221 protein-coding genes, 1 tRNA gene, 15 pseudogenes, 1 riboswitch and 3 other annotated features (2 of these 241 cut by a window edge) are annotated in these 230,686 nt (G+C 35.8%); of the genes and pseudogenes, 55 read left to right on the plus strand and 182 right to left on the minus strand.

Translation table 11 applies throughout. The features are described 5' to 3' along the window. From EHR_RS00555 to EHR_RS00645, 20 genes and pseudogenes are all read right to left on the minus strand, one after another. Nucleotides 1-737, minus strand: the 5' portion of a protein-coding gene (locus EHR_RS00555; RefSeq protein WP_010738217.1) for a hypothetical protein. The gene continues 313 nt to the left of window position 1, outside the view; the window shows 737 of its 1,050 coding nt (coding positions 1-737); it begins with the start codon at nt 735-737; its stop codon lies off the left edge, out of view. Beyond that, nucleotides 737-1,777: a phage tail protein gene (locus EHR_RS00560; RefSeq protein WP_010738218.1), complete on the minus strand. Its 1,041-nt coding sequence runs from the start codon at nt 1,775-1,777 to the stop codon at nt 737-739. Before EHR_RS00560 ends, EHR_RS00555 begins: the two co-directional genes overlap by 1 nt. An 8-nt stretch (nt 1,778-1,785) precedes the next feature. Then, nucleotides 1,786-2,607 (minus strand): phage tail domain-containing protein, encoded by an 822-nt coding sequence (locus EHR_RS00565; RefSeq protein WP_010738219.1) that lies wholly within the window; start codon nt 2,605-2,607, stop codon nt 1,786-1,788. Between the two features lie 3 nt (nt 2,608-2,610). Then, nucleotides 2,611-9,096, minus strand: coding sequence for a phage tail tape measure protein (locus EHR_RS00570; RefSeq protein WP_010738220.1), 6,486 nt, complete (start codon nt 9,094-9,096; stop codon nt 2,611-2,613). Nucleotides 9,097-9,289: 193 nt separating this feature from the next. Further along, nucleotides 9,290-9,610, minus strand: coding sequence for a phage tail assembly chaperone G (gene gpG, locus EHR_RS00575; RefSeq protein ID WP_010738221.1), 321 nt, complete (start codon nt 9,608-9,610; stop codon nt 9,290-9,292). A 238-nt stretch (nt 9,611-9,848) separates the two neighbouring features. Next, nucleotides 9,849-10,433 carry a major tail protein gene (locus tag EHR_RS00580; protein ID WP_010738222.1) on the minus strand — a complete coding sequence of 195 codons (585 nt, stop codon included), beginning with the start codon at nt 10,431-10,433 and terminating at the stop codon, nt 9,849-9,851. Between the two features lie 57 nt (nt 10,434-10,490). Next, nucleotides 10,491-10,900: pseudogene (locus EHR_RS00585) on the minus strand (hypothetical protein). Then, nucleotides 10,897-11,300: pseudogene (locus tag EHR_RS00590) on the minus strand (hypothetical protein). The pseudogenes EHR_RS00585 and EHR_RS00590 overlap by 4 nt, the downstream one beginning before the upstream one ends. Further along, the gene (locus tag EHR_RS00595; RefSeq protein ID WP_010738225.1) at nt 11,293-11,619 is read right to left on the minus strand and encodes a hypothetical protein; all 327 of its coding nucleotides are present in this window, start codon (nt 11,617-11,619) and stop codon (nt 11,293-11,295) included. Before EHR_RS00595 ends, EHR_RS00590 begins: the two are co-directional and overlap by 8 nt. 10 nt (nt 11,620-11,629) lie before the next feature. Next, the gene (locus EHR_RS00600; protein ID WP_010738226.1) at nt 11,630-11,992 is read right to left on the minus strand and encodes a head-tail connector protein; all 363 of its coding nucleotides are present in this window, start codon (nt 11,990-11,992) and stop codon (nt 11,630-11,632) included. 46 nt (nt 11,993-12,038) lie between these two features. Beyond that, complete coding sequence (locus tag EHR_RS13590) at nt 12,039-12,176, minus strand: HeH/LEM domain-containing protein (protein ID WP_014834200.1); 138 nt, start codon at nt 12,174-12,176, stop codon at nt 12,039-12,041. Between the two features lie 59 nt (nt 12,177-12,235). Beyond that, complete coding sequence (locus tag EHR_RS00605) at nt 12,236-13,375, minus strand: phage capsid protein (RefSeq protein WP_010738227.1); 1,140 nt, start codon at nt 13,373-13,375, stop codon at nt 12,236-12,238. Between the two features lie 58 nt (nt 13,376-13,433). Then, nucleotides 13,434-14,102: a head maturation protease, ClpP-related gene (locus tag EHR_RS00610; RefSeq protein WP_014834201.1), complete on the minus strand. Its 669-nt coding sequence runs from the start codon at nt 14,100-14,102 to the stop codon at nt 13,434-13,436. Between the two features lie 34 nt (nt 14,103-14,136). After that, nucleotides 14,137-15,372: a phage portal protein gene (locus EHR_RS00615; protein WP_010738229.1), complete on the minus strand. Its 1,236-nt coding sequence runs from the start codon at nt 15,370-15,372 to the stop codon at nt 14,137-14,139. Between the two features lie 3 nt (nt 15,373-15,375). Beyond that, nucleotides 15,376-17,163 (minus strand): terminase large subunit, encoded by a 1,788-nt coding sequence (locus tag EHR_RS00620; protein WP_010738230.1) that lies wholly within the window; start codon nt 17,161-17,163, stop codon nt 15,376-15,378. Next, nucleotides 17,154-17,675 (minus strand): phage terminase small subunit P27 family, encoded by a 522-nt coding sequence (locus tag EHR_RS00625; RefSeq protein WP_010719498.1) that lies wholly within the window; start codon nt 17,673-17,675, stop codon nt 17,154-17,156. Before EHR_RS00625 ends, EHR_RS00620 begins: the two co-directional genes overlap by 10 nt. Before the next feature lie 328 nt (nt 17,676-18,003). Continuing rightward, nucleotides 18,004-18,318: an HNH endonuclease gene (locus EHR_RS00630; protein ID WP_014834202.1), complete on the minus strand. Its 315-nt coding sequence runs from the start codon at nt 18,316-18,318 to the stop codon at nt 18,004-18,006. Nucleotides 18,319-18,477: 159 nt separating this feature from the next. Continuing rightward, the gene (locus EHR_RS14155; RefSeq protein ID WP_010738231.1) at nt 18,478-18,618 is read right to left on the minus strand and encodes a hypothetical protein; all 141 of its coding nucleotides are present in this window, start codon (nt 18,616-18,618) and stop codon (nt 18,478-18,480) included. Next, the gene (locus EHR_RS00640; RefSeq protein WP_010718385.1) at nt 18,605-18,913 is read right to left on the minus strand and encodes a hypothetical protein; all 309 of its coding nucleotides are present in this window, start codon (nt 18,911-18,913) and stop codon (nt 18,605-18,607) included. The genes EHR_RS14155 and EHR_RS00640 overlap by 14 nt, the downstream gene beginning before the upstream one ends. Further along, a pseudogene (locus EHR_RS00645) lies at nt 18,910-19,136 on the minus strand (hypothetical protein). Before EHR_RS00645 ends, EHR_RS00640 begins: the two are co-directional and overlap by 4 nt. A gap of 106 nt (nt 19,137-19,242) precedes the next feature. On the opposite strand from EHR_RS00645, the gene EHR_RS00650 reads away from it, so the two are divergent. Continuing rightward, on the plus strand, nt 19,243-19,545 hold the full coding sequence (locus EHR_RS00650) for a hypothetical protein (RefSeq protein WP_010737830.1): 303 nt from the start codon (nt 19,243-19,245) through the stop codon (nt 19,543-19,545). Nucleotides 19,546-19,767: 222 nt separating this feature from the next. Here the strand turns inward: EHR_RS00650 and EHR_RS14730 are convergent, their stop codons facing one another. Beyond that, nucleotides 19,768-19,830, minus strand: a complete 63-nt coding sequence (locus EHR_RS14730; RefSeq protein WP_420795279.1) for a putative holin-like toxin — start codon at nt 19,828-19,830, stop codon at nt 19,768-19,770. 946 nt (nt 19,831-20,776) lie between these two features. After that, nucleotides 20,777-21,190, minus strand: coding sequence for an ArpU family phage packaging/lysis transcriptional regulator (locus EHR_RS00655; protein WP_010738232.1), 414 nt, complete (start codon nt 21,188-21,190; stop codon nt 20,777-20,779). A gap of 68 nt (nt 21,191-21,258) precedes the next feature. Here EHR_RS00655 and EHR_RS14330 point away from each other — a divergent pair. Then, nucleotides 21,259-21,641: pseudogene (locus EHR_RS14330) on the plus strand (hypothetical protein). Nucleotides 21,642-21,814: 173 nt separating this feature from the next. Here EHR_RS14330 and EHR_RS00660 read toward each other — a convergent pair. The 17 genes and pseudogenes from EHR_RS00660 to EHR_RS00730 form a co-directional block, all read right to left on the minus strand. After that, nucleotides 21,815-22,507: a phage regulatory protein gene (locus EHR_RS00660; protein WP_010738234.1), complete on the minus strand. Its 693-nt coding sequence runs from the start codon at nt 22,505-22,507 to the stop codon at nt 21,815-21,817. A 180-nt stretch (nt 22,508-22,687) separates the two neighbouring features. Continuing rightward, a complete protein-coding gene (locus tag EHR_RS00665; RefSeq protein WP_010738235.1) occupies nt 22,688-23,065 on the minus strand; it encodes a hypothetical protein in 378 nt (125 codons plus the stop codon). After that, nucleotides 23,062-23,610, minus strand: coding sequence for a DUF1642 domain-containing protein (locus EHR_RS00670; RefSeq protein ID WP_010738236.1), 549 nt, complete (start codon nt 23,608-23,610; stop codon nt 23,062-23,064). The genes EHR_RS00665 and EHR_RS00670 overlap by 4 nt, the downstream gene beginning before the upstream one ends. Beyond that, the gene (locus EHR_RS00675; protein WP_010738237.1) at nt 23,610-23,996 is read right to left on the minus strand and encodes a YopX family protein; all 387 of its coding nucleotides are present in this window, start codon (nt 23,994-23,996) and stop codon (nt 23,610-23,612) included. Before EHR_RS00675 ends, EHR_RS00670 begins: the two co-directional genes overlap by 1 nt. 11 nt (nt 23,997-24,007) lie before the next feature. After that, on the minus strand, nt 24,008-24,394 hold the full coding sequence (locus tag EHR_RS00680) for a beta-sandwich lipoprotein (protein WP_014834205.1): 387 nt from the start codon (nt 24,392-24,394) through the stop codon (nt 24,008-24,010). Beyond that, nucleotides 24,391-24,702 (minus strand): hypothetical protein, encoded by a 312-nt coding sequence (locus EHR_RS00685; protein WP_014834206.1) that lies wholly within the window; start codon nt 24,700-24,702, stop codon nt 24,391-24,393. The genes EHR_RS00680 and EHR_RS00685 overlap by 4 nt, the downstream gene beginning before the upstream one ends. Before the next feature lie 232 nt (nt 24,703-24,934). After that, on the minus strand, nt 24,935-25,348 hold the full coding sequence (locus EHR_RS00690) for a hypothetical protein (protein WP_010738238.1): 414 nt from the start codon (nt 25,346-25,348) through the stop codon (nt 24,935-24,937). Then, nucleotides 25,345-25,605, minus strand: a complete 261-nt coding sequence (locus EHR_RS00695) for a hypothetical protein (protein WP_010738239.1) — start codon at nt 25,603-25,605, stop codon at nt 25,345-25,347. Before EHR_RS00695 ends, EHR_RS00690 begins: the two co-directional genes overlap by 4 nt. Nucleotides 25,606-25,622: 17 nt before the next feature. Next, entirely contained in the window at nt 25,623-25,817 is a 195-nt protein-coding gene (locus EHR_RS00700) for a hypothetical protein (RefSeq protein ID WP_010738240.1), read from the minus strand. Next, a complete protein-coding gene (locus EHR_RS00705) occupies nt 25,818-26,669 on the minus strand; it encodes an ATP-binding protein (protein WP_014834207.1) in 852 nt (283 codons plus the stop codon). 14 nt (nt 26,670-26,683) lie between these two features. Next, nucleotides 26,684-27,443, minus strand: a pseudogene (locus tag EHR_RS00710) (DnaD domain protein). Between the two features lie 39 nt (nt 27,444-27,482). Continuing rightward, complete coding sequence (locus tag EHR_RS00715; RefSeq protein ID WP_010738242.1) at nt 27,483-28,418, minus strand: recombinase RecT; 936 nt, start codon at nt 28,416-28,418, stop codon at nt 27,483-27,485. A 1-nt stretch (nt 28,419) separates the two neighbouring features. Next, complete coding sequence (locus tag EHR_RS00720) at nt 28,420-29,367, minus strand: YqaJ viral recombinase family nuclease (RefSeq protein ID WP_025480543.1); 948 nt, start codon at nt 29,365-29,367, stop codon at nt 28,420-28,422. Nucleotides 29,368-29,448: 81 nt separating this feature from the next. Further along, nucleotides 29,449-29,598: a hypothetical protein gene (locus EHR_RS14160; RefSeq protein WP_014834210.1), complete on the minus strand. Its 150-nt coding sequence runs from the start codon at nt 29,596-29,598 to the stop codon at nt 29,449-29,451. After that, complete coding sequence (locus tag EHR_RS00725) at nt 29,595-29,888, minus strand: hypothetical protein (protein WP_010738245.1); 294 nt, start codon at nt 29,886-29,888, stop codon at nt 29,595-29,597. The genes EHR_RS14160 and EHR_RS00725 overlap by 4 nt, the downstream gene beginning before the upstream one ends. 72 nt (nt 29,889-29,960) lie before the next feature. Continuing rightward, nucleotides 29,961-30,113 carry a hypothetical protein gene (locus EHR_RS14165; protein ID WP_010738246.1) on the minus strand — a complete coding sequence of 51 codons (153 nt, stop codon included), beginning with the start codon at nt 30,111-30,113 and terminating at the stop codon, nt 29,961-29,963. Beyond that, entirely contained in the window at nt 30,110-30,298 is a 189-nt protein-coding gene (locus EHR_RS00730; protein WP_010738247.1) for a hypothetical protein, read from the minus strand. Before EHR_RS00730 ends, EHR_RS14165 begins: the two co-directional genes overlap by 4 nt. A gap of 78 nt (nt 30,299-30,376) precedes the next feature. Between EHR_RS00730 and EHR_RS00735 the strand changes: the two genes are divergently transcribed. Continuing rightward, nucleotides 30,377-30,589 (plus strand): hypothetical protein, encoded by a 213-nt coding sequence (locus tag EHR_RS00735; protein WP_010738248.1) that lies wholly within the window; start codon nt 30,377-30,379, stop codon nt 30,587-30,589. On the opposite strand, the gene EHR_RS14170 is transcribed toward EHR_RS00735, so the two are convergent. Next, nucleotides 30,590-30,736, minus strand: a complete 147-nt coding sequence (locus tag EHR_RS14170; RefSeq protein ID WP_010738249.1) for a hypothetical protein — start codon at nt 30,734-30,736, stop codon at nt 30,590-30,592. Nucleotides 30,737-30,884: 148 nt separating this feature from the next. Then, a complete protein-coding gene (locus tag EHR_RS00740; RefSeq protein WP_010738250.1) occupies nt 30,885-31,169 on the minus strand; it encodes a hypothetical protein in 285 nt (94 codons plus the stop codon). A gap of 87 nt (nt 31,170-31,256) precedes the next feature. Between EHR_RS00740 and EHR_RS00745 the strand changes: the two genes are divergently transcribed. Then, on the plus strand, nt 31,257-31,760 hold the full coding sequence (locus tag EHR_RS00745) for a DUF2321 domain-containing protein (protein ID WP_014834211.1): 504 nt from the start codon (nt 31,257-31,259) through the stop codon (nt 31,758-31,760). 221 nt (nt 31,761-31,981) lie between these two features. Next, nucleotides 31,982-32,332, plus strand: coding sequence for a hypothetical protein (locus tag EHR_RS00750; RefSeq protein WP_010738251.1), 351 nt, complete (start codon nt 31,982-31,984; stop codon nt 32,330-32,332). Here the strand turns inward: EHR_RS00750 and EHR_RS00755 are convergent. Beyond that, nucleotides 32,322-32,540, minus strand: coding sequence for a Thoeris anti-defense Tad2 family protein (locus tag EHR_RS00755; protein WP_010738252.1), 219 nt, complete (start codon nt 32,538-32,540; stop codon nt 32,322-32,324). The genes EHR_RS00750 and EHR_RS00755 overlap by 11 nt on opposite strands. 589 nt (nt 32,541-33,129) lie before the next feature. After that, on the minus strand, nt 33,130-33,351 hold the full coding sequence (locus EHR_RS00765) for a hypothetical protein (protein ID WP_010738254.1): 222 nt from the start codon (nt 33,349-33,351) through the stop codon (nt 33,130-33,132). A 101-nt stretch (nt 33,352-33,452) separates the two neighbouring features. Here EHR_RS00765 and EHR_RS00770 point away from each other — a divergent pair, with 101 nt between their 5' ends. After that, nucleotides 33,453-33,737 carry a hypothetical protein gene (locus EHR_RS00770; RefSeq protein ID WP_010738255.1) on the plus strand — a complete coding sequence of 95 codons (285 nt, stop codon included), beginning with the start codon at nt 33,453-33,455 and terminating at the stop codon, nt 33,735-33,737. Here EHR_RS00770 and EHR_RS00775 read toward each other — a convergent pair. Then, the gene (locus tag EHR_RS00775; RefSeq protein ID WP_010738256.1) at nt 33,727-33,939 is read right to left on the minus strand and encodes a hypothetical protein; all 213 of its coding nucleotides are present in this window, start codon (nt 33,937-33,939) and stop codon (nt 33,727-33,729) included. The genes EHR_RS00770 and EHR_RS00775 overlap by 11 nt on opposite strands. A gap of 13 nt (nt 33,940-33,952) precedes the next feature. Then, complete coding sequence (locus tag EHR_RS00780) at nt 33,953-34,153, minus strand: helix-turn-helix domain-containing protein (RefSeq protein WP_010738257.1); 201 nt, start codon at nt 34,151-34,153, stop codon at nt 33,953-33,955. Between the two features lie 268 nt (nt 34,154-34,421). Between EHR_RS00780 and EHR_RS00785 the strand changes: the two genes are divergently transcribed. From EHR_RS00785 to EHR_RS00815, 7 genes are all read left to right on the plus strand, one after another. Next, nucleotides 34,422-34,835: a helix-turn-helix domain-containing protein gene (locus tag EHR_RS00785; protein WP_010738258.1), complete on the plus strand. Its 414-nt coding sequence runs from the start codon at nt 34,422-34,424 to the stop codon at nt 34,833-34,835. Nucleotides 34,836-34,847: 12 nt separating this feature from the next. Next, the gene (locus tag EHR_RS00790; protein ID WP_010738259.1) at nt 34,848-35,300 is read left to right on the plus strand and encodes an ImmA/IrrE family metallo-endopeptidase; all 453 of its coding nucleotides are present in this window, start codon (nt 34,848-34,850) and stop codon (nt 35,298-35,300) included. A gap of 74 nt (nt 35,301-35,374) precedes the next feature. Then, nucleotides 35,375-36,343, plus strand: a complete 969-nt coding sequence (locus EHR_RS00795; RefSeq protein WP_010738260.1) for an exonuclease domain-containing protein — start codon at nt 35,375-35,377, stop codon at nt 36,341-36,343. A gap of 3 nt (nt 36,344-36,346) precedes the next feature. Further along, nucleotides 36,347-36,892 carry a hypothetical protein gene (locus EHR_RS00800; RefSeq protein ID WP_010738261.1) on the plus strand — a complete coding sequence of 182 codons (546 nt, stop codon included), beginning with the start codon at nt 36,347-36,349 and terminating at the stop codon, nt 36,890-36,892. Between the two features lie 161 nt (nt 36,893-37,053). Continuing rightward, nucleotides 37,054-37,593: a DUF4352 domain-containing protein gene (locus EHR_RS00805; RefSeq protein ID WP_010738262.1), complete on the plus strand. Its 540-nt coding sequence runs from the start codon at nt 37,054-37,056 to the stop codon at nt 37,591-37,593. A 61-nt stretch (nt 37,594-37,654) separates the two neighbouring features. After that, nucleotides 37,655-37,969, plus strand: a complete 315-nt coding sequence (locus tag EHR_RS00810; protein WP_010738263.1) for a hypothetical protein — start codon at nt 37,655-37,657, stop codon at nt 37,967-37,969. 12 nt (nt 37,970-37,981) lie between these two features. After that, nucleotides 37,982-39,130, plus strand: a complete 1,149-nt coding sequence (locus tag EHR_RS00815; RefSeq protein WP_010738264.1) for a site-specific integrase — start codon at nt 37,982-37,984, stop codon at nt 39,128-39,130. Nucleotides 39,131-39,222: 92 nt separating this feature from the next. Here EHR_RS00815 and rpmA read toward each other — a convergent pair whose 3' ends face one another. From rpmA to rplU, 3 genes are read right to left on the minus strand one after another with little or no spacing between them, the layout of a single operon-like run. Beyond that, nucleotides 39,223-39,516 (minus strand): 50S ribosomal protein L27, encoded by a 294-nt coding sequence (gene rpmA / locus EHR_RS00820; protein ID WP_010719806.1) that lies wholly within the window; start codon nt 39,514-39,516, stop codon nt 39,223-39,225. A 12-nt stretch (nt 39,517-39,528) separates the two neighbouring features. Continuing rightward, on the minus strand, nt 39,529-39,873 hold the full coding sequence (locus EHR_RS00825; protein ID WP_010738265.1) for a ribosomal-processing cysteine protease Prp: 345 nt from the start codon (nt 39,871-39,873) through the stop codon (nt 39,529-39,531). A 28-nt stretch (nt 39,874-39,901) separates the two neighbouring features. Continuing rightward, the gene (gene rplU, locus EHR_RS00830; protein WP_010719808.1) at nt 39,902-40,210 is read right to left on the minus strand and encodes a 50S ribosomal protein L21; all 309 of its coding nucleotides are present in this window, start codon (nt 40,208-40,210) and stop codon (nt 39,902-39,904) included. Nucleotides 40,211-40,229: 19 nt separating this feature from the next. Beyond that, nucleotides 40,230-40,306, minus strand: a sequence feature (ribosomal protein L21 leader region). 141 nt (nt 40,307-40,447) lie between these two features. Between rplU and EHR_RS00835 the strand changes: the two genes are divergently transcribed. Next, nucleotides 40,448-41,101 carry a uracil-DNA glycosylase gene (locus EHR_RS00835; protein WP_010719809.1) on the plus strand — a complete coding sequence of 218 codons (654 nt, stop codon included), beginning with the start codon at nt 40,448-40,450 and terminating at the stop codon, nt 41,099-41,101. A 146-nt stretch (nt 41,102-41,247) separates the two neighbouring features. Here EHR_RS00835 and EHR_RS00840 read toward each other — a convergent pair whose 3' ends face one another. The 5 genes from EHR_RS00840 to EHR_RS00860 all read right to left on the minus strand — a co-directional run bounded on the left by EHR_RS00840 (nt 41,248) and on the right by EHR_RS00860 (nt 45,286). Next, complete coding sequence (locus tag EHR_RS00840; protein WP_010738266.1) at nt 41,248-42,867, minus strand: SulP family inorganic anion transporter; 1,620 nt, start codon at nt 42,865-42,867, stop codon at nt 41,248-41,250. A gap of 132 nt (nt 42,868-42,999) precedes the next feature. Next, a complete protein-coding gene (locus EHR_RS00845) occupies nt 43,000-43,359 on the minus strand; it encodes a DUF1304 domain-containing protein (RefSeq protein ID WP_010738267.1) in 360 nt (119 codons plus the stop codon). A gap of 397 nt (nt 43,360-43,756) precedes the next feature. Further along, a tRNA-Arg gene (locus EHR_RS00850) sits at nt 43,757-43,830 on the minus strand. Between the two features lie 159 nt (nt 43,831-43,989). Next, nucleotides 43,990-44,676, minus strand: a complete 687-nt coding sequence (locus EHR_RS00855; RefSeq protein WP_010719812.1) for an O-methyltransferase — start codon at nt 44,674-44,676, stop codon at nt 43,990-43,992. A 70-nt stretch (nt 44,677-44,746) separates the two neighbouring features. Further along, the gene (locus EHR_RS00860; protein WP_010719813.1) at nt 44,747-45,286 is read right to left on the minus strand and encodes a signal peptidase I; all 540 of its coding nucleotides are present in this window, start codon (nt 45,284-45,286) and stop codon (nt 44,747-44,749) included. Nucleotides 45,287-45,503: 217 nt separating this feature from the next. Between EHR_RS00860 and EHR_RS14035 the strand changes: the two are divergent. Further along, nucleotides 45,504-47,353 (plus strand): annotated as a pseudogene (locus tag EHR_RS14035) (hypothetical protein). A gap of 145 nt (nt 47,354-47,498) precedes the next feature. Here EHR_RS14035 and EHR_RS00875 read toward each other — a convergent pair. From EHR_RS00875 to EHR_RS00925, 11 genes are all read right to left on the minus strand, one after another. After that, nucleotides 47,499-48,503, minus strand: coding sequence for a lipoate--protein ligase (locus EHR_RS00875; protein WP_010738270.1), 1,005 nt, complete (start codon nt 48,501-48,503; stop codon nt 47,499-47,501). Between the two features lie 10 nt (nt 48,504-48,513). Next, complete coding sequence (locus tag EHR_RS00880) at nt 48,514-49,254, minus strand: MBL fold metallo-hydrolase (RefSeq protein ID WP_010719816.1); 741 nt, start codon at nt 49,252-49,254, stop codon at nt 48,514-48,516. Nucleotides 49,255-49,319: 65 nt separating this feature from the next. After that, on the minus strand, nt 49,320-50,117 hold the full coding sequence (locus EHR_RS00885) for a DUF975 family protein (RefSeq protein WP_010738271.1): 798 nt from the start codon (nt 50,115-50,117) through the stop codon (nt 49,320-49,322). Next, nucleotides 50,117-51,199, minus strand: a complete 1,083-nt coding sequence (locus tag EHR_RS00890; protein WP_010719818.1) for a M42 family metallopeptidase — start codon at nt 51,197-51,199, stop codon at nt 50,117-50,119. The genes EHR_RS00885 and EHR_RS00890 overlap by 1 nt, the downstream gene beginning before the upstream one ends. 238 nt (nt 51,200-51,437) lie before the next feature. Beyond that, nucleotides 51,438-52,709, minus strand: a complete 1,272-nt coding sequence (gene dltD, locus EHR_RS00895) for a D-alanyl-lipoteichoic acid biosynthesis protein DltD (protein WP_010738272.1) — start codon at nt 52,707-52,709, stop codon at nt 51,438-51,440. 2 nt (nt 52,710-52,711) lie between these two features. Then, entirely contained in the window at nt 52,712-52,945 is a 234-nt protein-coding gene (dltC, locus tag EHR_RS00900; protein WP_010719820.1) for a D-alanine--poly(phosphoribitol) ligase subunit DltC, read from the minus strand. Nucleotides 52,946-53,014: 69 nt separating this feature from the next. After that, the gene (gene dltB / locus EHR_RS00905; RefSeq protein WP_010738273.1) at nt 53,015-54,220 is read right to left on the minus strand and encodes a D-alanyl-lipoteichoic acid biosynthesis protein DltB; all 1,206 of its coding nucleotides are present in this window, start codon (nt 54,218-54,220) and stop codon (nt 53,015-53,017) included. Next, on the minus strand, nt 54,217-55,734 hold the full coding sequence (dltA, locus tag EHR_RS00910) for a D-alanine--poly(phosphoribitol) ligase subunit DltA (RefSeq protein WP_014834216.1): 1,518 nt from the start codon (nt 55,732-55,734) through the stop codon (nt 54,217-54,219). Before dltA ends, dltB begins: the two co-directional genes overlap by 4 nt. Before the next feature lie 10 nt (nt 55,735-55,744). After that, nucleotides 55,745-55,894, minus strand: coding sequence for a teichoic acid D-Ala incorporation-associated protein DltX (locus EHR_RS00915; RefSeq protein ID WP_014834217.1), 150 nt, complete (start codon nt 55,892-55,894; stop codon nt 55,745-55,747). Between the two features lie 290 nt (nt 55,895-56,184). After that, complete coding sequence (locus tag EHR_RS00920) at nt 56,185-58,065, minus strand: ABC transporter permease (RefSeq protein ID WP_243464873.1); 1,881 nt, start codon at nt 58,063-58,065, stop codon at nt 56,185-56,187. A gap of 171 nt (nt 58,066-58,236) precedes the next feature. After that, nucleotides 58,237-59,004, minus strand: a complete 768-nt coding sequence (locus EHR_RS00925; protein WP_010738276.1) for an ABC transporter ATP-binding protein — start codon at nt 59,002-59,004, stop codon at nt 58,237-58,239. 369 nt (nt 59,005-59,373) lie between these two features. On the opposite strand from EHR_RS00925, the gene nrdD reads away from it, so the two are divergent. Beyond that, nucleotides 59,374-61,563: an anaerobic ribonucleoside-triphosphate reductase gene (gene nrdD / locus EHR_RS00930; protein WP_010719825.1), complete on the plus strand. Its 2,190-nt coding sequence runs from the start codon at nt 59,374-59,376 to the stop codon at nt 61,561-61,563. 245 nt (nt 61,564-61,808) lie between these two features. Beyond that, nucleotides 61,809-62,411 carry an anaerobic ribonucleoside-triphosphate reductase activating protein gene (nrdG, locus tag EHR_RS00935; RefSeq protein WP_010738277.1) on the plus strand — a complete coding sequence of 201 codons (603 nt, stop codon included), beginning with the start codon at nt 61,809-61,811 and terminating at the stop codon, nt 62,409-62,411. Between the two features lie 73 nt (nt 62,412-62,484). Here nrdG and dinB read toward each other — a convergent pair. Both dinB and EHR_RS00945 read right to left on the minus strand, forming a co-directional pair. Beyond that, nucleotides 62,485-63,590, minus strand: a pseudogene (gene dinB, locus EHR_RS00940) (DNA polymerase IV). Nucleotides 63,591-63,785: 195 nt separating this feature from the next. Next, on the minus strand, nt 63,786-64,442 hold the full coding sequence (locus EHR_RS00945) for a redox-sensing transcriptional repressor Rex (RefSeq protein ID WP_010719828.1): 657 nt from the start codon (nt 64,440-64,442) through the stop codon (nt 63,786-63,788). Between the two features lie 222 nt (nt 64,443-64,664). Between EHR_RS00945 and abc-f the strand changes: the two genes are divergently transcribed. Continuing rightward, the gene (gene abc-f / locus EHR_RS00950) at nt 64,665-66,602 is read left to right on the plus strand and encodes a ribosomal protection-like ABC-F family protein (RefSeq protein WP_010738279.1); all 1,938 of its coding nucleotides are present in this window, start codon (nt 64,665-64,667) and stop codon (nt 66,600-66,602) included. Nucleotides 66,603-66,720: 118 nt separating this feature from the next. On the opposite strand, the gene EHR_RS00955 is transcribed toward abc-f, so the two are convergent. The 3 genes from EHR_RS00955 to EHR_RS00965 all read right to left on the minus strand — a co-directional run bounded on the left by EHR_RS00955 (nt 66,721) and on the right by EHR_RS00965 (nt 69,798). Further along, nucleotides 66,721-67,428 carry a hypothetical protein gene (locus EHR_RS00955; protein WP_010738280.1) on the minus strand — a complete coding sequence of 236 codons (708 nt, stop codon included), beginning with the start codon at nt 67,426-67,428 and terminating at the stop codon, nt 66,721-66,723. Nucleotides 67,429-67,617: 189 nt separating this feature from the next. Beyond that, nucleotides 67,618-68,277 (minus strand): ABC transporter ATP-binding protein, encoded by a 660-nt coding sequence (locus EHR_RS00960; RefSeq protein ID WP_010738281.1) that lies wholly within the window; start codon nt 68,275-68,277, stop codon nt 67,618-67,620. Nucleotides 68,278-68,295: 18 nt separating this feature from the next. Next, nucleotides 68,296-69,798: an ABC transporter permease gene (locus EHR_RS00965; RefSeq protein WP_010738282.1), complete on the minus strand. Its 1,503-nt coding sequence runs from the start codon at nt 69,796-69,798 to the stop codon at nt 68,296-68,298. Between the two features lie 141 nt (nt 69,799-69,939). On the opposite strand from EHR_RS00965, the gene EHR_RS00970 reads away from it, so the two are divergent. Further along, a complete protein-coding gene (locus EHR_RS00970) occupies nt 69,940-70,614 on the plus strand; it encodes a response regulator transcription factor (protein WP_010738283.1) in 675 nt (224 codons plus the stop codon). A 4-nt stretch (nt 70,615-70,618) separates the two neighbouring features. Beyond that, a pseudogene (locus EHR_RS00975) lies at nt 70,619-71,930 on the plus strand (sensor histidine kinase). A gap of 373 nt (nt 71,931-72,303) precedes the next feature. Here the strand turns inward: EHR_RS00975 and EHR_RS00980 are convergent. Both EHR_RS00980 and EHR_RS00985 read right to left on the minus strand, forming a co-directional pair. After that, nucleotides 72,304-74,100, minus strand: a complete 1,797-nt coding sequence (locus EHR_RS00980) for an ABC transporter ATP-binding protein (protein ID WP_010738285.1) — start codon at nt 74,098-74,100, stop codon at nt 72,304-72,306. Further along, nucleotides 74,100-74,732 (minus strand): MarR family winged helix-turn-helix transcriptional regulator, encoded by a 633-nt coding sequence (locus EHR_RS00985; RefSeq protein ID WP_010738286.1) that lies wholly within the window; start codon nt 74,730-74,732, stop codon nt 74,100-74,102. The genes EHR_RS00980 and EHR_RS00985 overlap by 1 nt, the downstream gene beginning before the upstream one ends. 369 nt (nt 74,733-75,101) lie before the next feature. Between EHR_RS00985 and EHR_RS14340 the strand changes: the two genes are divergently transcribed. The 3 genes from EHR_RS14340 (at nt 75,102) to EHR_RS00990 (ending at nt 76,312) form a co-directional block, all read left to right on the plus strand. Further along, nucleotides 75,102-75,206, plus strand: coding sequence for a putative holin-like toxin (locus EHR_RS14340; protein ID WP_014834224.1), 105 nt, complete (start codon nt 75,102-75,104; stop codon nt 75,204-75,206). A 299-nt stretch (nt 75,207-75,505) separates the two neighbouring features. Continuing rightward, nucleotides 75,506-75,610 (plus strand): putative holin-like toxin, encoded by a 105-nt coding sequence (locus tag EHR_RS13630; protein ID WP_014834224.1) that lies wholly within the window; start codon nt 75,506-75,508, stop codon nt 75,608-75,610. Nucleotides 75,611-76,054: 444 nt separating this feature from the next. Then, entirely contained in the window at nt 76,055-76,312 is a 258-nt protein-coding gene (locus tag EHR_RS00990; RefSeq protein WP_010738287.1) for a hypothetical protein, read from the plus strand. Nucleotides 76,313-76,390: 78 nt separating this feature from the next. On the opposite strand, the gene EHR_RS00995 is transcribed toward EHR_RS00990, so the two are convergent. The 7 genes from EHR_RS00995 to EHR_RS01025 all read right to left on the minus strand — a co-directional run bounded on the left by EHR_RS00995 (nt 76,391) and on the right by EHR_RS01025 (nt 81,793). Then, nucleotides 76,391-76,666, minus strand: a complete 276-nt coding sequence (locus EHR_RS00995) for a hypothetical protein (protein WP_010738288.1) — start codon at nt 76,664-76,666, stop codon at nt 76,391-76,393. Continuing rightward, complete coding sequence (locus EHR_RS01000) at nt 76,663-77,013, minus strand: type II toxin-antitoxin system RelE family toxin (RefSeq protein WP_010738289.1); 351 nt, start codon at nt 77,011-77,013, stop codon at nt 76,663-76,665. The genes EHR_RS00995 and EHR_RS01000 overlap by 4 nt, the downstream gene beginning before the upstream one ends. Nucleotides 77,014-77,424: 411 nt before the next feature. Beyond that, nucleotides 77,425-78,504 carry an ABC transporter substrate-binding protein gene (locus EHR_RS01005; protein ID WP_010719840.1) on the minus strand — a complete coding sequence of 360 codons (1,080 nt, stop codon included), beginning with the start codon at nt 78,502-78,504 and terminating at the stop codon, nt 77,425-77,427. After that, nucleotides 78,501-79,328, minus strand: a complete 828-nt coding sequence (locus tag EHR_RS01010; RefSeq protein WP_010719841.1) for an ABC transporter permease — start codon at nt 79,326-79,328, stop codon at nt 78,501-78,503. The genes EHR_RS01005 and EHR_RS01010 overlap by 4 nt, the downstream gene beginning before the upstream one ends. Continuing rightward, entirely contained in the window at nt 79,328-80,134 is an 807-nt protein-coding gene (locus tag EHR_RS01015) for an ABC transporter permease (RefSeq protein WP_010719842.1), read from the minus strand. The genes EHR_RS01010 and EHR_RS01015 overlap by 1 nt, the downstream gene beginning before the upstream one ends. A gap of 13 nt (nt 80,135-80,147) precedes the next feature. Beyond that, nucleotides 80,148-81,233 carry an ABC transporter ATP-binding protein gene (locus EHR_RS01020; protein WP_010719843.1) on the minus strand — a complete coding sequence of 362 codons (1,086 nt, stop codon included), beginning with the start codon at nt 81,231-81,233 and terminating at the stop codon, nt 80,148-80,150. 17 nt (nt 81,234-81,250) lie between these two features. Continuing rightward, a complete protein-coding gene (locus tag EHR_RS01025; protein WP_010738291.1) occupies nt 81,251-81,793 on the minus strand; it encodes a helix-turn-helix domain-containing protein in 543 nt (180 codons plus the stop codon). 240 nt (nt 81,794-82,033) lie between these two features. On the opposite strand from EHR_RS01025, the gene EHR_RS01030 reads away from it, so the two are divergent. The 6 genes from EHR_RS01030 (at nt 82,034) to EHR_RS01060 (ending at nt 87,207) form a co-directional block, all read left to right on the plus strand. After that, the gene (locus EHR_RS01030; RefSeq protein ID WP_010738292.1) at nt 82,034-83,023 is read left to right on the plus strand and encodes an acrylyl-CoA reductase family protein; all 990 of its coding nucleotides are present in this window, start codon (nt 82,034-82,036) and stop codon (nt 83,021-83,023) included. Continuing rightward, nucleotides 83,020-83,766 carry a phosphopantothenate--cysteine ligase gene (locus EHR_RS01035; RefSeq protein WP_010738293.1) on the plus strand — a complete coding sequence of 249 codons (747 nt, stop codon included), beginning with the start codon at nt 83,020-83,022 and terminating at the stop codon, nt 83,764-83,766. The genes EHR_RS01030 and EHR_RS01035 overlap by 4 nt, the downstream gene beginning before the upstream one ends. Nucleotides 83,767-83,851: 85 nt before the next feature. After that, nucleotides 83,852-84,403 (plus strand): phosphopantothenoylcysteine decarboxylase, encoded by a 552-nt coding sequence (gene coaC / locus EHR_RS01040; RefSeq protein WP_010719847.1) that lies wholly within the window; start codon nt 83,852-83,854, stop codon nt 84,401-84,403. Nucleotides 84,404-84,419: 16 nt separating this feature from the next. Next, nucleotides 84,420-85,052 carry an ECF transporter S component gene (locus EHR_RS01045; RefSeq protein ID WP_014834225.1) on the plus strand — a complete coding sequence of 211 codons (633 nt, stop codon included), beginning with the start codon at nt 84,420-84,422 and terminating at the stop codon, nt 85,050-85,052. A gap of 520 nt (nt 85,053-85,572) precedes the next feature. Next, nucleotides 85,573-86,220, plus strand: coding sequence for an SDR family oxidoreductase (locus EHR_RS01055; RefSeq protein ID WP_010719849.1), 648 nt, complete (start codon nt 85,573-85,575; stop codon nt 86,218-86,220). A 3-nt stretch (nt 86,221-86,223) separates the two neighbouring features. Further along, nucleotides 86,224-87,207 carry an NAD(P)H-quinone oxidoreductase gene (locus EHR_RS01060; protein WP_010738295.1) on the plus strand — a complete coding sequence of 328 codons (984 nt, stop codon included), beginning with the start codon at nt 86,224-86,226 and terminating at the stop codon, nt 87,205-87,207. 140 nt (nt 87,208-87,347) lie between these two features. Here the strand turns inward: EHR_RS01060 and EHR_RS01065 are convergent, their stop codons facing one another. Both EHR_RS01065 and EHR_RS01070 read right to left on the minus strand, forming a co-directional pair. Further along, nucleotides 87,348-87,842, minus strand: a complete 495-nt coding sequence (locus tag EHR_RS01065; RefSeq protein ID WP_014834227.1) for an isoprenylcysteine carboxyl methyltransferase family protein — start codon at nt 87,840-87,842, stop codon at nt 87,348-87,350. 201 nt (nt 87,843-88,043) lie between these two features. Continuing rightward, a complete protein-coding gene (locus EHR_RS01070) occupies nt 88,044-89,555 on the minus strand; it encodes a flavocytochrome c (RefSeq protein WP_010738297.1) in 1,512 nt (503 codons plus the stop codon). A 237-nt stretch (nt 89,556-89,792) separates the two neighbouring features. On the opposite strand from EHR_RS01070, the gene EHR_RS01075 reads away from it, so the two are divergent. Next, the gene (locus EHR_RS01075) at nt 89,793-90,632 is read left to right on the plus strand and encodes a DUF2238 domain-containing protein (RefSeq protein ID WP_010719854.1); all 840 of its coding nucleotides are present in this window, start codon (nt 89,793-89,795) and stop codon (nt 90,630-90,632) included. Between the two features lie 220 nt (nt 90,633-90,852). On the opposite strand, the gene EHR_RS01080 is transcribed toward EHR_RS01075, so the two are convergent. The 4 genes from EHR_RS01080 to EHR_RS01095 all read right to left on the minus strand — a co-directional run bounded on the left by EHR_RS01080 (nt 90,853) and on the right by EHR_RS01095 (nt 94,044). After that, entirely contained in the window at nt 90,853-91,158 is a 306-nt protein-coding gene (locus tag EHR_RS01080; protein ID WP_010738298.1) for a bacteriocin immunity family protein, read from the minus strand. A 281-nt stretch (nt 91,159-91,439) separates the two neighbouring features. Continuing rightward, nucleotides 91,440-92,024: a GNAT family N-acetyltransferase gene (locus EHR_RS01085; RefSeq protein ID WP_010738299.1), complete on the minus strand. Its 585-nt coding sequence runs from the start codon at nt 92,022-92,024 to the stop codon at nt 91,440-91,442. A gap of 107 nt (nt 92,025-92,131) precedes the next feature. Then, a complete protein-coding gene (gene murB, locus EHR_RS01090; RefSeq protein WP_010719857.1) occupies nt 92,132-93,052 on the minus strand; it encodes a UDP-N-acetylmuramate dehydrogenase in 921 nt (306 codons plus the stop codon). Between the two features lie 71 nt (nt 93,053-93,123). Next, the gene (locus tag EHR_RS01095) at nt 93,124-94,044 is read right to left on the minus strand and encodes a Gfo/Idh/MocA family protein (protein ID WP_010738300.1); all 921 of its coding nucleotides are present in this window, start codon (nt 94,042-94,044) and stop codon (nt 93,124-93,126) included. A gap of 114 nt (nt 94,045-94,158) precedes the next feature. Here EHR_RS01095 and EHR_RS01100 point away from each other — a divergent pair, with 114 nt between their 5' ends. The 3 genes from EHR_RS01100 to EHR_RS01110 all read left to right on the plus strand — a co-directional run bounded on the left by EHR_RS01100 (nt 94,159) and on the right by EHR_RS01110 (nt 96,918). Then, nucleotides 94,159-94,911 carry an exodeoxyribonuclease III gene (locus EHR_RS01100; RefSeq protein ID WP_010738301.1) on the plus strand — a complete coding sequence of 251 codons (753 nt, stop codon included), beginning with the start codon at nt 94,159-94,161 and terminating at the stop codon, nt 94,909-94,911. A 191-nt stretch (nt 94,912-95,102) separates the two neighbouring features. Next, on the plus strand, nt 95,103-95,636 hold the full coding sequence (locus tag EHR_RS01105; RefSeq protein ID WP_010719861.1) for a 3'-5' exonuclease: 534 nt from the start codon (nt 95,103-95,105) through the stop codon (nt 95,634-95,636). 196 nt (nt 95,637-95,832) lie between these two features. Then, nucleotides 95,833-96,918: a hypothetical protein gene (locus tag EHR_RS01110; protein ID WP_010738302.1), complete on the plus strand. Its 1,086-nt coding sequence runs from the start codon at nt 95,833-95,835 to the stop codon at nt 96,916-96,918. 97 nt (nt 96,919-97,015) lie between these two features. Here EHR_RS01110 and EHR_RS01115 read toward each other — a convergent pair whose 3' ends face one another. The 4 genes from EHR_RS01115 to EHR_RS01130 all read right to left on the minus strand — a co-directional run bounded on the left by EHR_RS01115 (nt 97,016) and on the right by EHR_RS01130 (nt 100,077). Beyond that, a complete protein-coding gene (locus tag EHR_RS01115; protein WP_010738303.1) occupies nt 97,016-97,540 on the minus strand; it encodes a GNAT family N-acetyltransferase in 525 nt (174 codons plus the stop codon). Continuing rightward, entirely contained in the window at nt 97,533-98,006 is a 474-nt protein-coding gene (gene tsaE / locus EHR_RS01120) for a tRNA (adenosine(37)-N6)-threonylcarbamoyltransferase complex ATPase subunit type 1 TsaE (protein ID WP_010738304.1), read from the minus strand. The genes EHR_RS01115 and tsaE overlap by 8 nt, the downstream gene beginning before the upstream one ends. Nucleotides 98,007-98,264: 258 nt before the next feature. After that, nucleotides 98,265-99,245, minus strand: a complete 981-nt coding sequence (gene pta / locus EHR_RS01125) for a phosphate acetyltransferase (RefSeq protein WP_010719866.1) — start codon at nt 99,243-99,245, stop codon at nt 98,265-98,267. A 151-nt stretch (nt 99,246-99,396) separates the two neighbouring features. Next, nucleotides 99,397-100,077, minus strand: a complete 681-nt coding sequence (locus EHR_RS01130; protein ID WP_010719867.1) for a uracil-DNA glycosylase — start codon at nt 100,075-100,077, stop codon at nt 99,397-99,399. Between the two features lie 124 nt (nt 100,078-100,201). Here EHR_RS01130 and EHR_RS01135 point away from each other — a divergent pair, with 124 nt between their 5' ends. Both EHR_RS01135 and EHR_RS01140 read left to right on the plus strand, forming a co-directional pair. Next, on the plus strand, nt 100,202-101,071 hold the full coding sequence (locus EHR_RS01135; RefSeq protein ID WP_010738305.1) for a Cof-type HAD-IIB family hydrolase: 870 nt from the start codon (nt 100,202-100,204) through the stop codon (nt 101,069-101,071). A gap of 23 nt (nt 101,072-101,094) precedes the next feature. Further along, complete coding sequence (locus EHR_RS01140; RefSeq protein ID WP_010719869.1) at nt 101,095-101,610, plus strand: LURP-one-related/scramblase family protein; 516 nt, start codon at nt 101,095-101,097, stop codon at nt 101,608-101,610. Between the two features lie 178 nt (nt 101,611-101,788). Here the strand turns inward: EHR_RS01140 and EHR_RS01145 are convergent, their stop codons facing one another. The 5 genes from EHR_RS01145 to gloA2 form a co-directional block, all read right to left on the minus strand. Beyond that, nucleotides 101,789-103,486 carry a collagen-binding domain-containing protein gene (locus EHR_RS01145; RefSeq protein WP_016249920.1) on the minus strand — a complete coding sequence of 566 codons (1,698 nt, stop codon included), beginning with the start codon at nt 103,484-103,486 and terminating at the stop codon, nt 101,789-101,791. A 286-nt stretch (nt 103,487-103,772) separates the two neighbouring features. Then, nucleotides 103,773-104,336: a GNAT family N-acetyltransferase gene (locus tag EHR_RS01150; protein ID WP_010719873.1), complete on the minus strand. Its 564-nt coding sequence runs from the start codon at nt 104,334-104,336 to the stop codon at nt 103,773-103,775. Between the two features lie 52 nt (nt 104,337-104,388). After that, entirely contained in the window at nt 104,389-104,568 is a 180-nt protein-coding gene (locus EHR_RS01155) for a primosomal protein N' (protein WP_010738307.1), read from the minus strand. Between the two features lie 77 nt (nt 104,569-104,645). Beyond that, nucleotides 104,646-105,164 (minus strand): hypothetical protein, encoded by a 519-nt coding sequence (locus EHR_RS01160; RefSeq protein WP_010738308.1) that lies wholly within the window; start codon nt 105,162-105,164, stop codon nt 104,646-104,648. A gap of 92 nt (nt 105,165-105,256) precedes the next feature. Further along, nucleotides 105,257-105,637 carry an SMU1112c/YaeR family gloxylase I-like metalloprotein gene (gloA2, locus tag EHR_RS01165; protein WP_010719876.1) on the minus strand — a complete coding sequence of 127 codons (381 nt, stop codon included), beginning with the start codon at nt 105,635-105,637 and terminating at the stop codon, nt 105,257-105,259. Between the two features lie 285 nt (nt 105,638-105,922). On the opposite strand from gloA2, the gene pnuC reads away from it, so the two are divergent. Next, the gene (gene pnuC, locus EHR_RS01170) at nt 105,923-106,681 is read left to right on the plus strand and encodes a nicotinamide riboside transporter PnuC (RefSeq protein WP_010738309.1); all 759 of its coding nucleotides are present in this window, start codon (nt 105,923-105,925) and stop codon (nt 106,679-106,681) included. A gap of 153 nt (nt 106,682-106,834) precedes the next feature. Here the strand turns inward: pnuC and EHR_RS01175 are convergent, their stop codons facing one another. The 4 genes from EHR_RS01175 to EHR_RS01190 all read right to left on the minus strand — a co-directional run bounded on the left by EHR_RS01175 (nt 106,835) and on the right by EHR_RS01190 (nt 110,553). Beyond that, nucleotides 106,835-108,130 (minus strand): hypothetical protein, encoded by a 1,296-nt coding sequence (locus EHR_RS01175; protein ID WP_010738310.1) that lies wholly within the window; start codon nt 108,128-108,130, stop codon nt 106,835-106,837. 90 nt (nt 108,131-108,220) lie between these two features. Next, the gene (gene pcp / locus EHR_RS01180) at nt 108,221-108,865 is read right to left on the minus strand and encodes a pyroglutamyl-peptidase I (protein WP_010738311.1); all 645 of its coding nucleotides are present in this window, start codon (nt 108,863-108,865) and stop codon (nt 108,221-108,223) included. Between the two features lie 55 nt (nt 108,866-108,920). Further along, nucleotides 108,921-109,865, minus strand: a complete 945-nt coding sequence (locus EHR_RS01185) for a DUF979 domain-containing protein (RefSeq protein WP_010719880.1) — start codon at nt 109,863-109,865, stop codon at nt 108,921-108,923. 1 nt (nt 109,866) lies between these two features. After that, on the minus strand, nt 109,867-110,553 hold the full coding sequence (locus tag EHR_RS01190; RefSeq protein ID WP_010719881.1) for a DUF969 domain-containing protein: 687 nt from the start codon (nt 110,551-110,553) through the stop codon (nt 109,867-109,869). A 471-nt stretch (nt 110,554-111,024) separates the two neighbouring features. Here EHR_RS01190 and EHR_RS01195 point away from each other — a divergent pair, with 471 nt between their 5' ends. Then, on the plus strand, nt 111,025-111,345 hold the full coding sequence (locus tag EHR_RS01195) for a DMT family transporter (protein ID WP_010719882.1): 321 nt from the start codon (nt 111,025-111,027) through the stop codon (nt 111,343-111,345). Between the two features lie 162 nt (nt 111,346-111,507). Here the strand turns inward: EHR_RS01195 and EHR_RS01200 are convergent, their stop codons facing one another. Beyond that, on the minus strand, nt 111,508-112,932 hold the full coding sequence (locus tag EHR_RS01200; protein ID WP_010738312.1) for a basic amino acid/polyamine antiporter: 1,425 nt from the start codon (nt 112,930-112,932) through the stop codon (nt 111,508-111,510). A gap of 207 nt (nt 112,933-113,139) precedes the next feature. Between EHR_RS01200 and nrdI the strand changes: the two genes are divergently transcribed. Together nrdI and EHR_RS01210 are read left to right on the plus strand one after the other, a co-directional pair. Further along, nucleotides 113,140-113,589, plus strand: coding sequence for a class Ib ribonucleoside-diphosphate reductase assembly flavoprotein NrdI (gene nrdI, locus EHR_RS01205; RefSeq protein WP_010719884.1), 450 nt, complete (start codon nt 113,140-113,142; stop codon nt 113,587-113,589). A 627-nt stretch (nt 113,590-114,216) separates the two neighbouring features. Then, nucleotides 114,217-114,618: a hypothetical protein gene (locus EHR_RS01210; RefSeq protein WP_010738313.1), complete on the plus strand. Its 402-nt coding sequence runs from the start codon at nt 114,217-114,219 to the stop codon at nt 114,616-114,618. Here the strand turns inward: EHR_RS01210 and EHR_RS14345 are convergent. The 13 genes and pseudogenes from EHR_RS14345 to EHR_RS01275 form a co-directional block, all read right to left on the minus strand. Next, nucleotides 114,601-114,861: pseudogene (locus EHR_RS14345) on the minus strand (IS5/IS1182 family transposase); the annotation flags it as partial. The gene EHR_RS01210 and the pseudogene EHR_RS14345 sit on opposite strands and share 18 nt — an antisense overlap. 243 nt (nt 114,862-115,104) lie before the next feature. After that, nucleotides 115,105-117,093 (minus strand): glucose PTS transporter subunit IIA, encoded by a 1,989-nt coding sequence (locus EHR_RS01215; RefSeq protein ID WP_010738314.1) that lies wholly within the window; start codon nt 117,091-117,093, stop codon nt 115,105-115,107. 13 nt (nt 117,094-117,106) lie between these two features. After that, nucleotides 117,107-118,003: an N-acetylmuramic acid 6-phosphate etherase gene (gene murQ / locus EHR_RS01220; RefSeq protein WP_010738315.1), complete on the minus strand. Its 897-nt coding sequence runs from the start codon at nt 118,001-118,003 to the stop codon at nt 117,107-117,109. Next, nucleotides 117,990-119,066 (minus strand): DUF871 domain-containing protein, encoded by a 1,077-nt coding sequence (locus tag EHR_RS01225; protein WP_010719888.1) that lies wholly within the window; start codon nt 119,064-119,066, stop codon nt 117,990-117,992. Before EHR_RS01225 ends, murQ begins: the two co-directional genes overlap by 14 nt. A 440-nt stretch (nt 119,067-119,506) precedes the next feature. Beyond that, nucleotides 119,507-120,064, minus strand: coding sequence for a histidine phosphatase family protein (locus EHR_RS01230; RefSeq protein WP_010738316.1), 558 nt, complete (start codon nt 120,062-120,064; stop codon nt 119,507-119,509). An 86-nt stretch (nt 120,065-120,150) separates the two neighbouring features. Further along, nucleotides 120,151-121,647, minus strand: a complete 1,497-nt coding sequence (locus EHR_RS01235; RefSeq protein WP_010738317.1) for an Lsa family ABC-F type ribosomal protection protein — start codon at nt 121,645-121,647, stop codon at nt 120,151-120,153. A gap of 349 nt (nt 121,648-121,996) precedes the next feature. Further along, a pseudogene (locus EHR_RS14660) lies at nt 121,997-123,152 on the minus strand (glycerate kinase family protein). A 213-nt stretch (nt 123,153-123,365) separates the two neighbouring features. Continuing rightward, nucleotides 123,366-124,814: a BglG family transcription antiterminator gene (locus EHR_RS01250; RefSeq protein WP_010738320.1), complete on the minus strand. Its 1,449-nt coding sequence runs from the start codon at nt 124,812-124,814 to the stop codon at nt 123,366-123,368. Between the two features lie 261 nt (nt 124,815-125,075). Next, nucleotides 125,076-126,002 (minus strand): glutaminase A, encoded by a 927-nt coding sequence (gene glsA / locus EHR_RS01255; RefSeq protein ID WP_010738321.1) that lies wholly within the window; start codon nt 126,000-126,002, stop codon nt 125,076-125,078. A gap of 22 nt (nt 126,003-126,024) precedes the next feature. Beyond that, nucleotides 126,025-127,455 (minus strand): amino acid permease, encoded by a 1,431-nt coding sequence (locus tag EHR_RS01260; RefSeq protein ID WP_010738322.1) that lies wholly within the window; start codon nt 127,453-127,455, stop codon nt 126,025-126,027. Between the two features lie 29 nt (nt 127,456-127,484). After that, the gene (locus tag EHR_RS01265; protein WP_010738323.1) at nt 127,485-128,693 is read right to left on the minus strand and encodes an ammonium transporter; all 1,209 of its coding nucleotides are present in this window, start codon (nt 128,691-128,693) and stop codon (nt 127,485-127,487) included. Between the two features lie 401 nt (nt 128,694-129,094). Further along, nucleotides 129,095-129,637 (minus strand): YczE/YyaS/YitT family protein, encoded by a 543-nt coding sequence (locus EHR_RS01270; RefSeq protein WP_014834230.1) that lies wholly within the window; start codon nt 129,635-129,637, stop codon nt 129,095-129,097. Between the two features lie 320 nt (nt 129,638-129,957). Then, a pseudogene (locus EHR_RS01275) lies at nt 129,958-130,844 on the minus strand (WaaS/CpsH family glycosyltransferase). Between the two features lie 348 nt (nt 130,845-131,192). Here EHR_RS01275 and EHR_RS01280 point away from each other — a divergent pair. Together EHR_RS01280 and EHR_RS01285 are read left to right on the plus strand one after the other, a co-directional pair. Then, nucleotides 131,193-132,530 (plus strand): amino acid permease, encoded by a 1,338-nt coding sequence (locus EHR_RS01280; RefSeq protein WP_010719900.1) that lies wholly within the window; start codon nt 131,193-131,195, stop codon nt 132,528-132,530. A 131-nt stretch (nt 132,531-132,661) separates the two neighbouring features. Continuing rightward, nucleotides 132,662-133,105, plus strand: a complete 444-nt coding sequence (locus EHR_RS01285; RefSeq protein WP_010738326.1) for a DUF305 domain-containing protein — start codon at nt 132,662-132,664, stop codon at nt 133,103-133,105. Nucleotides 133,106-133,174: 69 nt separating this feature from the next. On the opposite strand, the gene nhaC is transcribed toward EHR_RS01285, so the two are convergent. The 7 genes from nhaC to mgtA form a co-directional block, all read right to left on the minus strand. Further along, nucleotides 133,175-134,587, minus strand: coding sequence for a Na+/H+ antiporter NhaC (gene nhaC, locus EHR_RS01290; RefSeq protein WP_010738327.1), 1,413 nt, complete (start codon nt 134,585-134,587; stop codon nt 133,175-133,177). A 372-nt stretch (nt 134,588-134,959) separates the two neighbouring features. Next, nucleotides 134,960-136,195 (minus strand): M20 family metallopeptidase, encoded by a 1,236-nt coding sequence (locus tag EHR_RS01295; protein ID WP_010738328.1) that lies wholly within the window; start codon nt 136,193-136,195, stop codon nt 134,960-134,962. A 74-nt stretch (nt 136,196-136,269) separates the two neighbouring features. Beyond that, complete coding sequence (locus tag EHR_RS01300; RefSeq protein ID WP_010738329.1) at nt 136,270-137,106, minus strand: MetQ/NlpA family ABC transporter substrate-binding protein; 837 nt, start codon at nt 137,104-137,106, stop codon at nt 136,270-136,272. A gap of 13 nt (nt 137,107-137,119) precedes the next feature. Further along, nucleotides 137,120-137,800 (minus strand): methionine ABC transporter permease, encoded by a 681-nt coding sequence (locus EHR_RS01305; protein WP_010719905.1) that lies wholly within the window; start codon nt 137,798-137,800, stop codon nt 137,120-137,122. Nucleotide 137,801: 1 nt separating this feature from the next. Next, the gene (locus EHR_RS01310; RefSeq protein WP_010738330.1) at nt 137,802-138,875 is read right to left on the minus strand and encodes a methionine ABC transporter ATP-binding protein; all 1,074 of its coding nucleotides are present in this window, start codon (nt 138,873-138,875) and stop codon (nt 137,802-137,804) included. 62 nt (nt 138,876-138,937) lie between these two features. Further along, nucleotides 138,938-139,175: a binding site (T-box leader), on the minus strand. A 39-nt stretch (nt 139,176-139,214) separates the two neighbouring features. After that, nucleotides 139,215-139,450: a binding site (T-box leader), on the minus strand. Nucleotides 139,451-139,507: 57 nt separating this feature from the next. Then, nucleotides 139,508-140,197, minus strand: a complete 690-nt coding sequence (locus EHR_RS01315; protein ID WP_014834234.1) for an HAD family hydrolase — start codon at nt 140,195-140,197, stop codon at nt 139,508-139,510. 196 nt (nt 140,198-140,393) lie between these two features. Further along, nucleotides 140,394-143,042 (minus strand): magnesium-translocating P-type ATPase, encoded by a 2,649-nt coding sequence (mgtA, locus tag EHR_RS01320; protein WP_010738332.1) that lies wholly within the window; start codon nt 143,040-143,042, stop codon nt 140,394-140,396. Nucleotides 143,043-143,389: 347 nt separating this feature from the next. Further along, nucleotides 143,390-143,564, minus strand: a riboswitch (M-box (ykoK) riboswitch). Between the two features lie 219 nt (nt 143,565-143,783). Between mgtA and ndk the strand changes: the two genes are divergently transcribed. After that, nucleotides 143,784-144,227, plus strand: a complete 444-nt coding sequence (ndk, locus tag EHR_RS01325; protein ID WP_010719910.1) for a nucleoside-diphosphate kinase — start codon at nt 143,784-143,786, stop codon at nt 144,225-144,227. A gap of 113 nt (nt 144,228-144,340) precedes the next feature. Here ndk and EHR_RS01330 read toward each other — a convergent pair whose 3' ends face one another. Together EHR_RS01330 and EHR_RS01335 are read right to left on the minus strand one after the other, a co-directional pair. Then, complete coding sequence (locus EHR_RS01330) at nt 144,341-145,252, minus strand: helix-turn-helix domain-containing protein (protein WP_010738334.1); 912 nt, start codon at nt 145,250-145,252, stop codon at nt 144,341-144,343. Nucleotides 145,253-145,754: 502 nt separating this feature from the next. After that, nucleotides 145,755-147,830 carry an LTA synthase family protein gene (locus EHR_RS01335; protein WP_010738335.1) on the minus strand — a complete coding sequence of 692 codons (2,076 nt, stop codon included), beginning with the start codon at nt 147,828-147,830 and terminating at the stop codon, nt 145,755-145,757. A 115-nt stretch (nt 147,831-147,945) separates the two neighbouring features. On the opposite strand from EHR_RS01335, the gene EHR_RS01340 reads away from it, so the two are divergent. After that, on the plus strand, nt 147,946-148,161 hold the full coding sequence (locus EHR_RS01340; RefSeq protein WP_010719914.1) for a hypothetical protein: 216 nt from the start codon (nt 147,946-147,948) through the stop codon (nt 148,159-148,161). Between the two features lie 63 nt (nt 148,162-148,224). Here EHR_RS01340 and EHR_RS01345 read toward each other — a convergent pair whose 3' ends face one another. The 8 genes from EHR_RS01345 to EHR_RS01380 form a co-directional block, all read right to left on the minus strand. Beyond that, entirely contained in the window at nt 148,225-148,845 is a 621-nt protein-coding gene (locus EHR_RS01345) for a hypothetical protein (RefSeq protein ID WP_010738336.1), read from the minus strand. A gap of 404 nt (nt 148,846-149,249) precedes the next feature. Next, on the minus strand, nt 149,250-150,800 hold the full coding sequence (locus tag EHR_RS01350) for a bifunctional metallophosphatase/5'-nucleotidase (protein ID WP_010738337.1): 1,551 nt from the start codon (nt 150,798-150,800) through the stop codon (nt 149,250-149,252). Nucleotides 150,801-151,437: 637 nt separating this feature from the next. After that, nucleotides 151,438-152,718 (minus strand): extracellular solute-binding protein, encoded by a 1,281-nt coding sequence (locus EHR_RS01355; protein WP_010738338.1) that lies wholly within the window; start codon nt 152,716-152,718, stop codon nt 151,438-151,440. Between the two features lie 24 nt (nt 152,719-152,742). After that, nucleotides 152,743-154,041 (minus strand): MBL fold metallo-hydrolase, encoded by a 1,299-nt coding sequence (locus EHR_RS01360; protein ID WP_010738339.1) that lies wholly within the window; start codon nt 154,039-154,041, stop codon nt 152,743-152,745. Next, nucleotides 154,025-154,843, minus strand: coding sequence for a carbohydrate ABC transporter permease (locus EHR_RS01365; protein ID WP_010738340.1), 819 nt, complete (start codon nt 154,841-154,843; stop codon nt 154,025-154,027). Before EHR_RS01365 ends, EHR_RS01360 begins: the two co-directional genes overlap by 17 nt. Further along, a complete protein-coding gene (locus EHR_RS01370) occupies nt 154,840-155,727 on the minus strand; it encodes a carbohydrate ABC transporter permease (RefSeq protein ID WP_010719920.1) in 888 nt (295 codons plus the stop codon). The genes EHR_RS01365 and EHR_RS01370 overlap by 4 nt, the downstream gene beginning before the upstream one ends. Beyond that, nucleotides 155,727-156,803 (minus strand): ABC transporter ATP-binding protein, encoded by a 1,077-nt coding sequence (locus tag EHR_RS01375; protein ID WP_010738341.1) that lies wholly within the window; start codon nt 156,801-156,803, stop codon nt 155,727-155,729. The genes EHR_RS01370 and EHR_RS01375 overlap by 1 nt, the downstream gene beginning before the upstream one ends. Nucleotides 156,804-157,169: 366 nt before the next feature. Further along, nucleotides 157,170-158,567, minus strand: a complete 1,398-nt coding sequence (locus EHR_RS01380; RefSeq protein ID WP_010738342.1) for a glycoside hydrolase family 1 protein — start codon at nt 158,565-158,567, stop codon at nt 157,170-157,172. 396 nt (nt 158,568-158,963) lie between these two features. Between EHR_RS01380 and EHR_RS01385 the strand changes: the two genes are divergently transcribed. Beyond that, nucleotides 158,964-159,389: a hypothetical protein gene (locus EHR_RS01385; protein WP_010719923.1), complete on the plus strand. Its 426-nt coding sequence runs from the start codon at nt 158,964-158,966 to the stop codon at nt 159,387-159,389. Nucleotides 159,390-159,639: 250 nt separating this feature from the next. After that, nucleotides 159,640-159,822: a hypothetical protein gene (locus EHR_RS01390; protein WP_010719924.1), complete on the plus strand. Its 183-nt coding sequence runs from the start codon at nt 159,640-159,642 to the stop codon at nt 159,820-159,822. A 309-nt stretch (nt 159,823-160,131) separates the two neighbouring features. Here EHR_RS01390 and EHR_RS01395 read toward each other — a convergent pair whose 3' ends face one another. The 17 genes and pseudogenes from EHR_RS01395 to EHR_RS01475 all read right to left on the minus strand — a co-directional run bounded on the left by EHR_RS01395 (nt 160,132) and on the right by EHR_RS01475 (nt 178,979). Further along, nucleotides 160,132-160,836, minus strand: coding sequence for a deoxynucleoside kinase (locus tag EHR_RS01395; RefSeq protein WP_010719925.1), 705 nt, complete (start codon nt 160,834-160,836; stop codon nt 160,132-160,134). A 22-nt stretch (nt 160,837-160,858) separates the two neighbouring features. Continuing rightward, the gene (locus EHR_RS01400; RefSeq protein WP_010719926.1) at nt 160,859-161,299 is read right to left on the minus strand and encodes a nucleoside 2-deoxyribosyltransferase; all 441 of its coding nucleotides are present in this window, start codon (nt 161,297-161,299) and stop codon (nt 160,859-160,861) included. Then, nucleotides 161,299-161,874: an LOG family protein gene (locus EHR_RS01405; RefSeq protein WP_010719927.1), complete on the minus strand. Its 576-nt coding sequence runs from the start codon at nt 161,872-161,874 to the stop codon at nt 161,299-161,301. Before EHR_RS01405 ends, EHR_RS01400 begins: the two co-directional genes overlap by 1 nt. A gap of 1,318 nt (nt 161,875-163,192) precedes the next feature. Next, the gene (locus EHR_RS01410) at nt 163,193-164,197 is read right to left on the minus strand and encodes a sugar kinase (protein ID WP_010738343.1); all 1,005 of its coding nucleotides are present in this window, start codon (nt 164,195-164,197) and stop codon (nt 163,193-163,195) included. A gap of 19 nt (nt 164,198-164,216) precedes the next feature. Further along, nucleotides 164,217-164,957, minus strand: coding sequence for a 2-dehydro-3-deoxy-phosphogluconate aldolase (gene dagF / locus EHR_RS01415; RefSeq protein ID WP_010738344.1), 741 nt, complete (start codon nt 164,955-164,957; stop codon nt 164,217-164,219). Between the two features lie 20 nt (nt 164,958-164,977). Next, nucleotides 164,978-166,083: pseudogene (locus tag EHR_RS01420) on the minus strand (DgaE family pyridoxal phosphate-dependent ammonia lyase). Further along, on the minus strand, nt 166,067-167,179 hold the full coding sequence (locus EHR_RS01425; protein WP_010738346.1) for an amidohydrolase/deacetylase family metallohydrolase: 1,113 nt from the start codon (nt 167,177-167,179) through the stop codon (nt 166,067-166,069). Before EHR_RS01425 ends, EHR_RS01420 begins: the two are co-directional and overlap by 17 nt. An 8-nt stretch (nt 167,180-167,187) precedes the next feature. Next, nucleotides 167,188-168,276 (minus strand): DUF871 domain-containing protein, encoded by a 1,089-nt coding sequence (locus EHR_RS01430; RefSeq protein ID WP_010719932.1) that lies wholly within the window; start codon nt 168,274-168,276, stop codon nt 167,188-167,190. A gap of 22 nt (nt 168,277-168,298) precedes the next feature. Further along, nucleotides 168,299-169,633: a PTS sugar transporter subunit IIC gene (locus EHR_RS01435; protein WP_010738347.1), complete on the minus strand. Its 1,335-nt coding sequence runs from the start codon at nt 169,631-169,633 to the stop codon at nt 168,299-168,301. 286 nt (nt 169,634-169,919) lie between these two features. Then, a complete protein-coding gene (locus EHR_RS01440; protein WP_010719934.1) occupies nt 169,920-170,621 on the minus strand; it encodes a GntR family transcriptional regulator in 702 nt (233 codons plus the stop codon). Nucleotides 170,622-170,860: 239 nt separating this feature from the next. Then, entirely contained in the window at nt 170,861-171,622 is a 762-nt protein-coding gene (locus tag EHR_RS01445; protein WP_010719935.1) for a formate/nitrite transporter family protein, read from the minus strand. Nucleotides 171,623-171,959: 337 nt separating this feature from the next. Continuing rightward, entirely contained in the window at nt 171,960-173,402 is a 1,443-nt protein-coding gene (locus tag EHR_RS01450; protein WP_010738348.1) for a glycoside hydrolase family 1 protein, read from the minus strand. Between the two features lie 14 nt (nt 173,403-173,416). Then, the gene (locus tag EHR_RS01455; protein WP_010738349.1) at nt 173,417-175,285 is read right to left on the minus strand and encodes a beta-glucoside-specific PTS transporter subunit IIABC; all 1,869 of its coding nucleotides are present in this window, start codon (nt 175,283-175,285) and stop codon (nt 173,417-173,419) included. A 120-nt stretch (nt 175,286-175,405) separates the two neighbouring features. Further along, nucleotides 175,406-176,257, minus strand: coding sequence for a BglG family transcription antiterminator LicT (licT, locus tag EHR_RS01460; RefSeq protein WP_010738350.1), 852 nt, complete (start codon nt 176,255-176,257; stop codon nt 175,406-175,408). Nucleotides 176,258-176,512: 255 nt separating this feature from the next. After that, nucleotides 176,513-177,235, minus strand: a complete 723-nt coding sequence (locus EHR_RS01465) for a class A sortase (RefSeq protein WP_010738352.1) — start codon at nt 177,233-177,235, stop codon at nt 176,513-176,515. Between the two features lie 51 nt (nt 177,236-177,286). Beyond that, nucleotides 177,287-177,613 (minus strand): nucleotide pyrophosphohydrolase, encoded by a 327-nt coding sequence (locus tag EHR_RS01470; RefSeq protein WP_010719940.1) that lies wholly within the window; start codon nt 177,611-177,613, stop codon nt 177,287-177,289. A 172-nt stretch (nt 177,614-177,785) separates the two neighbouring features. Next, entirely contained in the window at nt 177,786-178,979 is a 1,194-nt protein-coding gene (locus tag EHR_RS01475; protein ID WP_010738353.1) for an MFS transporter, read from the minus strand. Nucleotides 178,980-179,321: 342 nt separating this feature from the next. Here EHR_RS01475 and EHR_RS01480 point away from each other — a divergent pair, with 342 nt between their 5' ends. Further along, a complete protein-coding gene (locus tag EHR_RS01480; protein WP_010738354.1) occupies nt 179,322-180,011 on the plus strand; it encodes an N-acetylmannosamine-6-phosphate 2-epimerase in 690 nt (229 codons plus the stop codon). A 283-nt stretch (nt 180,012-180,294) separates the two neighbouring features. Here the strand turns inward: EHR_RS01480 and EHR_RS01485 are convergent, their stop codons facing one another. Further along, nucleotides 180,295-181,179: a diacylglycerol/lipid kinase family protein gene (locus EHR_RS01485; protein ID WP_010738355.1), complete on the minus strand. Its 885-nt coding sequence runs from the start codon at nt 181,177-181,179 to the stop codon at nt 180,295-180,297. Between the two features lie 103 nt (nt 181,180-181,282). Further along, nucleotides 181,283-183,274, minus strand: coding sequence for a VWA domain-containing protein (locus EHR_RS01490; protein ID WP_010738356.1), 1,992 nt, complete (start codon nt 183,272-183,274; stop codon nt 181,283-181,285). Between the two features lie 205 nt (nt 183,275-183,479). Here EHR_RS01490 and EHR_RS01495 point away from each other — a divergent pair, with 205 nt between their 5' ends. Beyond that, the gene (locus tag EHR_RS01495; protein ID WP_014834239.1) at nt 183,480-183,920 is read left to right on the plus strand and encodes a helix-turn-helix domain-containing protein; all 441 of its coding nucleotides are present in this window, start codon (nt 183,480-183,482) and stop codon (nt 183,918-183,920) included. 246 nt (nt 183,921-184,166) lie between these two features. Further along, complete coding sequence (locus EHR_RS01505; protein ID WP_014834241.1) at nt 184,167-184,979, plus strand: PTS sugar transporter subunit IIB; 813 nt, start codon at nt 184,167-184,169, stop codon at nt 184,977-184,979. 196 nt (nt 184,980-185,175) lie between these two features. Here the strand turns inward: EHR_RS01505 and EHR_RS01510 are convergent, their stop codons facing one another. Both EHR_RS01510 and EHR_RS01515 read right to left on the minus strand, forming a co-directional pair. After that, on the minus strand, nt 185,176-187,032 hold the full coding sequence (locus EHR_RS01510) for an ABC transporter ATP-binding protein/permease (protein WP_010738359.1): 1,857 nt from the start codon (nt 187,030-187,032) through the stop codon (nt 185,176-185,178). Beyond that, the gene (locus EHR_RS01515) at nt 187,016-188,944 is read right to left on the minus strand and encodes an ABC transporter ATP-binding protein/permease (protein ID WP_014834242.1); all 1,929 of its coding nucleotides are present in this window, start codon (nt 188,942-188,944) and stop codon (nt 187,016-187,018) included. The genes EHR_RS01510 and EHR_RS01515 overlap by 17 nt, the downstream gene beginning before the upstream one ends. A gap of 129 nt (nt 188,945-189,073) precedes the next feature. Here EHR_RS01515 and EHR_RS14360 point away from each other — a divergent pair, with 129 nt between their 5' ends. Continuing rightward, complete coding sequence (locus EHR_RS14360) at nt 189,074-189,226, plus strand: MerR family DNA-binding transcriptional regulator (RefSeq protein WP_014834243.1); 153 nt, start codon at nt 189,074-189,076, stop codon at nt 189,224-189,226. A 14-nt stretch (nt 189,227-189,240) separates the two neighbouring features. Beyond that, nucleotides 189,241-189,903: a MerR family transcriptional regulator gene (locus tag EHR_RS01520; protein ID WP_243464874.1), complete on the plus strand. Its 663-nt coding sequence runs from the start codon at nt 189,241-189,243 to the stop codon at nt 189,901-189,903. 411 nt (nt 189,904-190,314) lie between these two features. On the opposite strand, the gene aguA is transcribed toward EHR_RS01520, so the two are convergent. From aguA to ptcA, 3 genes are all read right to left on the minus strand, one after another. Beyond that, nucleotides 190,315-191,412, minus strand: coding sequence for an agmatine deiminase (aguA, locus tag EHR_RS01525; protein WP_010738362.1), 1,098 nt, complete (start codon nt 191,410-191,412; stop codon nt 190,315-190,317). Continuing rightward, nucleotides 191,366-192,784 (minus strand): APC family permease, encoded by a 1,419-nt coding sequence (locus tag EHR_RS01530; RefSeq protein ID WP_010738363.1) that lies wholly within the window; start codon nt 192,782-192,784, stop codon nt 191,366-191,368. The genes aguA and EHR_RS01530 overlap by 47 nt, the downstream gene beginning before the upstream one ends. Nucleotides 192,785-193,020: 236 nt before the next feature. After that, the gene (gene ptcA, locus EHR_RS01535; RefSeq protein WP_010738364.1) at nt 193,021-194,040 is read right to left on the minus strand and encodes a putrescine carbamoyltransferase; all 1,020 of its coding nucleotides are present in this window, start codon (nt 194,038-194,040) and stop codon (nt 193,021-193,023) included. Between the two features lie 390 nt (nt 194,041-194,430). Here ptcA and EHR_RS01540 point away from each other — a divergent pair, with 390 nt between their 5' ends. Beyond that, nucleotides 194,431-195,246, plus strand: a complete 816-nt coding sequence (locus tag EHR_RS01540) for a response regulator transcription factor (RefSeq protein WP_042969813.1) — start codon at nt 194,431-194,433, stop codon at nt 195,244-195,246. A 472-nt stretch (nt 195,247-195,718) separates the two neighbouring features. On the opposite strand, the gene EHR_RS01550 is transcribed toward EHR_RS01540, so the two are convergent. The 16 genes and pseudogenes from EHR_RS01550 to EHR_RS01610 all read right to left on the minus strand — a co-directional run bounded on the left by EHR_RS01550 (nt 195,719) and on the right by EHR_RS01610 (nt 210,168). Continuing rightward, on the minus strand, nt 195,719-196,123 hold the full coding sequence (locus EHR_RS01550; RefSeq protein ID WP_010719955.1) for a PTS sugar transporter subunit IIA: 405 nt from the start codon (nt 196,121-196,123) through the stop codon (nt 195,719-195,721). A gap of 37 nt (nt 196,124-196,160) precedes the next feature. Then, entirely contained in the window at nt 196,161-196,970 is an 810-nt protein-coding gene (locus tag EHR_RS01555; RefSeq protein ID WP_010719956.1) for a PTS system mannose/fructose/sorbose family transporter subunit IID, read from the minus strand. Continuing rightward, nucleotides 196,957-197,853, minus strand: coding sequence for a PTS mannose/fructose/sorbose/N-acetylgalactosamine transporter subunit IIC (locus tag EHR_RS01560; RefSeq protein WP_010719957.1), 897 nt, complete (start codon nt 197,851-197,853; stop codon nt 196,957-196,959). Before EHR_RS01560 ends, EHR_RS01555 begins: the two co-directional genes overlap by 14 nt. A 12-nt stretch (nt 197,854-197,865) precedes the next feature. Further along, entirely contained in the window at nt 197,866-198,345 is a 480-nt protein-coding gene (locus EHR_RS01565) for a PTS sugar transporter subunit IIB (RefSeq protein ID WP_010719958.1), read from the minus strand. Between the two features lie 3 nt (nt 198,346-198,348). Next, entirely contained in the window at nt 198,349-200,127 is a 1,779-nt protein-coding gene (locus tag EHR_RS01570; RefSeq protein WP_010738366.1) for a glycoside hydrolase family 35 protein, read from the minus strand. 834 nt (nt 200,128-200,961) lie between these two features. Next, the gene (locus tag EHR_RS01575; protein WP_010738367.1) at nt 200,962-201,900 is read right to left on the minus strand and encodes a hexose kinase; all 939 of its coding nucleotides are present in this window, start codon (nt 201,898-201,900) and stop codon (nt 200,962-200,964) included. 11 nt (nt 201,901-201,911) lie between these two features. Further along, nucleotides 201,912-202,919 carry a tagatose-bisphosphate aldolase gene (gene lacD, locus EHR_RS01580; RefSeq protein ID WP_010738368.1) on the minus strand — a complete coding sequence of 336 codons (1,008 nt, stop codon included), beginning with the start codon at nt 202,917-202,919 and terminating at the stop codon, nt 201,912-201,914. A 22-nt stretch (nt 202,920-202,941) separates the two neighbouring features. Then, on the minus strand, nt 202,942-204,114 hold the full coding sequence (locus EHR_RS01585; protein ID WP_010738369.1) for an AgaS family sugar isomerase: 1,173 nt from the start codon (nt 204,112-204,114) through the stop codon (nt 202,942-202,944). A gap of 12 nt (nt 204,115-204,126) precedes the next feature. Beyond that, nucleotides 204,127-204,858: a GntR family transcriptional regulator gene (locus EHR_RS01590; RefSeq protein ID WP_010719963.1), complete on the minus strand. Its 732-nt coding sequence runs from the start codon at nt 204,856-204,858 to the stop codon at nt 204,127-204,129. Between the two features lie 253 nt (nt 204,859-205,111). Continuing rightward, nucleotides 205,112-205,300 (minus strand): annotated as a pseudogene (locus EHR_RS13655) (transposase); the annotation flags it as partial. 340 nt (nt 205,301-205,640) lie between these two features. Beyond that, complete coding sequence (locus tag EHR_RS01595; protein WP_135981474.1) at nt 205,641-206,180, minus strand: P-loop NTPase family protein; 540 nt, start codon at nt 206,178-206,180, stop codon at nt 205,641-205,643. Further along, complete coding sequence (locus EHR_RS01600) at nt 206,165-208,753, minus strand: AAA family ATPase (RefSeq protein WP_042969817.1); 2,589 nt, start codon at nt 208,751-208,753, stop codon at nt 206,165-206,167. The genes EHR_RS01595 and EHR_RS01600 overlap by 16 nt, the downstream gene beginning before the upstream one ends. Further along, nucleotides 208,743-209,129, minus strand: coding sequence for a hypothetical protein (locus EHR_RS01605; RefSeq protein ID WP_014834250.1), 387 nt, complete (start codon nt 209,127-209,129; stop codon nt 208,743-208,745). Before EHR_RS01605 ends, EHR_RS01600 begins: the two co-directional genes overlap by 11 nt. Next, nucleotides 209,090-209,185 carry a hypothetical protein gene (locus EHR_RS14735; protein WP_420795277.1) on the minus strand — a complete coding sequence of 32 codons (96 nt, stop codon included), beginning with the start codon at nt 209,183-209,185 and terminating at the stop codon, nt 209,090-209,092. Before EHR_RS14735 ends, EHR_RS01605 begins: the two co-directional genes overlap by 40 nt. 14 nt (nt 209,186-209,199) lie before the next feature. Beyond that, nucleotides 209,200-209,343, minus strand: a complete 144-nt coding sequence (locus EHR_RS14180; RefSeq protein WP_014834251.1) for a hypothetical protein — start codon at nt 209,341-209,343, stop codon at nt 209,200-209,202. Between the two features lie 15 nt (nt 209,344-209,358). Next, nucleotides 209,359-210,168, minus strand: coding sequence for an ABC-three component system protein (locus EHR_RS01610; RefSeq protein WP_220378461.1), 810 nt, complete (start codon nt 210,166-210,168; stop codon nt 209,359-209,361). Between the two features lie 264 nt (nt 210,169-210,432). Between EHR_RS01610 and EHR_RS01615 the strand changes: the two genes are divergently transcribed. Then, nucleotides 210,433-211,083, plus strand: coding sequence for a hypothetical protein (locus EHR_RS01615; protein WP_010738373.1), 651 nt, complete (start codon nt 210,433-210,435; stop codon nt 211,081-211,083). A 541-nt stretch (nt 211,084-211,624) separates the two neighbouring features. Here EHR_RS01615 and EHR_RS01620 read toward each other — a convergent pair. From EHR_RS01620 to EHR_RS01660, 9 genes and pseudogenes are all read right to left on the minus strand, one after another. Next, a complete protein-coding gene (locus EHR_RS01620) occupies nt 211,625-213,229 on the minus strand; it encodes a DUF6119 family protein (protein ID WP_338009841.1) in 1,605 nt (534 codons plus the stop codon). 471 nt (nt 213,230-213,700) lie between these two features. Further along, nucleotides 213,701-216,346, minus strand: coding sequence for an AAA domain-containing protein (locus EHR_RS01625; RefSeq protein WP_014834254.1), 2,646 nt, complete (start codon nt 216,344-216,346; stop codon nt 213,701-213,703). A gap of 100 nt (nt 216,347-216,446) precedes the next feature. Then, on the minus strand, nt 216,447-216,686 hold the full coding sequence (locus EHR_RS01630) for a hypothetical protein (RefSeq protein WP_010738376.1): 240 nt from the start codon (nt 216,684-216,686) through the stop codon (nt 216,447-216,449). 848 nt (nt 216,687-217,534) lie between these two features. Then, nucleotides 217,535-220,003, minus strand: a complete 2,469-nt coding sequence (locus EHR_RS01635) for a DEAD/DEAH box helicase (protein WP_042969819.1) — start codon at nt 220,001-220,003, stop codon at nt 217,535-217,537. A 256-nt stretch (nt 220,004-220,259) separates the two neighbouring features. Continuing rightward, complete coding sequence (locus EHR_RS01640) at nt 220,260-221,063, minus strand: abortive infection family protein (protein WP_010738378.1); 804 nt, start codon at nt 221,061-221,063, stop codon at nt 220,260-220,262. Nucleotides 221,064-221,483: 420 nt separating this feature from the next. Then, nucleotides 221,484-222,208, minus strand: a pseudogene (locus tag EHR_RS01645) (hypothetical protein). Between the two features lie 153 nt (nt 222,209-222,361). Then, nucleotides 222,362-222,688: a hypothetical protein gene (locus tag EHR_RS01650; RefSeq protein ID WP_002287730.1), complete on the minus strand. Its 327-nt coding sequence runs from the start codon at nt 222,686-222,688 to the stop codon at nt 222,362-222,364. A 45-nt stretch (nt 222,689-222,733) separates the two neighbouring features. Beyond that, on the minus strand, nt 222,734-223,096 hold the full coding sequence (locus tag EHR_RS01655; RefSeq protein WP_002328541.1) for a zinc ribbon domain-containing protein: 363 nt from the start codon (nt 223,094-223,096) through the stop codon (nt 222,734-222,736). 36 nt (nt 223,097-223,132) lie between these two features. After that, a complete protein-coding gene (locus tag EHR_RS01660; RefSeq protein WP_002298398.1) occupies nt 223,133-223,348 on the minus strand; it encodes a helix-turn-helix transcriptional regulator in 216 nt (71 codons plus the stop codon). Nucleotides 223,349-223,474: 126 nt separating this feature from the next. On the opposite strand from EHR_RS01660, the gene EHR_RS01665 reads away from it, so the two are divergent. Then, nucleotides 223,475-223,810, plus strand: a complete 336-nt coding sequence (locus EHR_RS01665; protein ID WP_002301912.1) for a helix-turn-helix domain-containing protein — start codon at nt 223,475-223,477, stop codon at nt 223,808-223,810. A gap of 75 nt (nt 223,811-223,885) precedes the next feature. Here the strand turns inward: EHR_RS01665 and EHR_RS01670 are convergent, their stop codons facing one another. Both EHR_RS01670 and EHR_RS01675 read right to left on the minus strand, forming a co-directional pair. Beyond that, nucleotides 223,886-225,883 (minus strand): hypothetical protein, encoded by a 1,998-nt coding sequence (locus tag EHR_RS01670; protein WP_010738380.1) that lies wholly within the window; start codon nt 225,881-225,883, stop codon nt 223,886-223,888. A 97-nt stretch (nt 225,884-225,980) separates the two neighbouring features. Next, nucleotides 225,981-226,256 (minus strand): helix-turn-helix domain-containing protein, encoded by a 276-nt coding sequence (locus EHR_RS01675; RefSeq protein ID WP_010738381.1) that lies wholly within the window; start codon nt 226,254-226,256, stop codon nt 225,981-225,983. A gap of 234 nt (nt 226,257-226,490) precedes the next feature. Between EHR_RS01675 and EHR_RS01680 the strand changes: the two are divergent. Together EHR_RS01680 and EHR_RS01685 are read left to right on the plus strand one after the other, a co-directional pair. Next, nucleotides 226,491-227,224, plus strand: a pseudogene (locus EHR_RS01680) (helix-turn-helix domain-containing protein). A 38-nt stretch (nt 227,225-227,262) separates the two neighbouring features. Continuing rightward, nucleotides 227,263-228,405 carry a tyrosine-type recombinase/integrase gene (locus tag EHR_RS01685; protein ID WP_002287705.1) on the plus strand — a complete coding sequence of 381 codons (1,143 nt, stop codon included), beginning with the start codon at nt 227,263-227,265 and terminating at the stop codon, nt 228,403-228,405. A gap of 94 nt (nt 228,406-228,499) precedes the next feature. On the opposite strand, the gene sufB is transcribed toward EHR_RS01685, so the two are convergent. The 3 genes in view from sufB to EHR_RS01700 are tightly spaced (at most 4 nt apart) and all read right to left on the minus strand, a layout consistent with a single transcriptional unit that may run on beyond the window. After that, nucleotides 228,500-229,891, minus strand: coding sequence for a Fe-S cluster assembly protein SufB (gene sufB, locus EHR_RS01690; protein WP_010738383.1), 1,392 nt, complete (start codon nt 229,889-229,891; stop codon nt 228,500-228,502). A 4-nt stretch (nt 229,892-229,895) separates the two neighbouring features. Beyond that, a complete protein-coding gene (sufU, locus tag EHR_RS01695; protein WP_010738384.1) occupies nt 229,896-230,366 on the minus strand; it encodes a Fe-S cluster assembly sulfur transfer protein SufU in 471 nt (156 codons plus the stop codon). Beyond that, nucleotides 230,353-230,686: the 3' end of a cysteine desulfurase gene (locus tag EHR_RS01700; protein WP_010738385.1), read on the minus strand. It continues 902 nt past the right edge of the window; the window shows 334 of its 1,236 coding nt (coding positions 903-1,236); its start codon lies off the right edge, out of view — the gene reads right to left on this strand; its stop codon occupies nt 230,353-230,355. The genes sufU and EHR_RS01700 overlap by 14 nt, the downstream gene beginning before the upstream one ends.

Below are 230,686 nucleotides of genomic sequence, written 5' to 3' on the forward strand. Positions count from 1 at the left end.
CTTTGATCAGCTAACAACTGATAGATACTACCTCCGTATGTAGGACCATTGGCAGTATCAACAAATTGTAATCCACTGACCTGAATGTAACCGCGGACATAATAAAATGCGATACTTCTAACTTTAACTGGCAAATCCGAGGTTGAAACATCAATGTTATCTATATTGTCTCTGCATCGTACATATACTGATGTCACGTTAACGTTTCTAAGAACAGCATCTTCCAAATATACACCGGAATCAATCCATATTGTAACTGATGGGATAGTAATCAAAGGTACTTGGTTGAAAGCCATTTGAATAGTCGCAAACGGATTCTCTTCCGAACCGTCTCCAGTTTGATCACTTCCATTGCTTGCTGAAACGTAAATGTTAATTTGTGCAGCGGAACCACCTATGATTTGTTCAATACTCCCATTTAATTGTCCCACTTGTTTTTGCATATTTAGTTGTTTGTTCTGCAATTCGTCTATTTCTCCTCTAAATAGTCGTTCAGATGCAATCAAACGTTCTTGAAGAACGCTATACGTTTCTCCTTTATAATCGACTCGCCCATCTACTACTTCATTTGGCGAATCTCCACCAGAAGATAGTACAAGATTATCAATTCGAGTGTTTAAATAATCGTCATTTTCTTTTAAGGAGGTTTCTAAGTCATTTAAACAATCAACATTATGATTAAATATTTCTTTCCATTTTCCTGTAATAAGATTAGTGGTTAATTTCTTTAATAACATCAAACTACTCCTTTCTTTACCATATTCGCTAAAATAGCCGTCATTGTCTTCTTTGTATTACTTAATGTAATTTCTGGTGGTTTGTTAGGAATTGCTGGATAAGTTTTTATTCCCACTACTTGTATATAAGTATTAATATTTAGTGGTTCATAAATAAATGGTACGTAATCTCCTTTTTGAGGATTGATTTTCCATTTTAAAGTAACTGATCCAGAAATACTTGGATAATCTTGTAAATCGTTTTTTAAACGTTCAAGCATATTTCGCGATATCGTATAGCGTTCATCAGTAACCGGATCTTGAATTCTAATTCCCCATGTTTCTGATTCCGGACTGGTATACGTGATTGGTGTAAACACATAATCACTATCTTTTGGATTTTCTGTGTTAATACCGTCTTTCAATTTTCCATACCCTTTAATCTGAGTTTTCAATGAGTAAGTATCAATATCAAACGTAACTTCATCTGTATTATATTTATAACGAATTTGTTCTTCTACTTTCTGACCATACTCACTAATCGGATAAAACATAAGATGCTTATTATTAGGAATAACCACTGCATTATAATCTGAAAGAATCTCATTAATTAGCTTCAAATAATTTCCATCACCAAAATTCTCCTGTTGAACAGTTAAAAACTTTTTATTTGGATCAATAACTTCCCATGTAAATTCTCGATTTCCAGCTTTAAAAATATGTGTCAATAACTGATTAATCGATTTTGTACCTGTTACTTTTTCATATTGATAACCATCCTGAATTGTATAATAGATATGTGTTGCAACTATCTGTTTAGTTACTAATCCCCCTACTACATTTTTAGTCATTTTTTTTATAATAAATTCTTGCCCATTAAAAATAATCGAAGATTCATACTCAATCAAATCAAACACTTCTTGATTGATCAAATTTGTTACTGATAGCCCAATTTCCCAAGTTTCATTTTGTTGCCAGTCCTCATAAAAAGAATCCTTGTCGTACCTGACAAGGATTTCTTCTTTGGTTTGTTCATAATTTCGAACAATTATATCATCCATTTAATCACCTACTTATACAAAAAACGAAAATCCCACGAAGAATTTACTCGAGTAATATTTTGGATTTCGATTTCGTTTATCCCCTCAACTAAATTGATCAAACCGTGATTTGTATTAATACCACAACTTACACCATTTAATTTAGGAATCACTCCGTCCAAAATTAGCATCTGACCAAGATTCGTCGAAAGTGATGGATAGTAAATAAATCGATCACCAGTTGTTTTATTAAAGATTATCACATTTCCTTCCGACTCTCCTTCTAATGTAATTCTTAAATAGTGTTCTCGTGGATCAATTTCAAAACTACCAGCATTATAAATAATAAAATTACTTGTTTTATGTTTATATTTATAGTCCTCAGAAATTAACCCCTGAGAAAACTGCCAATCATTTTCTAACGTAAAACCATTTAAAGTCGTTGACAAAGATTCAGAACAGCCAGATGGTACATCAAATGTAATCTCAATTGTAGAATAATCATTTGCTTCTTCAGTTAATTCAAAATTTTTAGGATTGACTTTAAACCTTTTACCAGGACTCAAATCATAACCAATATAATATTGATATCCTATAAAAATCATTTCATAAAGTTCAGTAAGGAGTAATTCCTTATCATATTTATTCTTATAAAAGATGTCTAAAGTCAAGACTAATTCAAAAGGACGAAAACTAGCATTTATTTCTCTGCTACCGTTCGTCCCTTGAAATTCTTCATAACTTGCCTCATATACTGGCGCCTGACGTTTGATTTCTTTACAAATAATCCTGTTTTTCTCTTGTGGATCAAATATATGACCATTTTGATTAAACATCAATTTATAAAACATTCATCATATACCTCCATTTATATATCGGAGTTTCGCTAAATCTGCCCCCATGTAACTATTTGCAGATTTACCAATATCAGAAGATTTAATAATAAAGTCTTTTCCTAAGATTGCTTTTAAAATGGCCATCATTTCGTTATGTTGTTGTTGCTGTTGTTTAATTAAAGCAAGTAATTCTTCAGAATGATTATCATTTTGTCCAATACGCATTATTTGTTTTGATTTGCCTGATAGGAAAGCGAGTACTTCCCCTACCAATTCAATAGCTCTCGTTTTTTTAGTTAACGGAACAACTACTTCAGGTTTATTTCCTTCCCCACCACGGAAAAGACCATCCTTCATAATCCAACCACCATTTTCATAACCAACTCCACGCCAACCATTTAATAAACTCCCATATCTACTCAAAGTATATCGAATCGAAGCAAGAATATTTGAAAGTGGATCATAAATATCTTTATTGTAGGGAGGAAGTGCGTAAGAACGGAATGTTGTATCAATTACTTGCATTAAACCTTTAGAAGGTATCCCAGCTGCTGCATTGCTATCCCAATTATTAATTGCTTTAGGATTTCCATTAGATTCAGTTTGCATTTGATGCAATAGAGCGTTTAAATTTGCTGAATTGTATTGACCAGTCATTTTTAGTGCTTTTATTGCTACAGAACGCCAACGCTCAACCCCCGTTGAACTTCCTACTTTAAAGATATTACCCACTCCCAAAAGTCCATTTAAATGAATATGATCAAAGTGATCACCATCTGGCCAAGCAGTCCATTGTCCACTTGCTCCTGTTCCAGACATACCGGATCTATCTCTTACTCGACCATTCGTAATAACATAAGCAATTTTCGATGGAAACTTCTCAAATGCATAATTAGCTGCAGCTGTATATCGACTATCACCAGAAACACCAGGATATGCTAAATCAATTGCTTGTCTTTTTCCATGATAGTATCTATCTCCAGGACGATATCCCGATGTAACAGTTAAACCTGGGAATTTGGCCATCACTCTTTGGGCAATATCAACTAAATACTGATAAACACCATTTGCATTTACTGCACCATCAAAATTTCCATGTGTAAAGAATTCACTCAATTTTGTTTGAAGAAATTTATTCGATGCTTTTGCCATTACTTTTACGCCAGATTTGGTCATATCTAGCCATAAATTAGTAAGATTACTATAATCAACTTTTCCATCTAAAAATTTAAGAACAGCATTTTCATTATCCAACAAATCAGCTAAATCGAAATTATTAGTACCATTAGCATACCTAGGAATATTTATATATTTTTTCAATTTTTTAGTAAGTGTTGCATTTAAAACTTGTGTTCCTTTCGGTAAATTAACCAATAAGTCTCGCCCTTTAGCAATGAATCCTTTTCCGTTTGGCATTTGTACATATTCTTCATGAACTGGACCTTTTTGATCATTAATCATTGCTAAACCACCAGGATGTCCTACTGTTCCTTTTGCATACTGTGGTATTGCCCAATTACCAATCGTTTTACTTGATTCAACTTCTTTTAATACATAGTTAACGCCAGAAATAACCCCATTAACACCTTTTCCAATTCCTCCTACCATTCTATTAGCTACGCTATTCATAGTTGAGGATAGAGGACTTCCCATTGAATTAATTCCATTAATCAAAGATTGCATTAAAAATGAACCTGCAGCATTAAATCCTCCATTTTTTGAACGAAGATTATTAATCGAATCGTTCCCAAGTTGATTTACTCGACCTATAAACACACCATAAAGTGAATTCCAACCGTTCATCAAATTTTTATTCCAAGTAACTCCTTGAACATAATTAGGTGTATTTTGAAGTTTTAATGCATTTTGATAGTTCGAAATAAATAGAGTCTCACTAGCTGTAAATTGTGGTACAGCAGAGTTCCATCCATTCATTAAATTATTTAGCCAATCAACACCTATAGAAGAATACTGTTCAGACTGTTCAGCAATATCCTCAGGAAGTAAGGACTCAATGATATTCGCTTTGTTCAACGCGCCATCACTACTATTAGCTTGTCCATTCAGCATTTGAGCTTTCAATGCAGTAACCAACTCGTTTAATGCTAAGATTAACGCATCTAAATTCGATACTGGGGAAACAGCAGTAATGTTACCAACACCATCAGCATATTTGGGAATTAGCCGTTTAGTTTTCGTTGCATTGAGTACTTTTGAGCCTCTCGGCAAATCTAAGACAATGTTTCGTCCTTTTGGAATAAAGGATTGTCCAGTTGGTAGTTGAATAAGCTCTTCATAAATAGGACCTTTTTGATCATTCACAAGAGCACTTCCACCAGGATGAAAGTTAGTTCCTTTTGCGTTAGGCATTGGACCTATGAAATCAATGCTGACTTTTTTTTCACTTTTTTTAAGAAGTCCATCCCAAGACGTATTCAATATATCTAGAGCAGAAGATACCTCTAAAGCATTAGTTTTCGCATTCAATGTCTTTGGGGCTGGAATAATTTTTTCATTGTAGTATCTAACTGCTTCTGTTGCATCACCTACAGAACTAGTCAGACTAGTATTGTCTCCCAACATTTTTTTTAATTGAGGAAGTACATTTTTATTGTATTCTCCCACACTAATTGTTCCATCTCTAACTTTAGATAAGATATCTATGTTATCACCTAACATACGTTTCACTGGATCGGGTAGTTTTTTCCATGCATTCCATGATTCTTCTGAAGCGAAAACTTTTGCAAGCAGATCACTATTATCTGCAAGTATTCGTTTTTGAAGATCTGGTAGCTGATTCCATTTATCCAAAGTTTCTTTTGATGTCAAAATTTTTGTTAGAAAATCAATATTATTTGCAAGAAGCTCCTTTTCTGAATTAGGAATCTCGTTCCACCGCTTCAAACTTTCTTCAGACGAGAAAATTTTATTTAAAAAATCGGTATTTTTTGCAAATAAACCCTTGATGTCTACTGGTGTCTCATTCCAAATTTTCAGTTTTTTTTCTGATTTAGAGAGAGTTTGTAAAAAATCATAGTTTTTAGCATTTAATTTTTTTATTTCAGGCTGGTAAGCATTCCACAATCCCAAATTAAATAGTGTTTCTGCCATTACTTCAGGAGTATTTGAATATAAAACTGCCTTTTTTTGTTCAAAATTAAGTTCATCCCATTTACCAGATGATTCCAATGCTTTATATACATTTACACTAAATTCATCTTGAAGGACTGCTTCTTTATCTTCCCAAGCCATTCCTCGCCACAAATCATTAGCAATTGCTGCTTCACCAATCATTTTTTTGGCATTACTATCTATATTTGCATCATGCAAAACCATTTTCAGGTTATTCCATGTAGTAATGTTTTTAGAAGCTTCTTTAATTATTTCTGGAGCATTTGTTTTTACATTGCCCTCTTTATCAAGCAGCTCTAAAGAATTCCATTCCTTTGCTCCATCCGTTCCTTCTTTAGCTACCCATTTTAATGTATCGGCATTTTTCTTAGCATTTTCCGCTAACTTATCAGCCATATAGCCAGCATTATCTAACAATTTTTGATTATCCTCAATAAGATATTGATTTGCTCCTACCGCATTTTCGATTAGCTCCCCTGTTGCCAAGTGGATTTTATCCGCTAACTCAGGATATTTTTGTACAATAGCTGCAATCTGACTGTCAAATCCCTCAGTTGTTGCATCATTAATTTTATCCCATTCAGCAAGATATTTTTGAGCGAACTCACCGTCTAGATTATATCCCCATTCTTTCAGCCATTCTTCCTGTTCTTTTCTCATTTGGGCTGCATGCTTTTGAGAAGCGTATCTTTGTTCTCCTAAAGATTTAAGCCAGGTTTCTGCTTGTTCTTTACTAGCTTTAGATATATCACCAGTCATAGAATTTAATATAGCCTTACGTTGTTCAGCAGATATATCTAATGTATTAACATATTGTTCAGCTGTATTTTTTGAGAGATCACTAATCATCTGAGCTTCTGCGACGCTTATATCACGGTGTTCTCTTGATGCCTTCTCTCTTATTTCTTTAATGCGCTCATTATTTTCTTTGATTTTTTCCAGAGCTGACTGGTTCATTGCTTTCTCATTTTCAACAATTTCTTTCATTGAATCAGTAACAGTTCCAGGCAAATTTTTTAGTAAATTATCTAATCCTTCAACTTTTTTAGTTAAACTAGATTCAATAGTAGCACCAATAATTTCAAAATTTTTGGCTATAGGTCCAGTATTTTGATTGAATCCTTGAACCATTAGACCAAATTGCCCTGAAGCTTCATTTGTTTTTACTTTTACAGTATCTAACGTACCATCAACTTCTCTTCCTACATCAACGCCCCATTGTTTTACACGTTGAGAAGAGTTCCATGCTTCTTCTCCAAATCCTTTCCAAGCAGCGTACCCTAGAGCTAGAGTTCCTCCAACACCAACAATTCCAAGAAGAATTGGATTCAATCCTCCAAGTGCTGCTGTCATTGCTCCAATACCACTAGAACCTGCCGCTGAACTAGTAGCACTACCAAGAACAGTTGCTTTACCTGCAGTTTCTCCTAAGTTTTTAGCTAAATTGCCCAAACTAGCACTTCCATTAATAGAAACAGTGCTAAGAGAATTTAAACCTTTTTCAGCTGCTTTCATTGCTGAACGTTTATTTAATTTTGCGTTTAAATCAACGAATGCTTGCCCAAAAGTTGAAATTTTAGAAGCTCCTGATCCAGCAATTTTTAGAACTGGACCTACAGCTGCAGTCCACGCAATGAGTTTTACAATAGACTTTTGAACTTCAGGACTGGTATTTGAGAATGCTTTTGCAGCTGTACTTAATGTTTCAAGTAATGGTTTTGAAGCTTTTAGAGCATCTCTTAAAGCGTCTACGAATGGTCCACCCATATCGATAGCCATATCAACAACTTCATTCTTCAAGGCCTTCACTTTTGATTCAGTAGTCTCATAACGTTTGTTCGCTTCATCTGTTAAAGCAGTGTTTTTTTCCCAAGCTTTAGTTCCTCGTTTTATTGCACCTTCAAAAACACCACTTGCGTTAGCTGCACGTAATAAACTATCACGTAAACGTACTTCTTTTATCTCCATATCATTTAATACTTTAATAGCAGAAGTCCCATGCTTTTCGGCATTACCAAGCCCTTTTATGAATTCAATAATCGCTTGAGAAGGATTGCTCTTGAATAATTCAGCAAATTCATCTGATGTTCTACCTGTTACATCTGCAAAAGATGACAGACTTCCTGCTGATTTTTCAGTTTCTTCATACATTTTCTTTAAATCAGATGAAGTAAGTCCCATTTGTTTTGATACTGCTTTTAACGATTTTCCTCCATCTCTCACAGCATTTACTAAATTAACCCACGGAACACCTTGTTTTTCTGCCATATTTTTCAGCTGATTAAAAGCTCCAACACCATTTTCAACTGCTAATTGCATTTGTATCATTACTTTAGAAAAAGCAGTTCCTCCAGCTTCAGCTTCAATACCTACAGAAGACAATGCCGCTGCAAAACTCATGATTTCAGCTTGACTCATTCCAACCTGTTTCCCTGCACCAGCCAAACGGAGTCCCATTTCTGTGATTTCTGACTCAGTAGTTGCTAGATTATTCCCAAGATCAACAACCACAGCACCTAGTCGCTCAAAATCTTTTTGAGACATTTGTGTGATATTTGCAAATCTAGCAAAAGACGTCGCTGCAGTTTCTGCAGACATATTGGTAGATTCTCCTAAATCAATCATTGTTTTTGTAAAACTTACAACGTTGTCAGTTTGAATCCCTAATTGACCAGCTGCTTCTGCAACTCCTGCAATTTCCTCATGACTTGCTGGTAATTCTTTCGCCAAATCTCTAAGCCCTTTTTCCAAATCACTATAGGAGTAAACTACATTACCATTGGAATCTACAATTTCGTCATTTGTTTTCTTTACCCCGGCAAATGCACTTTCCCATTTGACTGCCGCAGTTGTAACTGCAGTAACGGCTCCGGCAATCGGAATAGTCACGCCATGTGTTAAGGAAGTGCCGATATTCTGTGCTGAATTTCCAGCTTTTTGCAGAACATCAGATGTCTTATTAATTACTCCAGTTATTCCTGTTGTTTTTGTTTGTAATTCTGCATATGCACCAATTGTTTGTTTAATCTGTGCTTCATAACTCGCTTGTCTAGCTGTTGCTTGATTTAATTGATTCGCATATTTGATAGTAGCTGATGTTGCTTTTCCATTTTCATCATAACTTTTTTTATATTTATCAGTTAATATTTCTATTTGCTTTTGATTAGCTTGTAGTACATTACCTAAGCCAGTATATTTTGCTTGCAATACGCCTAATTTATTTCCAGAAGCATCCATAACTTGCATTTGCGCCTTCATTGCTTTCATCTGGTAATTAACAGCATTTCTAGCACCAGTTAGTCCCCTAGTTAATTTAGAACTATTCAAGTTAAGATTGATAATTATATTACCGATTGGTTTTCCAGTAGTCATAGTTATCCTCCTTCCTATAATGATTTCAAGAAATCTTTCAAGTCCATTTCTTTCGGTTTTTCTTTGGCTTTTTCAGAACATACAATTTGAATCAAACGATTGAAATTAGTATTTTCAATATCATTTATCGACCATCCAGACTGAACCAATTGCCTAAACAAATTCAATAAATCATTCTTTGCTTCTGTAGGACTTACTTTTTTTCATCCGTTTCTGATAAAGGATCGATTCCTAAAATATCTAAAATAGGTTGGTTCAAAGCACTAAAAGCTTCATCATTTGTCAAACCTTGTAAAATCGACTCGCGAGTAACTTCGTCACTGTTAAATAAAGAAATGTTAAATTCAACAAGTTCGTTAAATTGTTTAACTGCCGTAGTATTTTCTGCATACATACGTTCCTGACATTCTAAAGCATCTAACACATCTCCAGCAGTTAAATTATTTTTTTCATGAACAACTTTTTTTCCATCTTTATCTTTTAAAACTAATTGAGTCTTATTTTTGATTGCCATTTTTTTCTCTCCTTCATTAATTCAATCTAAAAAACAAAAAGAGAACTAAAAAACTAGTCCTCTTTTTGCACATTATTCACTAAATTTAATAGATCACTTTTTAATGTAATGTCATTAAAACTAATATTATTTTCCGTTAGCCATGACTTAATTTCAGCAACCGTATTTTTTTCATTTGGTTTATCTTCTTTTTCAGCCCCGTCTATCTCCCTACTTTTCAAAGAAACATCAGGGCTTACTACTCCCCCGCTGGAAATGTTAATGCCTTAAGAGCTTTAATTGATTCTTGGTCAGATCCAATGTATTTACCTACCGTTTGACCTTTAGCATCCCCTTCTGCATCGTTTGCAATTGCAGAAAATACATATTCTTCTGCTTCTGGTTCAAAAGCTTCATTTGTTAATGTATTTAACTTCATAGATTCACGACTAAATCTCCCTTTAAATGCTGCCAGTAAAGCAGTTTCTCCACTTAAATCAGAAGATTCTAATAGTACTGCACAATATGGTGGTTCAGTATCTTCTCCAATAAAACTAATTTTTTGTTCGTTAACCTTATAGCCCAAAATCTTATCATTGACATCTTCCGGTAAATCTAACAAACCAAAATTAATACTTACATCCCCAGTTCCTTTTTGAGAAACGTAATAGGTAATATCAGAACCATGTACTTTAGTTGATTCTTTTGCTAATCCTGTAATTTCAGCTGAAACTGTCGCACCTTTATCTTGTTTCCCCTCAATTACGAACTGATTTTTTTCCGGAATTTTTCCGGTTTCGTCAAATACTCCAATAGTTAATCTTTTAAATCCTACAAATGACATAATTTTTCCTCCTAAAATCTAATAAAAAAAAGACACAAAAATTTGCGCCTTAGTTCTCTAATATTTTGTATCATAAATTTTGGTGTTTCCTCGATATCTTCTGGCATCTACAAACCTATTTGTTTCTGCAAAATATTCATCAAGTCCTTGGCCACTTATTTGGCCAAATCCTATTTTTTTAATTCATTTTTTATTTCATATTGAATTTGTTTACATGTGATTCGATATGCAGACTCTACATCTATTTGAATTAAATATTCAACAGATAATTCTTTGTCGCTTCCATGATAAGCCTCATTTGGAACATCAACAGGTCTTATTGTGATAAATGGACCTGTTTTATCAGCTGTTTCTGGTTGTTGGTAAAATTTAATTCTTAGACTTTTCATTTTCTCATTATAGGTCATAGAATAAATATACTCATTTGAAACCAATGCATCATATATAATATTCAACATATCATTCATAAATTCTTTTTGACCTCCTCTGCAACTGTATTGAAATAAAGAGGTTCAGAATCTTTCAATGATTTAGTAATTACACCAAATCCTCTTGGTCTAATTTGTTTTCCATTTCTAGTATATCCCCATTCGTTCAAATGGATAATCCTATATCTTTCATGTGGACCATTCCAACCTATTTTTGCATTGGCCTGATTATTTCTAAAAATAGCTTCTGTTTTAACCACTTCATCAATGGTATAACCTTTATCTTTAAAAACAAGCATATCTTTTTGTAGTCTTTTCTCTACTTGTTTTGCACCTGCATCTATCGCTTCTTTAGTAATAGCTCTTATTTTTCGACTACCTAGTTTTTTTCTAAATTTTTTAAAGTTTCTTGAACACCTTTAATTTCAACATCAGACATCATCAATCATTCCTAAAATAATAGTTATAAATCGATTTTCAGAAATATCGTTTCTGACATCTATAATGTTCCATTTCCCTTGAAGTCTATAATCCTCAATCTCAACATAATGTTTATTTGACGGAATATAAGAGCCACGAGTATCACGAATTACAACTGTTACAGCTTTTTTAGTTTCCTTACCATTCAGAATTTCCAAATCCTTTTTTGATGGATCATAAACTTCGGCACGAGCTTTATAAAGGACTACTTTTTCTTCATCTCCTGGTTCTGGACCTTTATGAGGTTGATATTCCCAAAAGCAAATAATCGTATTCATCTTTCCAGTCCTACTTTTCCTCATTTGTTTCTTCCTCCTTAAAAACCTTATATTCCGCTTTTAATTGAAGAAGAAGAGAATTGAACCCCAAGTCATATTCTCTAAGTACGCCATTTTGACTACTGGATTCAATAGTTGCCGAACCTGCATGATAATAATGGTCTGTTAATAGCAAAATACCTAAATTTAATAAATCTATGGTTTCATTATCTTGCAAATAAAAAGAAGGCTTATCTTTTCCGATAGCCCCCTTTATATATGCAATTGCTGATCTAGCAGCTCGTATTATACCTATATCATCATTTGAATAGTCTTCTCGGATAGCTTCTTTTATCTCTTGTAAATCTAATTCATCCCTTGGATTTAAAATCATTTACATTCACCTAACTTAAATTAACGTAATTTTATTGATAATACGATTATTCTTCTTTAGATTCTTCTAATAAAGCAATTAAATCTTCTCTTTTATCAGAAGATTTATAAGAAATATTTTTCTCGTCTAAAAAATGTTTTAATTCCGAAACTCTCAAAGAAGTAAAATCATTGTTATCTGTCAAATTCGATTTATCCCGCGAATTATGAGATATTTGTTCAGAATCCCCATCTGTTGATGGGGTTACGCTTTTTTTATCGTAGCTAGACGGAACGCTGAAGCTAATTTAATTTGGTGATCAAACCACGCTGTTACCATAAAATAATTAATACCATTATCATAGTCTTTGTATTGTTCATATAATACATCTGCAATATCGTAGTTCAAATGTGCATATGAGAAATCACCAACAACAGGTGTTGTAGCCGCATCAGTAAAGATTACTGGTTTACCTAAGACTTGCTCTGGTTGCGCATTGTATAATGTAGCACTTCCATTAGCTAAAGTTCGAATAATCGTTACATAATCAGAAAAACGCATATAAATTGTTGCATTTTCTCGAAAATCTTCGTGCAAGTCTGCTAAAGCATTAGTGATTGCTTCATATAAATCATTTCCTTCCACCTCCTTGATATTCACTTCGGTTTTATCATAGAAACTCATATGTTCTTCGCCACTTTTAGGTGAAGTAGCAAATGAAACTTTGCGTTCCTTTGCAGCAAGCCCTGCACGTAAATTATTTTCTACTGTTTGAACCAGGTTCGTATTCGTTCCCATCAATACTGTATCAGTAATTCCAGCTTTTACTTTTGTTTGAAATCGTCCAAAATTAACTGAATCTCCTTTTAGTTCTATTTCTTTAGCAGCTTCTCCATCTTGAATAAAATCATCGTCATCAATTGTGAATGAAATACGAGGAATTACAAGATTCGTAATTTGGGTTACTGTTTCTTTTTCTCTCAACTGATTTTTTACTAGCGGTTCCGCAATAATATCATTTGTTAATGTAGAAGGCAGGAATTTATTTCCTTTTGTAGTTGAGTTATCTCCTAATACTTGCAGAACATCTGAATTCACAGGACGATTAGCCATCGTTGCTCGAATTAATTCTGCTTTTGCATCAATAATTTTTTGCTTAGGATCTGTGGCTTCTGTAAAGTTACCTTTCGAAAGGCTTGCTTTTTGTTCTGCTTCCATTTGATCATGTTGATTCTTGATAATATCAAATCTTTGTTGTAACTCTGCTGCAGTTTTATTTAATTGATTTAATTCTTCAACAGTTACTGAAGTATCAGCTGCTTTTTGAGAAATTTCATCTTTAGTTTTTTGTATTTGTTTTCCTACCGTTGTCATATCTTGTTTTAATTCAAAAAGTGTCTTCATTTTTAAAGTCCTCCTAATACGTTAGTTATATATTCTTTATCTTTTTTTGCCTGTTCGATTATTTTTTTCTTTCATGATCATCTATTTGATTTTCTTGTTTAGTCATTAAGAATTTCTCAGGAACTCTTTGATAATTACTAAAGAGTTTTTCGCTAATAGATGCTGCTATTTGATTCGAAGATTCAACAATGTCACATAAACCATAGTCAAATGCTTCTTTTGCTGATAACCAAGTTTCTTCAGCCATTATTTGTTTGATTTTTTCTTCTGTTAATTTCTCACCAGCTTTAGCAAGATAAGTTACAACTGATGATTCCGCAATTCTGTCAAGATCGTCAGCTTGTTTTCTTAATTCATTGGCATTACCTATAGCAAAAGACCACGGATTATGAATCATCATCATGCTATTTTCTGGCATAATAACCTTATCGCAACTAACTACGATTACACTGGCAATAGAAGCTGCTAGAGCGTCCACATAAGCTGTTACATATGCTTTATGTTGCTTTAACATATTTCCTATAGCAATTCCTTCAAAAACAGAACCACCAGGAGAATTCACATGTAAATTAATTTTTTTGACATCTCCAAGCTCTTTTAAATCTTTTTGAAAACTCGAAGCTGTTGTATCTGATTCATCCCATTTGAATGATGTAATTTCTCCAAAAATATAGATGTCAGCTTCATCTTGATCAACAGATTGTTTACATTCCCAAAACTTTTTCATAACTACCCTCCTTTCAAGGAAAAATAAAACAGACCTAACTATTTTTAGTTACGTCTGTTTCACTAGATTTATGCGATTTCCTTAATGTTGGATCCATTTCTTGCGGGTACATATCGCCTGAAATCCATAAATCAGCAGCTTTACCTCCACGTGGTGGCATTTCTTCAAGCATCCTTGCTTCATCTGGCGCCATCCATCCATCACGAATACCACCATGATAAAATTTCTGCCTAGCATCACTGTCCCCACGCAAGAGTCCCATCATATTGAACTTAAAGTAATAGCCTTTTATTCTTTCATTTTTTTGAAGTATCTTCTTGTTAAATTCTCTTTCATATTGCTTCACAATAGGAGTGAGAGTCATATTAACGAATAGTTGCATCAACTGTTCATTTGATGAGAAACTACTACTGTCGGAGTTCAAAAAAACACTAGGAACGTTAAAAACATTAGCAATACGATCTCGAGTAATTTTCTCAGTGATCTTCATGTCTGTTGCTACAAAGTTACGGTTCATTTCTTCAATAGTTATACCAGGCTCTTGAAAAAGTACACCGCCATTTTCTTCATAAAACCGTCGGAAATCTTCCACTACAGCCTTTTTCTTTTCTTCATCAACGCTAGTGTCATAAGTTAAAATGAATGAATCTCGTAATGATTGCATCTCTTTTAAAGAGAACTCACGAACAGCTTTATCAAAATCATTCGAATTTTTTAATACTTGTATTGGGCTAATTCCCTTCCAAATTCCATTTCCTGCAATGTGTCGCACATGAATAACATCAGAATTATGAAAGTAGAATGTTTTACCATCGTTATTCACTTGATACCATAATTCTTTACTACTCCTTTCAACAATAGGATTAACATAATTTGGATTGAACGGGATCAGTGATTCTAATTGCCCCCGAATATCTCGAACAATCAAAGCATAACCATTTCCGTTTGTATTTCTACTAACTTCCAATACATTAATTATTTGGTCTAAAGTTTGATTTTTATTAGGAAAATACATCAACCGATCCATCGATTCATCGAATTGCTGTTCACAATTCAAATATTTTTTAAATGGTAGACTGGATAATGTATTACTTAAACGAGAAATGATTGAAAATATATTTTCGTTAGTTTCAAGAGTTGAGTTTTCTAATCCAAAAAAAGTCTTTCCAATCCATGATTTAAAATTTTGATTTTCATAGGATCCTTTAATAATTGATTGTTTGATAAATTTAGGAGTTATTTTGTTAATAGTCCTTTGGAATTTATTCATTTATTAACCTCCTCTCATCATTTCTCTTATACTTATGAAGCCAACAGTTCCTGTTTGTTTTGATTTTTTAGCAAACATTTCCACTACACTTACATGACTATTTAACACTGATGCAAAACCGTCAATTTTTCTATTTTTTGATTGTTTCGTAGGCATCCAATTATTATTTCTATCTTGTACTAGTTTTACATTTGATAAATACCATCTAAAAATTTTTTGCTGATTATAAATAACTTTGCCATCTAAAAATCGTTCTTTTAAGTCTTTCATTGGTCCACCAAGAGTAGTGAATCCTTGAATAGCTTCTTCCATGACAAATCCAAAATCAATCATTTGTTGATTTAAAATCAGACTATTTCTTCGATCATATCTAACTTTCAACACTTTATATTTTTTTGATTGCTCCACAAACCAGTCAAAAACAAACTGATAATCAACATAACTTCCTGGTGTCACAGTTAAATCACCTGATTTTATCCAAGCATCCAACCGTTGTTTATTATTGTCGTTGTTATATCTTTCTTGCGAAATCCAACTATGTTCTAAAACTGCTATTTCTCCAGTTTCATAAATGGGAAATTCCAAATTAGCCGATGTAAAGTCTTGTGTTTCTGATAAGTCATATCCTCCAACACATTCTTCACCTTCCATCGTTTTCCAATCAATTATTTTGTTATTCTTATTAATTGTTTGCATATCTAAAAACGATAATTCGTCTATGTCAGAAAATAAATTAAACTGTTTTGTGAACCAGTCAGCTTTCTCTTGAGGACTGTTACGTTCTGTTTTCCAGTCGGTTACTAAATCAACAAATGACATTAAGCCAATGTTAGGATTTGCTTTAATCCAGTTTCTTGGATCATCCGCTTCTGAAACATCGTCTAGTTTTGCTACAAAATAAAAAACCCGTTCATCCAGACCATCTTCAAGATGTTCTAAACAATCGAGTGCATTATCATAATATTGCATAAGTGGTCCATCAAGAACATAACCTGCTGTAGTTATATAAACTATTAGTGGTTGCCTTCGCGTACCGCGAGATTTTTTTATTACATTAATCAATTTGAAATTTATAAATTCATGGATTTCATCGAAAATCGCAAAATGAGTATTTAATCCATCGAGTTTTTTACTATCCGATGCTCGGGCCTCCATCTTAGAAAAAGTTGCTTCGTCTTTAATTAATGATCTTTGTGGCTTATACTTTTTGTCTAATCTAGGAGATTGCTTTACCATTTCCTTTGTTTTATCAAATAAAATTGATGCTTGATCTTTCGCATTGGCCAAAACATAGACATTAGCACCTTGCTCGTTATCATATCCCAACATATAAGCTGATAATCCGCTGATAAGTGACGTTTTACCATTTTTTCGTCCTACAAATGTCAAAGCTTCACGAAAACGTCGGATTCCTGTGTCTTTATGAATCCATCCAAACATTGAACCAATGATAAAATGTTGCCATGGTTGCAAAATAAATCGGTCAAAGTCTCCTTCAGTCGGACGGCAATTATCTTCAATAAATCGAATTGGACGATGCCCTACTTCTTCATCAAAAATCCACGGAAATTCTTCGGTTCCTTGTCGTTCTAAATCTAATATATGCCTTTTAGCAGCAAGAATATTTTCTTTACTCGCTGGTATAGATTCATCGATCAAACGTTCAGCGTACCAAGTAGTCAATAATTCTGGATAGGGTTCTAATAATATCCCGCCCCAAGAAGCTTGTTCCTCCTTGTAGTTTTCCCACCATTTTTCTAACTCAGAATAAGATAAAGAAGTCAATTCCATTCTGAATCATCTTCTTCATCTTGAGATAGTTTTATAGCTAATTTTGCTCTAGAAGCTGGAGAAAGTCCTAAATCTCCACCAAAAACACGTAAATTTTTGGAACATGTATCCATTTGTTTTGATAATGGATTCCCATACATCTCTGGTGGTTCATTGAATTCTTTACCACTTGCTTCAGCAAGCTCTTTATTTCGTTTGTATTCTTTTTTGTACTCTCTTTGCATTTTTCTATATTGCTTTCTTAATTCTACATATTGAGAGTACCAATCACTATACATAGCCATTAAGTATACATCTGGATTCATCACTAATTCGACTGATAGTAATTCATTTTTAATAAAATCAAACACTTCTTTTCCCTGCTTATCTAGCCACGAAGGAGCCCTGATTTCATCTGTATTCATTTTTAATTTTTCTTCAACTTCTGCTCGCTTTTTCAATTCTTTTGTATTTCTTTTGTTTGGATTTTTTTGGAGCAATTGTAATCTTGCACTTTTAGCTGGTCTTGGCATAATTTCACCTTCTTTCATTATTTTCTAATCGTCTAAAAAAATCGAAAAGCGGTATTTGTGTAAAGGAAGGGGCGCACCGGTCTTGGCGCCCCTCCTGTTTCTATTTTTCTAAGTAGGGGGGCTAGTTACCTCTGTATCTTTTAAGTTCTATTTCCACTCTTAAATTCTCACACACTAATCTAGGTGTCGCTAAAACTTGGTGATTAGTCTCGTCTCACGAGATACATAGATTGATTCTATAATTACAGTTCCATTCAAAACAGCTGATTTTAATTCATTAATTTCTTTAGTGAGATATTCTAAAGACTCAATCTGTTTATTTGCTACATTACTCTCTTGTTGCATAGAACTTCACTACCTTTCTCTTCGTCTTAACTTTCTTTTCTCCTCCTGATTTCTCAGGATGTTCTTTGTTATGGCAAGCAAGGCAAACAAGCTCTAGGTTATCTATGTCCCAGAACTTAGTTATATCTTCTCTTGCTTCGATTATGTGATGGACAACTACTCCTCTTGTTATTATCCCTCGGCGTTGACACTCTTGGCATACACCAAAGTCCCTTGCTATGACTAGCTTTCTAAGTTTCCTCCATTTGTTTGTCTTATAGAGTTTATCTATTTCGTCTCTAGGTCTGACCTCTCTCATTTAAGTTTCTCTCTCATGTTCTATCGTTCTTTTATCTAGATACTTTGTATTCGGACTATCGTAATACTCAATATGTATTTTATTCTGTCCATTTGTATCATAACTTCTTGTATGCCAATGATATGAAATATCCACTAATCCTCTTGGTATTTTATCCAATCATTGTCCTTTATAATAAATCTCTGGTACTGAGTCAGTATCTTTTAATTTAATCTCTAATAGATTGGCATCATCTTTTACTTCGAACAATTCAATTTCGCTTCTATCGCTTTGAACAAATAGATTTTTAAACATCCCCATGACTATTCTCCTTGCTATATTTCTCTATATAAACATTCACTAAGGCTTCTTGTACCTTAAATATTCCTTCAATACTAAGATTATTTACACTCAAGCCTAATTTTTCCTTTATAAACTTAGCATTGTGGTCTGCTTTAATTGTTTGTTCAGCAATAAAATAATTAAGAGCTGCTACTTCATCCATCTTTAATCCAACTAAACTAATGATGTTAATGAATAAGGTAGCTAGTTCATCCATATCTTTCTCTGCTCTTATCTTCTCAATCAACTTGGTGTAATCATAGTTATCATTCATTTGATGTACCTCTCAATGTTTTGTTGAATATATTCGTCTTTCCAATACCCACGTCCACAGTAACGAAGGTTATATTTGTCGATTTCTTTTGGTGTCGCTTCTCGTGCCATTTCAATGATTGAGTACTTCTTTTTATTTGGACTGACTGGACCACTCTAATTGGATCATTATCATTTGGCTGTGGATACCTATTAGAAAGTGATACGTACCAGTAGTTTCTCATTAATTATTTACCTCCTCGATCATCTTCTCTTCAGCAAAAAAATGGATAGAAATAAAAGTATAATATATAATTAAATTTAAATTAAAAAATTATAGAAGGTGAAGCTATGGATGAATTTAAAATGATAAAAAATACACTTATTTCGATAAAACAGCGTACATCATTGATAAACAACATTCCTAACGAAACCGATCTAAACGACATTATAAAACAGTTTAATGTTCGACTTATAGATAAAGAATGCAATAAAATAATTTCGATTGAGGTAGCTAATTATTTAAAATTAGAAAATAGGATATTAAATAAATATATCAAACAGATTGCTGAAGAACTTCACATCAAACTAGAAGGTCTTCATAATGTAAATTCTGATACTTCAGAAGCTGATGCATATTATATCTATCTTTAATCGATGTACTATAAATATAACTTCCGTCTTTAGAAATTAATAGACAGCGAGTGCTCTCAATTGATTTTGTATTTTCACATGATATAATAGACATAGAAAAAGGACGTGCTGGTAACACGTCCTGTGTAGAACCGTTAAAAAGACGGTGACGAAACTTTAATGTTTGATTAAATAAACCATCTCAGCTCGTCAAAGTGAGAGATGGTTTATTTTTTGTTATTGTCATCTTTGATTAGCTAAAACTAACATCGCAAAAGCAATCATTAGCTGTAGCGCCTCAAACACTGACAATTCAGGCTCTCCTTTCCTTAAATTTGATACTTACATTCATAAGCATCACCTCCTAGAATGGATTGCCACCATCTTTTCACTTTTCTACGATACATATTATAAAACAAGGTTAGCTGGTTTGCTAGCCTTGTTTTTATGTAAAAACTACACCTCAGAGCAGCTCATGAGGTATAGTTCTAGCATGCTATAATTGAGATTGCCCATTCCTCTTGCAGTAGCTATAGAATGGTATATAGGTCAGATTGCCCCCACTACTGCTCAATCTCAAAGTCGCTGGAATGGGATCGCACCACTCATGTACTATTCCTCTCTAGTTTTGTACAAGGTCCCAGTAGTCCGCCATACGAAACCTACCTTCACCTTCGCGTCTCTCTATTTCCGCCACAGCGACATAAGTGTATTGCGAAATTATTTTTAGTCGTTATATAATTAATTAAGGAGGTTTTTCATATGCCTAATTATGTTATTGATACAACACCTACAAAAAATAATACTCACATACTACATGAAATAGACTGTCCATATGCCCCTGACAAAAATCATTCGATTGAAATTGGATACTATATAGAATGTTCATCAGCGCTCCGATATATTCGTATCAAAAAAACAAATTTAAATGTTTCTGGATGCAAATACTGTTGTCGTTCTTGTTGCAGTAAAAAATAATTGTATTGCTAGCTATCTTTTGAGGATAGCTAATTTTTTTATATCAAAACAGACAGCAACCAGTTGATATAGATAAATAATGGAAAGTAAAGGAGGTTTTCACTTCCTTTTTCGTATTTTTGTGATTAGTTGCTGTCTATCAAAGCATAATTACAACGATAAGGGAGACTGCCTCCCTTCGCTTATTTTGTCGAATTACTAATCTTTCGACACTATCATAATATCACTGGTAAATGGCTAAAAACCGCCATCATTCCGCCAAAAAACCGCCAAATTATTTATAAGCAATTTTTTCCCCATGTCTATATGCTTCTGCAAACTCTATCAGAGCTTCAGACTTCATCCGTTGAATGCTTCTTTCTGAATAACCTACTTCACGACTAATCCTGTAGTTTGAGAAACTGTCTGGCACACAGAAACTGTAGTAGAGTATCTGACGACTAATTAGACTAAGCGCCATCAAAGCCCTCAAAATCGCATCTCTTTCTGCTTCAGCATCTGCTAATTGGATCATGGCATCTTCTGCTTTGTTTCCATGACTAGGAGTTTTAGGCATATCTGTTATAACTGGTGACTTAATATCTATCAAAGAGCGACCTGCTATACGCTCTAAACGTCTAAAATTCTTTAAAACATTTCTGGCATTATCTCTTGTTTGTTTGAAATCTACTTCTCTTAATAAATTCATCAAGCAAAATCGCTCCTCTATGTGATATACTAAAATTGTGGAATGTATTAAATTTTCAGGAGTAATATATGCCTTTTATTGTTTATTTTTTATTTCATTGTTAACTATCTATATTCCCCTACCAACACTAATGTTAATGTTCAATCGCCTTGCTCACGAGCATAATACTACTACAGTGTTACTTAAAATTTTGTTACTACTACTTGTAACTATTGATTACAAAATTAGTTTTTATTGGATACATAATTATAAAGTAAAACAAAGATATTATCTCTGCCTATTAGTGCTTAACTTATTTGAGTTTTTCATCCATTTTTACCTAAATCTGCAATATCAGACAGCCAATCTAAAAATGATTTGTTCTTACCAGGCATTATTACTTTTCTGTATGATATTTTTCCCTCTATCAAAGACATTCAAAAATTATATTTTCGAAGAAAAAAATAACTAATAATTAATTGTTCTTTTTACTTTTCTTGTAAATGGCATTTTCTTTTGTTTTATGTCGGTTTCTTTGATCATTACAAATCACTCTAAGGTATGTTATAATTGAGAAAGGATTTGTTACAACTCACCATTCTATGTAGCGACAGCCAATTTCGGCTGTCTATTTTTATGTTCTTTTTACCACAAGCTAGAAATTCCGTTCGCTTGATTAATCCTAGCTTGTAATTCTAAATCGGGTTTCCATTTTGGGATTAAATCTATAGCTTCTATAAATCTAGCTTTTGGAATATCCATATAAGAAGCCACATCAAATACTGCTTTCAATTGATTGTAACAATTACTGAACGCAGCTCTGTTTATGCTCTTATTCTTATAGGCATTACTTTTCTTGCCACCTAGTATTTTTATTACTGTAGATCGAACTAATCCCTGTATTTTACGACGTTGACTAGAATTGATGATCGTTTCCGTTTCTAATTTATCTAATCGTTCATTTACTGCTGCTAAATTTCGTTCATGTTTTAGCGCTGTTTCTAATAGTAATTCGGTATTACTGATCGGTGGCATTGCTTCCTTCAATTGATTTTCCATTTGGTTGAACCGTTCAATGTAAGCTACTGCAAATTGTGTACCTTTGGCTCCTGTCATTCTGGTTGAGTAAAGCTCACAGCCTTTTTTAGTTAACAAGTAATTTGGTAGTTCTTTATTTTGAGAATTTGTATACGTTGATTCGATAAAATAGGACTCGTGATTTTTCACGCCACCGATTTGTTTGATGATATTTCGAATATCTTTCAACACGTTGTCATGTGTACGCCCCACCATTTTCGCTACTTCATTACTCGTAATCGTTTGTTCAATTGTTTCCATCTACTTACTTCTCCCTTCTTCAAAAGCTTTGCGTTAGCCGTCCCATTCTGAATTGACTTTTGTTCTAAACGGCGTTTTTTCTTCTTGATTTTTGATTTCGTCTTTCCCATTATTCCTTGTTCCCCTCTTGGATGATTACTAACATAAAAATAAAAAGTACAATAAATATAAAAGGATAGATCATTCCGCTTCCTCCTGTTCCACCGCCCATAAAGTAATTATGTTTAATAAGTCTAATTTTTCTTTATTGTTTAATGACTCATAACTATGTGCTACCTCTCTGTATCTCAATTTCCCTCCTGTAGTTGGAAGAAATGCTAGTTCTTCGATAAACCATGCAATATTTTTTGTTTCAGTTAAATACTCTTTTGCCCACTCCAACACAATTTTCTGGTTGTCGTTGAGTTCTAGCTCTTCTATCGCCTGTAAATTTACTAACGCATAATTGAAGCCTTCTATAAAGCTATGATTTACTGTTTTATTCGGATCATCATTTTCAATGTACTCTTTTTCGAGTCTATCTGCTTCAGCTTCTAGCCATTTCAACGCCTTGCTCATCCTTCCGCCACCTCTTCCAATGGCACAGCAAACGCCCAGTATCTTTCATCAATTGCTTTGATTTCACGTTCTGTAAACTTCATATCTTCGAAATCATTATTATCGGCTAATTCAATTCCATCATCACTCTTCATTAAATAAGCCCCTTCGATATCTGGAAAAAATATTTCTGGTGACGCGATTATTTCTGGAAAATAAACATAATACAACGGCTCTTTCTCGACCTCGTAGCCGTCCTTCATGTGAATGAGAGTTTCGATTGGTTTGTTTTCAGCAACATCTAACCAATTCTCAAAATCTGTCTTGTGTGGCCATTCTTCATCGTCTAATTCTCTGATTGCCATAAAAATCGCTAAATCCAATGCATCTTTATTATTTTCAAACCACTCCGCCACAAACTTAGGCACAACTGGCTTCTGCGGTTCGTCTAACTTTTTCATTACCGCAATACCGGCATTTATACCATCGTTATAACAATCAGCTCTTATGTCTTCACTTTTCATTTTATGAATTTCTAATTCTTTGATTCCTTCTTGTTTATTCATTACTCTCCCTCCAATAACTCGCTATTCTCGTATATATTCCCGATAACTTCATAGTCAGTGTGAAATACTGGATCATAATAAATACGATATTCTAAGTCCAAGTCTACTAGCTTACAAATTAAGCCAGAATGGCACTCAGAGGCTTGAATAACAGCTTTTTCATGATCTAAGTGATTAAAACCATCACTTACACTGAAAAATACTACATCTCCTTCAAATATCTCCACACCATTTTTATCTTTCAGCCCTGTGGATTGCATGAGAACATATTTATCTGGAGACATTTCAGCATGAGTGATCAAACTTCCTGCTTGTCCATATTTCATTTCTTGTCCAAATTTTTCACCTTTAAACGGTGTGTACCAAGCTCGAAACTTCGGTATCATTTGCTGTCATCCTACTTCTTCTCAGTCACCGTAAACGGCACAATACTTTCTGGCATGTAATTTACTTCGTATTTGTATTCATTGACCTTCGCGCCTTCTAAATCTTCAACCACATACATGTTCCAACTAGTCATGTTTACAAGATGTTTTTTGTACTCATTCTTTCCTGTTTCAACTAGAATAACGAGTTTATTTTTATCTTCCGTATCCACAGATATTCGACCGATCGCTTCAAACTCCACTTTGTCCGTTCGAGTATTGATTACTGCTACTCGACGAATCACATTAAAATTATCTGCTTCTTGGCTTACATTGTAGGAAACTTTATCACTTTCTCTACAAGCCCCTAATGTGATGCCTATTCCTAATAAACTGATAAATACAATTAATTTTTTCATTTGTCTTCCTCCTCAATTTCACATGCTTTTTCAAACTCGTTAGTGATACGCTCAAGCGCTTTTTTGTACTCGATAATACTTTTTATCACGTGACCTTCTCTCATCACGTAGTCACGCTGTATTGCTTTTAAACACATACTCAACGTTTGATAGTATCCAATAAACGAAACCCCTTCTACTTTTTCACCTTTGCTATTTACGGTATATTGAATATTCCCTTTTTCATCAAAAATAACTCGTGATAGAACAATATTTCTGCAATCACTCGTCTCAGTGATTCGATAGTTTTCAATTTTCATATCTAGCATTCCACAGCCCTCATTTCTGTAAATGGAATAATGGTTTTCCCGTGGTATTCAACTACTAAACCGTCATCGTCTGGATGAGTACTATCAATCGTTACCATCGCTGAATTGTCATAAACATGTTTTACGTATCCTGAGAACGGATATAGCCATGGTGTCTCACGTTCTGAGTCACAACAGAAGCATTCGACTTCTTGGTTAACTTATGGAATGAATTTCTTTTTTCTGCTCATGATTACTCACCTCGTCCAAAAATACGACGTTCTTTTTCTTCAGCTTTATTTAAATCAAGGTAAATACCTTTCCCATCCTCAAGATATTCTGGTTTCACATAATAAGTTTTATTTTCAATATCCCATTGACACATCTTCGCTAAAACACTAAGAAATCTGCCGTTTTTAATACTAGGATTTCTGCTGGTTTTGTTTTTTGGTTTATAAAACTTAACTGCTCTATTACTTGTTTTATCTGCTGGAACAATTGCAATTATTTTGGTTTTATCATTCAAGTAAACTAAAGCATACTCCGAAAATTTTAAGCATTCTGCCGCTGCTTTACTAAAATTTATTCCATACTTTGAAATAGTAACTTCTGGCTCTCTTGCCTGAAAATTCAATGCAATCAATTTAAAATCTTCTGTTAGTTTCATAAAATTAACTCCTTGCTACTTTTCATCCAAGCCTGATTAGACTTGGGTTGTTTTTCTTTTATCAAATTTTTCCTTTTAGACGGATTGATTTTATTAGTTTTTTGAGAATAATCTTTTACCTCCACTACTTCGCCATTGCTCACATAAGCAGCTAATTCTGCCATTTCCTTTGATTCATAACGTTTAGCTCCTTTTAAGTTAGGAACTCCACATCCTTCTGAATCGACATAACACATTGCTTTTACAACGTATGCCACACTTAACCATCCAATAGCTAATTTCTAAATGCTCTGCGTACTGTATACGCTTCGTTAATGATTATCTTCAACGTATCCGATGGATAGATTCGATGACTTACTTTCTTGATATCTTGTTCATATAACCAAGCAAGCTTTGCTAAAGTGTAGTCATCAAGAGAAAATCTCGGTCTTTTCTTAGGTGTCCCACCTGTTTGTTTTGGCTGTCCCACCTACGCTATCGCTCCTTTTACTGGTTTTAATCGTTTATCTGCTGTTTGATAAAACACCATCGTAAATCCATCAGAATTGACAAACATTCTTGATGTCGTCCTCGTACCGTAGGCTTCTTTCAGTTCTTTGCCAAACAAGTTCGTTGTGATAATCGTTGCTAAGTTTTGTCGTGCATCCAAAAATGAATTTAGCGTGTTTATGCCAAACGCTCGACTTTCCGATGCATCTTTTCCTAATTCTGATCCGATATCATCAATGACAACTAAATCCGCTGTTTTGATATCTGCAATCAACGATCTCTCAATCGTTTTTCTCAGTTCAGGATTGTTGTACGAAAACTTGATTTGGTCCAACATTTCCTGTAGCCCGATAAACAAGATTTTTTTGTCGTAGTTTGATCGCTTCAAAACTTCCCAAGCTGCTGCCATCGCTAGGTGACTTTTACCTGTTCCCTGTTTGCCAGTTAAAACAAGGTGACTTGGATTTCCTAACAAAACTGAATTAACAAAGTGTTTGGTTACCTCAACGGCTTGTTTTGTTTCTTGGTCGACAATTTGGTAATTCTGCAATGTGCAATCAAACAACGCTTTATTAGGCACGACAGAACCACCTTTGAAAAAGTTGATGGCTCTTGCTTTCAGGCTTTCGTTGTAAATTCGTTTTGTCTGTAAGTCTTCCTGAACTCGCAATGCTTTATACCCACATTGCATACAGGTTGGTTTACAGCGCTCTGAGCCATCAGGATTCTTCGTACGCCAGCCATACAAGGGCTGTCCGCATTCAGGACATTCGCCACGTTGGACAAGCACTTTCTGTATCAGCTTTTCCATGATTTCTCCAACGGTTTCCATGCCTACGCCTCCTCTCAAATAGGCAACTCATCTGTGCTAAATTTCTCGTATTCAAGCGTTTTATTTGCATTTCTAGGCGATTTTGAATAATGACCTTGCAAATACTTTTTCACTTTCTCAACGGTGTCTAGTTGCTTGTTTTCCCAACTTTTCAGCACTTTATCGAGATAGTTATAATTTTTTAGCACCATTTTTCAGCATTTCTTCAATCGCCATGATGACAATTTCATCTTGTCCTTGAAAATCATTTACCCAAAAACGAATAGATTCTAAGACCATTGGTGATTCTGTTGGATTCACTTGATTTAACCAATAACCTGTTGCGCTAATTTCTGAATGAAAATCTATACTAGATCCAGAAGCATTTACAGTGTTGTTTTCGTTTTTGTTTTGTTTATGTTTATTTAATGTGCTACTGTTGCGCAACTGTGTTGTATACTTTTGTGCTACTATTTCGCTACTATGTTGTACACTCTCTTGTAAACTATTTGACGTATAAAGTTTACATATATGATAAGAGGTTGCTTTTCTTCCATTACTTCGGAAATCAATCAACCCTAATTGTTTAAGGATATTTCGATTTTTATTTATTCCTTGGCGTGAAAGACCGGACAAAGTTTCAAGCGTTTGATTACTTGCCGTAAACCACTCACTCCATCTTGCTTTATTGTTTATGCTCATCAATGCACGCCATAAAGCAATTTGACCAGATGAAAGTCCCTGATTGTACATTAAATAATCGTCAAACGCTAAAATTTGTCGAATATAGTCCATCATCACTCCTCCTTAGACAAGCGAGGGAAAACTCCCTCGCTATAGTGGTGGATTCATATCATCGAACAATGAATCCTGTTGTTCATCTGTATTTGCTGTTTCTTCGTATTCATCAAACGCTGATGATACGTCTTCCACTTTTTCTGCTTCTTTACGTTCTGATTCAATTGGTTCTGCATCATTTAAAGTAACTTCTTCTACAAGATCATTATTTTCGTCAAATCGAAAAACTCTTTCATCAGAAGTAACCGCATTTTGCATTTCTACAGATAAAATTCCCCATTTAGCTAACATGTTACGTAAGACGGTTTTTATCGCCATCGCATCATAATTCTCTTTCCACGCTCCGGTTAGCTTTGTTTTATCAACCCCTTTGGCATGTTTGATACGATGAGCTTCTACTTCTTGCTTCGTCCAATAAACAGTTTTTTTAAACCCATTTAGTAATTCAAAAAATCCAACATAACCGATAACTCGATCAGATTGTTTCGCATTGTAGTCAAACTGCAACTCTTCTGTCAGAGGATTCCATTCAATTAATTGCCCTTCATAAATTTCTATTGCATTAAGTGCTTTGTATTGTCCAGAACGTTGTGCTAACTGAATATAGCCTTTGTATCCTAGGATGAATTGGGCTTCGTTATGCGTAATCCAATCTTTTCCTACCTTTTCTTTCCGATTAAATGGAACAATATAGGCATAGCCTAAATTTTTATCTATTGGTAAATCCATCGTCGCTGCTTTTAAAGCAGAAGCGATGATAGTCATCGGCTCTGCTTTAGATAAATAATCATCGCCACCAACTAACGTTAAAAGAGAACCCATAAAAGCATCTGATTTTTCGTGTAAAATATCATTGAATTTCTTTTTCATAGCTGGCTGACTCATCAATGTTTTAAAACCTAATTTTGAAACATCCACTGCTTGATTGTTTTGTTCTGTTAGCTGATTCTTTAAATCTTTACTTGTTGCCATATCACTGAATCTCCTTTATCACTAATCTATTTGAAGTTGATAAGCTGTAAATTTCCTCATCTTTCATTACATATGGATATTTCTCTGCTATTTTCTTCAAGTCTTTTCGTTTAGAAACGACTGATTTTAAACAAATAATCCGATTAGGTGTGATACCTGTAGAGGCATTCTTTATTCCAAGTTCTTGGATAATTTGATTGTCGATTTGTCGAATACTCTTCTCTAATTCCTTCTTATTTTTGAGCAACTCTTCTTTTTGATCGAGTAGAACGTCATAATCGGCATGAAGCATAATTTCAGTTGAATCTAATTCCGAATAACGCTCTTTTAGAAAATCTAATGTTGCTTTACTTCCATCGATCAGTGGCTCTTCTCCGCCAATAATGTTTGTTTCCCAAAAATCAACTAACCGTTCTGTGATGATGTCAATCAGTTCTTGATCTCGTTCAACTCGTTTCCATATAAATCTTTGACCACCAATCAACACAGCGATATAACAATAATCCTTGTTCAAAACATTCATATAATGTTGCACTTGACACAAATAACTGAGTGGCACTTCTTCTCCTTCCCATTCTTTGCTAAGAAATTGATTCGCTGTTTTACATTCAAGAATGGCATTTTCTCCTACTACATCACGGTCGATATTGGCTCTTAAAAATGGATGTAACGGATGTTCAAACACTTGGTTTCTTCTACGGACCTTTTTGCCTGTTCGTTCTTGAAATTCTTTGGCAACAACTTCTTCTAAAACATTGCCCCAATAAGCTGGTTCGCTCTCTGAATCTTTCAATTCAATTTGACCCGTTTTCTCAAGCCATAATTGATAAGGAGATTTGTATTTATTCAATCCAAGTACGGTTGCGACATCAGAACCACCAATACCTCTTTTGCGGTCTTCGAGCCATTCTTGATGACTCATGTCTAAAGTTGATTTACTCATCTTCATCCTCCTCGTCGATTGGTGCTTCATATGGTGGTTTAGCATAATCAGGATCAGTTAAATAATTGTCAAGATTTGCTAACTCGTTCATGTTTCCCCTCTTTTCTGCTTGCTAATACGCAAAGCACAAGCATGGCAATTGCGAATAACAAGCCAAAGATGACGTAGTTTTTTTGATACAATCACTAACGTGAAAAATAAAATAATGAGTAAATCAATTGTTTTTTCATTCATCATTCAAATTCCTCCAGCAATTCAGATTCCTCCATTAAATGGAACACCATTTCTTTCTGATACTTAAGGACAGCTCGTCTAAAAGTTTGACACTCTTCGCAATTGCAATTGCTTCGAAACGATTTCTTAATGATGTTTCCTTGTTCAAAAATACTAATTGCGTAAAGATTAGCTGGTCCAGCGATTTTGATTGCCACACATTCATCATCTGCCACAGCTAGTGAAAGACCTAAGCTTTCTTTTTCACATTCATTAGCTAATTCTTCAATAAGATTTTCAATTTTTTTGTTCATATGTTATAATTCTCCTGATATATATTTTTGTTTGTTACCAATTAGCGACCCTCATTGCTAATTGGTCTTTTTTTATTCAAATTGAGCCTCCGTTAACTCGTAATCAACTTTTTGCTGCGCTTGTTCAAATAACTTATTTAAGTTATCTTCTGTTGCGAAAGTTAGAATCTTTTCAATGTTTGGAAATACAGTTTTAATAAATTCAATTTTCTCTTTTGTCATCATAATCTAGCCTCCCTATTTTTTATTTCTAAAAAACGTAAATCTTCAAGCTCAATTTCAATCAGTTTCGCTTGGCTATCTGTCAATTGCTTAGATTTTTTTAGCGCTTCTCGCTCTTCTTGCAATACTTTTCTGCGCCATTTAATCAATCCAAGTATTTGGTTTTCTTGTTGCAAGGTATATGCCATATCACTTCTCCTTTCGTTTATTGAATTTCTCCATTTCTATTTGATAAAATATTTCTATAGAAATGGAGGTGAAAACATATGTCTCAAGTTAACAAAAGTACTAATGAACTAGCCGTCGATCTTGTTATAGCTTGGTTAAATCATGAAAAAGAAGTAGCGTATGAAAGCGGAAGAACTTCTGTTAAAGGCCAAGCAAAATCTGTAAAAGAAGTTGCTCAAGCCTACCTTGATTTTTCCTATACTCTAGTCAACGGTAAACTTCCTGATAACCTTGAAAATCAGAAAAAGTAATTAGTAATTTTTTAAGAGCTCTGCAATGGCTGCAACCATTGCGGAGTTTTCTTCTTTTACAGCATCTTCCATAGCTTTTTCAGCCTTTTTTAAAATGTTTACTTTGATATCTAGTATTTCCTTTTGCTTTTCTGCATATTCTTCCATTTTTCTCACCTCCTTTGCCTCTCACCGTCACCACCTCCGGAAAGAGGAGTTGCATTATGAAAAAATAGTATTAGTAGCAGATATAGAAAGGAGAAAAATCTACAACTCCTCTTTTCGGAAGTGGTGAATGTAGAACAAGTTTAAATATTTAAATTTCAAAAGTTTCTTTTAAAAATCGTTGTAATTCAGTTCGTTCAATTCGAATATCTTGTTCACTCCATTGTTGAATCTTTAAACCTTTTGAAATCCAACCGCTTAATTTGTCATCACCAATTCTCAATATTTCTTTTACTTGAGACTTATTCGGGTAAGGTGGTAATTCAACAGTTTTAGTCAACAAGCTGGATCGCTTTTCGATTTCTTTCAAAACAATAAAAGTAATATTACTTGCTAATTCGTTTTGAATTACTTCATCTGGAATGTTTAGTTGCATAGATTACACCTCCTACACTGTTGATTTTTGTTCATTTCTTTTGCTAAAATTTTCTTATCAGTGAGTGGTCCACTGAAATAAATAATATTGGAGGTAATCCACATAGGAACACAATATTTTCAGAAAGTTTGTACTAATGGTCACCAAATAAGTGATCGGTCCACTATCAATTCAGATCCTCAGCCTGAAGAATATTGCGAAGAATGCGGAAGCAAAGTTATCACCACCTGTCCGACTTGTAGGATACCTATACTAGGGCACAAAACTATTGATGGAGTTATTACTCTTGGTTATATAACACCAGTTCCCCAATATTGTCGTCATTGCTCAAACCCTTACCCGTGGACTTCACTCATCTTAGAAAGTGCTGTTGAGCTTCTTTCTTTAGATGAAGATTTACCTGATAGCGATAAACTTCTTATAAAAACCGCTATTCCAGATCTCTTGGTTGACACTCCTAAAACCAAGTTAGCAGAAGCTAAATTTAAAAAAGGTTTTTCTAACGCCTCAAAACTAGTTAAGGATTCGCTCTACAATCTTCTTGTAGATGTATTATCAGAATCAGTTAAAAAAACTATTTTTCCAAATTAGCTTTTCCACACCAACAACAAAAATTTGAGTCTTTTCTTATAACACGGTTACACCAAGAACATTTAGTGTAATCGTGTTTTCTTTTCAGATACTTCAAATAACCTTTTCTCCTAATAGTTTTTTAATTCTTGGTTTAAAACGACTAAACATTTATTACACCTCCTACGCTGGTTGTTTGATTTTCACCCCGTTTGATATAATTGAACTAAGGAGGTGAAAATATGAAAAATATTCAAATGCCATCCGAATCAGAGTATGTTCTAACAGCGATGTATAAAGAGTTTTTAGATCGTTATAAAAATGGTATTCCTAGAAATAAAGCAAAAATTTTCGGTCACCAATCTAATATTGGAAATTTAGTACCAGAAATTTGGGAAGAAGATTTAAAAGGACTACTTGATGAACTAAAAGAACTTGGACTAATTTCTGCAACTGGTGGCTCTGATATCTATCAATATGTTTCTTTAACAACTAACGGCATTAGTTATATGGAATATAGAGCTGGAAACAAAATTGAGGATGCAATTAAATCATTAGTCTCTTTAAAATCTTTACTACCTTCTAATAAGTAACCCAGTCATCTGCTTGTAAATCTTCTGCTGTAGGTTGCCATCCGAGTAGCAATTTGCGTTCTACTGGTTCCCTATTGCTAAGCAAAATCATGCAAGCAGATGTATTAGTAGGGATAATCCATAACATTCTCTCTTCTTTTTGCCATTCTTTTCTAGTAATTGCTTTTCCTTTAGGTAACGCAATATCTATTGCCTCTCTTATATTCACATTCTCACCTCACGCTGGTTGTTTAAAATTTGTTATTTTGATAAACTATCATCAATACTTAATAATTCTTGAATGAAAGGAACAAAAAATTGAATCTTATACTCAGTTTCTTTTTACCTCTACTATCATTTGTTTTTTCTACAATCGCCTTTTTATTTACTTTGAAAAATGAATATAATAAAAAATTCAATCTTCAATTACAGGTGTTAGATGAGAATATTAGCGAATGGAAAATAGATCGCTTCTCAACTGAAAATCCCGACAATTATTTCCAATATAGATATCGTTTATTTCCAAATGTCGTAATAACAAATAATAGTTCAATTCCAGTTACAATAAATTCCTTTTCACTTAACGATAAATACAAATTCAGCATATTTACTAACAATGCAAAACATTATTCTGTGACAATCGAAACTAATTCGACTAAAAAAGATGAAATCACATTTTATTCAGTTGGAAAAGAAAATAGAAATAGCACTTGATAACAACAATGTTTTAAAGCCTGTTATAACAATTGCTCCATTTGAATCAGTTACTGGATTACTTTTTTTCATGTTCGATGAATCTCTAATAGGTAAAAATACTATTACTGTTTATACATCTCGCGGCAATAAGGAATTCCCTCTAACCATTTCGTCACAGTACAACTCTGTTGTCCAGACTGGATATGTCCCTCCGCTATAATCTTTATTTTGATTTTTTCAGGTGGTTCTTTTGCCAAATCATTAAACTCTTTTATAACTTCTTCGTATTCTTCTATCAAAGATGTAACATCGGGTGATAGAAGATTTTCTTTTAAACTCTTCATACTACACCTCGTATAACCACGCTGGTTGTTTGACATTTTTGTTTTTGCTAAAATTTTCTTATCAGAGTGACAGGCTGAAATACTGATAAGGAGGTGGTAACATGTTTACAAGAATCACTTTTTCAAATGGTGAAACATTAGATATATCTACTAACACAGTTATACATGCATGGAAATCTGACAATCGGACTGATAACAAAGACAACATGTATTATGCAACTATGATTTTTGAAGGATCCAACCTAGACGGAAGTTCAATTTGTACCTCTGATCCAATTGCTGGACTTAAGGGATTATTTGGTCATTCTGATTGGTTTTCTATAGTAGATACACCAAATAAAGTTTTTAAAACTTCAGCCATTGTCTCTCTAGAATCTATTGGTTAGTATTTTGTTTCAAGGCAATCATTCTGATTTCATCGCAAATTTCATCAATAATATAATGGCTTTTGGAATCAGAATGATATGCTTTTAGAGCCATTACATTCATAACTGCATCTTCATATGTTGATGCTTCTTTTATAAACGCTTCAGCAACCTCTTTAATACTGTCTTTTAATCGAATCGTTATATTCAAAACCCTTTCCATCCTTCTCACCTCCTCACGCTGGTTGATTGCTAGAATCTACTTCTAACTTGATATCTAAAAGTTCTTCGATTTGTTTCAAACGTCCCTTAGGTTTTCTTTTTTCGACGAAAATATCTCGTAAATAAGTAACTGATATACCCATTCGTCGAGCTAATTCTCGTTGACTCCAACCCTTTTTAACAAGAGCGATTTGTACTTGTTGTTTTAAAGTCATTAAATATCACCTCCAACAGATTATTTTCCTTCCTTTTATTACTTTTTTATTGACTTAAAAAGGAATATATTCTATTATGTAAGCATAGGAAATACAGCGCACAACAAACAAGCTTTCTTTATTGTCTTGCCGGACTTTTCGCTAATAGCTCGTGTGTTTTGTGTGTTGTAAATATCTTGCTTACAAAAAAGAGTATAAAGTATTATTTTCTCTTTGTCAACAACAAAAAGGAATTTATTATCTTTTTTTAGGCGTAAGGAGAAAGAAAATGACTTTAGTAGCTAGAATTAAAGAATTAGCACAAGAACAATCCTTAACTTTAGCAGAGTTAGAACGAAAATTAAATTTTCCAAATAGTTCAATCAGAAAATGGGATCAGCAAAATCCAGGGATAAACAAAATACAAAAAGTAGCAGATTACTTTGATGTATCAACTGATTATCTTTTAGGACGTACTGATAAGCGCCATTATTATGATTTAACAGAGAAAGATAAACAAGATATTGCTCTACAAGCTGAAAAATTACTTGAAGGCTTAGATTCAGATGCTGAAACAAATTATTATGGCGAACCTTTAGACGATGAAGATAAGGAAAAATTATACGATGCAATTCAACTTGCATTATCCTTAACTAAGGTTAAAGCAAAGAAAAAATTCACTCCTAAAAAATATCGTCAATAGGTGGGCTTTTATATGCATTTAAACAAATACTGGATTTTAGAAGAAATAGAAAAATTGTTTGTGGAATTTGGGTCTGATGCAATTAATCCATATAAAATAATCAAATACTCTGATATAGATTTAATTGAAACTAATTTAGGAAATAAAACATTAGGACAAACTATACACAATAGAAGATGTTATGTAATATTAATCAATCAAAATCTATCTTATTCTATGAAAAGATTTGTATTATGGCATGAAATAGCCCACGTTAGACTCCATAAAGGTATTTCTACAGCTGCTTTCAGGGCAAATAATCTGAATCGCATGATTTATGGTATAGAAGCTGAAGCCAACACATTTGCAATTGAAATGTTAACTAGAACAATAGATAAACAAAATTTATCTTATATGAGTCAGTTCCAAATTATTGAATACTTAGGGTTACCACATACTCTAGAGCACTTTGTGCTACAACATTAAAAGGCTCATAATGTAGAAAACGATAATCACATTGGAAAAAAGAAAATAAATGCCTTTGTAAATGGAGGAAAGATATGAAACCATTTGAACAAACGATTAAAAAAATCTTAAATGATACTACAATTCAAAACTTTTTGGACAAAACTAATTTAAAAGAAACAGAGCAATATAGATTAATTGCTCACGTTATCCATCTATATTCTAATACAAATTATGATAATAAGAAAAGTTTGGCATCTTTGCCATCTGATTATGTACTAATTGATATTGAAACTACGGGATTTGGACGTGAAGATAAAGTTATTCAAATTGCTGCAGTTAAAGTAATTAATGACAAAATATTTGATACTTTTGATTCTTATGTGAGTATAGGAGATAGTACTTTACCTACTCAAATTACTTATCTCACAAATATAAATGAAAAAATATTAGCAAACGCTCCAACTTTTACTGAAGTATCCGATAAATTACTTGACTTTATTGAGGATTTTCCAATAGTAGGCCATAATGTAAAAACGTTTGATTTACCATTTCTAGCAAGAAACGGATTAGACTTAAAAGATAGATTAGCTGTCGATACGGTCAATTTGGCTCGAACAACTCCTTTGAATGTAAAAAATTACAGACTTGAAACACTAACCGATTTTTATAAAATTGAAACTCAAGCCCACAATGCTCTAAACGATGTTTTAGCAACTTATGAAATATATAACAATTTAAAAAATAGAGATTTCAATAAAAGAGAGAGACAAGAAAGAAAGCCTCAAGTCCTTGCTAATAAGAAAATAGCTTATACTGGACAATTTTCAAATTTTTCTAGAACATCTCTAGAACGTATTATTACTTCTCATGGAGGAACTATAACAAAAACTGTTACAAAAAACACTGATTATTTAATAGTCGGTCAACAAATCGCTAAAAATCTTAAAGATGGCATTCATAGTTCAAAAGAAATCAAATGCCTAGCATATATTGAAAATGGAATATCAATTAAAATGCTTAATGAAGAACAGTTCTTACAATTGCTAAAAAAGGAGATTTAAGTAATGTTAAAAAAAATTACTTCTAAAAACGGTTCTGTATTTTTATTTCTTGAAATTCCACATACGCAAAGAAATAATTTAGGAATTGCTTCAGGGGAATCGATTCTATTATCTATTTATGAAAATGATAGTTTTTATTTCACTACCGATATTCCTCTTATTAAATATGAGTCAATTGTATTTACTGAAGAACCAACGGATTTAGAGAAAGAGTTCTTTTATTTTGCGAAAGAAAAGAAAGAAATTAAATATAAACATTCTTTAGTTAAGCAATTTGAAATTGAAAAATATATCCATTATCTTCCAAAAGTAAAATATACTCAAAAAAATATAAATAATGAAATTCAAATTATAGGAGAAATTAAATATCAAAATAATATACATCCAAAAGAAGTTCCTGAAATATTATTAAATAACGAAGTAATCCCTTTAAGAGATGAAAAATATTTTGAATATAAATTAGATGCAAACAATAATATGGAAAAATTAGACTTTAAATTGAATTTGCCAAAACAAATAATTACACGTTCTTACAAAATAAAAAAATAGTGTAAATAAATTGAAACATGCTAAAAAGCCCGTGCTACCAACACGGACTACCTAACCGAATTTCCTCGGCTATTTGACTGCAAATAAATAATAGCAAGCAAAACTTTTCTTAGGTTATTATCTTTTTCTAAATTTGAAAAGTTTTGTAGAGGAGGAATTTTATGCTAAAAAGTTTTGGAAAAGGTATGTTTGGTTGTTTTGGTGTATTTATTGGTTTTATAATACTGTGCATTACATTAGTGTTCGTTTTTTTTGGTGGGGATTCAGGCACTTCGAAAAATGCAGATAAGGCAGGTACTAATAATAATTTATCTAAAGAATACCACGTAGGAGATACTGTTAGTTATAAAGGATATGAAATTAAAGTAAATAATGTAAACTTCAGCAATGGTAGTGAGTATGAAACTCCTGATACTGGAAAACAATATGTAATTATAAATGTTACTATTACCAACAATACCGATCAAAAACAAAGCTATAATCCATATGATTTTAAATTAAATGCTAATGGTAATGCAACAGATGTAGATGAAATTGTTACTGATAATATTGCCACTGAACAACTTCATTATGGAGACTTAGACAATGGGGCATCTGTTACTGGTAACCTTGTGGGACAAGCAGACCCTAATGCAAAATTGAAACTTCAATATAAAACATCATTTTGGAACGATGAAACTGTAGATATTTTATTAAACTAGTAAAAGCCTTCGGGCTTTTCTTTTACAACCTACAAGAACATACATTCGAAAGGAGAAAAACATGCAATATCAAGAATTCAAAGAATGGTTAGAAAATAACTCTAATTCAAAACATATATTTTTAACAAAATGGAAAGACTATCAAATATCAAAAAATAGTAAACGAACTGGAAAAACAAAAAAGTGGGATGATGATAAAATCATTCGCACTGGTGAAGAAGAATGGAAAAAAATTGTGGCAAATACCTATCAAAAACTTAAATCTCATTTAGGAATTCCAAAATACAACGGATATCAAGAATGGATTGATTTTATAGAAAAAAATGAGATTTTAGAATCATTTGATAACAGTATTTTAGAAATAGAATTAGAATAGGAGTTGAATTTTATGGCAATGATTAAACAATACCAGAAGAAAAATGGTGAAAAAGCGTGGTACTTCAAGACATATCTTGGTATTGATCCATTAACTGGAAAAAAGAGATATACAACTAAAAGAGGATTCAAAACACAAAAAGAGGCGAAAATCGCACTAGCTAGATTGGAATTAGAACGACAAAAAGCAGGAATGCCAATAAGTACAAATACTACTTTCAAAAAAGCAGCAGAATTATGGCTAGAAAACTATAAAAAAACCGTGAAAGAAAGTTCATATTCAAGGACTAAAATCATCTTTGACAAACACATATATCCAAAATTTGGAAATATTAAACTTTCTAAAATTAATACAGCATATTGTCAAAAAATAGTAAATGATTGGAGTGAAAAAGGAACTTCAAAACAGTACCCTCTTTTCGTTAACTATATGAACAAAGTTTTTAAATATGCTATAAATATTGGTTTAATATCTGATAACCCAACATTAAATTTAATTATTCCAAAACCACAAATTAAAACAGAAAAGAAATTAAAATTATATACAAAAGAACAGTTGGAATTATTTCTAAGTGAAGTATCTAAAGAACAGAATCCATATTTAAAAAACAGAGACTATACGCTCTTTAGACTATTAGCATTCAGCGGATGTAGAATCGGTGAAATATTAGCACTTACTTGGGACAATATTAATTTTAAAACACATGAAATGACCATTAAAAAAACTGTAGCCCGATCAGACAAATATTATATATCTGAAACTCCTAAAACAAAAAAATCAAATCGAATAATTTATTTAGATGAAAAAACTATAAAACAATTAAAATTTTGGAAGCTTGAACAAAGAAAGTACTTGTTTCAATTGGGATTTACCAAAGCTAATTATTTGTTTACCAATGACGAAAATAGTTTCACAATTAATCAGGCAGTAACAGAAAGATACAATGTATATCGTGAGCGTGCCGCCTTACCCTATATCGGTCTGCATGGTTTTAGACATACTCATGCATCAATGCTATATGAGGCTGGTGCAGATCACAAAGAAGTACAAGAAAGAATGGGGCACGCAAATATAAAAACTACTATGGACACATATACACACATTACTAATAGTAAAAAAGAAGAAACAACACAAAAACTAACAAATTATATTAACTTCTAAGAAAGTATGGTCAAAAGTATGGTCAAAAAAATTCTCTTAATTAACAAAAAAGCTCCACCCCTTGCTACACAAGAGATAGAGCAGTTTGTTTATTAAGCTTCTTGAGCTACTGGATAAACAGACACTTGTTTTTTGTCGCGGCCTTTACGTTCGAAACGTACTACTCCGTCAACTTTAGCAAATAAAGTGTCGTCTCCACCAATACCCACGTTCACACCTGGATAAATTTTTGTACCGCGTTGACGGTAAAGAATTGATCCACCTGTAACTGTTTGTCCGTCAGCGCGTTTAGCACCTAGACGTTTTGATTCTGAGTCGCGTCCGTTAGATGTAGAACCGCCACCTTTTTTGTGGGCAAAGAATTGTAGATTCATTGATAACAACATGGTCTGCACCTCCTATTTATCATTAATTGTTTTAATTTGGATATATTCTGAATTTTCAGCTTCTATCGATTGTAATCCCAACAAGAGATTTTCTAATAGAATCTCGGCAATATTGTTTTGCTCTTGTGTCAATCCTGAAGTGACTTCGGTATATAAATAACCGCCCTCTTCTTCATTCATTTCGACAATTGGTTCAAAACCAGCTAATGAGGCAATCCCATTGACAGTACTGATCGCTAATGCAGAAACTCCTGCACAGACGATATCACTCCCATAAGGACCAGCATCAGCATGCCCTGTCAAAGTAAATGAAACGATTTGATCAGCGTCATTACGTTTAAATGTTCCTTTGATCATTATTCAGGCCTTCTTTCTCAAGCGCTAATTAAGCGTTGATCGCGTCGATAACCACTTTTGTGTATGGTTGACGGTGACCTTGTTTACGGTGTGAATGTTTTTTAGGTTTGTATTTGAAAGTAACGACTTTCTTTTGTTTGCCGTGTTTTTCAACAGTACCTTCAACAGTTGCACCAGAAATAATTGGAGCGCCTACTTTTGTAGTTTCGCCACCTACTAAGATAACTTCGTCAAAAACAACTTTTTCACCTGCTTCAACGTCAAGTTTTTCAACGTAGATTGCTTGTCCAACTTCAACTTTTACTTGTTTACCACCAGTTTTAATAATTGCGTACATGCTATAAAGCACCTCCTTATAATAGACTTAGACTCGCCATCCAGAGTGACAAGTTACCTGTACTTACAAACTCGTTCTGTGCGGTTGTAGCTGTGGAGTCCACAATTACAACAGTACTAGATTACCAGAAACTAGCGCATTCGTCAACTCTAGATTCTAGAACTTTTCTTAAGTCAATCAATCGCAATTTTCACTTTTGCTAATTATAATGTTAGTGAAGACGAAGGAGGTAAACGAATGATCTATCCTGATGAATTGGTTCAAGAAGCAACGATTCGTATGCAAGGTCGTGCGGTAGAAGGTTTCGTTGCTGGTCAAGGCCCACTCCACCCAAAACTGATGCTGGTAGGTGAAGCTCCTGGCAAAACAGAAATCGATAATCATATTCCTTTTAGCGGACAAGCAGGCAAAGAACTAATGCAAACTCTTGCTCTAGCTGGTTTGACAAGAGAAGATGTTTATATTACTAGTGCAGTCAGAAGTCGACCTTATCGGACAGTCCAACGACTCAATAAACGAACTCAGCAAGCAGAAACTGTTTATCCGAATCGGACACCAACGAAAGCGGAAGTATTCGCTCATGCGCCGATCCTAGATTATGAAATCGAACATGTCGAGCCCCATTTGATTGCTACATTAGGCAATATCGGTTTGCAACGGTTATTAGGTTCTGCTTATACGATCTCTAAAAATCATGGTCAGCTTTATACTGGGCCTATTTTAAAACTGAATCAACAAAAAGATGCTTACGAGTGGAGTGATAAAAGCTACCAGATCCTCCCGCTTTTCCATCCTGCAGCTATTTTTTACAATCGAACATTAGCTGACGTGATCCGCAAAGACTGGCTTACCTTAGCAAACTATCTCGAGAAAGATCCTAGCAATCAATAGCCACAGCTTCCATAGGTAAAAAATCCCGAAACAGAAAAAAAGCTGTTTCGGGATTTTTGAATTTTTATAGCTTATTTTAATTAAACACTGCAAAAAACACTTTGTTTGCCCTGCTTCTCAAAAACATTTCTCCTGCTCATGACTGATTACGTATATTGTTCATGCAGCGCTGAGAGTGCATGCGCTACTGTTTGGTGTTGCTCAAAGCCAGCTTTTTGCCATAAATGCTGTAGTTGTTTTTCTACTTCTGGTTGTAGCGAGGTGTAAATAATCGTTTGTTCTCGCATTTCAGCTTTTTCTTGAAACTCATCAAAAACAGCCCGGGCAGTTAAATCAATACTTGGAACACCACGCATAGAAAAAATGATCCCCTCTTTTTGATTTAGATCAGCTAATGTATTTTTTAATTTTTCAGCAGACATAAAAAAGAGTGGTCCGCTAATATAGACAACTGTCCAATTATCTAATTTTTTCGTTTCTGGCAAATCCATTCGTTCCCAATCGATTGTTTCAACCGAGATCGTGATTGCCGCACTTTTGATCACAAAGAAAATACAGCCACCGATAATGCCGATGACGATCGCAATACTTAAGTCAAAAATCACGGTACATCCCATAGTAATCAAAAATAATAAGATGCCAGACCAATATCTCTTAGTGAACAAGACGTTGATCGTTTCCCATTCATTCATGCGCCAAGCAGTAACAATCAACACTCCTGCCAAAGCTGGCATAGGAATGTTTGACATAATTGGTGCAAAAATAATCATAGATAAAAACAAAACCAAAGCATGAATGATACCAGCTAAACGAGTCTGTGCCCCTGATTTAATTGCCACACTTGTTCGGGCAATCGCAGCTGTCGCTGGAATGCCTCCAAAAAATGGTAAAATTAGATTTCCGATTCCTTGCGCAACAAGTTCTTGGTTGCTGTCCAATGGTTTGTTTGCCATTCGTCCCGCAGAAGCACCACAGAGCAAACTTTCCACCATGCCAAGCAAGGCAATGCTAATCGCTGGCACCATCACTTCTTTTAAAGAATCAAGATGAAAGGCTGCAAACGTTAAGCGATCGCTACTGATCAACGTCTGTGGAATTTTTCCCACGGTTGCTATCGGCAAGTGAAACAAGAACATCGCAACCGTTGCAAGAATAATTGCCATCAAAGAACTTGGTATAGTTTGAGCCCATTTTTTGGGGTAGATAATCATTCCGATGATCACTAATAATCCCATAATAAAGGAGGAAAAATTTATCGAAAAGCCAAAGGTCTGATAGCTGAGAAACTTCTCAATCACATTTGCACCTTCTGAATGGACACCAAACAAGTTATCCACTTGACCCAAGGCAATGATAATAGCAATTCCCGAGGTAAATCCAGTAATCACTGGAGCTGGAATAAAAGAGGTCAATGTTCCTAATCTAAAAATGCCTGCCACTAGCAATAATAGTCCTGCTAAAAATGTCGCCAGTAACACCCCAGACATCCCTTGAGTAGCTGCAATCGACATCAAGATCGCAGCCATTGCGCCTGTTGGTCCTGAAATTTGATAAAAACCACCTGACAAGCCACCAATAATAAGTCCAGCAATAACCGCTGTAATTAATCCTGCCGCAGCATTTGCACCACTGGACACGCCAAACGCCAACGCTAAAGGTAAAGCTACTGCAGCTACAGTAATACCAGCTAATAAATCTTTTTGGAATTTTTGACGATCATATCCGTCAAATTCTTCATTTAGTAAAAAAATATACTTTTTGAACAACCTAGAGACTCCTTTTTTATAAAAATTTTATGAAACACGCAACTACTAGAATAGCATATTTTTCTAACTCATGTCAGCTTTTTCACAAAGTTATAGGCGTTTTCATGAAAATTTTTATAAAATAAGATTAACTCAAATCAAAAGAGTCAGTAATCCAATGATTGCCAGACCACCTTGTTTCAAAATAATTAGTTTGTCACTAGTGATACTACCGTAAGCTGCGACCAGTACAATATAAATCAATAACAAACTTGCCATTTCTTTTGGTGCAGACGAAATATAAATGGCATACAATAAACCAATACCTAACAATCCATTATAAACACCTTGATTTTTAAATAACGTTTGTACCGACGAATTACTTAATTCTTTTTGACTCATTTTAAATACTCTGCCAGTTGCTTTAGAAGTTGTAGCAAAGGTTTCTAAATACATGATATAAAAAAATTCAATTGCAACTAATGTAATGATAATTTGTGAAATAATCGACATATTTTCTCCCCCTATTCATTTCTGCCTATCGGCTTAGAATAAGTATAGCCGAACCGTTCAAAAATAAAAAACAAACACACTTGTAGCGATTATATTATAAGAACCTTGGATCCCCTGATACCAAACATCATCCACCTATAGAGGATGGACTGATTTCTGCTTAAACGAAGTTAAAATACACGAATGTATGAATTTGTAGAGTAAAAATTTTAACTACTCCTTTTACTTAGAAAAACATCCAATATATTCTTTTTTAACACATACCTAGTAAGTAGAAAATCCTACCTGATTAGACTGTGTATCATAAGAATACTTGCTACGTACCCATTTGGTCCAACTACCAGAACAAAGAAAAACCGGTAGAAACTTTCGTTTCTACCGGTTTTGGTTTTTTTTACGTCACAGGAGGGATTCGAACCCCCGACCGTCCGCTTAGAAGGCGGATGCTCTATCCAGCTGAGCTACTATGACAGCTTTTTCGGAACAAAAATAATTATATAGAATCATTTTGGTTCTGTCAATATGAAATAGTTATTTTATCAATAAAAAAGATTGCTCAATAGAAAGCGTTCCTCTTTTACCTAGTGTCCGACAAAAAGCAAGCTTTTTGTCGTAACAAGGTAAATACTCTTAAGGTAGATGAATTTGCTCTTTTTCTTTAGTTATCAAGATCACACCATCACCTAGCGGCACTAATGTGGAAGTCAAGTCTGGATGGGTCATGACGACCTGTAAAAATTCATTTAATTTACGATGAATGGCACGTTTACCTCTAGGAATCTCTTCATCAGGCAATAAAATCGTTCCGCCTTGAAAAATATCATCAACCATCAATACGCCATCTTTTTTTAGCAGACGTAAACATTCTGGTAAAAACTCAATATATTTCGATTTGGCACTGTCCATAAAAATAAAATCATAAGGCCCAGTTAGTTCTGGTAAAATATCAGCCGCTTGTCCTTCTAGTAAAGTAACTTTTTCGGTTAAGCCAAGTCTTTCATAAGTTGCCTTGGCCTTTTTGATCATAACATCAAAACGATCGATCGTCGTGACGTGACCTTTTTCACTGATTAATTGAGCCATCAAACTAGAAGAAAAACCAATAGCTGCACCAATTTCTAAAACATTCTTTGGTTTTAATTGCCCTAATAAAAACTGCATGAATACGACTGTTTCATGGGGAATGATCGGTACTTCCGCTAAATGGGCTTCTTCTTCAATCAAACCAAGCTCTCCAGACAGTTTTTTCTGTTTTGTCCGCATAAAATCAACTAACTCTTCTTTTACTACCGGACGATGCATCATTTCATTACGCATAATCTGCCTCCTCTTCCAAATTATTATACGAAGAACCTGACAAATCCACAAGTTGCAAACAAATTTACACTCACTTTCCTTTTCGTTGGCTATGAGTAAAAAACCGATTGAAACTTTTCTTTTTTTCAAATTCATCTAGCATATTCCAAGCTGTAATACCGGTCAAACAAAAGGCGATGGTAAAAAATAGCCAGCGCATCCAAGTAAATGCTGACTTTGATAAAAGAATGCCAATATAGGGAATCTGAAAAATGGGCGTTCCAATGATGTATCTTCTCCCCACTACACCGGATTCGGTCTGCGTAGAACTATCTGCTTTAGTATAAAAGTCTTGATGGTCTTTTTCCACTGCGATCACTCGTCGGGTGGTTATTTGCTCTCCTGAGTTTTCATAGTACGTAATCACGTCACCAACCAACAATTCTTCTGGTTTCTTCGGACGTACATAGATCAAACTTCCTTGGCTATAGTAAGGACTCATACCACGATCTTCAATAATATGGGTTGATAGACCAGCTATTTTAGGAAGTAAAATAATGCTCAAAATGATCGCTAAAATAACAATCAGTGTAATTGAACTAATATAGGTTATTTTTTTATAAAATGGCACTAGTTTCCACTCCCTTTACTCATTTCTTATTTCCCATCATATAATAACGATTTAATTTTATCAATTTTAACTCTATTTCTTCTACAACGAATTGAAAGAATTTTAAAAAAAATCTAAAAAACAACTCTGGTTATCTAACTTTATGCAGGTTTATGATTGACTAGAAAACAAAAAACGTTTACCCTAAAAAAAATGTTACTTTTAGAAAGGACACATTATGAACTTTTTTAATAACATTGAATATTTTAAAAAAGCGAACTCATTAAAGATAAAATGGTTTTTCACTATTCTATTATCAACGTTATTTTTAATGATAACAGTATATTTCTTTTATTATATTTTTACTCCTTCTGATAGTGGAAAGGTCAAAGAAATAAAAAATTCATGGGAATTTTACTTAAAAAATGAACCTGATTTTCGTTTTGATAGTCATTATATTAGTTACCTTCCAACAGTTGAAAGAAATGAAACTTTTGTGATGGAAACTATATTAAAAGAAGAGATGGACGATTCGAACTTAGTGATTCGGGGAAACAACCAATAGATAAAAGTTTATTTAAATGATCAACTTTTATATGATCGAACAAATGAACAAGACCAACTTCATCCTGGTTTATCTTTGGCAGTTATTGATCTGCCTACACATTATGCTGGTGAACACTTAAAAATCGAAGTTACTTCACCATATGAAAACTATTCGGGTATTCCACCAAAAGTTTATGTTGGAAATACGGGACCAATCATCAGCTTTATTTTTTCCCAATCTGTTCCTCAAGTAGTTACCATGATCATTGCCATCTTTTTAGGAATTGGGATATTGGTGTACGCCATTTTTAAGCTTTACAAAAAAAGACACTAGATATTTCACTGATCATTCTCAGTTGTTTTGCGTTAGTCTTAGGGTTTGAATCAATCTCTGAAGATATATTAAGCGGCATCCTTTTTGAACCAATCGTCCATTCGATTTTATCTGATACATTTACTATTTTAACTTCAGTATTTCTGGTATTGTATTATTTATCCCGAATGAAACATTATCAAAAAATATATGGTCTCTTTTGTTTTCTGCAAGTCTCCATCCAAATAGGTGTCCTTATTTATTCATTGATGACAGTAGGAGAATTAACTGAACTAATGCCCATTGTTAATGCGGTTAGTGTAATCAGTACATTAGTTACTTCCCTTGTCTGTGTTGGGGAAGCCTATCGGAATAATCGTTTTTTCATTGCTTGTACACCGTGGATTGTGCTGATTGCCATTTTCCATTGTATGCTTTATATCCAACCATCATTAGGTATTTATAATGCAAATATTAATTGGTCTACTATTCTATTTATGATAATTCTGATTATTATCATTTGTTATAATATTATCGAGTACATCATCAGCTTTGATAAGCATCAGCGAACTGTTAATTTCTTGAAAACAAAATCGGATTTACTTGAACAACATTATGATCAGCTACGTGATCACATTCAAGAAATCAGTACATTAAGAACTGAGTTTATCCAGACTATGGAAAACTTAGAACATTTGGTCAAGGAAGAAGAAACCGATGAAGTACAAAATTATGTGCAAACTATCTTAACTAATGCTCGAAATTTTGAATTTATTTTCTCTTACTCCTCTCACCAACTCACTAATCTTATTTTAGCTCGTTATCAAGAGATTGCATCAAAGCGAAATATCAAGGTGAAGTTTCAAGCCGAACTACCAGAAGTATTGACCGTCAATGATGATGACTTGACCCAAATACTGATTCATGTCTTAGAACATTCTTTTAGAGAAACACATGCCATTGAAGATCCAACACATCGAAAAATTTATTTATCGATGCAGGAAAAAGAAAATCAACTATTGATTCGTTGTGAACATAGCGCAAACTATGAAACAAATCTCTTTTCACAAGGAATTACCGAAAACTTTGCTGAACAAGAACAGTTTGATTTAAAAATAATCCAAGATGTGGCGGAACGTTATGCAGGAACGTTGACTCAGGAAAAAGATAGTCAGGTAGATCGTTTAATCATCCAATTGACTAAAACAAATCCCAAGAAAAGCATATAATGTCTTTGGCAGATTGGAAAATTGATTCATTGAATGAAGGTTTGAGCGGACAAAATAATATTCGTTCTCTTTCTCAAAAAAAGATAAAAAACAGGGAACACCAATCATTGGTGTTCCCTGTTTTTGACTAATGACTAACATTCGATCAATATAAAAGAGCAAGAAAATCTTCAGCTTCGATCGCACCAAAATACTTTTTGATATCAATCGTTTTTACTACATCACTTAAAACTGATTTATCATATCTTTGTCCAATCAGTTTTTCTTCGACGTCCTTTATCTCTCCTAACCCAAAGAAGTCACCAAATATTTTCACATCATCAATCAAACCATGTGACACATTCAGATGGACTTCGATCGAACCAATCGGATACCGCTTTTGTCTCGAAAAGTTAAAATCAGGTGATTTCCCATAATTCCAATCCCAATTACGATAATAGCGATCAGAGATTTCGTTGATTTTGATCCAGTCTTTGTCTGTTAGCTGATACGTATTAACCTCTGCCAACGTTGCTACTCCGAATATTTTTAATAGAATTTCATCACGAAATTCTTCTGTTAACATCTCTTGTCTTTCTTTAGGTAAAAATGGTTTGATATTGGTCACACGAGAACGAATCGATTTGATCCCTTTGGACTCGATTTTATCTTTTTTTACTTTTAACGCATTGACCACTTCATTGATGTCAGAATCAAACATGATAGTTCCATGGGCAAACATTCGACCATTCGTTGCATACATTGCATTACCAGAGAATTTCATACCATCAATCACTAAATCATTTCGGCCTTTTAATTCCGCTCCAGATACCCCTAATTCGTGAAGAGCTTGAATAATTGGCTTAGTAACTTTAGCAAAATCACGGAAAGAATCGCCATCATCAGGCATGATAAAACTAAAGTTTAAATTTCCAAAGTCGTGATAGACGGCTCCACCGCCACTTAAACGACGAACGACATGGATGCCCTGTTGTTCAACGTAATCTCGATTGATTTCTTCGATCGTGTTTTGATTACGCCCAATAATGATAGATGGTTCATTGATATAAAACAATAAAATCGGTTCATCAACAGGCATTTCTTGGAGTAAAAATTGTTCAATTGCTAGATTGATACGTGGATCATGCTTGTCATTCGGTACAAAAATCATTGTCTTCCTCCTAGATATCAAATACTTTATCGACTTTTGCTAGTGCTACTTCTACTGTATCACCCGCAGCTTGTTGCGCTTCGTTCTGTAATTGTGTAAGATCCCCAAATTGAGGTAAATGGGTCAATACTAGCTTTTTGACTTTTGCTGCTTTCGCAAGTTCCCCCGCTTCTTTTGACGTAAAGTGCGCTTTGTGTCGTTCATTACCAGCAAACAGATAAGTATCTGCTAGAAATAAGTCTGCATTTTCAGCAAATTCTACAAAACTTTCCAAATAGCCGGAATCACCTGTAAAAACAAAGACTTTGCCAGTCGCTTCTTCGACGATCCGCATGGCATAGCACACCACTGGATGGATGGTTTCCATAAACGTGATTAAAAAAGGACCTACTTTCAATTCTTCTGCCTCAAAATAGCCACGTCCTTCTGACACGTTTGGCATTGTTAACTCATCAAAATGAAAAGTGTCTTTAGTATGACCATAGATTGGCAAGATAGCTCCTGGTTCTTTTTCAGGATGTAGTTGCCAATAATATTGCAATACACCTAGATCAGCGATGTGATCATGATGGTAATGGCTCAAGATAACCGCATCAAGTTCTAACGGTTCAAGATGCTCTTGTAATTTTATCAAGGTGGCGCTACCAGCATCGATCAGTAGGTTAAAGCCAGCTGACTGCAATAAATAGCTAGTCGTTCCTTGATTTTTATATGGATAGGCGCCTAAGCAACCTAATACAGTTAATTTCATGATCGTTCTCCTTTCAGAATCAATGTAATAGAATCCTGTTTTTTCTGTGAAACCTCTCTCATGTTTTATGAAAAATAAGTAGCTGGGGGTTCTTTTTCAAGTCTTGCTTGCTCGTAAAAACCTGCAATGGTCACATTGACATAGGCGATAACCCACAATAAACCAAAGAACAAGGCTAGGGCTCCAACAAGGTACCACCCGATAAATGAAAGTTGTAATAGGATATAAGTACCTAAACGATCTTTTAATAAATACCACGCGTATTGCAAACACTGGATGATTGAAAGTTCTGGGTAATCAAATTTAGTCCAAGCCGCAAATTGAAACAATCCGCCCACAATACTCATCAACAAAAGAGAAACAAAGGTCATGAGCAGGGTGGTCAAAACGTAACTAATGTCCAAAGCATTCCCTGATAACACATCTGTTGAAATTGTGTTTGAATTAAATAGTAATTGTGTATAAGTATTGACACCACCAATCAAAAAACCTGGTAATAAAACAAGGGCATTAATGATCCAATTGATCACAACATTGATCAAATTAATCACTAAAATAGGTCCAAAATATTTTTTTTGAAAGACGGCAAACAATAAATTACTTTTTGCTCTGCCGCCGCGAACAACTACCAGCGCAATGTAATATAAGGCATATGAAAAAGCAAATAAAAGGAAATTCTCTAGTAAAAAGCTAACTATTTGTTGTTGCGTGCTATCTACGAAAAAAAATCCCTCAAAAAACATTTGAATCAAACCCGCAACAAACATCGAAAGAAAGACTAGCCAAGCATTGATTCCCCATTGTTGCGCAAGGCTAGCTCGAGCTTTTTTGCGATAATCTGAAAGTGATAACTTTATTTCCATTAATCATAACTCCTAATCTTTTCAACTGTTTTGTGGTCTAATCGCTTCACTAATTCCGTCACTAATTTCACAGTATTCAAATAATCATCTTCATGGATCACTGAAGTATGTGAATGCAAATACCGCACCGGAACAGTAATCGCCACAGACGGTACCCCATCTCTTGTCAAATGCATCTGTCCTGCGTCTGTCCCACCACCAGTAATGACGGTGTATTGGAATGGTATATCCATTTCTTCCGCCACATCAATCACAAAATTCAACAGTTTTTTATGTGGAATCATTGAAGCATCAAAAATCAAGATTTGTGGACCTTTACCCAAAATCGAATCCGCTTCTTTTGGCGTCATCCCCGGTGTATCTCCAGCTGTTCCTGTATCTAAAGCAAAGGCGATATCTGGATTCACTAAGTGCGTACTTGTGCGTGCCCCTCTAAGGCCAACTTCTTCTTGCACATCGCTCCCTGCGAATAAAACATTGGGATGTCCTTCTTTTGCTAAATTCTCAAGAACTCGTAATGAAACAGCTGTACCGATGCGATTGTCCCAAGCCTTAGCTAGTAAAAATTTACCGCCATTCAACCGTTTATACTCAATATATGGGGTTACCATATCGCCAGGGCGAATACCCCATTCTTTTGCTTCTTTATCACTTGTTGCTCCAATATCAATAAACATATCCTTGATATCATACGGTTTATTTCTTACTTGTGGGGTTAAAACATGTGGCGGTTTCGAACCAATCACGCCATGGATCACTTTCCCAGCTTGTGTTTTGATTTCCACTTGTTGGGCTAACATCACTTGTCCCCACCAACCACCTAATGTTTGAAATTCCAAAAAACCTTTATCAGTGATCTTAGTTACCATAAATCCCACTTCATCCATATGACCAGAAATAAAAATCTTAGGTCCACCACCAGAACCATGTTTGGCGATAATACTACCTAAACCATCATAAAAAATATCTTCCGCAAAGTCTTTTGCATACTTTTTATAGACTTGTCTCACTTCTTCTTCATTGCCTGGTACTCCTTTGGCTGAAGTCAGATCAATCAATAACTGTTCTTCTTTTTTATCCAAAACGTCTCCCTCATTTCTCGTATTGATAGCTAGATTATACCATTTATTAGGTGTGCTTTTCAGCAGAACGATTTTTTCAGTTAGAAAAAAACCAGGATTCCTCGAAAGTTTACCGAATAACTTTCAATAATCCTGGCTTTTTTGCATAATGCATACGATAGCAATCGCTATTTTCTCTTAAATGGACTGACAGCAGTAAACGAGCGTTTCTTTTATGCACTTCGTGTTCGAAACTCCATTACTGTTGGTTTTCTTTTAAATCATTTGGTGAATGTTTTTGCCAGTCTTTACTATAAAATGATGGATCCAATTGATAGTGACTTGGTTGTTGTTGGTTTTCTAAAAACGGTCTAATCCGTTGATCTGCTGCTAGCCACCCTTTCCAACCTAAATGAATGGTGTCTTCCATGAAATAAGGTTGATCAGCCATTTTTGTAAAATCTGCGATCCGATCAAAGCCTTGACTCTGCAATTGAAATTTGATTTTCTTTGCAAATCCTTGAAGCATTTCTTGAGATAACCCAGTATAATCACTCCATTTTTGATTCACAGGTGGAATGATGAATAATGCTTCTGCCTGTTCTTGGGCTAATTGCTGTAGGACTAATTGAAAATCTGAAAATTCAGGTGAAAAACGATAATCCCAATTTTTTTGAGAATTTTTCAGCTCTTTTAAGTGGTGACGAATGCGCTCTTTATAAAAATCATTTTTTAACTCAAAAGAATTGTCGCTTGTACTTTTTCTCCCAATATTTTCCGCTAGGTTTGCCAGAACTTTTTCTTGATAATTAGCAGGCAACGGCTTCATTGCCTGATCAATTTTGTCTTGTTTACTTTTCAGACCAATATTGCTGAACATTTCATCTTCTCTTTTTAAAATATTCCAGTTCAAGCGCAATTGATTTCGTTTTTCAACAGAAGGAAGTTGACCTTTTTTGATCATTTGTAACATTTCCGTCAATTTTTCATCTTTTTTAACGATAGAAAAATGTAAAAGTCTTCTAGCTAAATAACGATCAGCAGGAGTGATTTTTTTCAATGAGAACAGCCAGTCAAGGGTTTGTAACTGTGAATAATACGTATCAAAATAATCTTTTTTTACGCCATCTTTGACAAACCATTGTGGAGAAATGATAAAAACGATTTTCTTATTTTTCAAATCATCTCCTGCAGAGCGCATCATCATATACTGACTTAATGATTGTGTCCCAGGTGCCCCTAATAAGAAGGGACGATAATCACGATGGTATTTCTCCGCCAAGACGGATGGGTGAAACGGACTGATCCGACTGAGTTCACTTGAACCAAAAAAAGGAACATATTTTTTTTCAGCTAAGGCTTCGTTTTTGATGGTATCTCCTTTTAACACATTTTCGGACATGGATGTAGAAGCTTTTTTTATGACTGTTGGGTCGGTTAGATCCACACGATACGAAGAAGTGAAAAAAACTGCTATCAATCCAAAGGCTAAAAGGATTGGACCGAAAATAGCAAATAATTTCTTTTTCATTCTCATCCCTTCAATTCTTGTACTTGTGCAATGATTTTATTCGGTGTGCCCCACTGTTCACGATCAAATTCAGAAACAGGGACTTGAACATCTAATTGTCCATCTAATTCGACTAATAATTGAACAGAAGCAAGTGAATCCAGCAATCCTTCACCAAACAAATCAAGCTCTCGATTTTCTCTTATTTCATCTGTTCCTGTAATGTCTTCTAAAATAGTTAAAATTTGTTCTTCCATAATATAATCTCTCCTTAAATAATCATAATGTAAAATAAATCATTTTTAAGTCTTAGATAATCATCTGCTTTACTTAAACAATAGTTGGTCTAAAAAGCCCGAAAATATCAATAAACTAAAACAAACTGCTTGGAAAGTCATAAAGACAGCAAAAGCGTGAGTAAACCAATTGGATGGTAGTTGTTTTTTATGTTTTTTCTTGAATCGTAGCCAAACGTCGGTTAAGCAAATCAAAGTAGCATGATACAACCCATACACGATGTAATACCAAGTTAGACCATGCCAGATTCCCATCAATAGGAATAATGCATAATAACCAATATTCGAGGTTACAATTTTACTTTTGAACCATTTTTTCTTCATCAAGAAAAACATCAAGCGCATATAAACATAATCTCGAAACCAAAATGATAACGTCATGTGCCAACGATTCCAAAATTCTTTGATATTCCAAGACAAGAATGGTTTGTTAAAGTTGATTGGTGTTTGGTACCCCATCAAGTAACTCGTTCCCACCGCAAACAAACTATAGCCTGCAAAGTCAAAAAACAGATATAAACTATACACATAGGTATATCCTACTAATGACCAAGAAAAACCACCATGTTGCAAGGCAGCTTTGGAAACGATTGGTAACAACACTTGACCCAAATAATAGCCAATAATAAATTTGTATAAAAAACCTAGAAAAATATTTTGGATACCTTTTTCTAATAATGTCAGATATTTCTCAGTTGCAGGCGGCTGACATTGATCCTTTTCAAATCTTCTATAGCGATCGATTGGTCCAGATGAAATCGTTGGAAAAAAGAGTAAAAATTGAATATAACGAAAAGGCTGATAGTTCTTGATCAATCCATCCCTAATTTCCATGATCATCTGAACAGATTTAAAGGTTAGATAGGAGATCCCTAGAAAAGCTAGAAAAGATTCTTTCCCATGGGCAAAAAACGGTGTGACTTTTGTTAAAAATAATGGGAAAATCGCTAGGATCACCGCTAAGTAAAACCAAATACCTTGATTTTCCTTTTGACGGTAAACGAAGTAAGCCCAAACTAATAATGTCTGCCAAACAACATATGCAATCAAGGCTACACCTTGTTGCCAATAGACACCACCAAAACTGATGAATAAGAAAAGCAAGGTGATGAGTGTTTGATAAATTGGCAATCTTTTCCCTCGAATCAACAATGATAGCACGATCGGTACTAAACCGATGATTAACAGCAGAAAATAATAAGGTTCTGCGTACGGGATCATATGTGGAAAGGTCATTGAGGATTCACCTCAGCTATTAATTTTTTCCGATCGATTTTCCCGTTCACCGTTTGTGGTAAAAGATCAATGTAATTGATTTTTTGAGGGATCATGTAATCCATGACCGAATGTGCCAATTTTTCCTTAATTGATTTAGAGAGTTTAAAACTTGGTTCTGGCGAATTTTTTTCTAATACAATAAAAGCAACTAGTTGTTGAACTTTGGTTCCTTGGTATTTTGGAACAACTATCGCTTGTTTAATCCGTTCATCTAACAAAAGCCCGTGTTCGATATCTCCTAATTCGATACGATACCCATGAAGTTTTATCTGTTGATCCATTCGTCCCTCATAGAACAAAAGACCTTCCTCATTAAGAAACCCAGCATCGCCAGTATGATAACTTTGTTGATCCTGTTTCTTGAAAAAAGCAGCTTTGGTTTTTTCTGGATTATTCAGATACCCCTTGGAGACACTAGGACCCAAGATAATAATTTCGCCTGTTTGATTGACCGGTTGCACTTTTTGATCATTCACAATCTGAACCTCGGTATCTTCTTTGATATAACCAATCGGTAAACGTTCATAGCGATCTAAAATACCTTGAGTGATTTGGATACTTGAAATAGCAACCGTGGCTTCCGTTGGTCCATACGTGTTATAAATACGGGCTTCAGGGAATCGTTTTAATAATTCTTGCGCTGTTTTTTTGGTTAATTCTTCCCCACAGAACAAGAAAGTGGCTAGATCTGGTACATGTTCCGCATCAAAAGTGGGTTCCATCAAACAGATATCGATAAATGAAGGAGTTGACACCCAGACATCTAATTTCAACTTTGCTAAAGTAGAAAATAATTGTCTAAAGTCTTGAATAACCGCTTTTTCTAAGGGTTTTAACATTCCTCCTGTCACAAGTGCTGGATAAATCGAAAAAACAGATAAGTCAAACGAAAATGGTGCTTGTGCTAAGAAACGTAGCCCCTGTTCAAGATGAAATTCCTGGATCGTCCAACGAACAAAGCTCAATAAGTTATCATGACTGATTTGCACACCCTTGGGCTCACCTGTAGTACCAGAGGTAAAAATAATGTAATAATTTTCGTCACCTTTAACTGGATGTGTTGCTTCGTATTGACTCTCTTTTTTCGTGATCGTTGCTAATTCTTCCCGAGAAATCACTGGGATACCATCTGTTTCCATCTGCCAGTCACCGACACTAATGATCAAAGCTGGTTTTGCTACTCGAAGAATTGATTCAATTCGCTCATTCGGCGTATGTTCTTCAATCGGAAGATAGGCATGACCGGCTTTGGTGGCCCCCAGAAAAGAAACGATCATTTCAAACTCTAGATTTCCAAAAACCACGATTGGTCCCTGTTTCTGTAGATTTCTGTCTAAATAAGCTGCTAAAGCATCGGACTTTCTTTTTAGCTCCCCATAGGTATGCTCTGTGGTTTCTGTCTGATAAACGACCCGATCTGGTTCCGTTTGACCAAAAAAATCAATTGATTCAACGATTGTTTGAATATCCATCGTCTTCCTCCTAAAATTCATTATAGATAAAAGATCCGCCTTGGACATTTTTATAATGGTACAAATAAATCAACATAAAAATAATTGCACTATACAATAATGTTCGTACCACAAACGTGCCCCAGTACCTAAATTGAGGATTATTCCACCAATTTTTCAATTTATATTTCCCTCCTAATCGAATCTCAAAACAATTTTACCCATTCTTTTTAAAAAACAACATTTGTTTTCCTAACAGTAATCGCTTTTCTGCTAACAATTTTGTCACAATTTAGATTAACTACAAAAAGACGGTTATTATAATATAAGCATCACCTCAAATAAATAAAGATTTTTTTTTAAAAAGCTAAAAAGACTTAAACGATCTATGTAACCAATCGTTTAAGTCTTTCTTCATTCAAATTAAAAAAACAAAGTACTAACCTTTTGATCATTTAAATATAGCTTGATTTACTCCTCAATAATCCTGCAATATAAGACACTTGTGATGTAATAAAACAAGATATAGATCAAGACAAGTGAGCCACAAATCAGATATGCTAACCCATAATTTGCTGTATCGACATATTGAGTAAATACTTCAATGGCAAAAAAGGTATGCATACTCCCCAAAATAATTGGTGGGAAAAACATGATCGCATTTTGTCCAAAGATGACTCGCTTCACTTTTTTTCGAGAAATCCCTAATTTCGTTAATAATTGATAATTCTCTCGTTCTTCTTCTGCTTCTGCTAATTGACGAACCATCAGCATGCTTCCAGTCGTGACAATAACAATTATTCCAATAAAGATCGAAACATACGCCATTAAACCAATTCCTTGTTCAACTGTCCGTTTAAATGGGAAACGTGCAGAAAAGTTAAGACGTGAATCTTCATTATTGTATTCATCAGAAGATTGATCTGAAGCTGCTTTTTCTTGGTGCGATTCATTTTTATGAATCGTTCCAGTTATAGACTCTCCTTTGATCTCATAATCATAATAAATGATGTTCTCATAACTTGTAGGAATCTCTTTAGAAATACGTTCAATGATTTTTTCCTGATCTCCCCCTTGCACATTCCAATTGACCACTTGATAGTTTAGTCCAGATGCTTTAGCAAAATAATCATCACTGACAACGAGTGTCGGACCGAAATACCTCAACGAACCATCTCCTAAAAAATTAGGTAAGGTTGCTTGAATATCTAAAGTTTGATCAGGCAAGTAGAATGTTGAATCATACATTGAAAAATTTCTAAAGATATTTTTCATACTATCTAATACCACAGTGCTGTTATCCGATGTTAAATCAATTTTAGGCATTTTAGGATTGAATTGTCGAAAGGCATGATATTCTTTTTCTGGAATCAAATTTACCAATTGAAATACTTTTTCCTCAGAAATCCCGTCTAACTTATCATTATAGTAACTTCCAATTACTTTGTAATTGATCGTCATTTCTTTTGTGATCGTTTGCCCTTCACTTGCAAGAAGCGGTCGCAGCTTGTCGGCTGTTGCCTTATCCATTTGATAAGATACCGGTGAGACCATCTCCACATTTCGAGACATGATGACAGTCGCACTCATCATTGCGCCAATCATCGTTAAAGCTAGAGCCATGATCAGTGTGATCAACGAATTGATCCGCCAGCTTTTCAGCAGATGGATCTGCGTATTGCCGATCAGCAAGAAGTTGATCCCTCGATACTTAATTCGAGAACGACTCACCAAATCAATTAACACACGTAGGGAAAAACAAAAGAACAGATATGTCCCGATCACACAAAACAGCAGGATCAGAACAAATAATAAGAAAGGAAAGCGAAGATCTTGCGTAAAAATAAAAAGTTTAGCAGCAAATTCCCGATAGTGGACCGCAAAGAAATAACCACTAGAGATCAGCAATAAACCCAGTGTTCCTAAAAAACGATGGCGTGTCCGAACTCTTAACTTGCTACTTTCCAAATGATCGTATTCGCCAAAATTTCGAATCGTCGGATAGCGCCAGATTTTCCATAATGAATACAAAGAAACAACAGATAAAATCAAAAAAAACAACAGAAATGTTTCAAAAATCGATGGCACAGAAATGAAGAAAAGACTCGTGATTTGCAAGTTCATCATGCGAATCAAGATCATAGAAAATAATTTTGAGAAAATGATTCCTAAAATAATCCCTGCTGTACAGGCGAATAATCCAATAGCCATTGTTTCCAATACATAGATCAGTGAGATTTGGGTTTTCTTCACACCAAACAACTGATAGATCCCAATCTCTCTTTGTCTGCGGTTAAAGAAAAAACGATTTGCACTAATAACAAAAAAAGTAATACGATTAAGATAATCCAACTACCAATACCAAAAAAAACATTGAATAAAGAATCTTGCTGTGTCCTTCGGTTCAATAATTGATCATAAGAAATCGTACTAAAAGAATAGTAGATCATCGTTGATAACGTTAGACTAAAAAAGTAAACGAGATACCCTCTTGACTGTCGCAGAAAACTTTTCGCAGCCAACTTATAAAGCATTGAGTTTTCCACCTCCCCCAATGGTCGCCTGCATATCAATCACCCGTTCAAAAAATTCGTTTCTTGAACCTCTGCGAACTACTTCAGAGAAAATCACCCCATCTTTGATAAATAAAATCCGATCACAATAACTGGCTGTATACGGATCATGTGTTACTAATAAGATAGTTGATTTTTCTACTCGGTTCATCGTTGTTAAATAATTTAGTAACTCGGTGGCTGATTTCGAGTCCAGAGACCCGGTTGGCTCATCAGCAAAAATGACTTGTGGTTGAATAACTAATGCTCTAGCAGCCGCAATCCGTTGTCTCTGACTAACTGATAATTCATCTGGATAACGTTTTAAGATTTCTTCGATCCCTAATAATTGAGCAACATGCAACACACTTTTTTCCATCTCTTCTTTCGAGATTCGTTCCACCGCTAATGGTAGTAAGATATTGTCCTTCGCATTCAATGTATCGATCAAATTAAATTCTTGAAAAATAAATCCTAATTTTTTGCGACGGAAGTCACTCAATTCATTATTTTTCATTTTAGTGATCTCATTTCCTTGGATCAACACACTTCCCATCGTTGGTAGATTGATCGTCGAAAGAATATTCATCAAAGTCGTCTTTCCAGCACCACTCGGACCCATGATGCCAACAAATTCTCCTTTTTCTACTGTAAAAGAGATATTATCAAGTACTTTTACCGGCGAAAGCTTATTTCCATAGCTTTTACTTACATGTTTTACCTCGATCATTTTATCCATGGCTTTCCTCCTTGGGTTTTGCTTACTCGCCACACTGACACACTTACCAGCATATTAGCATATTCTTTGGTTTTTTTCTCTGATCTTTACAGCATTTGAGCATTTCTTTTTAGATTTTTATCATTTCACAGACATAACTTTTTTTAAAAAATTTTTATTCATCTATTTTATTCACGAAAGCGGTATATTCAAAATAAAAATCCTATAAACTTACGTTTTCACTTTTTTTCACAAAGAAATATATACAACATATAGTATAGTTGTCCGTTTATACACCTGTTTGCATACTATATATAGCTAGTATTTAGTTGCTCCTTCGTGGATTTTGTTTTATGATAGACAAGAAGAATTTAGCAGGAGTTGAATAAAATGAGTGTACAAATTGAAGAAAAAGTAACAGATCCCCTTCACTCAGAAGTATCAAACATAACAATCATTAAACGAGATGGTCGACGTGTCGAATTTGATGAAACAAAAATCAATGAGGCTTTAGTCAAAGCTGAAAAGAAAATTCATGGCTCATTGTCTCCACTTACTTATGAAAAAATTCAAACGATCGTGGATTTAGTCGTTCAAGAAATCAAACGACGCTTTACCGACAACGTTAAAATATATGAGATCCAAAATATCGTTGAACACATTCTTTTAGAAAAAAACGAATATGAATTAGCAGAAGAATATATCAATTACCGCACAAAACGTGATTTTGCCAGAAGCAAAGCCACAGATATCAATTTTTCGATCAAAAAATTGATCAATAAAGACCAAACAGTTGTCAATGAGAATGCAAATAAAGATAGTAATGTCTTCAATACTCAAAGAGATTTAACCGCTGGTATCGTTGGAAAATCCATCGGTTTGAAAATGTTGCCCCCACATATCGCAAATGCGCATCAAAAAGGCGACATCCATTACCATGATTTAGATTATCATCCATACACACCAATGACAAACTGTTGTTTGATCGATTTCAAAGGAATGTTGAACAACGGATTCAAAATTGGAAATGCTGAAGTGGAATCACCAAAATCAATTCAAACTGCTACTGCTCAAATTTCACAGATCATTGCAAATGTAGCTTCCAGTCAATATGGTGGTTGTTCTGCTGACCGAACAGATGAATTACTTGCTCCTTTCGCTGAACTGAATTATCAAAAACATTTAGCGGATGCAGAAGAATGGATCGAAACACCTGAACGTCGAGTAGAGTATGCGAAATCAAAAACCAAAAAAGATATTTTTGATGCGATGCAAAGTCTAGAATATGAAATCAATACTCTTTTTACTTCAAATGGTCAAACACCATTTACTTCTCTTGGATTTGGTTTAGGAAAAAACTGGTTTGAGCGAGAAATTCAAAAAGCAATCTTACAAAATCGGATCAATGGCTTAGGCAGCGAAAAGCGGACAGCTATCTTCCCTAAATTGATTTTCACATTAAAAGATGGCATAAACTTGAACCCGACTGATCCTAATTATGACATTAAACAATTAGCTCTGGAATGTGCAACTAAGCGGATGTATCCTGATATTTTAAACTACGACAAAATCGTTGAATTAACCGGTAGTTTCAAAGTACCTATGGGTTGTCGTTCATTTTTACAAGGTTGGAAAGATGAAAATGGCCAAGAAGTGAACGTTGGACGAATGAATCTTGGTGTGGTCACACTAAACTTACCTCGTATTGCCATCGAAGCGAAAGGCGATCAGGAAAAATTCTGGCAAATCCTCTCTGAGCGCTTAGCCATCATGAAAGATGCTTTAGTTTATCGTGTCGATCGTTGTAAAGAAGCGATCCCTGCTAACGCACCAATCTTATATATGTATGGTGCATTCGGTAAACGTCTCTCAAAAACAGATGCTGTCGATGAATTATTCAAAAATCGTCGTGCAACGGTTTCTTTAGGTTATATCGGTCTTTACGAAGTGGCTTCTGCTTTTTATGGTGGGGAATGGGAAAACAATCCCGAAGCAAAAGATTTTACCCTTGATATCGTGAAGGAATTAAAAGCCAAAGCAGATGCTTGGGGTGACGAATATGGATATCATTTCAGCGTTTACTCTACACCTAGTGAGAGCTTAACTGATCGTTTCTGCCGATTAGATACAGAAAAATTTGGCGAAGTCGAAAACATCACTGATAAAGAATATTACACGAATAGTTTCCATTATGACGTTCGTAAAAACCCAACTCCGTTTGAAAAACTAGATTTTGAAAAAGATTATCCGAAGTATTGTTCTGGTGGTTTTATCCATTACTGTGAGTACCCAATGCTTCAACAAAACCCGAAAGCATTAGAAGCCGTTTGGGATTATGCTTACGATAAAGTTGGCTATTTAGGAACGAATACACCAATTGATCATTGCTACAAATGTGGCTTTGAAGGTGACTTCAAACCAACCGAACGTGGCTTTGAATGTCCCGAATGCGGCAATCATGATCCAAAAACTTGTGACGTCGTTAAAAGAACCTGTGGCTATTTAGGTAACCCACAAGCACGCCCAATGGTTCACGGTCGTCACAAGGAGATCTCTTCACGTGTCAAACATATGAAGTAATCTTTCTCTACTATTTCGTTCTAATTTACTCTAAGAATAAAGATAGAGCGATCGTTATTCCTTAGAAAACAATCCCCTTTCACAGCGTGACTACGATAAATCGAACGGTGTGTGAACCGTGACCGTTCGATTTATTTGCATTTTTTTGAGGCTAGTCCATTATCTTTTCTGAGACTGCTTGCTGTGAAACTGGTTTGAGTTTTAAGTAAATTTTTCATACTTTGATGTTAGAAAGAAGTTTTTTTATGCGAAATCCTAAACCTAAAGAATGGCTGGCACAAGATTACAGCCAAAATTACATTGCTGATTACAAACCATTTAACTTTGTGGATGGCGAAGGCGTAAGAAATAGTCTTTATGTGAGTGGCTGCTTATTTGCTTGTGAAGGATGTTTCAATAAAGCAGCGCAAAACTTCCGCTATGGTAAACCTTTCACACCAGAGCTGGAAGAACAAATCATTACCGATCTCCGCCATGATTACGTTCAAGGACTGACCCTTTTAGGCGGGGAACCTTTTCTAAACACGGACGTCTGTCTCCAAGTCGTTGAGCGTATCCGACAAGAATTTGGTCAGACCAAAGATATCTGGTCGTGGACCGGTTATACTTTTGACGAACTACTTCAAGACTCCGAAGACAAGTTAGCTCTTTTAGAAAAAATCGATATCTTAGTTGATGGACGTTTTGAACTAAGTAAAAAGGATTTAAAACTACAGTTTCGCGGTAGTAGTAATCAACGCATCATCGATGTCAAAAAATCGCTAGCCGAAAATAGAGTAGTGATTTGGGAAAAATGCAGCGATGCTACAGAATCGTATGAACAAATCAAAAAACAGGAGTTCATTTAGGTCCTCCCACTCCTTATTGAATAAAAAACAGTAGAAACGTATGTTGATTTCCAACACGTTTTCTACTGTTTTTTCATTCCCACAAAGGTAACACAATATTCTCATAAGTCATGGGATCTAAATTCGTTAACGTGATCCCCAAGAGACGTATGCCTTGTTCAATCCCTAAAATTTCTTCCCAAATCAAACTTGCTTGATAAAAGAGCGCTTCTTTCTTATAGATATACTCAGGTAAAGTGACTCTTTTCGTGACTGTCGTATAATCCGTATATCTCACTTTTAACACTACGGTTTTTCCATGTTTCTGGACTCTTTTCAACGACTCTTCGACTTTCTCAGCTAATTGTTGTAATTGTGCTAATACCGCTTCTTCCGTTTGTAGTGGCTGACCATAAGTATGCTCTTTTCCTACAGATTTTCTTTCTCTTGTCACATTGACTGGTGCATCATGGACACCTCTTACTTTTCGATAAAGCGAATAGCCCATCTTTCCAAATTGTTGGATCAACATCATCTCTGTACAATTATAAAGATCTTCTCCAGTGAAAATACCAAGTTCATGCATCTTAGGGACGGTTTTTTTTCCTACCCCATGAAATTTATCAATAGGTAATGCCTTTAGGAACGTCAATGCGTCTTGAGGTGCAACGATAGTAATGCCTTTAGGTTTTTGAAAATCTGAGGCTAATTTCGCTAAAAACTTATTATAGCTCACACCTGCCGAGCAGGTCAGTTTTACCTCTTCCCAAATGTCTCTTTGGATCAAACGAGCAATTTTGATTGCTGATTTACAATTGCGTTTATTGTTCGTCACATCAAGATAGGCTTCATCAATACTGACAGGCTCAACGATATCCGTATATCGGTAAAAAATCTCACGAACAATTTGTGAGATCTCACTATATTTTTGATGATCGCCTGGTTTAAAAATGGCTTGCGGACATAATTCATATGCTTTTTGCGCACTCATCGCTGAATGGATGCCATACTTTCTTGCTTCATAATTCGCTGTAGTAACCACTCCTCGACCACCAGTGTCACTCGGATGTCTGGCAATAACTAAGGGTTTCCCTCTAAATTCTGGATGATCCCGTTCTTCGACAGAGGCAAAAAAGCATCCATATCGATATGAATGATTTTTCTAGATGTATCATTATGTAAAGGAAACTGTAATTCCATCTCACTCACCCCTATCATGATTATATAGGAACTTTTGTTCGGTGACAAGAAGATGGTTACCCACCAAACGGACCACAAAAAAGAGCCGAAATTTCACAAAAACTGAGACATCAATTTCGGAAATCACGACTTCTAAAATGATCATTCATCACTTGAGACTGTTTAGTAAACCAACCAGGTCATCTGAATCATTCGTTACTCAGTTTCTTCAGTCGCTTGCAAGGATGCATCAGAATGAAGAAAATAAATCAACGTTTGTAATTCATTCGTTAAGTCAACATTTTGAATCAACACGTCTGCTGGCGCATTTAATCGAGCAGAAGTAAAATTCAAGATACCTTTAATGCCCGCTTCAGTCAACCGATTAACTACTTCTTGTGCTCGCTCAGCTGGTATCGTCAATATTGCTACTTCGATTTGTTGGATCTTGATTTGCTCAAACATATCTTCCATAGGGTAAACGGGAATCCCATCCACGATCCGTCCAACGATTGCTTCGTTGACATCAAATGCACAACTTACACGGATACTGTTACTTTGATGGAATTTATATTTTAAAAGGGCACTTCCCAAATTACCGACACCGATCAACGCCACATTAGTCAATTGATCATCATTCAATGTTTTTGCGAAAAAATGCATGAGGTCTTCAACATCGTAGCCATAGCCTCGTTTTCCTAATTCTCCAAAATATGAAAAATCACGGCGAATCGTTGCACTGTCAACTTGAACAGCCTCACTTAATTCAGTTGATGATACTTTTTTCTTACCAGCATTATTTAAGATTCGTAAATAACGGTAATACAAAGGTAGCCGTTTGGCTGTTGCCTTTGGAATAACATGATCTTTCACTTAATTACCTCCACTTTTACTTTAAGTTTACTTTGATTTATCCATCATATCAGTATATATAGGAAAAAATCAATTTGATTGCTTGGATATTGTGAAATTTTATTCTTTATTCATTTTTTTATCATTTCTTTGAACCTCGCAGTATCAAGGAATTTATGGTAGACTACTAGTTGAAAAAGAGATTTATTCTTAGAGAATTCACAAAGTAGAAAAGAGGATTCCATGATATTATTACAAGCCAATCAAATTGCTCGTCACTTCGGTGCAGAGATCTTATTTGAGAATATCCATTTAGAAATCAGCACAGGGGCTCGGATCGCATTAGTCGGCCGTAACGGAGCAGGAAAATCAACACTTTTGAAGATCCTTGCTGGAATCGAACGCCCCGATGAAGGAACAATTGCTAAAAATAAAGCTGCTACTTTAGGCTATCTGGCACAAGATACTGGGTTAGATTCAGCAGAAACAGTCTGGAATGAAATGCTTAAATCATTCGAAACAATCCGTCAAATGGAAAATCGAATGCGCGAACTTGAAATCTTGATTAGTGAAGGAACACCTGATACACCTTCCTATGAGTCACTTTTGAAAGAATACGATAAATTACAACACGATTTTTCAGATAGAAACGGTTATGGCTACGAAAATGAAATACGCTCTGTTTTGCATGGCTTTAAATTTGATCCGTCTTTTTATGATCAAAAAATCAATGAATTGTCTGGCGGACAACGCACTCGCTTAGCGTTAGCAAGAATGTTGCTCCAACATCCAGATATCTTGATCTTAGACGAACCAACCAACCATTTAGATATTGAGACTCTCTCTTGGTTAGAAGGCTACCTGCAAAGTTATACTGGTGCCTTACTGATCGTCTCCCATGACCGATATTTCTTAGATAAAGTCGCAACAGAAGTTTACGAATTAAATCGAAAAAAAATGCGCCACTATAAAGGGAATTATTCGAAGTATCTTGACATGAAAGCTGAACAATTAGCAACTGAATGGAAAGCCTATGAAAAACAACAAACTGAGATCCATAAATTGGAAGATTTTGTCGCACGCAACTTGGTACGCGCTTCTACGACGAAAAGAGCCCAAAGTCGCAGAAAAGTCCTTGAGAAAATGGATCGGATTGACCGTCCTCAAGGAGACGAAAAACAAGCTCACTTTCTTTTCAATGTAGCAAAACCATCAGGAAATGTCGTATTACAAATCGAAGATGCTGCGATTGGTTATCATAATGAAGTTTTGTCTGAACCGATCAATCTTGATATTCGGCGTCAAGAAGCCATTGCACTGGTCGGCCCCAATGGTATTGGTAAATCCACGCTTTTAAAATCGATCATCCATCAGTTGCCTTTTATCCGTGGAAAAGAACATTTAGGAACCAATGTGACGATCGGCTATTACGATCAAGGTCAAGCGGACTTACACACCAACAAAACTATTTTAGCTGAATTATGGGATGAACATCCAACGACTCCCGAAAAAGAAATTCGTAGCGTTTTGGGTGCCTTTCTATTTTCTGGTGAAGATGTAGAAAAGACCATCCCCTTGCTAAGCGGTGGTGAAAAAGCCCGAGTCGCCCTTGCAAAACTCGCAATGAATCAAGAAAACTTTTTGATTTTAGACGAACCAACCAACCACCTGGACATTGATAATAAAGAAGTATTAGAAAATGCCTTGATTGATTATGATGGTACTTTGTTGTTTGTCTCTCATGACCGTTATTTCATCAATCGGATTGCCACAAAAGTCATCGAATTATCGGAAAACGGTAGTAAAGTTTATTTAGGTGACTATGATTATTATTTGGAAAAGAAACAAGAAGAAGCGGAGATAGCAGAGCTGTTAGCTGAAAAAACACCAGAAGAAGAGCATATTTCTACGAACAAGAAAACCTATTTCCAAAGTAAAGAGCAACAAAAGCTGATACGTAGTTTACAACGTAAAATCACTCAAATTGAAGAAGAATTAGCTATTTTAGATGAACAGATCGAGTTACTAGAACAGCAAATGGTGTCCCCAGAGAATTTGGATGACCATCTCAAATTAAATGAATTGAATCAAACACTCGAAGCAACTCGCCAATCTCAAGAAACGAAACTTTCTGAATGGGAAGATTTGAGTATTGAGCTTGAAGAATATGAAAATGAATAAAAACAGATAAATAAATATTCATTTCTGCACTAGAAACGCTCTCAAAACAGTACCCTCTGTTTCGAGGGCGTTTCACTTATCACAACGCACACTATCAAAGCAATCTCAAAGTGCTTGTTTATTCTCTACCTAAATTTTCTTGAACTTTTGTCTCACTAGATTGTGCCTTTGTTTCGATTAAACTGGGTTCCTTTATTTTATCAGTTATACTTTCCATCGTTTGGCATCCATTCGTTTGAGTTTTTTGGTTTGTCCGACTCTCCATCTGATCCCTCCCCTTATTCAATGAGAAATCAGTGATCTTCTTTGTTACTTGAAAATCAATTACCACTTTGTTTCTTTGACAGCCTTTAGGATTTATTCGCCCAAACATTTCTTGATAAGCTTGTTGATTTAGCCGATAATTAGTAATTTCCCCTCCCAAACACCGCGATAAAATTTCACTTTTTATCTTTATATTCTTCGCTAGTTCTTCTTTGATTTCCTTTAAATTTCCTTTCTCGAACATTGTATCCAACTTATATTCCTGTAATTTTGCTTCATTTATTTGTAGCCAGATATTTAAATAATCTGTTAAATAAATCTTTTCTTGACTATGGACTTGTATTTCTTTATGAAAGGCTTCAGTATGAGATTCATAACTGGTTTCACCACTATTTACTTCTTCTGCTTTTTTTTCTAGTGCATACAAGCGGATTAATGCTGTAGTCGCCGGACAAAAGTCTTTCGGTTCATGAATCTTTTTATTTAGCTTAAGTAGCATTTCATTGACTTCTTTATCTTGATTATTTGAAAAATTTTTTCTAAGCCATTGAGACAATCCCATTCTAAACACTCCTATCTATCGCTCTTTTACAAGAATTATATCTGTTATTCTTTTTATTAATAGGTCACTTTATTCCTTTCAACCTAAAAAAAACGACTATTACTAAAAGAGAGACTGAGCAAAAATTTTCTCAGTCTCCTCTATTCATTTCCTACTCATTCATACTAGTTGCACCAAAATTCTGTTTGTTTAAGATACTTGATTGAATTCTTGATTTTTCAGTTCATACACTACATCGCAGCCTTTAGCGACATCCTGTTCGTGGGTGACTAAAATAATACATTTCTTTTGCTCATGTGCAATCTCTTGGAAAAGTTTAACGATCTCGCTGGAAGTTGCTTCATCCAAGTTTCCAGTCGGTTCATCCGCAACGATTAGATCGTGTTCACAGCATAGGGCTCTAGTGATTGCTACTCGTTGCTGCTGACCACCAGATAGCATCGTAACTTTTTTATCTGCTAAATCCTTAGTGATTCCGACTTTTTCCAAGTTCGCTAAGGCGTAGGCTTTTTTATCTGTCTGTTGGCTTTGAGCAATCTCCATCGCTGTTACCACATTGTCTACTGCCGATAAATACGGCAGTAGATTATAGGCTTGGAACACAATTGATACATCTTTACGACGATATTCCCGCAATCCAATTTTTTTCAACGATTTGTCGTCATAGAGAATTTCTCCGCTTTTTGGTGTATCTAATCCTGCGATCAGGGATAAAAAAGTCGTTTTCCCTGAACCGCTCGTACCTAAAATTGCATACATTTTGCCTTTTTCAAAAGTTAAATTAACATTTTCGAATAATCGTCGGTTGTCTTCATACCAGTAGCCTAAATCTTTTGTTGATAGTGTCATTAAAAATTCCTCCTTTAATTAGGAAATCAATATTTTCTTCGGATTCAGTCGTAGAATTCCTGCTGATGAAAGGACAATTGAGAATAAACTAATCCCCAGCCCAATTCCTGCAAGACTTAAAATCTCGGTTGGCTGCATTGAAATATTTAGTTCTTGAATTTCTTTTGATTGTGTAAATGGATTGCTTCCCATTTGACCACCACTAGGACCACCGTTTCCGCCACCAGGTGCTTGTCCTTGGTTACCTTGATTTGGACCGCCGTTTCCTGCCGTATTCGCTTCTTGTCCATCTGCATTTTGCGAAGTTGTTTGCTGACTCAACAACTGGTTGCCGACTGCATTACCAACAACATTTCCGCTAGCTGCAGCGATCCCTAAAGCGAAGATCATGCAGACAAAAATCTCAACGAAAAATTGTGAAATAACTTTGACCCGTGATTCACCTAATGAAAGTAATACACCGATCTCATATTTACGTTCACGAATCGACAGCATAATAATCAATGTCAAAATAATGACTCCGGCTACGGCTACTAAAATCACGATATTCTTCGCAAAGCTTGATACATTATTCAATGGTTGAAGCATTTGCTGATACATTTGATCATTGGTTTCTAAGCTGAATGTATCCGTATCGATCAATTTATTCGCTGCTTCTACAAAGCTGTCCATGTCTTTGGGATCATCTAAGTTATAAACTGCCGAATCGATCGTTTTTCCTTCCGATCCAGTTAAGGTGTTAACCAGTGTATAAGAAGAAAAAATCGTGTTCGCTGGATTCATAAAGTTGAAGCGAGCACTCATACTGTTGCCAGAATCACTTGTTTTGTAAATACCTTTAATAGTAACTTCAACATCTTTATCATCGGTATCTTTAATCTTAAATTTGTCCCCGACACTTAGATCGTTCGCTTCCGCTAAACTTTGCTCGATCAGTACATTATTCGTCCCTTCATCATCCGAAGTGATTGCCTTGCCTTCAACTAGGCTAGCTGTTCCTGATGAAAAATCACTGTAAGAATTACTTTCGGAAACACCTTTAATTTGGAAATCCCCTTGACTCATCCCACCAGGTGCTTTCTGTCCACCAAATCCAACAGCTTGTTCATCCGAAGATTCCTCTTCACTGTCACTATCACTCGAGATCGGTGTAATCCCTGTGCCTTTATCCGCTGAAGTACTTGCTTCAAATGAATACGATTTAACATTCGCTAATTCTGCGATTTTTTTTGCATCACTCAAGTTGACGGGTGTCTGTTCAAAGCTACCTGGATCTGGACGACTGCTTTCATCATCTGAATCTGAATTTGATTGCTGTTTGAACATTGCCTCTCGGTTCGTTGATAAGGTGACGGTCGCCCCGACACTTTTTTTCGCATTCGTGGTCGCCAGTTCAGCGCCGCTGCGGATCGTTAACCCCGCTAATACAAAAATTAATATGGCGGAAAAGACGGTGATCATAATGATGCTGCGTCCTTTTTTTGCCCAAAGGCTTTGAATCGCCCGTTTGATATAATTCATTTGGGTTCCTCCTTCATTTGTCTGTTTATAGAATAGGCAAGTTGGCTTAACCGAAGCTTAAACGAGATAAAAAAGTTTTTAAGGTTGTTTTAGGAAAGCGTGGTAAACTGAGTAAGTAATAGATGAAAAAGGAGAAAATCAATGATAAACCTTTTAATAGTAGAAGATGAAGCGACACTTTCAGATAATATAAAAGAAATCTTGTCGGATTTAGGTGAGATCACACAGATCTATGATGGGGAAGAAGGCTTATTTGAAGCAGAAACTGGTGTTTATGATCTAATATTGCTGGACCTGATGCTGCCAGGGAAAAACGGCTACGAAATCTTAGCAGAATTACGGAAAAAAAATATCCAAACCCCTTTGCTGATTCTAACTGCCAAAGATGGCCTAGAAGACAAAATCACTGGATTTCAAAAAGGTGCAGACGATTATTTGACGAAACCTTTTTATCGCGAAGAACTGATTATGCGGGTCAAAGCGTTATTGAAGCGTTCGTTAGGATTGTTTTCTGAGAATCAAATCGTCTATAAAAATATTACCTGCAACCTTGCGACGAAAGAAGTAACCATCGACGATGAGATCTTATCAATTCAAGGAAAAGAATTTGATCTCTTGGTTTATTTCATCCAAAATAAGGGCGTGATTTTAACAAAGGAGCAAATCTTCGATCGGATTTGGGGATTTGATTCCGATACGACCATTACAGTTGTAGAAGTATATATGAGTCACTTAAGAAAACATTTGAAGCCGTCAGGTGCAGATCAGTTCTTTAAAACACTGAGAAATGTCGGCTACATCTTACAAAAGGATTAATGCTATGAATACCGAAATATCAAGAAAACAACGATTAAAATTTTTCTTCTTAAATGTAGCCGCTTTTGCAGGTATCTTCCTATTATTAGGATTTATAACTCTACAGCTGCTGCAAAGCTCGGCCTACCGCCAGACAGACCTGTCACTAACTCAAATGGCGGAGAATGAACATCTTATTCAGATGGAAATCAACCGGTACCAACAAAGCAATCCCTTTCTGGCACAAATGCCGGGCGATCAGCTGAGAGAGAATGGACCAGAAGGCAATAATCAGTTCAATACTCAGATCATTTTATGGTCAAAAGAAGGAGCGATTCTCAACAAAGACACGATTGGTGGACGGTTCACTGAACTGGAAAATTTAACCTTAGATAAGAAAAATCTCGATTCTGTTCAAGCATTAAGTTTAAAAAATGCAGGCTATTCTAGCCAAAAACTTTCCTTTCATTCGTATACAATCAAAGCAGATAAAGGAGGAGACATCGCCTATATTCAATTTTTAGCCAATACCAATCAAATCGCAGACTCCATGAAAACCTTCAAGACAACACTGATTATCTGTATGGTCGTTTTTTGGCTGATTTCGATTGGAATAAGCTTTTACATTTCAAAAATGAATATGCAACCCATCATGCTCTCATGGCGCAAACAACAGGAATTTGTTGAAAATGCCTCTCACGAATTACGCACGCCACTAGCAATCATTCAAAACAGCCTGCAGCAATTGTTCACCCGACCCAATCACACCATCTTGGAAGAGTCTGAACCAATTGCCCAAGCCCTGAATGAAACACGGCGAATGAAAAGCCTGACTGAAGACCTGCTAACCTTGGCACGCAGTGATTCCAATCAGTTGCTTCTGCAGAAAGAATAATCCCAAAGACTTTATTCGTCAATTAGCCCAGCCCTTCCAGGAAATCGCAGAAATAAACGATCAATATTTTGTCTTGGAAAACTTTGCCGATCAACCAGTGATAGTCGACGAAAAACGTATCCACCAAGTTCTAGTTATTCTGCTGGACAATGCGCTAAAATACACAGAAGCTAAAGAAAAAATTGTCCTGCAATCTGAAATCTCCAACGATAATTGGCTGATTGAAGTCAAAAACAACGGGCCATCTATCAGCGATGAAGACAAAAGACGAATTTTTGAACGCTTCTACCGCGAAGACCGCTCTCGTTCTAAAGAAACTGGTGGATATGGTCTTGGTCTCGCAATTGCCAAACAAATCATCACTCAGCATAAAGGCAAACTGTCCGTAAGGGACTGGGAACCTAGAGGAGTCGTTTTTCAAATACAATTGCCAATGAAATAGATGACAAAACGACTAAATTGTGACCAGATGATAGATTTTTATACCTGTATGTAATTCCTTCTCTTTTGTTTCTATACTTTGTGTGACTGAGCCAAAACTTGTCTCAGTCTCTTCTAGTATCTCTAAAAACGAATAAACGGTGAAAAAAAGACACCTTGAAATCCTTTAGAATTAGTTTAACGAACCAATTCATAGGAGGATTCAAGATGTCTGATACTCAGTTTATCAAACATATCCTAAACATTCTAAACCTGATTATCTATTTCGCGGAAAATTGTTTAACCAAATAAAAAGAACAGAAAAAAGTATTTCTTCTTTCTCTTAGATTCTTCGCATTCTTTCAGTAAGATAAAAGGATTCAGCTTTTTAACACTTAGGCAATTTGCAATGTATCAACTTTAAATTGTTCGTCTACGTATTTGGCATAGGTTTTGTGTTTTTCAACAAGCTCAGCGTGTTTTCCTGAACCGGTTACTTTTCCTTTTTCGATAAAGTAGATTTTATCAGCATCCACGATCGTTGATAGACGATGTGCGATCACTAATGTTGTCCGACCTTTCATCAGATTTGCCAAGGCTTGTTGGACTTTTGCTTCTGATTCAGAATCAAGACTTGCTGTTGCTTCATCCAACATCAAGACCTTTGGATCTCTTAAGAACGCTCGAGCGATTGCCAGTCGTTGCCGTTGGCCTCCAGAAATTTTCGTACCACGCTCGCCCACTTCTGTATCTAAACCATTGGGCATCTCTTCCACAAATTGACGTGCATAGGCTAATTCTAACACTTCCCAAAGCTGCTCATCTGTGTAAGTATCCGCTAATCCATAAGTTAAATTATAACGGATCGTTCCTGCCATAATAGCAGAATCTTGGGAAACATAGCCAATTTGACTACGATAATTGGACAACTTGATCTTTTGGATCTCCGTTGTGCCAAATTTGATCGTACCTGCTGTTGGCTCATAAAAACGTTCTAATAAACTGAATGTAGTCGATTTCCCTCCACCAGAAGGACCCGCAAAAGCAATGATCTCGTTAGGTTTAGCTTCAAAAGACACATTCGTTAAAATCGGTTCCTCAGGTGCATCACTATAAGCAAAGTCCACGTTAGAAACACACAATGTTTTGTTCGATAAATCCACTTCTTCACCAGATTCAAAGTCTTCAGGTACTTCATTCAATAATTCTTGTACACGGCGTGTCGAACCAGCAGCTTTTGCCATTTCAGAAAACAACGTGGCAATCGTTGGCATCGCGCCGATCAGATTGAAGAGATACATGAGAAAACTCATCAATACCCCGATCGTCATCGCACCAATCGCAATACGATGCATTCCATAAGCTAGCAAACCAAAGACCATACTCATAAAAACCATCATCATGATTGGTTGCATTGCAGCATCAAAGACTGCTTCTTTTTTACCAACGCGAAACAAACGATCGGCTTCATTTGCTGCCCGTTCTTGTGCTTGTTGTTCGGCATTCGACGTTTTTACTAAACGAATTTCAGACAACGTTTCTGTTGCGATTCCATTGAAATGACTCATAGCATCTTGACGGATATGACTGATCTTTGAACCAAAGGTCATCACAGGAATCATCAATAGGATAACGACGGGAACAGCAATAACCATGGCTAGCGACATATGCCAGTCCATTCGGATCATCATATAAACAGTCCCGATTACGGTAATGATGCTCGCAATCGTTTGTGGAAACGTCACAGCCAACAGTTGTTTTACCTGGGTCGTATCATTCGTTACTCGGCTGGACATCTCACCCGCCTTCACCGAATCAAAATAGGTGACTTTCAGTATCGTTAATTTATTCCATAAACGTTTTCGCATATTTTGAATGACGTTTTCGCCAAAAATTCCTAGAACCGTCCCACCAATCGCTGAAATTACAGCTGAAAAAACGAACATCCCCACGACTCTTCCTAATAAAGCATAATCGATCCCCTCTTGAAAATGATTAACTAAATTAGCCGCCAATTTAGGAACATAAACTTGTACAGCTGATGAACCTGCTAATAAGATCATGCCGATCGCCAGTAAAGGATAGCGCGGTTTTGTTTGTTTGATTAAACCAAGAAATTCTTTCAAAGAAAATCTTGTGTTCGTTTGTTTCATCGAGATACTAACGGGTCTTCCGCCTCCACCTTGTGCCATTATTTTCTACGTCCTTTCTTCCATCCTTCAAAGCCACCGTAATGTCTATCAAATCGTCCATCGAAGGCATCTCGATCAAAGCCACCTCGACCAAAACCACCGAATCCACTGCGATCCATCATCTGTTCACGTGCTCTGCCAAAATGCGCACTCATCTTATTGAATCGTTCCCAGCGTTGATCATCGCCGAAAACTTCAGCTAATTTTTCTTGAAATTCAGGACGATTGATATTTTCATTCATTCGTTCAAGGTAGGTATTCAATTGTGCTAACTCTTCTTCTGCAAAACCTTTAAATAAGAAATCTTTTAACGTTGTACTGATTGAACCACGCTCTTGCAGACTTTCTCGACCTTTATCAGTAATCTTGACCAAAGTCACTCGGGAATCCGTTGCTGATTTTTCCCGCATGACCGTCCCAGCCTCTTCTAATTTTTTGATGATTTGTGTCACACTAGACGGTTTAATATCTAGCACTTCAGCTAATCGTCCTGCCGTCACATCGTCCTCAGCCACTAAAATTTTTAATGTTTCAAAAGCATTGTCTGTCTTTTCTTCCACTTGATAGGCAAAAATCAAAAACGGTTGATGCGCAATCTCTAACAGATTTTCTAAGATTTCATGATTATTCATAAGATGACCTCCAAAATACTTACTTAGTTTATATCGATATCAACAAAATAAATGATAAACTATTTATTTTGTTTGTCAATAACTAAACTAATTAAATAGTTAAAAAAATAGTTAGCCAAAAAAATCTAAAATTGACTAACACTTGATAAGTGAGTTGGTTTGTTTTTTTCAATACGCATTATCCCTTCTATTTTTTTATTTTCAAACAAAAAAATAGACTCAGTTCTTTTTGGATTTTCAAGAAAATAACTAAGTCTATATGCTATAATCCTTTATGACAGTAAAGTTTAATGACGGTGGCTTTCCATTCTGAAAGCGAGGTGGTGCTTATGCACATAATCCCACACTTTAGAGAAAGGAGATGCCTTTTTGTCCGCATATGAGACAATTCAAACCATTCTTGGGTTTGGTATGTTTACCATTTCTTTGATTGGCTTGGTTGTATCTATGCTTAAACATGACAAAAAGAAATAGCCGTCACTTTAGCGAGAAGACTGGCTATTTCTTTTTGAAATATTTAGTTTAATTGCCACCGTCTTTAGCGGTGCTGTCAAAAGGGAACTGTTGACGCAGTTCCTTTTTTCATATTTATTATAGCATACCTCTATTCAATAAAAAACAAAAGAACGGTTATTTTTTTAAAGCAATGATCACTAAGTCTATAGGCTCCGATCCTTTGTGACAATAAAGTTTAACAACGGTGGCTTTCCATTCTGAAAGCGAGGTGGTGCTTATGCACATAATCCCACACTTTAGAGAAAGGAGATGCCTTTTTGTCCGCATATGAGACAATTCAAACCATTCTTGGGTTTGGTATGTTTACCATTTCTTTGATTGGCTTGGTTGTATCTATGCTTAAACATGACAAAAAGAAATAGCCGTCACTTTAGCGAGAAGACTGGCTATTTCTTTTTGAAATATTTAGTTTAATTGCCACCGTCTTTAGCGGTGCTGTCAAAAGGGAACTGTTGACGCAGTTCCTTTTTGCACGATTATTATAGCATGACTCTATTCTTCTGTTCAATGTTAATTTCTAGCATCTTGATTAAAGATTAAAATTGACTTCTATCAATTCATATAAACACCAAAAATTCTGATATCAAGGCATTTTTGAGTAAATAGCTTACTAGCAAACCCTAACTGATCACAGTAGTACGATAGTCAAAGAGGATATTTTTAACTAAATTGATTTATCGTATAGTGTGATAGAGGGAACTAGTTCTACTTACTTATGCAATAAAACATATCTAAAGAGTTTTATTTGAAAAAAATATATTGACATTTTATACTTGAATTATCAAATAAAAAGGACGTGAAGATAAATGTCAAATTTAGAACATAAAGAAGAAAAAACTTTAGACAAAATTATTGCTACGGTTAATAAACTGGATAAAGAATTAGACGAACTTGATACGTTATCTGAAAATCCAGAAAAAAAACATAACCTAAAAAAATGGTTAGTTGAACGAAAAGCGATTCATGAAATTAAAAAAATTCTTCATGAAGCTGGTAAATATGAGAAATATGATGAAAAAGAACTTGATAAAGAATTTAAAGAAATTAATGATTTATTACAATAATTGATTTATACGACTCATTTTGAGTCGTTTTTTATTTATAATAAAGCATTCCTTTCAAGAAGATAAAACAAATGAGAGTCATTGTTTAAGTTTAGTTTGTATATAAAGTCTATAGCTATTTTTAAATTCAATATCTGCTATTTTCATTACTTTTTTCATTGCTTCATCTGAAGAGTCAAACTGGTACCTATTCTTTTCGAATCCATCTTCAACTATCGTGTATTGATCTTGGTTATAACAGATAAATACATAGCGATCTTTTTTGAATGTAAGAATTTTTAAAGCGAAACAGTTCTTTGACTTAAATGTTTTTTTCAAATATTGTTTTAATTGCTTTTTATAAATCATGTTCATTTTACGGCACTTCTACTTTCTTCATCGACTAGCCATTGATTTTTGTTGAATCGATTAACCAACTTATTTACTTCCTTATCAAATAAAAATTTTTTCAACGTTCGACTAATATAAAAAACTTGCACCTTTTTGCCATCTATTCTAAAAGCAATTCGAAAATCTTCCTTTCCTAAATGGATTTTCATTTCATAAATAGAGTATTTTGCAGATGAATGGACAGGTTTGATGCGATAAAAATTATGTGTCAAATACTCATTCACTTTATATACGATTATTTCTTGGTATTTTTTTGATTGATTCTCAGAAAATACATCGGAAAATTCCTTGCTGAACTCTACAGAGTACATAACTATACCTTCTTTGTTAGATGATTTATGTAAAGGATAGAATACAAATACAATAGAATGTCTCATACATCACAATATAATTATAGTTGATAAAACAACCTATTTCTATTCATATTCATTATATCAACTATAAAAAATAGCCACCAAAAGGCGACTGAAAAATAGGCTTTTATTTGTAAGTTACCTTACAGGCTTTAGACTAATCCAACCAATGCCTATCAAAAACATATCATACTTGTTGCATCACTATTTCGTCTATTTTCTCTGGTAGAAAATCGCTGGTAGAAAAGATAAAATAACACAAAAAAGCGCCTAAAAAGACGCTTTTGGTAGAAAATTGGAAAACTGAGTATCAGAAAGTACGTGAAATAGGCTATTTTAAGATTGATTTTCTCCCAATTTCACTAAGTTTTACCAGCTTTTCCGATACATCTTGAACTCTAAGAACAAGTCGTTATAGATTCCTAAAAACTTAGGTCCAAGGTCTTCATAAACTTCTAGATGAGAGATGGTTTCATCAGAGGGATAGAATTGTTCATCTTGGGAAATTTCTTTTGGTAAAAGAGCTTTCGCTTTTTTGTTAGGTGTTGAGTAGCCAATGTATTCAGCATTTTGGGCAGCATTTTCTGGTTTCAACATAAAGTTGATGAAATCATACGCACCTTCTTTGTTCTTGGCTGTTTTCGGCATCACAATATTATCAAACCATAAATTCGAACCTTCTGAAGGGATCACATAATGAAGATGTTCATTTTCAGACATCATATCTGCTGCTTCTCCAGAAAAAGTTACTGCGACGGATGCTTCTTCATTGATCATATACATTTTGATTTCATCAGCTACGATCGCTTTGACATTAGGGGTTAGTTTGTTCAGTTTATCTGCAGCTGCATTCAATTGATCCATCTCTTTGCTGTTCAACGAATAGCCCAAACTGTTCAACGATAGCCCCATCACTTCTCTGGCACCATCGATCAACATCAAACTATCTCTTAATTTCGGTTTCCAAAGATCATTCCAGTGCTGGATTTCCTCTTTATTGAAAACTTTATCATTATATACGATCCCCAAGGTTCCCCAAAAGTATGGAATCGAATAGGTATTTTGGGGATCAAAGTCTAAATCCAAAAAGCGCTCATCAATGTTCGCTAATCCTTTGATCTTGGAATGGTCTAAAGGAAGCACTAATTTTTCTTTGATCATCTTTTGGATCATGTATTCACTAGGAATGGCTATATCATAATTTGTGCCACCTTGTTGGATCTTAGTAAACATGGCTTCATTGGAATCAAACGTTTCATAATTGACCTTATACCCATATTCTTTTTCAAATTTTGTGATCAAGCTAGGATCAACGTAATCGCCCCAATTATAGATCGTAACGATTTTTGCTCCACTCATTCCACTTGCTTGTTCTAATTGCCGTACACCAAAGAGCAAGATCAAGATGATCACAACGATACCCACAAACAGTGATTGTAATTTTTTCATCGTAAGCGTGCGACCTCCTCACGTCCTCGGCGATTTTTTCTCAGTTTTTTTGAACGATTTTCTTTACTAATGAAATAATAACCGATCACTAAAACCATCGAAAATAGGAACACTAATGCACTTAACGCATTGATTTCTAAACTGATTCCTTGACGAGCACGAGAATAGATTTCTACTGACAACGTAGTGAATCCATTACCTGTCACGAAAAAGGTCACCGCAAAATCGTCTAATGAATAAGTAAATGCCATAAAGTAGCCTGCAATGATGCCCGGAGATAAGAATGGTAAAATAATATTTTTTACGACTTGAAAATTATTTGCACCTAGATCTCTAGCGGCATCAACCATCGAATCATTCATTTCTTGTAATTTAGGTAATACCATCAATACAACGATTGGGATACTAAAGGCAATATGAGAAAGCAAAACACTTTGGAAACCTAATCCAAAGCCTAAAAAAGTAAAGAAAATCAAGAAACTGGCACCAATAATTACATCTGGTGAAACTAATAAAATATTATTCATACTTAGTAATGTCGTTCTTGCTTGACGTTTTTTAGTATAGTAAATCCCCATTGCCCCAAACGTTCCGATAATCGTTGCGATCAGTGCCGATAAAAAGGCTAACATAAAAGTGTTCAATACAATAATGATCAATCGTGTATCTTCAAAAACTGCCTGATAATGGTCCCAAGTAAAACCGGTAAAGTTGTTCATGGTACCACCGTCATTAAAGGAGTAGAAAATCAAATAAAAGATAGGCAAATATAATAGTAGAAAAACAATAAAGAGGTAAAGGTAAGACCACTTAAATTTTTTCATCATGCGCGGCCTCCCTTCTTCTTCTCACCCGTCAGCAACATCACTATAAACATTGCAATAATCAAAATAACTCCGATCGTCGAACCCATCCCCCAATTTTGAGTCACGAGAAAATGTTGTTCAATTGCTGTTCCTAAAGTGATCACACGATTTCCACCAATCAGTCGTGTCAACATGAACAATGACAGTGAAGGAATAAACACTGCTTGAATCCCACTTTTTACACCATTCAATGACAATGGGAATACTACTCGGCGAAATGTTTCAAAATTATTAGCTCCTAGATCACGGCTAGCACTGATCAATGACGGATTCATTTCTTCCAATGCATTGAATATCGGCATAATCATAAATGGAATCTCGATATAAGTTGCCACAAATAAAAAACTAAAATCGGTAAACAAAATTTGTCTTGGAGCAATCCCTAAAAATTCAAAAAATTGATTCACACTTCCATGGATACTAAAAATACCAATAAACGCATAAGCTTTTAGTAATAAATTCACCCATGTTGGTAAGATGATCAGCATCAACCACAACTGTTTATGTTTTAATTTAGTTAAAAAATAAGCAGTCGGATAGCTGATGATTAATGTAAAAAAGGTGATCAAAAAGGCATACCAAACAGAATTTAACGCCATGAAAAGATTCGTTCTAGACGTCAAAAAAGTAGCATAATTATTTAAAGTAAAGTGTCCATTCATATCAAAAAAAGATTGGTAAATGATCATCAAAACTGGTGCGATCACGAATAGACCAAGCCAGAGTACATAAGGAACAGAGTAGATTCTACGCATTGCTTTCATTGACTATTCCTCCTTACTCTTCATAACTATCAAGTCGTGCATCAAATTCTTCTTCTGATTCATTAAAACGCATGACATGGATATCTTCTGGATCAAAGGCTAGACCAACTTTGCTACCCTCTTTTGCTTTTTTCGTTGAATGAACCGTCCATTCATTTTGTTGCTCATCGTAACAGACAATTTCATAGTGGACCCCACGAAACAGTTGCGTATCAACAGTCACAACCAGTTTTCCCTTATCAGGGGTAGTAATCGTTAAATCTTCAGGGCGCAAGACGACTTCAACTGGTTCATTGGGACGCATTCCACCATCAACACATTCAAATCGTTTGCCAACAAACTCTACAAGATTATCGTCGATCATCACACCATCAACGATATTGCTTTCACCCACAAAATCAGCCACAAAATGATTGATCGGTTCATCGTAGATATCGACAGGTGTTCCACTCTGCACGATTTTCCCCTTATTCATCACAAAGATTTCATCGCTCATTGCTAAAGCTTCTTCTTGGTCATGTGTCACAAAAATAAATGTAATTCCCAAACGTTGTTGCAGCTCTCTTAATTCATACTGCATATCCGTTCGCAGCTTCAGATCCAGCGCAGACAGAGGTTCATCTAACAATAATACTTTAGGTTCATTAACGATAGCCCGCGCGATAGCCACACGTTGTCTTTGTCCACCAGACATTTCGCTAATTTCTCGATTTTCGTACCCAGGAAGTTGCACCATGCGAAGTGCATCTTTGACTTTTTTCTCAATATCGACTTTATTCATTTTTTTGATTTTCAATCCAAAAGCGACATTGTCGAATACATTCATATGAGGAAATAAGGCGTAATCTTGGAAAACCGTATTTACTTGCCGTTTATTAGCTGGCACATCATTTAATCGTTTTCCCTCAAAATACATTTCGCCTTCAGTAGCATCTGTGAAACCAGCAATAATTCGTAAAATCGTTGTTTTTCCACAACCCGAAGGACCTAATAAGGTATAAAATTTCCCTTGTTCGATCTCAAAACTCACTTTTTTCAAAATCGTTTCATCATCATAGCGTTTGACCACCTGATCAAATGAAATAATTGGTTTTCCCACTTTTTAACCCCCTAAAATTACAAGTACGATTCAGTAGCGACAATCAATGCCCTCGTACGTTTTGATTGATGATTCTTCAATTGGTGGTGCTTTGTTGCTTGGTAATAGATCGATTGACCTGCTTTGGCAATATATCGCTCTTCACCTAAGCTTAACTCTAATTCCCCCTCTAACACAAAAATAAACGTTTCTGATAAAGAAGGTTCAAATAATTTATACTCTCCTGCTTCATTGAATGTCAGTAAAACAGGTTCCATTTCTTTTTCATTCGAATCAGAGACCAACCATTCAAGTTGATAACCATTTTCTTCATCTAAATAAACGGTATGATCTTCTTTAGAATAAACAACTTGTAGATTCACTGTTTCTTGATGGAAAAATTCTTCAGGGGAAACACCTAATACTTCAAGAATCGAAAAAAATGTTTCCATGGATGGCGAACTCAAGTCACGTTCTAATTTAGAGATATAGCCTTTTGATAAATCCGTACGTTCACCTAATTCTTCTTGTGTCAAATTTTTCTGGATACGTAAATTTCTTAACTTCTCACCTATTTCCATCTCATTCCTCCTCCATGAAGTTTTCTAATAGTAAACATCAAGTTTACTCTCACTCGTACTAGTATACAAATTTTGATCAAAAACACAACCCTTTTTATTTTAAATTTCAAGAAAAACATCTTTTTTATTTGAAAGAATAAGTTTCACTTTTTTTAGTCACTAATCATCAGCGAATCACCATAAAATAGATTGATTTATGGTATGATAAAAGAAAAATTTTGAGAGGAGTTCTGTTTTTACATGAATAAATTTAAAGCGTTTCAAGTAAATAATGTTCCGCATTTTCATACTTCGATCATTGACCAGGAAATGCCTCTTTTATCAGCGAACGAAGTGTTGGTCAAAGTTGCTTATTCTGATGTTAACTATAAAGATGCACTAGCTAGTAGTGAATCTGGTGGGGTCATCCGCTCTTATCCTATGACACCTGGGATTGATCTTTCAGGAACCGTTGTCGAAAGTCGAGATGAACGTTTCAAAACAGATGATTCTGTTCTCCTAACTGGTTATGGCTTGGGCGTCACTCAACCTGGAGGCTATAGCCAGTACCAGAAAGTTTCTGGTGATTGGTTGATCCCACTTCCGAAAACCTTGTCACTTCGTCAGGCAATGGTATTAGGAACTGCTGGCTTTACTGCACTTTTATGTGTGAACGCCCTCATAACAAAAGGGATGAAGACGAGTGACCGTATTGTTGTAACCGGAGCATCTGGCGGAGTAGGCAGTACCGCTGTGGCAATTTTAAAAAAATTGGGTTTTACTTCGATCATCGCTCTTTCACGCAAAAAAGAATCGGTGGAATGGCTGAAAAAATTAGGAGCGAATGAAGTCCTATCCCCAAATGAATTTCTTCCTGAAAAGACAAAACCTTTAGGAAAGCAACAAATCGATTATGTCATTGATACGGTTGGTGGGGACTTATTGACCCAACTCCTTCCTTTGATCGCCTATGATGGTGCTGCGACATTATGTGGAAATGCTGGAGGAATCAAATTGACCACTACTGTATTACCGTTTATTTTGCGCAATATCCAGTTGATCGGTATCGATTCAGTCAATGTTCCGCATGAAAAACGTTTCTCCTTATGGCAACAATTAGCTGATCTTGCTATTGCTGATGATCTTTTCGTTAAAGAAATCGCCTTGGAGGAATTGCCCAAAGTGATTCAAGGATTGTTAGCTGGGCAACATCAGGGAAGAACACTAGTTAATGTAGGTGAAATGAAATGAAGATATTGATTACGGCTGGTGGCACAAGCGAAAAAATTGATCAAGTCCGTTCAATCACAAATCATTCGACTGGGCAGTTAGGTAAAAAGATTGCTGAAACATTGGTAGCTGATTCAACAGTAACGATCGACTATGTCACGACAAACAGTGCTGTCAAGCCAACGTCACAGGACAATATTCGCTTTCATCTAATCGAGTCCACTCAAGATTTATTTGAAACTTTGGAAAGATTACTGACAAGTGACTCTTATGATGCCATCATCCATAGTATGGCAGTGAGCGATTTCACTCCTGCTTTTAGCCTATCTGAAGAACAATTGGCACAGAGCATTGACCAAACACCGCTAACGCCAGAACACCTTTCTTCATGGTTCCGAGACCATGAAATAAATCCTAATAAAGCTGAAAAAATCTCTTCTGACACAGAACACTTGTTAATTGCCTTGAAAAAAACGCCTAAGATCATCAGCTATCTAAGAAAATGGCAACCAGAAGCAACCATCATCGGCTTTAAGTTATTAGTCGATGTTTCAAAAACAGAACTTTTAGCAGTCGCCAAAAAAAGCATCATGAAGAATCAGGTAGACTACATCCTTGCGAATGATCTGACACAAATCGACGGAACAAACCATCACGGCTATCTATTAGGGGCAGACGGAACAATCAAAGAAGCTCAGTCCAAGGAAGAAATTGCTAAATTATTAGCATCGGTTATAATAGAACCAGTTTCCTTTAACCAATGAAACGCTGAAAAGAATTCTCTGATTTATTTCTTAAAACACAAAAGTTAAGCTTGATTTTAGCAGGGAATGAAAGGAGTAAACAATTATGAAAAAAATTCTATTGGGGGTTACTGGCAGTATCTCTGCTTATAAAAGTGCGGATATTACCAATCAACTCGTGAAACTTGGCTACCAAGTAGACGTGATCATGACAGAAAGCAGCACTCACTTCATCACGCCACTTACGTTACAATCTTTATCAAAACGTGCCGTCCATACCGATGTCATGCAAGAAAAAGAACCTTCAGTGATTAATCACATCGAACTGGCAAAACAAGCAGACTTGTTCTTGATTGCTCCTGCTACGGCTAATATTATCGGTAAATTAGCAAATGGATTAGCAGATGATCTGCTCTCAACAGTTGCAATGGCACTCCCTGCAGATACTCCGAAGTTGATTGCTCCTGCAATGAATACAAATATGTATCAACATCCGCTCAATCAAAGGAATTTAAATACGTTAAAATCAATCGGCTATCAAGAAATCGAGCCAAGAGAGTCGTTGTTGGCTTGTGGTGATTTTGGCAAAGGTGCTTTAGCTGATACCCAAATAATCATTGATCAAACGGTACAATTGATTAATGAAAGAAACGCTTAATATAAAAGGAGTCATTATGAAAAACACACGTACTTTTGCTTTGACTGCTATGTTTTTAGCAATCATGATTTTATTAGCGGTCACACCGCTTGGGTTTATTCCTATTGGTCCAATCAACGCTACGACCATGCACATCCCAGTGATCATTGCATCAATCGTTTTAGGCCCACGTTTAGGTGGCTTTCTAGGAGGAACATTCGGCTTGATTAGTATGATCCGTAGTACGGTCATTCAAACACCTTTGTCATTCGTCTTCTCTCCATTCATTCCAGTGATTGGTACAGATCATGGAAGTTTGAAAGCATTGTTGATTGCTTTTATTCCACGGATATTGATTGGTGTTGTTCCCTATTTTGTCTATAAAGGAATACTAAAGTTAAGTAAAAATAAATTCCAAGGAGTTTCTTTGTTTTTAGCAGGCTTAGCTGGTTCTTTCGTGAATACGATCCTAGTGATGAATATGATCTATTTCTTATTCCAACAAGATTATGCTCAAGTGGTCGGAAAAAGTATCCATGCGTTATATACTGCTATTTTAGCTGTTATCTTTACGAGTGGTGTTCCAGAAGGAATCATCGCTGGAATTGCTACAGTCGCTGTTGGTAGTGTCTTGCTTCGTTTGATGCATGCGACACCCCAACCTAAATAAGACAATTAGCTGATAGCGAACATGATCTTCTTTGAATCAAAACATCCATCCCAATTTTTGTTGAAATTGGTAGATGGATGTTTTTTACTTAAAAATCATCAACAGTATGAAAGCTTCTACTCCTTGGAGCAAGCCTGAATTTGTCCCATCTAAGTTCCCCATGCTGTTTATTATCCTATCCACGGCGTTCTCAGAGCTGATCTTCGGCAATAAGCCTGAATTTTTCAAAATATGTGAAGCTATTTTAAAAAATTCTTTCTTATTGTCTTCTAAGTCCTCAATGCTGTTCACAACCTTATCCACGGCGTTTTCAGAGCTGACCCTTCGGCAATAAGTCGAAAAATCTCAAAACATGAAAAGCTGTTTCGAGATTTTCCTCCTTATTGCTCCTGCGATTACTCGTCGCAGTTTCTACTTGGTGAGTGCTCAGGTCAGAACGCTCTGTTCACGACCTTCTTCTCACATTTTTTTTGTTTAGTGTTATGATTGATAGTGATTATTATAAGAAAGGATGATTAAAATGAAAATTTTTGTTGTAGGTGCTAATGGCCAAATTGGTCGGCATTTAATCAAAGACCTTGCAACTACTAGACATCAAGTGACAGCAGGTGTACGTGAGGTTGCAACTCAATCTTTAGTAAAAAAAGATAATGTCACTTATGTTTCTTTCGATCTTACTTGGACAATTGAAGAAATGGCAGATGCTTTTAAAGGTTGTGATCTCGTTATTTTTGTTGCGGGTTCGCAAGGGAAAAACTTATTGCAGATCGACTTAGACGGTGCGATCAAGACAATGATAGCGGCCGAATCAGCACATGTTTCTCGCTACTTTATGATTAGTGCTGTTTTTGCCGAGGATCGCAGCAAATGGCCAGATTCTATGATTGATTACTACATTACGAAACATTATGCTGATGAGTGGCTGAAACAACAAACAACTTTAGATTATGTAATCATCCAGCCAGTGTCATTGACAAATGAAGAAGTTACTACAGTCCAACTGGCAAAACCAACCGAAGCCACTGCTAAAACCGTCTCTCGTCAAACAGTAGCTGCTGTTTTGACAGCTTTAGTGGAACAACCAACTATAACTAAAACAACGCTAGTACTATCTGAAGGAACGCAGGAAATTTCAACTGCGTTGCAGCAAATAGTCGAGGAGGAATAAGAAATGCGAGCCATCACGATCAAACATCCCGGTTCTGCCGAAGTACTACAAGAGATCGATGCACCAAAACCAATAGCGGAAAAAGGACAATTACTCATAAAAGTCCACACAGCGGCAATCAATCGAACGGACATCATGCGTCGAGAAACAACGAATCAACAGACTCCTTACCCAATTCTTGGCGTAGAAGTAGCTGGAGAAGTGGTTGAAAACCGAAGTGATAACCCAGATTTTGTACCAGGTACAAGGGTATGTGGGTTAGTCAATTTAGGCGGTTATGCCGAGTACGCAGTGATGCCAGCTGACCGTGCAATTCTACTGCCCGATACATTGGATAATGTTGCAGCGGCTGGTATTGCAGAAGTTTTTCTAACAGCTTACCAAACACTCTATTGGCTAGGAAATTTACAAGAAGGTGAAACTGTTTTGATCCACGCTGGAGCGAGCGGTGTGGGAACGGCAGCCATCCAACTAGCAAAACAACTTACTAAGGCAACCGTCATCGTCACTGCTGGTTCATCAGAAAAACTAGCTTTTTGTCAAAAACTTGGTGCAGATGAACAGATCAATTACAAAACACAGGATTTTTCAACCGAAGTAGCAAGAATTACCAATGGAAAAGGTGTTGACGTGATCTTAGATTTCATCGGAGCTTCTTATTGGGAGAAAAATTTAGCTTCTATTGCTATTGATGGACGTTGGGTATTGATCGGAATGTTAGGTGGAACAATTGTACCAGAGATTGATTTAGCTACCTTGATCACCAAACGAATCCAATTGATCGGCACTTTGTTGACTCCTCGAAGTGATCAGTACAAAGCTCAATTGACTCAAGAATTTATGCAAGTAGTTGGACCTTATCTAGCTGACCAACGAGTCAAACCAATTATTGATCGTACCTTTACATTGGCGCAAGTCCAAGAAGCTCATGAATATATGGAAGCGAATAAGAATATCGGAAAGATTATTTTGACGATAACAGAATAACCAACTTTTAAATGCAAATAGCAATCAAAAAAAAGCCGTAGAATTTCAAAAATAGGAGCAACTATTTTTGGATTCTACGGCTTTTTTTATTTAGCTAGTTTATTATGACTGCTTTATTTCTTTCTGTTTAATAGATGCAACTAATTGATTTTCCTTTTTATTCGTAGATAGAGACAGAGACTATAAGGAAGAATAAAAATAATGAGTGTCACATAAGCGTGAAAAAGAAGCACGACTCCAATCAATTCAGGTAAAATATTTAAAAAATAATTGGGGTGCTTGACCCGTTGGAACAACCAATGTTCAATCAATTGATGATCTGGTTCAAAGATCAATTTCACTGACCAATATTTTCCTAATAATTTCATGACCCAAAAGAGCATGATAAACGAAAATAGGATGAGACAAAATCCAATCCAGCTGACCCAATTAATTTGTGTTTTTTGAATGCTTCCCTCAAAGAAAGCAGAAAAATAAAACAGCGTATGTAAGATAGCTAACCATTTTGTAGTTGTTTTTCCATACTCAATCGCTCCTTCATGTAATAATTGGTTCGCATGCTTACTTGAAATTTTTAATACATACAATCGTACGAATGCGATTATCAAAAAGAAAGAATATAATTGTTGACTCATTCGTTTCTATTTTTATTTATTATCATCTGGAACGACCTGCAAAAGTCACTTATTTTCTATCAAATAATCATTTATTCAAAGTAAAGGAGTAGAACCATGATCGCATGTTCTTCACAGTTTGATAAAAGTATAGGAGAAAACTAACTTTTGACATGCTAGTTTTCTCCTAATTGACCGTCCATTTACTTTATATTTACGTTCTTAATTTTCACTGACGAATTTTGCTGCCTGTTGTCCAGCTTGTCGTCCAAAGATAATAATTTCAGCAACCGAATTACCACCAATCCGATTGTTCCCGTGTAGCCCCCCAGTTACTTCACCAGCAGCATACAACCCAGTAATCGGTTGATTTTCTTTATTCAACACTTCTGTCTTCGTATTGATTTTCACGCCACCCATTGTGTAGTGGATACCTGGGGCAATTTTGATCGCATAGTATTTAGGTTCTGTCAGCCCATTATCCACCGCTGTCGTCCGATTAAAAGCGTCATCCTTTTGAGTATCGACTGCTTTATTCCAAAATTCAAGTGTTTGAGCCAAATTGTCTGCAGGCACATTTACTTTTTCAGCTAATTCTGCCAGATCATCTCCTGAAGTCACGTAACCCTTTTGCTCATAGAAATCAATTGCTTTTGCTCGATCTCTTACTCCTTGATCAAAAATCAAATAAGCAGATTTTTCCGGTAAAGCTGTAATAGCTGCGGAAACTTTGTCTCTTGTATCTAATTCATTCACAAATCGTTGTCCTTCTTGGTTGACTAAAATAGCTCCCTCACCTCGAACAGCTTCACCAATCAAGACGCCTTCATCTTGTTGGACTGTTGGATGTATCTGGATTTTATCCATGTCGACCGTTTGACCACCTAGTTTTTCAATCATCGTGATTCCATCACCGGTTGAGCCTACTTGGTTAGTAGTGACATAGCCTGCTAAATCAAGACGGTATTTTTCAATCACTTCTTGATTGGCACCATACCCGCCAGTTGTCACTACAATTGCGTTCCCTTTGATTTCCTTTGGCTCTTCGCCTTGGACTTGTACAGTCACCTCATTGACTTTACCACTATTTTCTTTGATATCAGTTACATCTGTATTAACAAAAATAGGAATTTTACGTTCATGTACATTTTTTAACAATCCGTCAACTAAGTAACCACCGATAGCTGAGCCATCTGAAGGTCGGTGGGTTCTTTTTTCACTCATTCCCCCAGTAATTGTTAAATTATCCAATTTGATTCCATTTTGATCCAACCAATCAATCGCAGCGGCTGAATGATCAACGAAGTAGTGTAGTAATTCTTGATCATTGGTGCCACCTCCGCCTTTTAATGTTTCTTCGTAGAACGCTTCATTGGAGTCATTGATTCCGTCAGCTTGTTGGAATTTAGTGGCTGATGCATTCATTCCACTTGAAGATTTTAAGGTATTCCCACCTGCTACTGGCATTTTTTCAAAGATGACTGGGTTCAATCCAGCATCTTTTGCTTCAATCGCAGCTGTCATCCCTGCTCCACCTGCACCAACAATGATAATATCATAAGAGTCTTTCATTTCAGCTGGGTTGGTATACGTTTGTTCCGATGCACCTGAAGATACCTCTGTTTTTTCAGATGATTTCGTGCTTGTCGTCGTTTTTTCTTTTGAATCTGCACTACAAGCTCCCATTGTTAAAACTGATGTAATAACCACCAAACTTTTTAGCACTTTTTTCATTCTTTTCCTCCTAAATTTTAGTACTCCTTTATTTTAAGTGAAAAAAATTCACAATTCCAACTATTTTTTATTCTTTTTATCAATAAACAATGACTTTTTCATCTAGCATCTCTAGATAACTATTTTTGCTATTTTTTGTTGGCTGTTTTCTTATTCATTTAGGCGTTTTGGTACAAATAATTTTGGTTTGCGCTTTTACCCTAGTATAATCTTTACTATAGATAAAGGAGTTATTTTATGAACTATCTGAAAATGTTTTTTATGAATGGTACCAAAACCGCTGGAAGAATTACCCATGCGTTTTATATTCTTCTACGGGTCATCGTTACAGTAATGTTAGTCGATCAAATTTTTCAGCAAAATATGGGGAATACTTTTCTCTTATTGCTAACTCTAGTTTTATTTGAAATTCCTTATCTTCTAGAAAAAATGTTAAAGATCGAAATCCCGAATATGTTAGAAATCATTATTATTTCATTTATTTTTAGTTCAACTGTTTTAGGAGAATTAAGTGACTTCTACGGGTATTTCTCAATGTGGGATACTATCTTACATGCTTTAACTGGTTTTTTAGCTGGTGGGGTTGGTTTTTCACTTGTCTACTTACTGAACAAAAACACGAAAACAATGAATCTAACACCATTATTGTTAGCTATCGTTTCATTTTGTTTTTCAATGACAGTCGGTGTGATGTGGGAATTTGTTGAATTTTCAGCTGATCATATATTTCAACTGGACATGCAAAAAGATAGCCTTGTCCAACAAATCAATAGTGTGGAGTTAAGTAAAGATGGCAATACTGTCCACTCGATCCCTAATATCGAGCAAACCATCGTGGAATATAAAGATTCAGCTGGAAATACAGAAAAATATGTGATTTCTGGTGGTTATCTTGACATAGGGATTATTGACACGATGAAAGACCTATTCGTCAATTTTATTGGAGCCTTGACGTTTAGTATCTTTGGATATCTTTATAGTCAGAATGATTATCGGAAGTTTACTTTTATCCGTAACTTCATCCCCAGAAAAAAGAGAGAATCACGAACTGAAAGAAGAAAAGCACCTTCGAAATAAACAAAATTTTATTATCAATTATTCTTTATGTGATTCTATCGATAACTTTAGAAACTAGTATAAGAAAAATTGTCTACTATTAAAAGCCTGGGGCAAGGACGTCCTAGGCTTTTTTGATGGGTATAAAAACAAATAAAGTGTGTTCAGGAATTGTACTACTTACACTTATTAAAGAGATCAGATAAACCAGCTAGCAGTGGTTCCACGCTTCAGGGGATATTTATTGAAAAAATGGTCCAAAAGCAATAGGCGTCGAAGCTAATCCTCGACCTAATTCTTGTTCAAATCGCCCTATCGTAGAAATTTTTAAATAAAAAGCTGCGACTGGTGGTGTCAATTGACTCTTGATCGCTAAAGGGCGTAGTTGATATTCCAGATCTTTCATTACTCTTGGAAAATATTCTTGTTTTTCTAGTTTGTTTTTAGCCTCGATTAATGATACTCTTTCCCTTTCTTTGACTTCTTTATTAAGAATCAAGTCGTATAATTCCACTATAATTTGATTGATTTCTTCTGTTTTCTTCATGATATCGCTCCCTTTAATATCATTTGGCTCATCTTTCTCAAAGCTTTAATAAATATTAAATGTATTATAGTCTAGATTTACCTCTTCAGGTCATTCATTTCCTAAATAACTGTTTTCCATTCATAATTGTATCCTATAGTTATATATACATTCTTACATTTCAGCCTAAACCTATTTGAAATGAAACCAGTAGGTCGGAAAAAAGAAAGCCGAAATAACCATGATCACAGAAAATAGCTGATTCTACTTTCCATTATCACGGTTATTCCACAAAAAGAATGTTAGTCTTTTTTAGCATTTATATTCAATTTTTCCAAAGTGTCCATTGCTAAGGGATACTCGCTATTCGGACGTCCATCAAAATTCTCAGCGATAATCGTAAACCCTAGCTTTTGGTATAGTTGAATGGCAGGATGACTCCAAGTTTGCGTATGCAGATACACTGGTCCATGAGATACCAGCTTTTGGAAAATACGCAATACTTCGATCGTTAATGCTTTGGCAATCCCTTTTCCTTGATGTCTCGGATCTACTGCCAGCCAATGAAAAAGCGGATAGCTTCCATCCCTCCGTTTTTTGAACCAAGCGGTACAAGTCGCGATTTTTTCACCTGTATCAGTTACAACGAAAAGCATTCGTTGCTGAAGTTCTTCTTGATAAGGTAAAAAAGCTCTCTGAAAGTAAGCAAGTGCTTCTGTTTCTGTTGCGAACTCTCCGACTGATTGTTCGATTCTTGCCCATTCGGTTTCATCGCCTAGACGGTAGTACTCAAAATGATACCCAGTCGCTAAAGATTGCGTAGGGAGACTGTCACTTAATGGACGAGTCATCCAAATCTCGGCATAAGGAACATGTTTATCTAGCATGAGCTAACTTCCTTTCTAAACAGAATAGCTCTTTCTATCTGTTTTATCACAAAAGTTTGAACATCTCACTGTAGTCATTGATGGCTAGTTCATTTAACTAGCAATGGTTACATGCTTGCATCCACTGTTTTTGCTTCGCCAATGATGCGTACTTCTGTTTCCAAAGACACATCAAATTTTTCTTTGATCACTTCTTGGATATGCGCGATCAATTCTGTATAATCCGTAGCGGTCGCATGATCAATATTGACAATAAAGCCAGCATGTTTTTCAGAGATTTGAGCGCCACCCCATTTTAAGCCTTGTAATCCAGCTTCTTGGATCAATTGACCAGTAAAATGCCCCACAGGACGTTTGAATACACTCCCACAAGAAGGATATTCCAATGGTTGTTTCGATTGACGTAATTCAGTCAGCTCGTCCATCCGCCCTTTGATTACTTCATGCTCTCCTGCAGTTAATTGGAAACGTGCTTCTAAAACGACTGCATCCATTTCTTGGATTTTACTATGTCGATAAGAAAACGCCATTTCTTCGTTGGTTAGAGTTTTCAACGTACCATCTGCTAATAAAACATCCACTTCTGCTAATACGTCTTTGATTTCACCGCCATAGGCACCTGCATTCATATAAACAGCGCCTCCGATACTTCCAGGAATGCCACAAGCAAACTCAAACCCGGTTAAAGAAGTATCTAACGCCGCATAGGTCGTATCGATCAATTTTGCTCCAGCTTCAGCTGTGACCATCGTCCCAGAAACTCGGATTTGTTTCATCTCAGTCAACATGATCACCATGCCACGAATCCCACCATCTTGAACAATCAAATTACTGGCATTACCTAAAACCATCCAAGGTACATCATGGGTTCGGCAATAATCCACTACTTCTTTTACTTCATTTTGTGTTTTTGGGAAAACGAGAACATCCGCTGGACCGCCCGTTTTGGTAAACGTGTAATTCATCAATGGTTCATCAAACAATAGATTGAGTGCTGGTAAATTTTTAACTAAGTCTTCTTTATTCACTGAGGATTTTCCTTTCTATATCAAACATCCCCATTATTCTATCACGCTTAAAACAAACTTGCCAGTTTCCCTCACATTTGTTGTCTTGTATGTTTGCGTAGCATTTCTTCACAAAGTGCATGACTTTGCATGATTCCTTGTTGCTTCAATCCTTCCATTGAAGGTTTTTCTTTGCTAATCTCTGCGAAAAATGTTTGAACCATTGGCTCAAAACCGCGTTTGACTAACGTACTTTCCCAATCGCCAAATTTTTCTATTTCGATACCAGATGCTCGTTGGATCGTCATATCCGTTAATTCCGCCACTTCATAAGTACCACTTTTACTAGTGATCTGATAGTTCTCGCTATTTGCTCCACTTAAAAGATCCATTGTTAAAATTGCTGTTTGATGGGCTGTTTCCAATTGTAAAACCGCAAATTCCAAAAATTCTTTTGTTTCACGGATCTGATATTTCGTACGCAAGATCGGTTCGTCCAAAAGATATACCGCCGTATCAACAAGATGTAAAAACAAATCATAGATCACAAATTCCGTTGTTTCCTGAGCTGCAATTCGATTTTTTTGTAACTGGATTAGCCGCTTCTCGGGGACTTGTTTCAAACGTTCGACCATTGGGGCAAAACGTCGATTGAATCCAACCATTAAGACAACTTGATTTTTATCTGCCAGTTCTTGTAATTCGTTGATTTCATTAAGGTCAACACTGAGTGGTTTATCGATATACACATGCACCTGATTTTCAAGACATTTTTTGGCTAATTCATAATGTACCTTTGTGGCTGCATGAATCATACAAGCCTTGATATCCTGAGACAGTAGTTCATCAATTGATTCATATAGATGGTCAAATCCATACATTTCATGGATTCGTTTTTTCGTTTCTTTGTTTCTAGTCGCAAAGTAGAAATCAATCTTTCCTTGATTTTTTGCATAAGTAGGTAAATACGCTTTTTCTGCAATATTACCCACACCAATCACACCAATTCGCATGTTCGTTCCTCCAATCCATTCATTACTCTTATCTTACACTATTTTTTAGTAAAATAAGGTACAATAGAACCACAAATGCTAATCTAAGATCCAAAAGAAAGGATGCGTATTTAATTGAAATTTATCTCCTGGAATGTGAATGGCCTACGTGCAATCGTCAATAAAAATTTTTTAGACGTCTTTCATGAATTAGATGCCGACTTTTTCTGTCTTCAAGAAACCAAACTACAAGCCGGTCAAATCGAATTAGACTTACCTGGCTATCATCAATATTGGAATTATGCAGAAAGAAAAGGCTATTCAGGCACAGCGATCTTTGCCAAAGAACCCGCACTAAATGTCTCTTATGGAATGGGCATTGATTTACATGATCAAGAAGGACGTTTGATCACACTTGAATACCCTGAATTCTTTCTAGTTACTTGTTATACACCTAATTCCCAAAATGAATTAAAACGCTTGGACTACCGTTTACAATGGGAAGAAGCCTTTTACCATTACTTAGAAGAACTAAAAAAACAAAAACCAGTCATTGTGTGTGGCGACTTAAACGTTGCCCACCAGGAAATTGATTTGAAAAATTGGAAAACCAATCAAAAAAATGCTGGCTTTACGATGGAAGAACGAACTGCCTTCTCACACTTGTTAGCAAATGGCTTTATTGATACCTTCCGCTATTTCTATCCTGAACAAACTGGTATTTATTCTTGGTGGAGTTATCGTTTCAATGCTAGAAAAAACAACGCAGGTTGGCGTATCGACTATTTCTTAACTAGTGACGAGTTGAAGCCACGCTTGATAGATGCAAAAATCCATACCTCGATTATGGGAAGCGATCATTGTCCCGTAGAACTAGACTTGAAATAATCTCATTGTTAGCCATCGTCATCCTAGGCAGGGCTGAATATTTTTATTAAAGAGAATGAAGAAAGACCAGCAAAGATGCTTCTTTTTTGAGCGTGGCCTTTCTTCATTTGATTGATTTTTTTTACATATCCATCACTTTCTTTTCTTCACTTTTTATGTTAGTGTTTATTTTTTAAGGAGGTTTTATGCACATGAATTTTGTTGCAATGGACTTTGAAACAGCCAACCATCAATCCCACAGTGCTTGTTCATTAGCATTGGTTATGGTCCAAAATAGCCAAATCGTTGATGAATATTACACACTCATCCAGCCAGAAACACCTTTTTTCTGGAGAAATGTTCAAATTCACGGTATTCATCAAGAAGATGTTCGTACCGCACCCAAATTTCCTGAAGTTTGGCAAACGATTCAACATTATTTCCAAAAAAACCGCTTAGTCGTCGCTCATAACGCAGCTTTTGATACGAAAGTTCTAGCTGGTTGTTTAGATTATTACAATTTGCTCCAACCTCATTATTTATCTTTATGTACGGTAAAAACCAGTCGTCGTTTATTTCCAGAGATGCCAAATCATCGATTGAATACTGTCTGTGAAAATTTAAATATCACTTTAGCGAATCACCATGATGCATTAGAAGACAGTCGTGCCTGTGCAGAGATTTTACTTTATCAAGAAAAACACTTTGGAACAGATCCTTTGAAAAAATTAGTTACCCTAAAATGAGCTACTAAAAAACAGGTAGACAAAAAATCCATGGTTGCTTTTTACAGGTAACCATGGATTTTTTGATCGCCTTTTCTAACCTTTATCCCCTTCATTCCAACCATTCACCAATTTTTTCTGATTATTTGAAAAGATGTCCTCGATACAAAGGTAAGATATGAGACACTATACTCAATAAAAGTGAAAGGAGTATCATATGCCATACGTTAATGAGTTACACCGTCTCTGTGACATCTGGGCACTTACCTTAGGCTTGAAAGATAATGTTAATTGGATATCAAGTGATGATAAAACCAATTATCCTTTATTACTTTCGATTTATATTGAAACATTGAAACAAGATCACGATAATTTTTTTATTGAAGCAACAAAAAAAGAGAAGTTCATCCAGTCCCTTGAACGAAGTAAGCAATTTTACACATTTGGACATGGTGAAGAACTATCAAATGTCCTTCAAACTATGAGGGATGATGACCCTACAGATTTCATGCTTCTCCCAATTCACTATCTTTTAAAAAAACCGAAGATCGATCTCAACATGGGAGTAATAGATGGCTTTCGCGCTTCTGGATTATTGATTTATAAAGCCCCTACTGGTTATAAAGCAGTAATAGTTGATAAAATGAGACCTATTGATGGACTTCCTGTCTCCTACGTCTTGATTCCGCCAGAAAATTTATCCTCTCTTTGCGAAAAACTACTTTTAAACAATCAAGTTAAAAAGTACACAAAAGCAGAATTACCAACTATCAAAAAAAGAGAAATATTAGAGACAATCATTGATCACTCTATATCTAAAAAACTACTTCCTCTTAATGTATATACTGGCTATCAAAAAGTAGCTAATGATACTACCCTTGCAATAAAAGCACCTATCAAAACAGCATTATTTCACTGTCAATACGATATATTTAAATTGAGGGATCCATACTATGAAAAAATCACTTGGAAAAATGTTAGTTCTAATCCTGAGACTAATTCCAATCCTACGATAATTGCTCGTAAATCTTTATTAGCTACTATAAAAAAATTCAGTGGCGTCTCAAATTGTTTTGATCATTTATTTTCATGGTATTTAACAAAAAAACAAAGAAAAGTCAACTATGACTATACCGTTGACTTTAACAAAGATCCCTTTATCAACCAAATTTTTACGGGAGAAATCAATAATAAATCATATTTCTATCAAAAAAAGCAACAGTGCATTACAGCTTCAAAGCACATCCAAAAATCTACTGTTTTTCGAAAAATAGAAATAAAAAATGCTAACCCTGTCCGATAAAGTACTAACGGGTCAAATAAACAAATGATTCAGAAAATCTATGTTGCACTCTTTAGATTTAGGAGGAATGAACTGACTATTCCTCCTAAATCTAAGATCAGTCAATCAATAAAGACATCCTATAGACATCCAAAAAGTCCCCATCATCTGTTCGGGCCCCTCTTTTCATAAGCGCTTCGATTTCAAAACCCATTTTTTGATACAAGTGAACCGCTCGTTCATTTCGAGTTTGCACATCTAGTTCTAGTCTAAAAAGTACACCATTTTCTTTCACCCAAATCAATACTTCTTCAAGCAACATCGTTCCTAAGCCCAAACCCCAATAGTCCTTTAAGATGCTGATCCCAACTTCTCCCACATGAGAGATGCGGTATTGTTCGCTTGCTTTAACAGAAACAACCCCGATGATTTTTTGACCCATACAAGCTAAGAGTAAAAGATTATTATTGCTGTCTTGTAGATATTCGATGGATAAAGCTAAGGCTTCATGTGTTAGCTCCATTCCTTGTTCATCCATAACCAAAAAGTCAGTCTCTTCCTCTACTTGTTGCATCATTGCTAATAGTTCACTGGCATCATTTGGCTGAGCTTCTCGAATGGTCAATGAGATCTCTTCACTCATTGTTTTGTCTCCATTGTTCCACGATCCGTTGTTTGAAAGCTTCACTTTGCTCCCCATATGCTTGCAATTTCACATATCTATATTCTAAATCTGTATCACTTTTTTCTAAAATCAGTTCCAAATAGTCTTCTGGTAAGGCTTCTTCTAAAAGATTCCCCCATTCAATGACAGATAGACCCTCTCCTTCAAAATACTCATCTAAACCAAGATCCGCACCACTAGCTGCTACACGATAAATATCCATATGATAAAGTGGCAATCTACCTTGATCATATTCCCGAATAATTGTATAAGTGGGGCTCTTGATCATTTGTTCGATTCCTAATCCGCGAGCAATCCCTTTGGTCAGCGTTGTTTTTCCGGCTCCTAAGTCACCAGTTAATACTAAATTATCCCCAGGCAGTGCCACTTCACCGATGACTTTTGCCAATTCTTCTGTCTTATCTAAACCACTTAATTCAATCATTCTAACTTACTCCTTCATCTAGCCTTTTGTGACAGTATATCGTGGATGGAAAATTTTTTAAAGCAAAAAAAAGCTTGGGACAAAGGTCGTCCCGAGCTTTTTCATATGTGTCAAAATGAATAAATGTTTTTCAATCATCAGCTCCTTGCAATAAGTCTAAATTTTTCAAAACATGAAAAATGTTTCAAAAAAATCAGCGCTTATACGCTCGGAGCCGATCGCTTCTTTCACGAACTCTTATTCATTGAGTCTTAGATCTTAATCTAATAATGTTTGGGCTGCAGTAATGATCGCTAATTTATACACATCTTCTTCGTTTGCTCCACGAGATAAATCAGAAACTGGTTTATTCAATCCTTGTAAGATCGGTCCGATCGCTTCAAAGTTACCAAAACGTTGAGCAATTTTGTAACCAATGTTTCCAGATTGCAATTCTGGGAAAACAAAGACAGTTGCTTGTCCAGCTACATCAGAATCAGGTGCTTTTAGTTGAGCCACTGAAGGAACATAAGAAGCATCAAATTGTAATTCGCCATCAATTACATATTGAGGCGCTAATTTTTTAGCAATTTTAGTTGCTTCGACCACTTTATCCACTTCTGGTGCTTTCGCAGATCCTTTAGTTGAAAAACTCATTAATGCTACTTTAGGATCAATATCGAATAATTCAGCAGTCTTTGCCGATTCTACAGCGATTTCTGCTAATTCTTGGGCATTGGGATTGACATTGATAGCACAATCTGAAAAGACATATTTTTCTTGGTCACGTCCACGTACCATGATCATCGCACCACTTGTTCGGCTGACGCCTGGTTTTGTTTTGATGATTTGTAACGCTGGACGAACAGTATCTCCAGTTGAGTGAATCGCACCAGAAACCATCCCGTCAGCAATTCCCATATATGTCAACATCGTACCAAAGTAATTGACATCTTTTAAGATGCTTTCTGCTTGTTCCTTGGATGCCTTTCCATTACGACGTTCCACAAAAGCTTCAACCATTTCATCCCATTTATCATAACGATTTGGATCAATGATCGTAAAACTTGAAGTTTTAATTCCACGAGCATGAGCAGCAGCTGTGATTTCTTCTTCGCTACCAATCAAAATAGGTTCCACTAATTCTTCCGCTTTCAAACGAGCTGCTGCACCTAAAATTCTTGCATCAGTTGCTTCAGGAAAAACGATTTTAATGCTGCGACGTACAATTTTGAATCTCAAACTATCAAACAATTCCACAAGATGACCTCCAGATATTTTCTATGTATCCATCATACACTATTCCTAAAAAAAGAACAGTTTATTTTATCTGTATCAGTCAAAAAACCATTAGTAATGAAGTCTTTCACATAACATACAATCTGACATATAACAGGAAAACGCTGTCTTATTACACTGTTTCAGGTAATTGCCAATCGATCGGTGTTTCCCCTAATGCCATCAGTGCATCATTGGTCTTAGAAAAAGGTTTAGAGCCTAGGAATCCTCGATGAGCTGATAATGGACTAGGATGAGCAGATGTTAAAATGATATGCCGACTTTTATCAATCATTTTCATTTTTTCTTGAGCCGGTTTCCCCCATAAAATAAAAACGATTGGTTTTTCTCGTTCGTTTAATTTTTCAATGATTTTATCCGTCAATATTTCCCAACCTTTGCCACGATGTGAGTAAGCTTGACCTTCTCGGACCGTTAGTACCGTATTTAATAGTAAAACGCCTTGCTTAGCCCAAGAAACTAAATTGCCATGTTTGACCGGCGAAATACCTAAATCACTTTGCAATTCTTTATAGATATTGTTTAATGATGGTGGAATTTTAACCCCTGGTTGCACAGAAAAAGATAAGCCATGTGCTTGATTGACACCATGGTAAGGGTCTTGACCTAAAATCACAACCTTTACTTTTTCGTAAGGAGTCAATTCCAACGCTTCATAAATATGATACATATCTGGATGAATTTTCTGAGTCGTATATTCTTTTTTTAAAAAGTTTCTTAACTTTTGGTAGTATTCTTTTTCAAACTCATCTGTTAAAATCGTTTGCCAACTGTTATGAATGATTTCTTTCAATCGTTCCACCTCCAACAATCAGGATAACTCACAAATTCTTTCTTAACAAGGGGCAATCTTCGCGCGCAGTGTCATCTGGATATGGTAAACTAAGAAGAAGAGAAAGAAAGGAACGATGAGAGTTATGATCAAATTAATCGCATCAGATATGGACGGTACTTTATTAGATGCCCATATGAGTATATCACCCGAAAATGCCGAAGCGATCCGCTTTGCCAATGATGCAGGGATTGAATTTATGGTTGCGACTGGTCGCAATTATCAAGAAGCACGTGCGGCTTTAGATGAAGTTGGCATTGATTGTGCCATGATTACGCTAAATGGTGCGCAAGTTTTCGACAAAACAGGAAACTCCTTGTTCACTGTTCCAATACCGACTCTAAAAACTGCAACTGTCTTAGATATCCTTGATCAAAATGAGATTTATTATGAAGTATCGACCAATCGAGGGCTTTATTCTGAAAGCCAAGCCAAAAGAATTGAAAGCTTTGCCTCAATGATCGGTAGTCATCTCCCCCATTTAACATATAAAATGGCGATTGCGATGGCTTCAGCCAACCTTGAACTTTTGCATATCAATTATGTTGATAGTATTCGTGACTTGCTCCAAGACGAAACATTAGAGGTATTAAAAGTGATTTGTTTCCATACGGAAGGTCCGCGAGTATTGGGTCCAGTTGGAAAAGAAATCAGTGAACTGGGTGACTTAGCTGTTACTTCGTCTGGTCAAAACAATATCGAGGTCAATCACAAAAATGCCCAAAAAGGAATTGCTGTGGCTCATGTCGCACATGACCGAGGAATCGAATTAGACGATGTCATGGCGATTGGGGATAATTTTAATGACGTTAGTATGTTACAAGTGGCTGGTGTTAGTTTTGCGATGGGAAATGCTGAAATCGAAGTCAAAAATTACGCAAAATTTGTCACTGATACTAACCTGGAGTCTGGGGTCGGCAAGGCAATCTTACGGGCAATTTCCGAAAATCTATAATTTTCGAGAAAAGAGGGAGAAAGATGTCAGAATTTTTCATTCAAGAAAAGCATCTCAGTCGTGTCACGAGGACTGTTGTTAAAAATGAATCTGGTAAATCCATCTTCTTAATGGTTGGTCGTTGGGGAACAAAAGGAGATGCTTTGTCTCTTTATGCAATGAACGGAAATCTTGTGGCACATATTAAACAAACGAGTCTAACTTTCGGAACCCGTTTTGAACTTTATAAGGATTTTAAAAAAGTAGGAACGATGCAAAAAATCTTTAACTGGCCCGGGGATTTTTACTATGTACGTCGTCTTCATTGGACAGTTCAAGGAGATATCTATAACCATCAATATCAAATCCATCATTTTAATCAACGAATCATGAAAATGGATAAAGCAACGCTTTTTTCTGGAGATTATTATGTACTTGATATTCCAATGGAAGAAAATGCGCCTATCTGTATCTGTATCGCAGCTGTATTAGACTACTGGTTATATCGTAAAAACCATGACAAAGATACACCTCTTTCTTACCGATTAGACACAAATTAACTTGCTCCTTCTTATAATCAGAATAACTTCAAGAAAAAATAAGCCATCCTCTAGGAAACAAGACCCGCTAGTCAGAGCAAACGAACTTAGCAGATACGCTTCATGTAGGAAGGCTTATTTTTAGTTGGCTCAGTCAAACACTTGATGAGCCTTTATTTATTCTTCTTATTTATGCTTCTTATTTATGCTTCTTTCTTCTCATAAATCCCACAATAACAACTAACACAATAATCATTCCACCAACAATTGCTAACCATTTATTGGAAGCACTATTTGTTTTTGGCAAAACTTGCGAATCTTGATCTTGAAAATCCATTGACCGCGATTCATCGGTTACGTTAGTTGTTTCATTTGTGGAACTGTTAAACTCATTTCTATCTAAATCAGTACCCTTCCCTTGTTGTGGGATGGTGCTATTCATTCCATTTGATTGATTAGTTTTATCATTATTATTAGGATACACCTGATTGGTATCCTCTCCGCTCATACTTGGATCAATATGAAATGGAGTTGGCGTGTCAGTATCACTATTACCATTTGTTGGGTTGCTACTGCTGTCACCACTTGTTGGGTTAGTACTACCGTCACTGCTTGTTGTGTCCGTACTGCTGTCACTGCTTGTCGTATCCGTACTACTATCACTGCTTGTGGTATCCGTACTGCTGTCACTGCTTGTCGTATCCGTACTACTATCACTGCTTGTCGTATCCGTACTGCTATCACTACTTGTCGTATCCGTACTGCTGTCACTGCTTGTCGTGTCCGTACTGCTGTCACTGCTTGTCGTGTCCGTACTGCTGTCACTGCTTGTCGTGTCCGTACTGCTGTCACTGCTTGTCGTATCCGTACTGCTATCGCTTGATCCAGAATTATCTGGATTATCAGCAAGGAAAATTTCGTTAGGGTCCCAACGATTGGTTGCTGCATTTAGCGTAACATTTTTTCCGATAATCGTTCCATCCATATTTTGATTGGCTGTGACATCTGCTCGTGGCGCAATAATGGTACCTTGAAAAGGTGCATTTATCGCCAAGTTCGTTACATTACTTGGGAAATTCCATGAAATATTTGCGTCAGAAAAATCTTCCGTTTCATGATTTGCTCGATTATTGTAATGAATTTGTGACTGGATCGTGAAATCAGTTGGTGCATTGATGACATTCATAACCAAAATTTTATTTTCAGAATTTACAATATTCAGTGGTGTATTCATTGATAACACTGAAGCATCCACATTGATGATTACAACATCTGAACTTCCCATTCCTGTTACATCAATCGTTCGATTATTCATATCAGGAAAATCACTTGAAAGATAGGTTTTAGCAGGAGTAATCGACATCAAACTTTCCGAAGCTCCTTCTAATTTTGCAAATTCCGTGTCAAAATCAATATAAGTATTCCCAGGTCGATCTTGATAAAGTTCTGAAGCAGATAAATGGTCGATCCTTGAGCCATTCACCACTGCCCGATCATTTTCGATCCCTGTACTAATTGAAGAACCTACAACAAATTTATTTACTCGGTTACTATTTCCCGAAGTAAAGGATGAGCCAATCAAAGAATCAGTTGCTTGAACATAGTTGATTTCTAGTTGGAGGTCACCCGTGATGATATCTGTCCCAAAATTATTGTTTGCATCTAGCTCTTTTGTTGCAACATTACCATTTGTATGCGCGTTTATCGTCGTTTTTTCTTTTGCGAATATATGGAATTGAGAAGCAATCCCTAATATTCCATAATCACCAGTTAAATCATCATAGATGCTACCAGAATCTTGAGGCGTATAAGTTTCCGCTATTGCAGGTAGAGCAACAAAGAGATTTAAAAATAATAGCATAACACCAAATATATTCCCAATTTTACTTCTTAACATTTCAACGGTCCTTTCCTGTCTCCAAGCCCAGTGACGAGCGATAGAGCATATTTTAATACTTAAAAAAAGACCCGTCATTACAGAATAATTGAAAATAAATGAAAAATATTTTCATAAAAAAGAGATTATAACAACTATCATTTAATATATACAACTGACATTTATGAAAACAAAACAAAAAAAGAGTGAAAAACCTTGTTTTCACTCAACATTTTATCAAATAATAGTTACAACAATTTAAATGTCTTTATTAAAAAATAATAAGTTTGATTTAATTAAGAAACCATTAAATTTCCTTTTGCATGTGATCATAAAGATGATCACTGATTTTCCTTTTACCTACTACTTTAAATCCGTGACGTTCATATAATCTTTTGGCGTTAGGATTCTGTTCATCTACACTTAAACCAATAACATTTCGCCCAGTTTTTTTAGCTAATTTAGGTAAAGCTTCAAGTAAGTGTGAACCTATTCCTTGTCCTCTAAAAGCTTCCGAAACGGAAATGGAATCCAAATACCATTCTTTAGGAAATGTTTCTTGATCTACAAATAATTGTTCCTTATCTGTAATTCCATGTTTTTCTAAAATTACTTCTAAGGGTTTATCGATAAATGGCTCTTCTTCATCTGTGTAGCCAAATGCTACACCAGCTATCTTGCCATCAATTTCTTCAACAATTCCTCTTGTATAACTGTAACGATAATCGGGATCCATAATGGCTTCTTCTAAGATTTCAATTGTTTTTTCTTTCCCATACTTTTGTAAAAAAGGTAATTCCATATCATTTAAAATAACTAAAATAAGCGGAGCAATCTCTTGAGCATCCTCTTTTTTTGCAAAACGAATCATTTCATTCTCTCCTTTTTTTCATTCTATCACTGAAAAATAAAGATCAAAAGAGTTATTTTAAATAATCCTCGATTTTTTGGGTAACAAAATAACCATGTGAAACGATGCGAGCAGCTTCTGTCCGGCAATAAGGACAAACGATCGGCATTTCTTTATCAACATGTTCAACTACATTGTTGACTTCTTCATAAGTAAACTTTTTCCCGCAATTTGGGCATTTCATCTTTTCCATAGCAATGACTTCCTTTCTTTTTTACACATTTAGCTTACTCTTATATTGTAAAAAAGAAAAATGATAGCTATTGATTTTTAGGCACGAATCAACAAAACAGATTCTTCATTATCCTCTGCTAATTTGATCTCATAGTATAATTTGTCGCTTTTCATTAGCAAAACCCAACTTCTTACTTTAGCATTGCGCTTTCCACTTTGTTTAACAGCTTCTTTCATTGCCTTTTGAGGAGATTTGCTTGAGTAGATCTTTTTGATGTCAAAGAATGGTTGGTTTTCGGCTAATTTACTCGAACGAACAGCTGGCTTTCCGGTTGTAGGATTGACAACAAGCATTTGTTCAGAATCTACGAAAAGATATTGAAAGGTATTGTTTGTTTGTTGTTGGACATCCTCTTTTGGTACAAACTGAACCATTTGAACTTTTGTTTTATTTGTTTCTTTTTTAAAGATTCCCACTGCTTTTTTCAGTGAGATTTGATATTCTTGTTCACTAATATCATCATAACGAAACGTAGCAGTCAATAATCCTAACGAAGCCGTTAGCCCAATAAGTATGAGAATAGCTGACCCAAATAAAATTTTTTTCATCTTCATCAGTGTCTCCCTTTTCCTTTTTTTACTAGCATATCAAGATTTTTTATTAAAAAAAATCGAATGACAGAAAGAAAAAGTGACAATTTTGTTACTTATTCATGTAATTCTAACGGCAAGCCATCTGGATCAAAGAAAAAAGTCATTTTTTTCCCAGTAAATGTATCGATTCGAATTGGCTCAGTTTCGATCCCTTTTAAACGAAGCTCTTCAATGACAGATTCAATCTGTTCCACTTTAAAAGCCAGATGTCTTAATCCACATGCTTCTGGATAACTTGGACGTTTAGGCGCATTAGCTACCCCGAATATTTCTAATTCAGCTGTTCCAAGCTTTAAATCTAATTTATAATCTTCTCTTTCCGCACGATAATTTTCACGGATTACTTCAAAGCCTAACTTATCAACGTAAAATTCCCGTGATTTTTGATAGTCAGATACAATAATTGCGACATGATGGATAGCAGATAAATTCATTTTTTTACTCCTTTACTCTTTTATTCTTTTTCATATTTTAACATTTTCTTTGGTCAAAAGTTTTTTATAAAGAAAAAAATGGAAAGTTCACCTACGTCGGTTGACTTCCCATTCTTTCATCAATTCAATGTAAAGTTTTCATGTTTCCAGAAAACAAAGCAAAAAGTATCATAACACATATTATTTTAAATTGAAAGACTAGAAATATTTTTTGAAAGTAATACAATAGGTTGTGTCAACAAATCGAACGCATACTATATTTAGTGTTTAAAGGAGCTTTTATCAATGATAAATTATTTTCGCTTTTTAGCACACCAACTCAAAGGTTGGCCTCAACAAAATTACTATCTTTTCTTTTTTAGTCTTGGGTGTCAGATTATGACCCTTGTGAATAGCCCTATTACTTGGTTAGCGGTGATCACTTTTATCGGTACTACACTTGGTGTCTTGTGTATCTTATCAATCAATGCAGCGAAATCTGTTAATGGTATTTTAGGAATTTTATCAGCTATTTGTTTCATCATCGTTGGTTTTTCTGCTAAAAATTACTTGAGTATCGGCGAACAAATCGCCTATATGATCACCTTAGATATCCCTGTTTTATTAAGTAAAGAATGGAATCATAACATGGCAGCAAAAATCCGTAAGTTCAATGGAAAAACATGGTTAGTCGCAATTTTTGCTACGATCCTGGTTTATGCTATTTCAGGTTTCTTGATTGGGCGCTTAACAGACGATCCACGTCCTTGGATCGATGCTATTGCCTTTTCAATCAGTTTGACAGCTGGTGTGATCAGTTTCTTGCGTTACAATAACCAATATTATTGGTGGTTGGCTTCAGGATTAGCACAGATGGTTCTGTGGTACATCTCATTTAGACATGGTTCAGCTAGTTTAGCTATGTTTGTCAATAGTTCCGTTTACCTATTGAATGATGTCTTGGCTTTCACAGTTTCTCCTTGGTATAACCAAAAAGAACGTGAACGAATGCTAAAAATGGAAAAAGAATATGATCAAGAGCATGAAAAGAGTGTGCTGATTTAAGACCGTGCCATGATCATTTTGATCTGAATATAATCGACAGTCTTCTGGTAAAGCATGTTTCGATGTTCCCTTTTTCTTGGTACTTATCTAAATAAGCTAGCTGCCGCCAACAATTGATTGGTGGTAGCTAGCTTATTTTTACCCTATCGACTTTCACAATAGTCTTTTTAATAATTGCTTAGTTTTTGAACTTTCTGTTTGCAAAACTTTTTCTAATCGTTGGAAATATTGTAACGCATGTTGTTGTTCTTTCGATAAGGAATAGTCATTTTCATTTAGTTCTGTTAAAATGGTCATCACTTTTTTCGTTTTCAACTCAACAGCAATTTTATCCCATACTTCCTCGGTGACTACCTTTTTCTGTGACACATTTTCGTTGGCTATCACTGTTTGCTTCATTTCTTTTTCTTTTCGTAAGACCTTCAAGAAACCATTTCTCATGACTCTAGGAATACTATCAAAGAAGCCTTCTGTGAAACCATAACGACAATATTGCTGCCAGATGAAAAGATACACCTCGGATTGGATAAATCGCTGCTTGCGTGCATATTCGGTCATTTTACTCTGTTGTTCTGGAGTTTGTTGGCGTCCAGTTGCTCTTAATTGCTGGATGAATGTTTCAAAGAAGGTCAATGATAGTTGTTCACCCCCGTCAACAGCGATCAACGCCCAGTCTTTTTGCAAAAAAGTTCGGTAATTCGTTAAAAAAGTCTCGACATCTTTCACTAATTCTTCTGAAAAATCTTCAAATAGTTCTTTCTTCCCACGAATTTTTTTAGGGGTTCCCTCTAATTGCGTTGCAATACGTGAGATCTCTTGTTTCAGCGCTTGATAATCAGCAAGATAAATTGGCATATCTGCTTCACGAAAATCCACAACCCTGGCAACTAGTTTTTGATCAGGCAAATAGGGATTTTTTAATTTTCGATTTTGGTAGAGCATAAAACAATATTCTTGCCATAAATCTTCTGGAAACACCACGTTTTGCTGTTTCAGCCACAATAATTCGTCTAGTGCTAAATCGACTTTAGTCATTCCTTGATTGATAGATGTTGCGATTTGCGGGCTTACGTGTAAATGTTCAGCAAAGTGATTGATCCCTAAAGAAAGGCTCTTACCGGTCTTTGGTGAATGAACGATATATTGCACTTTTAATTCACGACCGCATTCGCAATATAATTTTTGTTGTCGCCGTTTGGTACGAAAAAAAGGATTGATTTTAAAATCGGAAAAGACCCAATCAGTCGCTGCTAAATAATTTTCTTCTATAAATTGGGAATTGATCAAGTAGCGTCGATGTTGATCAACTAATTGACGTTGTTTCGTCGTCAACTTTTCATAGATTTCCCAACGCTGATTACTTGTATACTGTTTTGATATCTTAATTGGATAGACTTGATTGATTTCTTTGGGATACCATTCTTTAAATACCTTTTGCCAGTCGTTCATTACTTATGTTTCCTTTCAAAAAAAGAATCGACTGGTCTAATTCGACCAGTCGACACAATGATTTGTTTTTCACTACATTATTTGTAAAAATTAGTGAGTTGTTCCTGCATTGCCAGCAATGTCATGATCATTTGTTACGGCTGCTTCTACTGCATAAGTCAAAGAAGCGGCAATATCATCTAATGACATTGATGGTGTGCCTACTGGACGATCAATCACTTGATCAGGTGAAAATGGCACATGGATAAATCCGCCACGAATCGTCGGGAATTTTGTCTCAATCAAGTGAAGCAAACGATACATGATGTCGTTGCAAACAAAGGTACCCGCTGTATACGAAATGTAAGCAGGTAATCCATGTTCATGGACATTTTTTGTCATTGCTTTAATCGGTAAAGAAGTGAAATAAGCAGCTGGTCCATCTGGTTCTAACGCTGTATCAAAAGGTTGGTTTCCTTCGTTGTCAGCAATTCTAGCTTCTGCTAAATTGATTGCTACTCGTTCGAATGAAACAGCTGAACGTCCACCAGCTTGTCCAACACAGATGACGATTTCCGGCTGATGTTCTTCGATTGCTTTTTCCACAACTTGGCTGCTTTTAGCAAAAACCGTTGGGACTTCCACTTTGATAATTTGTGCTCCAGCAATTTCATCAGGCATTTTTTTCACTGCTTCATAAGCAGGATTCACTTTATCTCCACCAAATGGATCAAAACCAGTTACTAGTACTTTCATTTTACATTCCTCCATTATTCTCAATATAAACTAACTATTATTATAGAGTTTTTTCTTATTTAAATAAAATCATATAAACGATTTGGAACACTAACATGAAGATCGCTACGAATAATTGGTTCTTGATTACGCCGTATTTGTCTTTCATCTCTAACATTGCCACAGGCACGACATTGAAGTTTGCAGCCATCGGTGTTAACAAGGTTCCACAGAACCCACAGGTCAGAGCAACCATTCCCACTAGTGCTGGATTTGCGCCGTGACTGAATACAAACGGTGCACCGATCCCTACAGTCATTACCGTAATCGCTGCAAAGGCGTTCCCCATAATCACCGTGAAGATAACCATACCCAATGCATAGATTATAATACCGACATTCACATTACCTTCGGGAACGATTTGCCCGACTGCATTAGAAATAACTGTCCCTACTCCTGCACTTGTAAAAACCGCTCCTAATGATGCCAAGAGCATTGGTAACATACTTAAAGGTCCTACTGTTCCTAGCATATCTGCAGCATCATCTAAGAAAGTAGTTGGTCGATTGTCTCGTGAGAAGAACATCATGATCACCATTGCGGCAAAAACACCAACACCAACACCAACTAATGCGCCAAGCTTAGTAAAGAGTGCGAACAAGATTGCAAAGATCCCAATACTCAATGCCGGAATAAAGATTTTCATTCCTAATTTATCAGACATTTTTTCCATGTATTGTTTAGAAGGTAAGCGACTTTCTCCTTTGCTGACTTTCTTTGCAATCGCTGGAACTGTCATGGCAAAAATCAAAAGACCGTTGACGATCGCAGGTAACCATCTTCCACCAGCAATTACGATTCCTAATACTGTCCAGAAAAAAGCAGAACCGTATCGATGAGGATTCGTTTTATCGTTAATATTTCTGATTCCTGTATAAATAAGAACTAACCCCATGATGATATATAATATTTCTAATAATTTATCCCCTAATAAAATTTCAGGATCTGTAAAAAAGCTCATATTATTGCCCCTTTCCTGAATAATATTTTTTCGCTAATTTTTTCTCTCTTAAGTAGAAATAAATACTTGCAACAATCAGTGCAACGACAGCAACTGGTACTTCAACCAAAGCAAGTTGTCCTAGTGTCACTTCATAACCCAGACCTTTTAAAGTCGATTGAACTAACAACGCACCTGCTCCACCAACGAATAATACTTGACCAAAGAACCAACAAATATTTTCCATCGCAGAAGACATGCCTTTTAATTCTTCCTCATGTTGTGGATCAATTTCCAGGCCTTTTGATTCGACTGTTCCTAAAGCCATTGGCATGATGATTGGGCGAACAAAACCGGCAACTCCACCAAAGCTGACATTGAACGCTGCAAAGATCATACGGAAGACCCCATAGATATCAATGATCATTCCAGCTGATACTTTCTTAAAGCGCTTAATAAGCGAAGCTGCTGATTCTTTCAAACCATTACGTTCCAGTGTACCTGTTGCCAACATAATAATGATAAAAATAGCCATTCCTCGATTATTGACAAAACTTGTTCCTAAAGTTTCTAACATTCCTTCAATTCCTAAACCGCCTGTCAATGCGGTGACAATCAGTGCGACCATTACGATCAAAATTGAATCTAATTTTAGTGCAAAACCGATAATGACGATCAAGACACCTAAAAGACTAAGATAGTTCTCCATTTGACTTCCTCCTTAAAATTACAAGATATTTTTTTATTATAAATCAAAAAGCCATGAAAATATAGATAAAATCCAATTATCTCATTATATTTTTTAAAAATTCAGTCAATTCAATAAAAAAATTAGAAAAATCACTTACGATTGAAACAACTCGTTTACAGTTCAAATTTTTTGAGATCTTATTTTTGTTAACTAACAAATGAACAAAAAACAAACAAAAACGTGCTTCATTATCTAAAATAACACTTTAGCATAGGTGTTTTCCTCCAAAAAACGACTTCTAAATCGAATGGCCGATTCAAATTGGTTCACGTTTTAGCTTATCACTACCCTTATTTTTTATTCTGTGTTATCCTTTCAATTAACAAAATAATGACACAACTATCGCCGGGTAGTATTAAGAGGATAAGCATTCCATTAGGTCTTTGGAGGAATGCTACTCCTCTTTTTTGTGTAAATGGAGTGATTAATATGGCATGGTTTGAATTAATCTTAGCGGGAATCTTGGAAGTTTTTTGGTCTACGATGATGAAATGGAGTGATGGTTTTTCTAAATTGAATTATTCTTTCTACACAGTCATTGGCATGATCGCCAGCTTTTATCTCTTATCAAAGGCGATCAAACAGTTACCAATGAGTTTATCCTATCCTATTTGGACCGGAATCGGTGCCGTTGGTTCAGTGATCATTGGTGTCGTCTTGTTTCATGATAAACTGACATTAGCCACTTGGTTTTTCGTTGGCTTATTATTGATTAGTCTGGTCGGAATCAAAATAACGAGTGGACATTGATCCTACATTATCAGGAATGGTTGATCAGACCAAAACAATAGTAGGTGCATGAACACATCAAAAAAAGCCAGATAACCGGTTTTGCTAACGATTCTTTTATTAGAATCATGAATTACCGTTTATTTGGCTTTTTTAATGACTTAATTTAACATATTTGTGTATTTAAACATGTAAAACGCCTGTAGCAAATAGAATCATTGCTGTTAGTCCGATCATTGTGACACCGACTAATAAAAATTTATCTAAGTGAAGATGAGGGATTGGCTCATTTTGTTCTTTCCGGGCTCTTAAATAAAAGAAGATCCCAGGTAAGAAGAGTACTAACACTAACATCACTTCATTGAAAGCAACCACGAGCATTGCCCAGACTTGAAATGCACTGGCTAAAAAGCCGATAAAGAATTGCCCCCATTCTTTTCTTTGATAAGATAGTTTCATCTGATAAAGACCTAAGAATAACCAAGTAAAGAATATCGCTGCTGTCCCAAGTGTGTAAGCAAAATTATACGCACTATCCGTGAACAATAAAGAAAGTAAGAAAACATTAGTACAAATCGTCGTTAAGACAATAGCATATGTTGGCGCACCTTTTTTATTGACTTGACCCCAGCGTTTCGGTAATAAGTTAGCATCTGCCATATTCCTCATGGTTTCAATCGGTAAAATCGTCCAAGATAACCAGACACCTACAAGCGAAATGATCAAACCACCGTTGATCAAGATTGCTCCCCATTTTCCTACCATCATTTCAAACACATAGCCCATCGCTGGCTGTGTTTGGATTCCTTGCAATTCTTTCATTGACATTGTCCCATAAGGTAACATCGAAACTAAAACATAAATGATGATTAAACCAAAAATACCAAGGATCGTTGCTTTCCCTACATCTGATTTTTTCTTTGCACGAGAACCAACCACAGAAGCTCCTTCGATCCCAACAAACACCCATAACATCACCATGATACAGCTCAATATCTGACTAGAAAATGGCACGGGCTGGCCATTCGCACTCAATATGATATCACTAGAAAAATTATCGATAAATTGTTGCAGTGAAAAGGTACTGATTGCTACAACAATAAATAAAAATAGTGGGACAAGTTTACAGATCGTTACAATAGCGTTCACATAACTTGCATTTTCGACCCCACGATTGACTAGCCAAGCATATCCCCATAAAAACAAAGTGCTCATAACGATCGAAGCGATATTCTGACCTCCGTCGAATACTGGGAAAAAGTAACCTAAAGCACTCATTAGCAACGTAGCAAAGGCTACGTTCCCCAACCAACAAGTAAGCCAATAACCCCAACCACTGATAAATCCAGCAAAACGTCCGAAACCAGCTTCTGCATAGCTGAAAATACCACCTTCCAGCTCTGGACGTTTTTTATTGATATTATTGATTGATAACGAGAGCATCAACATAGCTGTTCCAACTAGCACCCAACTAAAAATAGCTGGGGCACCAGCCGATCCGGAGATGTCCGTCATAATACCAAATACGCCACCTCCTATCGCTGACCCAATCACTAAGGCCGCTAGTGGAAACAATCCTATTCCTTTGTTCTGTTGCTCTGTATCCATTTTAAGCATCCTCCAAAATAAACCGCTTTTACCAAAAGTATAACAAATCTTCACCTGTTTTACTTTATTCATAAAAATTCTAATAGAAATATAATTGTAACTATTTTTTCTAATTATACAAGAATCTTGCATATTCATTTAGGGAAAACCTTTTCCAAAAATTGATAAAAAAATGCTATACTGGAGACAAGAATTGGAGGAAATGTAATGAACATTCTATATATATCGATCTCTGGAAACACACGAGCTTTCGCTAAAAAACTTGCTGAATATGCTGCGAACCAACATGAGTTAAATCCTCAATTACCAGAAATCACGCTAAAAGAAATTCATGAAAATAGTGACTTTCAACAAGAGAGTGAACCTTTCTTCACTTTTGTACCCACTTACTTAGATGGAGGAAATGGGTTAGATAACGGTGATACAGAAATTTTAACAGAAACCATGCGTGAATATCTGGAATACGAAGACAATCATACGCTTTGTCTGGGTGTCGTAGGGAGTGGAAACAAAAATTTTAATAATCAATATTGCTTAACCGCTAAACAATACGCCAGCCAATTTGGCTTCCCTTTCCTCGCCGACTATGAATTACGGGGAACCCCAGCAGATGTTGAGCGAGTATATCAAAAATTAGTCGAAACAGCTAACCAATAATTTCTAAAAAATTCGATCAAAACAGAGAACAGAGAGGAAACTTAGTTGGTAAGTTTCCTCTCTGTTTTTCTTTTTTAGGCTTTATACTCATTCAGTAATCCGCTTATCGAATATCCTTCATCCATCACTTGCGACTATTTTACATTACAATAGAAGTAAACTGTGTCACCTCCAACACTGTGATTTATTGTGTGAACTTGTTAGGAAGCTCTGGCTAAGATAAAACACTCGTCATCCACATGATGCCCCATTCATAGACTTCCGTTATAAAAAGTTATCGTATCAGATTCTAATTCTATTTCAATGGATCTCCCCTTCGTTTAGATTACTTTTGTCAGAAAAATTTGTTATCAAAAACTTAAACATAGACAGTTCGAAAGAGAATCACTAGTCAAAATGGAAGAAATAAAATTCCCCATACTCTTTTTAAAGCTATTCAGTTCAAATAATCTTAATATAACCAAGCATATTGCAAACGTTAACTTAACAGAACAAAAAGGAAAAGGTATAATAAAAATAGAAATATCCAGATTTTTTATATGTTATTTTATATTTTTTTGACACTAGATTATAAACAAGGTGGTGAAAAAACATTAAAAAAAGAAATTTCTTGTTGTGTTATTTTCAATGTTTTATTTATTATTTTTAGGTGCTTGCAAGCAAAAGAATGATCCTGTGGTTTCTTTAGAAGAAGTCGATAAAGCAGTGATTTTTGTTAAAGATGACGAAGGAAAAGAAAAAAGTTGGAAAGCTACAGACCCCAATTTTTTAAAAACATTAATAGGAAACCTTAATGTTCTGTTTAATAAATCGGATCAACATGCTCAACGTTATGATATGAAACTGACATCAAAGCAAAAAAGATTCAACTATCAAATAAAGTTTTATAAAAACAATAATGTTGTACAAGAGATTCAGATTTCAAAAGTAAATAAGGTAACTATAGACAAAGAGGAATTCATGATTGGAAAAGAGAAAGAAAACGAACTAGATAGTTTGAAAAATCATTTATTACTTGTTGCTAAATAGATAGGCGATGTTGGGACAATCATCTACCAAAGATATAATAAGCCTGGTTTTGATACGTAATGTCAAAATCAGGCTTATTTTTCTTATTTTAGACACTTTTTCCTTCATGTGTTTCCCTAATTTTCTCAAATTAAGTGCCATGAGTACCGAGCCAATATCAATCGTTTCTCCTTGTTTCCCACGCAAGTGAAAACGATGGAACGCCAAGTGAGCCTTTACACTGTTTACCATAGATTTTTTGTCTTGAATAAATCACACTCTTTCTCAACTTTTTTAACATTTTGCTTTGAACTAGTGCCTATAATAATTGACTTGTATTTGGCGATCTTGCTTATTGTATATTTTAGAATGATCAATTAGATTAAGAGTTATTTGGTCTAAGGTACTACAATTATTTTTCCCTCTTATTAATCATAGAAAAGAGCCTGAGACCGCACTTGGTCCCAGGCTCGAATTTTCTCTATTCTTTATCTGCTTTTACTTCGTTCAATTTTTTGTAGCTTCAACAGTCATGACCTTCGCTTTGGCTTTTGTCTCACCTGTTTTTTCTAAAACGAAATTTTTTACTTTCTCCATATTGGTAATTAAAACCATCATCGAAGTTTCTTTACCGGCAGCTTTGATTGCTGCTAAATCGACTTGAGCAACAAGTGTATCAGGTGTCACCAACTGACCTTCTGTTACCTTCACCTCAAATGGTGTACCACCAAGGTCAACTGTATTGATCCCCATGTGAAGTAACACTTCTAATCCATTAGCGGTTGTGATACCAATCGCATGTTTAGTGGGGAACACTGAGCTGATCGTTCCACTTACTGGTGAATAAATCTGCCCATTGATTGGCTCAACAAAGTAACCTTCTCCCATCATTTTTTGAGCAAATACGGGATCACTTGCCTTTTCAAGTGATTCAACTACTCCATCAGCTACAGCAGCTAATGAAATTTCACTTGTGCTGACTGCTCCTGTATTTTCCGTCATTGGTGTCATTTCAGTTGTTGTTTCTTCAGCTAATTCTTCTTTCTCCAATTGCTCTTTAGGAATACCAAAGAAGAATGTTGCTAGGAAACCACCTGCGTAAGCAGCGAGTAGCCCTAAGACATACCCTAACCATTTTCCATCTGAAATCAATGGGATCAAAGCAGCACCAGAAGGCCCGATCGCAATAGCACCTACATTTCCAATCATCCCAACAACAGCACCACCAATACCACCACCGATACAAGCGGTAATGAATGGACGTCCTAACGGCAGTGTCACACCGTAGATCAATGGTTCACCGATTCCTAAGATTCCTACGGGTAACGCACCTTTGATCATTTCAGTCAATTCTTTATCTTTTTTACAACGAACCCACAATGCTAATGCTGCTCCGACTTGTCCGGCACCAGCCATCGCCAAAATAGGTAATAATAGTGTTTTTCCTGTTTCATCAATCATTTGGACATGGATCGGTGTTAAGATTTGATGCAATCCGAACATAACCATCGGTAAGAATAGTGTCCCCAAGACAAATCCTGAAAAGGCACCACCTACACCTAATACCCAGTTGATTCCGCCAACCATTCCATCTGAGATGAAACCAGCGAGTGGCATGATGAAGAAAATTTCGACTAAGCCAATAGCAATCAATGATAATGTAGGGGTAACAATAATATCAATGGAATCTGGTACAACTTTATGCAATTTTTTTTCAACGATTGCTAATAACCAGACAGCAAAAATAACACCTAAAATCCCACCTTGACCTGCAGCTAACGCTTCTCCAGTGAATAAGTTTTTAAGTGGCGCTTCTGGATTCATGCCTGTTAATAAGACTACCGCACCGATAACACCACCAAGAGTTGGTGTTGCACCAAAAACTTGAGCTGCATTGATCCCTGTATAAATCACTAAGAAACTGAACATACCATTTTTTAGAATGTTCATGATATCAATGTATTGTTGCCAAGTTGCTGCATCTAATGTACCCGCTGTCACTAAGTTTGCTAGTACCGCAGCAATCCCTGCCACGATCCCAGTACCGACAAATGCTGGAATCATAGGGACGAAAATGTTCGAAATATCTTTCAAGATTGATTTGATTTTTGAAGGTTTTTGTTTATTTTTTTGAGCAGCTTTCATCGCTTGCGCTCTCTCATTTACCAAATCTTTTCCTGAGGCTGACGACTTATCAGAAGCTCTATTTCCTGAAGAAATCTGTTCTCCTAATTTTACACCTGCTTGATCTACCATCGTTTGTGCTACTTTGTTCACTTTACCAGGACCGATGATCACTTGCAGTTGTTCGTCCTCAACAACGCCTAATACACCAGGTATCGCTTTCAATTTTGCAACATCGACAAGCTCATCATTAATGATCTTCATTCGAACACGGGTCATGCAGTGGACAATGCTTTCGACATTGCCCATTCCGCCTACACCAGCATAGATCCGCGTTGCTAGTTTTTCTAAAGTCAATTCATTTTTAGCCATTGGTTCTTCCCCCTCATAAGGTTCCTTTTACAAAGCCGTTTGCTTCAACTAATTTTTCTTCTGCTGTCGCTTTATCACTATTGGTTAAAATCATCACGATCGCTAATTTCACATTTTTATCTGCTTCATTAAAATACTTCTCAGCGGTTTGATAGTCAACCTCTGTTGCTTGCATAATGATTCGTTTTGAACGCTCAATCAATTTTTCGTTGGTCGGTTTCACATCGACCATCAAGTTATTGAACACTTTGCCAATCCCGATCATACTAATTGTTGAGATCATATTCAAAATCAATTTTTGTGCTGTACCAGATTTTAGGCGAGTTGAACCGGTTAGAAACTCAGGTCCTGCATCAACTTCGATCGGATAATCGGCATGTTGACTGATTTCAGCATTTTTATTACAAGAAATTGTAGCAGTAGTCGCACCGATTGTACGAGCATAATCTAAACCGCCAATCACATACGGTGTACGACCACTTGCGGCAATCCCGATGACCATATCATTTTCAGTTAATCCTAAGTTTACTAAATCTTCTTTCCCTAACTCTAAAGAGTCTTCTGCTCCTTCAACCGCAACTGTCATGGCTGCTTCACCACCAGCAATCAAGCCAATGACCATCTCAGGTTCTACACCAAATGTTGGTACACACTCTGCAGCATCTAGCACACCTAAACGACCACTTGTACCGGCACCCATGTAGATCAATCGACCACCTTGTTGGAAAGATTTAATCGTCTGTTGGATCACTGGTTCGATGCTAGCCAATTCTTTTGAAACGGCTTCGGCTACTTTATGATCTTCTTGGTTCATTAGCTGAACTGCTTGGGTAACACTCATTTCATCAAGTCCAAATGTTTGTTGATTTCGTCGCTCTGTTGTTAGATTTTCTAAATTAATTTGCTTCATTTGTTTTTCCTTCTCTTCTAATTATTTTAAAATTTACCCCTGCACGGATTTGCTCAAGTAGCGGTAACTCGGCTTCGCTTATTTGAGCGACTCGATTCACTTTTTCATCTGCTGGTAAATCCTTTTTAGTAATTTGAATTTCCCCCATGTAACGAAGATATCGTTCATTATCTAAAGTAATCGTTCCTTTTGCTCGTTCTTTCGTATCACGAGGAGGAATTTGAGGGATGTTTCTAAACCGTGCATCCGCACTGCGGATAACATCTCTTGCCTCATCTTGCCGATTCATATGGTTTCCTAAAATATACTCGTAAAACTGGGCATCAATTACTTCAGCATGTAGTAAAATTGTTTGTTCTCTTTGATACATGGCAAATTGTTCTTGAACTTCTTCTGAAAGTCCGCCATCACCGATATAAATCAAATCTGTATCGCATGACATCAAATCCAGAGCAGCAGCTAAAGGATGGACATGTCGATGACTTTCTAAAGTAGGTAAACCTTGATATAACGGACCACGTAAGGCTTCGTCCCCTGCCACAAAACCTTGGATTGTAAAGCCTTGTTCTTTTAGCCAATGATTTTTTTCTTGATACCATTTCCGATCTAATCCAGTTTCGGGACGCGGATAGTAATTATGCCATGCTTCAAGTTGAGAAAAATCTGCATTAGCGACTTGTAATTCTGTGACATCTTGTGGAGTGATCGTGCTGGCGTTTAAACTGATTTTGATTTGATGGCTCCAATTCGCAATTTGTTCATTTGAAAGATGATAATCCATTCGTAACCCAGTAACGCCAATCTTTTTTAATGGCTCTAAATCTGCCATCGAAAATCCAGCATGTTTTAAAGCATCTCCAGAAATATCTACCATTAGATCCAATTGATTTTCTTTGGCACATTCGCCTAGTTCTGTTAACCGTTTTTTATATAAACTAGCATCATCTTCAGGAATATGCATAGAAGTAAATATCCCATCAAACCCATTCTTTGCCATCTTTTGGATATAAGCTTTTTTTTCTATCGTTAAAGCTTCATTCATAAAAATCGAAAAACCAAACATCTGTCTCCCCCTCACGCGATGTATCCGTATTCATTTCTATGAACAGAGTATACCTCTTGTGAAATAAAATTTCAACATTTTTATAAAAATAAATTAATTTTATTTCTAAAAGCGTTTTCGTTGGTTGATAATGATAGGCGATTTCAAAGATTAATGGCTAATTATATAACTAAAGAAAGAACGACACACCGACTAAAAAGTGTTTCATGCGCTGAATGACAGAACAAAAATACGCATCAATCATTGGTTCATTCTGACCTCTATTTGATTTTATACAACTCATCAGTCCTTATTGACAAAAAGCCACGTAAATAAACGGAAGAATGACAAAAATAGCAAAAACTATTTTTGGATTCTTCCGCTTATCGGTTTCAGAAATCAACTATTTTTTTGATTCATGATACGAATGTTTGACTCCGCTGCTACCCGCCAAAAATGAGTTAAGACTTTATAGTGTTCAGCTCATGTTTACTAGGAAAAGTAACTAATTCCGTATTTTCAACAAAAAAATCAAAGAATGTCTCATTTGGCATAGGATGGAAATAAGCGTTCATGATACGAATCAACGCATTATGACAAACTAATAGGTAGACATTCTCTTCATCAGCAAGACATTCTTCGATCAATGGAACAACTCGAGCATAAACATCTAACACTGATTCACCATTTGGAAAACGCACCGCAAATTCTTGTCGTGCTTCTTGAAAGATTGTTTCATGACTTGGCATCCCGTCGTATTCCCCAAAATCCATTTCGATTAACCGTTCATCTACTTCCATTGGCAAGTGAAGTTTATCGGCAACGGCTTGCGCTGTATCTTTTGCACGTTGTAAAGGGGAATGGATAATCTTCGTGACTGGGATTTGTAATTCTGAAACTTTTTCAGCCAATTTCTCCGCTTGTTTTTGCCCTTTTTCTGTTAATGGGGCATCCGCTCTCCCGCAGACCCGTTCTGCTGCATTCCAAGTTGTCTCGCCATGTCTAGTTACATATAACATTATTCAACGCTCCTTTGTTTGTTCTGGCTCGATTGTAACATAACTAATGAGCAAAACAAGTTTCACTACTTATTGATGACAATGAGTTATTTGAGTGAAATGAGTCGATCAGCTATTTTATTTAAGAAGACTTGGTCATGATCCACAACCAACATTGCAGGTTTAAACGATAAAATCAGTTGCTCCAACTGGACTTGATTGAAGACATCTAAATAGTTCAACGGTTCATCCCAAATATATAATTCCGCTTCTTGAGAAAGCGACTTGGCTAGTTCAACTTTTTTGCGTTGCCCCATACTCATCTGCTCAATTCGGTTATGAAAGACTTCTCTTTCCATCCCTAACTTGCGGAGATTATTTAAAAATGTTTGATAATCAACTTTTTGCTTTTCTGCAAATTCACTGAGCGTACCTCGATTATCTTCATAATTCTGACGCACGTAACTGATCGTTAGTTGATTAGGCTTATGGATCGTACCTGCAGTTATTCCATCAAAATCGTCTAAAAGATAATGGATGATCGTAGATTTCCCTATACCGTTTCCCCCTGTCAACGCCACACATTCGTTTTGGTCAATCGTAAAATTAACGGGCGAAAAAAGCAGCTGTTGATACCCCAGCTGTAAATTCTCCACAGTCAGCAATCGTTTATGATGTGTTTTTTTGACATTCATTGACAAAGGCTCTACATATTCGATATCCTTCAATAATTTTTCTTTTTCCCCGATTTGCGTTTCCATCCGATTCACGATTGCTTTCGAGCGTTTCATCGTTCGAGCGGCATCCGCGCCAATTGCACCACGATTCACTCTACGATTTTCAGTATCGATAAACCCAACGCTTTTTTTCGTCTTATCTCCCTCACGAGAGCGGGACCACTCTGCTTTTTCTGCTGCAGTTTTCTTCAAGCGCGTGACTTCTTTTTTGATTTTTTCATTTTGGGCAATCTCAAACTCATTTTTTAACTGCTTTTGCTCTTCATATACTGAAAAGTTCCCCTGATACAGTTCTAATTGGCTTTTTTCAATTGCTAATACATGATCGACCACTTCATCGATAAATCCGCGATCATGGCTGATCACGATAAATCCTTGATTTTTTTTCTGCAAGTAATTAGCTACTTGTTTTCTTCCGACTAAATCCAAATGATTCGTCGGCTCATCGATCAAAGGAAAATGCTGATCATCAACAAAAAGCAGTACTAAGAGTACTTTTGTTTTTTCACCACCAGACAGTGTGTGAAATGGTCGCCACAAAATCTCTGGGTCAGTTTCCATTAATTGTAGTTCTCTTTCGATTTCCAAAAGTTCGACATCAGCTATCTCATTCAACGCATCATAAGTAAATTGTGCTTCTTCTCCAATTTCTTGAGGGAAATAGTTAAATTCTTGCTGATGGATAATCTGTCCTTGATAAGGTAGTTTATCTTGTAAAATGTTCAATAATGTCGTTTTTCCACGTCCATTCCGACCGATCAACCCTAATTTCCAAGTAGTATCAAAATTCAATGTAGCTTGATCAAATAAGGGTAGCACTTGATTGTCATAACCAAAAGTTAAATTTTTAATTTCTATCTTCGACATTTATATCCTCCTATAAAAAAGACCAGTCCTATTTTCAGAACTGGTCGCCAAAGAAGGGATATAAAAAGAGACCCCACCAATGAAAACTCGCCAATTCTGAAAATCTGCCTGCTATTTTTTATTGAGTAAGTGTTTTTCACATTAAATTCTGCATGAGCAAGCTTCAACGGGCAATCGTTAGACCGTTTCTCTTCACTCAAACATCGTGATTAATGTAATTTATGCACTTTTCTCATTAATAAAATAGCCTTAATGCAGCTTTCAATCATTGACTTAGTTTTTCAATGGCAAGATCCCTCACTTCGTTTTATTTGTCATTAGGTTAACATAATTATTTTTAAACTGTCAACTAAGATAAATCATCTTCCACTAATCGGCTGAGATTATGTGTCATAATCGCTACTTTTTCAAGGGTTTCTTGACGATTTAAGGCTTTTTTCAATTCAATCGGTCCTAGCTGGATACTAAAAACACTTGGCAGAAATTCATCTAATCGTCCAAGATTTTTTTCGCGACTGCCACATAACGCAATAACTTTTTTCCCATGTTTCTTTGCCAGTTTAGCTACACCATATGGTACTTTCCCATTGATCGTCTGCTGATCGATTCGTCCCTCACCTGTGATCACGAGATCTGCTTGTTTGATGGCTTCTTCTAAACCAATCAGTTGAGCAACAAGTGAAAAACCAGAAACCATTTTACCACCGACAAGCAATAACGCTCCACCGATTCCACCAGCAGCCCCACTTCCAGAAACAGCATTTAAATCAATATTAGTCGTTTGTTTTATCTGTTCGGTTAAATTCGTTGCCTGTTTGTCCAGAAATGCTAAAGTTGTTTTTGTACCACCTTTTTGCTTACCGTAAATTTGAGCTGCTCCTTGTGGGCCACTGTAAAAACTTGTCACATCAGCAGCAACTAGCAATTGAACCTTTTTGAATTTTTCACGGCTTTTGCCCCACTCGATTCGTTTCGTCGTCAGCAGTGGATTTCCCTCTGTAGCCCCAACTAACTTGGCTCCTAGCGACTGCAACAGACCTAAGCCACCATCTGAACAGCCACTCCCACCTAATGTGACAATCATCTGAACAGCCACTCCCACCTAATGTGACAATCACCTGATCAACCTCTTGTGTCAAAGCATCTTTCAAAAGTTCTCCCAAGCCAAAGCTAGAAGCTGATCGAATCGTTTGATCAGTTGGCTCCTTTAATAAATCAAGACCGATTACTTCAGTTGATTCAATCACTGCCAGGCGTTTTCCCGCATAAACCGTGAGTAAATATCTGCAACTTACTTTTCGAAAAAGCAGATCTCCCCCTTCGATTACCCGCCATTGACCACCTAAAGCATGATAGATCGCCTCTGCTGTTCCTTCTCCTCCATCAGCAATCGGGCGATTGATTTTTTCTCCTTTTTTTGAAAACCAGCCGTTCAAAGCTGCTTGATTTAATTCAAACGATGAGGCACTTCCTTTAAATGAATCAATGGCTGCTAAGATCGTCATTGTCGTTCCTCCTCTGTACGTTGCTCTCCTTACTAGTAAGACATGTTTCTCTTTTTTTGACAACCAATACAAGTTGAAAATTTGCAAAAAACAATACACGGATGGGGCTAAACAATTAGCGAGGCTGTTTTTCATAAATAGAAAAGTGACGTTCAAGAATTCACTTCCTTCTTGAACGCCCACTTTCGATTATTGCTATTTGATTCTTGCTGTTTATAAGTGCTTTTTATTTGAAACAACCGACCATGTGGTATTAAGATGCTCATATTTCCTGTTCAAAGAAATTGGTATCACCCTCGTGTTTTCAGTGTCAAATCCACATTGATATACAGTATAATCACAATACACGATTCTGTGCGTAAAATACAAGCATTCATCTGGTAATTCTTCTAACGAATGATAAATCATTGGATTCAGTTCAGTATATTCATTCATTTCGGACATGAGTAGTTCACGATAAAAAATTTGCTTTACAACACTAGGAGCCACAATGAAAATTTCAGTAGGTTGTTCTTCTTTTTCGTCTGTAATCAAGGTCATACTTTTGACAAATTTTCTGATCAAGTTGTGATTCCATCTTACTTTTGGATAGTATGTTTCCTTCCAATCATTGAGAATAACTATGATATCCTCATACAGTTTTTTTTCTGCAGTAGTTAATAAATAGATTTGATCAGGGAGAAATACTTGACCATCTGCCCAGATCGTACGAATAAACTGTAAAAATGATTTTTTTAAAATAAAATCATTTTTACAATTTTTGTCAATTCTAGTTACAATTTTTTCGATTAGCTCATGGAGACAAGGCGTGTTTTCAATGAAACTGGTATAAACAGCTTCAAAATCTTTTTTCAATAATTCCATATTTTCGTTCGTATAATTTCGTGTGTTAAATAACGAAAAAATATAATACACGTCTTCTTCTTGTATATCTAAATGTTCTTTTTGTTCAGCTAACCCTTGGCTAACAATATGAAATAAAGGCTTTTTTTCAGCTGACTTTTTATCTTCTTCATCAAAATAAAGAGGATATTCTTTACGTCCAATCGCTATTTCAATTCCTCGAACAATCAAAAATCTATCTTCCTCAGAATATCTTCGTTTGAAAAAATGTGTTTCGACAAAATCAATCAATTGGTGACAAGCATCTATTACTTGATGATTTTTATTTTCATACCCTTCCCAATTAATGTATCTCACTAAGGAAAGTAAAAGATTTCGCACGTCAAATTCAGGAATGATAATTTGTTTATTTCTTAAATAGGAATTAGCTTTAAAGAAATCTAAGACTGTCTTTTTGATCGTATAAACTTTACTTAAAGAGATAAACTCAAGATCTGATAATTCCGTACTAGTGAATTGCCCTCTAAAATAATAACTTAAAAATTTTAAAAAATACGATTGTCCATATAAAAACTGTGTTAACTCTGATAATTCAATACCATGTTTAAATATGACTCTATAGATATGCTTTTCTCGCTTAATGTCTTCGATACAATATTCTAAACATTCGGTGATACTTTCAAGATCGTGTAACACAGTAGGCATTGTCACACCTAACATTTTGGCAATATATTCGATATCTATTTCTTGAAATTCAAATAATTGCTCACAAAGATAGACTTTTCTCGAAATATTCCGCTCAATGTAATTTTCCAACATGCCTTTTTCGCTCCTCTAATTTATATATATACTTATTTAAACATATTACTTAAAACCCATTTTTTTATTTCCTTAAAAGGAAAACGTTTACAAAAACAAAATAAAAAAGTCTGAGCTGGGAAAAAGCTTCTTCCCAGCCCGAACAAACCAATCATTAACTATAAATAAATGACAGTGAAGCATTTTTTGCATCGAGTAAAAAAGATTCAACTAAGGAGGAATCTGTCTTTCATCATTCTGCTTAATACTTTCTCGCTAATTTTAGTCAAAAATATCAACATCGAGTTTTTCGACAACATCTTTTAAAAGTTGGATTCCAGCTGCGCTATTACCAAAAGCATCTAATGCTGGGCTGAAAACACCCATGCCATAATAATTAGGAACAGCTACCATTAGGCCCCCACCGACACCACTTTTAGCTGGAACACCGACATGAACAGAAAATTCCCCTGATTCATCGTACAATCCTGCAGTTGTCATAATTGATTTGACAATCGTTGCGCTTTCTTCTGTAATGATTTGTTGTCCACTCCAAGGAGCAATACCTTTATTCGCTAAGACAGCGCCTAACTTGGCAATCCCTTTAGCAGTCACATTTACTGAACATTGTTTAAAATACACATCGAGGATTTCTGATACATCTCCGTCGATCATTTGATTACCTTTCATGTAATAAGCCAAGGAGCGATTAATATCCCCAGTTCTTGATTCAGAATGATAAATTTCTTCGTTCAATGTAATTTGAGGATCATCACAAATTTCTTTCATAAAAGCTAAAATACGATTGAATTTGTCCTCTGGATCTTTTCCGGCAATCAAAGAAGTGGTTGCAATCGCACCAGCATTCACAAATGGATTCATTGGATGATGACGATGATTGAGTTCCATATTCAAAATCGAGTTAAAAGCAAAACCTGTTGGTTCTGTATTGATCGTTTGAAAGACTTTATCGATGCCATTATCTTGGATGGCTAATAATAATACGGGGACTTTTGACATGCTTTCAATCGCAAAACGAACTTGCGAATCACCCGCTTCGATTAATTGATTTTTCTTCAAATCATAAATTGCCATTCCTAATTGTTCCGGATTTACTTGCGCAAGCGCTGGGATATAATCTGCTACATGTCCTGTTTGATAGTAGTGGAAATTTTTCCCAATCAATTGTTCTAATTCTTTGACATCCATTTTAATAACCAGCTTTCAATTTTTATTTATTATTTGCATGTTGAAATTTATGACGACATGCATAAATCGTAAAAGGAATAACTGCAACAATGAGATATGAAATGACTAAAATCGTTTCATAGATTCCATGTTGTCCTGCAGCAATACTTGAAGGTGGTACAAAAGAAATACAAAAGGCAAATAGTGAAGTCAATAATCCTAAACAAGCGACAATAGTTTTGACAACTTTTCCACCTGGCACTTGATAAGCCCGTTCTAATGAATCATCTTTGTAAACTAATTTTAAATAGCCAATAAAAAACATAAAATACAGCATCAAATAGATAACTACTGTTAGTGACATAGCTGCAAGGAAGGATAAATTATTTCCGCCACCACTTAATGTAAAGACAGTTGCCCAAATGGATGCAACGATCCCATTAGCAATCATTAAGTTTGCCGGTACACCATAAGCATTTTCTTTCGCAAAATGTGCGGGTAATAAACCTTCTTCGGCAGCCACATGTAAGGCTTTAGATGGTGAAGTGACCCATGATGCAATTTCTCCAATAACCCCTAAGCACACTAAGATAGCAAGAATTTTTGCAATCCAAGCAAGACTAGGATCAATGTGTCGCAATAAAAATTCAAGAGATTGAATAACCCCTGTATTGAGTGATAATCCTTGTTGAGGAACAGTTGTTGCCACTGTCAATCCACCAAATGTATCCAAAATAATCGCTAATATAACTAATACGAACATCGCTAGTGGATAATTCTTTTTAGGATTTTCCATTTCATTTGCATGACTAGCGGAAGTTTCTACCCCCATATACGCTAAAATAAATGAAACAAAAACGACTAATGTTGGTAATTTTGAGAAATCAGGTATCAATGTTTTCATTGATAGTGTCGTTTGTAAGGGTGCGCCAGAAGCCACATAGTGGATACCTAATCCGAATAGAACTAGTGCTGGTAACAAGATCCCTGCAATAAACCCGATCCGAGCAATCAATGAAGTATATTTTGTCCCTCTTAATTGAGACAATAAAATAGCCCAAAAAATAATTAAAAGAATCGCTAATTTCAAAAACTTATTATTTTGAATCGCAGAGATTCCTGTTGCATAAGATAATGCTCCTGTCAGGAAATACAGCATCGTTAAGTAACCAACTGTGATTTCAAACCATTGGAAAAAGATAGCAGCAAATCCAAATCTTTTACCTAGCGTGCGACTTACCCAAGTGTAGACACCGCCTTTTTCCCAGCCTTTAACAGTTGCCATTTCAGCCGCGCATAATGCTACCGGAATAAACCATAACAAACCGCCTAACAACAGGAAGAAAACCAAACTAAAGCCCGATGTCGCAAATGTTGGGTACTCATAAAGTGAAACAACCATTGAGATCGTCATGGCTAAAAAGCCAAAAAATGTTAATTTCTTCGCAGGAATTTTCGCTTTGCTTTCTTGCATGAAACTTCCTCTTTTCTACTATATTTAATTTATTTATTTTCAAAAAACGTGAAATCTAATCCTTCTTCTTGTTCTTCTTTCGTCGTCGTGATGATCGTTAGACACATGATGCTCTTTAAGATACCTGCTGTGAGCGCATAAGCGTATAAGGCAACTAGACAAACACCGATGATTTGAACACCTAATAGGAACCAGCTGTGTGAATCAGAGAGCAAATGAGCATTTGTAGCAAAAAGCCCAATTAAGATGGTTCCAGTAAAACCACCCATGCCATGTACACCCCATACATCAAGTGCATCATCCCAATTTTTCTTCTTACGAAATGCAACAGCATACTGACAAACAATTCCGGCAATAATTCCGATGATGATGGCACTTCTTGGATTGATATAGCCTGCACACGGTGTAACTGTTGCAAGTCCAGCGACAGAACCAGTTAAAATGTCGACAAAATCAAAACCATTCCCTCTGATTTTCGCTAAGATCAACCACGTCATCATCGCAAATGCCAACGCAACAAAAGTTGAACCAAAAGCATTGACCGCTTGGTAATCTGCTCGGAGTGCCCCTCCAGCATTAAATCCAAACCAGCCAAACCAAAGAAGACCTGTTCCAATAGCTGCTGCCATCAAACTACTATGTCCTGATCGTTCAGAAGCAGGAATCTTTCTTTGTCCAAGTGTCAAAATACATGCCAGCGAGCCGAACCCTGCAGTCGTATGGATGACAGCACCACCAGCAAAATCTCGGAAGCCTAATTGTGCTAAAAATCCGCCTCCCCATATCCAGTGACAAACAGGGAAATAAATCAGAAGATTCCAAAAAATCAAAAGCAAAACATAACCTTTAAGATTCAATCTTCCAGCAAAGGCCCCCGTCATCAATGGAACGGTGATTACGATGAACATCAATTGATATAAAAAGAACATCAAAAAAGGAATCGTTGCTCCATGTAATAAATTAGGTGCGTTAGAGACATGCTTCATTAAAAAAAAGTCAGCTGGATTACCAATTAGTCCACCGATATCTCTACCGAAAGCTAATCCAAAACCACCAAATATCCACATCAAAGTTGTTATTCCTACTGAAAGAAACGACTGTGCCATAATAGTTGTGATGTTATTTTTCCGTGCCAACCCGCCATAAAAAAATGCCAAGCCAGGAGTCATCAAGCAAACCATTGCGGTACATAAAATCATAAATGCTGTATCACCTGTATTGATAGGTAAATGATTCATTCGTTTTCACCTCTTTTCTATGGTTTGAGTATAAGAAATTTTAACATCTGTTTTTTGTTTATCTTTTTGCGTTTTGTATCGTCAAATCCGAAATAAACTAAAATATTGGTCTAATTACTTCTTAAAAGTCTTACCTTATTTAATATGTATCCGTTTTTTTAATCACTTTATCTAGCTGTCTGATGGATTTCCAGAGAAAATTCGCACAAAAATAATGCTGTTTTTTGTTTTTTATTTTGTTATCGTTCAACTTTTTGAACAAAAATAAACTTTCTCTTTATTTTTTCATTAAACTGAATCATTAGTAAACAAAACAAAAAAGAGTCTGGATATCAATCCGACTCTTTCTATGTAATACATATAAATATGATGTTCGATTTGCACAGAATTGCTTCACACGTTTAAACTCTATTCAATTGCTTTAGTGTTAATCCAAAGATTGGTCCAATCGCTAGTACACATAGAAGTGTTCCGATACCAATAGGGGCACCTAATAATACGCCCACAATGACCATTAGTGCATCTAAACCGATCCGAATAAAAGTTAAACTAAATCCCGTAAATTTAAAAAGCAATTGAGTCAGTGCTTCTAATGCAGCAGATCCTTTGTTTGAAGAAACATATAATCCCGCTCCAACCCCAAATAAAATAGGGGCTAAAAGAACTGCCATGATCGAATAGCCAGTCATGTTAACTGAAAGTTTATTTAGCCATGGTTCAATCTGTCCAATCAGTAATCCCAATCCAAAACCATTGATTAAACTACCGATCCCTAATTCTTTTCGATTGAAGATAGCAACGATTCCTAACACTACTGCATTAAACAACAAACTAGCTACCCAAAAGGGAATATCAATCAACGTCAACATACCTAATAAAAAAACACTGATCGTATCTGCGCCTTTATGTGCAGTGATCAATAATGTGATCGCTAATGCAATCATACTTGTCCCTAAAATCACTTGTATTATTTTTTTCGTTCTAATCTATTCATTTTTCCTCCATCAAACCAAAAGATCCGCTTGTTGAACGATCAGATATTAAACAAATGACGATACATTTATCATATCTGATACGCCAACTAAACCTATGGAGCCTATTTTACTATTAAATAGGAAGAAATAACTATCAACTATTACGGCTACCACTGAAATAATTAACGTAAAAGGAAGCGATTTATCTGGTATAATGAGAAAAGGTTTACATCGTTAAAAGAACGACTGTTTTTCTAAAAAATTTTTCCAGCTTTTTCACCCATACATTCTTAATCTTCTTTATGATACTCATATTTTTCAAAGTCTACTTTATCTAGCCATAAAAACCTTTGAGCCCAATTATTGACATCAAAAAAGTTTAAAATGTTCGGATCAACTGGCTGAAAAGGTGAATGCAGAAATTCCGGCAATTCATCCAAATTTCGTTCCTGCAGTAAAAAGATATTTTGAGGATTATAAAAATAGTAGCTTTTAATTGCTTCATTGTCAGTCACTAACTTTTTCTCAAAAAAACTAGATTCAAAAGTTCGTAAAGTGACCCCTTTTTGACCTGCTCTCATGAGTTCTAAAATTCCTTGTGATTGTGCGGTCAATGCTAAATAATCTGCGTAAGAAAGATAATTCGCCTGCTCATTTCCTCGTGAAGGTAAAATATAATAATTGGTTGTAAGTCCACGCTGTTCAAATTCCTTGCGATAACTCTCTGCTAGCTCCTTACGACCATTATCAGTGGCACCAAAAAACAAATCAGAAGTGACTTCCACCTGAGGAATCTTCATCTTTTTAGAATAAAATGAACTATTGTGGCGTAATCCAAGTTTTTGCGCCTCTATCCGGTCAAAATGGTATATTTCATCGACGGCCGATTCGTTTTGTGCTTGTTGAAGCATTCGAAAGTGTTCCTCTTCTTTCAAATGATTCCAAAAGTATAAAACGATTTTAGCTGTTGTATAAGGGCGGATCTTCGCAGCTATTTCCGTTTCGAATCCATAATCTAAAAAACGATCAATTCATATTCTTTCAATTTGGGATGGAAAAAATTAAAATACACTGGATCTAATAAATCTTTTCCCGAAATGACATCTAATGAATCAATCGAGGGTAAAAAATACAACGCTTTATCTTTTGCAACCAATAAGATAGGCAATTTTGACATTCTGGTTTCCTCACTTTCCTATGACCATTATGGTTCATTTGATTAATTCAATAGTAACATGAAAATTAGTGATTTTTTGCTATCATAATTTCTTCCCTTAGGAAAAGACAAACAAAACGCTCTCTTATTAGGGTTTGCTCCTACTATCAAGTTTTACGTTTACATAGGAAATTTATGACAAACATATGATGTTTTCATTAAAGTAGAAATTTTTATTTACAGAATTGTTGAAATTGTCAGATAATTTGCTATGATATAAAAAGTTATTTTTCTACTTAATATAGTTATCAATCATTTGACTATGATTGTTTCGTCGTCAATAGTTTAGTCTTAGAAAAGGGGTTGCTTATGGAGAAAACTGAAACAAACAAACTAAAAAAACAACTAAGTTCCAGACACATCACGATGCTAGCACTGGGGGGTGCTATTGGTGCGGGACTATTTAAAGGAAGTGGCGAAGCTATTGGGATTGCCGGTCCTGGTGTCTTGATTGCTTTTTTGATTGGTGGGGCTGTTTTATTCATCGTAATGAATGGTCTTGGTAAATTAGTTTTAGATGACGGGGATACCCAGCATGGATTATCGGGGCTTGTTCGACCTTTTTTAGGTGCCCATTCTGCTGACTTTATCGACTGGGTTTACTATTCATTATGGACGATCAATATTATTGCCGAAGCTGTAGCGGCAGCATCCTTCTTACAATTATGGTTTCCAACGATTCCACCTTGGACCTTTGTCTTAATTCTAGCCGTGTTGACAACGTTGATTAATTTATATTCTGTGCGGTTATTTGCTGAAACTGAGTATTGGTTGGCATTTGCTAAAATCAGCGTAATCATATTGTTGATTATCTTCGGGATATACCTGGTAGGTCATCAAATGTTTGACATTGGGGTCTTTCCTACACTAAACAGTATTACGGATCATGGTGGCTTTGCCCCTCATGGTATGAAAGGAATCGTCAACTCGCTACTCGTAGTTATATATTCTTATGGTGGTTCAGAATTGATTGCGATCACAGTAAGTGAAGCCGACAATCCCAAAAAAGCGATTCCTAAGGCAATTCGTGGAGTAATGGGACGAATCATTTCATTTTATATCATTCCATTGTTCTTGTTGTTAATCATTTTTCCTTGGGATACCTTGGCAAACTCATCTGCTAGCCCATTTGTGATGGTATTTGAAAAAATGCATATTCCATTTGCCGCTGATCTTGTAAACTTTGTGATCATCTTAGCGCTCTTTTCTTCCATCAACTCAGGTGTATATGCTTCTTCACGTTTGCTGTATTTCCGTTTAAAAGACAAAAAAGGTGCAGCAAAAAAACTATCTGTTTTGAATAAACACCATGTTCCACAACGTTCCGTATTATTTTGCGCAAGTGTTTTATATTTAGGCGTTGTTCTTTCTTACTTTGTTGGTGACAAACTATTTGGCTATTTGGCTGGTTCTCTTTCCTACACTGTCTTAGTCATCTGGCTTATGATCAGTATTGCAGCCTTTATCCTTGCTTTAAAGAAAGGTTCTCTTTTTGAAAAAGGGGTAAACTTATTAGCAATCGTAGTTTTAGGATTGATCTTTGTGGGAATCTTCTTCACTAATTCAATTGGTGTGACATTATTGACTGCCCTTCTTTACTTGGTGATTTTCTTTAGCTACCGCAAGAAAAATGATATCTTTGCTTAAAAGCCCTATAAATAGCTTGAGTTCCTTAAGCCAAAAACAAGCAACTAAGTTGTACCAAACAATTTAGTTGCTTGTTTTTTTGTAAGCTGAGAAGATAAAAGTTGGGGAAAAAATAAAAGGAGTGTTTTTAAATGACAAAGTATTGGAAATTTTTATTAATGATTGGGGTATCGACCGTCATCATGTTTGGTATGATGTATTTGAACGTCTACTCGATCGATCATCTTTTCTTTAGTCGTACACGGGTGTTCATGGCATTGATGATGGGCGCTGTAATGGCGATCATCATGCTCTTATTTATGTGGAAAATGTATGAGAATAAAACATTGAACAAAATCATTTTAGGGGTAAGTGTCTTAGTATTTGCCGGTTCTTTGTTTATGGTCCGTAGTCAAACAACAGTCAGTGATGTCGCTTGGATGAAAGCCATGATCCCTCATCATTCGATTGCTATTTTAACCAGTAAACGTGCCAATTTGAAAGATCCTGAAGTCAAGAAATTAGCAAACGACATCATCGAAGCGCAAGAAAAAGAAATCGAACAAATGAAGAAGTTGATTGAAGAACAAAAATAAGTATATCGTAAAAAAACGCCCGAAACATTGCTGTTTTGAGCGTTTTTTTGATTCAAATATTCCGAGAGTTTATTCGTTTGTATCGATACCAAGCGTTCCATTCGGCTTTTCGTCTATTTTTTCGATCCCTAATCCAGTAAAGGCGCTAACCATTGAAAAAACTGGTGAGAGTAAACTGAAAAAGACAAATGGTAAGTATGTGAGGGTTGGAATCCCAAAGGTACTAGCTACAAAGCTGCCCGCAATTCCCCAAGGTACAAGGTAATTGATCACTGTGCCACCATCTTCTAACGTTCTACCTAAAACAGTTGGGTCAAACCCAGCTTTCTGGTAAGTCTCTTTGAACGCATTCCCAGGTAAGATAACTGATAAAAATTGTTCTCCAATAAAGAGATTGACACCAATACTTGTCATCAATGTGGTGAAAATCAATTTTGGTGTATTGGTCATTTTCTTAGAAACGACATCCATAACAGTTGAAATCAAACCGAATTCAATGAGTAATCCACCAAGTGATAATGTTAAAATGATCAAAGAAACAGTTGGCATCATACTTTCGATCCCACCACGACTAAGTAATGAATCAATTTGTTGATTGCCAGTAGTTGCAACGAATCCAGATTCAATCACTGTCGCTAAACTACTAAGAGAAGTTTGCGGATTCTGAATAAAGATCATCCCCACCGCCACAGCTATATTTAACAGAATAGTCAAGATAGCTGGTACTTTTTTCCAAGCACATAATAACATTAAGAACAAGGGAATCAACGACCAAAAAGAAATTGTAAAGTTTGCTTCCAGGATATCAGTGACTTCTCGGATAGCCGTTAGACTAGTTTCTCTATTTGTGTGTCCAAGAACCATGAACAAAAAGAAGGAAACGACAAAAGCTGGAACCGTAGACCACATCATATGTTTTATGTGCTTGAATAAATCGGCATCAACGATTGCTGCGGCTAGATTGGTTGACTCTGACAAAGGAGACATTTTATCTCCAAAAACAGCACCTGAAACAATTGATCCCACGACTAACGCTGGATTAATTCCTAATGTCGTACCAATACCGAAAAATGCGATCCCAATCGTTGACATGACAGTAAAAGCACTCCCTACTGCACTACCGACGATAGCACAAACAACAAATACAGAAGGAACAAACCACTTGACACTTATCAATTTAAAACCAATAACCATAAGTGTCGGGATAATTCCTGCTTGGATCCACACCGCAATCAGTGCGCCGACTAATATAAAGATAAAAATCGGAATGATTCCCGGTTTGATTCCATTGATAATTCCTTCATGTAACCACTCTGTTGGGTATCTTTTCACTACAGCGTAAAGCATGATCATTCCAATTGCTGCTAAGATCGTAATGTTTGGTGATAATTTTAATCCGACAACCCCAATTGCTATACTTGCCACAATCACCAATAAGACAAATACAGCTTCTTTAAAACTCGGTTTTCCTTTTTTCTTCATAATCATTCTCCTTTTTTAGTTAATCGAAGTACTAAAAAAGAATAGATATCGAATGACTCCGCCACAATTCATGGGCATTTCCCCCTCTAATCAAACAAAAAGAACTATTTTCAACTAAGGACGAATGACTCCGCGGTACCACCTTAATTAAAAACAGTTCTGTTTTTCACTTTGATTTAACTATTTAGTTTTTATTCCTTTTCATGTAATTCGACATTTCGGCTTGATCGGTTCGCAGCTACCACCGACTTTCTGAACAAAACACCTGAAACGCTACTATGTGAAAAGTTGACTTTCATGAAGTTTACCTTCTGCGAGATTTTTTGTCAATACAAAATGACTATTTTTTTCAAATCATAAATCATTATTTATTTAAAAAGTCGAACCAGTTAACTGACTTTTTTCTAAAAGTTGTTGGTGTTCTTCCTGAATCTTTGTCAATAAAGCTGGTTGTTCGAATAAATCTAAAGCGGTAGCCGCTAATAGTTCTGCTGCAATGGCGATCGATGCCAACCCTTTTTCACTTTTTGCGGCTGCTTTAAACTCTTCTGAATGTCCAGCGATATACTCATCTGAAATCGAAATAGTTGGTTGAATCGTCGGAATCACTTGACTGACATTCCCTACATCAGAGGACCCTAAGCTGGTCTTTTCTGTTACATCGATTTCCGTTTCTGGAACTCCAGCTGCTTTTGCATGTGTAAAAAACAACTCATCGAAAGAAGGTGTCGGAATCATATGATCTACCGCATTTTGAAACAAACCAAATTCATAGCTTGTGCCCGTACTCAACGCAGCCCCTTTCACGATTTGTTCCACTTTTTTAAAGACTATATCTAATGTTTGGCGATTGCCAGCCCGTAAATAAAAACGTCCTGCAGCATATTCAGGGATGACGTTAGCAGCAACTCCGCCGTTAGTGATGATCCCATGGATATTGACATCTTTAGGTAATTGTAAGCGTAGTGCGTTGATACCATTAAAAACTTGGATCAGTGCTTCTAATGCGTTAACTCCCTTTTCGGGTGCAGCAGCAGCGTGAGAAGCAACTCCATAAAATTTGATATCAACTGGATCATTAGCTAGCGATTCGGTTGTTTTTCCGTAACGGTAAGCTGGATGAGCACATAAAGCAGCCGCCACATCGTCAAATAATCCCTCACGAACAAAGCTCCCTTTCGCTGAACCATTCTCTCCTCCTTCTTCCCCTGGTGTTCCATACACTCGGATCTCACCACCAATTTCGTCAATTTGTTTCTTAATGATACTCGCGGCTAATACGGAATACGTTCCAAAAAGATTATGTCCACACGCATGTCCAATTCCAGGAAGTGCATCAAATTCAGCTAAAAATGCAATCGTCGGACCTGGTTTATCTGAGCGATAGCTAGCAGCAAATCCTGTACGGTGTCCAGCGACCTCCTTTTCAACTGTAAAGCCTTCTTTTTCTAACTGGCGAATCAATGCAGCAGATGAATAAAATTCGTAATTGCTCACTTCTGGATGTTGATGGATATCCAAGGCAAGTGCTTGATATTCTGGTAATCTTTCTTGGATCGCTTCTTTCAATAAACTGGATCGATTCGTTGAAATAGTTGATGTAGTCATAAAAAAATTCCTCCTTGTATGCTGGCTTCCGATAAAAATTTCTAGTTCATTTGAGCTGTACTTTCTGATGATGCTCATTTACGACCAAAGGTTTTCCATGCTGGAACACTCGAACCTTTTGACGTTTCTTCAATGACTTTAGCAGTTGCTTCAGTTTGATAAGTATCAACGATTTTTTGATACGTACGGTTTGTTTCATCTTCTTTTCGGGCAACAATGATGTTGACATAAGGGCGGGCACGATCATCCACTGGTTCTAAGAAAATTGCATCTTTCGTTGGTGTGAACCCTGCATCGACTGCTACCCCACTATTGATGACCGAAAGACTCACATCGTTTAGCGCACGTGCTGTTTGCGAAGCATCCAATTCTGTGAGCTTAAGTTTTTTATCGTTTTCTGTCACATCAGAAATCGTCGGAGTCTGTCCCTTCGATGGATCAACTTTGATCAGCCCCGCTGATTGAAGAAGAAGTAAAGCGCGTCCCCCATTGGTTACATCATTAGGGATGGCTACTTTTGCACCTTCTTTTACTTCCTCAATCTTTTTGATCGTATTGGAATAGATTCCTAATGGGGCATTTACGGTGTTTCCGATTGAAACTAGATTTGTGCCATGTTCTTCATTATAGTTATCTAAAAAGAACTGGTGTTGAAAGGCATTCAAATCAATTGAGCCATCAGCTAAGGCCGCATTTGGTTGATTATAATCGGTAAACTTTACATATTCTAATTCAATATTCTCCTTTTTTAGACGTGCTTTTACATCGTCCCAAACATCTGTATCTTCACCAATCACCCCTAATTTGACAGTTGTTTCTTTTGTTTTTGTATCTGCCTTTCCTTGACTACAGCCTGCCAACCAAAATAATGCGACGAATGTCACTACAGCAAATCGAATCACTTTTTTCATTTTTTCTCCTCCATTAATGTGATATTTTTTTAATTAGAAAATTACTGATAAATTGACTTAAAAACACCAATGCCAAAATCAATAATGTCGCAACAACCGTTACGTCTGTTTGAAATCGATTATAGCCCCGAGAAATAGCTAAATTTCCTAAACCACCAGCTCCTACAGCACCTGCCATTGCGGTTAAGCCAATAACATTGATGATCGTTAAAGCTGAGACACGAATGATACTAGGTAGTCCTTCCAGTAAATAAACACGAAAAATGATACCCAATGGACTCGTTCCCATTGCTTGTGCAGCTTCGATAACACCGGGATCAACTTCAAGCAAGGCATTTTCGATTTGTCGAGCAAAAAAAGGAACGATGCCGACAATCAAAGGAACTAGTGCTGCCGTTGCTCCAATTGTTGTTCCGACAATAAAACGAGTCGTCAATGCAAGTAAAGAGAGTAAAATGATAAATGGAATGGATCGTACGATATTGATCACCTTATCAAAAAGTTCAAAACATAAGCGGTTTTCAATTAATCCTTTAGGGCGGGTAACGACTAAAACCACCCCTAATATAATGCCCAAGATTCCCCCAATCAAAGCAGACCAGAAAGTCATATATAGTGTTTGCTTTGTCGCTTCAATGAATTCATCTGGGATCAAATAAACATTTGGCAGATAGCTTTTGAGCCATTCGTTCATCTTAAACGCCTCCTTCAACGAGTTTGATTCTTTCTTGTGTTTCATGTTTTTGTAAGAGATTGACTTTGATACCTAATTGGATCAAATAATCTAGAGCTTTTTGTTTTTGAATGCTATCTCCCGCTAAAGTTACCACCAAGCTACCTATCGGTGTTTCTTGTAGCCATTCGATATTGCCATAAAGAATGTTTGCTGTTACTTGGTATTTGCTATACAACTGGGCAATCAATGGTTCATTCGTTTGGCTCCCCACATAACTCAGTTCAACTAGCCATTTATCCGTAAGCTCTTCTGCAAAGCCTTGCTGTCCAGTAATCTTTTCCAATGCTTGATCTAAGTGAGTCGCTGTACGTATAAAATCTTTCGTTAGTTCTTCTTTTGGATGACTAAAAATTTGAACACTACTTCCACTTTCGATGATTCGTCCAGCTTCCATCACCGCCACTTTATTACAAATTTCTTTCACTACTTGCATTTCGTGGGTGATCAAGACGATCGTTAATCCTAATTGGCGATTTAATTTTTTGAGCAACGCTAGAATTTGATGAGTCGTTTTTGGGTCAAGGGCACTCGTCGCTTCATCACAAAGCAATATTTTGGGATCATTTGCTAAAGCTCTCGCAATCGCTACTCGTTGTTTCTGTCCTCCAGATAATTGGTTGGGATAGGCAGAAGCTTTTTCCTTTAACCCTACTAAATCCAGTAAGTCACTTACTTTCTGACGACGTTCCTGTTTTGATTTCCCAGTATACTTTAAGGAGAAATCAACGTTGTCAAAAATTGTGCGACTTTCCATTAAGTTGAAATGTTGAAAAATCATACCAATCGTTTTCCGTTCTTTTCTTAATTCTTTTGGTGTGAGATCACCTAAATTCGTCTGTTGGATGATTACTTCCCCCTTCGTTGGTTTCTGTAAAAAATTCATCACACGAACTAATGTGCTTTTTCCTGCCCCAGAATAGCCCACAATGCCATAGATATCTCCTTGGGACACCGATAAATTCACTTCATTGACAGCTGGGATGTCTTTACCTTTTTGCTCAAAATGGACACTGATGTTTTTTAACTCAATCATTCGTTCTCCTCCTTGTTGTATAATAAAAAAGGCATCCTCAAGAAAATGAACTCAATCATTTCCTTGAGGACGCCTTTTTGCGTGTTACCACCTCATATTCAAGCCACATTCACATGTCGCTCCTCTTCAAGTACAAACATACTCTAGCGAGATACCGGTCGCAGCCGTTACCGCCTCACAAAATGCTTGGGGTAAAATGCTCAGTAGCCATTTTCCAATCGTTCCTCTTTGCTTCTTCTCAGCTCCCGAAGCTCTCTGTTAAAAGATTTCCAACTGTACTTACTACATCATTGCAAAAAAATATATAAAAAAAATCCTCTTACCAACAAAAAATGTTAGTAAAAGGACGACGAATCGTGGTACCACCTTTATTCGGAAGTTTCCTTCCCTCTAGCCAACGTCTCATTCCTGAGAGATTGGGGTTCAGTTTAACGGTTGAACGACGACCGAATTTATCTACTTATCGACAAATTATTCTCCAAGGCCATTTTCAACTTTGCGGATTTGACTCTTTTCACCAAACAGAGCCTCTCTAGGAAATCGTTCAAGTTTACTCTCCCTATCAACGAATATACTTATTTAGTTGTTGCGAATAATTTACCGTACTCATAATTAAAAGTCAAGGAAGAAGTTTACAAAAAAATGATTGAATTATTTTGTTGTTTTTTATCTAACATTTCAATAACAGTTCGTAAGTCGTTTCCTTCAGCAAGTAAATTTAATTTTTCTTTTTCTTCTGCTGTATAATTTCGTTCAAAACTAGTATCTGGAATTAAAACAACGCCCATCCCAGCTCGGGAAGCAGAAGTAGCTCCAACTAAAGAATCTTCCACTGCAAATGCTTCTGAAGCAACTAATTTTGTTCTTTCTAAAGCGGTCAAGTAAGGAACAGGTGAAGGCTTGTTTTCACTTACTTCATCACCGAATGTCATCGTATCAAAATAATTAGCCAAATCAAATTGGGCTAAGATATCAGTCGCTCTTTTAGTAACTGTCGTTGTCGCTAATCCAAGTCGTAAGTCACGTTTTTTTAATTCAGTTAAAACTTCTTTCGCATAGGGTTTTAATTGTATCCCACCGTTATGAAGCTGTTGATAAAAATATTCTTCACGCTTAGCACGAACTTCTTGAACTTTTTCAGGGCTTCCAGCTGCTTTCACTAAGATGTCAAAACTTTGCTTCCAGTTTTTACCTCCCCAAGCATCTACTACTTCTTTTGGAATCGCTAAATCATACTGTTGGAATCCCCATAACCAACCATCACGATAGGTTTTCTCCGTGTCAACTAATAGTCCATCTAAATCAAATATTGCGCCTTTCATTTTTCACTATTCCTTTCAGAAAACAATATCCATAGTTTAGCATGTTTCATTGTTATTTGCACAGAACGAATCATATTTTCCTTTCATAATAAAATGAAAGGTATAGAAAAAAATGAGTCCGAGGCACTTTTGAAGTGCCCCGAACTCATGATTAGAGGTGAGAACGGACGGGTAAACGGTGTTCATTCATCAACCATTACAATAGTTCACCAAATTTTTTAATATAGAATTTTTTGACCATTGTCACTAATGTCAAGTAAGCTAAAATCGTTACGACTAACCAAGTCCAGTAAGTTCCTGGTAACGGCATCAAACCTAGTTCTGCACCAAAGCCTGTAAATGGCAGAATCGAACCTACAACGATTCCTAATGTCGTAATCGTAAACATCGCAAATGTCGCATTGCTTTGAATAAATGGAATCTTTGGTGTCCGTAGTGCGTGTAGGACTAATGTTTGTGACCATAATGATTCAACGAACCAACCTGCATGGAACAACGCAATAAATACGATCTTTTGTTGTGCATCTAATGTATGGAAATCTCCACCTACAACTGCTGGACAAATGATAAAGTACATCAATAAGTAGGTAGTGATATCAAAAATCGAACTCGTAGGTCCAAAATATACCATAAATTTCCCAATGCTTGATGCTTCCCATTTTTTAGGCTCATGTAGATATTCTTTATCCATTTTATCCCATGGAAGTGAGATACAAGACACATCGTAAATCAAATTCAAAAAGAGAATTTGCAGTGGCAACATTGGTAAGAATGGTAAGAATGTGCTAGCAACTAAGACAGAGAACATATTCCCAAAGTTTGAACTTGCAGTTGCCTTGATGTATTTCATGATGTTCCCAAATGTTTCTCGACCAGATAAAAGACCTCTTTCTAAAATCGTTAAATCTTTTTCTAGTAAGATCACATCGGCTGATTCTTTTGCGATATCTACTGCTGTATCAACCGAAATACCGATATCCGCTACTTTCATTGCCGGTGCATCATTGATACCATCACCTAAAAAGCCCACGGTATGGCCATTTTGACGTAAAGCAGTCGTTAAACGAGCCTTTTGTTGAGGATTCAATTTAACAAATACTTCATGATTTTCAGCAACTTGTGCTAATTCGCGATCATCCATTTCTGAAATCTTTTCGCCAGTGATCAATTCATTAATTTCCAGACCCACTTGACGACAAACCGAACGAGTGACTAATTCATTATCACCCGTTAAGACTTTGACTGCGACACCATGATCTTTCAATGCTTTTAGTGCTTGTTTCGTCGTTTCTTTTGGAGGATCAAGGAAAGCAAGGTATCCAATCAATACCATATCTGACTCATCTTTCACTGAAAATTCGCCAACTACGCTTGGGTTTGTTTTTTGGGCCACCCCGATTACACGTAGACCATCTTCATTTAAATCTCTCACTTTTGCAAGAACTGATTCTCTTTTTTCATTGGTTAATGGACTAACGATCCCATCAATGTCGATGTAATTAGAGATACTCAACATCTCTTCGATCGCACCTTTGGTAATCATTTGTGTTTTACCTGCGGTGTCCTCTACAACGACACTCATCCGACGACGTTCAAAGTCAAATGGAATTTCATCCACTTTGCGGTAATTGATTTTATCGGTTGCTAACGTTTGTTTGGCTTCATCAATAATTGCTACATCCAACAGATTTTTTAATCCTGTTTGATAGTAACTATTTAAATACGCATGGCGTAAAACACGATCATCTTCTTTACCAGAACAATCCATGTGGTATTCTAAAATGATTTTATCTTGAGTCAATGTCCCAGTTTTATCCGTACATAACACGTCGATCGCACCAAAGTTTTGGATCGCATTCAAATTTTTGATGACTGTTCCTTTTTTCGCCATCACACTAGCGCCTTTAACTAAGTTCGTAGTAACAATCATTGGTAACATTTCAGGTGTAAGACCGACTGCTACAGATAAACCGAATAGAAAAGCTTCCAGCCAATCCCCTTTAGTCAACCCATTGATAACGATAACTGTTGGTGCCATTAAAGCCATGAATTTGATCAATAACATGGATGTTTTATGAATACCAATTTCAAAGCTTGATTTGATCGGTTTTTCAGAGAGCGTTTGAGCCACATGTCCAAATAATGTTTCATTACCAACAGATACAATAATACCTTCAGCACTCCCGCTGATAACGTTACTTCCCATAAAAGCCAAATTTTCATAACTAGTTTCACTCAAAGTCTCATCATCGTAAACAATCGCTTGCTTTTCGACAGGGTAACTTTCACCAGTTAAGGCAGCTTGTGAAATAAATAAATCTTTGGCTGACAACAGACGCATATCTGCAGGAATCATATCACCTGCTGATAATCGAACAAGGTCTCCACAAACGATTTCTTCCATTGGAATCTCAGTATAATCACCGTTACGTTTAACTGCTGCGGTTACTTTTACCAATGATTTTAATTTTTCTGCGGCTTGGTTAGAGCGAACAGATTGAACCAACGTCATCGTTCCACTGACGATGACCATCGTAAAGATGATAATTACTCCAAATAAATCTTTATCCCCAGGAGCGGCTAACACGTATTCTGTGATAAATGAAATCACTCCGAGTGCAATCAATACCAAGGTGAATGGTGTAATATAAGCTTTTAAAGCTTCTACAATAAAGGGTGTTTTCTTCCCATAAGAGATTGAATTTTCACCATATTTTTCTCTTGATTCTTCAATTTGTTCGTCTTTCATTCCTTGATCAGTCGAATGAAAGAAGTTCAATAATTCTTGTTTTGTCTTTCCTGCAAATGCAGCATACATTTTTTGTGTATCTCTCTTTTTTTCCATCTCATTTTTCTCCTTAGACCCAGTAAATATAAGCAATACTTATTTAAGCTGGGTTATTTTTAGTTAGTTGAGTAATGGAGAAAATGCTGTATTTAAAGGGGCTGAAAACAGATAGATAATAGCCTCAGCCAGCAATTTCTCTCGCATTATTTTCTTCGCAGGACTGTCATCCATTTGTTCTCATCTCCTTTAACTTGATAGAATTGTTCTTGTTTCTCTTTCGTTTTAAAAGCATCAACTTCCCAACGAAACCACCTCCATTTTTTGTTTGTTAGGATTGTTTCAACACAAAAAGACCTTTCATCAAAAATTCAGCGAAAGGTCGAAAAAGCACATAAAAAAAAGCTTCTTTGATCTCATCGTTGAGTTTTGACACTGTACAACGTAAAAAGCAATTCCTTGCTTTTAGCTACCTTATGAAAAGCCTTGTCTCGACAATTCCTGTTCTACCCATTGGCGTCTCTCGACGTTTTTGGGCAGTAGCCTGTGTTTGTATAGGAGCCTCACCTAACAAATCCTATTTAGTTTTCCTTCGTAAATATAACAACTTATGCACCGATTGTCAAACTTATTTTTTGCTTTTTCCAAACATTTATGGTAAATAAATTGTTTTTGATTGATGGGGTTAGAAAATTCTTATTGTACTTAATAGCTCGTATGTTGATCAGCTTTTTCACTTTGATTGTGGGTTTACTCAGACACCAGTATAATAAAGGTATAACAAAAAAAGGGGTGTATCAGATGGAACGTACATTGGTCATTATCAAACCGGATGGTGTCAGACGTCATTTAATTGGGCGGATCATCCAACGATTTGAAGAAAAAGGATTAGCAATTACTGAAATGAAGTTTGCAACAATGACAAAAGAACTCGCACAAGAGCATTATCATCACTTAAGCGGTCGGAGCTTTTTCGATGAATTAATTGATTATATGACCTCGGGACCAGTAGTCTATCTTGTTTTAGCTGGAGAGGATGTCATCGATATCGTCCGTAAGATGGTCGGTGCAACTAAAGCTGTAGATGCTGTTCCTGGAACGATTCGTGGAGATTATGCCTTACCTGGAACTGAAAATATCATTCATGCATCTGATTCAAGAGATGCTGCAACCAATGAAATCAATCGTTTTTTCCCATTATTCGATACAAAAAAGCAAAAATCTGAGATCGTTCATCCTGAATGACCAAACAGATTTGCTCTTACTGATAGTTGAGTGAAAGAGCAGAAAAGTACCTGACAGTTCGTTTAGTCAATGATTATTGCAAGGTCTTTTCTACTCTTATTCACTTGCCTTACTTATTCTTGTTCTATTTTTGCAATCTGTTCAAACAACATCATTTTTTTCTCTTCTTCTTTTATCACTTCCAAAAGTTTCTCTTCAAGACGTTTGCGCTCTTTCTTGCCTAGGGTATATTCGATGACCGTAAAAAAAGTATTCAACTCTTTTGAAAGTGGTTCACCTAAGGCTTGTGCAATCAGCTTTCTGTAGTATTCTGTCATCAAACTTTCATAAATGATTGTTGATTTTTCTTTGTGTGCCAAACTGCGAGACATATCGAGGTTGATACTACGCGCTTTTTTGAAACGTTTTTTATCGATATAATAAAGTGTGAGATTCATTAAAAATGTAAATAAATAGTCTTCATTCAAAGAATCGGTCATTTGTCGCATTCTTTTTTTGATTTTCAAGTAATGATTGTCTAGAAATGAATCACTGAAAATATAGGGATACTTGGAAAGAATGTCTAACTCAAAATGACCATATTCCCTGATTTTCATAAAGTATTCTTCAATCGTACGACACTCATATCCTAGAAATTCTAATTGCAACTCCATTTTTCCATTCGTCTGCCAAAACATCTGTAGATTTAACATTAAATAGTATAAATCAGCTGTTTTTTTATATTGCTTTCGGTTGTTGGCAATTTCCTTATAAGGATCAAAGTTCTCTTCTTGGATTTTATTTAAAAGATGCCGACTTTTCTTCGTTTTTTTGGGTTCTTCAAGCTGATTACGTAACCATTCATATTCGGCCAAAGAAATATTTAAGCGTTCCAAGAAGGCTTTTAGTGTACAAAAAGAGATCTTCTTTACGGTATGATTTTCGATTCCTACTAGAGATGTTTTAGAACAGATTCCCTTTGCTAACTGTGTTTGTGTCAACTTTCGATTCACTCGAAGTTGCTTGATTAATTCTCCATCATACATAATTGATCGTTACCAAAACCAATAACTGAGTGAGTGCCATGTACGAAACAGTTGATCTTTCATCCTTCTTGTAACACTTCTACAACACGTATCACATGACCGTTTGTATGATAAGAAATGTTTAGCCAAAATGTTGAAAAATAAATTAGCTGCTTGGATCTGTGCTTCTATATGTACATGTTCGTTCATTGCCAGTTGTTGTTTTGATTAAACGTTTCCCCTCCTTGTTGTTTCTGATTTTTATTCTTCGGTCAACCTATAGCTGACAAGTTTATCCTATTTTCCTTTTCTATTTTTATTTGATTCAACTGAATTCAGCCATCATTTTTTACACCTATCCAAATTTCCTCGGATTTTTCACTTCCAAAAGAATCGCTGTAAAAAATTTGTTTCCTTCACTAATTACATACGCTAAAATAAAAAAGTTTACGAATTATATAAAAAAAACTTCCAAAAAAGTGAAAACAAATCGACTTTTTTGGAAGTTTTATTAACTATTCATTTAATTATTCTCATCTGTTTCTGCAGGGTAAAGGTTAGTCGTTGTTTTATTTCCATTTTTAGAATAAACACTCGTGGACTTGCTTCCTTTTTGTTTTTCAATGGTTTCATTTTTCTCTGCATCATTTTTATAATCATACTTTTTGGGATCAATCGTTTTAAAGTTATCTGGTACATAGAAACGTAATAGATTCTCTTGATTCAACTTATCAGATAAACTTAAAGCCGTTTTGACTTGATTCTGATCTTTTTCCACTTCTTTTTGGATACCAGCTTTTTTAGGATCAATGATTTCCCCTGTTTGGTTATTATAAGTTTTTCCATCTAAAACGGTATATTTAGGTGTCACAAAATTACCATTTCTAAAGGCAACCAACTGATCATGCTGTGGTGAAAGCAAATCTGTACCAAAATGGATATAGTCTTTATCATTGATTCCTACTAAGTGTAACAGGGTAGGTAACACATCAATTTCGCCACCATATTCATGATTGATCTCACCTTTTTTATAACCTGGAATGTGGAACATCAATGGCACTCGCTGCATTTGAGCATTATCAAAATCATTCCAAGTAGCAGGGTCTTTTCCTAAGGCTTTCGCCAAGTCTTTATTATCCGTATTGGATATTCCAAAATGATCTCCGTAGATGACAAACATCGAATTTTGATAGATACCGGATTTTTTCAAATACGTAAAGAATTGTTCCAACGATTGATCTAAATAATGAGCTGTCCGGACGTAATCATCTACTCTGCTATTGCCAGTCTTCAATGATGGGAAATTAAAATGTTTATCGTCTGTATAGTATGGCGTATGATTGGTTACCGAAAGAAACTTAGTATAGAACGGTTGTTGTAAATGTTCCAAATATTTAGCTGATTCTCTGAATAAGTCCTTATCTAAAATACCATATCCCAACGTTTCATCTGAACTATTGAAATAAGAACGATCAAAGAAGTTGTCATAGCCTAAATTTTTATACACATGATCTCGGTTCCAGAAGCTCCCGACATTCCCATGGAAAACCGCGCTCGTATAGCCTTGCTGTTGCGCCAAGATTGCTGGAGCAGCTTGGAACGTGTTATCTGAACCTAGCTCGGTAAACAAAGAACCTTGTGGTAAACCAAAAGTTCCCGTCTCTAACATATTTTCTGCATCACTTGTTTTTCCTTGCCCAACTTCATGGAAGAAATTGTCAAAGCTGATCGTTGATTGATTCTTATAGATACTATTTAAGAATGGCGTTACTTCTTGACCATCTACCTTCATATTGATTAGAAATTGTTGGAAGCTTTCTAAATGCAGGACAATGATGTTTTTCCCTTTAGCCACGCCAAATGTTGCTGGATTAGGAGCAGCATAATGATTTTCGGTGTATTTTCTCACTTCTTCTACACCATTACTACTTGCATGCGCACGAACACTACTTGTCATCCCTGTTTTGATAGCATCGTAAATAGTATAGGCATCGATTCCCAAATATTTGACGATGTAAGAACGGTCAAACGTCCGTTGCAACAATTGGGGACGATTTGCTTCACTAAGCGCTAAATTTCCTGAAAAAATCAACGCTGACAGACAAGTAACTGCGATCGCCACTGGTTTAGAGACTGCAGGACTTTTTACTGGTATTTTTTTAACAAACATCCAGATGATGAGTCCTACAAATACTAATATATCCAACCAATACAAAATGTCATGAGGTCTCATTAATGCAAAGGAACTTCCTGATAAACCTTGTGAAACTTTAGAAAAGCCTAGAATAGACTTTACGGTCACGAAATCTGTAAATTCTCGATAAAAAATAATATTCAAATAAAGCAAAAGTGTATTTAAAATATCAATGATTAAAAGAACAATCAATGCGGGTTTCAATTTTTTTATATATAATGCTAAACCAAAAAACAACAATGTCGTTGCAATTGGATTAATCCACAGAATAAAGTATTGGATGCTGCCTTCAACGCCCAATGAAAAATCAACGTAATAGGCAAAGATCGTTTTCAGCCAAAAGAAAAAACTAGCTGTCAAAACAATCAGCAAACGATTTTGGCACAATTTTTTCAAATGTGTCACAAGTATCACTTCTCTCTTTTATTTTTTTTATTCTGCTCCTAAAAAATGAAAATTTCCTAAAAAAAGGGGTATTTTAAGATTTTTTTAGAAATGAAGGGAGCAATTATGGATATCTATGCCAAAAAAAAGAACCCCTCAGACTAAATATGTCCATCTTGAGGAGTTTTTGTTAGCTGTTTTTGTTTTGGTCAACCTGAACTACAATAGTTCTAGTTATCGAATGAAGCAAGAACAATCAGTCAAAGATTCAGCAAAAAACAGTAACTTAGTAAAAACAAATGAACTTCCATCATTTCAAACGAATGACTATCATGCACCTTTCAGTACTTGAGCTGGAAAAGACGTGTTGCCCCATCTATTTCACAGTTTGCGTACTCTTACTAAAATACTCGTGTTACTTTGCCTTCTGTTGCTGACTTGCTTTGCTGTTTTTTGTGCTATTTTTAGTTGTACGACTCGATTGCGTCTTGGACTTACTTTGGGTCGTACTTTGAATTGTTTCCGAACGTTCAGAAGAACTTTCCTGAGTCGTATCAGAATTTTCTTTGACTTCTTTATTCATTTTTATCCAATCTTTCAGACGGGTACTAACAACCTCACGATTCACCTTATCTGAATAGCTGGTTATTACTTTTCCGTTCTTTAATCGAGCTAGTTTTTCTCCGTCATTGGTTAAAAGTAAGACGGTCAAATGTTTATCGTTGAATTGATATTGTCTTAACGATATAGCACTTAAGACATCATCAATATTGATAAACTGATTACTTTCCTTGTCTTTTGGCAAATAAAGCTCTAATTCTCCCTTATCATAGTTGGCTACTATCTTGTAATCCTTCCACCAATAAGTAGAAAATTCTTTTTTAAATTTATCTACTGATTCTTTACTTGCAATGATTTTTTCTGTTTCTAGTTGAGCGATATCTGCTGTCATTTTTCCTGAAACTGCGGCTGATAAAAAAAGCAGTAAGAAAAAACCAACTAACCAAAAGAGAAGAAAAGGACGTTTTTTTCTCATACCTTTCTCCACTCCCATTCAAATTTGCCTATTCCATTATATACAAAAAATGAAGAGTAAAGACAAAAAAGTAAAAAAGATATTAAATAACGAAAATTTTTTTATAAATAACCCATACTGATGGATCGTTTTATAAAAAAGGTTGTAACTAAATTTATAGTAAAGCAAATTTAGAACGTTTCTAAGAACATACTTTCACCAAAAAAACGTTATAAGTACATTGAAAATAACCTGAAACTTACAACACTTGAGACTGTTAATCATTTACAACAATTACCTTTTGGATTAGTTTTGATAAACAATTTTGTTAATTGCATGCTTCGATTTATTTACCTTCGTTTTGGCTTGCTCTTTTCTTGAATAGACTTGAATAGACAGATTTCACTAATTTCTGTCCCCCTTGTTTACTTGATTACCCGAAAGTTATGATTTACTTCAGCATGAATTCGTTGATGTTTTCTTAAATAATCAGCAATCAGTTCAGTCATATCGATTTGGATTTCACGAATGATTTTATCGGCAGAGAACATGTGATAATTCCCACCACCGACCGCTCTGTACTGATTCATGACTACTTCCAGCTCTTCCTCAGGATGGATCGGTTTGCCTGCTCTGGCTAATTTAGTGATCCTTTGCCCTACTGGTTGACGTAAATCGATCTCATAATCAATGCCCTCATACATGTCATAATTATAATACTGTGGTTTAGGTTCAATGAACGTAGGATTAAATACGATCTCGCCTGATTCTATTGCCAAGAAGTTTGCTGTTTGTTCTAAGGCATCTCTTAGATCCTGCCCTGTAATTTTAAGAACTGCTAAAGTATTAGGATAAATATAATTGGTAATAATTTCTCTCATTGTAATAGTTTCATTGAATCCTTGACCTTCATTGTTGAACAGAGCCGTTCCAGAAATCGGTACTCCGCTGGCAGCCATTTGCACCCGATTAATAAACTCAATATAAGGATGTTCCACGATTCGTGCTTGCATCGGATCAGTGATTTTCATGTTTCCTTGTACCTCTCCCACTGGTTGATCAAGCCATGTTTGCAATTCATTTTCTGTTTTTTGAACAAGTGAAAGAATGTCTTCATCTGCCTCGTCAGTTACTAAGGAAATCAGTTCTGCTTTTCCGTCCGAAACACGATAACCATTAACCGTTCGTTCCAAGGATAATTCGATTTTACCTAAAAATTCGCCACGATAGCCCGGTTGGATAATCGGCACACCATTTACCTTCGTAGCAATCACTCGATGTTGGTGCCCAGTAATCAACGCATCCATCCCAGCTACTTCTTGGAGTAGTTGGAAGCCTTCATTTTCGCCAGTCAATGCTTCGGTGGGTTCGCCAGTCTCTAAATCTTTCTCGAATCCACCATGATAAGCTACAACCACTACATCTGCTAATTCTCTAAGTTTAGGTACATACTGTTTCGCTGCTTCAACTGCAGATACAAATTGTAGGTCTTTAATTGTTTCAGGTTGTTCCCAATGGGGGATATATTGCGTGGTCAACCCTAAAATCGCCACTTTGATCCCTTGTTTTTCAATCATCACATAGGGCTGTCCAAAATAAGGATCGCCTTTGCTCGTTAAAATATTAGCAGATAAGACAGGATGATGATAACTAGCGATAGCTTGTTCTAAGTAAGATAAGCCATAATTAAATTCATGATTTCCTAATATACTAGCATCCACATCCATTTCATTTAAGACATTCGTTAATTCTGAGACGTGGTGATCTTGTTGTTTTGCTAAGTAGTAACTAAAAGGTGACCCCTGAATGAAGTCACCGTTATCAATGACATAAAGAGGGTCTGGGCTAGTTTCTCTGATTTGTTTGATCCTACTGGCAATTTTAGCATAGCCATAAGGTTGTTCTTGATCCGTCGCATAGTTCGTTGGATAGATATACCCATGGACGTCACTAGTTGCTAACAATGTTATTTTCATACTTGTCTCCCATTTCATGAGACTGAACCAAAACTTGCCTCAGTCTCTTTTAGTCTCTCTAAAAACGAATAAACGGCGTTCAAACATCAGCTCCTTGAAATAAGCCTGAATTTTTCAAAACATGAGAAGCTGTTTCAAAAAATTCTTTCTTATTGTCATCAGAGCTACCCGATGTTTTCACGACCTCTGATTTACGGTGTTCAAAGAGCTGACCTTGGGCGATAAGTCAAAAAATCTCAAAACATGGAAAGCTGTTTCGAGATTTTCTTCCTTAATGCTCCTGCGATTACTCGTCGCAGTTTTTACTTGGTGAGCGCTCAGGTCAAGACACTCTTTTCACGACCGCTTACTAAACGGCGTTCAAGAAGCAATTCCTCAACAATAAGCGATGATTTTCTAAAATATGAGGAACTATTTTAAAAAATCCTCTCTTATCCGCTCGGAGCTAAACGCTTCTCTCACAGCCTCTTGTTCACAGCGAGACAAAAGCAGCATCTTCGAAAAATAAGCCGAAATTGACCCAAAATTTGAGAAGAAAATTTCGGAAACTCCTTCTTATTTCTTGATGTTAAACACTTTTGTCTCAACCGCCTAAAGCAAACAAGCTAACGTTCTGAACGTTCTTTCGTTCGATTGTTTATTGATTCCAAGCATCTTCCAATTGAGGAACGGAATCTTTTATCAGTTTCTTCGTATCTTGATTCGTATTCGATAAAATGTTTTCCATGATCGAACGTACCTCATTATAAGCAGGATCTGCGTTTTCAATCACAGGGATCGAGAATAGATCAGAAGTGGCTTCTTCTAAATATTGTGGTACTTTTGTCTCTTTAGAATCCTTGTATTCATCACTTTCAAGAACCGATTCAACGATTGGCATATAACCAGTCATATTTGCCCAATACAGTTGGTTTTCCGGTTGCGCTAAAAATTTCATATATTCAAAAGCAGCTGTGCGTTTTTCAGCACTGGCACTACTGAACATATAGATATCCGTTCCTTGTTGCAAATTGATTTTTTCAGGACGTGGCGCAACGCCATACTCAAATTTTCCTTCAGTATCTTTTTTCACATAACCTTCTCCAGCAATCGAGCCAACAAACATTGCCACTTGTTCATTTGCAAAAGGACCTGACAAGTACTTATCCGATCCAGCAATTCGGAAATAACCATCTTTGACACCCTCAGCATAGTAATCGATCACTTTTTGTGATTCTTTCCCATCTAAAGCTAAGTCTTTGTCAAAATCAACACCTTGATTCTTCATACCGATCGCATAGTAGTTATTCAATGAATCAAACCCAGCACCCACCACTTGCCCATCTGATTTTTCATAGATCGTTTTTGAAGCTTCTTTTAATTCTGCTAGTGTCGTCGGCACTTCAACGTTATATTGTTTTAATAGATCTGCATTGTAGAAAAGCATTTCCGTTGATTTGTTAAAAGGGATACCATATTGTTTGTCATCAATTTTAGCACCTTCTAATAATGAATCACGGATTTCTTCCTGATCCTTCCAGCCAATCGTATCATTTTCGATATATGGGTCTAAATCAACCAACATCTCATCTTGAGCGGCATTCCATAGCCATCCTGGATAAGCTTGAGTGATTGTCGGCAGATCCTTAGGTGAAGGTAATGTCGAATTGATTTTTGCTTGAAGATCCGAATATTGCGATTGATTTTGCAACTCTACCTTGATATTAGGATTTTCTTTCATGAAGTCATCTGTAAGTTTAGTTAATGCTTCTTCTTGCGCACCATTCATCGCATGCCAGAAGTTGATCGTTGTCTTTTCATTGATTTCTGTTACGATATCCTCACTTGAACTATCTACCTTTTCATTCTTTCCACAAGCACTTAACGCAAATACTGCTGCTGCAGCCACAAACACAGAAGCCCATTTTTTCATTTTCATCTTCTTTTTACTCTCCCTTTTCTCTTATAAAATAATTTGTTCGCCACGTTTTGGCAAAATTCTTTCTCCATAAGGATTGACTAATTTCTCGGGTTTTAACGTATGGATCGGCACTAACACTTTTGGTTGTATCTTGTCGATGATTTCAGCTAAATCAGCTGGAAATGCGTGTCCAGACAGCGATAATCGAACAAATTCAACTTGCTTTTCAGCTAAAATCTTTAAAAAGACAGCATATTGTGGATCAAAATCTCCCAATGGTTGGGCATCACTATGAATGTATAAACCTCCTCCTTGCAAGTTTTCTATATTATCAACGACTTGCCAAACAAAAGTTGTTTCATCGTTGCGTAAAACTTCGTAGGGATATTCTAATTCTGACTGAAGAATCGGAATGACTGGACTATCCGTTAAATAGTAATAGGGCACATCCATTCCTAGAACTTCTTTCATTAATGCAGCCATATTCGCTTCTAAAACCATCGTTCGCGGGGATTGTTTCACCAGCATTTCAAAGCGTTTAAGGTTTGCTGGGTACCCATTGAAAGTAATTTGACGATTAGGATATTGATCGACCAGTTCACAAAAGCGCTGAACTAGCTCTTCTTCCGTAGCAATTGGCGTTTGTTCGCTTATTTCTCGGTCAGGAAAACTGATGCTGACGCCTTCCATCATCAATAAGTCAGTCTGAAATGATTTTTGACAAAACGTTTCTGTCATTTGCCGGTCATATCCATGAAGACGCAAGTCACCAGTGTAAGTCAAGAATCGGTCAGGCGTTTTGATTAGTAAAGCAGCTGCACCATACGCATCATGATCGACTGGTAGTATCTCCACACTGATTTCTCCGATCTGGACAGTTTCATAAGGAGATAATCCATTCATTTCACGTACAAACCCTTCTTTTTCAAAAGGAGAAGGAATCAAGAAATCGTTGTTTCGATGAAGGGAATGTAAGATTTGCTTCGTTTCATTTAAAGTGTATAAAGGAATTGCTGGATCAAGATAATTGATCATTTTTGAATGATCCAAATGAGCGTGAGATAAGAAAACGGCTGTATGCTGATACGGCTCTCTTTCTCCTACTTGTATGTGCTGTACTTGATCAAACAGCCTTGGATCATATAATCCATTCAAGTCAGGAATCAATCGATGTTCAAGCAATGTATTTAAAGATTCATCAGCTAAGTCTAATTCTGGACGGTACTCTGTGCCAAAATCAAAAAAGATGTGTGAATCGTGGTAGGCAACTTCAATGATCGTTCCACCGATCGTTAAGATTCCACTATGGAAAGTAATCACTGTTTTATCCTTTGATTCCATTTTTCGCCACTCCTCGTATAATTTCTTTTCTAAAAATCAAATAAATAATCAAAATCGGGATAACTGTTAACGTCGCCGCCGCCATTTGTAAATGAACGTCACTCCCACTTTCAGAGGTAAAAGCGGCTAAACCATTATTTAACAGGCGGAATTTTTTCTCGTTCGTCACAAGCAGTGGCCATAAAAATGAATTCCAACTTGAAATAAACGTCAAGATACCCACCGTGACTAGTGCTGGTTTAGACATCGGCACTAAAATTTTCCAAATATACTCTAGATCACTGGCACCATCGATTTTAGCTGCTTTATAAAAGGTACTGGAAATACTCTTTAAATACCCGTTCAAATAATAAATATAAAAAATACTGGTCAAGAAAGGAATGATCAATGCACTATAGCTGTTTAGTAATCCCATTCGTGAAATCGTATTATAATTCGTAAAAATAATGGACTCATAAGGAACCATTAGTAATGAGATCATGATCCCGATAATCAATTTTTTAAAACGAAATTCCAGACTTGTTAACGCAAAAGCCGCTAAAACAGATGTGATGACTGTAGCGATCGTAGTTACTAACGAAACAAAGACGGTATTGAAGAAATAACGTAAAAATGGTGCTTTTGCAAATACCTCCGTATAATTTCCCCATTGAAATGATGTTGGCAGTAAGGTTGGCGGAATACTCGTTGCCTCACTATATGTCATCAACCCAGCTAAAATCATATAAATAAATGGAAAAATCGTTACGATCCCTAAAATTCCGATAAATAGCAATGAGAGTCCTGTAACAACTTTTTTCATCCTCTTCTCCCTACTTTCTTCAACAATTTATTTTGAATAAATGTGATCAGTAAAATGACGAGGAACAAAATGACCGTCGCCGCCATAGCGATCCCTGGTCGACCAGCGATGTGGAATTTATCGTAAATATAAAAGACCGCTGTCGTAGCACTTTTGGCGATCCCTGGCTGCCCACCAAACAAAGCATAGACTTGAGTATAGACTTTAAACGCTCCGATGATATTGACAGTCAACAAGAAGGTGATCGTTGGGATCAATTGAGGAAACGTGATCCGACTAAAAATCTCCCAAGCATCTGCTCCAAACATTCGAGCGATTTTATAATGCTCTTCGTCAATATTTCTTAAACCAGCCAATAAGATAATGATATTGAATGCGAGACTGGTCCAAACCCCAAAGATGATCAACGTTGTCATACTCATCGAAACATTATCTAACCAATTGATTGATTCAAATCCTAAAAAATTCAGCAAATAATTAATGAGCCCATAGGACCCGTTGAAAAAATAGCGAAAGACGATCCCGATAGCAATCGTACTTGTCACATAAGGCATGAAAAAAATCGTTTCAAAAAAAGTCTTATGTTTCACTTTTTCAAAGATCACCCAAGCGATTCCCAGTGAAAGGAGCAATGAAATAGGAACAACTGTAAAAGCAAACAATGCGGTGTTTCTTAATGCTTTGATAAAGACTGGGTCTGACAACACACGCTGATAATTCTCAATTCCTGCAAATTGTTGATTGATTAAGGAGCCTTTTTGAAAGCTCATCGCTAGTGAACGGAACAACGGATAGATACTGAACAAAACAATAATGACCAATGATGGCAGTAAGAAGAACCAAGCTTTCGGTTGATTTTCTGGATCATATGCTTTTTTGAACATTAGTACACCCGCTCCCCTTCTTCATCGAAAAGAAACATTTTATGGTACTGAAAATCAAAAGAGAGTACCGTATCTTCCTCGATGAGCTTTTCAATACTAACGATCGATTTCAGACGTTTCGCAGCGAGCGAAAAATTCAAAATCTGTTCACGTCCGATCAATTCAACTCCAGAAACTTGTACTTCGAACAATCCGTTAGTCGTTGGAAAAACGTCTTCTGGTCGAATCCCTAAGATATATTTTCCATCCACTAATGGTTTTCTTAATTGAGCGGATTCCAGTTTCGTCAGAGGAATTTGAAAATCCGTATGGCTGATTTTCCCTTCACGAACATTGACCTCGACCGGTAACGTATTGATGATCGGGTTACCGATAAAATTGGCAACAAACAGGTTAGCCGGGTCTAAGTATAAATTCTGCGGAATATCATTTTGTTGAATCACACCTTCATTCAGTAAAATGATTTTGTCACTAATCGAAAGTGCTTCTTCTTGATCATGCGTCACAAAAATCGTAGTGATTCCAACTTCTTTTACCAAACGACGGATTTCTTCTCGTATCTTTAATCGCAAGCGTGCATCCAAATTACTTAAGGGCTCGTCTAATAATAAAACTTCTGGTTTCTGGACTAAGGCTCGTGTAATAGCCACACGTTGTTGTTGTCCACCTGATAAAGTCCCTGGTTTTTTATCTTGGAGTTCTTCGATATTCGTTAGTTTCATATATTCCTGTGATATTTTTTTAGCTTCCGCTTTTTTGATTTTATTTTCGCCAACCGTCAATGGAAACATAATATTCTCAACCACAGTCATATGCGGGTATAAAGCATAATTTTGAAATACAAAACCAATATTCCGATCTTTCGGTTCCGTTCGTACCACCGACTCTCCACTAAAACGAATGTCCCCATGACTAGGGCTTAATAACCCCGCAATCAAATTCAAAATCGTTGATTTTCCACAACCACTAGGGCCAAGCAAACAAACCAAATCCCCTTTTTCGATTTGAAAATCAACAGACTTCAGTGCTTCAAACCCATTATCGAATACTTTCTTCAGATTGATAACCTCAATCATTTTTCATAGCCCCTCACGTAATAAAATTTCTTTTTACAGGTGTTAATAATTTCTACCTTATAATCAATGCTAACGCTTCTATGTGTAGATTGATTTAATTCTGTGTAAATATCTTGAAAAGAAAACCATCTGCTCACACTTCCTCCAAAAAAAGATAACGTTCGTATTTTAATCATATAGAAACGGTTACAATTGATAAAAACTAAAAAAATCACTTAAAAAGCATACTTACTTTATAAAGATATCAAATAACATTCTTTATTTATATACATTCAAAAGCGTTTTCATTGTATTATAATTTTTCAAACAAACAAAAATATTCCTCTTGACCGTTTATTAAACGGATCAAGAGGAACGTTGACTTTTTTATATTGTAAATTGGTTGGTATCAGATAGTTTTTTAAACCAGTGACCAGATTTTTTGATTGTCCGTTTACCATCATTCGCTAAATCAACGGAAATAAATCCATAACGATTTTTGTAAGCATTGGTCCACGACCAGTTATCCATACACGTCCACATATGATACCCCAAGCAATTAGCACCTTCTTCGATTGCTTGGTGAACATATTTTAGATGTTCTTGGACAAATTCAATGCGATAATCATCGTGGATCATCCCATCTTCTTCGATAAAACGTGCTTCATTTTCAACACCCATACCGTTTTCAGAAATGAAACAGTCAATATTACCATAATGGTCTCGAACATTGATTAAGATATCATAAATTCCCTTTTCATAAATTTCCCAACCACGATAAGGATTCATTTTACGATTTGGCATTTCATAATTATCAAAATAATCTTCTGGCATTGGTCCATTTTCATGATCAATCGGTGTTTCTTTTGCTTTGACTCTTCTTGGTTGGTAATAATTGATTCCTAATAAGTCAATGGTATTTTCTTTAATGATCGCTAAGTCATCTTCTTGCATCGCTGGTACCATGTCTAATTCTTTCACAATGGCGATCAATTCTGGTGGGAACTCACCTTTAACTGCTGGATCAAGAAACGAACGATTAAAAAAGGCATCAGCTAATTTAGCTGCTTTGACATCTTCTGGGTTGTTTTCATCCCGAGGATAGCTTGGTGTTAGATTCAAAATGATTCCGATTGAGCCATCTAATGCCATGGAATGATACGCTTTGACGGCTAATGCAGAAGCCAGCGCTTCATGATAGCCTACTTGGATCGCCTTTTTCATATCGGACTCTTCCGGGTAATGCCAACGGTAAAGATACCCAGCTTCAACTGGCACGATTGGCTCATTATGGGTAAACCATTTTTTGATTTTCGTCCCAAATAATTCAAAACAAATCTTAGCATACCTTTCATACGCTTCAACCGTTTCCCGATTGAGCCATCCGCCTTTTTCTTGCAAAGGCATCGGCATATCAAAATGATATAAATTCACAAATGGTTCAATGCCATTAGCGATCAATTCATCGAAATACGAATGGTAAAAATCAACAGCTTGTTGGTTCACTTCGCCAGTCCCTTCAGGAATCAGGCGACTCCATTGGATCGAAGTACGAAAACTATTGTGTCCAGTTTGTTTCATTAATTGAACGTCTTCTTTATACTTCGTGTACACTTGTGATGTCTTTTCAGGACCTACTTGATCAAAGAACTTTTCTGGTTCTTGGCTAAACCAATAATCAAAAATATTCTCTCCTTTACCATCGCCAGCAATACGACCTTCTGTTTGTGGGCCACTTGCGGCTGATCCCCACCAAAAATTACTTGGAAATTGATAATTTGTCATCCACTCACACCTTCTATTAAAGAGTTCAGTTTATTTGCTAAATAATACTTGTTCCCTACTCAATATAGCAAACGTTTACACCAGTTACAAGTTAATTTAGCAAACGTTTTATTTAGTTGAAACGACTCGTACACCCCTACTTCATTTGCTGTACTGAGCAAACCAGTCCTTTTGAAGGGGAGTTGACATCTGTAAAGAAATGAGATTGAATAGAAGAGACATAAACACCTTTTTTCAATGGAATAGACAAAAGCTAGTATTCCTAAATCTTATAATAGAAGCTATACTAATTTATTAGTCACAGTAAACGCAACGACAGAAACCCAGCCAACTTGGTTGACTAGAGGATTCACACCGTTTGTAGTTAAAGCTGTATCATACAATGGAGGAAATATTTTGAAGAAATTAGTCATCATGGTTCTTTCGCTTGTCAGCTGTTTTACTTTATCAGGATGCAGCCTATTCGGTGGATCTGGTAATTCAGCAGACCAAACGACAGATTCATCGACTCTACAAGCTGAAAAAGAGGATATCAGTAACAGTAACTATTCATTAAAAGTCCGCAAAGACATGAATTTAGTCAGTGGACAAATCATTTTTAGCGATCATAAAATGGAATGGACACGTACCTATACAGGAACTGAAAAAGATACCGCAAGTACTTCTCAAGAAAAAACAGTACTCAATGATATCAAGATCAAGACCGAAGCAGACACTTATACCATCTCTGGTAAAGAAGATGGTAAAGAAGTATCCGTTACCTTCAAAAAGATCGGAAACTACCGAATCGAAGATCAGGATGGAAATATTTATAGTTTGTAAAAGACCTAAAAAGACCGACTTGACCTGATCAGTAAAGGAAAAACTTTTAGAACAGCTTTTATTTTTGAAAAAACTTGCAACTGTTCTGGCTGTTTTCTTGTCACTTCGTACAAAAAAACGAGAGCTGACATGACTCACTCGCTAGGAATTAACTGAAATTAAGAGAAATTGTTAATTTCTCTTAATTTTTTTGTTTCTGCCATTTCTTTCTGGTATATTGGGTAAGCACAATGTGATAAAGGAGAAAAAAATGAGTATATTTGATAGTCATGATTATTGTACTTGTACAACCAGTAAAAATATTCATACCGAATTTAGTGATCAAGGAAGCTTAAGTATTTGCGATCACTGTCATAAAACTGTAAAAGATTCATTTAAGTCATTTGAATCCTATACGAAAGAAAGACATGCGGATGTTTTAACTGTTAAATAAAGTCTCGGCCTTATTTTGTATAAGTATGGCAGGATACCAATAGGTCAAAAGATTTGAAGATGTCAAAAGACACGTTCAAATCTTTTGATCTATTTTTACTATCTTTTTCACTTAGCCAAAAACAGCTTTTTCCTTGATAAATTGATTACTATCGAACTGTGTTCTTTCGAATCATGGCTTTTCAGGAACCGCTCTATCAAAAACAAGCTGGAAAACCTCCAAATCGTTTCGACTATCTTGGAGGTTTTCCAGCTTGTTTCTTAAAATGAACGATGTCATCATCTTTTTAAAATGGAACATTATGACTGTTTACTGACCCAGTCCTTGTCCTTTTGCATGTTGATTCTCAGTAAAGTATTTCCCTGCCTCTACATCGCTTAATTCTGCTAATTTTTGTTGGATTTGTTCAATGACCTCTTTTGCATGTTCTGGCTTTTCAACAAAATCGAAGCGGTCACCATCGATTTGAATCTTCGGACAAACATCAAAATCTTCATACCATTGATCATAACGTTGATTTAAAGAGCGATAATAGTCATAAAGTGTCTCATCACTTTCCAGCTGTTCATAATCACGACCCCGTTTTTTGATGCGATCCAACATTGTATCCAAGGACACTTTGATATGAACCATCAAGTCTGGACGTTTCTTAGGAGCAACATCGTCTAACTCGTTAAGCATCGTATCCAATAAATTATCATATTGTTGCACTTCAATATCGGTCACTCGACCTAGATCTGCATTTAAATGAAATAGCAGGCTATCTTCATAGATCGAACGGTCTAACACGTTATCATCATCCACTAAAGCATTTTTCATCGCTAAAAATCGTTTATTCAAAAAGAAAATTTGCAATAAAAAAGCATACTGTTCTGGATTTGAATAAAAAAGTGGTAACACTTCATTATCCTCAACACTTTCATAAAATGGTTTTGAGTCGATTTCTTTCGCAAGCATATCTGTCAAACTGCTTTTTCCTGCACCAATCGTTCCTGAAATTAATATCACTGACATGCAATCCTTCCTCTTTCTATTTCTATAAGTACTCGCCTACGTATTTCGTTACTGGTAATGTTTTAAAATCGTAGTCACGTACTTCGTCAACTGTTTTTAAATAAGTATGCAAACTTTGAGTAATCATCAAATTAGTTGGAACAGTCTCTTCTTGGAAAACAATCATTGGTTTTTTCATCATTGTTGCTGCCCCTAATTCATAAGCTGTCCCTGGATCAATGATTTGATGTTCATAATCTAAAATAGCTACTACGTAATCAGCTGCTGTTAGTTCTGCCATATCTTTTTCATAAACTTCTTGTGCCCAACCTGCACTAAACATTTCATAATTACTTTCTTGATGATGTCTTGGTGAATAAAAACCAGTCACCGTTGGATTTTCTTCCAATGCTTTTTCGATACGAGCAACACGCTCAACTTGCTCCTCTGAAAAGAATGGACCTGCTAAATAAATTTGACTCATTAATTTGCCTCCTCTAATAATAGTTGTGTTTCACTTACTTCTGCGCGTAATAAATCGACTAGTTCTAATGGGTTATTTGAAAAAAAGACGTAATCCAGCCATTTGGCATCCATAAATTCTTCTTTGGCAAACGTTTCTAATAACGTCTTTAAACCTTCATAATATCCTCCGATATCTAAAATACCAATCGGTTTCTTCGCTGTTAAATCAATGGCCATCCAAGATAAAAGTTGAGAAAACTCTTCTAAGGTTCCCAATCCTCCAGGAAAGATCAAAACAGCATCTCCTTGTTCAAATAACAATACTTTTCGTTCGTCGATTGTCTCGGTAGGAATAAAAGTTGTTACATTTGTATTCGGTAACTCAGAATCAAAAAGCCCTGTTGGATAGATACCAGTGACTTTCCCATTGTTTTCTAGTAAAGTCTGACTGAAAACTCCCATGATACCCGATTCTGATCCACCATAAACCAGCTCAATCTCTTCTTGAGCCATATATTTTCCTAACGTTTGGGCAATAAATTTATAGCTTTCTTTATTACCAAAACGGGAGCCACAAAAAACTGTTAGTTTCAAAAAAACACATCCCAACTCAAAAGTCTAACTTCATTTTACACTTGTTTTTTAAAATAAAAGACTAGATTTTGTGATTTTTTAGTGGTATATAAGAAAACAAACACTATATCTAGTGTTTGTTGGCGAAAACTTTTTTAATCTTTTTTATTTTAAAAAAACATTAAATAACATAAATGTTTAAATTTGAAACGACTTTCTTAATTAAGAAAGCTTGCTTTCATCGTGTTCTGACAATAACATTCACTCATTTAACGAGAATCTAGCATCATTCTTTTCTCGAAAAAAATTTGATAAAATAATTGTTATGTTTCATTATCTGTAAATGTTTCGCTAAAAATTTTATGTACATGAACTCCCCAATCAAATGTTTTCTTGAATTGTTCTATTTTCTGATATTCATCACATTTTGACAACCAATAAGAAAGACCAACTTTTTATCTAATAGCAAAAAAATAAGCCAATACTTGAAAGATAATCTGCACTCCTTCAATATATCGGTTTTATCTCATGGTACGACGGCTCACTCAATTATTGTTCTGATCTTGAAAAACGATAGAAACAGCCAAATGCTTTTATTCTAAAACATGTGCTTTTTATGTTCCTTGAAAAAGCCAAAACCAACATTGACACACTTTACTCGCCCAAGTAAACTCTCCCCTATTTGTTGCACTTGCTATCTTCATTTTACTCGTTATCCTCAGGTGTATGTTTTTGGATAAAAAAATGGACTGGACACATCGTATCCAATCCATTTATGGCACAGTAAATAAAACACATGTAATTCATCTATTTTTCTCATCAAAAAAGGTAGATTTCTCCTTTAAGATTCGATACAATAAACGAAGTTGATGGTTTCCATTGACTATGGCAAACTTGATTGGTCAATGTGGTTGACTTTTTCAAGACCTCTGTTTCTGGCTGCCACTAGAAATGGAGGTGCCTTTTTTATTCGGCTGTTTCTATCTGTTCCTTATAATACTGATCGCTTACGTGGTAGTCAAGAGAAAACGAAAACCTACAAAAAACTGTACTGTTTTTCTCCCAGATTTTTGTCAAAAATATTTCTCCTTCTTTTAGACCCTAAAAACAACAGAGAAAGTTAGCGATCTAAAACGACCGCTACAGTTGCAACTCTATTCAATCATTTCTGGATTTTTACCTTCTGCTTGATAAACTCTTGGCTGATCTGCTATCTACTAAAAGCTAACTTTTAATATTTCAGACGATGTCAAAAAGTCTCGAAACACTGATTCCCATTTCAAGACTTTCTTAACGCTCCGATGCATTTTATTTCGTCCATTCATCGCAAGACTATTTCTTAGCGAATCAAATCGACATCTGGCGCATCTAGTAATTGTTGAACCTGTTTTCTAGTTGTGAGCGGAACATCTCCTTGGATTGCGTGAGCCAAACGAGCATTTCCTGTTGCAAACTCGACGGTTCTAGTCAATGACCAGTTTTCCGCATATCCTAATAATATCCCAGCCGCAAAAGCATCCCCTGCACCAATTCGGTCTAAAACAAATAACTCGTAAAAAGGTGTTTCAGCGTCTTCTGTGACGGTGATCAAATATCCTTTTAATTGTTTTCTTCCTTCATGGCTGGTTCGTTTCGTACCAGCAAACCATTCGATGTCATAATAAGCTAAAAAGGATTGGATATAGGCGATAGGATTTTTCGTTGAATCGCTTGTTCGCCATTCTAATAATTCCGTCAAATCACGGATCGAGCCAAATAAAATCGTACAATAAGGTAAAATTTCCTCATAGCGTTGTTTCAAGATGTTTCTTTGATCTTGTTCCTGGTTCAATGTTGGCCGAAAGTTGAAATCAAAACATACTTTTTTTCCCTGAGCATGTGCTTTCTTGGCAAGAGAAATCGCTGTTTCGGCACACTGATCAGACAAACTCAAACTGATCCCGCAAATATGCACAAGATCTACTGTTTCAATAAACGCCTGTAATTCATAGTCATTTTCTTGAGACAATCCAAAAGAACTATGTTTTCGATTTTGGTAAGTAACTTCAGTAGGACGAACACCATACCCCATTTCTGCGAAATAGGTACCGATATGTTGTTCTTGTTGGATTACATACTTCGTTTCAACACCGATACTTTTTAAGTTAGCTAATGCAGCACTGCCTAAGCGATTATCGGGCAGAGCCGTCAATAGATAACTCTCCATATCAAAATGAGCTAGATTACCAACTAGATTCACACCTGTTCCGGTATATGCCAGTCTTAATGTATGGGTTTGTTCTAGCATCAAGTGTTCTGGAGGTGTCAATCGCAACATCACTTCTCCGAATGCCCCAAATTTCATTTTCTCACCTTTTTTCATCTTAGCTGACAACTTTTTTCATGATTTGTAGTAATGTCCGGACATCCTCTGGCTTCGTATTGCCCGTTTCAGGGTCAATAATCGAGCTGTAGACATGAGGAATAATCTTTTTCACCTTGGCATCGACAGCGATTTGAAGGATCTCTTCAAAGTTGGTTAAATCAATTCCTCCTGTTGGTTCTAATGCAAAATCATAAGTGGCACAAGCTTGCGCTACCGCCTCATACTCTTTTTGATGTGCTAACCCTTTCATTGGAAAATACTTGATTGATGTTCCTCCCATATCTTGCAGTAAGCGAATCGCTGTTTCAATCGTGACTACGCCTGCTGTACCTTGAGAACTTAAAGGACCGGTTGCAATATTGACATACCCTTCTTTACCTGTTGGTGAAACTAATCCATTGACCACTGTTTCATTTTGACCTAACACAGCTCGTGAAGCACCCACTCCAGTAAATACTTGGTTCACATGTTGTGGTTGCAAGACTTTTGCCAAACGAGTCACCATTTGACTCTGGTTTGGATCACCTGCTCCCAAGCCAACTGATAGCGCATTATTCGTTGCTGCTTGATACTTTTTCATGTCAGCAATCGCTGCTTCGTCTGTTTTATAATTTTTTGAAAGCACCCCTAACAAAATATGTCCTTCAGCTGCTTCATAACACTCCACCGCATTTTCAACAGAATTAGCTAAAACATTCAAACAAACTTGATCGTGTAAATAGTTAGGAATTCGTGACATTTTTTTCTCTCCTTTTTCACTCAAGATAATTTTGTTTCATTCATGATTTCTTGCAGGCGAACAATGATTTTTTGCATTTCTTCTTGATTGACCGAACGTATGTCAAATTCAATGATACCATGATTCGCTTGATAATCTCGTGTATAGACTGCTGGATTTTTTCTTTTAGTGCCTGAATAACTGAATGTGCAGAACGATCACTGATTTTAACACTCGCTCGATAAATCTCTCGACCAGCTGGATCTTGAACAATAGTTGCTGACAAATGATCAATGTGATTCAACTCTTCAACAAATGGTTGTAAACGGTGCTTCATTGACTCACCAGATTCACTGCCATGTTCAAGATAATCGGTGACCGCTTGAGTAAACCCTAAAATATTCTCTTTACCGATTTTCATCGAACGACCGATCCCTTTTGATTGTAATCGCACCCATGGTATATAAGGATTCTTTCCAATCACCATTCCTGCACTTGGACCTTCGATCGCCTTTGCACCCGAATAGATCACTAGGTCCGCTCCTAGTTTAGTGTATTTGAATAAATCCTCTTCTGCTGCTGCATCAACAATCAACGGGATTTCATGTTTTTGGGCAACTGCTACTGCTTCTTCTACTGACAACATACTTTTTTGAACCGTATGGTGACTTTTGACATAAAGAATCGCTGCGGTATTTTCAGTGATACAGCTTTCAAGATGTTCAGTGCTACACATATTGGCATAACCTGCCTCGATTACTTGCCCCCCACCTTGTTGAATCATTAATTCAACGGATGTGCCGTAATCAACATTGTGTCCTTTGGGTAAAATAATTTCCTTTTTCTTGATAGTTGTTGAATAAGGATGATAAACATGAGTTAGACTTCCTTTGCCAATAACCGCTGCCACTGCTTGAACAATACCTGCAGAAGCACAAGAAACGATCTGAACATCCTCAACTGCTAAGAGATTCGCCAGGTAAGCACCCGTTTTTTCACTCAGGTCTGACATTTCAAAAAAATGTTCGCCGCCAAAGCGTTGCGCTGCCAAAACAGATTCCGATACTTTGGAAACACCTAAAATCGTCATCCGGCCTGAAGCATTGATCACTTCTTTTAAATTGAATTTATCATAACTTACACTCATAACTCTTTCCCCCAATAACTACGCTAACTGGTTTGATTTGTTGATCGATCACTTGCTGTTGCCCATTCGAGTCAGTAATCGTCTTTTCTTGGTCAACAAATTCAAATATTGTAAAATCCGCATCAAAACCTACTTCTATCTGACCTTTCGTTCCTAAATGGAAATTTTCAGCCGGCACACAAGTTACCTTTTCTAAAATTTCTGACCAGGAATAGCCGATAAAATGCAATTTTTCCATCGTTGTCGCTAAATCGTAAACGGGGCCGTTCTTTCGATTACGAATATAGATATCCGTGCTAATAGAGTCCGCTTTGATTCCTTGGTCATAGGCTGCTTTTGCCACCTCAAAATTAAAACTGTCAGTGCCATGACCAATATCGAAAATCACCCCTTTGGCTAAGGCATCTTTGACAAACGGTTTAATCTGATGAGTTTCTTTCTCCATAATCCCGTTATCTTTCCCATTAAAACAATGGGTCAAGATATCGCCTTTTTCCAGAAGCTGCAAAATTTCTTCTAAATGTGGTGGGGCAGAGCCAATATGCACCATCAAAGGAATTTGATGATTCTCTTTTTGAATTTTTTTCGCCCATTCCAGCGGTGTCAATCCATTATTCCCAACCACGGTTTTGCTCATTCTAGCTTTGATTCCCACGATAAATTCTGGAAATTCAGTCAATTTTTCTTTGACCAAATTCGCTTGTATCTTGGATAAATCAGCTAATTCATCTTGTTCTACGATGCCCCACTTTGAAATATTCAACAAGGCATACACATTGGTTTTGGCTTTTTTTGCTCGTTCATAAAATTGATGGATATTTTCGGCACCTGTTGTTCCTGCATCGATAACCGTTGTTACCCCTTTACTCACACCAATCTGGTCTGGGTAATCATAATATAAAGTCATTTCCTCAAAACAATGGACATGGTCATCGATCCAGCCAGCAGAAAGATAGTGCCCTGCCTGCAACGTTTGTTCTGTTTTTCCTTTTTCTGGGATACTTGTTGCGATTTTCTGGATTTTTCCATCATTGATCCCAATATCCATTGTTTCGCCAGTTAGTGTACGAGCATTTCTGATCACTAAATCGAACATCACAACGCCTACTTTTCTATAAATTTGAACTTCGACCATGGGTGGATAAAATCTAGTAAGAGATGTTCTTCTGGTACAATTGCACCAACTTTATTTTTCCTTGCATCCCGATGGGGTTCTAAAACAATTTGAAGTTCATTTTTGTATTTGCCAAATGTATCATTTCCAATGACTACATCACCAATTTGAAATTCATTTTCATTGTCATGGGCTTCATTTTTTGCATCTTTATATTTTTTTCGAACTTCAGTGGAACGAATAACCTGTTCAGTGATATCCCCTCGACGAACATGTTGTTCTCCTAATACAATTTGTCGTTCTACTTCATGAGCAGCTGTCTGCCACTCGATCGTAAATACTGTTTGATAGCGATCCATTTCCCCTAACATACGCAGCTCTTCTTCAGATGCGTAGGCATTTCCAATAATGACATCATCGATCAACCCAGTAGCAAACAAATGTTTTGCTGCTACATGGACCGGTAAATGACGGTGCATCTCTAACGTAGTCAACCCATCATTGATATCCCACGGTCCGATTGTTCCCACCTGAGAAGAAACAAAAGCAGCCGTTCGTAACCCTTGTTTTTTAAATCGTTGGCTGCAAGACTCAAAAAATCGGTAAGGTAAGCCTGTTCCTTCTTGAGGATAAAAATTATGACACCCATAGAGAAAGGGTTTATTTGCTTGATGAGACAAAATATTATCCAAATAAGCAACATCATTACTCATATTCAACTCAATCGCTAAATGATAAGGGTTATATGACAGCAAAGCTTCTTTTCCGCCGTCAAATCCTAAATCAAGACGGATTCCATCTGCACCAGTTTCGTGGAAAAAACTTAAGTCGTCATACGAAATGTCCAACTGTTCAAAAATGTTGGGAGCAACATCTAAAATCGTTTCAAATCCCAATTCTTTCGCAAAATGAATCAATTTTTGAAACTTTTGTTTTACGATCAGAGGATCTTCCGTTACTTCTAACATACTCATAAAAATACGGGTAAACCCATAACGTTGTGCTAATTGCAAATATTCTTGATCTTTGATTGGATCACTATGATCTGGGTAAAGTGAAATCCCTAGTGCACGTTTCATAGCCACTAACCTCCATTTTTTATTATGCTTGTTCCTCGGTAACGCCCGTCACCATTGGTGCTTCTTCTTGCGCTTGTTCTTCTGCTTCACGAGCCAGTTGTTGTTTTTCGAATACTTTGAAGAACGGATAATAAATAGCCAATGTGATCAGGAAGTTAGCAATAACTAACACGCCAGCTGCTACGCTCCAGTTTGTACTCATCCAAGCGGCGATTGGCGAAGGAATAGCAAATGGTAACCGAGCCGTCATCATTGGGATGAGACCACTAACCGTTAAGACATATGACAAAGTAGTCGTTACTAACGGTGCAAGAATGAACGGAATCCCTAATACCGGATTCATTACAATCGGTGCCCCGAAGATCATTGGTTCATTGATGTTGAATAGTCCTGGTAAAATCGATAATCGACCTAAACTCTTTAAATATTTTGATTTGGAGAACATGAATAAAACCACTAAAGCCAAGGTTGTTCCTGCGCCACCAATCCACACGTACCACTGTAAAAACTGTTCTGTAAAAATATTCGGCATATTATGAGCATTCGCACCAGCGTTGAAAGCATCAATGTTTTCAGCAATCGAAATATCCCAAAATGGGCGAATCACTGGGCCCATAATGGCTGGGCCATGAATCCCAAGAACCCAGAAAAAACAAATCAAGAAGACTGTTAATAAACCACCAAACAAACTATTTCCTGCAAGTATGCCTTTTAGCGGCATCAATAACTCACTTAAGAACCCATTCAGATCAAAACCAAGCATATGTCGGATCACCCAGAAGAAAATCAAAATCACCGCTCCAGGAATCAACGCAACAAAAGAGTTTGTCACTTCTGGTGGCACCCCATCAGGCATCTTGATTGTAATTTTCTTTTCAATGAAGAAACGATAAATCTCGACAGAAATAATTGCTGTAACAATGGCACCAAATAATGAACCTGATCCTAGATTCGCAATATTGATATAACGTCCTGCTGTGATTCCTTCCAAGTCTTCTAATACCTGTGTCGGTGGTGCTGCCACGATCAGAAAAGACATCAATGCTAATATACCAGCCGTCAAGGAATCAACTTTATAACTTTTTGCTAATGATGAAGCAATCCCAAATGTTGCGTATAATGCCAAAATCCCTATCGTATAACGAAAAGGAATATCCAAAATTTGCCGATAGGGTTCAATCACTGCTGCCACAGATTCAATCGGAATGTTCAGTAAAATCGTAAAAAATGAACCGACGATCGTTAGTGGCATCGTTGCAATAATTCCTTTTCTAATTGCCGTCATGTGCCTCTGTGTTCCAATTCGGTTAGCTACTGGCATAATCTTTTGTTCAATCAATCCTACAAACTTATCCATTACCGCTCTCTCATTTTATAACATTATAATGTTTATCAAAGTGATCGTACCATATTATGCTAACTTTGTAAACGATTTCTATAAATAGTAAAAATTTTTCTACTCTCTAAGGAAGCTAATCCTAAAAATACACAATCTTTCCCCCATCACAAGAAACCACCTGCGAATATCTTGACCCATGTATCTGATGGCTTCTGCGGTAATAACGGCGAGCCTTACAAAATATGAAAAGCTATTTTCTAAGGCTCGCCGTTATTACTTGAAGCAGAACATCGTTCAAACAACCTTATGTTTCATAGTCGATATGATAAGGATGCAGATTGGTCTCGTAAATTGCTTCTGAATATTCGATTGTTTTCCCCAAGTGAGTCTTTGATTGTCGCGTTCTTTTAATCGCGATTTCTGAGGTAGTTTTTAAAATTTCCCGTTCATCCTTTGTTAGAAACACAGCGGAAAAATCATCGGCAAAGGAGTCGATGGCATAACCTTTTTGGGTCAATAAACGATATAAAGACTCTTCATCAAATACTTTGCGCTTGATTTCTAACAAATCACTTGGCAGATAATGCGTAAAGTAAATATAAGGACGGTCGTTTAAGTAGTATAATCGCTTAAAACAGACAGCCGTTGAACCAAAAGAGGCAAATAATGGGTGATCTTTTTTTAAAGTGATTTTCTTTAATTCCAACGTTTCTTTGTGAACTGTATGTTGTGAGTTTTCTAGAATCTGTGTAAAACTTGCCGCTTTTGACAAACGATTGTATGGACGATTACTTACTACCGTCGTCCCTCGTCCGCTTTTCTTTTCGACATATTCATCTGTTGCTAATAATTCAATGGCCTTACGAACCGTGATCTTACTTACTTGAAACATTTCTTCTAATTCATTTTCTGTAGGCAACATGGTGCCGACAGGATACTTTCCTGAAAAGATATCTTCTTTGATCTTGTCTGCAACTTCTAGGTATAGTACACGTGTCCTTTTCATAACTTCACCTTTCGATTTTATTACTAGAATCATAGCACATATAAAATAAAAAAAGAATATAAACGCCATGGATTAGCTATGTTGGTGGATTGAGGATTGAGACAATAGTTCTTCTTTTTTATCTATAAAATTATAATAGGAAGAAATTATTTTATCAGTTACAAAAAACACCAAAGTAAGCAAAACGCAAACTTCGATGTTCTTATTAGGCTTCTAACTTATCGTTCAACATGCTTATTTCAATGATGCTTATAGCTTGCATAGTAAAATCCTGATACGAATATTGCACCGCCGACAATATTACCGATATAAACTGGGATAAAATTCAAGAGAAATTCTGTCCAAGTTGCTTGTCCTTCAAAAATTGCGGCTGGGATCACAAAGCAGTTAGCCACACTATGCTGAAAGCCAATGGCAACAAAAATCATTACGGGAAACCAAATAGTCAATACTTTTCCAGCTGCATCTTTTGCTCCATAGGATAGCCATAATGCTAAGCCGACAAACCAGTTACAACCGATTCCCGAACCAAGTGCTTGCCACCAAGAAGCTTCGATCTTATGATCAGCAATATGGATGACTTGGTCCAAATAAACGCCTGAATGAGTCAATCCGACAAAGTGTCCAAAGAAATATGCAACAAAAATGGCACCCACGATATTAGCTAACGTGATAATTGTCCAATTTTTAACTAATTGTGAAAAAGTTACTTTTTTATCCATAAAAGCAATTGCAACCGCCATCATATTTCCAGTAATCAATTCCCCGCCACCAAGCAGGATCACCAATAGTCCGATAGGAAACACAGCCGCCCCTACTAAACTAGTTAAACTCGCCAGTGATTCTGGAATCGAAGCTGAAACTCTGATGTAGGCTAAATAACCTAACGAGATCATTGCTCCTCCGATAAAACCTAGAATCAATTTCGCAAGAATTGGCTTTTGGATCTTTTTCGTTCCAAGATGGATACTGATATCCATAATTTCTTCTGGTGTATACATAGATGTTCAAACCCACACTTCCCATATTTTTTCAAAAACAATAGTGATTTATTTCACATTTTCATTCTAGATTATATCATCTTCCCTTCCTAATCCCTATGATTATTTTAAAATAACCGATATTTTTTTATCATTCTATGACAAAGCATACAAGTGAGACTTTCCCACATCTCGTGATTTTTTTCTTTAGAACAACGAGAGTAAAATGAATCGCTCGATCAAATAGAAAAAAAGATCATTTTCGACAGTGATTTGTCAAAAATGACCTTATTTTCTTTATCAGAAATGAACTATTCTTAATTTCTTAGTAAACAACGGTTCTATCATGAATACAAACTTACAGTTCTTCTCCATTGGTGGCAATGACTTTTTGATACCACTCAAAAGATTTTTTCTTTGAACGATTTTTGGTTCCGTTCCCTTCATCATCCAAATCAACATAGATAAATCCATAACGTTTACTCATTTCACCAGTCGAAGCACTTACCAGATCAATACATCCCCATGGCGTATATCCCATGAGTTCTACTCCATCAGCCACAGCTTCTCCCATTGCTTCGATATGCCGACGTAAGTAATCAATACGGTAATCGTCATTGATGCGCCCGTCTTCTTCTACCTTATCAATTGCGCCTAACCCATTTTCAACAATAAACAATGGTTTTTCGTAACGGTTGTACAACTCGTTTAATGCAATCCGTAAACCTTCTGGATCAATCTGCCATCCCCATTCACTGGCTTCTAAGAACGGATTTTTAACTCCACCTAAAAGATTACCGGCTGAGGCCGCTGCATCTGGGTCCGTTTCGTTGACTGCAGTAGACATATAATAGCTGAAACCGATATAGTCGACTGGATATGCTTGCAACAACTCAAAATCTTCAGTCGTTTGTTCTAATTTGGCACTATCTACGCCATATTTTTCATACGTGCGGTTTGTGTATGCCGGGTATTTGCCCCGTACTTGAACATCCGCACAGAAGAAATTAAATTCTTGGTTCTGGATCAATGTAGCTACTTGATTGATTGGATTAGCATCTATGCTATACGTCGTTGCATAGATAATCATACAACCCACTTGGCTATCCTCCCGTAATTCATGAGCGATTTTTACTGCTTTACTACTTGCTACAAATTGGTTATGCCATGCTTGGAAGATATTTTGATAATCAGCTGCACCATTACTTTTTACTAATCCTTGACTCAAAGCTGGAAAATGAAAAGCTGAATTGATCTCATTGAACGTCATCCAATATTTGACTTTATCGCTGAATCGTTCAAGCACCACTTTAGCAAAGCGTTCGTAAAATTCAATCAGTTCTCGGTTTTTCCATCCGCCATATTTTTTTGCTAGATTTAATGGCATCTCGTAATGGGAAATCGTGATCACAGGTTCAATCCCATATTTCAAACATTCATCAATCACTTCTTCATAAAACGTTAAGCCTTTCTCATTCGGTGTTACTTCGTCTCCTTGAGGGAAAATCCGAGTCCAAGCAATGGAGAAACGATAACATTTAAAGCCCATTTCAGCAAAAAGCGCAATGTCTTCTTTGAACCGATAATAATGATCGATCCCTTGATGGTTAGGATAGGTATATTTATCTGGTTGGATCGTCCAATCAAAGTCTTCACTGCCAATAACTGCAAATCGTTGTTTCCCCCCAGGCATCGCATCAGCAACTGAGAGCCCTTTCCCATCTTGATCGTAAGCACCTTCTAATTGATTGGCAGCTGTAGCGCCACCCCATAAAAAATCTTTTGAAAACTTTGTAGTCATCTGCTATTTCCTCCTTATTTGACAATTGCTAGAAAATCTTCACTAGCAATCAGTTCTTCTTGATTTAATTCCAACACATCAGCAAAATGTTCCGTATTTGTAATAACGATTGGCGTGATCACACTGTATCCAGCGGCTTTAATCGCTTCAATATCAAATCGAACCATTAAATCACCAGCTTTTACTTGATCCCCTTGTTTTACAAAAGTCTCAAACCCTTGTCCTTCAAGCTCAACGGTATCCATACCGATATGCATCAAGATTTCAATCCCATCTTTCGTTGTTAAACCAACCGCATGACCTGTTGGGAAAATGGTCGTGATCTCCCCGTCTGCTGGCGCAATCAATTCACCTTTTTCCGGATCAATCGCAAGCCCTTTTCCCATCGCTCCAGAAGAGAAAACTTTATCCGGAACATCAGATAATGGCAGGACTTTCCCGCTTAAAGGACTTTTTAGATTATGTCGAGCAGAACTAATCGTGTCACCTGCTGTTGTTTGTTGATTTGTTTCTAGTTTTTCATCTTGGACGGTTTCATCAAATCCAACGATCAGCGTACCTACGAATGCTAAGACAAATGAAAGAGCTGTCGCAAGGATTGCCATGGTCACATTGGATTCAACTGCTTGGTTCGTACTAATAAACGTTGGGATCGTTAACAAGCTTACTAACCCGCTAGAGAAAGCTTTCACACCAGCAAAACCAATCATTGCGCCTCCGATACCGGCTGACAGACAAGCAACGACAAACGGTTTCTTTAACGGTAAAGTTACCCCATAAACAGTTGGTTCCGTAATGCCAAAAAGTGAGGTAATTGTAGATGAAATACCTAATGAACGAAGCTTAGTATCTTTGGTCCGAATCGCCACTGCTAAGGCTGCACCACCTTGAGCTAAAACGGCTGGTAAAAGCATTGGAACCATGACGTCAAACCCATATTGTTCAATATTCAAGAACATGATCGGTACAAAGCCCCAGTGCATCCCAAACATTACGAACACTTGCCATAAACTTCCCATAATCAAGCCCGCAACTAATGGACTAAAGCTGTAAATCGAATTAAATAGACTACCTAACCCATTACCGATAACTGTCCCGATTGGACCTAACAGTAAGAAAGTTAATGGCACCATCACCAATAAAACGATCATTGGTACAAAAATCATTTGTAAAAATTGTGGAATCACTTTTTTCACCAGCGGTTCAAATTTGCTTTGGACCCAAACAGCCAAAATGATCGGAATCACTGAAGATGTGTAACCTGATTGAGCTAACACGATTGGTAATCCAAAGAAATCCACTGCCCCTCCAGCTCCAGCTAGTTGCGTGATTGCTGGATAAACTAACGCCATAGCAATTGCCACAGATAAAAATTGGTTCGTTTTGAATTTTTTGGCTGCAGTAAAAGCTAACATCACTGGTAAAAAGGTAAAGACACCATCTGCGGCTGCAAATAGAATTTGGTAAGCCCCAGTATCCGCTGAAAGCCACCCTAACACCGTTGCCAAAGATAAAAATCCTTTTAAGATCCCTGCAGCTGCCATTGCGCCTAAAAATGGCGTGAAAATACTAGAAATAATATCAATCAAGCGATTCAAAGGATTTTTTGACTGATCCTCTGTTCCCGATTGATCTGTCAGACCTTGCTCATCAACGATTGCTTGGTAAACGTCAGCCACATTACTACCGATAACTACTTGGTACTGACCACCACTTTGTACTACTTGAATCACATCTGGATCCTGTTTTAACTTTTGTGTATCTGCGACCGATTCATCTTTTAATTTGAAACGTAAACGTGTCGCACAATGTACTAAACTATTAACGTTCTTTTCGCCTCCGACTGCCTCCCATACTCTTTTACCAACTGCTTGATTATCCATCTTCTTTTCCTTCTTTCTAGTTGATTTAATCAAATAAAAAACCTAGATTGAAAAAACGGTCACGAAAATTCGTGCCCTATTTTTCAATCTAGGTTTTGCCTGCTTTACCAGTAACAATCCTTAAGATTGGGTACTTTGTTTTTCACTCACTACACGTTGGATGTGAATCGTTAAATAGATTTGTTCTGCGACTCCCATTGGTTCCTGTTGTGTTTTTAAGAGATAGTCATTGATCCGTTCCGAACAGCGAAAGGCTTTTGGATATTTCCCTTGAACAAGCGCATAGAGAAATTCATCCTGCTCATCCGAACTTTCGCCCTTTAAATAGCGTTGTGTAAAAAATTGTAAATGGGTAATGATTCGTTGGTAATTCAACGATTCCTCGTCAAATGTCACACCAAAGAACTTACTAATAATGCTGAGAATATCTCTAACGATCGTCGTTGCAGTCATCGTGACTTGCATATCCCCATTTCCTTGTTGGCTATTCACTAAATGAAAAGCGATAAATCCTGCTTCATCAATCGGCAGACTGACTCCAACTTTTCTCTGGATCAATTGCAATACTTCTTTGGCCACCAAGTATTCTTTCGGATAAAATTTCTTTGTTTCAAAAAGAAGCGGATTTGGTAACTGGATATTTTCGTTCGCTCGACAAATCGCATAATGAATATGATCGGTCAATGTCAAATAAATATTTGACGACAACGAAACGCCTAATCGTTCTTCCGCCACATCAACGATCTGTTTGACTAATTCTACTTCTTCTAATGGGACATCCGCCATCAGCTGTTGAAATTGATTGGTTGCTAAGGAATCTTTTAAAACAAATTCTTTTTGAACTGCTGTTTTATCAATCCTATCACCAGGTCTTTTTTGAAACGCGAGGCCTTTGCCCATACAGATAATCTCTTCACCTCGTTCGTTTTTTGAAATGACGACGTTATTATTTAAGACTTTTTCAATAACCATTTTCCCTCGCCCTCTCATAAAAAAATAAAAAAACCTAGAATCCCCCTGTACTTTAGGTTGAATTCTGGTTTTGCCTGCCGAGCAGTAACAATCCATCGATTATCTGAACCAAGCATAGCACCCTTCTTTTATTTTTGCAAACCTTTTCAACTTTTTTTTTTAGTAATTGTAAAAATGAGAAATTAAAAAACCGACGAAAACTATTAGCTATTCGAGCGAACTAGCAATCGTCGGTTTTTCATTAACTATTTTCGTCTAAAATGTTCGTGTTTCCATATTGAATGCTGCCTTCATTTCTTTCGTCGCTTTTTTCATTGGTGTAACCTTCTCTAATTCTCCTTGAACGACTAATCGAGTCACCGCATTCATATCTCCGCACGTAATCAACGTAACGAGCGATTTTCCTTCTTGGATATTTAACAGCTGGGTCTCCGTCGGTGCCACTTTTTCTTTAAAGGTTGCTTTATACGTATAGACATTTTCCAAATCTACCAAATAGATTTTATCTCCTAATGATAAATTTTCTAGTGGCGTAAATAATAGTTGTGGATTGCTCGAACGATGACTCGCTAAAGCATAATTTCCTTTTCCCATTTGCTGATTAGGATCTAATGTCCCCGCACCATAAAGCAAGTTCGCATTATCTAAACCTCTAAAAATCGGGATATTGATTGCCACAGAAGGAACAGCAATACTACCAATAACTGGTAAGTCTGTTCGATTCAGTTGGGCACGCAACACACTTTCCGTACTCATTGACTCCACTGCATCAAAATCAAAACTTGCCTCTTTTTCGTTGTTTTTCTTAATTTCATCTTTTGTCACATTGGCAATTGCGTATTTATCTCCGGTATTTTTAACAAAATAATCTTTGATCTGTTCATTAAAAATTAACGCTAAGCCAACCAATAATAGTAAAAATAAGAAAAAATTGGCGATCCATCTTTTTACTCGACCTTTGCTTGGTTTTTCCTTCATTCACTTGCCTCCCTTATTTAGCTAAAATAAACGCAACCTGTAGTTTCACACTTAAAGTTCTGTATATTTCTTTCGTTGTCCTCGACTTGCTTCTACTGGATATTTCAATTTATTTTTTGCTAATTTTTCTTCAATAATTTCATCAAGATCCAACTGTAAATTGTCAGCCATCATGTAAGAATAGATCAAGACATCTGCCAGTTCTTCTTTGATCCGCTCTAATGATGTTTCCTTCACTTCTTCTGGTTGCTTCCATTGAAAAAGCTCCAGTAATTCAGAAGCTTCTAAGGAAATAGAAATTGCAAGATCTTTTTCGTTATGAAATTGTCGCCAATTTCTTTCGTCTCTAAATTGATTGACTTTCGCCATACTATCCATGAACATTCACCTATTTCTTTATTCGATTACTAATAATCATACCATGTTTTTAATAGAAAATAAGTATATTTACCTAGATAAAATAAAATATACGTATTTATTTAACGATCTTTTTATAAAGCAAAATGATAACGAATGTTACTTATCCACTGATAACTTACACCAATGGATGTTATTCTTGTAAGCTGAATTTTAATTCTTTTACACCAGTAAGTGTCCACAAGACCACTAGACTGACAAGATAAATACTACTTAGAAAAATAATCACAGCAGATAATTGATAATGATCCATCAAAAAGCCAATAATGATCGAAGAAAATCCACCTACAGCTCTACCTAAATTCATAATAAAGTTATTGGCTGTTGCACGGATCTCAGTAGGATACAGGCTACTAATGATTGCACCATAGCCGCCATACATGCCATTGATAAAGTAACCAACAACCACCGCTGCTGCTACTAAACTCCATTGACTACGAGCTAAAACGAGTAAGAAGACCGAGAGCGCTGAACAAATCAAGAATAAAGTAAAGGCTGTTCTGGGACCTAATTTATCCATGATGATCCCAAAAGTCAACATACCTAATGACATCCCCACAATCGTACTCACCATCCATAAAGACGAACCTGAAACGGATAATCCTAGTTGTGCTTGCATGATCGAAGGTAACCAATTCATCAAACCAAAATAACCAGCAATTTGGACAGTCACCATGGTACTCAAGCCAATCGTCTGCCAAGTAAGTTGTTTTGTTTCAAATAGATTACGTAACTTTGTCGCCTTTTTAGTTGCTTTCGCAGCTTGAAATGCCTCCGGTTCTTTTAAACCATGTCGGATGACTAAAACTAATAATACGGGTAATACACCAATCACATATAGCATGCGCCACCCGAGCCATGGAATGACGATTGCCGCCAAAATAGCAGCGAGAGCCGCGCCTACTTGGGCTCCAATACCAGCAATGGACGAAGCTCGTCCAATTTGTTTTTTTGAAAAAGTTTCAGAGATCAAAGACATACAAGCGCCATACTCGCCCCCAGCCCCGATTCCGGCAATAAACCGAAACAAGTAGACTAAATAAATCGTTGAAGAAAAATACATCAATAATGAAGCAATTGAAAATAAGATAACCGTTTGAGAGAACACCTTTACTCGACCATATTTATCCGCCATCAGACCAAAAAAAATACCTCCAACGAGCATCCCCAGATTAGTGATCGTCGCAATCATTCCCGCTTGTGTTCCACTAATATGAAAAGTTGCAATCATTGAAGATAAAGAAAAAGCTAGGAACATGATATCCATATTCTCTAATGCAATCCCTGATGATGTTGCTAATAAAACCTTCCGTTGATACTTCGTCATTTTTGTTACCCCTTTTCTTTCATTTTTACCCTAAATTGTTAAAATCATATATAAAAATCAAGAAAAAAGCAAGAACTTTTGTTTTTTATGTCAATTCATTCACTCAACTGATCTACGCTGTTTTTGAGAACTATCACTTGCTCAATAATTACGAAATCGCTACACTTATTTTGTAGTCAAAAAATAAAGCGTTTTTCTAAACCGCTTATTTGTTTGAGCAAGCAATTTATCTTAGATGACCGTTATCTAAGTAATCACTTTTTTGCTACCATTCGCATAGCCTTAGCTCTTTGCGAAACGTTTTTGTGAAACTGAGAAAAAACTATAAAGGAGAAAAACAGAATGGACAAACAATTATTCTTAGAAAAAATTGCTGGTGGGCTGATCGTTTCCTGCCAAGCCTTACCTGGAGAACCTTTTTATACAGAAGAAGGTAGTTTGATGCCTTATTTTGCTTTAGCTGCTGAAAAAGCAGGAGCTGTTGGTATCCGTGCGAACTCAGTACGAGATATTATGGCAATCAAAGAAAAAGTTTCCTTGCCGATCATTGGTATCATTAAACGTGATTATCCCCCTGAAGCACCATTTATTACAGCAACCATGCGGGAAGTTGATGAACTAGTAGCCACAGGGGTTGAAGTTATCGCTTTGGATTGTACTTTACGCAAACGCCACGATGGTCTGAACATCAATGAATTCATTGCTAAAGTCAAAGAAAAATATCCACAGCAATTATTGATGGCTGATATCGCCACTTTTGAAGAAGGAAAGAATGCTTACGAAGCAGGAGTTGATTTTGTGGGGACAACTTTAAGCGGCTATACAGAAGAAAGTGTGAAACAAGCTGGTCCTGATCTCCCACTCATCCAAGAACTGATCCAAGCTGATATATGCGTTATTGCAGAAGGTCGGATCCACACGCCACAACAAGCCAAACAAGTCAAAGATTTAGGCGTAGCTGGCATCGTTGTAGGTGGCGCGATCACACGCCCTCAAGAAATTACTCAACGCTTTATCGAAGCATTAGATTAAGAGACTCCTTCATTTTTTCAGGAGAAATGCTTTTTCGTCCTTCTAACTAAATCAGCTAAATAGAACTAACCAAAAACAGCCAGAACGAGACTGAGCCAAACCTTGCCTCAACCTCATCCTGGCTGTTTTTCAGTTTATTATTCCAACTTTATTCACAGCCTCTGTCTCACCAGATTCTCAGATCCGCTTAAAATCGACATCAGATGACAGGGGGACCTACTGTTCAAAACAAAGGCTATGACTCAGATCAACAGCTTAGAAAGATGATCCTCCCCCTCGTTTCTCAACAATAAATCATCAGATGTGAAGGAAGAACTTTTAGTGTGACAGGCAGCTTGACACCTTCATCACCATCCACATTTGTTGCCAATTCTTGGTCTTCATTCAAAGCAATCTGGATCGTTTCACAGGTTTGATAAGCCAGATGATCGGTAGAAGAATCAACACCTTTTAACAAATCAGGCAATGTTTTTAACGTATCTAACAATGAAGTGTCTTTTAAATAAACCAAGTGCAATTTGCCATCATTTACTTTAGCATTAGGTATCAACGTTTCAAAACCACCAATTGAATTAGTTAATCCTACCAGCAATGTACTACTTTCAATTTGTTTTTCCTGCCCATCAATGACTAACTGGAATTTATAAGATTGGGTTCCAGCCAATTGCTTGATTCCTGAGATAAAGTAAGCAAACTTACCATATTTTGTTTTCTTTTCTGGATCTACATCATTGATTGACTCAGGAATGGTTCCAATCGCCACGACATTCATAAAATATTGGTCATTGATTTTCCCAATATCTAATGGTTGCAACGCATCCATTGAAAGATGAGCGATAGCTTCTTCGGGTTCTAACGGTATGCCTAAAGCACGGGCTAAGTCGTTGACTGTCCCTAACGGAATAAAACCAAAATTTGGACGATGTGCTTGTTCAGCGATCCCATTGATTCCTTCATTAACAGTACCATCTCCACCCATAACAAACACGCTGTGGTATCTATCCACTGCTGCTTCTCGAGTAAAATTCTTGGCATCTCCAGCTTTTTTCGTATGAAGAACAACGACTTCATCAAACATCGTGGTTAACTTTTGATGGGCCAGTTTTTCATATTCTTGTGCTTGTTCTCCTCCAGAACTTGGATTAACGACCAACAACGCTTTTTTCATCCTGTTTCCCCCTTCGTTTCACAACATGACTTTGACTAAACTATAGCACAAAAAAACTCAGAACATCTAGTTTCAGACATTCTGAGCTACACCAGCTGATTGGCTATCTTATTTTACGAATCAAATAATAACCCACCGATCCGACGATCATCGTTCCCAGAAAGACCAGAATGGATGAGGAATGTTCATTTGTTTTTGGTAACTGTTCCGCTTCAGAATCAGTCGAAGATTCAGAAGCAATCTGGAGCATCGCCTCTTTTTTAGTTGTACTTGGTCCAGAGTTTCTTAAGTCGATGGCGCTTGATTCGGTCATACTTGATTCTGTGGTGCTTGGTTCCGTTGTGCTTGGTTCGGTCGTTTTTTTCGTATTCGTGATCACAAAAGAATTGCCATTATTGGTTACGGTACTCTCAAACTCATCAGGTACATTCACTTCCGCTACTTGATAAGTAAAGTCTTCTCCTTGATTATTGTATTTTGGTAAGACCGCTTTTTCGTTGCCCACTGGCAGTTCCTTGATCGTCGCTTGATAATTATCTTGTTTTCTTAAAGAAAGCACCGCTGAACTTTGCCAACTCGTAGGATCAACGACCGAACTCCTGCTAATCACATAGTCAATAGTCTCTGGGATCTCGGATGCCGCTACATTTTTCCATTTTTTTGCTACTTGGATTGTGGTTGTCGGTGCCTTGATTGAAGGGATTGGAAAATCAAGTAATTCACTTTCATTTGTTGGTGCTAACGTTGTCCGTCCATTACACAAATACCAAGTTTCGCCTTTAAAATGAGTATTTTCAGTGTTTAAACGGACTTGATAGGTACACGTAAGCCGTTCATTTTCCCCTAATGCAATATTTGCAATCGTAATCGTTTGGTTCGCTTCCGATACAACTACATCAGCCACTACATCATTGGCTTGTTCCCAATTTCCTTGTTCATTTTTTCGCCAACCGACTAATTGATAGGAGCGTTCATTAAACTCACCCGCTCCTTGGAGTAAAATGTCTTGCCCCATAGGATCAGTGATCGTACCATTAGGAATCGTTTTATCAATTTGGTTGGCGATCTCTGTTAAGGCAGAACCCAAACCGCTTAGATTTTCATCGGTTGTAAGGTATTGTTGCGGTTTAGAAGCTAAGTTTCGCCCAATATATTCCCCTCGAGCAGAAGGTGCTGTCGCTATCGAATAACAGGTAAAACCCGAATGCTTGAGAGAAACAATCGTTCCTAAGGTCGCATCTGTCACAATTGAACTACTAACAGAAATTGCATTGGGATCAGAAGGGTTACTGTTCGTCGTATAGTATTTGTCAGAATCAGTTTGAAAATCTTGAATATAACGATCGGTATGGTAGCCATTATAATCAATGATCTCTCCCTCATTTGGATACTCTTTCGCTCCTTGTACTGGAAGATAACTACGATTGGCACTGTCATCACCAATATGAATAAATAGTTTTTCCGCTTCTGGCCGACTTTTCTCCAATAATAACCGTTGCCCTGCTAATAATCCTTTTTGCATAAATGTTCCCGAATGTGACTCAGCGGTATATTTCAAGAAGTTCTCTAAGTCATTCATATTACTTGAAAAACCATTTGTTGAATAAACCTCTCGATTGTATGCTACAATCCCCACGCGGATATTCCCATTAGCTAACGAATCCGCTAATTCATTGCCAAATTGTTGTAATCCGATTAAAGCATTGGTTAATTTTTCGCCAGTCATGGAGGAAGAATAATCGATCACCAAAACTAAATCAATCGGTGTTCCGATCTGGTTGCCTTTCACATCTAACGTGACATCAAATAAACCTTGTGTCTCGCTATCTTCTTTGACACTCTTTTTTAAATATGCACGGTCGGCGTAATTAACATAATTTTCTTCGTCAAATACGGCTTCTGGTGCATGGCCATAATCATAATTATAGGTATTCCCTACTGCTGTTCCATTTGTTAAACGTTGTCCCGTAGAATCGGTATAAGCAAAATCAACCGTCTCCGCAAATGATTTTTGCATCCCTATTCCCAGTAAAATACTCATTAATCCTACGAATAAAATCACTATCTTGAAATAGCTGTCTTTTCTCGTTCTCATCATTTCTCTCCTTTTCTACCAACAGATTTCCCCATCCTTATTAAAACCCTAGAATTTTTTCAACAATTGCTAGTATAAATTTTCTGGAATCTTTTCTGAGCTAAAAAAATGTACATTTGGAATACATTAAAATCCTCTTTTTATGATAAGATGGCATCAAGTAACAGCTAAGAATCGAGGGAAATCTTTGGTTAGGAGTTATTTTATGGAAATATTCAATGATTTTTTTGGAAATGATGTCAAAAAAGAAATCGAACTTTTGCATTTTTTATATCATCAAAAGCGCTTTGTAACGATTGAAGAAATGAGCCAAGCCCTCAATATGGATCGGCGTTCGATCTACAAATATTACGATGTTCTAAGCAATCATTCCCTAATGACAGATGAAAGTCGTGAACCAATTTTTCATACAAAACATGGTCTCGGCTATAAATTCACAGGAACCAAAACAGACTATAAAACGTTGATTCGTAAAATATTACAAGAAAATCCTTTTTTCAATTTATTTGAAACTTTATTGTTGGAAAATGAAGTGAATCTAGTCAAATTCGCCTACGAGAATTATTTATCCGAATCTACTGTACGAAAGCGAAGCTATGAACTAGAAACGCTACTACAGCCATTGGGGTTTACCGTAAAAAAATAAAGGAACGCTCTATTTAGTCGGCGATGAACCTCGTATTCGCTATTTTATGGTTGCTTTTTTTGGGAAAAATTTTTCTGGTCTTCACTGGCCATTTCCAGGTATTTCTCAACAAAAATGTGAAATGCTCGCCCGACACTTTTATGAAATCAATGAAATTCCTTTCAATGAGATTGAACTAAAAATTACTACTTATGTACTAGCCGTGACGATTATTCGGTTTAGAAAAGGCAAAAAATAACAGCTGAAATGATCACTTTAGCTCCTGATCTACCGCCTAAAGACCAAGAAATCTTCCAACAATTGACGGACCAGCATTCATCACTCTTAAAAAAACTGACAGATGAGTTGAGTGAACACTTCTTACTCGAAACAAAGGAGAGCCACTTTATTTTCTTGTGGCTACGATCAAATCTGGATCTCACTTTTTCTAAAGAGCAGTTAGCTAATTATTTTACCGCTCAAGAAGAAGGCGTACAAAATCGGTCTTACTTGCAAGCAATCATCCATTTGTTACTGAAAGATACAGACTCTCAACAATTGTCTACCAGAAAAAAGAACTTGATTTTGCGAACGATTCTTTCTGGAATTTTGTCCGTCGAACTATTTGGAGAGACGATCCATACCTTGACCGGCTATAATCTACAGCACTATGTCTCGCAGAATTTCCCCAACCTTTTGATGCGTTCTGAACAATTGTTAGATCAAATTGATCTTTACTCATCCTCAGATAGCAAACGAAAAGGACTTGCGTTACATGTAGCGGTTGCTTGGACCTTGGTTTCACCACCATCCACCTTTATGAAAAAAATCAACCTTAAACTCGAAACAGATTTACCTTTGGCACTTTCTTTAACAATCAAAGAACGTATCGAGTCTTCTTTTCAAAGCTACTACCATCTGGATATTCGCAGCCATTTCGAAAACGAAGACTATGATCTCTGCCTTAGTACCGCTCCTTTAACAGAAAGTTTTGAAACCGTCCCCGTTTTACTGATCAATGCCCAAGTCACATTAGCCGATCTGCTGGCAATCAAACAAGTACTTGAAGAGCTGGTGTAGTAAGAGCAGAAGAAATGGAATGTTCATTAATTGATCGGCGAATAACACTTCTTCGTTCGTATTTATACTTTTTAGATTCATAAAAATAGTCTAAGATTAGCGGAAAATAAAAACAAAAACTGGGACATTCTTCAGATTTATTTCTGATGAATGTCCCAGACTCTTAGTCAGTACTATATTTCTAAAGTTAAAGATCTTATTTTTTTAAAGCCAGACTAGGTGATAGGTTGACCAATCGATAATTAACAAAACCAGTTATGCCAAAAACTAATCCAATATTTACTAACAACAAAAGCATCCCTAGTTGGAAATTAAACTCTAGATTATAACCAAAGTTCTGGCTATATACAGTATTAAAAATAAGAAGCCATATACTACTAAATAAGACGGATAGTAGACAAAATAGAACGGTTTCTCTTCTCAATATCTTAGAGATATTTCTGGTACTATATCCTAAGCAACTTAGTATACCAACTTCAGAATATCTAGTGATAGAAATTCGATAGATTATAATAAAACTAACAGAGATAAATAGGAGTAAAAGTAAATTGGATAATATGGTAAACAACTTTATAGTATCAGCAAAACTATTTTTAAAAGCACGAATGTCTTTTTCCTTAGTGTATATATCGTACCCCTTACTTTTCAGCAGGCGATGAATTTTGGGAATGTCCTCAAAATTTTTCACACTAAACGCTATAGCAGAAGCCTCACCTCTAGCTACTTCTTTATAAATTTTCTTTTCCAGCTTCGTACTCATTGTAAAGTTATCAAACGTATCGTTTGAGATACCACTCACTTTCATTTTTATTTTATGTTTTTGTCCCTCCTTATCAAAGTATTCAAAGTCAACGTACTTTCCAACTAATTGATTAATATTCTTACTCAAAGACGAGGCAACACTTAAAGATAGACTGATTTCATTCCTATTATCTTTAGGCATGTCCCCATAAATCATCGAAAGATTGGAAGAAATCAACGTTGGCGATTTAATATCTAAGTGTTTATTCTTATGATCATATTTAAGATGAATATTTTGAAGATTATATTGGTAATACACATCCTTAACGTTTGGTAATGTTTGTAAATAAGTAAGCCCTTCAGATAAAGGCTTTTTTGAAAAAGCAATTGATCCTTTACTATAGTAATCATTTTTTTCTTTAAATGACTGTATTTCATTTTTTATTGTATTTTTTATTCCTAACGTTGAAATAAAAGAGACCGTTCCTAATGAAATCAATACGATAGCAAGTAAATTTTTTAAAAAATGTATTCTAAAATTCCTGATTGCTATCCAAAAAAGTAATTTTGAGTTAAGTTTTGGGACAATCTCTTTAGCTTTTTTCGCTGTGAAAGTCTGACTTTCCTTACTATAGTCTAATTCATATCGCTCTTTTTCTTTAACTATTTCTATTGTATGATTTTTTAAACAGACTATTTCATCGGCGTACTTTGAAACTTTTTCACTATGTGTAATAACAATCACGGTTCGATTCCTTGCCAACCTTTTTAGTATCTTCATGACACCATCACTATTTAATTCATCTAAAGCAGCCGTTGGTTCATCTGCAAGAATTATTTTAGGATCGTTCATTAAGGCTCTCGCTATAGATGCTCTTTGTTTTTGACCACCGCTTAACTCATGGACCATTTGATTTGCCTTGTTTTTTAAACCGAGTTCCGTTAATAAATTCAATGCTTTTTCGATTTTCTCTTCTTTCGTTAGTTCAGAGTCTAAATGCGCCCCCATTATGACATTTTCAAGTACTGTATATCCATTTAAGAGATGATAATCTTGAAAAATAAATCCCACATTGTTGAATCTATAATTAGACAAGTTTTTATTTGAGAAATTTTTTTCCTTAAAACATAAATTTTCAATTTCCCCATCATAATCTATATCTAAGCCTGCTATTAAATTTAATAATGTTGATTTACCAGCTCCACTATTTCCTAATACACAAGTTAACGTACCATCTTTAAATCGATAATTGGCATGTAATAGTATATCCAAATCTTTGTACTTTTTACTGACATTATTTAAGTAAATCATTCGAATCACCTTGTTTCATTTTATGAGTAGGATTAGTTTTAAGAAATAATAAGTAGGATAGGATACTTATTATTATTGATTGGACAAATGGTAGCAACAATACCAAAACTAAGTTATTAGTAGATACTATATATATACTAAATAATTTTTGACTTAAAAGACTAAGCATTGGGAAAGTTATCAGAAATAGAAGAGAAGACATTATTCCAAGTATAAAGTATTCTGAAATGATTAAACTTAAAATATTTTTATTACTGAAACCATTGAATTTGAAAAAACGAAATTCACTTTTCTTTATATAAAAATTGAACAAAGCCAGAACAATACTAATTGTTAGTGACAATAGAAAGAATATCAAACTGATGGTAACCCCTTGCTCCTCATTTTTCTTTCTCAATCGGAGCATGTCTTCAATCATGCTAAAATCTCCAGAAGGTTGTAAACCTGATTGTTGTAGTTTATTCACGATAGGTAAAATATCATCTAATGTTTTTGCTCTTACGTTATAACTTATCGATTTCTCAATGCCTGCTTGTTGACGCATTTTTTTGATAGCTTCTACACTAAACAACAACGGGCCATCCGTTAGTTTCCCGTCACGTCTTCCTAAAGTGCTGGTAATTGCTCCACCTTTAGGATTATTTTCAATGACTCCCACTACTTTTACATCATTTAATGAGACCTTTGATCCTGTAATTTCATTGTTTCCAATCTTTGGATTTACGTCTATAAGTCCTGTCATATTTAAGTTTTTCCCGATTACGTCGGTGGGTTTTAGACCTAGTAAATCCAGTAACCGTTTAGGAACAGCCACTTCTATTTCTCCAATTGAAGGATATCTTCCAGCTATCAATTTCGTAATTGCAGGAAAGTTAAAGCTATCCTTCACTTCATAATTTTTAATCAAATCTCCTACGTTTAGTTTCAAATCACCCACTATTTCCAAGGGTGCCACAAAATCTACTCTGGGATCATCTTTTAATAAATCTACTGCTCCTGAAGTATCTTGTTTTAGAGAACCAGAAGGACCACCACCTGTCGATTCTTTTGACAAAGAAATATCTTTGATCGTCTCTCCTCTTTCTTTAACGAGACGGCTAAAATTATCATCTTGTTTTTCTTTTATTTCCCCACTCAAATTAATCAACATAAAAAAGGAAGAAAGTATGAGTAAAATAATCGTTAATATAGAATATATGGATGCGCCTTTTAGAATGTTAAAAGATTGAGAGATACAATTTTTTAAAGATAAATAAGGAGGTTTATTCAATCGATTGTTTTTCCCGTCATCTTTTGAGTGTTGTTTACTTTGCCCTACTAATTTTAGTTGTCCTTGCTCCATGCTATAGACATTTGCGTCTTTTTCAATTAAACCTTTATCATGAGTGACTATTATCACTATTCTTTCTTTAGCGATTTTTTTTAGCTCCGTCATGATTTTATTAGCAGCTAAAAGATCTAATGCTTTAGTTGGTTCATCTGCTATGATTATTTCTGGATCTTTTACTAATGCTCTAGCTATCGCTACTCGTTGTTTTTGTCCGCCAGATAATTTTGCCACTTTCATTTTAGCTAATCCAGATATTCCTAGTTCCTCTAATACCTTTGCTACTTTCATTTTTCGTTCTGCTTTATTTAAGTTCGATAGGCTTAGAACTAAATCAATGTTACATTCTACACTTAAGTATTCTATCAATTGGTAATCTTGCCAGATAAAACCGATTGAATTGTAATAATAGTCGGATAGTTCTTTTTTCGTAAAACGTTTCATCGACTGATTGTTAAAATAAACATCTCCTTCAAAATTTTGATCCATACCACTAATGATATTTAATAGCGTTGTCTTCCCACTACCCGATGGACCGTAAATAAAATTGAGGCCTTTTTGGAAGTCTCCTGATAAATGATTCAATACTATTTCATTTCCAAATACTTTTTTATTTCGATTAAACTTAACATAAGAATCTCCTTTTATAACGAATTTGGGTTATTGCTCTGCTAGAATAAACTGTAACGTTACGTTATATTCAAGGAGGTAATTATGAATAATTATTTAACAATCAGTGAATTTGCAAAATACGTCAATTTAAGTAGAAGAACCTTAATTTATTATGATCAAATTGATTTATTCAAACCAAAAAAATATCTACTCATGGTTATAGATATTATACTTATGACCAATGCTTTGAATTAGACGTTATACTCACCTTGAAATTTCTTGATGTACCTTTAGAACAGATTAAATATTTTCTCGATAATCGAAACATGGATGACACGCTGACAGAATTTAAAAAGCGAAAAGAAATTTTAGATGAAAAAATCAATGACTTAAAACATATGCAGACGTTTTTAGAAAATTATATCGATCGGTATACAACATTGAAAAATATAAATTTTGATATAATTACTCATTCTTATAGAGAAGAAGAATCTTTTATTTGTTCTGATTTAATGCATTCTCATTACTACGACTCCATCGATTCTTTATCTAGTTATAGTGATTTTTATTTATCCTTAGATCAAAAAGATTTATTTAATGGCTATCCTATAAATTTTTTAGTAGAAGATTCTATTTTTTCTGACATTCAAAAAACTCCTTTTAGGTCACTAATTAAAATAAACAAGGAACAAAGTCATCTTTACGACGCAGAGAAAATTATAACCAGATCGAATGGAACATATGTCTCTTTCTTCATAGAAGATTCAAATTATAATAAGCAAGAAATCAATCAGAAACTACTGAACTATTTTCAAAAAAATAAATTTATTCCAGAAAGATTTTTTTGGAAAATATTATGGCAAGATGAAATTACTACCACGATTCCTGAAAAACGTGTATTTGAAATCTTGATACCTGTAAAAAAGAATTAATTGTTTACTGAAACTAAGAAAGTTCCTTATTTCCCCTTCTTAAAACAACCTCTTAAAAATGATTCAATTTGTATATATATGCATTATTGTTTTAAAATATACTTAAAAGGTACCTAGGAGAGATTTTTATGGGTTTGGGAAAACTATGAAAAGATCTCACCCACATCTGGCTTCCTCTAATGGTTGAATCACCAAGCTGATCGTCAGCTAATGATAGACAATGAAACAAAAAAAAGAGATTGGGACAAAAGTTGTCTCAGTCTCTTCTAGTATCTCTAAAAACGAATAAACGGCCGTCATTGATCAGGTCAGTAATCGAATTTGCTGCTTTGGGCTTTGGTCAATTGTTCATGAGCAGCGTCGTCTAAAATTCCACCCAATGCGATGACAATTTTTAAGATAAGCCTCTACCTATCTTTGCGGTTGTTGTTGTGTGATACAGTGAATATTTCCACCACCGTATACGATCTCAACTGTATTTACGCCTACGACTTCTTTATCTGGAAAGAATTCTGCTATTTCCTCAAGTGCCAGCTCATCATTTTTATCTCCATACTGAGGAACGATCACACCGTTGTTCGTGATCAGAAAATTCATATAAGAAGCAATACAAATGTCGCCATCTTCACGTGGCATCGTTCCTTCTACGTAATCGATCTTGAAATCCCCATTGATCGTGACATTCTCTACTGGGCAACAAAGCTTATGAACTTTTAATTTGCGACCTTTGGCATCGGTCATTTCATTCAAACGCTTGTAAGCAGCTTGAGCCGCTTCATAAAATGGGCTGTTTTGATCTTCAGTATAGATACAAGCCACTTCTCCGGGACGAACAAAACATGCCACATCATCCACATGCCCATTGGTTTCTTCCGGATCGATCCCGTCACCTAACCAAAGTACTTTCTCACAGTTTAAGTAGTCGCATAATTTTTGTTCGATCTCTTCTTTTGTCATATGAGGATTCCGACCTTCACTCAATAAACACATCTCAGTCGTTAGAACAGTGCCTTCTCCATCAACATGAAAGGAGCCCCCTTCTAAAATAAAATCCTCCGTTCGATACGAATCCACGTGCTCGATTTCACAGATCTTTTGTGCAATCAAATCGTCTTGATCCCAAGGGAAATACAAGCCATCGACTAATCCGCCCCAAGCATTGAATCCCCAGTCATTGCCTCGTAATTCACCATTGTCGTTGATGACAAAGCTAGGACCACAGTCACGAATCCAAGCATCGTTGTTCGACATTTCATAGACAGTGATGTCGGCAGGCAATTGACGACGGCAGTTTTGATATTGCTGTTGCGACACGACCACATTCATTGGCGTGAATTTGCTGATCGCTTTTGCGACTTCGGCAAATGCTTCTTGAGCTGGTTTGCCTCCATCACGCCAGTTATCTGGACGCTCTGGCCAAATCATCCATACTTTCTCTTGTGGTTCAAACTCTCCAGGCATTCTAAACCCGTCTTGTTTCGGTGTGGTCTTTTCGATTCGCTTTGCCATGATACAGTACTCCTTCTTTTTTGATTTTTTTGATCCAGATAATGATTTCACCAACGAGGGCAAATATAATTGCTCCAATCGTGATTGGTAATTGCTGACTCAGCGATTCAGCATCAAACTGCAAAGGAATCGCTGTGAAAATCAATGAGATCACGATCATGATCATCGGTAGTGCGACTAATACCTTCAAGAACAAGTCGCTGCCGCTCACCTTGAAAGGTCGAGGTGTTTCTGGATCGATTTTGCGCAATTTATAAAACGCAGGAAAAACAGGTACATATGATACTAGGAACATTACTAGATTCAACGAGAAAAATGCCCAAAATAAATCTTGATTTGGTAAAATTGGTGCGATGATGACAACGATAGAAGCAACAATACCATTCATAATCGCCGCACCAGTAGGCATGCCGTTTTTTTTGCTGCGTTTGGCAAATACTTTCGGCATATCGTCATTTTCGGCTGCATAACAAGCAGTATTGTTAACCCCTAACGACCAAGAAATCATATTGCCAAACAATGTCAGTAAGAATAAAAAGACCATCGAAATAATGAACCAGCCGCCTGTTGATCCTGTCAATAACTTAAAACTATCCATCAATCCGCTGCCTGTACTAATCTGATCCGTAGGAATTGCTACACCGATCCCGAATGCAGAAAAAATGTAAATGGCTGCAATCACCAGTCCACCGGCAATGATCGATTGAGGGATTTGCTTTTTAGGATTTTCCATATCATTCGCGAATGTACAAATCACTTCGAATCCTAATAAGTTAAAAATGATTACTGAAATAAAGGACAAACTATTTAAATTGAAACTTGGCAGCATGGAAGAAAGAGTAAACTCATTCGCCACACCTTTAGTAAGCGCAGTATAGAGACCTAAGCCACCGATCAAGATTGCCAGCAGCATTTTGATGACAGCTGCTCCATTCAAAATCCACACGCTGTCACTGACCGGATAAAAACTAATCCAAACGATGATCCATATAAAGATCAGTTCGATCACGATAGCAGCCGCTGTTGAAAATTCGCTGCCTGTGATCGTCATCAATAAATCAGGGCAGACTACTGCTAGAGAAGCTAACCACAGTGGATAATTGATCCAGTAATACCAAGAAACGCGAGATCCCCAGCGATGTCCGAAGGCTTGTGTCACCCAATCATAGATACCGCCATCACCGATATAAGTTGTTCCTAACTCTGACGAGATCAATCCATAGGGCAAAAGGAATGCAATCAATAAAAAGATCCACCAAAAAAATTGTGAATTTCCGATTGCTGCTACCGGTGCAGCCGCTTCTGCCACAAATACAACACAAATAACAGATAATATAGCACTCATCAAACTAAATTTTTTCTTTTCTCCCATTGTTTTCTTCCTTTCCGGTACAAGGGAATAAGGTTGGACCAACGATTGAACGATTCTTGTAACCTGCGGACTCACCTCGTATGATTCCTAGTGCGGCATAAAAGCTGCATTAGTGTGAGATCAAGATTCTGCTAGAAAGAATCGATTTTCAGATCGTTAGCCCCTCCTCTAGAACAGAGACAATCCTCACGCATCGTCATGATACGCAGATTATTTCCTTTCCTCATCTCTTGCGTCTAAAATGTTTCACCTAGCAAAGCTTCCAAGTCTTTTTTAGCCGCTGCTTTTTTGGTCTCATCGATTGGATTTTTTTCCGCATAATCCCGCATCAAGTACACTAAGAGACCGCGAATCGAAGTCAACCGATTTTCTGCTTCATCAAAACAGATCGAGTTCGGTCCATCCATGACTTCATCTGTGACTTCTTCCCCACGAGTGGCAGGCAAGCAGTGCATAAATTTCGCTTGTTCCCCAGCACGTTTCATCAAGTCCGTATTCACTTGGTATTTAGGATAAAAAATACGCATGCGTTCCTCTTCTGATAATTCAGCTTCATACAGTCCATACCAAACATCTGTATAAACAAAATCCGAACCTTCGATAACATCGATTTGATCGGATATCGTATAGGAGCCGCCAGAATCTTTGCAAATTGCGTCTAGTCGTGCGCGATGGTCTTCGTTTAACTGGAACCCTTCTGGTCCAAATTGAACGAATTCCATTCCCATTTTTGTTGCAATCAATCCTAAAGAGAAACAGACTTGTGTGGCATCTCCAATAAAGGAAACCTTGCAGTCTTCAATTTTTTTGCCTGCTGGAAGATGTTCGATCATGGTGCAAAGATCGCCAATTTCTTGCGTTGGGTGGTTGAAGTCAGACATCCCGTTAATAACTGGGATCGTGGCATTCGTTGCTAAGTCATACACACTATGATGACGTTCCACACGAGCCATCAAAATATCAACTAAACGAGAAAGAACTCGGCTCGTGTCTTCTATCGTTTCATGACCACCCAATTGAATTTGCCCTGGTGCTAGATATTCTGCGTGCCCCCCTAATTGTGTCATTGCTGTTTCAAACGAAACCCGCGTTCTGATAGAAGACTGTTGGAAGATCATCCCTAACACTTTGTTCTTTAGCAAAGGAGGATAAAAACCATTCTTGATGGCCGCTTTGATTTTCAATGACAGGTCAACAATTTGTTGGATCTCTTCCTTCGTGTAATTTTCAGTTGTAATAAAATCTTTTTTTCCCATAATGAAACCTCCTAAGTAATTTGTTTGCTTTGCATCTTCACTTTAGGAAAAAAAGTGAGAGTTTACGATAAGCTATAAGTTGTAAACGTTATCATTATCATTTTATATGTGATACAGGCTGGTTTATTTTTGGATATAAACCATTAATTTTCCAAGGGTTTACAAAAGTTTAGAAGGAAGTTTATAGGAATTAAAAGTAAAGATAAAAAAAACGGTGTTATAATTAAGATAAGAAATTTAAGGTAAGGAAAAAAATGAAAGGGGATTCAATATGATAGCTATTTTTGTTTACAACATTCTATTGATCATTTTATATTCAATCACGATGACTTTTGCTATTTATGCTTATTTAAAAGAAAAAACAACTTATTTCTCTGGATCAGTTTGTATTTGGCATTCTTCATTTTTGATAACACGATTATTTATATGACGGAGTTCCTCAATTCCTTTGCACAAAGTTATGATCAAGCATTTATGAGTGCGCCAGCAGTTAAAACGATTATTTTTATGGGAAACGCCTTTTTTTCCATTTCTATTCTTGCCGAACTACAAAAAGAAAAACTTTCCCCTCTCCATTATGCTTTACTGCTTGCTTTGGCTGCATGGATGATTACCATCCCATTGATGGATAATTCAGCCTTTAAAGTCTGGCTCTATTATCTGGGCAATCAACTCTTCCTGTTTTACCTAGGAATTTATTGTTGGCGAGGAACAAAAAAGGATGTACCTTTGCTGAACAAACACTATTTAAAGCAATTGATGTTCATCAATCTCTTCTTTAGTATTTTGATCATTATTGAAGATAGTTTCGTGATTTTCAATGTCGATCAATATAGCTCCTTAGTAACAAAAATTTATAATCGTAGTGTCTCAGAGGATATTTTTTCGATTGTTATATGTGTTTTATTACTGCACTTCTTTATCAAAAAATATCAACCTCAGAAAGAAAAAACACAAAATCAAGGCACCTCTCTCTTGATTCAAGACTTTTGTCAGGATCACCAGTTTACTCAACGAGAAACGGAAATTTTTATATTGCTACTGTCACATCGAACCAATCAGGAAATTGCTGACCAGCTCTTTCTCTCATTAGGAACGGTTAAAACTCATGTCCACAATATTTTTATTAAACTTGACATTAAAAAGCGCACGCAAATTATCCCCCTTTTTGAGAAGTATAAAGAAGCCATTGAGTCAACCGTTTAAAAAAGTCCTGGAAGTATCCCTTCCAAGTTCTCAGTCTGTAGACGAGTCTGGGACATTAATCAGAAAAAATCTAATGAATGTCCCACTTTTTTATGAGGTTAATCATAAAATAAAAAAATGGAGAATGAGACAAAAGCGGCATCCTCAAAAATTCGCTGAAATTTATAAAAAATTTGAGACACACCAAGTAGATAATAATCAACACCAAAAACAAGTATTTATGTTTCTTGTCAAATTTCGAAAATTCCTTCTTATTCCTTGATGCTGAACACTTTTTTCTCAATCTTTCACCAATCATTCTAGAATTTCTCTTTACCAACATCATTTGACAAAGGGTCTCTTTTTTGTCCAAAATTTTGAACAAAACTAGATAAAAAGACATTCCAAACTCAAATTACAAGTTTGAAATGTCTTTTATCTATAGTCTGATCAGAGAAATATTTCTTTGGCTTCATCACTCATATATTTTATCTTACTCATCTTCATCATCGTCATCACTGAAAATCCGTCCATTCACATAACAAATGTTACTTGTAGCAGATTCGATTAATGAAAGTTCTGTTCCAATTAATTGACTGTTAATGAAGTCAATCACCATTGGCATGTTCATGCCTGCGTATAAGTCAATTACTTGACCCTCGAGAATTATTTTTGAAACTACATTACACGGAGTGCCACCCATTAAATCTGCTAATACTACGAAATCATCTAAATTGGCAATTACTGTTTCAAACTTTTCACGAAAATCTTCCGCTGATTCAGAAGGAAGAAGGCTTACTGTGTGAATACTTTCCTGAGGCCCCATTATCATTTCTGTACTTTTTTTCAATTCTTCACAGAAAAGTCCATGACTAATTAAAACTAATTGTTTTCCCATTGAACCACTCCTCATCACTAATTGGAATCAGCCTGACTTATTTTGAAATCACGCCTAAAGCTGATAATGCTACACAAACCACTAATACTATGAAAATTGCCTTAGTAGAAGTCATATTCTTTTTGCCAAGCATCCAATAAATTGCTGCAACGATACCGGCTGGTAATAATCGTGGTAAAATCATATCCAGGTTGTTTTGCATGTTTAACGTCACATCACCAATACTTGGTGCCCAAGACAATTTTACATTAATCATGGTAGCGACCAACGCTCCAACCATGAAGACCCCTAACAAAGTTGCAGCATCTGTCAAGGCAGTTAAGCGATGTTGCATCGTGGTAACTAAAGAGATTCCTTCACGATAAGCAAATTCTAATTGTTTCCAACGGAAAATCATAACAGCGATTTGTGCGATAATCCAAATAAAAATTCCAGTTGGGTTGCCATTAATTGCCATATTGGCTGCTAAGGCTCCAAAAATTGTTGGAATTAACGCTGCGAAAATCGAATCCCCAATTGCTGCAAAAGGCCCCATCAACCCAGCTTTTAAACCTGAGACAGTGTCTTTACCATCAATACCTTCCTTTTCCTCAATAGCCAAGTCAATCCCGGTAACGATAGTATTGAAGAAGTTTGATGTATTAAAGAATTGTGTATGAGTTTTCATCATTTCTTTTAATTCAGGAGAATTATCACCATAAAGCTTGCGTAATTGCGGCAGAATTGTATAAAGATAGCCTGATCCTTGCATCCGTTCATAGTTCCAGCCTAATTGGAAAGTAAACAAGCTTCTGCGATTGATCTGCTTAAAGTCTTCCTTCGTTAACTTATAATTAGATTTCGTCATCTTCAATCTCTCCTTCATCTGAATCATTCGATGTAACATCTTTAGGGGCTGGCGAATGTGGTATCAGCTGTCCATTTTTGTAACTGATGGCTGCTAAAGAAAATCCAACTAGGGCAATTGCTAACATTGGAAGTGAATTAAATATTCCTTCGAAATTCTTCACAACTCCTGCAACACCCGTTCCTAAAACCTGCATGTTAGTAAAGACGGTTCCTAGTAATGCCGTTAATGTAAATCCTAAAATTAGGTAAGGGAAATGCTTTTTAACTGGCAAGTAACGTAGTAGAATAGCAAAACCGACAGCTGGTAAAACTGCTCCAGCTACTGATAATCCATCGCCTAACCACTTCAAATCACCATTTAGCACGGCTACCACTTGTTCTACTAGTCCTCCTCCAAATGCTAATGCTAGAAAAACGGGAATCATACGAGAAAGTGACCAAGAGAGGGCTCCCATTAAGAAATTACGTTCGATCCCTTTATAGTTCATATCTTCAACTAATTTATCAATGCGATGCGCAAAATACGTATTCGCAAAACGGGCTAATATATCTAATTGAATCATCAAGCTAGCTACTGGTACCGCAATTACGGCAATTGCTTGCTCTGGGTTCATTCCTAGCGCTACTGAGAAAGCTGTCGCTAAAATCGTTCCAGAGTTGGCATCAATTTTTGATGCCCCCCCAAAGGTACCAACACCAAGTACAGTCAATTGCATACTACCACCAATAATAAGTCCTGCTTTTAGATCTCCCATCACTAGACCAGCAAATAATCCGGCAAAAACGGGTGCACTCAACGATGAATAAATTTGTAACTCATCTAAAATTTGATACCCTGCGTATAATGTTAATAATAAGATCTGCCACCATAAGATATCCATTTATTTATCCTCCTATTTCGCTAATAAAGCCATAAAATTTTCTGCTTTATCACTTGGAACCATCTGCGCTACTAAGCGAACACCTTTAGCCTGTAATTTGTTAAATACTTCTACATCTTGATCAACCACATTGATTGATTTAGTAATGGACCGTGTTTCATTTGTCTGTGACATATTCCCAACATTAATTTCTTCAATTGGGACTCCTAATTCTACCAACTTCAATAAACGATCCGGCTCCCGAGCAATAATCAATAATCGTTGAGAATCATATTTTCCTGCTAAAATATTATTAGCAGCTTTTTCAATCGGCAATACACTTAATTTAACTCCTGGTGGAGTTGCCAGCTTTAATCCACTTTTTTCAATATCATTTTTTGCAACTTCATCATCTACAACCATAATCCGTGTGATGTTCAACTTGGTTGTCCATAAGTTGGCTACTTGTCCATGAATTAAACGTCCATCAATTCTTACTCCGATAATACTCATTGTTTATCCTTCTTTCATTTCTTTATATAGTGGTGCTTTTACTAATTGGATCTCTGGTTGGAAAGTTCCTTCTGTTTCAAAAATCACTATTTCATTGTTTCCTTTTTTAAATAAGCTTTTCGGAATATATAGCGAAAGTGTTGGCCCAACTTCCCAAAAACGTCCAATATTGGTCTGATTAACAAATACGACACCTTTCCCAAATTTTGATAGATCAATGAAGCTATCCTCCACTTCATCAAGTGTTACTTCATAGCGATAAAAACTTGGCTGGTTAGGATGCCATTCCTTTGAAAAATCAACTTTCTCACATGACTCTAGTGGTAAACAATACTGATTCCAATCAGTGATAAAATGTAGATCAGCCATGACCCCTGTACGAATTCCCTTTTTTTGTGTATCGGCTAATAATTTATGACCATAATTAACACGCCCCATATTTTCAATTAGAATATCTAATTGATTGTCTTCCTGAGGCATTGGAACAATGATATCTTCACCAATTTCTGTCTGATATTGTGTAGCTTGCAGTTTTTGATTTAAAAATAGTTGGCTACGGTCTCTTCCATCGATTACTCTCAGTCTTTCATGTTCTGCATCTTTTTTTATTGAGGTGCGATACAGAATATAACCTGTATTTTGTCCTAACATTTCCATCGTTTCTGGATATTTCATTTTTACTGATTGACTAATTGTATCTAATGTTGAAAATAAACTGACTTTATCAATTAATGGAATATCTTTCATTTCCATTGTGTCTTTTGTCAAAGGTTCCATTTGTTGGATATCAGGGAACGTTTCATGAATCATTGTCTGGATTGCATAATATTTTTCGGTTGGATTTCCTTGCTCGTCTAAGGGTGCTCCGTAATCATAAGAAGTAATCTGTGGCAAATCAATCACTCCTCTAGCTGAGCAACCATTCATAAATCCAAAATTTGTTCCTCCATGGAACATATACAGGTTAATACTTCCTCTCAGCACGACCTCTTTGATTGCCTCAGCTAATTCTTTTGCATCACGTTGTACAATCGGTTCCTTCCAACGATTAAACCAACCATCCCAAAATTCCATACACATTAAAGGCCATTTTTTCCCATGCTCATTGAAGAAAGCTTCCATTGAAGAAAAATTTTCTTCAGCCTTTGAACCAAAATTTCCAGTAACTAAAATATCTTCATCAATCATGCTGCCTGCTCTGAGTGTCGCACGCCATGGTCCATCCGAAGTGAAAAATGGCACTGTTATTCCTCTGTCCAACATTAAATCACGTATCGAACGTAAATAGTCTTTTTCTTCTCCATAAGAACCGTATTCATTCTCAATTTGAATCATTAAAATATTTCCACCATTTGTCAGCTGATGCGGCACGATTTTTTTTATTAAAACATCATAATAATCTGCCACATGGTTCAAATAAACGGTTTCATTTGTTCGGATCCGAGTTCCCTCATTAAGTAACCAAGCAGGAAAACCACCAAACTCCCATTCTGCACAAATATATGGAGATGGTCTAACAATCGCGTATAGTCCTAATTCCTCAGCAATGGACAAAAAATGTTCTAAGTCCAAAATTCCCTCAAAATGGAAATCTCCTTTTTTAGGTTCATGTAGATTCCATGGTACATAAGTTTCAACTGTATTAAATCCCAATGCTTTCAGATTATATAACGAGTGATACCAATCGGCTGAATCCACTCTAAAATAGTGGATAGCTCCTGAGAGTATCTTAAAGGGCTTACCGTTTAGAAGAAAATCTTCTTTAATCTCAAATGTGTTCAAAAGCTCCCTCCTTCAATAAAATCGTTTTCAATATATTGATATATCAAATAATTTGAAATAGAAAGTCAACCCTATCCAACATAACAGAACGTGTTAAAATCAAATTATACATACAAAACCAAAGACTCTAACGAAAAGTTTAATTCTTTGATGTTGTTTGAAGGGTTAATTTAGACATCCCAAAATGGCAATAAACTTTATACAGAAGCAGAATTAATATAAATTTTTAACGTAAGCTCTATTACAGTCATTCGCTCCCTGAATGAATAAAGGATGGATTCATAATTCGTCATCAAGGTCGTGACTCATTTGTTTCACGTAAAGAAAAACTGGTCTAGTTTTCTGACATTGAATTATTCACTATCAGTAATGATCAAGTCCAAGTTTTATCAATCGCTCGAGGGAATGATCCACACTATTTAAACAAGCTTAAACTGCCAGCCTTAGCATTTTATGATTACATCAGACATTTACGAAAAACTAAAAAACTGCATATATCTATCAGCAAACTTATTTGCCCGAACAATATGTGGATCCTAATTCTCAAGAATTGTGTTATTACAATTCCAGCTGTCAGCGCTTTAAACAAGACTACAATATCCACATGAATGAGGAATATTTTACGGAAACAAATAAAATTATATTTCCAACTCCTTTAAATGTTGCGAAATTATTAAAGATTCTTACCGATGAAACGACCGTTCTGCAAGTCCGAGTGACGAAACGTAGAGGTTCACAACAACTACTGGAGTACGTTGAATCCTACAAAAAATGGAACTTCTACCAAATTGAGTTGGTCTCAAAAAATCATTGATTTTATCTAGATCGATTTTTTCACTCAATCTTTTTTACAGTTATTTTTTCAATATGCGATTGAATATTCACCGGTGAAACATGACCTGTTTGTCCTTCTTGTGCATTAGCCATACCAGTAGCCATACAAAACTTCAAAAGTTCTATTTCATCCATTTCTTGTGATAGGCCGTAGGCAAATCCAGCGACTGTAGCATCTCCTGAACCAACTGGGTTGACTGCTTTTATCGTAGGGAGCGTAACTCGATAAAAACAATCTTTATGTTTTGCGAGAGCTCCAGCTTTTCCTAGAGAAACAATGATCCATTCAATACCTGCGAAGATAGGTTGAATCAATTCTTCCTGGACTTCTTCTAATCGATCAATCGAAAATGAATGTCTCAGTAGTGTCGATAATTCCTCAAGATTTGGTTTGATTAAAAATGGCTTCTGTTTGCCAGCTAAAACCTGATGCAATCTTTCCCCAGAGGTATCGACAAGAACCTTTGCGGACTGCTCTTCTGTCAATTGGACCAACGTTTGGTAAAAATTTGATGGCAATCCTTTTGCAAGACTACCTGAGATTGTGACAATCTTTGCTTTTTTTATTAGCTCCTTGAAGTTTTCTAGGAAATTCTGCTGTTCTTCATAGGAAACTGTTGGTCCCGCTTCCAAAATCTCAGTTTGATTTCCTTCATGCAAAATAGCGATTGAATCCCGGCTTTCTTCTTTGATCTCTGTAAATTTCTGCTTAATACCGGCATGCTTTAATTCATCTGCAATAAACGCCCCATGATACCCACCGAGAACTCCTGTAGCGAGTACATTCCCCTTTAGATCATGGATTACTCGGGTTACATTAAGTCCTTTTCCACCTGCTGTTTTACTAACTTGATCTGTTCGATTGACAGTATCCACATTCAAGGAAGCAAGCGGATAGGAAATATCAATTGACGGGTTCATCGTTACAGTTACTATCACGAGCTCTCCTCCTAGTTCACAGCTACTTCTTTTTCAACTTGGACTTTGTCATACCAAGAACTGGCTGTTTGTGCCAAAACGTTGTTCAAGCTTTCGATATTTTCACGACCTTCACTTTTCAGCCAGGCACGAGCAGATTCCTCACCTGATTTGATAAACGGCTTCACACCATTTTTCCAAGTAGCTCTGCCACAAAGCACACCATTAAAGGTCGAACCTGAATCTTTAGCAAAAAACAATGTTTGTTGGAATAGCTTCGTAGAAACACCGGCACTCAAGAAAATAAAAGGCAAATCTGTCGCTTGACTTTGTTCCAAGAAGTACTTTGCCGCCTCCTCTTTGGTATACGCTACTTCATCTGTACTGAAACCCTCTACAAAATTCATATTGACAGGAACTTCTACCTTTAAAACATCTACTTTGTACTGTGGTTTCGAAAATTCCTTCATCATGCTATTGACTTTATGCGGTTTTACTTTGGCATATTCAAGTGAATGAACATCTGAAATTTGGGTATCATATGATAGCAATTCTAAATAGAATGGCAAATCTTCTTCGGCACACTCGCTACCTAAACGTTCTACGAAGACATGCTTCTGATGATTGATTTCCGGATCTTCATCTACGTCATAATAAAGTAGAAACTTAATCGAATCGGCTCCTTGCTCTTTTAATCGTAAAACTGACCAATCTGCTAATAAATCAGGCAAGCGTCCTGGTGTTGTTACATCATAGCCGGTTTTTTCATAGGCCAACAACAAACCAGCATCTTCATGTCGTGCACTTGCAGCAGGAAGACCATATTCTGGGTCCAATAAAATAGAAGATGCATAAGGGGTTAATTCACTAGAAACTAACTCCTTGAAACGCTCAATCTGTTCATCATTTAATTCTACATTTAAGGCTTTGATCATTTTTTTTAATGCTCCGCGTTGATCAATCGCTAAGGCACTGATAATACCATCTTTTGTCGATAAACGATCCATTGCTGCTTTTTTTCCTCTGGTTAATGTAATCATGGTTCTTCCTCCCAGTTTATTTTTACTTATATTTGTGAATCGTTACACCTTTTACAACTCGGTTAACTGTTCCTGTTGGTGACGGTGTATCTGGTTTATTATTCACTTTAATCGATGATAACAAAGCGACTATTTGGGCAACCATGATATAGCTTAGTGCTAAATAGCCATCTGGCAGTAATTCGGCCTCAGTTGTAAACTCGAATTTATCGCCAGTGAAATTCCGTTGCCCTGGTTGAGTAATGGCGAACACTCCGGAAGCGATTTCATCTCCACGCACTTCTTCTAAGACATCCAAGTCGTAATCACGCGTGTAAGGATTATTATTAACAAAACCGAACATGATTGTTTTTTGATTAATAAACGACTTTGGACCATGGCGAAAGCCCATTGATGAATCAAAGATGGTAGCAATTTTTCCGGCTGTCAATTCCAGAATCTTCAATTGCGCTTCCCTTGTTAATCCAGCTAGACTTCCTGAACCAACATAAACAATGCGTTCAAAATCAAGCTGAACGATTTTTTCAATTTCATTTACTCGGGTAATTACTTCATTTCCTAAATTATTTAAAACCTTCAGGTATTGTTGTTTCTTCACTAATACTGTTTGATCGAATGTCAACAAAGCTCCTAAAGTCATGCAGGAAAAGCTACCAGTCATAGCAAAGCCACTATCATTGGAACGTGCTGGCATCAAGAATAAAAAACTATTGGAATCGGATTGACTAATTTGAGCTAGTTTTCCTTCTACAGCACACGTAATTGATAAATGATAGATCGTATCAACCACCTGATTTGCAATTTCAACTGCTGCCAAGCTTTCAGGACTGTTTCCACTCCTCGCAAATGATACAAGTAAAGTTGGTTCTTCTTTAATTAAATACTCTTCAGGTTCTGCGACAATATCAGTCGTTCCAATACTTTCAAAGCTAAATGCTTGGCGATCACCGTTCTTGCGCAAATAAGGAACTAATGTGTCTCCTACATATTGAGATGTTCCTGCACCAGTGAAGATTACACGTGTTCGCTGACCATTTGCCTTTTCTTTAACTATTGCAAGAAAATTATCTAATTCCTTTTGAACTGTTTGATAGTGATCAAGGGTTTCTTCCCAAAGTTCAGGCTGTTGGCGTATTTCGCGAGTCGTGATCTCAGCACCCAGCTGATCCAGTTTTTCTTTTCCTACTGTAAACATGTTTCGATTCTCCTAACTATTTCGAATATGGCGGATCTGATAATGAAATTGATCCGCACGGGCGACACTTAAAGTAAATTCGATAATTTCATTTTTCATATTATAGGTTTGACGTGCTAAATGAAGGACAGGTGCTCCTTCTGAGATTATCAGCTGTTTCGCATCTTCCTTTGAGGCAACACTTGCATATAGCTCTTCATCTGCCAATCGAACGGTCTGATTAAAATCCTCGGAAAAAAGATCATATAGAGGTTTGCTTCTTAAAAGCTGATCATTTAATGATAAGAAAAATTTGACTGGCAAATAGGTATCTTCGATCATAAGCGGTTCCCGATCAGCTATCCGCAATCGACTTAATTTGAAGACTACTTCTCCTAATGAAAGATTCAATTGTTTTGCAATAAATTTGTCCGCTTCAATTTTTTCAAAAGCTAAGATCCGCGTCTCAGCAGTTCTACCTAAACTTTTCATTTGTTCAGTAAAGCTATAGGTTCCTGCTAAATCTGCTACGTTCTTTTTGATATCGGATACAAATGTTCCTTTTCCATGTCTCCGATAAATATAACCTGTATTTTCCAACTCTTTCAAAGCTAATCGAACCGTTGTCCGACTAACTCCGTATTGAGCAGTTAATTCTCGTTCAGAGGGTAATTTATCATGGGGTATCATGTTACTTTCCATCTGATTTTTAAGTAAATCTACCAACTGATGATACAAAGCTTTGTTTTTAAAAGAATTTCCCATAGGTTTCTCCTTCTTTTAAACTGGTTATAACCACAAACTAATGGTAAGATGGTTTTTTATTTTTGTCAACAAACAATCTGAAAAAAATTCTACAACCGTCTTAAATCGTTGATTTAGCAATAATTATTTTATTGAAATAATAAAACTATCCATTTTTAAGAAATTGTTCCTAGCGAAAATAACAGTCATAAGTGCTGAAATCTGATACCAGTTGAAAAAAATAGGAAATAGAAACCTACTAATCTTAGTATGTTTATTTGCTTAAAAAAGTTTTATCGTGACGAATCATGATTCGCCGTTTGAAATGATAAAAATTTCGTTTAAATACTTTGATAGGCTTGTTTAAACATTCTAGTAATCCGTTTGAGTAATTGTAGCGGAGGGCATTTCGGATCTGTGTCAGAAACTTTCTAAATGTTCGCAAAGTTGTCGTATAGGTTTCGGTTTCTCTGGTTAAATAGCCCCCAAATAGTGAATGATGTCTTTTCTATACCGTTTAAATCATAAAAAAATGTTGGCGAATTTCGCCAATATCAAAAAGTGTAGAATCTAAAAAAGTTTCTGCTTTCGTATAGGTAGTACAACTCTCCATCCAATCTATATATTCTTCCTATCTGTATTTAATCTAGAAAAAAAGAATCAATCCCTTATTCGTTGGGATTGATTCTCTATCCGTCTCTTTTTTAACTTCTGTAGGCAATTTTTGTTTTATACTCTGAATCTTTCAGCTAACCTCACATCAAAGAGCTCCCTTTTTCACTTTTTCTGACTAACTAAATTTGTTACAATTGATTCTCTGTATAATTCATTTCGATAAAACTAGCATTATGGTAGTTGGCATCTAATTTTCTCTGACATAAGTCAAAAAACTGGCGGTTATGGGTGGAAAAGATGATCTGTGTTCCTAGCTTAAATGCAAGGATTCTTAATAGATCAATAAAGGATAATTCATTAAGACTATCTAAGTGTTGGATTGGATCATCCATGAAAATCGTATTCACTTTGTCTGTATTCTCTAGAGCGGTTCCTAGAAAAATACTTAAAGACAATATATTTACTTGGGCAGAACTTAGATATAAAATCGGGGCATCCTCTTCGTCCTCTGTTCGTTTGCACATAATATCCAGTCCTAATTTATCGGGATTTGCTTCATTGATTTTAAAACTAATCTTACGAAAATCAGGGTGAGGTTCGATCATTTGAAAAATCTGATTGACGGTATCTAAGTTAAATGTACTTTTGATTTGCTTTTTGATCTCGGTTAATTTACTGTCTTTTAATTCTTTTAGTTCTTGTACTTTTCTACTTAAGTGGTCATAGATTTTTTTACTTTTGCTTGTTCGCTTCTTTTCTCTTCGATACCTGTTTCAGAGATAAAATCACTGGTAAGCCCAGATAGTTGACCCAACAGTTGATTTTTTTCATTTAATTTGTAAATAGCTGTAGTCAACTTTTGCTTATTTTTTTCCAATTCTTCTGGTGCAATGATTACTTGGTCAAACAGTTGATAAGATATCTTTTCGATATATTTCCTCCGTACAACGAGCTGCCGAATCTGCTCTGCTTGGATTCGTTGTTCTTCTACTAATTCTGTTTTACTTTTCCCATTTACTTGTTCTAGTCGTTGGCTTTTTTCAGCAATAAGCTTGGTTTCTTGTTCATTGATTTTTTCTAACTCGCGTTTACATTGCCTTTTAAAATCAGAGATAGCAGAAATACCAAGCGCTTCATAAAACGCCTGTTCTTGCTGATAATATTGATACTGTTCGTTTCCTTTTAGATCATTTAAGCTTTTTTTCGCTTGTTGATAATGTAATTCGATCGTTTTGAGCGTATGAGTATTCTTGACATTCAGCTGTTCATTTTGATTGATTTTTTCTTTGATATTTTGGTACTCATTCGTTAATTTTACCAATTCCTCCTGTAGTGACTTTACTCTTTTCTGGGTTTCTTCAGCAATTTTTTCACCGTCAATCCCATATTTTTGGCTGTATTCATTTAACTTGTGCCAGTGTTTCTCATTGGTTAAATACGCTTCTTCTTGTTGTTTTAATTTTAAGGTTACTTGTAACAGATCTTGGTCAAGTTGGTTGATTTCAGTTTCCTTAATCGTTATTTGTATCTGAATCTGTTGTTTTACTCCAGAAACTACATCAGTTAACCGCCTAGTTGATTCATCGATCATTCCTTCTAAGTGGCTGATTTCCTTCGTCAGTTGCTCAATCGGTAAAAGATCTGTCGTACTAGCTTCAATTTTTTGGATGATATGTTGAAATTCTTGATGATCATGGAGACATAATGGACAGACAGACGAAGACGTATCCGTTACGATAGAATAACCTAATTTTTTCAACTGTTCTAACTGACTGCCCAGATCTTCTAAAGAGGAACGTTCCTTCTTCTTTTGTGTTAAATCAACTTCCAATTTTTTTCTTTCTTGCCAAATGTCATCAAGTTGGCTTATCTGTTCCAACAAAAATGAATAATCAGGATCTTTTGAATAGTCTTTTTGGCTTAACTGATGATCGTCTAAGTTTAGTAATGAAAACAATTTTGTCAACGTTAGCTTTATCTTACCTAACTTGGCTTCCAACCCTACTTTTTTCTTTTTCTGTTGTTTGATCTCATGATCAAGTAATTGTCTTTTCGCTTTAACATCGGAATAACTGTTTAATTCTTTGATTTCTGTTAATTGATTCGTCCGCAACGCTCGTTTATTTTGACACTCACTTAATGTTACTTCTTGCTCTTGATGCTCCTTTTGTAAAGTAATCAATGCTTGTTCACATTTTTTTCGTTGATTGATCCATTCATTGATTTCTCTATTACTGTTTTGTTCAGCTATTTCTTGTGCCTGAAAATCTGCTTCATGATTGATAAGAAAGTTACAACGCTTGAGATGGTTGCTCAAGTCTATTTTTTCGTCAAACAGTGCTTTCTTTTTTTCTTCGATTGTCTCAATTTCTGTCAAATGGGCTAACTTTTCGTTGACATCAGCAACCTGCTTTTCAGACCATTCGATCTGCTGCGGTATTTGTCGATACTCTTGGATCATTGTGATTAAATTTTCTAGCTGTTGTCGCTCCTCTTCAAACTGGTTCAATTTTATTTGATTATTGCTTTTTAATTTGTTCGATTCGATATACAATTCTTGTAAACCTAATTGATTCTTTAACAATGGATCTTTTTTACTATTCTTTCCGTTTAACTTGGCATAATTTTCTTTCAGCTGGTTGATTGTTTGCCATATTTTTGCATTACTTTCGAGTTTTTCAATCTCTTTTGTTAGCTGATTCATTTTAGTTTCTTGTTGTCCTAATACTTTATTCATTTCATTGACGAATAAGACTAGATTTTTATAATCCTCAGATACATTTTCTTTGTCCCAAAAATTACTTAAAGCATCATATCTTCCTTCGGCACTCTGTGATCGCAAAAAAGCATCGATTTGATTGTGTGTCAATAAATTTTTTTGTCGTAAAATCTTTAATTCTTTCGCTGTTAAATCAACCGTTTTTTTGGTCTCATTCCCTTCAACGTAATCCGTTGTTTGCTTTCCATTTAACTTTTTCGTTGTTAATGCATAAAAACTGCCATCATCAAATGCTAGTTCCACACTGCCCACTTCGGCTGAGGAATATTTGTTCTTTAAAATATACTTTCGCTCTTGGGAGGCGATATCACGGACATTTTTATTTTCATTCAGTCGACTGATTTCGCCAGTCAAGCTCCATTCGATGGCATCAAAAAAAGAGGTTTTTCCGGTTCCATTTGGCGCATACAAAACAATCAAATTTGATATTTCATTAAAAACAGGATTCACACAATCAAAATATTTTTGCCTTTCAAATGCTCGAAACGAATCAATTTTTATCCCTTTCAATTTAAGACTCATCGGTTCCTTCCTTTACGTTAAGATTTGACAGCTCATGTTTTATATACTCTTGTATTCGTGCTTTTTTCTCTTTTTTAGCCATCGTTTTTAATTCTGCTAACAAATGGATGATTTTCTCATCATTTTTCCGCTCATCCTTAGCCAGTTTCTTTAATGGTTTTGTCTGTTCCAGATTCAATAATAATCTTTCTTGAATTTTATTTTTTTGTGCTTCTTTTTGTGCTTCTTTTTGTGCTTCTTTTTGCGCATCATTAGTAGCAAATTCTCGAAAATTATCCACGATCCCCTTTCTGGTTGCATACTTGTCTTGTTCTATACTGGCTTTGATTGGCTTCGCTACTTTGGCTTTGACAAAAAGAAAAAATAAATATTCCATCGTTCAATCTTCCTTTTTAATTGACTTTGAAAACTGTAGGCAATCTGATCGTTGATTTCTTCATAGTTGGCTAATAACTCATCTTGATTATCAAATACATAACAAAAAAATGGAGTCGATACTTTTTGTTTGCTTGTTGGTACGTGTAACAGGTCAATCCCGTCGTTTTTTCTATTATTTCATACGTAGTGATTTCTTTTAATATCTCTACCATTGTTATCTACCTCCATTAGTTTGCAATTTCTTCAAACAAACGAGTTAACTCCTCTGGAAACCTCTGAGAAAACTCAACGGCTGTTAACCCTTTTGTGTCGTGTAAAATCTGATCAATTTCATTTTCGATATAATCGACATGAACAATAGGAAATAATTTTTTTTCATTGGGATTATCAATCGTTAACCGATCAGAAACTGCTGGATGATCGATGTTCACGACGATTCCCTCAATTTGTTCTCGCTTGGCAATACTCCCACCCCGAAATTTTCTCCTTTGATTAGTTACAAACAAAACATCTTGTTTATCGAGCTTGTCATAAAGTGTACTTCTAAATAAACTCCCAATGAAACGGTCAAGTGTTAGATGATTTGTAAATAATACATGGATACCAGCTCTTTCCTTTTCCTGAGTGAGTAATTTGAAACAATCATCGATCTCAAAAGCAATATTTGTTTGTAATAACTTGTAAAGCAAGATCTCCAGCCAAGCGATCCACAAGAATTTATTGGTATAATCCTCATTTTTCTGAGAAGGAAGAAACAGGTAATCACTTAACCGATTATGGATCAATTTAGGCGTTATGTCGGAAAAACATTCACGATAACATTTTTCAATCAGAAAAATCAGCTTATTTTCTTGTCCACCTACTTCTCGTAATTCATTTATGATAGATGCCAAATATTCACTAAAATCATTCAAGCAATGAGGTAACAGCATGATGTCAAACTCTTCTAAAAAGAAAGCGGCAATATGTGCGATATGAATCCCTTCAACAATCCCTTGTCGCCCTTCTGACTGAAGCTTCGTAATAATCCCGATCAAAGAACACTTCTCTTCATCTTTACTTTCAACATACACACCTGATCCTGAGCAACCTCGTATGTTCTCATACTCCGTGTTGTTAGACGATCCTATTTCATTGTCCAGTACCAATTTAAAAATATCTGGCTTACTGATTTGAGTTGCCTTTCCTCGATAGTCTGCATCCTTTAGACTTAAATTGTAAGCGAAAACGTTTACGACTATATTATATTAACAGGAGGAATATCATGAAAAAAATCATCACTGGTCAGTTTATTAATAGGAATGGTCGCTTTAGCCATCTTTTTAATACCGACCAAAGCAGCACATGCTGACGTCACTGTAACAAACGATTGTACGGACTTTTCAAGTATTCAGGTTTCAGTTAGTGCAAATTCTACAGGAAAGGGTAACACCGACTACTTCAATATCACACCTGGTCAATCAGACTCTTGGAGCAGACTTTCTCGTAGTGGATTTATCTTGGCGATTGTCCATAACGGAATGCTTAGAACCTATTATACGCCAACAAGTGCTTCTTACTCTTATAAAGATGGTAGCCTTTATCAACGAAACAGCTCAACTGAAATCACACCACTGAAAAAAGTAGTCTACTCTGATACAAAAGGAACTAAAATTGTAAATATGGTCAATCTCTCTGATGGAACTGTTCAGGTTGCATTAAGCAAATGGAAAACTGGCGGATATGCAGATTACTTTGAACTTGCTCGTCCAGCTGTAGAGAGCTGGAGCAGAAACAATGATCCAAGAGGCTTTTTAGTTTCAATGAAAGCCAAAAGTGAAATGAATGAATACATATATTATTTACCTAGCATTGAAAATATCGGTGGAAATTATTTAACTATTAAAAACCAAGCAATCCTTGATTGGGATGAAAGAACTCCATTAAAACTTGTAAATGTTATTAAATATTAATTTATAAGCAAATAAACCAAAAGAGACTTAGCCAAAAATTGACGGCTCTATAATTTATGGGACTGAAGAATCAATTTTGATTCTTCAGTCCCATTTTCATTTTTGCTATTAAAAAACATATCGTTCTCTAGTATGATTAAATCATCATAACATAAACAACTGAGAGAACGATATGTTCTATGAATGATTTCAACAAAAAAATGCTAAAATTAATAGATAAAAATTTAACAAAATTCAAATAAAAACTGAGCTAGAATGATGGTCCTTTTGATCCAGATTTGATTTTGTATCATTCATAGTTTTTAAATAAAGAGTAAAAAAAGCCAGTAAAACCTGCCATTAGATATTTCTAGCTAAAAAATTTTAATTTTTGCAGATTATTCCACATTAAAATACCTTCTCAATCAGTCTCATTAACCATCAAATCAAGTAATTAAGAGTCCATATAGTAGTTTAACGAGTTAATGGTTATCAAATTAAAATGATCAAAATCTGGTCATTTTAATATGTTATTAGGAACAATACTTAATGTAAAAGTCTACTAAAATTGATCTTTTTTATTAACTTGAAGGTCTTTCCCCATATAAATTTTTGGTGTGAAATTATTTTCTAATATTGAACTATACCAATCAACAATCTTTAATTTTAATAGAATTGAACCTATTTGATTGAAGTCAAATTTCTTTTCTTCTGTCATCTTTACATATTTTTTTGTACTTTGTAACCACAACACTGAGGAAATCCTAGAATTTAAAATTTTCTCAATATTTTTTTTCTGAATATGAGGAAATTTACCTTTATCTTCATCTGTAGATGCTTTTCTATCATTATATTTTAATAACTCTTCTTCTACATTAAACTCAGTAATATTTCTTAATAATTGAAGTGATAATATAGATTGCTCAAAGCTATACATACTATTTGATGTATCCATTCCTCTTTTGATTGCTATTAACTCCTTGGTATCCTTTTTGTATACATCTGCTATTTCTATTGGAACTCCGTTGTAATTAATGTTTCTTTGATGTAACTTTATATAATTTTTATTCTCACTTAGTTTTTCAATATACCCACCTTCTCCTTTTAGCCTTCCTTCACCAGAAGAATAGTATATATTAAACTCTTCATTATACTCAATAACTCTATTTATCTCTTCTAATTGTTTTTTTAATAACTCTGAAAATTTATCGTTAAAGTATCCCCAAAATCCTGAATCCAAAGTATATAACATATTATTATATTCTAATTCACAATAAATCCATTCTTTTAATAGACGATTTTCAATTACATGATGTTCATGATTAGTCACTCTAATTTTCAGATCTGTTAAAGAAGTTATTTTTTCATTGTATTTACGAATGTATTCCAGTATAGAACTGTCGTAAGGTTCTATCTCTTCTTTCGTTTCTTTCAAATGCTTACTAACATATATCTCTAAATGGTTATTCTCCGAATATATATTAATCGAATTATTTACTAAGTGTATTTTACTCACGTCCAAAGCTATACCAATTTCATTGACATCATTTACTATTCTTTCTATAACTTCTTCATCCAATGATCCTGATAATTGAGAACTTTTCGCAATCCTTTTCTTTCTAGGTAAAATCGATTTATTTTCTTTTAAAGTTAAAGCTTTATCTACATTTTTTAATAATTCAGATAATTGATCAAATCCTTCTTTACTATTTATATCAAAATTTTTCGGAAAAGATACACCAGTTCCACAGTCAATAGAATTTCCATAAAAACTAAAATCTGGTTTTCCACTTATATAAGCATAGCTTTCACTTGCTTTAGGAAATTCTCCTTGATCTTTCTTATAATTAGTGATACCTTTCATTTTATTTTTTTGAATATAACTCACATTTTTTAAAGTAATATGCTCATTTTTGATGGTCTTTTCAGCAAACTTCAAGCCAAATTCTTCGTCAATAAACTTTTCAAGAACTCTAAATCCTTGACTTAACGAATGTGCATATAAGTTATTCGGAGTTTTTAGTATAATAACTGCATTATATTGATATAAAGTATCATCTATAATATTATGCTCTTTATAGTCTGCTTTACCAACATTAAAGAAACGTAATAATTCAGAAAGCCATTCTATCTGTTTCTTTTCATGACTCTCAAAGAAAAAAACAATTCTAAATTATTTTTTGGCTCAGTTCTACTTTCTCCTATTTGTATATAACCATTTTCATTAAGTATCCTAGAAACCTCAGAAAAATTATTTGTTCTACATTTAGATAGTATAAGCTTCATTTTTTCATTTCCTTACATCACTTTATTTGTAAATATTAATTCCTATTTTTTAATACAAATATTTCCTTCCCCGAGGAACATCAAATTTCTTTCTTATATAACCCAATGTATTCTTGTAATATTCCATATTTCTTTCCTTTTCTATATTTTTTAAGATTTTTAATTCCAACTGCAGTAATGCTGACAAGTCTTCTTTATTTGATACACCGTAAAACCTCGAATTGACCAATTTCTTTCTCTAATCGGATTCGTCTTATATTGCTAACGATTACATTTTCTTTATAAATAATTTTCCCATAAACTGAGCAACTACTCATTTCAAATTAGGCACCACTCTTATTCATACACTCGTTTAAAAACTTTTTGTTTTTCTCTCAATGTTTCCTTCAGTTGTCTTCAACCTAAGCAAAGGAATTTCAGCTTTTTCTAAAATAATATTTTTAAGCCTGTCACGTTCTTGCTGCACCTTATCATCATGACTACTTCCATCCACTTCAATCACTCCAATCGGAATCTTGCCGATCTTATAATAAATGACAAAATCACAGCTCGATTTTTGCTTCATGAATTCTATCTCTCTATCAGTAAATGAATTATTTTTAATGGAGACAAGTTGGATTAAATTGATCTGCATATGAAACGTCAAAGAAGCAAATTCATCTGTCCTTAAAATATCCCTCAACAAGGCAGCCATAATCCGCTCAGATTTGAAATATGAGTCCTTTAAATTTAATTGAGTATTTAATTTTTCCAGAGAACGATCATATTCCTTATATAATAAATCGAATGCAGAAATTACTGGACTATCATAGATGTATTGATCAGAGGCATAGTACTTAATATATCTAACTAAAGCTGCCAAACTTTTATTATTCTTTGTAAACACTTGATTACCAGTTACTAAAGTGAATTTATTGATGGCTCTAGAAACAGCTACATTCACCAAATGCGGATTATCAACAAAATCAATCGATGCTTGACTGCTTTTTTTCTTATCCAAAACTGTTGAAAAAATAATTTCTTTACATTCTCTTCCTTGAAATTTATGAATAGTTGCTCTAGCAAACTCTTCTGGTAGATACTTCCCAGCTAAATTCACTTGATTGTTATAAGGAGCAATAAATCCGATGTCTTTCTCATCTGACCAGCCAACTTCCACTAAAGACTCAATTTCCCGCAAATTAGCTCGTTTTCTTGTATGGTTTCCTTTAGATGTGATAATTAGTTCAATGGATGCTTCTCCTTCATCGATAGTCATAGGGATTAATTGATTATTGTAAAATTGCTGATTGCAAAATTGGATAATTTTAGGATGGCATCTATAGTGCTCTTTCAGCAAAGTAATCGGCACTTTCTCTTTAAATACATTGATAAAAGAATCCAGTAAACTATATTTTGTACATTCGTAATCATTAGAAGGCGCCTTGATTTCTGTCTTTTCAGGTATGTGAGGAAGTTGTTTGCGATCACCCACCACAATAATATTCTTTGCACAGCCCAGACTCAAAATCCCCGGAACGATATCTTGCTGTGATGCTTCGTCGATAATGATATAGTCTAATATCGCTCCCTCTGCTATAGAATTAATAATCGAATGTGCACTACTGCCAATCACTGGAAAACGTTTAATAAAATTACTGAACTCCTTTTTATAGCTATCTGCGGTAAAATTTGAATTAGATGGAATTGATTTTGATAATTGTTGCTTGAGAAATTGCATTGATTTATTCGTTAACTCTTCTAATAATTTTTCGAAATTATCCCTATTCAAATCGTTCTTATATTTTTGTAATTGCTGCTCTTTTTGTTGTAACGTTTTTTCATAATAATGAAATTGTAGAGAATAAATAAAATTTATTCGTTCAGTATAAGTATTTAAAAACTTAGTTCTAAATATTCTAAACCCTAGCAATAAGCGGAATCTCTCTTTAAAAGAAAATTTTATTTGAGAAAGATAATTCATATATGCAAGTAAATCAGAAGTTTTCTCTGGACTTAATTTGTATCTTTCGACATCCATTAACTCTACAAGTGTATTTTCTTCATGCCATTCTTCTAAGTACTTTTTCTCAACAAGCAGCTCGCTGATTTCTGCGGTCAATTGCGCTACTTTATTTTGTGTAGCCAGACTTGCTTTCACCTTCGCTAAAATATCATCAATTTCCTTTATAGGAGTAGCTGCAGAATTTGAATTATAACGAGGAACTTCTTTTACCCCTGCAAAGAATTCTGTCCTATTAGTTGAACACCCTAATTTCGCAATAAGGTAGTCTAGTTCTTTTTTAGCCATCTTCTCATACACATTTTCAACTGCTGGATTGTTATTTGAAACAATTGCAACAGATTTTTTATTTATTAAAATATTTGCAATGATATTTAAAATAGTTTGTGTCTTCCCTGTACCAGGAGGACCTTCAATAATACTAATTTGAGAGGAAAAAGCATTTTCAACAGCTTTTAATTGACTCTCATTCAATCCAAAGGGAAAAATCAAATGTTTCAAAGAATTTCTAGCCTCATTTTTACCATAGCAATACGAATGCAACGCTGTTCCTTTGTAAGGAGTGATTTTTTCCAATTGCCTTTCTATATTTTTGGTCATAGTTTTATTTTCTGGACTAGCATTACGAACACGCTCTTTTACAATTTCAGTAAAATAAGAAAATATATCCTCATTTTTCAAATCAGAACTCGAAATAATACTTACTTTTTCTGACTTCATGACATACTTTTTTTGGTCATTTGGATAGTTTACAACAATATACTTATTCCCGTATTCAGTGGCTTTATCTATTTGTTGATAAACATTTTCTTCTTTAGATAAAAGACCTGCATGTATCTCTTTTTGTGGTGTAATTTTACATAAATCTAATGGCTTCCAAAACGATTTACCTGACGGGAAATAAACAGTTACCATTAGTTTATTGTCTTTTTCCCAGAGCTTCCAATCAATTATTTGATTCGTTTTGTCTTGTCCATTCATAGATATGGAAAACATTTAGATCATACCACCTCAATTTCAGACTATATGCTTATTCTAGATTATTGGAAATAAAAGATTTAACTGGAATTCAGAGCCACTCAACTTTTCTGATAACCTATTCTATGGAACTTGAACTATATTTCATTTTTTCAAGTTCAAATGCTTCCATCTCTTGTGCATGTTGTTCTGCTAGACATTTTATACTAATAATAATTGCATTTATTTCATTAATATCTTCTAAACTGATTGAATTTACTATCAATCGTTCATAGGACATCTGGCTTAACGCTGAAAGACAGCTACTTAAACTATATGAATCAGCTACTAATTTATCGAGATCTACATTTTTTTCCATGAGAAATACTCTCCATTCTTTTATCTAGTTAAGGAACGAAACATCATTATAAATTTATATTAGAGCTGTTGCTTATCTTAATTAACTAATTCGGTATTAAAGCTATTGAATTAAATCTTTACTATTAAATAACTGTATAAGCTATCAACTTACGTTTATATAAATGATTAACGTAAGTTGATACTAGTTCGTATTAAGTGACTTTCTCGTAGAATTCAGAAATATTAAGTTATATGGATACTTTTCGTTCATGTTAGCATATTCCCCTCAATTATTTTCCTCTTTTTTCATCTTATTTCATTCAATTTTCTATTTTATCTTGCAAATAATTGATAAAATATTTCATTTTTTCTATAGCATTTACCTTTTAAATCTATCTTCTTTGCAAAGATGACTGAACAAACAAAAAAGCTAGAAACACCCTAAAAAGGTATTTCTAGCTTATGGTATTCATTTAACCCACGGAACCTTCCATATAGATTTTTGAATTACACACTAGTTTAAACTAAAACAAACAAGGAAAAGCTTACCATTTAAACATAAAATTAGCTCATATGAATATATTAGAATGTAAAATAGACTGGTCAAAATCTGGTCAAAAAAGAGGACTAATACAGGTAGTCCTCTTTTTTGTTATATTGATATTCTAAATCATTTTTTTGGACTTATTCCCTGTTCGACATAGACCCGAATTGACCTCTCAATAAGTCTCAAACTAAGTCGTACAGAGACAAAAATTTCAAAATTGACCTGTTAAATGGGCATCGAATATCATTTAAAATCAATACTATGGAGCCAAAACAAGCCCGCAGATAGTTATTATAATGCAAATATTTTATAATCTGATTCTATTTCCCAATAGGTAAATCCTTAAGTTTAGAAGATGTAAAAAATTCATGTATTTCTTTAGGAGTTAAATGATTTTCATGTAAAGTTTTTGCAGCATCAAGTCTCCAAAGAAGATCTCCCTCAGACGAATATTTTCTTCTAATTTCAGATATTACTGGCAGTTTCTTTTCAGCAAATTCTATTATTTTTTGTCTATCCACATAATAAACATCTGAAATTAGATTCTTTATTGATCCTGAAATGGTACTTGAATTTGAGACAAACACGTTAATAATTTCTGCGTTTGGAGATAACATCAGATCTTTTTCATGGGCTTTTATCCAATTTGTGTGAGTACTTGATTGCCTTGCATGTTTGATAGATATCTCTTTCTCAACGTTACCATAAATTTTACTTTCAGTAACCATACAGTATTCATCATTTAAAATCCACCAAGTATCTGGATCAGCATCTCCCATAGAATTTCCCGTTTTAAATCCTAACAATTTGCCAAGCTTTTTCATTCCTCGTTCAAATTTAACACCTTCATCCTTCAATAAATTAACTGTTTCAGTTGCTTCTTTTTCAAATTCTCTAATTCTTTTTGATTCCTGAATAGATTCTATTTCTTGTTCTATCCTGTCTATCATTTCAGAAAGCTGATCGTTATAAATATCATTTTTTTCATTAGTATTTTCAATTTTTAAATTCCTGAACCACGTTATAGTACCTGAATATTTTGCAGCCTGAGTATAGTACTCATTTGCTTTGTACCTATTTAATTCACCATTTCCCTCTAAATATAGTCGGTTATAAATAGAGCCAATCTCATAATTCCAATATTGTCTATACCCTCCAAGTTCCCTTGCTTTCAGTGTTTGAAGTATATCAATAGCTATATTTATAGCTTCCTCATAATCTTGTTTCCACAATGAATATTGAAAATCTACTTCTAGTTTGGCAGAATTTAGAAGTTCTTCATTACAACTACTAATGCTATCTTCTTTTCTGTATTGATTTCGTTTTTTTATTATTTGGGCATCTATTTCGTTCCAATCACCGTCTCTAGTAAAACCTAGTTGAGCAGTTTCAATCATATCCTCTACTGAGCCCATTTGATTACTTACGGAATACCCTGTCTCTATTTCAGCTCTCAATTCTGGTGAAAAAAGATTAGCTTTTCCATTTGGAGACATAATATTTTGTAACTCTCTCCCAATAATCATAACCACTGCATAATCAGTAGTGGTTCGTGTACATCTACCCACAGCTTGTGTTATTCTTGTCTTCATTCTTTCATCAAATAAAACAGCCGTAGACAATTTAGTTGTAAAGAACTTTTCTTGTAAACCTATAGTACTAGGCAATCCATGTATGATTAAAAAATGACATAAATCATCTTGCATGTTTAAACCATCATACCTGTTCGCAAGAACTGCAACTGCATCACTGTCTACACTAAAATCATCTAATGATCTGTCTAAGTCTGATATCCCGTATACTCTACTATGAGAGTTTTTTATTAGAACGTCTTTTAATCTCTGCATATCTCTTCCGCTTTCAGTTAAGATCAATGCTCTAGGGGTTTGCTCTTTGATTTTGGAGAATATCTCAAAATTATGTTCTTGTTCAAATTTAACATTTGGAAAAATAAAAAAACGGCGACCTATACTAGGTACTCTATTTTCAGCTAGAGTCAATCTTTTTATTTTACCTACCCCTACCGTTCTCTCTAATTCACCACTTGTCCCTAGCGTTGCCGACATGTATATCCTTTGTTTTGGATTACTAAATGCACTCAATTCATTTGTGGGAGGAATTAAAGGTCTAATCATAATATTATGTTTACTTAAATAAACATTACAAGCTTCTAGATTATATTTTATATTCCCCCATGAATATTTTTTTGAAGTGTCTGCTAATACTCTCGGATCTATAATGTCTATTAAATCCTTTTGTAAATCGAAAAGTTTTATTCTGGGGATCATATCACACCAGTTCTCTTCCGAATGAGTCTCTAGATCTTCAGTTAATCTTAAATATGAACTATTAGAAATAACCTCTTTAAGTCTTTCTACAATACAATTGAACAATTCTGAATCATTGATCCTATTTATAGTTACAGTCCAGTTTTTTGCTATATAACCTTCGGCACTGTGAGCATCATCAAAAATAACAACATCTGCATTGTTAAAAAAGCTATTAGTATTAAAAATCGAACTGTAATTGGTAACTGCAATCTTACTACAGTCAGTATAAGAGCTCATTTGTTCTTGACTATAATCTGCTCGGCTACCTGTAAAGCCAATCGTGGGAATATCATACTGATCAGTAGCCTGTGTTACAACTTGATTTACCAATTGATTATTAGGACAAACATATACAATCTTCTCATTATATTTTCTTCTTCTAAATTCAGCAATAAGTAGACCAACTAAAGTTTTACCACTACCTGTTGGTAACTCTAGAGCAACATCTTTACATGGCAAACAAGTTTCTACATAGTTTGTTAGGATCTCTGCCTGATAATCTAATACCCCTTTTATTTTCTTTTTTTATAATCTTCATACATTTCTTGTGGACTATTAAATGTTAAATCATCACTTTCATCGAAAACAAATCTAGACATGTAATTCCTCCTAATTCAATTGAATACCCCTTAAATTATAAATCCCATTTTAAAGAGTAATTTAGCTAATTGATAGCACTAAAATCTATATCCAATAAAATATATTTATATTATTATTATACTCCCAACTTATTCCTATAGTCATATGTTTCCCATATAAATTTAACAATTGTCATTGTGGCATTTACCACTAGTGATGCATATCTTGAAGGTAATTCTTCGAAATTTTTACCTTTTCCGTGCCCGACACCTTTTTCATTACGAAGGTGGTTGATTCCATCAACTATTTGAGTAAGACTACTTAATATTTTTTTTATTTCTTTATTTGATTGGGCATAAACATTCTCCTTAGCTTCAATATTTAATTCTATAAATACAGCTTTTCTTAATTCTTGAATGGTTGCATTGTTTGAGTATGTTATACCTTGTTCATCTAGTATAAATTTAAAACAAGATTCAAGTAGCTCTTTGGATTTTCCTATAGCATCAGCGGGAGAGCTGTCAATGGATTGTATGAGTATTTTGATTTGCCTTTCAATGTATTCACTATCAAATTTATTTAATACATATTCTGATAACACTATATTAGATTGATCTAATTGGGCTTCGTACTCCTTGAATCTAATATATAATTGCTCTATTTGTTGTTCACGCTCTTTAGTCTTACATGTAGAATCATTTAAAATATTTTTATAGTAATCAATCAAATCAAGGCATAGCCTAACAATTAAATAGTCATCGTATTCATCTATAAAATTACATAGGGAACGTCCTTTAGAGCAATTGTATATTCCTTGAATATCATATCCGATAGAGTTAATAGTAAAATCACTAAACGACTGATTATTAAAGTCCAATACATATCCATTATTATTAAAGCATTCTTTCATTAACTTTTTATCTATCCACGTAACCTTCAAATGTTTGTCCTCCGAGATAATAGTTCTGTTATTAAAAGTCATTATTCTATACATAATAAAGTTTATCATGCTCATACTAAATTTTATATTATATTTCAAAAAAATCGTTATTTCATATGTATATGAAACATTTCCATTAATTATTTTTTATCCAAAAACACACTAAATAGTAGGATAATACTTGGTTAATATACAAAAAAGTATTATTCTCTCCTACTATCTGAAACGGCAATAATACTATTATATCAACGTTTACGTAGGTATATTCTGTTTCATTTCAGATACATTTCACTTAAGCGGATTCCAAAAAACAAAAGAAAAAGGAACCCCTAGTTAGCTTATGCTTTCTGATGGTTCCTCTTAAGACACGGTCATATAACAACGGGGTGGGGTAAATGAATGAAAAAGATGGAAGAATCATTATTCAATAGCTTTCTTAAATACTTCGTTGTAATCAGTTATCTGTCCGTTCTTAAATACCACAGAATAATCTTTTTTCCATTTTCAAGTAACCTAAGTGGAATGTCTTTACCAACTTGCTCTGTCACTGCATTACTGATACCTGTTAGATTAGCTAATAAATCTGATAAAGATTGAGCATCTGTAGAAATCTCTGTATCAGTATTTATCGTGATTCCTTTATCTTCATTTACAAGTTTCCAAGTAGGTGGTATAGCTGTGTAGGTTTCTACAAATGAATTAAGTTTTTCATTAAGTGGCTTCTCTTTTATATTTCCATCTAAAAACTCTGTATATATGGCTTGAGCCATACTAAAACAAAGCTGACCTTGTTCCAATAATTTTACATTGTTAGTTAGTAAAGCTGTATTCACTTTGTCTATTGCTTCGCAAAGAGTATCTTTAGTGTCCCTAATAGCTTTAGGTGTGCCTTCTGGAATTTCCCTACTTGATACCTCATCCATTTTATCTTCCATAAAACCCTTAAAATCATATCTTTCTCCCAACCCCATAGAAGTTTTTGAGAAAGCTTTCATTTGTGAGTCTATTTCTTCAATAATATTTAACATGTCTGATACATATTGTTTAGGCTGATTCGTTTTTAATCTATATGTGGTAGATATCTCAATCCCTCCAATCATCAATAAAATTGCCAAACAAATCCATAATAATTTTTTCTTTTTCATTTTTCCTCCTATCTACTGCTGTTATAACAGTGACTAATGTAAAGATTTTCCCAGTAATCATTAGACTATTATTTACAGGGAATCAAAAAAACTCCTTAGTAAGCTTACACCTTTAGGAGTTCCTGTTTGGACGGTATGCATAATACATTTAAATCAATTTAACATTAACACCTCAGTATATGGTATCTCTACATATACACGGTCTTTTTTTGGATAGTACTCGACATTTATATTGATAGCACTTCCATTGTCTAACGTAGCTTTAGCCCGGTACGTGTTATCACCATTATCATGAGTGATCGTCACATCATCACATGTCCGATTTAAGTTATACTGTTCTTGTAAAATCTGAGTTACCAATGGTACAGATGACTTCTCTAGTCCAGATGAACCCGTCATTCTTGAAAAAATTATACCTATAATAGCCAATACGACGATACCTATAATGACAAACTTCTTGTTCATATTTACTTTATTCAACTTTTTATCTCCTATCTCCAAAATAATTTGCTTTTATCCCTCTTATCAGTACATTGACATCCCTAAAAGTACACCAAAGATGGCTCCAGCTACCCCTGCTATCATCAAAATCGTACCCATTTGTTCATCTTTATCTCGATATAAGTAGCCCATAATAACAGCAACAGCACCAAATACAACAGGAATAAATGCTAACGATACTACCATAGAAATCCAACCAATAATCAAATACAGCTTCCCTGTCTCTTGTCCATGTACGATTTGTTCCTTCATTTCATTAATTGTCTGCTCAGTACTTTTCTTTACTGCGTCTGCTCCAGTTGTCTCATCTGTTTCTTGTAGTGCTCCGCAAAACTGGCAATACTTACTTTCATCTGTTATTTCTTTGCCACATTTTCTACAATACATGTCTTCTCCTCCTAAAAACATTCAATTGTTTATTAGTTAACTGTTTACTTTATTAAATACATCAGAAAACAGCTCATTCATTGGTACACTTAATATCTCAGAAAGCATCTTCATTTGATAGGGTTTAGGAATCGTTCTCCCTGTTTGCCACGAACTTACACATTGCTGTGTAACATTCATTTTTTTTGCTAACTCCGTTTGAGAAAGTCCTTTTTCTTTTCTGTATCGGCTGAGATTACTTACTTTTTTCATGATTCTCCCCTCCTGTTTTATTATATACAACAATATGATGTATTTCAACTCATAAAATATAAAAAACTTCAAATACCATTACAAATACAACAACTTGTTGTACTATACTGAGATGGGGGTGTATTAATGAAACAGAAACAATATGCAAAGGTCATTAGAGAAAAGCGAAAAGCTCTCGGGTGGACACAAAAAGAATTAGCTGAAAAAATCTTCTCTACACAACAGGCAGTAGCAAGATGGGAAAATTCTGTAACAGAGCCTAACCTCGATAGCTTAACAGCTCTTTCTAGAGCCCTAGGAACCCCTGTAAGCCATTTTCTAGACAATGTTGTCGTAGATTATGAGGAAGAGTTTTTGGCTCTCTATCGTTCTCTTAGCACTGAAGATGCAGTTCGAACAATTGACTATATGAAGCTATTAAAAAGGCAAGAAAATGAACGCAATCAGCTATTGAAAGATTGAAAAATAAATAACCCACCGAACTTTAACGGTGGGTGTATTGAGATGAAATAAGATTAAGAGCTATGGATAACCTGTCTAGTTTAATACAATTGGGTCTTTTCTCTTCCTTACTCTCCGTCCATCATCTCTTGTTACACTTGTAAATTGATAAAGAGGAACTAATTCAACTCCTGATAATATCAATTCTTTTATTACTTCATCTATCCCTGCTCCTTTTGCTAGGTAGACTAAAAAACTACTACTTGCTTTCACATTGTATAGTCTCTTAATATCCTTAGAAGCTCGTTCAAGAGTGAATCCTTGTTTAACAAAGTAGCCTCTGTTTTCTTTTAAAGCATTTTCCACGCTGTTATTCCCAACATTACGTAGACGTTCACAAACAGTGTTAGTAAGTTCTTTCTCTGTCATTATATATGTTCCTTGCCACGATAAGCCCTGTAAAACTTCATGTGCCTCATCTAGAATCAATTGTTTTTCCTTGCTAAGTTCTGATCGGGAATTTTGCGGGAATACTTTTTTAGCCTCTTCCTCGCTAAAGCACATCTTAACCCAAGCATAAGAAAAATGTTGATATATAAAGTGGTATTTTTCCAGTGAGGGCATAATATTTTCAGTCAATTCTTGAATCACAGAAGTTGCATTAAAGGCATTTAGTCGATAGACATTGCTTCTCTTATAACTAGAGTTCCCACCTTTTTCACGTAACGCTTTATCTTTCTTTTGCTTATTCAGATACTCGAGCATATCCATAGGGATATCATCGTCATCTAGTTTTTTTATCAAACCTATAAAAGTCATAAATGATAATAACTTATTCCATTTACCTACTGAGGAAACACTCTCTTCACCATAGTAAAAAGACATTTTTTTAGCTAGTTGTTCTCCCGACATAATACAAGTCAAGCTTCCTTTACTGTAGTCAAGAAACTGAACATCCAAAAGCAAGGTATCATAGACACGTCGCATTTCCTCTAGATAATTCTTTATTGTCCTGAAAAGCTTGTCTTCCATAGATTCAAGAGTGTCAAAAAGTACTTTTGATTCCTCTTTCAATTTTCGAAAATGTGTAGGATACAGGTCTAGGTTCTCTAATAGCCAATTAAAGGCTTCTACCCGACTATCTTTCTTTAGAATTAACATCACAACCCCAATAAAATCTACACTGACACCACAATTACTAGAATGACAATGAAAAATGGAATGACCACTTTTCCCGGTAAAAATACTAGCAGAGGGATTATGGTCGTCGTGAAACAGACATCTTAAGTTTTTACTTGACTTAAGTAATTTGTTCATATCAATGGTTAACAATCTTTCATAAATCTCATTAAAAGACATGTCGGAGGGATCAAATAAGCAATCTTTAAACCACTGTTGCATTTCTTCCCTGTCTTCATTCTTTATTAACTTAACAAAATCGGTTTCATTTGCTACGTCATAATGTCTTCCTAAATTGTTCTGACAATTTTTAGAACTTGTCACGGTGAAGTCAATCGGATACTCAGCAATATCTAATGTGTTGGCTTCATTAATTATTATCACTGCATCTGACTTATACCCCCCAAAAAACATTCTATTCGAAGCCTTTACATTGTCATCACACCCAGGTATGTTCTTTTTCAAGTATTCGTAAACAGCAACCATTTTACTATGATCAGTAATGGCTTCTTTTAGAATAAAGACAATTTTGAATTTTTCTAGATGTTCAGAGTACCGGATGCTTTTTTGTATCGCAAACGCAAAGTTACGAACTAAATAGATAGATAAAGCCTTTTCTATGCTTAAGTATCTACTATCATCTTTACTCAAATCTACTACATTATTATTCTCATCTTTAACAGTGTTATCGACATCCAGAATAATTACTCTAGTTTCTACAAATTCCTCATCTTTGTTACTTTTATTCTTTGTCTTGCTTGGAATAAAAGATAGTGATGAATTTAGTATCTCTACAAATTCATCTCTTGTAACTTCTCTATAGTTATCTAAACATCTTTCTCTTATATCAGTTTTTTCTTTTTTTGTAACTGGCTTCTCTAATAGTTTTTCTTGATCTACATAAATATTAATCATTGGTATTTCCTCCTTATAAAATTCCGGTAAAGACTAAAACATATAGATAATAAAAACAAACTCTCTATTACTATATGTTTTAATCTTATTTGTTTACTCAACCTTTATACCGTTCCATGAAACTATCAATATCAGATTTTTTGAATCTAATGACCGTATCAATTTTTATAACAGGTAACCCGTATTGAGTAACATATTTTCTAATCGTTCCTACTGATACACCTAGATATTCACTAGCCTGCTGGTAGTCCATATACTCTAGCGTGACTCCAGAAATAATGTCTTCTAGCATGGGCTTTAGCACTGTAATTATCTCTTTCACTTGTTGTTCAACTTGTATAGAGACAATGCTATCAATGATTTGCAGGGACATCTTTCTCCCTCCTTTCGTGATTGCTTGAACAAATTTTCTAAGAATTATCTTCGTATTCTTTGCTCAAAATAAAAGTGTTTTGTTGTTATTAACCGATTAATCAAATAAAAAATGATTACCAGTTCATCGACATACACATAATACCTCGATAAAAAAGGGGGTGTCAATATGTTATGTAAATTTATTTACAACACCCCTTTTTGGTGTATACTAATTTTAGGAGGTGTGGTCAATATGATAAAGCGTCCACCAATAAATTATTTAGAACGGAAAAAGATACTCGGAACAAAAATAAAAGCTATAAGAAAGAGTAAAAAATTAACACAACCAGCATTTGGTCTTATGATTAACAATGGTCAATTGATTGACAAAAAAACTATCTACGAATGGGAGAAGGGAACCTATTTACCAATACCAGAACGATTATCCCGAATTGCTGATTTAGGAAATATAAGTATAGAGGAGTTAGTTTGTGGCAGTGTAGAAGAATATATTTTCGGAATTATTCTTTATGGAGATAGCATTGTGTTAGATGGTATAACATTTCCGAATAAAAACCTGTCACAGCATCTTTATCAACAGTTTCCACCAGTACACCCCGATTTAGATAAATGGCTGAATAGATATTCCAAATTAGAACCAGAGACGCAAGAATTTATTGCTAACAAAACTTGTAATAAAGTTAAAAATGAAAAAATTAGTCTTTTCAATATCTTAAAAATAGAAGAATTATTCATCAATGCTATTGTAGAAGAATTTGACAATAACATTCTTTTCCTCACTAGCAGTATAGAAGAACAGCTAAAAATAATGGTAGATGAATGGCTACCTAGTCAATTGGAAGACATGACTTATCCCGAAGAAGCTGTGAGAGAAATTTTTGATAATATAAACAAGCTAGAACAAACGATTTCATCAATTGGAAAAAAATACACTAAGAAAAAATGAAGGGAGGTGATACCATCTAGTGGTAAGTACTCCTTGTAAATTAAGAGGAGATGATATAATGGCAAAAATATCAAAGTACAAAAAGAAAAACGGTCAAGTGGCGTGGATGTATAAAGGACACATTGCCACCGATCCACGAACTGGTGAAAAAATAAATACTACGAGAAGAGGTTTTAGTAGCAAACAAGAAGCTCAAAAAGATTATGACGAGTACAGACATCAAATATTATACGGTGTTAAAAAGAAAGCACCTGATATGACATTTGAAGACCTGTATAATGAATGGATAACTCATCAGCGTACCAGTGTTAAAGCTTCAACAATCGCAATCTCAGTAAGATACGCAAATAATCAAATACTTCCAGCATTTGGTAAGCTTAAACTATCGAATATCTCTGTCCCATATTGTCAAAAAGTGGTAGATGAATGGCACAGTAAATATGAAAGTTACGATTATATGAGAAAACAGACTGCACAAATTTTACGCTACGGGGTTGCAATGCAATATATTGACAATAATCCTATGGAAAAAACACTTCTTCCACGAAAAAAAGAGTATGAGAAAAATCGTAAATTTTACTCAAAAGAGGAGCTTAATAATTTACTGGATGCTTTTAAAGATTTTGGTAACATGAAACAATACGCCTTCTTCAGATTATTGGCATACACAGGTATGAGAAAGAGTGAAGTACTCGCTTTACAGTGGAAAGACATAGACACGTTTAATAAAGAACTACATGTCAATAAAACTCTTGCTGTAGATGAATTTGGTAAAGTTATAATTCAATCTCCGAAAACAAGAGCTTCTAGACGAGTTATCTCTTTAGATACTGAGACTCTTTCTATCCTCAACAACTGGAAATTACAGCAAAAAGAAGAGTATTTAAAACTTGGATACAATACTAGCTCTAAAGAGCAACATGTTTTTACAACAGTTAAAAACACTCTATACATTCCAAACACTGTTAATGATTGGTTAAGATATATTTTGAAAAAATATAACTTGCCTCGTATTACACCTCATGGGTTTAGACATACACATGCTAGTTTATTATTAGAAGCAGGAGAATCTGTCAAGGTAGTTCAACAACGATTAGGGCATGAAAATAGTAAAGTGACATTAGACATCTATGCACATATTACAAATAATGCACCTAAGAAAACAGGTCAAGACTTTGCTGATATGATGGCTCATCAGTAAAAGAGCTGGTCAAAATCTGGTCATTTCTAGTATACAGGCAAAACAAAAAAGCTAGAACCCTTATATATCAAGGGTTCTAGCTCCTATAACAGGTTTACCCAACACTGCCTTCCATCTCATAACTAATCAAACGGTTGAGTTCGACTGCGTATTCCATTGGGAGTTCTTTGGTGAATGGTTCGACGAAGCCCATGACGATCATTTCGGTGGCTTCGGATTCGGTTAGGCCTCGGCTCATAAGATAATAGAGTTGTTCTTCTGAGATTTTTGAGACTTTGGCTTCGTGTTCCAAAGAGACTTGGCTGTTGTGGATCTCGTTGAATGGGATCGTATCGGATTTTGAGTATTCGTCCATGATGATCGTGTCGCATTCAATGTGAGAGATGGAACCGGCGCTGTTTTTAGCGAAGGTTACTTGTCCTCGATAATTAACTTCTCCACCGTCTTTTGAGATTGATTTGGAGACGATGGAGCTTGACGTGTTTGGTGCGTTATGGATCATTTTTGCCCCAGTATCTTGGATTTGGTTTGCGCCAGCAAATGCAATGGAAAGCATCGTGCCACGCGCACCTTTGCCGTCTAGGTAAACACTTGGATATTTCATCGTTGTTTTAGCTCCTAGGTTGCCGTCAATCCATTCGACTGTGGCACCTTCGTAAGCTTTGGCTCTTTTGGTTACTAAGTTATAGACATTGTCTGACCAGTTTTGAATCGTGGTATAGCGACAATAGGCGTCTTTTCGGGTGAAGATTTCAACGATTGCTGCATGAAGACTGTTACTTGAATACGTTGGTGCTGTACAGCCTTCGACATAATGGATGCTGGCTCCTTCGTCAACGATGATCAATGTTCGTTCAAATTGTCCGGTATTTTCGGCATTGATCCTAAAGTATGTTTGTAATGGAACGTCGACTTTTACCCCTTTAGGTACATAAATAAATGTTCCTCCTGACCAAACAGCTGAATTTAAAGCAGCAAGTTTGTTGTCAGTGGGTGGGACTAATTTGGAAAAGTATTCTTTGAATAACTCAGGATATTCTTTCAATGCAGAATCAGTATCGGTGAAGACGATCCCTAATTTTTCAAATTCGTCTTTCATGTTGTGGTAAACGACTTCTGATTCATATTGAGCAGAAGCACCTGCGAGGTATGCACGTTCTGCTTCAGGAATCCCGATTTTTTCAAAGGTTTCTTTGATTTTATCAGGTACATCTTCCCAATCTCGGGCAGGTTTATCACTTGGTTTTTGGTAATATTTTATGGCATTGAAGTCGATGTCTGACAGGTCTGGTCCCCATTTTTGCATGGGCATTTTATTGAATGTTTCTAAGGATTTCAAACGAAAATCTAACATCCATTCAGGTTCACCTTTGATTCGAGACATTTCTCGAACGACTTCTTCAGTTAAGCCTTCTCCTGTACTGAAAACTGGTTCCACATCATCGTGAAAACCAAATTTATATTCTTCTAATTCTGGTACACCCATGTTCTCACTCCTCTTCCTGATGCACGTGATGGAAGGTTGCAGTGCCGTTTTCTTCCATTGCTTTTTCTAAGGCTTTCCAGCCTAATGTGGCACATTTGATTCTTGCGGGAAATTTGGCTACGCCACTGAGCATTGCTGCATCGCCTAATTGGTCGATGGCTTTGACATCTTTTCCTTGGACTAATTGCGAGAAATCAGTGATCAATTGTTGTGCTTCTTCAACAGATTTTCCCATGACAGCATCGGTCATCATGGATGCACTGGCTGTACTGATGGAACAACCGTTACCGTTGAATGCGATATTCTTGATGATTCCTTCTTTGACTTCGACTTGTAATTCGATGACATCGCCACAGGTCGGATTATTCAATTCGATTCGACTGGTTGATTCAGTCAACGTGCCTCGATGATGAGGATGCGAAGAATGATCAAGTATGACCTGGCGATAGAGATTATCTAGTTTAGAGAGTGCCATGTTGGAAAAACTCCTTCGTTGCAAGAATTGCTTCGACTAAACGATCTGCATCTTGTTTCGTATTATAAAAATAAAAGCTTGCTCGTGCGGTCGCTGAGACTTCTAAATAGTTCAATAAAGGTTGGGCACAATGATGACCTGCACGAACAGCGACACCTTCCATATCTAAAGCAGTGGCTACATCATGAGGATGCAAGCCATCTAGATTAAAGGCGATGACCCCTGTACGAGTAGCGGGATCTTGTGGACCATAAATGGTCAACCCATCGATTTGTTGTAGTTTAGGTAAGACATAGGCAATTAATTCTTTTTCATGATCA

It is taken from the genome of Enterococcus hirae ATCC 9790 (assembly GCF_000271405.2).
Taxonomy (GTDB): Bacteria; Bacillota; Bacilli; order Lactobacillales; family Enterococcaceae; genus Enterococcus_B; species Enterococcus_B hirae.

What these genes read in the sequence shown, in the direction of transcription:
- EHR_RS01150 (WP_010719873.1), bottom strand. Translation starts at nt 104,336, where the DNA reads ATGATTCGTTTTGCAAAAAAAGAGGATGCTCAAGAGATTGCTCCGCTT.
- EHR_RS01395 (WP_010719925.1), bottom strand. Translation starts at nt 160,836, where the DNA reads ATGTCAGTGATATTAATTTCAGGAACGATTGGTGCAGGAAAAAGCAGT.
- EHR_RS01480 (WP_010738354.1), top strand. Translation starts at nt 179,322, where the DNA reads ATGGACAAACAATTATTCTTAGAAAAAATTGCTGGTGGGCTGATCGTT.
- dltB (WP_010738273.1), bottom strand. Translation starts at nt 54,220, where the DNA reads ATGACCTTTCCACATATGATCCCGTACGCAGAACCTTATTATTTTCTG.
- gpG (WP_010738221.1), bottom strand. Translation starts at nt 9,610, where the DNA reads ATGGCAATCAAAAATAAGACTCAATTAGTTTTAAAAGATAAAGATGGA.
- EHR_RS01670 (WP_010738380.1), bottom strand. Translation starts at nt 225,883, where the DNA reads ATGATTAATATTTATGTAGATCAAGAAAAACTATTAGAGAAGCCAGTT.
- EHR_RS01490 (WP_010738356.1), bottom strand. Translation starts at nt 183,274, where the DNA reads ATGAGAACGAGAAAAGACAGCTATTTCAAGATAGTGATTTTATTCGTA.
- EHR_RS00650 (WP_010737830.1), top strand. Translation starts at nt 19,243, where the DNA reads ATGGATGAATTTAAAATGATAAAAAATACACTTATTTCGATAAAACAG.
- EHR_RS00810 (WP_010738263.1), top strand. Translation starts at nt 37,655, where the DNA reads ATGCAATATCAAGAATTCAAAGAATGGTTAGAAAATAACTCTAATTCA.
- EHR_RS00690 (WP_010738238.1), bottom strand. Translation starts at nt 25,348, where the DNA reads ATGAAACTAACAGAAGATTTTAAATTGATTGCATTGAATTTTCAGGCA.
- EHR_RS00725 (WP_010738245.1), bottom strand. Translation starts at nt 29,888, where the DNA reads ATGAACAAAAAAATTGAAAATCTTATTGAAGAATTAGCTAATGAATGT.
- mgtA (WP_010738332.1), bottom strand. Translation starts at nt 143,042, where the DNA reads ATGGAAAAAAAGAGAGATACACAAAAAATGTATGCTGCATTTGCAGGA.
- EHR_RS01185 (WP_010719880.1), bottom strand. Translation starts at nt 109,865, where the DNA reads ATGAGCTTTTTTACAGATCCTGAAATTTTATTAGGGGATAAATTATTA.
- EHR_RS01510 (WP_010738359.1), bottom strand. Translation starts at nt 187,032, where the DNA reads ATGATTTACTTAAATAATGTCAGTAAAAAGTACAAAGATTTGGATATA.
- EHR_RS01560 (WP_010719957.1), bottom strand. Translation starts at nt 197,853, where the DNA reads ATGGATATCTTATGGTGGCAGATCTTATTATTAACATTATACGCAGGG.
- EHR_RS14170 (WP_010738249.1), bottom strand. Translation starts at nt 30,736, where the DNA reads ATGGAAGAATATGCAGAAAAGCAAAAGGAAATACTAGATATCAAAGTA.
- EHR_RS01470 (WP_010719940.1), bottom strand. Translation starts at nt 177,613, where the DNA reads ATGGATAGTATGGCGAAAGTCAATCAATTTAGAGACGAAAGAAATTGG.
- EHR_RS00965 (WP_010738282.1), bottom strand. Translation starts at nt 69,798, where the DNA reads ATGAATTATATCAAACGGGCGATTCAAAGCCTTTGGGCAAAAAAAGGA.
- EHR_RS00600 (WP_010738226.1), bottom strand. Translation starts at nt 11,992, where the DNA reads ATGATTTTAAATCCAAGGGATGAATTAGATTTACAAGAGATAAAAGAA.
- EHR_RS00740 (WP_010738250.1), bottom strand. Translation starts at nt 31,169, where the DNA reads ATGCAACTAAACATTCCAGATGAAGTAATTCAAAACGAATTAGCAAGT.
- EHR_RS00980 (WP_010738285.1), bottom strand. Translation starts at nt 74,100, where the DNA reads ATGGCACAAGGTGGAGGCGGAAGACCCGTTAGTATCTCGATGAAACAA.
- EHR_RS01330 (WP_010738334.1), bottom strand. Translation starts at nt 145,252, where the DNA reads ATGTATGATGGAGAATTAATCAAGCAACTTCGAGTGAATCGAAAGTTG.
- nhaC (WP_010738327.1), bottom strand. Translation starts at nt 134,587, where the DNA reads ATGAAGAAAAAAGGAAAACCGAGTTTTAAAGAAGCTGTATTTGTCTTA.
- EHR_RS01465 (WP_010738352.1), bottom strand. Translation starts at nt 177,235, where the DNA reads ATGAAGGAAAAACCAAGCAAAGGTCGAGTAAAAAGATGGATCGCCAAT.
- EHR_RS01600 (WP_042969817.1), bottom strand. Translation starts at nt 208,753, where the DNA reads ATGAGTCTTAAATTGAAAGGGATAAAAATTGATTCGTTTCGAGCATTT.
- rplU (WP_010719808.1), bottom strand. Translation starts at nt 40,210, where the DNA reads ATGTACGCAATTATTAAAACTGGTGGTAAACAAGTAAAAGTTGAAGTT.
- EHR_RS01660 (WP_002298398.1), bottom strand. Translation starts at nt 223,348, where the DNA reads ATGAAAAAAGTAAGTAATCTCAGCCGATACAGAAAAGAAAAAGGACTT.
- EHR_RS00785 (WP_010738258.1), top strand. Translation starts at nt 34,422, where the DNA reads ATGACTTTAGTAGCTAGAATTAAAGAATTAGCACAAGAACAATCCTTA.
- EHR_RS01455 (WP_010738349.1), bottom strand. Translation starts at nt 175,285, where the DNA reads ATGGATAATCAAGCAGTTGGTAAAAGAGTATGGGAGGCAGTCGGAGGC.
- EHR_RS01115 (WP_010738303.1), bottom strand. Translation starts at nt 97,540, where the DNA reads ATGAGTGAAGAGATCTCATTGACCATTCGAGAAGCTCAGCCAAATGAT.
- nrdD (WP_010719825.1), top strand. Translation starts at nt 59,374, where the DNA reads ATGAGTGTACAAATTGAAGAAAAAGTAACAGATCCCCTTCACTCAGAA.
- ndk (WP_010719910.1), top strand. Translation starts at nt 143,784, where the DNA reads ATGGAACGTACATTGGTCATTATCAAACCGGATGGTGTCAGACGTCAT.
- EHR_RS01295 (WP_010738328.1), bottom strand. Translation starts at nt 136,195, where the DNA reads ATGACTACATCAACTATTTCAACGAATCGATCCAGTTTATTGAAAGAA.
- EHR_RS01355 (WP_010738338.1), bottom strand. Translation starts at nt 152,718, where the DNA reads ATGAAAATGAAAAAATGGGCTTCTGTGTTTGTGGCTGCAGCAGCAGTA.
- EHR_RS01105 (WP_010719861.1), top strand. Translation starts at nt 95,103, where the DNA reads ATGAATTTTGTTGCAATGGACTTTGAAACAGCCAACCATCAATCCCAC.
- EHR_RS01200 (WP_010738312.1), bottom strand. Translation starts at nt 112,932, where the DNA reads ATGGATACAGAGCAACAGAACAAAGGAATAGGATTGTTTCCACTAGCG.
- EHR_RS01075 (WP_010719854.1), top strand. Translation starts at nt 89,793, where the DNA reads ATGAACTATCTGAAAATGTTTTTTATGAATGGTACCAAAACCGCTGGA.
- EHR_RS01280 (WP_010719900.1), top strand. Translation starts at nt 131,193, where the DNA reads ATGGAGAAAACTGAAACAAACAAACTAAAAAAACAACTAAGTTCCAGA.
- EHR_RS01370 (WP_010719920.1), bottom strand. Translation starts at nt 155,727, where the DNA reads ATGTTCAAAAAAGCATATGATCCAGAAAATCAACCGAAAGCTTGGTTC.
- EHR_RS01445 (WP_010719935.1), bottom strand. Translation starts at nt 171,622, where the DNA reads ATGTATACACCAGAAGAAATTATGGATATCAGTATCCATCTTGGAACG.
- EHR_RS00880 (WP_010719816.1), bottom strand. Translation starts at nt 49,254, where the DNA reads ATGAAATTAACTGTATTAGGTTGCTTAGGCGCCTATCCATATAAAAAT.
- EHR_RS00925 (WP_010738276.1), bottom strand. Translation starts at nt 59,004, where the DNA reads ATGGATAAAATGATCGAGGTAAAACATGTAAGTAAAAGCTATGGAAAT.
- EHR_RS00995 (WP_010738288.1), bottom strand. Translation starts at nt 76,666, where the DNA reads ATGAACATGATTTATAAAAAGCAATTAAAACAATATTTGAAAAAAACA.
- EHR_RS01085 (WP_010738299.1), bottom strand. Translation starts at nt 92,024, where the DNA reads ATGCTAGATAAACATGTTCCTTATGCCGAGATTTGGATGACTCGTCCA.
- EHR_RS00825 (WP_010738265.1), bottom strand. Translation starts at nt 39,873, where the DNA reads ATGATCAAAGGAACATTTAAACGTAATGACGCTGATCAAATCGTTTCA.
- EHR_RS00775 (WP_010738256.1), bottom strand. Translation starts at nt 33,939, where the DNA reads ATGGAAAGGGTTTTGAATATAACGATTCGATTAAAAGACAGTATTAAA.
- EHR_RS14165 (WP_010738246.1), bottom strand. Translation starts at nt 30,113, where the DNA reads ATGATGACAAAAGAGAAAATTGAATTTATTAAAACTGTATTTCCAAAC.
- EHR_RS00665 (WP_010738235.1), bottom strand. Translation starts at nt 23,065, where the DNA reads ATGAGCAAGGCGTTGAAATGGCTAGAAGCTGAAGCAGATAGACTCGAA.
- EHR_RS00835 (WP_010719809.1), top strand. Translation starts at nt 40,448, where the DNA reads ATGATCTATCCTGATGAATTGGTTCAAGAAGCAACGATTCGTATGCAA.
- licT (WP_010738350.1), bottom strand. Translation starts at nt 176,257, where the DNA reads ATGGTTATTGAAAAAGTCTTAAATAATAACGTCGTCATTTCAAAAAAC.
- EHR_RS00780 (WP_010738257.1), bottom strand. Translation starts at nt 34,153, where the DNA reads ATGACTTTAAAACAACAAGTACAAATCGCTCTTGTTAAAAAGGGTTGG.
- EHR_RS01375 (WP_010738341.1), bottom strand. Translation starts at nt 156,803, where the DNA reads ATGATTGAGGTTATCAATCTGAAGAAAGTATTCGATAATGGGTTTGAA.
- EHR_RS00610 (WP_014834201.1), bottom strand. Translation starts at nt 14,102, where the DNA reads ATGAAAAAGTTTTGGGAATGTAAACAATCTGTTGATCAAGATGAAGCT.
- EHR_RS00675 (WP_010738237.1), bottom strand. Translation starts at nt 23,996, where the DNA reads ATGATACCGAAGTTTCGAGCTTGGTACACACCGTTTAAAGGTGAAAAA.
- EHR_RS01010 (WP_010719841.1), bottom strand. Translation starts at nt 79,328, where the DNA reads ATGAAAAAATTTAAGTGGTCTTACCTTTACCTCTTTATTGTTTTTCTA.
- EHR_RS01070 (WP_010738297.1), bottom strand. Translation starts at nt 89,555, where the DNA reads ATGAAAAAAGTGCTAAAAAGTTTGGTGGTTATTACATCAGTTTTAACA.
- EHR_RS00815 (WP_010738264.1), top strand. Translation starts at nt 37,982, where the DNA reads ATGGCAATGATTAAACAATACCAGAAGAAAAATGGTGAAAAAGCGTGG.
- EHR_RS00985 (WP_010738286.1), bottom strand. Translation starts at nt 74,732, where the DNA reads ATGAATAATCATGAAATCTTAGAAAATCTGTTAGAGATTGCGCATCAA.
- EHR_RS14360 (WP_014834243.1), top strand. Translation starts at nt 189,074, where the DNA reads ATGAATAATTATTTAACAATCAGTGAATTTGCAAAATACGTCAATTTA.
- EHR_RS01675 (WP_010738381.1), bottom strand. Translation starts at nt 226,256, where the DNA reads ATGTCCCTGCAAATCATTGATAGCATTGTCTCTATACAAGTTGAACAA.
- sufB (WP_010738383.1), bottom strand. Translation starts at nt 229,891, where the DNA reads ATGGGTGTACCAGAATTAGAAGAATATAAATTTGGTTTTCACGATGAT.
- EHR_RS00580 (WP_010738222.1), bottom strand. Translation starts at nt 10,433, where the DNA reads ATGTCATTTGTAGGATTTAAAAGATTAACTATTGGAGTATTTGACGAA.
- EHR_RS00625 (WP_010719498.1), bottom strand. Translation starts at nt 17,675, where the DNA reads ATGCCAAGACCAGCTAAAAGTGCAAGATTACAATTGCTCCAAAAAAAT.
- EHR_RS01055 (WP_010719849.1), top strand. Translation starts at nt 85,573, where the DNA reads ATGAAAATTTTTGTTGTAGGTGCTAATGGCCAAATTGGTCGGCATTTA.
- EHR_RS00670 (WP_010738236.1), bottom strand. Translation starts at nt 23,610, where the DNA reads ATGAATAAACAAGAAGGAATCAAAGAATTAGAAATTCATAAAATGAAA.
- EHR_RS01140 (WP_010719869.1), top strand. Translation starts at nt 101,095, where the DNA reads ATGTCAGAATTTTTCATTCAAGAAAAGCATCTCAGTCGTGTCACGAGG.
- glsA (WP_010738321.1), bottom strand. Translation starts at nt 126,002, where the DNA reads ATGGATGTCAAAGAATTAGAACAATTGATTGGGAAAAATTTCCACTAC.
- EHR_RS00800 (WP_010738261.1), top strand. Translation starts at nt 36,347, where the DNA reads ATGTTAAAAAAAATTACTTCTAAAAACGGTTCTGTATTTTTATTTCTT.
- EHR_RS00715 (WP_010738242.1), bottom strand. Translation starts at nt 28,418, where the DNA reads ATGGCAACAAGTAAAGATTTAAAGAATCAGCTAACAGAACAAAACAAT.
- EHR_RS00765 (WP_010738254.1), bottom strand. Translation starts at nt 33,351, where the DNA reads ATGAAGAGTTTAAAAGAAAATCTTCTATCACCCGATGTTACATCTTTG.
- EHR_RS00845 (WP_010738267.1), bottom strand. Translation starts at nt 43,359, where the DNA reads ATGTCGATTATTTCACAAATTATCATTACATTAGTTGCAATTGAATTT.
- EHR_RS01230 (WP_010738316.1), bottom strand. Translation starts at nt 120,064, where the DNA reads ATGTTATATGTAACTAGACATGGCGAGACAACTTGGAATGCAGCAGAA.
- EHR_RS01065 (WP_014834227.1), bottom strand. Translation starts at nt 87,842, where the DNA reads ATGAGTCAACAATTATATTCTTTCTTTTTGATAATCGCATTCGTACGA.
- EHR_RS01365 (WP_010738340.1), bottom strand. Translation starts at nt 154,843, where the DNA reads ATGAAAAAAGTTGTTACAGGACTCTCATTGCTATTTATCGGAATTTTA.
- EHR_RS01030 (WP_010738292.1), top strand. Translation starts at nt 82,034, where the DNA reads ATGAATAAATTTAAAGCGTTTCAAGTAAATAATGTTCCGCATTTTCAT.
- EHR_RS01450 (WP_010738348.1), bottom strand. Translation starts at nt 173,402, where the DNA reads ATGACTACAAAGTTTTCAAAAGATTTTTTATGGGGTGGCGCTACAGCT.
- pcp (WP_010738311.1), bottom strand. Translation starts at nt 108,865, where the DNA reads ATGAAAGTACTAGTAACTGGTTTTGATCCATTTGGTGGAGATAAAGTG.
- EHR_RS01110 (WP_010738302.1), top strand. Translation starts at nt 95,833, where the DNA reads ATGCCATACGTTAATGAGTTACACCGTCTCTGTGACATCTGGGCACTT.
- EHR_RS01530 (WP_010738363.1), bottom strand. Translation starts at nt 192,784, where the DNA reads ATGGGAGAAAAGAAAAAATTTAGTTTGATGAGTGCTATATTATCTGTT.
- EHR_RS00640 (WP_010718385.1), bottom strand. Translation starts at nt 18,913, where the DNA reads ATGAATGATAACTATGATTACACCAAGTTGATTGAGAAGATAAGAGCA.
- EHR_RS01425 (WP_010738346.1), bottom strand. Translation starts at nt 167,179, where the DNA reads ATGTTCGATTTAGTGATCAGAAATGCTCGTACACTAACTGGCGAAACA.
- EHR_RS01225 (WP_010719888.1), bottom strand. Translation starts at nt 119,066, where the DNA reads ATGTTTGGTTTTTCGATTTTTATGAATGAAGCTTTAACGATAGAAAAA.
- EHR_RS01625 (WP_014834254.1), bottom strand. Translation starts at nt 216,346, where the DNA reads ATGTTTTCCATATCTATGAATGGACAAGACAAAACGAATCAAATAATT.
- EHR_RS00955 (WP_010738280.1), bottom strand. Translation starts at nt 67,428, where the DNA reads ATGGGATTGTCTCAATGGCTTAGAAAAAATTTTTCAAATAATCAAGAT.
- EHR_RS00805 (WP_010738262.1), top strand. Translation starts at nt 37,054, where the DNA reads ATGCTAAAAAGTTTTGGAAAAGGTATGTTTGGTTGTTTTGGTGTATTT.
- EHR_RS01005 (WP_010719840.1), bottom strand. Translation starts at nt 78,504, where the DNA reads ATGAAAAAATTACAATCACTGTTTGTGGGTATCGTTGTGATCATCTTG.
- EHR_RS01035 (WP_010738293.1), top strand. Translation starts at nt 83,020, where the DNA reads ATGAAGATATTGATTACGGCTGGTGGCACAAGCGAAAAAATTGATCAA.
- EHR_RS00655 (WP_010738232.1), bottom strand. Translation starts at nt 21,190, where the DNA reads ATGAATTTATTAAGAGAAGTAGATTTCAAACAAACAAGAGATAATGCC.
- EHR_RS00630 (WP_014834202.1), bottom strand. Translation starts at nt 18,318, where the DNA reads ATGAGAGAGGTCAGACCTAGAGACGAAATAGATAAACTCTATAAGACA.
- dltA (WP_014834216.1), bottom strand. Translation starts at nt 55,734, where the DNA reads ATGGATATTCAAACAATCGTTGAATCAATTGATTTTTTTGGTCAAACG.
- EHR_RS00615 (WP_010738229.1), bottom strand. Translation starts at nt 15,372, where the DNA reads ATGAATAAATTCCAAAGGACTATTAACAAAATAACTCCTAAATTTATC.
- EHR_RS00875 (WP_010738270.1), bottom strand. Translation starts at nt 48,503, where the DNA reads ATGATTTTTGTACCGAATGACAAGCATGATCCACGTATCAATCTAGCA.
- EHR_RS00750 (WP_010738251.1), top strand. Translation starts at nt 31,982, where the DNA reads ATGAAAAATATTCAAATGCCATCCGAATCAGAGTATGTTCTAACAGCG.
- EHR_RS14155 (WP_010738231.1), bottom strand. Translation starts at nt 18,618, where the DNA reads ATGGGGATGTTTAAAAATCTATTTGTTCAAAGCGATAGAAGCGAAATT.
- EHR_RS00990 (WP_010738287.1), top strand. Translation starts at nt 76,055, where the DNA reads ATGTCAAATTTAGAACATAAAGAAGAAAAAACTTTAGACAAAATTATT.
- nrdI (WP_010719884.1), top strand. Translation starts at nt 113,140, where the DNA reads ATGAACATTCTATATATATCGATCTCTGGAAACACACGAGCTTTCGCT.
- EHR_RS00570 (WP_010738220.1), bottom strand. Translation starts at nt 9,096, where the DNA reads ATGACTACTGGAAAACCAATCGGTAATATAATTATCAATCTTAACTTG.
- EHR_RS01585 (WP_010738369.1), bottom strand. Translation starts at nt 204,114, where the DNA reads ATGTTTACAGTAGGAAAAGAAAAACTGGATCAGCTGGGTGCTGAGATC.
- EHR_RS01685 (WP_002287705.1), top strand. Translation starts at nt 227,263, where the DNA reads ATGGCAAAAATATCAAAGTACAAAAAGAAAAACGGTCAAGTGGCGTGG.
- EHR_RS01410 (WP_010738343.1), bottom strand. Translation starts at nt 164,197, where the DNA reads ATGAAATTTGGGGCATTCGGAGAAGTGATGTTGCGATTGACACCTCCA.
- EHR_RS00660 (WP_010738234.1), bottom strand. Translation starts at nt 22,507, where the DNA reads ATGGAAACAATTGAACAAACGATTACGAGTAATGAAGTAGCGAAAATG.
- sufU (WP_010738384.1), bottom strand. Translation starts at nt 230,366, where the DNA reads ATGGCACTCTCTAAACTAGATAATCTCTATCGCCAGGTCATACTTGAT.
- EHR_RS14160 (WP_014834210.1), bottom strand. Translation starts at nt 29,598, where the DNA reads ATGATGAATGAAAAAACAATTGATTTACTCATTATTTTATTTTTCACG.
- EHR_RS00705 (WP_014834207.1), bottom strand. Translation starts at nt 26,669, where the DNA reads ATGGAAACCGTTGGAGAAATCATGGAAAAGCTGATACAGAAAGTGCTT.
- tsaE (WP_010738304.1), bottom strand. Translation starts at nt 98,006, where the DNA reads ATGATTGAATTAAGTGGTTTAGATAAGACAGAAGAATTGGCAAAAGTC.
- EHR_RS01145 (WP_016249920.1), bottom strand. Translation starts at nt 103,486, where the DNA reads ATGTTAAGAAGTAAAATTGGGAATATATTTGGTGTTATGCTATTATTT.
- dagF (WP_010738344.1), bottom strand. Translation starts at nt 164,957, where the DNA reads ATGTCACGAATTCCTAACTATTTACACGATCAAGTTTGTTTGAATGTT.
- EHR_RS01475 (WP_010738353.1), bottom strand. Translation starts at nt 178,979, where the DNA reads ATGACGAAGTATCAACGGAAGGTTTTATTAGCAACATCATCAGGGATT.
- EHR_RS01215 (WP_010738314.1), bottom strand. Translation starts at nt 117,093, where the DNA reads ATGGCTAAAAATGAATTGACTTTAGAAAAACTAGCAACGCGGATCTAT.
- murQ (WP_010738315.1), bottom strand. Translation starts at nt 118,003, where the DNA reads ATGAAGCAAATTAATTTAGAAAATCTAACAACAGAGCGACGAAATCAA.
- EHR_RS01135 (WP_010738305.1), top strand. Translation starts at nt 100,202, where the DNA reads ATGATCAAATTAATCGCATCAGATATGGACGGTACTTTATTAGATGCC.
- EHR_RS01630 (WP_010738376.1), bottom strand. Translation starts at nt 216,686, where the DNA reads ATGGAAAAAAATGTAGATCTCGATAAATTAGTAGCTGATTCATATAGT.
- EHR_RS01310 (WP_010738330.1), bottom strand. Translation starts at nt 138,875, where the DNA reads ATGATTGAGTTAAAAAACATCAGTGTCCATTTTGAGCAAAAAGGTAAA.
- EHR_RS00960 (WP_010738281.1), bottom strand. Translation starts at nt 68,277, where the DNA reads ATGACACTATCAACAAAAGATTTAGGCTACTGGTATGAAGACAACCGA.
- EHR_RS01360 (WP_010738339.1), bottom strand. Translation starts at nt 154,041, where the DNA reads ATGGAATCAAAGGATAAAACAGTGATTACTTTCCATAGTGGAATCTTA.
- EHR_RS01175 (WP_010738310.1), bottom strand. Translation starts at nt 108,130, where the DNA reads ATGAACGACTGGCAAAAGGTATTTAAAGAATGGTATCCCAAAGAAATC.
- EHR_RS01265 (WP_010738323.1), bottom strand. Translation starts at nt 128,693, where the DNA reads ATGAATCATTTACCTATCAATACAGGTGATACAGCATTTATGATTTTA.
- EHR_RS00720 (WP_025480543.1), bottom strand. Translation starts at nt 29,367, where the DNA reads ATGAAGATGAGTAAATCAACTTTAGACATGAGTCATCAAGAATGGCTC.
- EHR_RS00970 (WP_010738283.1), top strand. Translation starts at nt 69,940, where the DNA reads ATGATAAACCTTTTAATAGTAGAAGATGAAGCGACACTTTCAGATAAT.
- EHR_RS14180 (WP_014834251.1), bottom strand. Translation starts at nt 209,343, where the DNA reads ATGGTAGAGATATTAAAAGAAATCACTACGTATGAAATAATAGAAAAA.
- EHR_RS00855 (WP_010719812.1), bottom strand. Translation starts at nt 44,676, where the DNA reads ATGCGTAATGAAATGATGCATCGTCCGGTAGTAAAAGAAGAGTTAGTT.
- EHR_RS00685 (WP_014834206.1), bottom strand. Translation starts at nt 24,702, where the DNA reads ATGCTAGATATGAAAATTGAAAACTATCGAATCACTGAGACGAGTGAT.
- EHR_RS01285 (WP_010738326.1), top strand. Translation starts at nt 132,662, where the DNA reads ATGACAAAGTATTGGAAATTTTTATTAATGATTGGGGTATCGACCGTC.
- EHR_RS01665 (WP_002301912.1), top strand. Translation starts at nt 223,475, where the DNA reads ATGAAACAGAAACAATATGCAAAGGTCATTAGAGAAAAGCGAAAAGCT.
- EHR_RS01380 (WP_010738342.1), bottom strand. Translation starts at nt 158,567, where the DNA reads ATGACAAATTATCAATTTCCAAGTAATTTTTGGTGGGGATCAGCCGCA.
- EHR_RS01080 (WP_010738298.1), bottom strand. Translation starts at nt 91,158, where the DNA reads ATGAAGAAAACAGAAGAAATCAATCAAATTATAGTGGAATTATACGAC.
- EHR_RS01000 (WP_010738289.1), bottom strand. Translation starts at nt 77,013, where the DNA reads ATGTACTCTGTAGAGTTCAGCAAGGAATTTTCCGATGTATTTTCTGAG.
- EHR_RS01195 (WP_010719882.1), top strand. Translation starts at nt 111,025, where the DNA reads ATGGCATGGTTTGAATTAATCTTAGCGGGAATCTTGGAAGTTTTTTGG.
- EHR_RS01305 (WP_010719905.1), bottom strand. Translation starts at nt 137,800, where the DNA reads ATGAACGAATGGCTCAAAAGCTATCTGCCAAATGTTTATTTGATCCCA.
- EHR_RS01390 (WP_010719924.1), top strand. Translation starts at nt 159,640, where the DNA reads ATGAGTATATTTGATAGTCATGATTATTGTACTTGTACAACCAGTAAA.
- EHR_RS01235 (WP_010738317.1), bottom strand. Translation starts at nt 121,647, where the DNA reads ATGTCGAAGATAGAAATTAAAAATTTAACTTTTGGTTATGACAATCAA.
- EHR_RS01615 (WP_010738373.1), top strand. Translation starts at nt 210,433, where the DNA reads ATGGTCGCTTTAGCCATCTTTTTAATACCGACCAAAGCAGCACATGCT.
- EHR_RS01400 (WP_010719926.1), bottom strand. Translation starts at nt 161,299, where the DNA reads ATGAGTCAAATTTATTTAGCAGGTCCATTCTTTTCAGAGGAGCAAGTT.
- EHR_RS00885 (WP_010738271.1), bottom strand. Translation starts at nt 50,117, where the DNA reads ATGGAAATAAAGTTATCACTTTCAGATTATCGCAAAAAAGCTCGAGCT.
- EHR_RS00560 (WP_010738218.1), bottom strand. Translation starts at nt 1,777, where the DNA reads ATGGATGATATAATTGTTCGAAATTATGAACAAACCAAAGAAGAAATC.
- EHR_RS00565 (WP_010738219.1), bottom strand. Translation starts at nt 2,607, where the DNA reads ATGTTTTATAAATTGATGTTTAATCAAAATGGTCATATATTTGATCCA.
- coaC (WP_010719847.1), top strand. Translation starts at nt 83,852, where the DNA reads ATGAAAAAAATTCTATTGGGGGTTACTGGCAGTATCTCTGCTTATAAA.
- EHR_RS01495 (WP_014834239.1), top strand. Translation starts at nt 183,480, where the DNA reads ATGGAAATATTCAATGATTTTTTTGGAAATGATGTCAAAAAAGAAATC.
- EHR_RS01045 (WP_014834225.1), top strand. Translation starts at nt 84,420, where the DNA reads ATGAAAAACACACGTACTTTTGCTTTGACTGCTATGTTTTTAGCAATC.
- pnuC (WP_010738309.1), top strand. Translation starts at nt 105,923, where the DNA reads ATGATAAATTATTTTCGCTTTTTAGCACACCAACTCAAAGGTTGGCCT.
- EHR_RS01210 (WP_010738313.1), top strand. Translation starts at nt 114,217, where the DNA reads ATGTTTTATTTATTATTTTTAGGTGCTTGCAAGCAAAAGAATGATCCT.
- EHR_RS01550 (WP_010719955.1), bottom strand. Translation starts at nt 196,123, where the DNA reads ATGGGAAAACAATTAGTTTTAATTAGTCATGGACTTTTCTGTGAAGAA.
- EHR_RS01485 (WP_010738355.1), bottom strand. Translation starts at nt 181,179, where the DNA reads ATGAAAAAAGCGTTGTTGGTCGTTAATCCAAGTTCTGGAGGAGAACAA.
- EHR_RS01350 (WP_010738337.1), bottom strand. Translation starts at nt 150,800, where the DNA reads ATGAAAATAACATTGTTAGCAACTAGTGACGTCCATGGGTATATCTAT.
- EHR_RS01250 (WP_010738320.1), bottom strand. Translation starts at nt 124,814, where the DNA reads ATGTTGGAAAATTACATTGAGCGGAATATTTCGAGAAAAGTCTATCTT.
- EHR_RS01435 (WP_010738347.1), bottom strand. Translation starts at nt 169,633, where the DNA reads ATGGATAAGTTTGTAGGATTGATTGAACAAAAGATTATGCCAGTAGCT.
- abc-f (WP_010738279.1), top strand. Translation starts at nt 64,665, where the DNA reads ATGATATTATTACAAGCCAATCAAATTGCTCGTCACTTCGGTGCAGAG.
- EHR_RS01430 (WP_010719932.1), bottom strand. Translation starts at nt 168,276, where the DNA reads ATGAAACGTGCACTAGGGATTTCACTTTACCCAGATCATAGTGATCCA.
- aguA (WP_010738362.1), bottom strand. Translation starts at nt 191,412, where the DNA reads ATGGCAAAGCGAATCGAAAAGACCACACCGAAACAAGACGGGTTTAGA.
- EHR_RS01300 (WP_010738329.1), bottom strand. Translation starts at nt 137,106, where the DNA reads ATGAAAAAAGTGATTCGATTTGCTGTAGTGACATTCGTCGCATTATTT.
- EHR_RS01440 (WP_010719934.1), bottom strand. Translation starts at nt 170,621, where the DNA reads ATGAAAAGGACACGTGTACTATACCTAGAAGTTGCAGACAAGATCAAA.
- rpmA (WP_010719806.1), bottom strand. Translation starts at nt 39,516, where the DNA reads ATGTTGTTATCAATGAATCTACAATTCTTTGCCCACAAAAAAGGTGGC.
- EHR_RS01160 (WP_010738308.1), bottom strand. Translation starts at nt 105,164, where the DNA reads ATGAAGATGAAAAAAATTTTATTTGGGTCAGCTATTCTCATACTTATT.
- EHR_RS01345 (WP_010738336.1), bottom strand. Translation starts at nt 148,845, where the DNA reads ATGAGAAAAAAACGTCCTTTTCTTCTCTTTTGGTTAGTTGGTTTTTTC.
- EHR_RS00605 (WP_010738227.1), bottom strand. Translation starts at nt 13,375, where the DNA reads ATGAAGACACTTTTTGAATTAAAACAAGATATGACAACGGTAGGAAAA.
- EHR_RS01655 (WP_002328541.1), bottom strand. Translation starts at nt 223,096, where the DNA reads ATGTATTGTAGAAAATGTGGCAAAGAAATAACAGATGAAAGTAAGTAT.
- EHR_RS01025 (WP_010738291.1), bottom strand. Translation starts at nt 81,793, where the DNA reads ATGGAAATAGGTGAGAAGTTAAGAAATTTACGTATCCAGAAAAATTTG.
- EHR_RS01555 (WP_010719956.1), bottom strand. Translation starts at nt 196,970, where the DNA reads ATGACGAAATCTAATTATAAGTTAACGAAGGAAGACTTTAAGCAGATC.
- EHR_RS00595 (WP_010738225.1), bottom strand. Translation starts at nt 11,619, where the DNA reads ATGAATACGATTATTTGCTTTTGGGAATATCAACCTCATAAAGGTCCA.
- EHR_RS01565 (WP_010719958.1), bottom strand. Translation starts at nt 198,345, where the DNA reads ATGAGTATTATCGGAGTAAGAATTGATGGACGTTTAATTCATGGACAA.
- EHR_RS01270 (WP_014834230.1), bottom strand. Translation starts at nt 129,637, where the DNA reads ATGATTGCATTAGCGATCACATTATTGATCACTGCACATAAAGGCGCA.
- gloA2 (WP_010719876.1), bottom strand. Translation starts at nt 105,637, where the DNA reads ATGAATTTATCTGCTATCCATCATGTCGCAATTATTGTATCTGACTAT.
- EHR_RS00770 (WP_010738255.1), top strand. Translation starts at nt 33,453, where the DNA reads ATGTTTACAAGAATCACTTTTTCAAATGGTGAAACATTAGATATATCT.
- EHR_RS01015 (WP_010719842.1), bottom strand. Translation starts at nt 80,134, where the DNA reads ATGAAAGCAATGCGTAGAATCTACTCTGTTCCTTATGTACTCTGGCTT.
- EHR_RS00680 (WP_014834205.1), bottom strand. Translation starts at nt 24,394, where the DNA reads ATGAAAAAATTAATTGTATTTATCAGTTTATTAGGAATAGGCATCACA.
- ptcA (WP_010738364.1), bottom strand. Translation starts at nt 194,040, where the DNA reads ATGGGAAAAAAAGATTTTATTACAACTGAAAATTACACGAAGGAAGAG.
- EHR_RS01060 (WP_010738295.1), top strand. Translation starts at nt 86,224, where the DNA reads ATGCGAGCCATCACGATCAAACATCCCGGTTCTGCCGAAGTACTACAA.
- dltC (WP_010719820.1), bottom strand. Translation starts at nt 52,945, where the DNA reads ATGGAAGAACAAATTTTAACTATTTTAGAAGACATTACAGGAACAGAT.
- EHR_RS01505 (WP_014834241.1), top strand. Translation starts at nt 184,167, where the DNA reads ATGATCACTTTAGCTCCTGATCTACCGCCTAAAGACCAAGAAATCTTC.
- EHR_RS00790 (WP_010738259.1), top strand. Translation starts at nt 34,848, where the DNA reads ATGCATTTAAACAAATACTGGATTTTAGAAGAAATAGAAAAATTGTTT.
- EHR_RS01315 (WP_014834234.1), bottom strand. Translation starts at nt 140,197, where the DNA reads ATGAAAGGCGCAATATTTGATTTAGATGGACTATTAGTTGACACGGAG.
- EHR_RS00795 (WP_010738260.1), top strand. Translation starts at nt 35,375, where the DNA reads ATGAAACCATTTGAACAAACGATTAAAAAAATCTTAAATGATACTACA.
- EHR_RS01590 (WP_010719963.1), bottom strand. Translation starts at nt 204,858, where the DNA reads ATGGGAAATTCTTTTAAAAACAAAGCTTTGTATCATCAGTTGGTAGAT.
- EHR_RS01095 (WP_010738300.1), bottom strand. Translation starts at nt 94,044, where the DNA reads ATGCGAATTGGTGTGATTGGTGTGGGTAATATTGCAGAAAAAGCGTAT.
- lacD (WP_010738368.1), bottom strand. Translation starts at nt 202,919, where the DNA reads ATGATTACATTAACCAGAGGAAAAAAAGCAGCAATGGATCGTTTATCG.
- EHR_RS01340 (WP_010719914.1), top strand. Translation starts at nt 147,946, where the DNA reads ATGCCAAAAAAAAGAACCCCTCAGACTAAATATGTCCATCTTGAGGAG.
- EHR_RS01605 (WP_014834250.1), bottom strand. Translation starts at nt 209,129, where the DNA reads ATGGAATATTTATTTTTTCTTTTTGTCAAAGCCAAAGTAGCGAAGCCA.
- dltD (WP_010738272.1), bottom strand. Translation starts at nt 52,709, where the DNA reads ATGAAAAAGAAATTATTTGCTATTTTCGGTCCAATCCTTTTAGCCTTT.
- EHR_RS01190 (WP_010719881.1), bottom strand. Translation starts at nt 110,553, where the DNA reads ATGGAGAACTATCTTAGTCTTTTAGGTGTCTTGATCGTCATTATCGGT.
- EHR_RS00620 (WP_010738230.1), bottom strand. Translation starts at nt 17,163, where the DNA reads ATGGAATTGACTTCTTTATCTTATTCTGAGTTAGAAAAATGGTGGGAA.
- EHR_RS00735 (WP_010738248.1), top strand. Translation starts at nt 30,377, where the DNA reads ATGTCTCAAGTTAACAAAAGTACTAATGAACTAGCCGTCGATCTTGTT.
- EHR_RS01260 (WP_010738322.1), bottom strand. Translation starts at nt 127,455, where the DNA reads ATGCAAGAAAGCAAAGCGAAAATTCCTGCGAAGAAATTAACATTTTTT.
- EHR_RS00730 (WP_010738247.1), bottom strand. Translation starts at nt 30,298, where the DNA reads ATGGCATATACCTTGCAACAAGAAAACCAAATACTTGGATTGATTAAA.
- EHR_RS01155 (WP_010738307.1), bottom strand. Translation starts at nt 104,568, where the DNA reads ATGGAAAAGATGAAATGCCCAAATTGCGGGAAAAAGTTTACTTATGAA.
- nrdG (WP_010738277.1), top strand. Translation starts at nt 61,809, where the DNA reads ATGCGAAATCCTAAACCTAAAGAATGGCTGGCACAAGATTACAGCCAA.